The sequence below is a fragment of the Streptomyces asoensis genome, from assembly GCF_016860545.1.
Taxonomy (GTDB): Bacteria; Actinomycetota; Actinomycetes; order Streptomycetales; family Streptomycetaceae; genus Streptomyces; species Streptomyces asoensis.
In genome coordinates this window covers 1,250,630-1,481,315 of the sequence record NZ_BNEB01000003.1, presented here as the reverse complement: position 1 = coordinate 1,481,315, position 230,686 = coordinate 1,250,630, and the positions used below count along the sequence as shown (strand labels likewise).

The 230,686-nt window shown below is 71.4% G+C and carries 202 protein-coding genes, 5 tRNA genes and 2 pseudogenes (2 of these 209 cut by a window edge); 100 read left to right on the top strand and 109 right to left on the bottom strand.

Annotated features, from left to right (window positions below):
• The 7 genes from Saso_RS19335 to Saso_RS19305 all read left to right on the top strand — a co-directional run.
• Positions 1–217 carry the 3' portion of a phage tail protein gene (locus Saso_RS19335; protein ID WP_093780725.1) on the top strand. The gene continues 209 nt to the left of window position 1, outside the view, so the window shows 217 of its 426 coding nt (coding positions 210–426); its start codon lies off the left edge, out of view; it ends in the stop codon at positions 215–217.
• A gap of 79 nt (positions 218–296) precedes the next feature.
• The gene (locus Saso_RS19330; protein WP_189923466.1) at positions 297–1,022 is read left to right on the top strand and encodes a CIS tube protein; all 726 of its coding nucleotides are present in this window, start codon (positions 297–299) and stop codon (positions 1,020–1,022) included.
• Positions 1,022–2,923, top strand: a complete 1,902-nt coding sequence (locus Saso_RS19325; RefSeq protein WP_189923468.1) for a VgrG-related protein — start codon at positions 1,022–1,024, stop codon at positions 2,921–2,923. The genes Saso_RS19330 and Saso_RS19325 overlap by 1 nt, the downstream gene beginning before the upstream one ends.
• 49 nt (positions 2,924–2,972) lie before the next feature.
• Positions 2,973–3,416, top strand: coding sequence for a GPW/gp25 family protein (locus tag Saso_RS19320; protein ID WP_189923470.1), 444 nt, complete (start codon positions 2,973–2,975; stop codon positions 3,414–3,416).
• Positions 3,416–5,374 carry a putative baseplate assembly protein gene (locus tag Saso_RS19315; protein WP_189923472.1) on the top strand — a complete coding sequence of 653 codons (1,959 nt, stop codon included), beginning with the start codon at positions 3,416–3,418 and terminating at the stop codon, positions 5,372–5,374. Before Saso_RS19320 ends, Saso_RS19315 begins: the two co-directional genes overlap by 1 nt.
• A 31-nt stretch (positions 5,375–5,405) precedes the next feature.
• Entirely contained in the window at positions 5,406–5,963 is a 558-nt protein-coding gene (locus Saso_RS19310) for a phage tail protein (RefSeq protein WP_189923474.1), read from the top strand.
• Positions 5,964–6,622: 659 nt separating this feature from the next.
• Positions 6,623–7,972 carry an NADase-type glycan-binding domain-containing protein gene (locus tag Saso_RS19305; protein WP_229901341.1) on the top strand — a complete coding sequence of 450 codons (1,350 nt, stop codon included), beginning with the start codon at positions 6,623–6,625 and terminating at the stop codon, positions 7,970–7,972.
• A 310-nt stretch (positions 7,973–8,282) separates the two neighbouring features.
• On the opposite strand, the gene Saso_RS19300 is transcribed toward Saso_RS19305, so the two are convergent.
• The 3 genes from Saso_RS19300 to Saso_RS19290 all read right to left on the bottom strand — a co-directional run bounded on the left by Saso_RS19300 (position 8,283) and on the right by Saso_RS19290 (position 12,815).
• The gene (locus Saso_RS19300) at positions 8,283–9,578 is read right to left on the bottom strand and encodes an LCP family protein (RefSeq protein ID WP_229901342.1); all 1,296 of its coding nucleotides are present in this window, start codon (positions 9,576–9,578) and stop codon (positions 8,283–8,285) included.
• 479 nt (positions 9,579–10,057) lie between these two features.
• The gene (locus Saso_RS19295) at positions 10,058–11,779 is read right to left on the bottom strand and encodes a lysyl oxidase family protein (protein ID WP_229901343.1); all 1,722 of its coding nucleotides are present in this window, start codon (positions 11,777–11,779) and stop codon (positions 10,058–10,060) included.
• Between the two features lie 169 nt (positions 11,780–11,948).
• Positions 11,949–12,815 carry a hypothetical protein gene (locus Saso_RS19290; RefSeq protein ID WP_189923478.1) on the bottom strand — a complete coding sequence of 289 codons (867 nt, stop codon included), beginning with the start codon at positions 12,813–12,815 and terminating at the stop codon, positions 11,949–11,951.
• A gap of 335 nt (positions 12,816–13,150) precedes the next feature.
• Here Saso_RS19290 and Saso_RS19285 point away from each other — a divergent pair, with 335 nt between their 5' ends.
• Both Saso_RS19285 and Saso_RS19280 read left to right on the top strand, forming a co-directional pair.
• The gene (locus tag Saso_RS19285) at positions 13,151–14,074 is read left to right on the top strand and encodes a glycoside hydrolase family 26 protein (protein WP_229901360.1); all 924 of its coding nucleotides are present in this window, start codon (positions 13,151–13,153) and stop codon (positions 14,072–14,074) included.
• A 62-nt stretch (positions 14,075–14,136) separates the two neighbouring features.
• Positions 14,137–15,036, top strand: a complete 900-nt coding sequence (locus tag Saso_RS19280; RefSeq protein ID WP_189923480.1) for a M23 family metallopeptidase — start codon at positions 14,137–14,139, stop codon at positions 15,034–15,036.
• Here Saso_RS19280 and Saso_RS19275 read toward each other — a convergent pair.
• Positions 15,012–15,509 (bottom strand): DUF7144 family membrane protein, encoded by a 498-nt coding sequence (locus Saso_RS19275; protein ID WP_189923482.1) that lies wholly within the window; start codon positions 15,507–15,509, stop codon positions 15,012–15,014. The genes Saso_RS19280 and Saso_RS19275 overlap by 25 nt on opposite strands.
• A 184-nt stretch (positions 15,510–15,693) precedes the next feature.
• Here Saso_RS19275 and Saso_RS19270 point away from each other — a divergent pair, with 184 nt between their 5' ends.
• Positions 15,694–16,233 carry an FxLYD domain-containing protein gene (locus Saso_RS19270; RefSeq protein ID WP_189923484.1) on the top strand — a complete coding sequence of 180 codons (540 nt, stop codon included), beginning with the start codon at positions 15,694–15,696 and terminating at the stop codon, positions 16,231–16,233.
• Positions 16,234–16,343: 110 nt separating this feature from the next.
• Positions 16,344–17,141 (top strand): hypothetical protein, encoded by a 798-nt coding sequence (locus tag Saso_RS19265; protein WP_189923485.1) that lies wholly within the window; start codon positions 16,344–16,346, stop codon positions 17,139–17,141.
• A gap of 93 nt (positions 17,142–17,234) precedes the next feature.
• On the opposite strand, the gene Saso_RS19260 is transcribed toward Saso_RS19265, so the two are convergent.
• From Saso_RS19260 to Saso_RS19250, 3 genes are all read right to left on the bottom strand, one after another.
• Positions 17,235–17,939 (bottom strand): DUF6445 family protein, encoded by a 705-nt coding sequence (locus tag Saso_RS19260; protein ID WP_189923487.1) that lies wholly within the window; start codon positions 17,937–17,939, stop codon positions 17,235–17,237.
• A 145-nt stretch (positions 17,940–18,084) separates the two neighbouring features.
• On the bottom strand, positions 18,085–18,330 hold the full coding sequence (locus Saso_RS19255) for a hypothetical protein (protein ID WP_189923489.1): 246 nt from the start codon (positions 18,328–18,330) through the stop codon (positions 18,085–18,087).
• 86 nt (positions 18,331–18,416) lie between these two features.
• Complete coding sequence (locus Saso_RS19250) at positions 18,417–19,115, bottom strand: MOSC domain-containing protein (protein WP_189923491.1); 699 nt, start codon at positions 19,113–19,115, stop codon at positions 18,417–18,419.
• A gap of 233 nt (positions 19,116–19,348) precedes the next feature.
• Between Saso_RS19250 and Saso_RS19245 the strand changes: the two genes are divergently transcribed.
• Positions 19,349–20,077, top strand: a complete 729-nt coding sequence (locus Saso_RS19245; RefSeq protein WP_189923953.1) for a DUF4142 domain-containing protein — start codon at positions 19,349–19,351, stop codon at positions 20,075–20,077.
• 44 nt (positions 20,078–20,121) lie between these two features.
• On the opposite strand, the gene Saso_RS19240 is transcribed toward Saso_RS19245, so the two are convergent.
• Positions 20,122–21,774, bottom strand: coding sequence for a glycoside hydrolase family 13 protein (locus Saso_RS19240; RefSeq protein WP_189923493.1), 1,653 nt, complete (start codon positions 21,772–21,774; stop codon positions 20,122–20,124).
• A 276-nt stretch (positions 21,775–22,050) separates the two neighbouring features.
• Between Saso_RS19240 and Saso_RS19235 the strand changes: the two genes are divergently transcribed.
• The gene (locus Saso_RS19235) at positions 22,051–23,025 is read left to right on the top strand and encodes an LAETG motif-containing sortase-dependent surface protein (protein ID WP_189923495.1); all 975 of its coding nucleotides are present in this window, start codon (positions 22,051–22,053) and stop codon (positions 23,023–23,025) included.
• A gap of 62 nt (positions 23,026–23,087) precedes the next feature.
• On the opposite strand, the gene Saso_RS19230 is transcribed toward Saso_RS19235, so the two are convergent.
• Positions 23,088–24,047 carry a nucleoside hydrolase gene (locus Saso_RS19230; protein WP_189923497.1) on the bottom strand — a complete coding sequence of 320 codons (960 nt, stop codon included), beginning with the start codon at positions 24,045–24,047 and terminating at the stop codon, positions 23,088–23,090.
• A gap of 275 nt (positions 24,048–24,322) precedes the next feature.
• Here Saso_RS19230 and Saso_RS19225 point away from each other — a divergent pair, with 275 nt between their 5' ends.
• Entirely contained in the window at positions 24,323–25,108 is a 786-nt protein-coding gene (locus Saso_RS19225) for a hypothetical protein (RefSeq protein ID WP_189923499.1), read from the top strand.
• Between the two features lie 26 nt (positions 25,109–25,134).
• Here Saso_RS19225 and Saso_RS19220 read toward each other — a convergent pair whose 3' ends face one another.
• The 4 genes and pseudogenes from Saso_RS19220 to Saso_RS19205 all read right to left on the bottom strand — a co-directional run bounded on the left by Saso_RS19220 (position 25,135) and on the right by Saso_RS19205 (position 29,104).
• Positions 25,135–25,863 carry a GAF and ANTAR domain-containing protein gene (locus Saso_RS19220; RefSeq protein ID WP_189923501.1) on the bottom strand — a complete coding sequence of 243 codons (729 nt, stop codon included), beginning with the start codon at positions 25,861–25,863 and terminating at the stop codon, positions 25,135–25,137.
• Between the two features lie 73 nt (positions 25,864–25,936).
• Positions 25,937–26,671 (bottom strand): TIGR03943 family putative permease subunit, encoded by a 735-nt coding sequence (locus Saso_RS19215; RefSeq protein WP_189923503.1) that lies wholly within the window; start codon positions 26,669–26,671, stop codon positions 25,937–25,939.
• A pseudogene (locus Saso_RS19210) lies at positions 26,668–27,697 on the bottom strand (permease). The gene Saso_RS19215 and the pseudogene Saso_RS19210 overlap by 4 nt, the downstream one beginning before the upstream one ends.
• Before the next feature lie 63 nt (positions 27,698–27,760).
• The gene (locus tag Saso_RS19205; protein WP_189923505.1) at positions 27,761–29,104 is read right to left on the bottom strand and encodes a helix-turn-helix domain-containing protein; all 1,344 of its coding nucleotides are present in this window, start codon (positions 29,102–29,104) and stop codon (positions 27,761–27,763) included.
• Positions 29,105–29,235: 131 nt separating this feature from the next.
• Here Saso_RS19205 and Saso_RS19200 point away from each other — a divergent pair, with 131 nt between their 5' ends.
• Entirely contained in the window at positions 29,236–29,418 is a 183-nt protein-coding gene (locus tag Saso_RS19200; RefSeq protein ID WP_189923507.1) for a hypothetical protein, read from the top strand.
• Positions 29,419–29,456: 38 nt separating this feature from the next.
• Here the strand turns inward: Saso_RS19200 and Saso_RS19195 are convergent, their stop codons facing one another.
• A complete protein-coding gene (locus Saso_RS19195) occupies positions 29,457–31,136 on the bottom strand; it encodes a hypothetical protein (protein WP_372442455.1) in 1,680 nt (559 codons plus the stop codon).
• Between the two features lie 63 nt (positions 31,137–31,199).
• Positions 31,200–32,567, bottom strand: coding sequence for a PP2C family protein-serine/threonine phosphatase (locus Saso_RS19190; protein ID WP_189923509.1), 1,368 nt, complete (start codon positions 32,565–32,567; stop codon positions 31,200–31,202).
• Positions 32,568–32,686: 119 nt separating this feature from the next.
• Here Saso_RS19190 and Saso_RS19185 point away from each other — a divergent pair, with 119 nt between their 5' ends.
• Positions 32,687–33,136 (top strand): hypothetical protein, encoded by a 450-nt coding sequence (locus Saso_RS19185; RefSeq protein ID WP_189923511.1) that lies wholly within the window; start codon positions 32,687–32,689, stop codon positions 33,134–33,136.
• Between the two features lie 72 nt (positions 33,137–33,208).
• Here the strand turns inward: Saso_RS19185 and Saso_RS19180 are convergent, their stop codons facing one another.
• Positions 33,209–33,742, bottom strand: a complete 534-nt coding sequence (locus Saso_RS19180; RefSeq protein ID WP_189923513.1) for an SH3 domain-containing protein — start codon at positions 33,740–33,742, stop codon at positions 33,209–33,211.
• 167 nt (positions 33,743–33,909) lie between these two features.
• Between Saso_RS19180 and Saso_RS19175 the strand changes: the two genes are divergently transcribed.
• The gene (locus Saso_RS19175; protein WP_189923515.1) at positions 33,910–34,818 is read left to right on the top strand and encodes a hypothetical protein; all 909 of its coding nucleotides are present in this window, start codon (positions 33,910–33,912) and stop codon (positions 34,816–34,818) included.
• Here the strand turns inward: Saso_RS19175 and Saso_RS19170 are convergent.
• On the bottom strand, positions 34,715–36,079 hold the full coding sequence (locus tag Saso_RS19170; RefSeq protein WP_189923517.1) for an aminotransferase-like domain-containing protein: 1,365 nt from the start codon (positions 36,077–36,079) through the stop codon (positions 34,715–34,717). The genes Saso_RS19175 and Saso_RS19170 overlap by 104 nt on opposite strands.
• Positions 36,080–36,177: 98 nt before the next feature.
• On the opposite strand from Saso_RS19170, the gene Saso_RS19165 reads away from it, so the two are divergent.
• Positions 36,178–36,960 carry an alpha/beta fold hydrolase gene (locus Saso_RS19165; protein ID WP_189923519.1) on the top strand — a complete coding sequence of 261 codons (783 nt, stop codon included), beginning with the start codon at positions 36,178–36,180 and terminating at the stop codon, positions 36,958–36,960.
• 129 nt (positions 36,961–37,089) lie between these two features.
• Positions 37,090–39,108: an FUSC family protein gene (locus Saso_RS19160; RefSeq protein WP_189923521.1), complete on the top strand. Its 2,019-nt coding sequence runs from the start codon at positions 37,090–37,092 to the stop codon at positions 39,106–39,108.
• Here the strand turns inward: Saso_RS19160 and Saso_RS19155 are convergent.
• Complete coding sequence (locus tag Saso_RS19155; protein ID WP_189923522.1) at positions 39,105–41,195, bottom strand: PhoX family protein; 2,091 nt, start codon at positions 41,193–41,195, stop codon at positions 39,105–39,107. The two genes, Saso_RS19160 and Saso_RS19155, sit on opposite strands and share 4 nt — an antisense overlap.
• Positions 41,196–41,461: 266 nt before the next feature.
• On the opposite strand from Saso_RS19155, the gene Saso_RS19150 reads away from it, so the two are divergent.
• From Saso_RS19150 to Saso_RS19140, 3 genes are all read left to right on the top strand, one after another.
• Positions 41,462–43,342 carry a VWA domain-containing protein gene (locus Saso_RS19150; RefSeq protein WP_189923524.1) on the top strand — a complete coding sequence of 627 codons (1,881 nt, stop codon included), beginning with the start codon at positions 41,462–41,464 and terminating at the stop codon, positions 43,340–43,342.
• 107 nt (positions 43,343–43,449) lie between these two features.
• Positions 43,450–45,066, top strand: a complete 1,617-nt coding sequence (metG, locus tag Saso_RS19145) for a methionine--tRNA ligase (protein ID WP_189923526.1) — start codon at positions 43,450–43,452, stop codon at positions 45,064–45,066.
• Between the two features lie 130 nt (positions 45,067–45,196).
• Complete coding sequence (locus Saso_RS19140; RefSeq protein WP_189923528.1) at positions 45,197–45,688, top strand: hypothetical protein; 492 nt, start codon at positions 45,197–45,199, stop codon at positions 45,686–45,688.
• 85 nt (positions 45,689–45,773) lie between these two features.
• On the opposite strand, the gene Saso_RS19135 is transcribed toward Saso_RS19140, so the two are convergent.
• On the bottom strand, positions 45,774–47,117 hold the full coding sequence (locus tag Saso_RS19135) for a pectate lyase family protein (protein ID WP_189923530.1): 1,344 nt from the start codon (positions 47,115–47,117) through the stop codon (positions 45,774–45,776).
• A 141-nt stretch (positions 47,118–47,258) separates the two neighbouring features.
• On the opposite strand from Saso_RS19135, the gene Saso_RS19130 reads away from it, so the two are divergent.
• Positions 47,259–47,936, top strand: coding sequence for a hypothetical protein (locus tag Saso_RS19130; RefSeq protein WP_189923957.1), 678 nt, complete (start codon positions 47,259–47,261; stop codon positions 47,934–47,936).
• A gap of 5 nt (positions 47,937–47,941) precedes the next feature.
• On the opposite strand, the gene Saso_RS19125 is transcribed toward Saso_RS19130, so the two are convergent.
• Positions 47,942–48,979: a dioxygenase family protein gene (locus Saso_RS19125; protein WP_189923532.1), complete on the bottom strand. Its 1,038-nt coding sequence runs from the start codon at positions 48,977–48,979 to the stop codon at positions 47,942–47,944.
• 273 nt (positions 48,980–49,252) lie between these two features.
• Here Saso_RS19125 and Saso_RS19120 point away from each other — a divergent pair, with 273 nt between their 5' ends.
• Positions 49,253–49,669, top strand: coding sequence for a hypothetical protein (locus Saso_RS19120; RefSeq protein WP_189923534.1), 417 nt, complete (start codon positions 49,253–49,255; stop codon positions 49,667–49,669).
• Between the two features lie 156 nt (positions 49,670–49,825).
• On the opposite strand, the gene Saso_RS19115 is transcribed toward Saso_RS19120, so the two are convergent.
• The gene (locus tag Saso_RS19115; RefSeq protein ID WP_189923536.1) at positions 49,826–50,773 is read right to left on the bottom strand and encodes an intradiol ring-cleavage dioxygenase; all 948 of its coding nucleotides are present in this window, start codon (positions 50,771–50,773) and stop codon (positions 49,826–49,828) included.
• A gap of 134 nt (positions 50,774–50,907) precedes the next feature.
• Positions 50,908–52,671, bottom strand: a complete 1,764-nt coding sequence (gene aspS / locus Saso_RS19110) for an aspartate--tRNA ligase (protein ID WP_189923539.1) — start codon at positions 52,669–52,671, stop codon at positions 50,908–50,910.
• Between the two features lie 167 nt (positions 52,672–52,838).
• Here aspS and Saso_RS19105 point away from each other — a divergent pair, with 167 nt between their 5' ends.
• A complete protein-coding gene (locus Saso_RS19105; RefSeq protein WP_189923541.1) occupies positions 52,839–54,974 on the top strand; it encodes an ATP-binding SpoIIE family protein phosphatase in 2,136 nt (711 codons plus the stop codon).
• Here the strand turns inward: Saso_RS19105 and Saso_RS19100 are convergent.
• Positions 54,971–56,020: an AI-2E family transporter gene (locus Saso_RS19100; RefSeq protein ID WP_189923543.1), complete on the bottom strand. Its 1,050-nt coding sequence runs from the start codon at positions 56,018–56,020 to the stop codon at positions 54,971–54,973. The two genes, Saso_RS19105 and Saso_RS19100, sit on opposite strands and share 4 nt — an antisense overlap.
• A 171-nt stretch (positions 56,021–56,191) precedes the next feature.
• On the opposite strand from Saso_RS19100, the gene Saso_RS38935 reads away from it, so the two are divergent.
• Together Saso_RS38935 and Saso_RS38295 are read left to right on the top strand one after the other, a co-directional pair.
• Entirely contained in the window at positions 56,192–56,668 is a 477-nt protein-coding gene (locus tag Saso_RS38935) for a BRO-N domain-containing protein (protein ID WP_307822236.1), read from the top strand.
• A gap of 40 nt (positions 56,669–56,708) precedes the next feature.
• The gene (locus Saso_RS38295; protein WP_229901344.1) at positions 56,709–56,903 is read left to right on the top strand and encodes a helix-turn-helix domain-containing protein; all 195 of its coding nucleotides are present in this window, start codon (positions 56,709–56,711) and stop codon (positions 56,901–56,903) included.
• 90 nt (positions 56,904–56,993) lie between these two features.
• On the opposite strand, the gene Saso_RS19090 is transcribed toward Saso_RS38295, so the two are convergent.
• Together Saso_RS19090 and Saso_RS19085 are read right to left on the bottom strand one after the other, a co-directional pair.
• Positions 56,994–57,965 carry a pirin family protein gene (locus Saso_RS19090; protein ID WP_200746279.1) on the bottom strand — a complete coding sequence of 324 codons (972 nt, stop codon included), beginning with the start codon at positions 57,963–57,965 and terminating at the stop codon, positions 56,994–56,996.
• Between the two features lie 215 nt (positions 57,966–58,180).
• Positions 58,181–58,663: an SseB family protein gene (locus tag Saso_RS19085; protein ID WP_189923547.1), complete on the bottom strand. Its 483-nt coding sequence runs from the start codon at positions 58,661–58,663 to the stop codon at positions 58,181–58,183.
• Positions 58,664–58,869: 206 nt separating this feature from the next.
• On the opposite strand from Saso_RS19085, the gene Saso_RS19080 reads away from it, so the two are divergent.
• From Saso_RS19080 to Saso_RS19065, 4 genes are all read left to right on the top strand, one after another.
• The gene (locus Saso_RS19080; protein WP_189923549.1) at positions 58,870–60,711 is read left to right on the top strand and encodes an acyl-CoA dehydrogenase; all 1,842 of its coding nucleotides are present in this window, start codon (positions 58,870–58,872) and stop codon (positions 60,709–60,711) included.
• A gap of 133 nt (positions 60,712–60,844) precedes the next feature.
• Positions 60,845–62,167, top strand: coding sequence for a M18 family aminopeptidase (locus tag Saso_RS19075; protein ID WP_189923551.1), 1,323 nt, complete (start codon positions 60,845–60,847; stop codon positions 62,165–62,167).
• A gap of 115 nt (positions 62,168–62,282) precedes the next feature.
• Complete coding sequence (locus Saso_RS19070) at positions 62,283–62,531, top strand: DUF6458 family protein (protein ID WP_189923552.1); 249 nt, start codon at positions 62,283–62,285, stop codon at positions 62,529–62,531.
• Positions 62,532–62,705: 174 nt separating this feature from the next.
• Positions 62,706–63,200, top strand: a complete 495-nt coding sequence (locus Saso_RS19065) for an LURP-one-related/scramblase family protein (RefSeq protein WP_189923554.1) — start codon at positions 62,706–62,708, stop codon at positions 63,198–63,200.
• A gap of 126 nt (positions 63,201–63,326) precedes the next feature.
• On the opposite strand, the gene Saso_RS19060 is transcribed toward Saso_RS19065, so the two are convergent.
• Positions 63,327–64,151: a carbon-nitrogen family hydrolase gene (locus tag Saso_RS19060; RefSeq protein WP_189923556.1), complete on the bottom strand. Its 825-nt coding sequence runs from the start codon at positions 64,149–64,151 to the stop codon at positions 63,327–63,329.
• A 219-nt stretch (positions 64,152–64,370) separates the two neighbouring features.
• On the opposite strand from Saso_RS19060, the gene Saso_RS19055 reads away from it, so the two are divergent.
• Positions 64,371–65,195 carry a maleylpyruvate isomerase family mycothiol-dependent enzyme gene (locus Saso_RS19055; RefSeq protein ID WP_189923558.1) on the top strand — a complete coding sequence of 275 codons (825 nt, stop codon included), beginning with the start codon at positions 64,371–64,373 and terminating at the stop codon, positions 65,193–65,195.
• A 133-nt stretch (positions 65,196–65,328) separates the two neighbouring features.
• Here Saso_RS19055 and Saso_RS19050 read toward each other — a convergent pair whose 3' ends face one another.
• Positions 65,329–66,231, bottom strand: a complete 903-nt coding sequence (locus Saso_RS19050) for a D-alanyl-D-alanine carboxypeptidase family protein (RefSeq protein ID WP_189923559.1) — start codon at positions 66,229–66,231, stop codon at positions 65,329–65,331.
• Positions 66,232–66,486: 255 nt separating this feature from the next.
• Here Saso_RS19050 and Saso_RS19045 point away from each other — a divergent pair, with 255 nt between their 5' ends.
• From Saso_RS19045 to Saso_RS19030, 4 genes are all read left to right on the top strand, one after another.
• Positions 66,487–67,158 carry a GntR family transcriptional regulator gene (locus Saso_RS19045; protein ID WP_189923560.1) on the top strand — a complete coding sequence of 224 codons (672 nt, stop codon included), beginning with the start codon at positions 66,487–66,489 and terminating at the stop codon, positions 67,156–67,158.
• Positions 67,159–67,220: 62 nt separating this feature from the next.
• Positions 67,221–68,468 carry an MFS transporter gene (locus tag Saso_RS19040; RefSeq protein ID WP_189923959.1) on the top strand — a complete coding sequence of 416 codons (1,248 nt, stop codon included), beginning with the start codon at positions 67,221–67,223 and terminating at the stop codon, positions 68,466–68,468.
• Between the two features lie 163 nt (positions 68,469–68,631).
• Positions 68,632–68,704 (top strand) — tRNA-Trp (locus tag Saso_RS19035).
• Positions 68,705–68,707: 3 nt separating this feature from the next.
• Positions 68,708–71,161, top strand: a complete 2,454-nt coding sequence (locus tag Saso_RS19030; RefSeq protein ID WP_229901345.1) for a hypothetical protein — start codon at positions 68,708–68,710, stop codon at positions 71,159–71,161.
• Here the strand turns inward: Saso_RS19030 and Saso_RS19025 are convergent.
• From Saso_RS19025 to pdhA (Saso_RS19015), 3 genes are read right to left on the bottom strand one after another with little or no spacing between them, the layout of a single operon-like run.
• On the bottom strand, positions 71,148–72,632 hold the full coding sequence (locus tag Saso_RS19025) for a dihydrolipoamide acetyltransferase family protein (RefSeq protein ID WP_189923561.1): 1,485 nt from the start codon (positions 72,630–72,632) through the stop codon (positions 71,148–71,150). The two genes, Saso_RS19030 and Saso_RS19025, sit on opposite strands and share 14 nt — an antisense overlap.
• Positions 72,633–72,642: 10 nt before the next feature.
• A complete protein-coding gene (locus tag Saso_RS19020) occupies positions 72,643–73,635 on the bottom strand; it encodes an alpha-ketoacid dehydrogenase subunit beta (protein ID WP_189923562.1) in 993 nt (330 codons plus the stop codon).
• A 1-nt stretch (position 73,636) separates the two neighbouring features.
• Entirely contained in the window at positions 73,637–74,860 is a 1,224-nt protein-coding gene (gene pdhA / locus Saso_RS19015) for a pyruvate dehydrogenase (acetyl-transferring) E1 component subunit alpha (protein ID WP_189923563.1), read from the bottom strand.
• Positions 74,861–75,413: 553 nt separating this feature from the next.
• On the opposite strand from pdhA (Saso_RS19015), the gene Saso_RS19010 reads away from it, so the two are divergent.
• Positions 75,414–76,793 (top strand): aminoglycoside phosphotransferase family protein, encoded by a 1,380-nt coding sequence (locus Saso_RS19010; protein WP_189923564.1) that lies wholly within the window; start codon positions 75,414–75,416, stop codon positions 76,791–76,793.
• A gap of 85 nt (positions 76,794–76,878) precedes the next feature.
• On the opposite strand, the gene Saso_RS19005 is transcribed toward Saso_RS19010, so the two are convergent.
• Positions 76,879–78,465, bottom strand: coding sequence for a protein kinase domain-containing protein (locus Saso_RS19005; RefSeq protein WP_189923961.1), 1,587 nt, complete (start codon positions 78,463–78,465; stop codon positions 76,879–76,881).
• A 355-nt stretch (positions 78,466–78,820) separates the two neighbouring features.
• Here Saso_RS19005 and Saso_RS19000 point away from each other — a divergent pair, with 355 nt between their 5' ends.
• Complete coding sequence (locus Saso_RS19000) at positions 78,821–80,452, top strand: protein kinase domain-containing protein (RefSeq protein ID WP_189923566.1); 1,632 nt, start codon at positions 78,821–78,823, stop codon at positions 80,450–80,452.
• Between the two features lie 90 nt (positions 80,453–80,542).
• On the opposite strand, the gene Saso_RS18995 is transcribed toward Saso_RS19000, so the two are convergent.
• Complete coding sequence (locus tag Saso_RS18995) at positions 80,543–81,091, bottom strand: bacterial proteasome activator family protein (RefSeq protein WP_189923568.1); 549 nt, start codon at positions 81,089–81,091, stop codon at positions 80,543–80,545.
• A 715-nt stretch (positions 81,092–81,806) separates the two neighbouring features.
• Here Saso_RS18995 and Saso_RS18990 point away from each other — a divergent pair.
• Positions 81,807–82,217: a hypothetical protein gene (locus Saso_RS18990; protein ID WP_189924017.1), complete on the top strand. Its 411-nt coding sequence runs from the start codon at positions 81,807–81,809 to the stop codon at positions 82,215–82,217.
• Between the two features lie 136 nt (positions 82,218–82,353).
• Here the strand turns inward: Saso_RS18990 and Saso_RS18985 are convergent, their stop codons facing one another.
• Entirely contained in the window at positions 82,354–83,346 is a 993-nt protein-coding gene (locus Saso_RS18985) for an NAD(P)H-quinone oxidoreductase (protein ID WP_189923570.1), read from the bottom strand.
• 17 nt (positions 83,347–83,363) lie between these two features.
• Positions 83,364–84,062: pseudogene (locus Saso_RS18980) on the bottom strand (potassium channel family protein); the annotation flags it as partial.
• A gap of 177 nt (positions 84,063–84,239) precedes the next feature.
• Here Saso_RS18980 and Saso_RS18975 point away from each other — a divergent pair.
• On the top strand, positions 84,240–85,358 hold the full coding sequence (locus Saso_RS18975) for a potassium channel family protein (protein ID WP_189923572.1): 1,119 nt from the start codon (positions 84,240–84,242) through the stop codon (positions 85,356–85,358).
• Positions 85,359–85,429: 71 nt separating this feature from the next.
• On the opposite strand, the gene Saso_RS18970 is transcribed toward Saso_RS18975, so the two are convergent.
• The 5 genes from Saso_RS18970 to pdhA (Saso_RS18950) form a co-directional block, all read right to left on the bottom strand.
• Positions 85,430–86,839 (bottom strand): molybdopterin molybdotransferase MoeA, encoded by a 1,410-nt coding sequence (locus tag Saso_RS18970; RefSeq protein ID WP_189923574.1) that lies wholly within the window; start codon positions 86,837–86,839, stop codon positions 85,430–85,432.
• Positions 86,836–87,813: an NTP transferase domain-containing protein gene (locus Saso_RS18965; protein ID WP_229901346.1), complete on the bottom strand. Its 978-nt coding sequence runs from the start codon at positions 87,811–87,813 to the stop codon at positions 86,836–86,838. The genes Saso_RS18970 and Saso_RS18965 overlap by 4 nt, the downstream gene beginning before the upstream one ends.
• Before the next feature lie 82 nt (positions 87,814–87,895).
• On the bottom strand, positions 87,896–89,308 hold the full coding sequence (locus tag Saso_RS18960) for a dihydrolipoamide acetyltransferase family protein (RefSeq protein ID WP_189923576.1): 1,413 nt from the start codon (positions 89,306–89,308) through the stop codon (positions 87,896–87,898).
• Entirely contained in the window at positions 89,308–90,312 is a 1,005-nt protein-coding gene (locus Saso_RS18955) for an alpha-ketoacid dehydrogenase subunit beta (RefSeq protein ID WP_189923578.1), read from the bottom strand. The genes Saso_RS18960 and Saso_RS18955 overlap by 1 nt, the downstream gene beginning before the upstream one ends.
• Positions 90,312–91,445, bottom strand: coding sequence for a pyruvate dehydrogenase (acetyl-transferring) E1 component subunit alpha (gene pdhA, locus Saso_RS18950; RefSeq protein WP_189923580.1), 1,134 nt, complete (start codon positions 91,443–91,445; stop codon positions 90,312–90,314). The genes Saso_RS18955 and pdhA (Saso_RS18950) overlap by 1 nt, the downstream gene beginning before the upstream one ends.
• Before the next feature lie 175 nt (positions 91,446–91,620).
• On the opposite strand from pdhA (Saso_RS18950), the gene Saso_RS18945 reads away from it, so the two are divergent.
• Positions 91,621–92,196 (top strand): Lrp/AsnC family transcriptional regulator, encoded by a 576-nt coding sequence (locus Saso_RS18945; RefSeq protein ID WP_229901347.1) that lies wholly within the window; start codon positions 91,621–91,623, stop codon positions 92,194–92,196.
• Positions 92,197–92,199: 3 nt separating this feature from the next.
• Here the strand turns inward: Saso_RS18945 and Saso_RS18940 are convergent, their stop codons facing one another.
• Positions 92,200–92,790, bottom strand: a complete 591-nt coding sequence (locus Saso_RS18940) for a TetR/AcrR family transcriptional regulator (RefSeq protein ID WP_189923582.1) — start codon at positions 92,788–92,790, stop codon at positions 92,200–92,202.
• A complete protein-coding gene (locus Saso_RS18935; protein ID WP_189923585.1) occupies positions 92,787–94,310 on the bottom strand; it encodes a 3-hydroxyacyl-CoA dehydrogenase in 1,524 nt (507 codons plus the stop codon). Before Saso_RS18935 ends, Saso_RS18940 begins: the two co-directional genes overlap by 4 nt.
• 159 nt (positions 94,311–94,469) lie before the next feature.
• Between Saso_RS18935 and paaN the strand changes: the two genes are divergently transcribed.
• Positions 94,470–96,179 (top strand): phenylacetic acid degradation protein PaaN, encoded by a 1,710-nt coding sequence (gene paaN / locus Saso_RS18930; RefSeq protein ID WP_189923587.1) that lies wholly within the window; start codon positions 94,470–94,472, stop codon positions 96,177–96,179.
• A gap of 24 nt (positions 96,180–96,203) precedes the next feature.
• Here the strand turns inward: paaN and Saso_RS18925 are convergent, their stop codons facing one another.
• From Saso_RS18925 to Saso_RS18915, 3 genes are read right to left on the bottom strand one after another with little or no spacing between them, the layout of a single operon-like run.
• Positions 96,204–96,989 carry a TrmH family RNA methyltransferase gene (locus Saso_RS18925; RefSeq protein ID WP_189923589.1) on the bottom strand — a complete coding sequence of 262 codons (786 nt, stop codon included), beginning with the start codon at positions 96,987–96,989 and terminating at the stop codon, positions 96,204–96,206.
• On the bottom strand, positions 96,986–98,197 hold the full coding sequence (locus tag Saso_RS18920; protein WP_229901348.1) for an HTTM domain-containing protein: 1,212 nt from the start codon (positions 98,195–98,197) through the stop codon (positions 96,986–96,988). Before Saso_RS18920 ends, Saso_RS18925 begins: the two co-directional genes overlap by 4 nt.
• Complete coding sequence (locus Saso_RS18915) at positions 98,194–98,967, bottom strand: DUF5819 family protein (protein WP_307822235.1); 774 nt, start codon at positions 98,965–98,967, stop codon at positions 98,194–98,196. The genes Saso_RS18920 and Saso_RS18915 overlap by 4 nt, the downstream gene beginning before the upstream one ends.
• Positions 98,968–99,558: 591 nt before the next feature.
• On the opposite strand from Saso_RS18915, the gene paaA reads away from it, so the two are divergent.
• From paaA to Saso_RS18885, 6 genes are all read left to right on the top strand, one after another.
• Positions 99,559–100,569 carry a 1,2-phenylacetyl-CoA epoxidase subunit PaaA gene (paaA, locus tag Saso_RS18910; RefSeq protein WP_189923593.1) on the top strand — a complete coding sequence of 337 codons (1,011 nt, stop codon included), beginning with the start codon at positions 99,559–99,561 and terminating at the stop codon, positions 100,567–100,569.
• The gene (gene paaB / locus Saso_RS18905) at positions 100,566–100,853 is read left to right on the top strand and encodes a 1,2-phenylacetyl-CoA epoxidase subunit PaaB (protein WP_189923595.1); all 288 of its coding nucleotides are present in this window, start codon (positions 100,566–100,568) and stop codon (positions 100,851–100,853) included. Before paaA ends, paaB begins: the two co-directional genes overlap by 4 nt.
• Entirely contained in the window at positions 100,850–101,578 is a 729-nt protein-coding gene (gene paaC, locus Saso_RS18900; protein ID WP_189923597.1) for a 1,2-phenylacetyl-CoA epoxidase subunit PaaC, read from the top strand. Before paaB ends, paaC begins: the two co-directional genes overlap by 4 nt.
• A complete protein-coding gene (gene paaD, locus Saso_RS18895; protein ID WP_189923599.1) occupies positions 101,572–102,123 on the top strand; it encodes a 1,2-phenylacetyl-CoA epoxidase subunit PaaD in 552 nt (183 codons plus the stop codon). Before paaC ends, paaD begins: the two co-directional genes overlap by 7 nt.
• Positions 102,123–103,184: a 2Fe-2S iron-sulfur cluster-binding protein gene (locus tag Saso_RS18890; protein WP_189923601.1), complete on the top strand. Its 1,062-nt coding sequence runs from the start codon at positions 102,123–102,125 to the stop codon at positions 103,182–103,184. Before paaD ends, Saso_RS18890 begins: the two co-directional genes overlap by 1 nt.
• Before the next feature lie 108 nt (positions 103,185–103,292).
• A complete protein-coding gene (locus Saso_RS18885; protein WP_189923603.1) occupies positions 103,293–104,453 on the top strand; it encodes an acyl-CoA dehydrogenase family protein in 1,161 nt (386 codons plus the stop codon).
• A gap of 10 nt (positions 104,454–104,463) precedes the next feature.
• Here the strand turns inward: Saso_RS18885 and Saso_RS18880 are convergent, their stop codons facing one another.
• The 4 genes from Saso_RS18880 to Saso_RS18865 all read right to left on the bottom strand — a co-directional run bounded on the left by Saso_RS18880 (position 104,464) and on the right by Saso_RS18865 (position 108,097).
• A complete protein-coding gene (locus Saso_RS18880) occupies positions 104,464–104,793 on the bottom strand; it encodes a rhodanese-like domain-containing protein (RefSeq protein ID WP_189923969.1) in 330 nt (109 codons plus the stop codon).
• 302 nt (positions 104,794–105,095) lie between these two features.
• Entirely contained in the window at positions 105,096–105,893 is a 798-nt protein-coding gene (locus Saso_RS18875) for a hypothetical protein (protein WP_189923605.1), read from the bottom strand.
• A 206-nt stretch (positions 105,894–106,099) separates the two neighbouring features.
• A complete protein-coding gene (locus Saso_RS18870; protein ID WP_189923607.1) occupies positions 106,100–107,560 on the bottom strand; it encodes a DUF2252 domain-containing protein in 1,461 nt (486 codons plus the stop codon).
• Positions 107,561–108,013: 453 nt separating this feature from the next.
• Positions 108,014–108,097 (bottom strand) — tRNA-Leu (locus Saso_RS18865).
• Positions 108,098–108,507: 410 nt separating this feature from the next.
• On the opposite strand from Saso_RS18865, the gene Saso_RS18860 reads away from it, so the two are divergent.
• From Saso_RS18860 to pknB, 6 genes are all read left to right on the top strand, one after another.
• Positions 108,508–109,341: an FhaA domain-containing protein gene (locus Saso_RS18860; RefSeq protein ID WP_189923608.1), complete on the top strand. Its 834-nt coding sequence runs from the start codon at positions 108,508–108,510 to the stop codon at positions 109,339–109,341.
• 10 nt (positions 109,342–109,351) lie between these two features.
• Positions 109,352–109,867, top strand: a complete 516-nt coding sequence (locus tag Saso_RS18855; RefSeq protein ID WP_189923610.1) for an FHA domain-containing protein FhaB/FipA — start codon at positions 109,352–109,354, stop codon at positions 109,865–109,867.
• A gap of 92 nt (positions 109,868–109,959) precedes the next feature.
• Complete coding sequence (locus Saso_RS18850; protein WP_229901349.1) at positions 109,960–111,531, top strand: Stp1/IreP family PP2C-type Ser/Thr phosphatase; 1,572 nt, start codon at positions 109,960–109,962, stop codon at positions 111,529–111,531.
• 27 nt (positions 111,532–111,558) lie between these two features.
• On the top strand, positions 111,559–112,998 hold the full coding sequence (locus tag Saso_RS18845; RefSeq protein ID WP_189923612.1) for an FtsW/RodA/SpoVE family cell cycle protein: 1,440 nt from the start codon (positions 111,559–111,561) through the stop codon (positions 112,996–112,998).
• The gene (locus Saso_RS18840; RefSeq protein WP_189923614.1) at positions 112,995–114,464 is read left to right on the top strand and encodes a peptidoglycan D,D-transpeptidase FtsI family protein; all 1,470 of its coding nucleotides are present in this window, start codon (positions 112,995–112,997) and stop codon (positions 114,462–114,464) included. The genes Saso_RS18845 and Saso_RS18840 overlap by 4 nt, the downstream gene beginning before the upstream one ends.
• A gap of 169 nt (positions 114,465–114,633) precedes the next feature.
• Positions 114,634–116,610, top strand: coding sequence for a Stk1 family PASTA domain-containing Ser/Thr kinase (gene pknB, locus Saso_RS18835; protein ID WP_189923616.1), 1,977 nt, complete (start codon positions 114,634–114,636; stop codon positions 116,608–116,610).
• An 82-nt stretch (positions 116,611–116,692) separates the two neighbouring features.
• On the opposite strand, the gene Saso_RS18830 is transcribed toward pknB, so the two are convergent.
• From Saso_RS18830 to Saso_RS18805, 6 genes are read right to left on the bottom strand one after another with little or no spacing between them, the layout of a single operon-like run.
• Complete coding sequence (locus Saso_RS18830; protein WP_189923618.1) at positions 116,693–117,448, bottom strand: class E sortase; 756 nt, start codon at positions 117,446–117,448, stop codon at positions 116,693–116,695.
• Positions 117,449–117,477: 29 nt separating this feature from the next.
• Complete coding sequence (locus Saso_RS18825) at positions 117,478–118,536, bottom strand: class E sortase (protein WP_189923620.1); 1,059 nt, start codon at positions 118,534–118,536, stop codon at positions 117,478–117,480.
• Positions 118,533–119,171 (bottom strand): aminodeoxychorismate/anthranilate synthase component II, encoded by a 639-nt coding sequence (locus tag Saso_RS18820; RefSeq protein ID WP_189923622.1) that lies wholly within the window; start codon positions 119,169–119,171, stop codon positions 118,533–118,535. The genes Saso_RS18825 and Saso_RS18820 overlap by 4 nt, the downstream gene beginning before the upstream one ends.
• Positions 119,168–119,329 (bottom strand): hypothetical protein, encoded by a 162-nt coding sequence (locus Saso_RS18815; RefSeq protein WP_020130626.1) that lies wholly within the window; start codon positions 119,327–119,329, stop codon positions 119,168–119,170. Before Saso_RS18815 ends, Saso_RS18820 begins: the two co-directional genes overlap by 4 nt.
• Before the next feature lie 52 nt (positions 119,330–119,381).
• Complete coding sequence (locus Saso_RS18810) at positions 119,382–120,071, bottom strand: class E sortase (protein ID WP_189923973.1); 690 nt, start codon at positions 120,069–120,071, stop codon at positions 119,382–119,384.
• Between the two features lie 32 nt (positions 120,072–120,103).
• Complete coding sequence (locus Saso_RS18805) at positions 120,104–120,964, bottom strand: DUF881 domain-containing protein (RefSeq protein ID WP_189923624.1); 861 nt, start codon at positions 120,962–120,964, stop codon at positions 120,104–120,106.
• Between the two features lie 140 nt (positions 120,965–121,104).
• Between Saso_RS18805 and crgA the strand changes: the two genes are divergently transcribed.
• Positions 121,105–121,359, top strand: a complete 255-nt coding sequence (crgA, locus tag Saso_RS18800) for a cell division protein CrgA (RefSeq protein WP_069769324.1) — start codon at positions 121,105–121,107, stop codon at positions 121,357–121,359.
• Positions 121,360–121,634: 275 nt separating this feature from the next.
• Here the strand turns inward: crgA and Saso_RS18795 are convergent, their stop codons facing one another.
• Together Saso_RS18795 and Saso_RS18790 are read right to left on the bottom strand one after the other, a co-directional pair.
• The gene (locus tag Saso_RS18795) at positions 121,635–122,534 is read right to left on the bottom strand and encodes a rhomboid family intramembrane serine protease (protein WP_189923626.1); all 900 of its coding nucleotides are present in this window, start codon (positions 122,532–122,534) and stop codon (positions 121,635–121,637) included.
• 206 nt (positions 122,535–122,740) lie between these two features.
• Entirely contained in the window at positions 122,741–123,274 is a 534-nt protein-coding gene (locus tag Saso_RS18790; protein WP_189923628.1) for a peptidylprolyl isomerase, read from the bottom strand.
• 330 nt (positions 123,275–123,604) lie between these two features.
• Between Saso_RS18790 and Saso_RS18785 the strand changes: the two genes are divergently transcribed.
• Positions 123,605–124,309 (top strand): DUF5324 family protein, encoded by a 705-nt coding sequence (locus Saso_RS18785; RefSeq protein ID WP_189923629.1) that lies wholly within the window; start codon positions 123,605–123,607, stop codon positions 124,307–124,309.
• Between the two features lie 75 nt (positions 124,310–124,384).
• On the opposite strand, the gene Saso_RS18780 is transcribed toward Saso_RS18785, so the two are convergent.
• Positions 124,385–124,457, bottom strand: a tRNA-Ala gene (locus Saso_RS18780).
• 181 nt (positions 124,458–124,638) lie between these two features.
• Between Saso_RS18780 and Saso_RS18775 the strand changes: the two genes are divergently transcribed.
• Together Saso_RS18775 and Saso_RS18770 are read left to right on the top strand one after the other, a co-directional pair.
• Complete coding sequence (locus Saso_RS18775; RefSeq protein WP_189923631.1) at positions 124,639–125,187, top strand: helix-turn-helix domain-containing protein; 549 nt, start codon at positions 124,639–124,641, stop codon at positions 125,185–125,187.
• Between the two features lie 167 nt (positions 125,188–125,354).
• Positions 125,355–127,388 (top strand): serine/threonine-protein kinase, encoded by a 2,034-nt coding sequence (locus Saso_RS18770; protein ID WP_189923633.1) that lies wholly within the window; start codon positions 125,355–125,357, stop codon positions 127,386–127,388.
• On the opposite strand, the gene Saso_RS18765 is transcribed toward Saso_RS18770, so the two are convergent.
• Together Saso_RS18765 and Saso_RS18760 are read right to left on the bottom strand one after the other, a co-directional pair.
• On the bottom strand, positions 127,352–128,734 hold the full coding sequence (locus tag Saso_RS18765) for a hypothetical protein (protein ID WP_229901350.1): 1,383 nt from the start codon (positions 128,732–128,734) through the stop codon (positions 127,352–127,354). The genes Saso_RS18770 and Saso_RS18765 overlap by 37 nt on opposite strands.
• A 269-nt stretch (positions 128,735–129,003) precedes the next feature.
• Positions 129,004–129,132 carry a DLW-39 family protein gene (locus Saso_RS18760; protein ID WP_003999697.1) on the bottom strand — a complete coding sequence of 43 codons (129 nt, stop codon included), beginning with the start codon at positions 129,130–129,132 and terminating at the stop codon, positions 129,004–129,006.
• Between the two features lie 349 nt (positions 129,133–129,481).
• Here Saso_RS18760 and Saso_RS18755 point away from each other — a divergent pair, with 349 nt between their 5' ends.
• From Saso_RS18755 to Saso_RS18745, 3 genes are all read left to right on the top strand, one after another.
• Positions 129,482–129,856 carry a DUF6344 domain-containing protein gene (locus tag Saso_RS18755; protein WP_189923636.1) on the top strand — a complete coding sequence of 125 codons (375 nt, stop codon included), beginning with the start codon at positions 129,482–129,484 and terminating at the stop codon, positions 129,854–129,856.
• A 165-nt stretch (positions 129,857–130,021) separates the two neighbouring features.
• Positions 130,022–130,255 (top strand): hypothetical protein, encoded by a 234-nt coding sequence (locus Saso_RS18750; protein ID WP_189923637.1) that lies wholly within the window; start codon positions 130,022–130,024, stop codon positions 130,253–130,255.
• Positions 130,252–130,506 (top strand): hypothetical protein, encoded by a 255-nt coding sequence (locus Saso_RS18745; protein WP_189923638.1) that lies wholly within the window; start codon positions 130,252–130,254, stop codon positions 130,504–130,506. Before Saso_RS18750 ends, Saso_RS18745 begins: the two co-directional genes overlap by 4 nt.
• Positions 130,507–130,641: 135 nt before the next feature.
• On the opposite strand, the gene Saso_RS18740 is transcribed toward Saso_RS18745, so the two are convergent.
• On the bottom strand, positions 130,642–131,439 hold the full coding sequence (locus Saso_RS18740) for a maleylpyruvate isomerase family mycothiol-dependent enzyme (protein WP_189923639.1): 798 nt from the start codon (positions 131,437–131,439) through the stop codon (positions 130,642–130,644).
• Between the two features lie 133 nt (positions 131,440–131,572).
• Here Saso_RS18740 and Saso_RS18735 point away from each other — a divergent pair, with 133 nt between their 5' ends.
• On the top strand, positions 131,573–131,983 hold the full coding sequence (locus Saso_RS18735; protein ID WP_189923640.1) for a hypothetical protein: 411 nt from the start codon (positions 131,573–131,575) through the stop codon (positions 131,981–131,983).
• Positions 131,984–132,088: 105 nt separating this feature from the next.
• On the opposite strand, the gene Saso_RS18730 is transcribed toward Saso_RS18735, so the two are convergent.
• From Saso_RS18730 to dnaA, 9 genes are all read right to left on the bottom strand, one after another.
• Positions 132,089–132,162, bottom strand: a tRNA-Ile gene (locus Saso_RS18730).
• Between the two features lie 123 nt (positions 132,163–132,285).
• Positions 132,286–133,071 (bottom strand): DUF3566 domain-containing protein, encoded by a 786-nt coding sequence (locus Saso_RS18725; RefSeq protein WP_189923641.1) that lies wholly within the window; start codon positions 133,069–133,071, stop codon positions 132,286–132,288.
• Between the two features lie 16 nt (positions 133,072–133,087).
• Positions 133,088–135,682 carry a DNA gyrase subunit A gene (gene gyrA / locus Saso_RS18720; RefSeq protein WP_189923642.1) on the bottom strand — a complete coding sequence of 865 codons (2,595 nt, stop codon included), beginning with the start codon at positions 135,680–135,682 and terminating at the stop codon, positions 133,088–133,090.
• Between the two features lie 42 nt (positions 135,683–135,724).
• Complete coding sequence (gene gyrB / locus Saso_RS18715) at positions 135,725–137,809, bottom strand: DNA topoisomerase (ATP-hydrolyzing) subunit B (protein WP_189923644.1); 2,085 nt, start codon at positions 137,807–137,809, stop codon at positions 135,725–135,727.
• 374 nt (positions 137,810–138,183) lie between these two features.
• Positions 138,184–138,720 (bottom strand): DciA family protein, encoded by a 537-nt coding sequence (locus Saso_RS18710; protein ID WP_189923646.1) that lies wholly within the window; start codon positions 138,718–138,720, stop codon positions 138,184–138,186.
• Complete coding sequence (recF, locus tag Saso_RS18705; protein WP_189923648.1) at positions 138,717–139,838, bottom strand: DNA replication/repair protein RecF; 1,122 nt, start codon at positions 139,836–139,838, stop codon at positions 138,717–138,719. Before recF ends, Saso_RS18710 begins: the two co-directional genes overlap by 4 nt.
• 52 nt (positions 139,839–139,890) lie before the next feature.
• Positions 139,891–140,766, bottom strand: a complete 876-nt coding sequence (gnd, locus tag Saso_RS18700) for a phosphogluconate dehydrogenase (NAD(+)-dependent, decarboxylating) (RefSeq protein ID WP_189923650.1) — start codon at positions 140,764–140,766, stop codon at positions 139,891–139,893.
• Between the two features lie 200 nt (positions 140,767–140,966).
• Positions 140,967–142,097, bottom strand: coding sequence for a DNA polymerase III subunit beta (dnaN, locus tag Saso_RS18695; RefSeq protein WP_189923651.1), 1,131 nt, complete (start codon positions 142,095–142,097; stop codon positions 140,967–140,969).
• Positions 142,098–143,237: 1,140 nt separating this feature from the next.
• Positions 143,238–145,325, bottom strand: a complete 2,088-nt coding sequence (dnaA, locus tag Saso_RS18690; protein WP_189923652.1) for a chromosomal replication initiator protein DnaA — start codon at positions 145,323–145,325, stop codon at positions 143,238–143,240.
• Positions 145,326–145,703: 378 nt separating this feature from the next.
• Between dnaA and rpmH the strand changes: the two genes are divergently transcribed.
• The 9 genes from rpmH to Saso_RS18645 all read left to right on the top strand — a co-directional run bounded on the left by rpmH (position 145,704) and on the right by Saso_RS18645 (position 152,602).
• The gene (gene rpmH / locus Saso_RS18685; RefSeq protein ID WP_018846094.1) at positions 145,704–145,841 is read left to right on the top strand and encodes a 50S ribosomal protein L34; all 138 of its coding nucleotides are present in this window, start codon (positions 145,704–145,706) and stop codon (positions 145,839–145,841) included.
• A gap of 21 nt (positions 145,842–145,862) precedes the next feature.
• A complete protein-coding gene (rnpA, locus tag Saso_RS18680; protein ID WP_078615780.1) occupies positions 145,863–146,234 on the top strand; it encodes a ribonuclease P protein component in 372 nt (123 codons plus the stop codon).
• Positions 146,231–146,590 (top strand): membrane protein insertion efficiency factor YidD, encoded by a 360-nt coding sequence (gene yidD, locus Saso_RS18675; RefSeq protein ID WP_189923653.1) that lies wholly within the window; start codon positions 146,231–146,233, stop codon positions 146,588–146,590. Before rnpA ends, yidD begins: the two co-directional genes overlap by 4 nt.
• A 3-nt stretch (positions 146,591–146,593) precedes the next feature.
• Positions 146,594–147,874 carry a membrane protein insertase YidC gene (gene yidC / locus Saso_RS18670; protein ID WP_189923654.1) on the top strand — a complete coding sequence of 427 codons (1,281 nt, stop codon included), beginning with the start codon at positions 146,594–146,596 and terminating at the stop codon, positions 147,872–147,874.
• A gap of 15 nt (positions 147,875–147,889) precedes the next feature.
• Positions 147,890–148,402 (top strand): Jag family protein, encoded by a 513-nt coding sequence (locus tag Saso_RS18665; protein WP_189923655.1) that lies wholly within the window; start codon positions 147,890–147,892, stop codon positions 148,400–148,402.
• A 118-nt stretch (positions 148,403–148,520) separates the two neighbouring features.
• Positions 148,521–149,237 (top strand): 16S rRNA (guanine(527)-N(7))-methyltransferase RsmG, encoded by a 717-nt coding sequence (gene rsmG, locus Saso_RS18660; protein WP_189923656.1) that lies wholly within the window; start codon positions 148,521–148,523, stop codon positions 149,235–149,237.
• A gap of 250 nt (positions 149,238–149,487) precedes the next feature.
• Positions 149,488–150,561, top strand: coding sequence for an AAA family ATPase (locus Saso_RS18655; protein ID WP_189923975.1), 1,074 nt, complete (start codon positions 149,488–149,490; stop codon positions 150,559–150,561).
• The gene (locus Saso_RS18650) at positions 150,558–151,658 is read left to right on the top strand and encodes a ParB/RepB/Spo0J family partition protein (RefSeq protein ID WP_189923658.1); all 1,101 of its coding nucleotides are present in this window, start codon (positions 150,558–150,560) and stop codon (positions 151,656–151,658) included. Before Saso_RS18655 ends, Saso_RS18650 begins: the two co-directional genes overlap by 4 nt.
• 326 nt (positions 151,659–151,984) lie before the next feature.
• Positions 151,985–152,602 carry a GNAT family N-acetyltransferase gene (locus tag Saso_RS18645; protein WP_189923660.1) on the top strand — a complete coding sequence of 206 codons (618 nt, stop codon included), beginning with the start codon at positions 151,985–151,987 and terminating at the stop codon, positions 152,600–152,602.
• Positions 152,603–152,690: 88 nt separating this feature from the next.
• Here Saso_RS18645 and trxA read toward each other — a convergent pair whose 3' ends face one another.
• The 7 genes from trxA to Saso_RS18610 all read right to left on the bottom strand — a co-directional run bounded on the left by trxA (position 152,691) and on the right by Saso_RS18610 (position 162,539).
• A complete protein-coding gene (trxA, locus tag Saso_RS18640; RefSeq protein ID WP_189923662.1) occupies positions 152,691–153,023 on the bottom strand; it encodes a thioredoxin in 333 nt (110 codons plus the stop codon).
• A 38-nt stretch (positions 153,024–153,061) separates the two neighbouring features.
• On the bottom strand, positions 153,062–154,030 hold the full coding sequence (gene trxB / locus Saso_RS18635) for a thioredoxin-disulfide reductase (RefSeq protein ID WP_189923664.1): 969 nt from the start codon (positions 154,028–154,030) through the stop codon (positions 153,062–153,064).
• A gap of 187 nt (positions 154,031–154,217) precedes the next feature.
• Positions 154,218–155,168, bottom strand: a complete 951-nt coding sequence (locus Saso_RS18630) for an anti-sigma factor family protein (protein WP_189923666.1) — start codon at positions 155,166–155,168, stop codon at positions 154,218–154,220.
• On the bottom strand, positions 155,165–155,890 hold the full coding sequence (sigM, locus tag Saso_RS18625) for an RNA polymerase sigma factor SigM (RefSeq protein ID WP_189923668.1): 726 nt from the start codon (positions 155,888–155,890) through the stop codon (positions 155,165–155,167). The genes Saso_RS18630 and sigM overlap by 4 nt, the downstream gene beginning before the upstream one ends.
• A 26-nt stretch (positions 155,891–155,916) precedes the next feature.
• Positions 155,917–157,632, bottom strand: a complete 1,716-nt coding sequence (locus tag Saso_RS18620) for a protein kinase family protein (RefSeq protein WP_189923670.1) — start codon at positions 157,630–157,632, stop codon at positions 155,917–155,919.
• Positions 157,633–157,770: 138 nt separating this feature from the next.
• Positions 157,771–160,050, bottom strand: coding sequence for a murein biosynthesis integral membrane protein MurJ (gene murJ, locus Saso_RS18615; protein WP_189923672.1), 2,280 nt, complete (start codon positions 160,048–160,050; stop codon positions 157,771–157,773).
• Positions 160,051–160,094: 44 nt separating this feature from the next.
• Positions 160,095–162,539, bottom strand: a complete 2,445-nt coding sequence (locus Saso_RS18610; protein WP_189923674.1) for a DUF6049 family protein — start codon at positions 162,537–162,539, stop codon at positions 160,095–160,097.
• 257 nt (positions 162,540–162,796) lie between these two features.
• Between Saso_RS18610 and Saso_RS18605 the strand changes: the two genes are divergently transcribed.
• The gene (locus Saso_RS18605) at positions 162,797–164,263 is read left to right on the top strand and encodes a CCA tRNA nucleotidyltransferase (protein ID WP_189923676.1); all 1,467 of its coding nucleotides are present in this window, start codon (positions 162,797–162,799) and stop codon (positions 164,261–164,263) included.
• 108 nt (positions 164,264–164,371) lie between these two features.
• Here Saso_RS18605 and Saso_RS18600 read toward each other — a convergent pair whose 3' ends face one another.
• The 4 genes from Saso_RS18600 to Saso_RS18585 form a co-directional block, all read right to left on the bottom strand.
• Entirely contained in the window at positions 164,372–164,902 is a 531-nt protein-coding gene (locus tag Saso_RS18600; protein ID WP_189923678.1) for an LppU/SCO3897 family protein, read from the bottom strand.
• Positions 164,903–165,030: 128 nt separating this feature from the next.
• Positions 165,031–166,293 carry an MFS transporter gene (locus Saso_RS18595; RefSeq protein WP_189923680.1) on the bottom strand — a complete coding sequence of 421 codons (1,263 nt, stop codon included), beginning with the start codon at positions 166,291–166,293 and terminating at the stop codon, positions 165,031–165,033.
• Between the two features lie 93 nt (positions 166,294–166,386).
• A complete protein-coding gene (locus tag Saso_RS18590) occupies positions 166,387–167,469 on the bottom strand; it encodes an inositol-3-phosphate synthase (protein WP_189923682.1) in 1,083 nt (360 codons plus the stop codon).
• A 44-nt stretch (positions 167,470–167,513) separates the two neighbouring features.
• On the bottom strand, positions 167,514–168,197 hold the full coding sequence (locus Saso_RS18585) for a PadR family transcriptional regulator (protein ID WP_189923684.1): 684 nt from the start codon (positions 168,195–168,197) through the stop codon (positions 167,514–167,516).
• A gap of 351 nt (positions 168,198–168,548) precedes the next feature.
• Here Saso_RS18585 and Saso_RS18580 point away from each other — a divergent pair, with 351 nt between their 5' ends.
• Positions 168,549–171,230 carry a transglycosylase domain-containing protein gene (locus Saso_RS18580; protein ID WP_189923686.1) on the top strand — a complete coding sequence of 894 codons (2,682 nt, stop codon included), beginning with the start codon at positions 168,549–168,551 and terminating at the stop codon, positions 171,228–171,230.
• A gap of 131 nt (positions 171,231–171,361) precedes the next feature.
• Positions 171,362–172,861 (top strand): glycosyltransferase family 87 protein, encoded by a 1,500-nt coding sequence (locus Saso_RS18575; RefSeq protein WP_189923688.1) that lies wholly within the window; start codon positions 171,362–171,364, stop codon positions 172,859–172,861.
• Positions 172,862–172,945: 84 nt separating this feature from the next.
• On the opposite strand, the gene Saso_RS18570 is transcribed toward Saso_RS18575, so the two are convergent.
• The 3 genes from Saso_RS18570 to Saso_RS18560 form a co-directional block, all read right to left on the bottom strand.
• On the bottom strand, positions 172,946–173,977 hold the full coding sequence (locus Saso_RS18570; protein ID WP_189923690.1) for an alanine racemase: 1,032 nt from the start codon (positions 173,975–173,977) through the stop codon (positions 172,946–172,948).
• A 103-nt stretch (positions 173,978–174,080) separates the two neighbouring features.
• Complete coding sequence (gene femX, locus Saso_RS18565; RefSeq protein ID WP_189923692.1) at positions 174,081–175,202, bottom strand: peptidoglycan bridge formation glycyltransferase FemX; 1,122 nt, start codon at positions 175,200–175,202, stop codon at positions 174,081–174,083.
• 213 nt (positions 175,203–175,415) lie between these two features.
• Positions 175,416–175,727: a hypothetical protein gene (locus Saso_RS18560; protein ID WP_189923694.1), complete on the bottom strand. Its 312-nt coding sequence runs from the start codon at positions 175,725–175,727 to the stop codon at positions 175,416–175,418.
• Positions 175,728–176,014: 287 nt separating this feature from the next.
• On the opposite strand from Saso_RS18560, the gene rpsF reads away from it, so the two are divergent.
• The 4 genes from rpsF to rplI all read left to right on the top strand — a co-directional run bounded on the left by rpsF (position 176,015) and on the right by rplI (position 177,767).
• Positions 176,015–176,305, top strand: a complete 291-nt coding sequence (gene rpsF, locus Saso_RS18555) for a 30S ribosomal protein S6 (protein WP_006604399.1) — start codon at positions 176,015–176,017, stop codon at positions 176,303–176,305.
• Between the two features lie 78 nt (positions 176,306–176,383).
• Positions 176,384–176,983: a single-stranded DNA-binding protein gene (locus Saso_RS18550; protein WP_189923695.1), complete on the top strand. Its 600-nt coding sequence runs from the start codon at positions 176,384–176,386 to the stop codon at positions 176,981–176,983.
• An 82-nt stretch (positions 176,984–177,065) separates the two neighbouring features.
• The gene (gene rpsR, locus Saso_RS18545) at positions 177,066–177,302 is read left to right on the top strand and encodes a 30S ribosomal protein S18 (RefSeq protein WP_020130672.1); all 237 of its coding nucleotides are present in this window, start codon (positions 177,066–177,068) and stop codon (positions 177,300–177,302) included.
• An 18-nt stretch (positions 177,303–177,320) separates the two neighbouring features.
• Positions 177,321–177,767, top strand: a complete 447-nt coding sequence (gene rplI, locus Saso_RS18540) for a 50S ribosomal protein L9 (protein WP_189923697.1) — start codon at positions 177,321–177,323, stop codon at positions 177,765–177,767.
• Between the two features lie 101 nt (positions 177,768–177,868).
• Here the strand turns inward: rplI and Saso_RS18535 are convergent, their stop codons facing one another.
• A complete protein-coding gene (locus Saso_RS18535; RefSeq protein ID WP_189923699.1) occupies positions 177,869–179,206 on the bottom strand; it encodes an MATE family efflux transporter in 1,338 nt (445 codons plus the stop codon).
• A 458-nt stretch (positions 179,207–179,664) separates the two neighbouring features.
• Between Saso_RS18535 and dnaB the strand changes: the two genes are divergently transcribed.
• Together dnaB and Saso_RS18525 are read left to right on the top strand one after the other, a co-directional pair.
• Entirely contained in the window at positions 179,665–181,143 is a 1,479-nt protein-coding gene (gene dnaB / locus Saso_RS18530) for a replicative DNA helicase (protein ID WP_189923701.1), read from the top strand.
• A 59-nt stretch (positions 181,144–181,202) separates the two neighbouring features.
• Positions 181,203–182,588, top strand: coding sequence for a serine hydrolase domain-containing protein (locus Saso_RS18525; protein ID WP_189923703.1), 1,386 nt, complete (start codon positions 181,203–181,205; stop codon positions 182,586–182,588).
• Positions 182,589–182,645: 57 nt separating this feature from the next.
• Here Saso_RS18525 and Saso_RS18520 read toward each other — a convergent pair whose 3' ends face one another.
• Positions 182,646–183,098, bottom strand: a complete 453-nt coding sequence (locus tag Saso_RS18520; RefSeq protein WP_189923705.1) for a GNAT family N-acetyltransferase — start codon at positions 183,096–183,098, stop codon at positions 182,646–182,648.
• Between the two features lie 10 nt (positions 183,099–183,108).
• Positions 183,109–183,582 carry a MarR family winged helix-turn-helix transcriptional regulator gene (locus Saso_RS18515; RefSeq protein ID WP_189923707.1) on the bottom strand — a complete coding sequence of 158 codons (474 nt, stop codon included), beginning with the start codon at positions 183,580–183,582 and terminating at the stop codon, positions 183,109–183,111.
• 143 nt (positions 183,583–183,725) lie between these two features.
• On the opposite strand from Saso_RS18515, the gene Saso_RS18510 reads away from it, so the two are divergent.
• Both Saso_RS18510 and Saso_RS18505 read left to right on the top strand, forming a co-directional pair.
• Positions 183,726–184,955, top strand: a complete 1,230-nt coding sequence (locus tag Saso_RS18510; RefSeq protein WP_189923709.1) for an MFS transporter — start codon at positions 183,726–183,728, stop codon at positions 184,953–184,955.
• 145 nt (positions 184,956–185,100) lie between these two features.
• Positions 185,101–185,520, top strand: coding sequence for a GlcG/HbpS family heme-binding protein (locus Saso_RS18505; RefSeq protein ID WP_189923711.1), 420 nt, complete (start codon positions 185,101–185,103; stop codon positions 185,518–185,520).
• 146 nt (positions 185,521–185,666) lie between these two features.
• Here the strand turns inward: Saso_RS18505 and Saso_RS18500 are convergent, their stop codons facing one another.
• From Saso_RS18500 to Saso_RS18475, 6 genes are all read right to left on the bottom strand, one after another.
• Positions 185,667–186,533: a GNAT family N-acetyltransferase gene (locus Saso_RS18500; protein ID WP_189923713.1), complete on the bottom strand. Its 867-nt coding sequence runs from the start codon at positions 186,531–186,533 to the stop codon at positions 185,667–185,669.
• 161 nt (positions 186,534–186,694) lie between these two features.
• The gene (locus Saso_RS18495; protein WP_189923714.1) at positions 186,695–187,177 is read right to left on the bottom strand and encodes an NUDIX domain-containing protein; all 483 of its coding nucleotides are present in this window, start codon (positions 187,175–187,177) and stop codon (positions 186,695–186,697) included.
• An 87-nt stretch (positions 187,178–187,264) separates the two neighbouring features.
• Positions 187,265–188,170 (bottom strand): LysR family transcriptional regulator, encoded by a 906-nt coding sequence (locus Saso_RS18490; RefSeq protein WP_189923715.1) that lies wholly within the window; start codon positions 188,168–188,170, stop codon positions 187,265–187,267.
• Positions 188,171–188,398: 228 nt separating this feature from the next.
• Positions 188,399–189,553, bottom strand: a complete 1,155-nt coding sequence (locus Saso_RS18485; protein WP_189923716.1) for a cystathionine gamma-lyase — start codon at positions 189,551–189,553, stop codon at positions 188,399–188,401.
• The gene (locus Saso_RS18480) at positions 189,550–190,092 is read right to left on the bottom strand and encodes a low molecular weight protein-tyrosine-phosphatase (RefSeq protein ID WP_189923717.1); all 543 of its coding nucleotides are present in this window, start codon (positions 190,090–190,092) and stop codon (positions 189,550–189,552) included. Before Saso_RS18480 ends, Saso_RS18485 begins: the two co-directional genes overlap by 4 nt.
• 7 nt (positions 190,093–190,099) lie before the next feature.
• Complete coding sequence (locus Saso_RS18475) at positions 190,100–190,477, bottom strand: phage holin family protein (RefSeq protein ID WP_189923718.1); 378 nt, start codon at positions 190,475–190,477, stop codon at positions 190,100–190,102.
• Between the two features lie 58 nt (positions 190,478–190,535).
• On the opposite strand from Saso_RS18475, the gene Saso_RS18470 reads away from it, so the two are divergent.
• The 4 genes from Saso_RS18470 (at position 190,536) to Saso_RS18455 (ending at position 192,882) form a co-directional block, all read left to right on the top strand.
• Complete coding sequence (locus Saso_RS18470; RefSeq protein ID WP_189923720.1) at positions 190,536–190,853, top strand: cupin domain-containing protein; 318 nt, start codon at positions 190,536–190,538, stop codon at positions 190,851–190,853.
• A gap of 205 nt (positions 190,854–191,058) precedes the next feature.
• A complete protein-coding gene (locus tag Saso_RS18465; RefSeq protein ID WP_189923721.1) occupies positions 191,059–191,271 on the top strand; it encodes a DUF5326 family protein in 213 nt (70 codons plus the stop codon).
• A gap of 206 nt (positions 191,272–191,477) precedes the next feature.
• Positions 191,478–192,335, top strand: a complete 858-nt coding sequence (locus Saso_RS18460; RefSeq protein WP_189923723.1) for an IclR family transcriptional regulator — start codon at positions 191,478–191,480, stop codon at positions 192,333–192,335.
• A gap of 100 nt (positions 192,336–192,435) precedes the next feature.
• Positions 192,436–192,882 carry an SsgA family sporulation/cell division regulator gene (locus tag Saso_RS18455; RefSeq protein ID WP_189923725.1) on the top strand — a complete coding sequence of 149 codons (447 nt, stop codon included), beginning with the start codon at positions 192,436–192,438 and terminating at the stop codon, positions 192,880–192,882.
• Between the two features lie 147 nt (positions 192,883–193,029).
• On the opposite strand, the gene Saso_RS18450 is transcribed toward Saso_RS18455, so the two are convergent.
• Positions 193,030–194,274: a YibE/F family protein gene (locus tag Saso_RS18450; protein ID WP_372442452.1), complete on the bottom strand. Its 1,245-nt coding sequence runs from the start codon at positions 194,272–194,274 to the stop codon at positions 193,030–193,032.
• 90 nt (positions 194,275–194,364) lie between these two features.
• Here Saso_RS18450 and Saso_RS18445 point away from each other — a divergent pair, with 90 nt between their 5' ends.
• The 3 genes from Saso_RS18445 to Saso_RS18435 all read left to right on the top strand — a co-directional run bounded on the left by Saso_RS18445 (position 194,365) and on the right by Saso_RS18435 (position 198,928).
• On the top strand, positions 194,365–195,261 hold the full coding sequence (locus Saso_RS18445) for a hypothetical protein (RefSeq protein WP_203833543.1): 897 nt from the start codon (positions 194,365–194,367) through the stop codon (positions 195,259–195,261).
• A gap of 281 nt (positions 195,262–195,542) precedes the next feature.
• Positions 195,543–197,384, top strand: coding sequence for a phosphomethylpyrimidine synthase ThiC (thiC, locus tag Saso_RS18440; protein ID WP_229901352.1), 1,842 nt, complete (start codon positions 195,543–195,545; stop codon positions 197,382–197,384).
• A 77-nt stretch (positions 197,385–197,461) separates the two neighbouring features.
• Positions 197,462–198,928: a VWA domain-containing protein gene (locus Saso_RS18435; protein ID WP_189923727.1), complete on the top strand. Its 1,467-nt coding sequence runs from the start codon at positions 197,462–197,464 to the stop codon at positions 198,926–198,928.
• Between the two features lie 210 nt (positions 198,929–199,138).
• Here Saso_RS18435 and Saso_RS18430 read toward each other — a convergent pair whose 3' ends face one another.
• The 3 genes from Saso_RS18430 to Saso_RS18420 all read right to left on the bottom strand — a co-directional run bounded on the left by Saso_RS18430 (position 199,139) and on the right by Saso_RS18420 (position 203,126).
• Positions 199,139–200,014, bottom strand: a complete 876-nt coding sequence (locus Saso_RS18430; RefSeq protein WP_189923729.1) for a hypothetical protein — start codon at positions 200,012–200,014, stop codon at positions 199,139–199,141.
• Between the two features lie 192 nt (positions 200,015–200,206).
• A complete protein-coding gene (locus Saso_RS18425) occupies positions 200,207–201,292 on the bottom strand; it encodes a metallophosphoesterase (protein ID WP_189923731.1) in 1,086 nt (361 codons plus the stop codon).
• A 721-nt stretch (positions 201,293–202,013) separates the two neighbouring features.
• Positions 202,014–203,126 (bottom strand): LacI family DNA-binding transcriptional regulator, encoded by a 1,113-nt coding sequence (locus Saso_RS18420; protein ID WP_189923733.1) that lies wholly within the window; start codon positions 203,124–203,126, stop codon positions 202,014–202,016.
• Between the two features lie 417 nt (positions 203,127–203,543).
• Here Saso_RS18420 and hisC point away from each other — a divergent pair, with 417 nt between their 5' ends.
• The 5 genes from hisC to Saso_RS18395 all read left to right on the top strand — a co-directional run bounded on the left by hisC (position 203,544) and on the right by Saso_RS18395 (position 211,981).
• On the top strand, positions 203,544–204,623 hold the full coding sequence (gene hisC / locus Saso_RS18415) for a histidinol-phosphate transaminase (protein WP_189923735.1): 1,080 nt from the start codon (positions 203,544–203,546) through the stop codon (positions 204,621–204,623).
• A gap of 163 nt (positions 204,624–204,786) precedes the next feature.
• Entirely contained in the window at positions 204,787–206,295 is a 1,509-nt protein-coding gene (locus Saso_RS18410; protein ID WP_189923737.1) for a cytochrome ubiquinol oxidase subunit I, read from the top strand.
• Positions 206,296–206,315: 20 nt separating this feature from the next.
• Complete coding sequence (cydB, locus tag Saso_RS18405) at positions 206,316–207,320, top strand: cytochrome d ubiquinol oxidase subunit II (RefSeq protein ID WP_189923739.1); 1,005 nt, start codon at positions 206,316–206,318, stop codon at positions 207,318–207,320.
• A gap of 92 nt (positions 207,321–207,412) precedes the next feature.
• Positions 207,413–210,904: a thiol reductant ABC exporter subunit CydD gene (gene cydD, locus Saso_RS18400; RefSeq protein ID WP_189923740.1), complete on the top strand. Its 3,492-nt coding sequence runs from the start codon at positions 207,413–207,415 to the stop codon at positions 210,902–210,904.
• 210 nt (positions 210,905–211,114) lie between these two features.
• Positions 211,115–211,981 carry an AraC family transcriptional regulator gene (locus Saso_RS18395; RefSeq protein WP_189923741.1) on the top strand — a complete coding sequence of 289 codons (867 nt, stop codon included), beginning with the start codon at positions 211,115–211,117 and terminating at the stop codon, positions 211,979–211,981.
• 17 nt (positions 211,982–211,998) lie between these two features.
• Here the strand turns inward: Saso_RS18395 and Saso_RS18390 are convergent, their stop codons facing one another.
• The 5 genes from Saso_RS18390 to Saso_RS18370 form a co-directional block, all read right to left on the bottom strand.
• Positions 211,999–212,886 carry an HAD-IIB family hydrolase gene (locus Saso_RS18390; RefSeq protein WP_189923742.1) on the bottom strand — a complete coding sequence of 296 codons (888 nt, stop codon included), beginning with the start codon at positions 212,884–212,886 and terminating at the stop codon, positions 211,999–212,001.
• A gap of 72 nt (positions 212,887–212,958) precedes the next feature.
• Complete coding sequence (locus Saso_RS18385) at positions 212,959–213,861, bottom strand: LLM class flavin-dependent oxidoreductase (protein ID WP_189923743.1); 903 nt, start codon at positions 213,859–213,861, stop codon at positions 212,959–212,961.
• A gap of 42 nt (positions 213,862–213,903) precedes the next feature.
• On the bottom strand, positions 213,904–214,347 hold the full coding sequence (locus Saso_RS18380) for a hypothetical protein (RefSeq protein WP_189923744.1): 444 nt from the start codon (positions 214,345–214,347) through the stop codon (positions 213,904–213,906).
• A 63-nt stretch (positions 214,348–214,410) separates the two neighbouring features.
• Positions 214,411–214,974: an RNA 2'-phosphotransferase gene (locus tag Saso_RS18375; protein ID WP_194540229.1), complete on the bottom strand. Its 564-nt coding sequence runs from the start codon at positions 214,972–214,974 to the stop codon at positions 214,411–214,413.
• Between the two features lie 247 nt (positions 214,975–215,221).
• Complete coding sequence (locus Saso_RS18370; RefSeq protein ID WP_189923747.1) at positions 215,222–217,033, bottom strand: SDR family oxidoreductase; 1,812 nt, start codon at positions 217,031–217,033, stop codon at positions 215,222–215,224.
• 242 nt (positions 217,034–217,275) lie between these two features.
• Between Saso_RS18370 and Saso_RS18365 the strand changes: the two genes are divergently transcribed.
• The 6 genes from Saso_RS18365 to Saso_RS18340 all read left to right on the top strand — a co-directional run bounded on the left by Saso_RS18365 (position 217,276) and on the right by Saso_RS18340 (position 221,539).
• Positions 217,276–218,253 (top strand): ABC transporter ATP-binding protein, encoded by a 978-nt coding sequence (locus tag Saso_RS18365; RefSeq protein ID WP_189923979.1) that lies wholly within the window; start codon positions 217,276–217,278, stop codon positions 218,251–218,253.
• Positions 218,243–219,157 (top strand): ABC transporter permease, encoded by a 915-nt coding sequence (locus Saso_RS18360; protein ID WP_189923749.1) that lies wholly within the window; start codon positions 218,243–218,245, stop codon positions 219,155–219,157. Before Saso_RS18365 ends, Saso_RS18360 begins: the two co-directional genes overlap by 11 nt.
• On the top strand, positions 219,154–220,065 hold the full coding sequence (locus Saso_RS18355) for an ABC transporter ATP-binding protein (protein ID WP_189923751.1): 912 nt from the start codon (positions 219,154–219,156) through the stop codon (positions 220,063–220,065). The genes Saso_RS18360 and Saso_RS18355 overlap by 4 nt, the downstream gene beginning before the upstream one ends.
• An 11-nt stretch (positions 220,066–220,076) precedes the next feature.
• Positions 220,077–220,796, top strand: coding sequence for an ABC transporter permease subunit (locus Saso_RS18350; RefSeq protein ID WP_189923753.1), 720 nt, complete (start codon positions 220,077–220,079; stop codon positions 220,794–220,796).
• Between the two features lie 94 nt (positions 220,797–220,890).
• Positions 220,891–221,133, top strand: coding sequence for an SGM_3592 family protein (locus tag Saso_RS18345; protein ID WP_189923755.1), 243 nt, complete (start codon positions 220,891–220,893; stop codon positions 221,131–221,133).
• Between the two features lie 321 nt (positions 221,134–221,454).
• A tRNA-Ser gene (locus Saso_RS18340) sits at positions 221,455–221,539 on the top strand.
• A 298-nt stretch (positions 221,540–221,837) separates the two neighbouring features.
• On the opposite strand, the gene Saso_RS18335 is transcribed toward Saso_RS18340, so the two are convergent.
• The 8 genes from Saso_RS18335 to Saso_RS18300 form a co-directional block, all read right to left on the bottom strand.
• Positions 221,838–222,644, bottom strand: a complete 807-nt coding sequence (locus tag Saso_RS18335; protein WP_189923757.1) for an HAD family hydrolase — start codon at positions 222,642–222,644, stop codon at positions 221,838–221,840.
• Positions 222,641–223,918 carry a serine--tRNA ligase gene (gene serS, locus Saso_RS18330; protein WP_189923759.1) on the bottom strand — a complete coding sequence of 426 codons (1,278 nt, stop codon included), beginning with the start codon at positions 223,916–223,918 and terminating at the stop codon, positions 222,641–222,643. Before serS ends, Saso_RS18335 begins: the two co-directional genes overlap by 4 nt.
• Positions 223,919–224,650: 732 nt before the next feature.
• Complete coding sequence (pheA, locus tag Saso_RS18325; protein WP_189923761.1) at positions 224,651–225,583, bottom strand: prephenate dehydratase; 933 nt, start codon at positions 225,581–225,583, stop codon at positions 224,651–224,653.
• 90 nt (positions 225,584–225,673) lie between these two features.
• Entirely contained in the window at positions 225,674–226,975 is a 1,302-nt protein-coding gene (gene efeB / locus Saso_RS18320; RefSeq protein WP_189923763.1) for an iron uptake transporter deferrochelatase/peroxidase subunit, read from the bottom strand.
• A gap of 8 nt (positions 226,976–226,983) precedes the next feature.
• Complete coding sequence (locus Saso_RS18315; protein WP_189923765.1) at positions 226,984–228,978, bottom strand: copper resistance CopC/CopD family protein; 1,995 nt, start codon at positions 228,976–228,978, stop codon at positions 226,984–226,986.
• A 13-nt stretch (positions 228,979–228,991) separates the two neighbouring features.
• A complete protein-coding gene (locus Saso_RS18310) occupies positions 228,992–229,417 on the bottom strand; it encodes a copper chaperone PCu(A)C (RefSeq protein WP_189923981.1) in 426 nt (141 codons plus the stop codon).
• Positions 229,418–229,467: 50 nt separating this feature from the next.
• Positions 229,468–230,118 carry an SCO family protein gene (locus Saso_RS18305; protein WP_189923767.1) on the bottom strand — a complete coding sequence of 217 codons (651 nt, stop codon included), beginning with the start codon at positions 230,116–230,118 and terminating at the stop codon, positions 229,468–229,470.
• 135 nt (positions 230,119–230,253) lie between these two features.
• Positions 230,254–230,686, bottom strand: the 3' portion of a protein-coding gene (locus tag Saso_RS18300; protein WP_189923769.1) for a YcnI family copper-binding membrane protein. 326 nt of this gene lie beyond the right edge of the window; only the last 433 of its 759 coding nucleotides appear in the window; its start codon lies beyond the right edge, outside the window; its stop codon occupies positions 230,254–230,256.

The window sequence follows — 230,686 nt, the reverse complement described above, 5'->3', positions numbered from 1 at the left end:
CACCACCAAGGTCGCCAAGTGGATCTCCTCCGTCACCACGGGCGTGACCCGGCCGACCGCGCAGATCGCGGCGCTGCGCGCGGACGGTTCGGAGGTCGCCCGGTGGGGTCTCATCGACGTGCTGCCGGTGAGCTGGCAGGGGCCGTCGCTCAGCCCGGACAGCCCCGGCGTGGCCACGGAGGTCCTGGAGATCACCCACCACGGCTTCACGGACTGAGTGACCCGGACCCCGGTGACGGGATCCGGCAGCAGGACCAGGACTGGGACGAGCAAGGACCGAGCAGGGAGTACAAGCCATGGCCAAGGGGAGCAAAGGCGGCGCCGGCAAGAGCCTGGTCCGTGCCACCCTCGCGATCCACGAGCCGCCGGTGGGCACGAGCACCACCCCCGGCGGGCTGATCAAATCCTTCGCGTTCGACTTCAACCCGGCACAGCTCCAGCTCGGCCGCCGGGCCCAGTGGAAGGTCACCCCCACGGCGGCCGTCCGGGACGGCTCCGTACCGGAGTTCATGGGCCCGGAGCCCCGTGAGATGACCGTCGAGATCTTCCTCGACACCTCGGACCAGCCCGGCAGCAACACCGTGCTGAAGAAGGTCGAGTCGCTGCTGGAGTGCTGCGAGGTGACCACCAAGAGCATCGCCGCGAAGCAGCCCTCGCCGCCCTGGGTGGTGTTCCAGTGGGGCTCGTTCTCCACGGCCCGCTTCACCGCCTACGTCAGCAGCATCGACGTCGCGTACTCCCTGTTCGGCACCACGGGCGTCCCGATCCGGGCCACCTGCCAGGTGCGCCTGCACGAGATCCCCAGCAAGACGAAGGGCCAGAACCCCACGTCCGGCGCCCTGACCGCGCAGCGCGTGCACCGGGTCGTCGCCGGGGACTCCCTCCAGTCGCTGGCCTGGCGGGAGTACGGCGACGCCTCCGCCTGGCGCTCCATCGCCGAGATCAACGGCATCGACGATCCCTCCCGGCTGCCGACCGGCATCGAGCTGGTCCTGCCGGCCGCCGAGGAGGTGCGCCACTAGTGGTCCAGTCCGCGTTCTCCAGCGTCATCCAGGTCACCCTCGGTGGCGATCCCCTCCCCCTCGACATCGCGCCGCTCCTCGTCGACGGCTGGGTCGACCAGGGGCTCGGGGTGCCGGCCGCGTTCCGGCTCACCTTCCGCGACCCCGGCCGGCTGGTCCTGGGCAAGCTGAAAGTCGAGTTCGGCACCCCCGTCGTCCTCGCCCCGGTCGCCGACGGCAAGGGCGCGGCCGACCCGCTGTTCACCGGCGAGGTGTGCGGTCTGGAGGCCGACTACGACGGCACCGGCTCCTTCACCGTCATCCGCGGCTACGACTTCGGCCACCGGCTGATGCGCCAGCGCCGGGTCGCCGCCTACCGCAACCAGAGCGCCTCCGACATCGCCCGCAAGCTGGCCTCGCAGGACGGCGTCCCGGTCGGCAGGATCGAGTCCACCAAGACGGTCTACGAGTTCATCAGCCAGGCCAACGTCACCGACTGGGACTTCCTCGCCCGGCTGGCCGACGAGAACGAGATGGTCATGTCGGTGGACGCCAAGGGCAAGTTCCAGTTCGTCAAGCCGGACCCGGCGTCGGGGGCGCCGGCCACCTCGACCCCCGGCGACAAGAGCCCGTTCGTCATGGAGGCCGGCACCGACATCCTCCGGCTGCGCGCCGCCGTCACCGCCGCCGAACAGGTCGCGACCGTCGAGGCACGCGGCTGGGACGTGACGACGAAGAAGAAGCTCACCGCGACCGCGCCCGCGACGAGCAACCCCGGCATCAGCATCGGCACGACCCCCGGCGAGGCCGCCGCCAAGTTCAAGCCGGCCAAGCTGGTGGACGCGCAGACGCCGTACGACCGGCAGTCCGAGGTGAAGTTCGCCGCCGAGGCCCTCGCCGACGACGTGACCGGTTCGTTCGCCGAACTGGAGGTCATCGCGCGCGGCACCCCGAAACTGCGGCCCGGCCTGCCCGTCACGCTCGCCGACGTCGGCGCCCCCTTCGAGGGCAAGTACACCGCCACCTCCGTGCGGCACGTCTTCGGCGACGGCAAGCACTACGAGGCGTGGGTCACGGTCAGCGGACGGCAGTGGCGCTCGCTGTACGGGCTCGCCTCCGGCGGCGGCGGTGCCGTCAACGGGCTGAACCTGCCCGGCACCGTCAGCGCGCTGGTCACCGACGTGGGCGACCCGCTCAAACAGGGGCGCGTCAAGCTCCAGTTCCCCTGGCTCGACGACGCCTACGTCAGCGACTGGACCCGGGTGACGCAGTGGGGCGGCAAGCGCGGCGGCTCGATCTTCCCCCTGGACGTCGGCGACGAGGTGCTCGTCGCCTTCGACCGGGGCGCCCTCGACCACCCGTACGTCATCGGCGGCCTCTACAACGGCAGGGACAAGCCGACCCCGGTCAAGGACGTGCCCCTGCACGACGGCGCCCGGCAGCGCGCCTCCCGGCACACCCTGTCCGACCGCAGCGGCAACCGGCTGGACCTGCTCGACCAGCGGACCGGCGGCAAACAGGGCGTGCGGCTGACCAGCGGCGACGACAAACTCGTCATCAACCTGGACCGTGCGCAGACCGAGATCACCGTGGACAGCAAGGGCACCGTCAGCATCAAGGGCAGCCGCTCGGTGTCCGTCAAGGCGGGCACCGACCTCACCCTCACCGCGGGACGCAACGTCGCCATCAGGAGCGGAGGCTCCCTCACCCTGCGGGGCAACCTGATCAACATCAGGTCGATGACGGGCATGGTCTCGGTCGACGCGGCGGGTCTGCTCAACCTCAAGTCGGGCGGCGCCGCCACGTTCAGCGCGGGCGCCACCGTCCAGATCAACTCCACGGCCAACGTGGGCATCCGGGCCGCCACCCTCATGCTCCAGGGCATGGTCATGGTCAACGCCAAGCCGTACCCGCTGCCGTGACGCGCAGACCGCACGCCGTGAGAACCAGGAAAAGGCAGGTGGCCCTCTGATGGCCGAGCAATTCGTCGGATCGGGCTGGGCGTTCCCGCTCCGCATCGGCCCCACCGGGGGCATCGCCCTGGTCAGCGGGGAGCGCGAGATCGAGGAGGCGATCCGGCTGATCCTCGCCACCGCGCCGGGCGAACGCCCCATGCGCCCCGAGTACGGCTGCGCCATCCACGACCTGGTCTTCGCCCCGGTCAACGAGGCGACGGCCGGCCGTATCCAGCACGAGGTGTACACCAGCCTGGACCGGTGGGAGCCGCGCATCGAGGTCACCGACGTCGAGGTCACCGCCGGCGCCGAACAGGGCGTGCTCTTCATCGACGTCCGGTACGCGATCCGCGGCACCAACAACCCGCGCAGTCTCGTCTTCCCCTTCTACGTCATTCCGTCCCACGACGAGCCGGATCTTCCCGGCCCGTCCGGCACGGCTTCCGAAAGCGACCGCTGATGGCCCTGCCCTCCCCGAACCTGGACGACCGCCGCTTCCAGCAGTTCGTCGACGACGCCAAGCGCTACATCCAGCAGCGCGCACCGGAGTGGACCGACCACAACGTGTCCGACCCGGGCGTGACGCTCGTCGAGACGGTCGCCCACATGGCCGACCAGATCGTCTACCGCCTCAACCGCGTCCCCGAGAAGAACCACCTGGCCTTCCTCGACCTGGTCGGCATCCGCCTGTTCCCGCCGTCCGCCGCGCGCACCGAGGTCACCTTCTGGCTGTCCGCGCCGCAGGAGGAGCCGGTGCTGCTGCCCGTGGGCACCGAGGTGGCGACGGTCCGCACCGAGAGCGAGGAAGCGGTCGTCTTCGCGACGGAACGCGAACTCACCGTCGTGCCCAGCCGGTTGAGTCACCTCGTCGTGCAGCACCGGGGGGAGCCGGTCACCGACCGGACCAGCGACCTCACCGAGGGCAAGGACCTGCTCTGCTTCGCCGAGGCGCCGCAGCCCGGCGACTGCATGCTGTTCGGCCTGAGCGCGGCCGTCCCGCACTGCGCGGTGGTGCTGGAACTGGACAGCCGGGTCGACGGCGTCGGCGTCGACCCGCGCCAGCCCCCGCTCGTCTGGGAGGCGTGGACCGAGGACGGCTGGCAGGAGTGCGAGATCGACCGCGACGGCACCGGCGGACTCAACCGCCCCGGCGAGGTCGTCCTGCACGTCACCGGCGGCCACGTGCTGTCCCGCTCCGGCGGCCAGGAGGCCGGCTGGCTGCGCTGCCGCGTCACCGAGCCCCTCCCCGGCCAGCCCTTCTACACCACCTCCCCGACCGTGCGCTCCGCCGAGGTCTTCACGGTCGGCGGTACCGCCCCCGCCGTGCACGCCGAGACCGTCTACGACGAGGCGCTCGGCGAGTCCAGCGGCCTGCCAGGCCAGCATGTCGCCCTCACCCACGCGCCGGTGGTCGGCGACGACCCGCCGGTCCTGCTCCAGACCGCCGAGCACGAGGGCTGGACCGACTGGCAGGTCGTCCCGCACTTCGCCGCCTCCAACCCGGACGACCGCCACGTCACCCTGGACGCGGCCACCGGCGAGATCGCCTTCGGCCCGTCCGTGCGCGAACCCGACGGCCGGCTCCGCCAGTACGGCGCCGTCCCCGCCAAGGGTTCCGTGATCCGGGCCCGCCGCTACCGCACCGGCGGCGGCCGCGCGGGCAACGTGGCCCGGGGCGCGGTGCAGGTGCTGCGCACCTCCGTGCCCTACGTCTCCGAGGTCGTCAACCGGGAGGCCGCGCGGGGCGGGGTCGACGGCGAGACGGTGGCGGAGGCGAAACTGCGCGCGCCGATCACGCTGCGCGCCCAGGAGCGCGCGGTGACCCTGCGCGACTACGAGGAACTGGCCCGCCGCGCCGCCCCCGAGACCGCCCGCATCACCTGCCTGGAGGGCGAGCCGGACGAACACGGCTCCTACGCCGTGCGCGTGCTGGTCGTCCCGCAGGCCGTGCCCGACCCGGGCGGGCGGCTGCGCTTCGAGCAGCTGGTGCCCGGCGACTCCCTGCTGGACCGCATCACCCGCCATCTCGACGAACGCCGCCTGATCGGGACGAGGCTGGCGGTCGGCCCGCCCTACTACCAGGGCGTGACGGTGGTGGCGACGGTGCACGCCTTCCGGGGCGTCGACACCGACCGCGTCCGCCGGCAGGCGCACGACGCCCTCTACCGCCACCTCGACCCGCTGACCGGCGGCGCGGACGGCAAGGGCTGGCCCTTCGGCCGGCCGGTGCAGTCCGGCGAGGTCTTCGCCGTCCTCCAGCGGGTGCCGGGGGTGGAGCTGGTCGACCAGGTCACGCTGCACCCGGCCGACCCGCTGACGGGCAAGCGCGGTGAGGCGACCGACCGTATCGACCTGGCCGCGCCCGCTCTGGTCTTCTCCTACGACCACCGGGTGCGCGTGATCGGGGACGGCTCATGACGGACGTGGACACACGGAAGGGGTGGGGGCGTTGAGGGGCTCGGTGGACGGACTCGGCTCCTCCGTCCCGATCGGCGGGATGCTGCCCGCCGTCTTCGCCGACGACGACCTGGCGCAGCGTTTCGTCGCGGGTCTGGACGAGGTGATGGCCCCGGTCCTCAACGTCCTGGACTGTCTGCCCGCCTACTTCGACCCGGCGCTCGCCCCCGTCGACTTCACCCGGTGGCTCGCGGGCTGGGTCGGCGCGGAGACCGACGGCACGGAACCCGAGCCGCGGCTGCGGGCCGCGGTCGCGGCGGCCGCGTACCTGCACCGCGTGCGCGGCACCCGGCGCGGCCTGTCGGAGACGGTCCGGCTGGCCTTCGGCGTGGAACCGGAGATCTCCGAGAGCGGCGGCGCCGCGTGGAGCGCCCGGCCGCTGGGCCCGGTCCCGGGCGAACCGCGACCGCATCTGCACGTCACGGTCCGCCTGCCCGACCCCGGCCCGGCGGACGAACACCGCCTGGACACCATCGTGGCCGCAGCGCGCCCCGCCCACATGCCGTACTCGGTCAAGGTGACCGCCGCCGAAAGGATCCCGGAGAGATGACCACCCAGAACTGCGCCGAGTGCGGCACGCGGGCCGAGCCGGGCCAGTCGTTCTGCGACGCCTGCGGCGCCGTACTGAGCTGGACGGACCGCCCCGCGGCCCGACCCACGGCACCCTCCGGACCGGCCAGAACACCCTCCGGGCCTGCTGCGGGAGCGGCGGCGCCCTCCGCGCCGGGCGCGGGATCCACCCCGGCGCCGGGGGCCACGCCCTCCGGGCCGGGTCCGGCAGCCTCCGCGCAGGGTGCGGGATCCGCCACCGGACCGGGTACGGCTTCGGGAACCGCCTCCGGACACGTGCCGGGCGCGGGATCGGCCACCGGACAGACTTCGGCGGCGGCCCCCGGGCCGGCCCCGGGACCGGTACCGGCCCCGGATTCCGGTCCGTGGGCCCCCAGGACGGGCACCGACTCCCGGTCCGGCTCCGCGACGGCCCCCGGCGCCGGGACGGGCACCGGCTCAGGGTCCGGCTCCTCGGGCTCCGCCCCCGGGACAGGTGGCAGCGCCCGGTCCGGCTCCGCGACGGCCCCTGGCGCCGGAATCGGCGCCGGGACAGGCACCGGTGCCGCGTCCACCCCGGGCGCGGCGGCCGGACCGAGCCCCGCGTACGGCTCCGGGCCGGACCCGGCCCACGCGTCCGGGCCGGGCTCCCAGCCCGGCTTGGCTCACGGGTCCGGGGCGGGGTCGGGGTCCGCCCCGGGCTCCACAACCGCACACGGTTCCACCGCCGGACACGGCCAGGCCACCGGACACAGCGCCGCCGCCGGACACGGCGGCGGTGTCGCGCAGGGGCCGGGCACGGCGCACGCGGCCGGCGCCGCCTCGGACGGCGGATCCGGGCCCGGTCACCGCCCCGCGCAGGGCACGGTGCTCGCCGCCTCGCCGCCCACCCCACCCGCCCCCGCCGCGTCGGCCGCCGCCCCGGCCGCCGACGACGACCACGACCCGGACGACGAGGACACCACGGAAACTCCCCTGCCGGTCATCCCGCCGGAGGACGGCACCGCCGCCCCTTCGGGCACCGCACCGGCCGCCGCGCACCCGCCCGCCCCCGACGCGACCGCACCCACCGCACCGGTACCGGCGGCCGCCCCCGCGCCCGCGCTCGGCGACACGATGGCCGCGCGGGCCCGCTCGCTGCTCGTCCCGGTCGCCGACGCGGAGCCGCGTCCCGCCGCGCCGCCGTCCGTCGCACCGGTCCTGCCGGGCAGGCCGGTCGCGGACCGCCCGCAGGTGCGTGCGCCGGGCCCCGTGCAGGGCGAGCAGTTCGGCGTCGCGTGCCCCTGGTGCGCCACCCCGAACAACCCCGACCGGCACTTCTGCGTCCGCTGCGCGATGCCCATGACGCTGGAGGACCGCTCCTCGCTGCGCCTGCCCTGGTGGCGCCGCCTGTTCCATCGCAACCGCGAGGCGCACTGGGCCGGCGACCGCCCGCGCCTGCGCCGTACGTTCGACCGCATCCTCAGCTGGGTCGTCGCGGCGGTCGTCCTCACCCTCGTGATCATCGCGGGGGTGAACACCCCGGCCGCGATCCAGGCCACCCGCGACCACTTCGCCAAGCGCGCGCCGGTCGCGCCGGACTCGTTCGCGGCCTCGCGTTCCTACCCGGGGCACAAGCCGGAACTGGCCTTCGACAAGATCAACAACAGCTGGTGGGGTCCCGGCGTCTCGCAGTCGGGCGAGGGCGAGTGGATCGAGGCCCGTTTCGACGAGCCGACCCGTCTGCTGGACCTGATCATCACCTCGGGGACGTCGGTCCGCCCCGACCAGCTCACCCAGTCGGCGCTCCCGCACCGCATCAAGGCGACGATCACCCTGAAGGACGGGAAGACGACGACCCGGGAGATCGTCCTGGACCAGAGCTCGGGCGGCCAGCGCCGCGCCTTCCGCGTGGGCGAGGTCACCAAGGTCCGCTTCACGATCGAGTCCTCGTACATGGCCTCGCCGAGCAAGCAGGTGTCGATAGCCGAGATCGAGTTCTTCGGCCCGTCGAGCGCGAACGCGACGTGAGGCACTGACGGGAGCCCGTCCGGCCGTCGCCGACCGGGGTGGGGGGATGGTGTACGCCGCCCCCGCCCCGGTCGGGCGGGTCGGGCGGCTGCGCCGTGCCCGCAAAACGAACGAGTCCCACCCCGCCTGACACGGGATGGGACTCGTTCACCGGAGCGCCGGGCAGGCCTTGCACCTGCATTTCCCCGCAGGAAGCGGGGCGTCTTTCCTTGGACCACCAACGCAGAGGTCGTTCACCGTTTTTCTTTCCGGTGACCGGCTCAAGATCAAGCTTACCCCATTCCGGCGGTCCTGTTGACCATGTACATCGTCAGGCGACGTCGTCGACCTTCAGTTCCGGTCCGACCACCAGGGTGACGACCCCGGCAGCGGCCGCGGTGTCGGCCGTGGCCCGCAGTCCGGGCAGCCGGGACGCGAGGACGGCGGCCTGCCCGTCGAGTCCGGCCGGGTAGGTGACGGTCGTCTTCGCGACCGTCCCGCCGGGCGCGTTGCCGGTGCCGGTGACGGTGTATCCGGCGGCCTTCAGCTTCTCGGCGACGGCGGCGGCGCGGCCGGAGACGCCGGTGCCGTTGAGGACCTGGACCCGCACGCTGGAGGCGTACACCACGTTCTTCTTCGCCGCCTCCAACTGCGGCTTGGTGACCTCCTTGTCCTTGGCCAGGGAGGTGAACAGGTCGGCGGCCTGCGGGTACTGCCAGACGACGTTGGCCTTGTCGGTGGGCTGGTCGGCCTCCCGGCCGTAGTTGGGCACCGTGAGGAAGCTCAGCCGGTCGCTGGGGATGCCCTTGAGTTCGTCGGCGAGCCCGTACAGCGGCTTGATCCCGGCCATGTCGGGATCGGTGGTGAGGGACTTGGTGATCGACTGGAGGAAGCCGTACATCGCGTCGGGGCTGGTGAGCTTGGACTTGGCCTTCTTGGCCAGGGCGTCCATGAACTCCTGCTGGCGGCCGATGCGTCCGATGTCGGACCCGTCACCGACGGCGTAGCGGACCCGGACGTAGCCGAGCGCCTTCTCGCCCTTGACGGTCTGGCAGCCGGCCTCCATGTCGAGGTGGGCCTTCTTGTCGTGGATGGCCTGCTTCGGGCAGACCTCGATGCCCTCCAGCGCGTCGACCATGCCCTTGAAGCCGGAGAAGTCGACGGACATGAAGTGGTCGATGCGCAGGCCGGTGTTGGCCTCGACGGTCTTGATGCTGCACGCGGCGGCCTCGCCGACCTTGCCGTTGCTGCCGCCGAGCGCGAAGGCCTCGTTGATCTTGAAGTGGTGGGGGGTGGACGTGCTTCCGTCGCCCTTCTCGCAACTGGGTATCTCCACCCACGAGTCGCGCGGGAAGGACACGACCGAGGCCCACTTACGGTCCGCCGGTATGTGCAGCACCATCAGGGTGTCGGACTGCATGGTGGTCAGGTCCTTGCCGTACTTGGCGTTGGCGCCGTCACGGCTGTCGGACCCGACGATCATGATGTTCTTCGACCCGGGGCTGAGGTTCTCGGGCCGGTTCTCGCCGAGTTTGTCGTCCACGTCGGCCGAGTTGATGTTGTTGTTCAGGTCGTTGTAGACCCACGCGCCGACCCCGCCGATCCCGAGGACCACGACGGCCGTCACACCCGCGCCCCACGCGAGGATCCGCCCGCGCCGCGTCAGCCGGGTCCGGCCGGGACCGCCCGGCCTGCCCGCGGCTGCGCCGCCCGCCCGGCCGGGTCCGGCCGCCCTGCCGACGGGTCCGCCCGTCCTGCTGCCACCGCGGCCGGCCGCCTCCTCCGGAGTACGCCCGCGCCTCCTCGTTCCGCTCACCGGCGCTCGCCCCTCCGCCTCGGCTGTTTCACCCCGTACACCGTGCTCGGATCGCCGGCGTTGGTCACCGCCGAACGTCGGAACCCTACACGCGTGCAGGAATACGTCCGAGAAGCACAGACGACTCAGGAGACTCCCCTGGCCGTACAAGGGTTGCCCCACAACGGGCAGGTGAGACCGACGGCACGACAGGAGTGGGCGGGATCACTCACCGGTGCGGCGGGGCGCCGGTCCTGCGACCACCCCGGCCCGCGCAGGGCGGGCCGGGGCAGGTACGCCGTTCCCTCGGATCAGGGGGCGTCGACCAGGTCGACCGGCGGGACCGACACCGTGCGCGCGCCCACGGTGCCGCCCAGGACGACCTTGCGCAGGGAGACGTTGTTCTTGGTGTTCGTCTCCTGGAGACGGTTCGCCGGATTGGCGATGACCTGGATGTAGTAGGTGCCGTTCGGCAGGTCGGTGATGTCGAAGGACTGCCCGGGACGGTACTGGGTGTACGTGTCGCCGGAGCCGACGTCGAGGACCTCACGCACGGAGATGGAGTTCTGCTGGCCGCAGGCGGTCGACAGATCGGTGTTGAACGGGTGCCAGTTGGCGTTCTTCACCGTGTAGTCGATGGCGTCGGTGTTGGCGAGGCAGAACGCCTCCTTGCCGCTCTTCACGATCTCGTGCTGGTCGGCGGCGAGCAGCCGGTAGCTGGCGAAGTCGGTGAAGTGCCAGTGCTCGTGACCGACGCGCGGGTCCCACTCCATGGTGCCGGCCGGCGCGTAGCCGACCTGCTTGCCCTTGGCGTCGTAGAAGTACTGGTACGAGTCCATCAGTTCCGCACCCGGCTTGCGGAAGCCGTCGACGACGAGCGGCGCGGGGCCGGCGTTCCAGACGTTGGCGCTGAAGGCGAGGTAGTCCTTGCCCGCCACGTCGCCGTCCTCGCCGTCGGTGACCGCGATGTCCCAGGCCGGCAGCGAGCGCAGGTCCGGCTTGGGCACGTTCGCCGCCACGCCCGCGCGTCCGCCGGGCCGCGTGGCGGCGGGCTTCAGCGCGGGCGCGACACGGGAGCCGTCGGTGTGGCCGGCGCCGTCACCCAGGTGGCGGGCCAGACCGCGGGCCTCCAGGGCGTGCGAGAGCGCGGAGGGAGTGGGCGCGTCGGCCCCGCGGGGCCCGTAGTGGTGCCCGCCCGCCATACCGTCCATGCCGGCCATCCCGGCCATGTCGTGCGAGGCGCCGTGACCGGCGCCGCCGTGGGCCCCGGCCGCGCCGCGGGGAGCGACCCCGACGCCGCCGCCCCCGCCTTCGCCGCCGTCGCCGACCTCGCGGACGGTCAGTTTGATGGTCGGCCGGTCGTCGGGGATGCCGAACAGGTCGCGGTACTTCTTCGCCACGGCGACCTTGACGGTGTACTCGCCGGCCGCCAGGTCCACGGGCTTGTCGTAGTCGAAGGCGGAGGTGTTGGCCGCCCAGCCCTTCTCGACGCCCCAGACCGAGCCGAGCGTGAAGGGGTTGGTGGAGCAGCTCTCCGGATAGTGCGAGGTGGCGGGGGCGTCGGGGCGCAGCCGGCCGGAGGCGTTGTTCGGGCAGAAGTTGCTCGTGCTCTTCTGCACCTCCGCCCCGGCCGCGTTCTTGATGGAGACCTCCAGGAAGTCCGGGAGGCCGCCGAACTGCTTCACCAGCCCGGCGGGCAGCGCCTTGGTCTTCACCTTCGACCCGTCGCGCAGGATCTGCTGGGCGACGATCGGGTCCTTGTAGGACTTCCGGGTCACCTTCAGCTCCAGCGGAGCGTTGTCGACGGTGACGTAGGTGCCGAGGTCGAGGTAGACCCCGGCGTTCCCCTCGTACCGGTCGGCGGTCACGGCCTTGGAGGCGGCGACGAGTTTGAGCTTCGGCGTCCCCGGGGTGCTCGCCGGCGCGGCGCCGGCACCGGGTGCGGACCCGGTGACGGCGGCCACGACGGTGAGCGCGGCGCCGGCGGCGAACGCCGTGCGCTTGAGCGTCTTGCGATGTTGCGATCTGGTCATCGGTTCCTCGTCTGCGAGTGCCGTGGTCAGCGGCATCGGACCGGACAGCCCACCGACGGGCCGGGGTCCAACACGTCCCTCGCACCCCGGCCGGGTCTGTGAGCACCCTGTGAGAGAGGTAAATGCCGTGCCGGGGTTGCCTGTTGGGCCGGAACCGGACCGAAGGACCTCAGAGGTTGTAGCGGCTCTTCAGGTGGCGCCAGAAGTCCCGCAGCATCCAGCTGTCGAACTCGGTGATCCGGGTGGCGCTGCCGGCCTTCATCAGGAAGCAGCACTGTCCGGTGGGGGTCCAGTCGTAGAAGTCGTCGAGCCCGAAGGTGTGGCCGACCTCGTGCAGGTAGATGTGGATGTCCTCCTGGTTCAGGGCGCCGGTGAAGTACTCCTGGCCGACGCGCTGGCCCCAGTCCCCGCCGGCGCCGCCCTGGAAGCCCTGGGTGAGCCAGAGGGACTGGTCGTAGTGGCGGGCGGTGCCGCCGGGACACCGGGAGTAGTTGCCGTCCTGGTGGAAGAAGCGGCCGCAGTCGGGGGCGCACTGCGGGGCGCCCGCGCCGTCGAGGACGCCGGAGTAGATGTCGACGGAGTTGTCGGTCCACTGGAGGGTGGAGCGGTTCTTCACCGCCCAGCCGACGATGTTGACGGGGACGCTGGTGTAGGGCCAGTTGTCGTAGCCCCGGCCGTTCTGCACCTGCGTCGCCATCCATTTCGCGAACTGCTTCCTGAGGACCGCGTGGATCTGGTCCCGCAGCGCGGTGCTGACCGGGGCGTCGGACTCCCAGCGGACGCAGTAGTTGATGCTGCCCTTGTTCGCCATGACCTGGTCCCAGCCGTAGTTGCGGAACCCGTAGAGGTCGGGGTAGGTCGTCGAGACGTGGTTCCAGACCTCGTCGAGAGGCCGGACCAGGCCCGCGGGCGGGTTCCACTCGTCGGCCGCCTCGGCCCGGGGCGCCGCGAAGCCGGTCGCGTGGAGCAGGAGGGCGGCGAGTGCCGCCAGGACGGTCAGCAGCCTCGCGGGGTGCCGTGGGGGGTGCCTGCGCATGGTGAACTCCTCGTGTGGGGTAAGGGATTCACGTGCCTGTGCGGTCGTGCTCGGTGTCGTCCGGTGCTTCCTGCCCCCGTAGTCGCCGCCGGGCGGGGCGGGGTTGCCGTCCGGGTGGTTCTTCGCCGGTTCCGGGGTGGGCAGGGCGGTGACGGCCGCATAGTGAGCCGGTGTTCCACGCCCCCCGGGCCCCCGAGGCCCCTCGGTCCCCCGAAGCCCCCCGGTCGTCCGAGGCCCTCCGCCGCCCTGACACCGGCCGCGCGTCCCAGGTCCGCCGCCTCCGTGTCCCGCACGGCCTCCGGACGCCGCTGGTCGCGCTCCTCGTCGCCCTCGCCGTGCTCGCCGGGCCCGCCTGTGTGCCGGTCGGACGGGGAGCGGGTGGGCCGCCGGGTGCCTTCGGCGCGTACGTCGGCTACGACGACGCCGGGGTACGGCGGATCGGGGCGCTCGACCGGTGGCTCGGCAGGGCCACGCCCCGCGTCGGGCACGCCTATCTGCCGGGGGACCGGTGGAGCAACATCGAGGGGGCGCCCGGCTATCTGGAGCACTGGGCGCGGTGGAGACAGGCGCGCGCCGACCGGATGTTCGTGCTCAACGTGCCGATGCTGGAGGGGACCGAGGAGCACGTGTCCGACCGGGTCGTGCGGGAGGAACTGCGCCGGGGTGCGCGCGGGGACCACGACGGGCACTTCCGGACGCTGGCCCGACGGCTCGTCTCGCTGGGGCTGACCGACAGCGTGCTGGTCGTCGGGTGGGAGATGAACGGGATCACCTACACGCACCGCTGCGGACCCGACCCGCGGGCCTGGAAGCGGTACTGGGCGCGGATCGTGGACGCCATGCGGTCCGTGGACGGCGGGCGGCGGTTCCGGTTCGAGTTCACGCCCAGCCGCGGCCGCGACGCCGTGCCGTGGACCGCCTGCTACCCCGGCGACCGGTACGTCGACGTCGTCGGCATGGACGCCTACGACCAGCCGCACGGCATGTCCTTCGAGGAGCAGGTCACGGAGCCGTACGGCCTCGCCGCGCAGGTGCGGTTCGCGCGGGCGCACGGCAAGCCGGTCTCGTACCCGGAGTGGGGGCTGTTCCGCAACGGCGACAACCCGGAGTACGTGCGCGGGATGCTGACCTGGTTCGCCGAGCACCGGCCGCTGTACCAGACCATCAGCGACTACTGCCCGCACGGTGTGTGGCGGTGCTCCGGCAATCCCCGGTCGTCGGCCGTCTACCGGACGCTGATGGGTGGGCCGTCCGGCTGAATCCGGCCGCCACGCGGTCCGGGTGCCGCCCCCGGCCACCCTGCCGGTCCGATGATCACACGATGGGACGAGAACACCTCGCGCGCCTCTCACGACCCCGGGCGCGAACGCGGACGACGGCGCGGACCCGCACGCGCCCAGCGGGCTCGGGCCGGGCCGCCGGCGCCGTCCTGTCCGTCCTGACGGCCCTGTCCGCCCTTCTGCTGCTGGTGCTCACCGCCGTGCCCGCCGGCGCCGGGACCGACGGGTTCCGCGGGGAGACCGCCCGCGCCGTCCGCGCGCACGAACGGGCCCGGGCACGCGTCGACCGGCTGCGCGAGGAGGACGCGCCCGACACGGAGGTCAGGGCCGCCGAACGCCGCCGCAAGGCCGTCCGCGCCGGACTGTGGGACCTGCTGTGGGCGACGGGCCGCAACTCCGGGGACCCGGTCGCCGTCGATGCGTCAGGACGCGACGGCCACTGCCCGTTCGGCGACCGCAGCCGCCCGGCCGGGCAGCGCTCCCCTGCCTGGACGGCCCCCATCCACCACTACTGGCTCTCCGCGGGCTACGCCGCGAAGGGCTCGCGCTGGGCCCACCGCCACACCGGCCAGGACTTCGCCGTCGACGCGGGTTCCCCCGTGTACGCCGTCGGCTCCGGCACCGTCCAGGCCACGACCTGCGGCGACGGCTTCGGCAACCAGGTCGTGGTCCGTCACCGGGACGGCTACTTCACGCAGTACGCGCACCTGTCCCGCATCGACGTACGCAAGGGCGAGCGGGTGACGGCCGGCCGGCGCATCGGCCTCTCCGGCGCGACCGGGAACGTCACCGGACCGCATCTGCACTTCGAGGTGCGGATCACCCCCTACGTCGGATCCGCGGTGCCGCCCCTGCCCTGGCTGCGCCGCAAGGACGTGCGGGTCGGCGGGGCGTCCCTCGACGCCGTCAGGAGGAACTACCACTGCTGCCGGGGGCGGTAGGAGGCCAGCGCCCAGATCACGAACACGTCGAGGGCGATCTGGACGACCGCCCAGACCGGCGCGTACGGCAGGAACAGGAACTGGAGGACCAGGCTGAGCGAGGCCAGCACGATGCCGCTGACCCGGGCCGTGCCCGCCCACGCGCCGCCGCTGAGCAGCCCCCAGCCGGTCAGCGCCGCCACGACACCCACGACCAGCAGGAACCAGCCCCAGGTCGTCAGGTTCATCTCGTAGACGTAGTGGCCGACCCGGGCATAGACGTCGTCGCCCGCGATCGCGGCGATGCCCTGGAACACGGCGAGGAAGCCGCTCACGAACATGAGCACACCCCCGAAGACGACCCCGGCCGCGGCCAGCCCGCTCCCGGGCGGCGCGGGAGCGGCCGCGGGCCGGCCCGGCGAACCGGTGCCCTGGTGGGACGGGTCCCACACGCGGGGCCCCGGAGTCGGCTGGGAGTGCGGCTGGTCGCTCATGACGCCACCTTGTCTCTGTGTCGGCGTTCGGTCCTGTCCTCCCGCTCCACCGACCCTGCGTCCGGCCGGGGGACGCCACCACGGGGGTGCGCCGTCCGGGTGACCCGGCATGCGGGCGGCGGGCACCGCCCCTTCACTGGAGGAGGGCCCGCGGGCCCTCGGACCCCTCATAAGGAGAGACGAGATGCCACGCACCAAGGGCGTGCTGCTGACGGCGGCGGCCATCTGCTGCGCCACCGCGCTCACCGGCTGCTCGGACGACAACACCCCGTCGTCGGTGTCGTCCGCCGCCAGCAAGGCCGCCTCCGCCGCCGAGTCGCTGGGCAGGGAGGCCACCGCGGCGGCGTCCTCGCTCGCCTCCGGCCTGGCCTCCGACCTCGCCTCCGAGGCGTCGTCGGCGCTCGCGTCGGCGACGGCGGAGGCCAACCGCAAGCTGGACGAGGTCAAGGGCGGTGCCGATGTGAAGTCGGACGTGGACCTCGGCGCGACGGGCACGGACAACGGCCGGGCGACGGCCGGGGTGACCGTCACCAACACCGCCGACGGGACGAAGTCCTTCGCCGTCCAGGTCGACTTCACCGACTCCGCGGGCAACCGGCTCGACACGGTCGTCGTCACCGTCCAGGACGTGTCCGCCGGCAAGACCGGCAAGGCGACGGCCCGCAGCAACCGTGACCTGTCCGGCGAGGTGAAGGCGAAGGTCGTAAGGGCGGTGCGGTACTGACCCGGAACCCGCGGACCTCTGTCGCGGGCCGGCTGCTGCGGGAGATCGTCATCGACCCGCACCACCTCCCCGAGCACCTGTCCCTGTTCGCGGTCCGCCACCTGGGACCGGTGGCGCGCCGCACCACGTCGACCCGGCCCCCGCCCACCCGGGCGCAGCTGCTCTCCCGGGGCCGGCGCGCCACGGTCACCGAGGGCGCCTTCGTGGGCGGGCCGTTCCTCGTGCTCATCCCCGTCGCGTTCTGTGCGGCGCTGCTCCGCCAGACCCGCACGGTCCTCGAACTGGCCGCGCTGACGGGCCGCGACCCCACCGAGCGGGACCGCGCGGCCGAGATCCTGGTCCTGCAAGGGGTGTACGACGACGTGCCGCGGGCCCGCGCGGGCCTGTCCGCGGCCGGGGCGCGTGCGCCGCGCGCCGGTTCGCTGCGCCGCCCGGCCGTCCTCGGGGGCCTCACCCTGCGCATGGCGCGGCTGCTCGGCCTGCTCGCCCCGGCCGGGCCCGGCGGCCGCCCCGGCCGGTGGAGCCAGGCCGCCCGCTGGCTGCTCCTCGTCGTCGTGTTCCTCGTCGGACTGGCCGCCCCGCTCGTCTGGCTGCCCTACATGGCCGACTCCTACGACCGCGCCACCGTCCGGCTCCACGAACGGGCCGTCCGCTTCTACTTCCCGCGGGACGGGTCGGACGGCGCCCCGCCCCGCCCCCGGCGCCTCGACCCGGCCGCCCTGGCCGGCGCGGGCCGTGCCCTGCTGTCCGTGCTGGTACCGGTCGCACTCGCCGCCGGGGTGCTCCTGGCCGACCTGCGCATCGCGGGCGGCACCTGGCCGGTCCTCGGCATCGTGCTGACCGCCGCGTCCGTGACGACCGGCGCGGTGTGGTGGTGGCGACGGGGCCGACGGGACCGCGCAGCGTGACGGTCGCCGTACCGGTGCCGAACCGCGTTGCCGGTGTCGCACACCAGCAGCGCGTCGGCGAGGAACTGCTCGGGACGCCGGGCGACGTACGCCTCAGGCCATCCAGAAGAAGACGGCCGTCATCCGCTTGTCCTGGAGTGTCGTGCCGCAGTAACCGGTGGCGCTGTGGACGAGGTTGGCGTTGTAGAGGAGCAGCCGGTTGTGCCTGTGGGGCACCCGTACGTCCTCCTCGAAGGCGTCGGGGGCGACGAACCTGGTGCCGAGGGCCTCGACGAGGTTGTTGTGCGGGGCCTGGACGACGTTGCCGCCGAGCCGCCCGCCGGGCAGGGACTGCCGGTAGAAGCTGGTGCCGCAGTCCTTGGGGACGGCCGGGTTGAGGTACAGCACGGCCGCGTAGCGGCACAGCGCGCGCGAGTCGGAGTGGGGCCGCGGGGAGCTCTCGCCCTGCCCCACCACCTGGACGCAGTTGTGGTTGAGCGTGCCCCCGCCGGGCGCCTGCTGCACCCACAGCCGCCGGGCGCCCGTGGCCTCCCTCACCAGCCTTTCCACGCGGGCGAGTTCAGCGGGTTCCAGGCCCGGCATGGTGCGCAGTCCGGGCCAGCTCTCCGAGGTGTACGGGTGGCCCTCGATCCAGTCGTCCCTGGCGAGGCAGCGTTCGCGGATCGCGGCGGCGCCGGCCTCGGGGAAGACGTCGTCGATCACCCAGTAGTCGCGGCCCTTGGTGGGCTTGCGGTAGGGCAGCACGGGGAGCGTGGCGGCGGCCCCTGAGGGCCGGTGGGGCCGCTGTGGCATGGACATGCGGCGAATCTAGGACGGGGGTCCGTCACGACTCGCCCTCCCGTTGCCCCGCACTCCCTCGCGAAGTGGTCAACGTTTCGTCGGGCCGGTCAACGGATCGCCAACGGGAAGAGCGCCGGACCAAAACCCGGGCCCCGGGCCCGGGTCAGAGGCCCTGGGTCCGCTGCGCGCTCTCCATGGCCCTGCGGTGGCGGCGGGCGTCCAGGGCACGGTTGATCTGGTACACCCGGACGGCGGTGAACGCGGCGACGGCGGCGCCGATGGCGGCCATCGCCCACTCGCCGTCCCGGACGGCCGCGTAGAAGAGGAAGCCGCTGAAGACGACGCCGAAGACGGCGAGCAGGGGCTCGCGCACCCAGAAGGGGAGGACGCGCACGAAAAGACCGATCATCCGGCCACTTCAGCAGGAGTGGCCCGCGCGGGCCGTGATGGAGGCCACAATTCCGGGAGTTGTCCGTTCCGGGACCCGCCGGACGCTCAGCTGTCCGGTCCCGGCACCACCGCGTCCCCCACCGACACCCGCCCCGCGCGCCGCACCTCGAAGTAGGCGCCGAAGGCGACACCGCCCGCCGTCCGGCGGTAGTCCGCGAGTGTGCGCAGGGGCTCGGGACCCTCGCGGCGGCCGGTGCGCTGGTCGACCAGCGTGACCGCGCAGCGGATCGTGTCCTCGGTGCGGGCCAGTTCCGCGTCGCCGACGAGGAGTCGGGCGGCGCCGTCCTCGGTGTGCGCAACGGTCCATCCGTCCACCACCAGGTTGGGGCGGAAGCGGTCCATCGGGACGGGTGCGGCGCCCCGTGCGGTGATCCGGCGGTTCAGGGCGTCCAGGGTGGCCCGCGAGACCAGGTGCAGCCGGCCGGCGTTGCCGTCCGGGGACGGGACCAGGGTGCTCGGGGCGCCCAGGAAGTCCGTGAGCCACGCGTGCACGTCCGGGTCGTCCGCGCGCACCGGGTCCCGGCCCGGCGCCCTCAACGTCAGCCCGTCCTGGTTGCGTTCCGGGGTGATCAGGGCCAGCGCGGGGTCGCCCCCCTGCCAGCGCGGGTCGCCCTTCTCGTCGGCGATCGCCCAGGTCCGGTCGTGCGGCAGGCCGCCGGCCGTCAGCGCCGCCTCCGTGAGCGCCGTCCCCGCGCATCCCTTCACCGGGTAGTACGTGATCCCCGTCAGTGTCGCGGCCGTCATCCCCGTTCCCCCTTCGTCGGTCCGTCACCGGCGCAAGCCCGACACCGTCATACCCCGGCCGGGCCGGCCGCGGGGCCCGTCGCGTCCGTCAAGTTCGCGCGATCACCGCTGAGTCGGATGGGCTCCGCATCCGTACTCCTGTGTGCCGGCCCCCACCGGGTGCCCGGCACATCGACATATCGGCGGACATACCCGACCGGGCAGGAGGAACGGTGCCACTCTCGCGAAACATGATGGGAACCCTGTTCGTCGGCGGTGCGCTCGCTGTGACACTCAGCGCACTCGCCTACCCATCCATGCTCGGACTGAGCACCGTGTCGACCTCGACCGACCGTGTGATCGCCAACACCCAGTGGGGCCCGCTCACCGAAGGCGACCGCGACTTCGTGGTGAAGGTGCGCGCCGCGGGACTGTGGGAGTACCCGCTCGGCCAGCTCGGGCTCCAGAAGAGCCAGACCCCGGCCGTCCGCACCGCCAGCAACCACCTGATCGACGGTCACGGGGCGCTGGACACCAGCTGCCGCAAGATCGCGCCGATGCTGAACATCCAGCTGCCCAACGTGGCCAGCCCGCAGCAGGAGGGCTTCGTCGCCCAGCTGAAGGCCGAGAGCGGCAAGCAGTTCGACACCGACTTCGCCAACATCCTGCGCATGACGCACGGCTCGATCTTCAACACGATCGCCAAGATCCGGTCCACCACGAAGAACACCCTGGTCCGCGCGCTCGCCGACCAGGCCAACGACACCGTCCTGGACCACATCACCGTGATGGAGAAGACCGGTCTGGTCGACTTCGACACCACGCTGTTCAACCAGACGACGCCGCCGAAGCTGCCCCAGTCGGACCTGACCCCGCCGGTCCCGCCCGCCGGGCAGCCCATGGTCGTCCTCAACCCGCCGCCCACGGCCACCTCCACGCCGCTGGACCTCAACGCCGCCCTCTCGGGCAACAACGCCGGGTGACCGTGTCACCCGGCGGCCCGTGAGGCACCCTCCGGACCCTCGGGTCAGTACGTGCCGGCCAGCCAGACCGTCGTGTCCGGACCCAGCCGCCCGCCGTCGTCGAGGGGGACGCTGCTCAGCAGCACCTCCCCCGGCGGCAGCGGCACCGGCGTCTCCGACAGGTTGGTCACACAGCGCCAGCCGTCGTGGCGGGCGAAGGCCAGCACGCCCGGCGGGGTGTCCCGCAGCCAGGTGAGCTCCTCGCCGTCGAGCAGCTTGCGGCGCAGCCGCAGGGCCGTGCGGTACAGCTCCAGCGTGGAGCCCTCCACGCCGTCCTGCGCCTCGACGGCGAACCGCGCGAAGTACGGCGGCTGCGGCAGCCAGGCACCGCCCGGACCGAAGCCGTACGAGGCTCCCGTCGCCGTCCACGGCAGCGGGACCCGGCAGCCGTCGCGGCCCTTGCGGACCCGGCCCGTCTGCTCCCACACGGGGTCCTGGAGGACCTCCACGGGCAGGTCGGCCACCTCGGGCAGTCCCAGCTCCTCGCCCTGGTAGACGTACGACGACCCCGGCAGCGCCAGCATCAGCAGCGTCGCCGCGCGGGCCCGGCGCAGCCCTGCGTCCTCGTCGACACGCGGCGCACGGCCGCCCGACAGCAGCCAGGCGTTGTCGTCGGTGCCCGGCGCGAGCATCAGGCGGGAGGCGTGGCGCACGACGTCGTGGTTGGACAGCACCCAGGTGGCCGAGGCGCCGACGGCGCGGGCGGTGGCCAGCGACCCGGTGACGACCGTGCGGATCTCCCCGGCGTCCCAGACCGCCTGGAGGTACTCGAAGTTGAAGGCCTGGTTCAGTTCGTCCGGCCGGGCGTAGAGGGCCCGGCGGTCGCCCGGGACCCAGGCCTCGGCGACGGCCGTGCGGGGCGGGGTGTAGGCGTCGAGGACGCGGCGCCAGTCGCGGTAGATCTCGTGGACCTCCTCGCGGTCGTAGAACGGGTGCGTGCCCGGCGCCAGTCCGGCGAGCGCCGCCTCACCGGCCGGGCCCGCGCCCAGATCGCGCAGGGGCTCGGCGAGGTCCTTGGCGAGGGCGTGCGCCACGTCCACCCGGAAGCCGTCGACGCCCCGGTCGGACCAGAAGCGCAAGGTGGTGCGGAAGTCCTCGCGGACCTCCTCGTGGTCCCAGTTCAGGTCGGGCTGCTCGCGGGCGAAGAGGTGCAGGTACCACTGGCCGTCGGGGACCCGCTGCCAGGCGCTGCCGCCGAAGACCGACTGCCAGTCCGTGGGCGGCAGTTCGCCGCTCGCGCCGCGCCCGGCACGGAAGACGTACCGGGCGCGGGCCGGGGAACCGGGGCCCGCCGCCAGCGCCTCCTGGAACCAGACGTGCCGGTGGGAGGTGTGGTTGGGGACCAGGTCGACGATCACCTTCAGGCCCAGTCGGTGGGCCTCGGCGGTCAGCGCGTCGAAGTCGGCCAGGGTGCCCAGGCGCGGGTCCACGTCCCGGTGGTCGGCGACGTCGTAACCCCCGTCGGCGAGTTCGGACGGGTAGAAGGGCGACAGCCACAGGGCGTCCGCGCCGAGGGCGGCCAGGTGGGGCAGCCGCTCGGTGACGCCTCGCAGGTCGCCGAGCCCGTCGCCGTCGGCGTCGGCGAAGCTGCGCGGATAGACCTGGTAGACGACGGCCTGTCGCCACCAGTCGGGGCGGTGGGAGGAGAAGTCGGTCATGCACGGAAGTCTGTCCATTGTGCCGGGAATGTGAACGTGCGAGCCATTCGGAGCAGATCCTTCCGCACGTGGGGAAGATGTGACGGAAGCTTGAACTCCCAGAGGTTTGAAGCAGGTTGACAGCGGTCCGCGGTGCGCACGACGATGGGCCCAAGCTGTGGCCCCTGTGACCGGAGGGCCTGGCGTTGCTTCTTTCTTCTTCTGATCTGACCAATCAGCCCCGGCCGTTCCACTCCCGGCCGATGAGTCCTGGCACCCGCCAAGAATGGGATGCGCATGTCCATAGCGAGACGTGTCACCGTACGCCGCCTGCTGGGGACGGGCGCCGCTTCGCTCACCCTGTGCGCCGCCTCCGTCGCCGCCGCGTCCGGCGCCCTCGCCGGCACCGGGACCCCAGGTGGCGACGGCTGGAAGTCCGGCGGCCAGTACCAGCCGGGAACGGGCGCGGGCACCGAGACGGGGACCGACCGCTGTGAGTTCTCGCTCGACGGCACGCACTTCTACAACTCCGTCAGGGTCGACGACCAGACGCTGCGGCCGACCGGCGACGGCAAGATCCACGTCACGGTCCGCGCGGCCGGTGACGCGAGCACCTGCACCGCTTCCCTCGCCTCCTACCTCGCCCACGGCGCCAGCTTCGGCACCTCGGGCGAGCAGGTCTTCGTCGACTTCGACACCGTGACGGTGAAGCCCGGCAAGACCGACACCCTCGACATCGCGGTGCCCGACGCGGGCTGCTTCGCGCAGATCGACCTCTACCGCGGCGCCGTCAAGTTCGACGGCAAGCTCGACGCGAAGGACGGCTTCGTCCACGGGGACCTGCCCAAGGGCCCGGACCGTCCCGTCATCAAGGACAAGCTGATCGCGGCCTGGAACGGCGGCACGAAGGACTGCACGGTCACCGAGCAGCCGCCGTCCTCCCCGCCGGCCGGCGGCGGCGGTTCGTCCTCGCCGTCACCGTCCGCGTCGACGCCCTCGGAGCCGTCGAAGCCGTCGCAGTCGCCGTCCGACAGCACGTCTCCCTCGCCGTCCGCGCCGTCGGAGTCGGAGTCGGGCACGCCGACGCCGTCCGCGTCCGCCTCCGAGTCGACCACCGCGCCCGCGCCCACCCCGAACGGTGGCGGCGGCGGCCTGGCCGAGACCGGCGCCGACAGCAACACCCCGCTGATCGCGGGCGGCGCGGCTGCGCTGCTGGCCGGCGGCGCGGCGATCTTCGTCGCCACCCGCCGCCGCAAGACCCGGCACAGCTGACCCCCGACCGGCCCCCACCCCTGCGGCCCGCACGGGACGTAGGGGTGGGGGCCGCGGAGCGGTCAGCCCTCCAGGGTGGTCAGCCAGAGTTTGACGTAGCGCTCCACATCGACGTCCAGGGCCACGTCCACCAGGGCGTTCTCGCGTGCGCCCTCGTGGATCTCGGACTCTCCCGGACGCGGACGGCGGTCGACGACCGTCTGGCCGCGGGCCGGGCCCGGGGCGAGGGAGACCTCGACCGGGAGCGGCTCGGTGGTCAGCCCCGCCGGATCGGCCACCGCGCACACCGCGCCCGCGTCACCGAGCCCGCCGGTCGGGGTGGGATCACCGGAGGTCGCCGGATCACGGTGGGCGAGCAGCTCGCCCGCCAGCCGCAGACGCGGCTCCGCACTCGCCCGCAGCCGCGCCACGTCCGCCGCCGGGACCAGGACCCGCTTGAACACGTCCAGGCCGTACATGGTGATCGGCACGCCCGCGGTGAGCAGGACCGCCGCCGCCTCCGGGTCGTGCCACACGTTGAACTCCGCGACCGGCGTGGCGTTCCCGGTCGTCACGGCGCCGCCCATGAACACGATCCGCTCGATGTTGCGCGTCACCTCCGGGTGGGTGCGCAGCAGCAGGGCGATGTTGGTCAGCGGGGCGGTGGGCACGAGGGTGACCGGACGCGGGGAGGCGAGGATCTCGCGGCGCAGCAGCGCGACCGCGTCCACGTCGACCGGCCGCCGGGTCGGCGCGGGCAGCCCCAGGTCGCCCATGCCGTCCTGCCCGTGCACGTGGGACGCCGTGCGGACCGGTTCGATCAGCGGGCGCTCGGCACCCCGGGCGACCGGGATGTCCCCGGCGCCCGCGTGCTCCAGCACGGTGAGCGTGTTGCGGACCACTCCGTCCACGTCCGTGTTCCCGGCCACGCAGGTCACCGCCCGCACGTCCAGGCCGGGGTGACGGACGGCGAACAGCAGCGCGAGGGCGTCGTCGACACCCGTGTCGCAGTCGATGATCACGGGGATGGGCTGCTCGGTCACCTTCGGGACTCCTTCCGCACCACGGTCGCCGTCACCACCGACCCTATGCGGGCGGACCCGGACCCGTCCGGTCCCGCGGGGCACCCGTGCGGCCGGGCCGCCACCCGCCCGCACCAGCGCCGGTAACCCGTACGGCCCGCCGCGCTGGTCGGCCCGTGACACCGGTGTTGCCGTGGGAGGAGGCACACCCGGCCCGCCGGCCGGCAGACGTCCCCGGCGGACCCGACCGGTGAGCACACGCCCGGCACCGCGCGCACTTCTGGAGGCACCCCCCGATGGCCCGTACCACCCACCTGGCCTCCGCCCTCGTCCTCGGCACGGTCGCCGCCGTCACCACCGGCTGCGCCACCCTCGGTCTGGAACACCCGCCGACCGCCGCCCCGGCCACGCCCACCGTCGAGCGGACCTCGGCCCGGCCCACCGCGCCGGCCACCTCCCCCGTGCTCAGCGAGGCGCAGGCGCGCGCCGCCCTCCTCACCCCGTCCGACCTGGGCGCGCCCTGGACCCCGACCCAGGGCGCCGCCACCTGGCGGGACGGCATCCTCAAGGCGACCACGACCAGCCCCGACTGCCAGAAACTCCTGGACGCCCTCTACTCCGACGAGCTGCTCGGCGCCCCCGCCCGCGCGGTCGTCGGACTCGACGACCCCGACGTCGGCGCCCAGCTGCGCTACCAGCTCAGCGGTGCGCGTCCGGCCGACGTCGACCGCCAGGTGGCCTGGCTGAGGACGATGCCGCAGAAGTGCGCACGGTTCGCGGCGCGGGCGACCGGCGACACCGTGCTCGACGCGCAGGTGGCCGAGCTGCCGCTGCCGGAGGCGGGCGACGTCCGCCAGGGCCTGCGCGTGACCCTGACGATCTGGGCGACGGCCGAGAAGAACCCCGGCGGCGACCCCACCGCCCTCACCCTGGACGTCGCCGCCGTCCGGGCCGGCCAGGACGCCTTCGCCTTCACCAACGGGGGACTGAACGACGCGCCGAACGCGGCGACCCAGGCGGCCGTGCAACTCGGTGTCCGGCGGCTGGCGGACGTCAGGCAGCAGGGCAAGGCGCAGATCTGAGAGGCAGTCGGGGCGGGCTGCGGGGCTCAGACGTCCGGGTCGTCGAAGCGCAGGCGCAGCGTGACCACCTCGTGGGCCAGCTCCAGCACGGTGGTGTCCTTCGCGAAGGCGTGGCCGCGCAGCAGAGACAGCGCCTCGTCCGCCGCGATGCCCAGCTGGGCCATCACCATGCCGACGGCCTGGTACACCTCGTCGTGCCCGGCGGCCAGCGGGCTGAGCCAGTGACCGGCGTCGCCCGGGTCGTGCGGCTCCGCCGTCGGCAGTGCCACCAGCGCCGCCGTGACGAGTTCGGCCAGCACCCGCGCCGTGCGCATGTCGTCGGCGGCCAGCTCGCCCGGCTCGTCCCGGTAGAGGTCGAGGGTGCCCACGCACACCGCCCCGTCCCCCAGCGGCAGGGCGCACACCGACCGCACGCCGACCGCGGCCGCCTGCTGCGCGAACACCGGCCAGCGGCAGGCGTCCCGGTTCGACGTCAGGTCCGCGGCGACGACCGGCGCCCCCGTCTCGGCGGCCTCACAACAGGGCCCGTCACCCAGCGTGACCTGCAACTCCGTCACATACCCGGCCCGTTCACCGCTCGCGCTCAGCGGCACCGGCATCCCGTCGCCCCGCAGCGACACGCTCGCGTCGTCCACCGGCAGCAGCCTCAGCACGGCGTCGCACAGCCGCTGCGGCACCTCCCGCGGGGCGGCGCCCCGCAACTCCTCGGCGACGATCCCGGCGACGCGGTCCCGGCCCAGGTGGACCACGGTCATCACCTCCGTCACCGGTCCGGCTCGCCCCTCGGCCGCCGGGTACCCATGGGCCACCCGGGGAACCGGGCCCGCCTCACGGCTTCTCGTACGGGTCCGCCGGCTGCGCCACCCGCCTGAGCGTGACGGCGTCCAGCACCGGCGGCCACGCCGCGTCGGAGCCGAGCGCGCCCCGCGGGCGCCAGGTGCCGGTGACGGTGACCCAGGTGTCGGCCGGCAGGACCTCGTCGCCCGCGTCCCGGACCTCGACCTTGCCGGTGGTGGCGTCGGCGGCGCAGCAGGTGACCACGAGCCGGGTGACGTACCAGGCGCCGTCGTCACCGTGGGTGACGAAGCCGGTCAGGCGGACCGTACGGCCCTTCAGCGACCGTCCGCTGTCGTAGATCGCGCGTGAGCTGAACGCGGCGACGGTCAGCTCCACGGGGTCCCCCGCGGGCAGCGCCGGGAAGGTCCCCACACCCTGCGCGGCCCGCTGGGCCGCCTCCCGGCCGGCGCTGTAGGAGCCGAGCGCCGGGGGCGGGAAGAGGAGGAGGGCGAGGGCGGGCAGGGTGAGCAGCCAGGCCACGCGGGGCCCGCCGGGCCCGTGGGAGTGACCCGCGTGACCCACGTGACCGGTGGGGCCGCCGCCGTCGCCGTGGTGGGGGAGGACGGCCGTCACGAGGCCCAGCAGGACCAGCGCGGCCCCGGACACGATCAGGTAGGGCCGCAGGCCGGCCTGCACGTAGCGCAGGTAGAGGTCGCCGAGGAGAGTGATCCGCAGGACCGCGCCGCCCGTCAGCAGGAGCAGCGCCGCCGGTCCGTACCGCCTCACAGCAGCCACCACCCCACGAGCACACCGGCGGCCACGGCCACCAGCCAGGTCGCCGAGGCGAACCGTACGGCGAAGGAACGGCCGAAGGTTCCCGCCTGGAGGGCGACGAGCTTCAGGTCCACCATCGGGCCCACCACCATGAAGGCCAGCCGCGCCGTGGCCGGGAAGGCGCTCAGGGAGGCGGCGACGAAGGCGTCCGCCTCGCTGCACACGCACAGCACCACGGCCAGCGCGGCCAGCAGCGGCACCGCGAGCCAGGGCGAGCCAGGGCGAGCCGGTGAACACGTCGAGGACCGCACGCGGCACGGCGACGCCGAAGGTCGCCGCGGCCGCCGCCCCCAGCACCAGGAAGCCGCCCGCGTGCAGGAAGTCGTGCCGGAGACCGTCGAGGAACGCCCGCGGCCCGGCGGTGCGCTCCGCCGGCGCCGCCCCGCGCCCGGGTGGCCGCAGCCACTCCTCCCTGCCGAACCGCGCCCACAGCCAGCCCATCACCACGGCGGTGCCGAGCGAGGCGAGCAGCCGGGCCAGGACCATCTCCGGCCGGCCGGGAAAGGCGAGAGAGGTCGCGACGAGCACCACCGGGTTGATCGCGGGCGCGGAGAGCAGGAAGGCCAGGGCGGCCGCCGGTGCCACCCCGCGCCGCATCAGGCTCCCGGCCACCGGCACGGAGGCGCACTCGCAGCCGGGCAGCACCGCCCCGGCGAGTCCGGCGAGCGGCACGGCGAGCGCGGGGCTGCGCGGCAGCAGCCGCCGCAGCACCCGGTCCGGCACGAACGCGCCGATCGCCGCGGAGACGACCGTGCCGAGCAGGAGGAAGGGCACCCCCTGGACGGCGACGGCGGTGAAGACCGTCCACCAGGCGGCCACCGGCGGCGTGTAGAGATCGAGGGCGAGCAGCGGCCCGAGGAACGACACGACGGTCGCGAGGGCGACGAGCGCGGCGCCGCCGAGCAGGGCGTACACGGCGTACACGGACGCGCGCACGACGACCCGTGCGCCGTCGGCCACGGTCCGTCGGTTCTCCACGCCCGCACGCTAACGACGGCGCCTGTGCGCGAGGCGCCGCTTTCCCAGGAGGACGCTGTGCCCCTACAGCGGCGGCTGCGCGGGCGCCGGCCCCAGCGTCGTCGTGCCCGGCGCCGTACGGTGGCCGAGCCCGGTGCGGTACGCGTCCAGCGCCGCCTCCACCCGGCCGGTCCGCCGCAGCAGATCGCCCAGCATCCGGCACAGGTCGGCGAGGTCCCCCGCCGCCCCCGCCCGCTCCAGCAGGCTCAGCGCCCGTACGTAGTGCTCCTCCGCCGCCTCGGTGTCCCGGGCGTCCTCGGCGATGATCCCGAGCAGCCGGTGCGCGCCCGCCGAGTGCACGGCGCCGCGCTCGGGCGACAGGTCCCCGAGCACGGTGTGCAGCAGTGCGGCGGCCTCCTGCGACTTGCCCCGCCGGTGCAGGACGTCGGCCAGTTCGACGGCGACCTGGCTGCTGTAGAGGGCGGCCCGCTGGGCGGAGAGCATCGTCTGGGCCTGCTTCAGCTCCTCCTCGGCGGACTCCAGCTCGCCGTTCTGGGCGTACACGTAGCCGCGCATCCAGTGGCAGTTGGCGAGCTCGGTACGGAGCTGGAGCTGGCGGTAGAGCTCGGCCGCCTTGGCCAGCGAGGCGTCGGCCTCCGCGAGCCGGCCCTCGGCGAGCAGCGTCCGCGCGACGGAACGGTGCATCCGGGCCACCAGGGCGGGATCGCCCACCTGGGGCGCGAGGGCCAGGGCGAACTCGGCGGCCTGCGCGGCGCGGGCCTGGGCGCCCATGTCCATGTACGGGCCGATGACGGAGGCGTAGAGCAGGAGCAGCGCGTCGGGGTCGTGCAGGCCGCCCCGGTTGAGCTCGTCGAGGGTCGACTCCAGCAGGTAGACGGCGTACCGCAGCTCACCGGCGAGGTAGTGGGCGACGGCCCGGCCGCGCAGGGCGGGGACGCGGGCCGGGAGCGGCGCCCCCGCGAGGCAGGCCTCGGCGCGTTCGAAGCAGCGCAGGGCCGTGTCCAGGTCGCCGGTGTCGATCCCGCACTCCCCGAGGCCGAGCAGCGCGGTGGCCTGCTCCTCCTCGAGCCCGTGCTCGCGGGCCTCCGTGAGCAGCGCGGTGTACTGCCGGGCCGCCTCCTCGGCCTCGCCGGTGGCCAGCGACCGCTGTGCCTCGGTGAGGCGCAGCCGCAGATCCGTGACGAGACGGGCGGGCCTGCCGGTCGCCAGCTCCTCGAAGTCGACGCCGAGGCGGTCGGCGATGTGTTTCAGCGCGTCGTCGGAGGGCCGCACCCGGCCGGCCTCCAGTGTGGAGACATAGGCAGGGGTGTAGGTCGGTTCGGCCAACTGCCGCTGTGTGAGCCCCCGTTCGACGCGCAACCGCTGCACCCGGCGCCCCACGACCTCCGGCTCGTCCCGCTCTCCCACGCCGGTCTCCCCCAACTGCCCCTGTGCCTCTTGCCGTTGGACTATCCCAGCCTCTAGGTTAAACGGCGAGTTAAGCATGCTTAATAGCTGGCTGACGTGAGTATCGCAGTCGTCGACGTTGCGAGGTAGCCGTGCCCGGACGCACATCCGCACGCACATCCGCACGCCCTTCCGCGCCCTTCGCCAGAGCGGTCGCCGCGGCGGTGCTGGCCGTCACGGCCCTGATCACCGCGGCCAACGCGGGCCCGGCCAGAGCCACGGACGCCGACCCGGCCCCGCCGACGGCCCGCCACGACACCACGGGTCACCGCTGACGCCTGCGCCGACGCCCGCGCGGGTGCTCCGCGGCGGCTCACCCGTGGGGCTGCAACCGGCCCAGGCGGCTCAACTGCTGCCGTACGTGGTCCAGGGCCCCCTCGCGGCGGCCCGGCACCCGGGCGCGCAACTGCACGACCGCCTGACCCAGTTCGCGGGCCCGCGTCACGTCGGGGATCCGTCCCCACTGGTGGTGCGCCCGGTCGACCGCCGTCTCCACGGCAGGCGCGTCGGCCGGCTGCCCGGCCTCCAGCCGCGCGACGGCAACCGCCATCCAGGTACGGCAGCTGCGCTCGGCGTCCCCGGCGAACATCGCCAGGTCCGCCCGGACCTCGGCCCAGTGCAGGGCCTCCTCGGAGCCGGCCCCGAACGAGCGGGCGGCCTCCCGCTCGCAGCGCGCGGCGAGCCCGTCGGCGTCGGCGTGCCGCCCGTCGCGGACGGCATCGGCAAGGGCGGCGTGCGGATCCGCGTCCTCCGCCGACGCGGCCGGGCCCGGCGGCCCGGGTGACCCGGCGGCCTGCGCGGAGCCGTGCTCCGTCCCGCCCGGGCCCCCGCCCCGCTCCTCGGCGTCCGACCCTGCGGGCAACGCCCGGGGCGCGGGCACCACGGCCAGGGCCGCACCCACGGACAGAGCCGCGGCGCCGTCCCCCGCCCCCGGAACCCCGACCCTGTCCGGTCCCGCAGCCACCACCGGCGGCGGGACGTCGAGCAGGGGCACGGCGCCGGCCGACGGCGGGACGCCGGGCGGGGACTCAGAGCCGAAGGGAACCGGAGCCGCCGACAACGGCAGAACACCCACCACCGGCACCACACCCGCCGGGCTCGCGGCCGCAGGCAGAAGCACGGCCGGGTCCAGGTCCGGAGGCAGCACCGCGGCGCCGGACACGGGCACAGCGCCCGCAAGGCCCTCGGCCGCAGGCGGAAGCACGGCCTCGGCCGGATCCGAGGGCGTGGGCCGGGGCCAGGCGCCGGACACGGGCAGGGGTGCCACGGCCGCCGGGGGCGCGACCGGGGGGTGCGGCGCAGCGCTCGGGGCGGGCGGGGTGTCGGGGCGGGGCGCCGGGCAGGGCCGGGGGGCGGCGGGGAAGAACAGGTCACCGCGCTCGCCCTCGCCCGCGATCCGGGCCAGCGCCGCGTGATGCAGGCGTTCCAGCTCCGGGCGCCCCCCGCTGCGCAGTATCGTCGCGACCGCCTTCATGTACGACGGCACGGCGACGGCCCGGCGCCCGGGCGGCGGGGCGACCCTGCCGTACACGGTCACCGCGGACCCGCAGTCCAGGGCGTTCCCGCTCAGCCAGTCCCACGTCTCCTGGTCCGCGCGCAGATCGAGCACCACCGTCGTGGCGCCGGCCGGCCGCAGCCGCAGCTCCTCGCGCAGCCAGTGCCACGGGAACGCCGTGTACCGCACGGTCGCGGGCGTCGTACGGGCGAGCGCCAGGTGCGGCAGCCGCTGCCGCCGGTCGAGTTGCAGCTGTCCGGCGACGAACAGCGTCAGCGGTCCGGGGGTCACGGCGGCGGCCCGCAGCCGGGTCAGCACGGCCTGCGGGTCGAGCGGATCGGCGAGTTCGACGACGTTCGCGGTGTCGGTGCCGGCGAGCACGGAGGGCGCCACGGCCGCCAGTACGGGGAGCACGGAAGCCGCGTCGACCAGACACCCCTTGCCCCTGGGCGAGGCCGCGAGCAGCAGCACGGTTCCGGGCATGGTCCCCTGAGGCATGGTCCCCTCCCCTGTCGATCACGTACCTCAGCACCGTAACCGCTGCTGCTGCAAAGGGGGGCCTCAGGACCGCAAACGTCCCCCTACGGGGCCTTCGTCGGGCCGCCCGGCCGGGGACCCGCGGCGTACGGGCCGCGCGGGCCGCACCGCGAAGACCGTGGTGTCGTCGGCGAGTCGGCCCCGGCAGTGCCGCAGCGTGCCGTCCCGGACGAAGGCCACCAACCGGTCCGGTTCCGCGGTCAGGGGGTCGCGGGCGAGGGCCGCCGCCACCTCCCGGGCCAGGGGGTAGAACTCCCCGGCGCCGTCGCGTGCCTCGGTCACGCCGTCGGTGACGAGCAGCAGTGTCTCGCCGGGGTCCACGGCCACCCGCAGCACCGGCGGCAGTCCGTCCCGGGCGACGAGTTCACCGAGGCCGAGGGGGAGCCCCTCGCCGTGCGGCAGGACCCGGACGCCCCGCGGCCCGCCGACCGCGAGACCGGGCTCGTGCCCGAACCCGACGATCTCGACCACCCCTTCGGCCACTTCCTCCACGACCTCCACCCCCACCGGGCCCCCGCCCGCGTCCACCTCGTCCGCGCATCCGCCCACCACGCCCACCCCGTCCGTCCTTCCCACCCCGGCGCCTGCCCCGGCGTCCGCCCCCGTTCCGCGGCCGGGGAACCCGATCAGGACGGCCGTGGCGAAGCGGTCGCCGTCCGAGCGGCCGAGGGCCTTCGTGTGCGCGCGGTGGCGTCGCATCCGGGTCTCCAGCCGGCCGGCGACGGTCGCCAGGTCCGCCTCGTGGTACGCGGCCTCGCGGAAGGTGCCGAGGAGCGCGGCCGCCGCCTCCACCGCGCCCAGCCCCTTGCCCTGGACGTCACCGAGCAGGACCCGCGTGCCGTGCGGGCCGGGCTGGATGTCGTAGAAGTCGCCGCCCATCCGCGCGTCGGCGTCGGCGGCGAGGTAGACCGCCGCGTGGTCGAGGCCGCCCCAGCGCGGCGGCAGCGGCCGCAGCACCGTGCGCCGGGTCGTCTCGGCGATGTGCATCATGTGCACCATCCGCCGCTCGCCGCGCACCCGCACCGCCGCGGCGAGCACGGACAGCGCACCGCCGACCAGCACCAGCACGAAGTCGGAGGCGCCCTCCCGGTACTCGGACGGCCAGGCCGCGTCGCTCATGGCGTAGGTGACCAGCGCGAGCGCCGCGAACAGGGCCGTCGTCCACACCCCGCACAGCGCGGAGGCGATGGCGGCGACGAACACGCACCAGGAGACGATCCGGAACTCGCCGGTGCTGTTGAAGTCGGCGTAGGTGATGGCGACGAGCACCACGAGCGGCACCAGCCAGGTGACGCTGCGGCCCCGGATCTGGAGCAGCTGGTGCCGTTGCAGGACGTCCCGGCGCCGGGCCCGCGGATGGCGGTCGAGCAGACCGTGGGGGCCGGACTCCATGGTGTCAGCGAAACACGCGGGTGCCCGGCCCGCATCCGCGGACCCGGTGCGGCCGACTTGCCACCGCCTCCGCCCAGGTGTGCCCTGGAAGGCGGGGGCGAGGAGAGAGGAGTGCTCTCATGGCTCACGCGGCACCCACCACCGGCGGTATGCGGACGACGGCCGTCCGCACCCGTGCACCCGACATCTTCAGCGCGCGGACGCACCGCATCGCGCAGTGGACGACGGCCGTGGTCCTGGGGCTCGTCTACGGCTACTGGACGGCGGCCAACAACCGCTCCGGCGGCCCGGTCACCGGCTGGAACCTGCTGCTCGGCTTCGTGAGCGCGATCGTGTTCGCGGCGCTGTACCTCGGCATCCACGCCATGGCGCCGCGGATGCGGCGCGAGCTGCACGCCGTGCTGTGGGCGGCGTTCGCCGGCTGCGCGTTCGGCTTCATGTACAGCCAGACCGACGCCTCCGTGCTGCGGTCGATCGGCATGTCGCTGATCGTCGCGGGAGGCTTCTTCGTCGCGCTGTTCTACCGCTACTACACGCACGAGGACGCGGCTGGACACCGTATCCGCTGACCCCGCCCCACCGACCCGCACACGGGCCCCGGCGTTGTGCGCCGGGGCCCGTGTCTTCCCTCATCCCTCCACTCACCGGCCGACCGGGACCCACTCCCAGTCGCCCGACGAGGTATCTGACGCCGTGCCGACGGTGAAGCTCCAGGAGCCCGAGAAGCTGAACGTCCCGGAGACCGTGACACCGGACGGACTGTCGGGGAACGGGTCGTCCCAGTTGGTCCAGTCACCGTTCTTCCACCGCGGGCACGGGTCGGCGCAGTCGGGCACCCGTGCGCCGCCGGTGTCCACCAGAGCCGCGCTCGCCCAGCCCTGGGCGTCGAAGAGCCAGTACCAGTCCGGGTTGCCGTCGACGCTCTGACCCTTCACCCTGCACTGCACACGGTCGTGGCTGCCGGGCGCGAGCGCGGCGACCACCGGTGAGTGGGTGGTGGGTTCCTGTCGCACGTTCAGTTCGGTGCGGGAGACGACGGTGCCGCGGACGGAACCGTCCCCGTCGCCGCGGCCGGCCGGCCGGGCTTGCGCCGTGGTTCCCAGCGAGGCGACGGCGAGGGTGCCACCGGCGAGCAGGGCCACGGCCGGAGTCCGCAGAGCCACAGTGGTGCGCATGATCGACCTCCTTCTCCCCAGAACCAGGTAACACCCGTTCGGGTGAACCCTCCACCGGAAGGCGTCCCCGTCGGGCGGACCGCGCACCACCACGGCGCCCGCTCCGGCGCCACCCGTACGGCCGTCATGGGCTGGCGGGCACCGCCGCGGACCCGTTGCCTGGAGAGGTGTCCCGAAGCCTGCGGACCGCCCTGTCGGCCGTCCTCGTCGCGCTGTCCTGCCTGCTGGTGCCGTTCGGCGCGCTGGCGGCCTGGGCGGCGTACGGCCTCACCGACACCCGCGCCTACGTGACGACGATGGCGCCGCTCGCCTCCGACCCCGCCGTGCGGGACGCCGTCGCCGACACGGTGGGTGACGGGGTGGCACGTGAGGCCGGGCTGAACCCGCTGTTCCTGCGCGACGCGGTCCGTTCCTTCACCGCGACCCGCGCCTACCGCACGGCGTGGAACGCGGGCAACGAAGCCGCCCACACCGCCGTGATGCGCGCCCTGCACGACGACAGCGCGAGCCGCGACTCCTCTGCGGTGACCGTGGACCTCGCGACCGTGACCAGCCCGCTGAGACAGCAACTCGTCGCCGACAACGTGCCGTTCGCCGATCGCGTGCCGGTGGAGCACACGCGTGTCGCGCTTCTCCCGCCAGGTGAACTGGCCCCACTCCGGAAGGGCTACCACGTGCTCGACGTAGCCGGTTTCTGGCTGCCGCTGGCGGCCGTCCTGTTCGCGGTGACCGGTATCGCCGTGGCGGCCCGCCGCCGCCGGGCGGTCACGGCGACGGCCCTCGGCACGGCGCTGGGCGGCGCGTTGCTGGGGCTCGCGGTGGCGATCGCCCGCCGTATGGTCCTCTCCGACCTTCCCGAGGCGGCCCACCGCCCGGCGGCGGGCGCCGTCTACGACGCGCTCACCGCGACCCTGCGCACGGCCTCCTGGCTGCTGCTCGTGCTGGGTCTGACGGTGGCGGCGGCGACCTGGCTCACCCGGCCGCACTCCCCGGCGGTCCGGCTGCTGCGACGTCGGCGAGTGTGCGCAGCGCCCGTGCCAGCTCCGCCTCAGGAGGCGACGCGAGTCCGAGCCTGACCGCGTCCGGGGTGCGGTGCGGGTCGACCGCGAAGGCGGTCCCCGGGGTCACGGCGATGCCGTGCGCGGCGGCGGCGGCGGTGAAGGTGTCCGCCCGCCAGGGCGAGGGCAGTTCCCACCAGGCGAAGCAGCCCGCCGGATCGGACCGCACGGCACTCCCGGTGCCCCCGGCGAGCTGGCGGGTGAGGTGTTCGGCGAGGAGCGCCTGCCGCCGGGCGGCGTCCGCCCGCTTCGCGTCGACGAGCCGCCGCACCACCCCCTCGCCCTCGAACCGCACGGCCGCCTCCACCGCGAACCGTCCCGCGCTCCACCCCCCGGACCGCACCGCGGACCCCACGGCCCGCGCCCGGTCCGGCGGTACGGCGAGAAGGCCGACGGTCAGCCCCGGCGCGACCCGCTTGGAGAGACCGTCGACGACATGGGTGAGTCCGGGCGCGTGGGCGGCGAACGCGGGGGCGCCGGGGCGCAGGAAGGACCAGACGCGGTCCTCGACGACGGGCAGTCCCGACGCCTCGACCAGCCGGCCCAGTTCGCTCCGCCGCCGCTCGTCCATGGTCGTGGACGTCGGGTTGTGGAGCGTCGGCTGAAGGTAGAGGGCGGAGAGCGGAGCGGAGCGGTGCGCGGCTTCGAGGGCGTCCGGGCGCACGCCCCCGGCGTCGCAGGCGAGCGGCACGAGCACCGCTCCCAGCCGTCCGGCGATCTCCTTGACCAGGGGATACGTCAGTTCCTCGACTCCGACCCGGCCGCCCGGGCGGACCAGGGAGGCCAGGGCTGCCGCGATGGCCTGCCGGGCGTTGCCGGTGAACAGGACCTGTGCGGGGTCGGGCCGCCAGCCGGGCACGGCGAGGAGCCGGGCCGCGCTCTCCCGGGCGGCCGCGGTTCCGTCGGCCGCACCCGGACGCATGGCCTCCGTCAGCACGTCGGTGCGCAGCAGCGGCCCGAGGGAGGCGGCGACGAGCTCCGGCTGCCCGGCGGCCGAGGGGTAGGTGAGTTCGAGGTTGACGGGCGCGGAGGTGGCCGCCTCGACGAGGGCCCGCCCCTGTCCGACGACGGGCGCGGCACGCACGAAGGTGCCCCGGCCCACCTCGCCCACCACCAGGCCGCGGCGCACGAGTTCGCCGTACACCCGCCCGGCCGTGGACGGCGCGATGCGGTGCCGCCGCGCGAACCGGCGCTGCGGGGGCAGCTGCTGGCCGGGGCGGAGCCGCCCGGAGGCGATGTCACCGGCGATGCGGTCGGCGATGAGCCGGAAGTCGGCCATGGGTCGCGAGTTCCTCTCCTCGGCTGCCGGGACCGGGATTGCACCGAGGGCAAAGATCTTATTGCACCGAGCAGCCGGCCCCGCCTACGGTCGGTCCCATGGCACCCTTCCTCGCATACGAGGACAAAGGCGCGGATACGCCCCCGGCGCTCCCCCTGGTCCTCGTCCACGGCCACCCCTTCGACCGCACCATGTGGGCCCCGCAGACCGAGGCGTTCTCCGCCACCCGCCGGGTGATCGCCCCCGACCTGCGCGGCTACGGCCGGTCCCCGGTGGTCCCCGGCGTCACACCGCTCTCCCGCTTCGCCCTGGACATCGCCGCCCTCCTGGACGAACTGGGCGTGGACCGCTTCGTGTTGGCCGGGCTGTCGATGGGCGGCCAGATCGCGATGGAGCTCTGCCGGCAGTTCCCCGGCCGCGTCCGGGGTCTGGTCCTCGCCGACACCTTCGCCGCCCCTGAGACCGCGGCCGGCCGGCTGGCCCGCAACGAGATGGCCGACCGGCTGCTCGCCGAGGGCATGCGGGGCTACGCCGACGAGGTCCTGGAGAAGATGGTCGCCCCGTACGCGGACCCCGCGGTGAAGGCCCACGTCCACCGCATGATGACCTCGGCGCCTCCCGAGGGCGCGGCGGCCGCCCTGCGCGGCCGCGCCGAACGCCCCGACTACCGCCCCCTGCTGACCCGCGTCACCGTGCCCGCGCTGGTCGTGGTCGGCGAGGACGACGAGTACACCCCGGTGGCGGACGCGCGGGCGATGCACGCGGCGCTGCCGCACGGCGAACTCCGTGTCGTCGAGGGCGCGGCCCACCTGCCGAACCTGGAACGACCGGACGACTTCAACAAGGCGCTCGAGGAGTTCCTGACCCGGACGGACACCTGACCGGCTCCCACGAGGCACGGCCCGGGGCAGGCGGGGGCGGGGGCGGCCGACAGGTGGGGGGCGGGGGCAACAGGTGGGGGGCGGGGGCGGCCGGCCGGGCCGGCGCGAGGGGGTGCCCATAATGAACGCATGTCCCGCGAGTTCCCCATCGGCCTCACACCTCCCGACTGGCTGGTCCGGAACCTCCGCTCCCAGCCGTCCGCCGTGAACCGGCCCGCGGTCGCGCGCGCGGCGCTCGCCATGTCGCTGCCGCTGGTGATCGGACTCGCCGCCGGACAGCCCGCCTACGGCGCGCTCGCCGCCATGGGCGCCCTGTCCGGCGTCATCGGCGACACCGCCGACGCCTACCGCATGCGGATCATGAACATCGCGATCCCGCAGCTGTTCGGCGCGGTGGGCGTCACCCTGGGCTCCGCCGTGTACGGGCACGGCTGGCTCGCCGTGGCCACCGTCACCGGTGTGGCACTGGTCTCCGGGATGATCTCCACCATCGGGGCCGTGGCCTCGGTGTCCGGACTGCTGCTCCTGCTCAACTCCGTGGTGGGCGCCGGGCTGGCGATGCCGGGCCGGTGGTGGCTGGCGCCGCTGCTGATGACCGGCGGCGGGCTCCTCGTGCTCCTGCTCGCGCTGCTGGCCTGGCCGCTGCGCTCCGGAGTACCGGAACGCACGGCGGTCGCCGCCACCTACCGCACGGTCGCCGATCTGCTGGCCGCCTGCGGCAGCCGGGTGCCCGGCGCGTACGAGGACGCCCGCCACACCGTCACCCAGTCCCTGAACCAGTCCTACGACCTGGTCCTCGCCCGCCGCACGGGACACCACGGCCGCAACGCCGAACTGACCCGACTGGTCGCCGAGTTGAACGCGATCACCCCGGTCGTGGAAGCGGCCCCCGCGGCGCACCTGGCCGGCCGCCCGCTCCCGGCGGAGATCCCGCAGGCCGTGCTGCACCTGGCGCGGGCGGTGGAGACCGGCTTCACCGGACCGCTGGGGCTGCGGCTGCCCGACCCGGGCTCCGAGACCGCGCGCGCCGTCGACCACGCCCTGCGGCACGCCGCCGAGGTGGTCGCCGCCCCCGACCTCGACCCCCGCGGCCTCGACGACCGGCTCGGCCGCCCCGCCCTCCTGCGGGTCCGTGCCGCCCGCGCCACCCGTGACGTCGCGCTCTCCGCCGCGTCCTGGCGCTACGGCCTGCGGCTGGCCCTGTGCGTCGGACTCGCCCAGGTGCTGGTCTCGACCGTCCCGGTGCCCCGTTCCTACTGGGTGGCCCTGACCATCACCTTCGTCATGAAGCCCGACTTCGGCTCGGTGTTCTCGCGGGCCCTCCTGCGGGCCCTCGGCACGGTGGCCGGGCTGGTCGTCGCGGCGGCGGTGCTGTCCCAGGTGGCGCGCTGGGACACCGTCCCGGGGCCGGGGGGATGGTGGGAGGTCCTGGCGATGCTGCTGCTCGCCCCGCTGATCCCGGCCCTGACCCCCCGCGGTTACGGCTACCAGACGGCGGCGATCACCCCGGTGATCCTGCTGCTGTCGGACATGCTCAACCACCAGGGCACGGCGCTGCTGCTGCCCCGTCTGGTGGACTCGCTGATCGGCTGCGGCATCGCGCTCGTGGCGGGCTACCTGCTGTGGCCGGAGAGCTGGCACACCAGGGTCGGCGACCGGCTGGCGGACGCCGTCGCCGACACCGCCCGCTACGTCGACTCGGCCTTCGGCCCCGAGGCCGACACCGCCGGACGGGCCCGGATGCGCCGCCGTCTCTACCGGGACCTGTCCGTCATCCGTACGGAGTTCCAGCGCGCCCTGACCGAGCCGCCGCCCACCGGACGCCGCGCCGCCGCCTGGTGGCCGCTGGTCGTCGCGGTGGAACGGCTCGTGGACGCCACGACGGCGGCCCGCGTCCGCGTGCGGCACGGCGCCGGACCGCCGTCGGCGGCGGAGATCGGCCAGGTCACGCTGCAACTGCGCGAGCTGGCCGACGGCCTGCGCGACACGGACGTGCTGTACCCGGTCCGCACCGACCTGACCGGCCCGCCCGGCAGCGTTCTGGAACCCCTGCGCCAGGAGGTCGCGGCGGCACGGGCCATAGCCTCACCGCACGCCGCCGGTCAGGACACCCCCGGCGGCGGGCGACGCGGCGGCACGGGCGCCTAGACGCCGATGTCGCGGCCGTCCTTGCGCCACACCGCGACGACCGCCGGGCGGACGATCTTCCCCGGACCGTCCGGCCAGGTGCTCGCCGGCCGGTCCACCGTCGCGCCGTCGACCTCGCCCGGGTGCTGCACGGCGACGAGCACCCGCCGGTCCTGGATGACCGGGCCGCAGGTCTCCGCCCCGGTCGGCACCGTCAGGAACTGCTTCAGCTCACCGCGCCGCGAGCCGCGCGTGGCGACGCCGAAGAGGCCGTCGTGCGAGCCGAGCTGGCTGCCGTCGGTGGAGATCCACAGGTTGCCGTGCGGATCGAAGGCCACGTTGTCCGGGCAGGAGATCGGGCTGACGTCGTCCTTCGGGAAGCCCGCGAAGTAGGTCGCCGGGTCGTCGGGGTCACCGGCGACCAGGAACAGCGACCAGGCGAACGAGGTGCTCTCGGGACGGCCCCGCCGCTCGGTCAGCTCCAGGATGTGCCCGTGCTTGTTGGCGTTGCGCGGGTTGGCCTCGTCGGCCTTGGCGTTCGCGCCCACCCCGCGGTTGGTGTTGTTGGTGAGGGCGACGTACACCTTGCCGGTGACGGGCGAGGGCTGGATGTCCTCGGGCCGGTCCATCTTCGTCGCGCCGGCCTTGTCACCGGCGAGACGGGTGAAGACGAAGACCTCCTCGGCGCTCATCCCCTCGACGTGCGAGACGGCGCCCTTCGCGGTGGCCGTCGCGAGCGGGATCCACTCGCCGCTGCCGTCGAACTCGCCGTCGGCGGGCAGCTTGCCGGTGCCGTCGATCTCGATGGCGGGGGAGTCGCCGGTGAGCCGGGCGACGTAGAGCGTGCCCTCGTCGAGCAGCGACAGGTTGTGCTCGCGCACCGCCCGGCCCGACCCCTTCTTCATCCGCTTGCTGCCGACGAACTTGTAGAAGTAGTCGAAGCGCTCGTCGTCACCGGAGTAGACGACCGGACGCCCGTCGTCGGTCAGCCGCACGGTCGCGGCCTCGTGCTTGAACCGGCCGAGGGCGGTGTGCTTGCGGGGCGTGGAGGCCGGGTCGTACGGGTCGAGCTCGACGACGTACCCGAAGCGGTGCACCTCGTTCGGCTCCCGGGCGACGTCGAACCGCTCGTCGAACCGCTCCCACTTGCGTTCGGTGGCCCCGGTCCCGATCCCGTACCGCTTGTCCGTGGCCCGGCCGCCATGGGCGAAGTACTGGTTGAAGTTCTCCTCGCCGTGCAGCGTGGTGCCCCACGGCGTGGTGCCGCCGGAGCAGTTGTTCAGCGTGCCGAGGACCTTCGTGCCGGTCGGGTCTGCGGAGGTCTTCAGCAGGGCGGACCCGGCGGCGGGCCCGGTGAGCCGGAACTCGGTGGTGGCGGTGACCCGCCGGTTGAGGTGGTGCCGGGGCACGGCGGTCAGCTTGCCCGTCCGCCGGTCCTCCTCCACGACGACGACACCCAGCCCGTGCGCCGCCCAGGCCACCTCGACCTGCTGCCGGGTCGGGTTCGCGGGGTCGTAGCCGCGGAACATGAGCACTTCGTCGGTGTACTCGTGGTTGGCGACGAGCAGCTGCCGGTCGCACTCGCCGGGCAGCGGCAGCAGCGCGAGGAAGTCGTTGTTGTAGCCGAACTGCCCGGCCTGGGCGGCGGCGGTCTGCTTCTCCGGGTCGAAGGCCGGGGCGCCCCGCAGGATCGGCTCGCCCCAGCGGATGACGACGTTCTGCGCGTAGCCGTCCGGGACGGTGACCGCGTCGGCGGTGTTCGGCGCGACGGAGCTGTACCGCAGTCCGCGGGCTGCCGTGGCCGCGGGCTTCCCGCCCGGTTTCCCGGCGGACTTCCCGGACGTCCCGGCCGACGCGGCCGCGGCGGGCGCGGTCCCCGCCCCGAGGCTCCCCGCGGTGGCGGCCGCGACGGACACCACCGCGGCGGCGCGCACCATAGCGCGGCGGCCGATCGCCCCCGCGATGATCTCACCGGCGTACGGGTTTCCACTGGTGTTCGGCACCTCGTGGAAGCAGGCGTCGCCACACCGGAAACGACAGGTCATGGCGGAGCGTCCGCCGGCGTGGGACCGGGCCGGCGTTCCGATCAACGGCAGAAGCTTGCGCACCTTTAATCTCCCCTTGCATTCCCTTGACGTGCTCGTGACGTTAGGGGCACGTATGTGCGGACGCGCTGCCGCGGGATGAACGGAGAGTGAAGCCGCGGCTGCCACAAGGGTGTTGGACTTGCACGGAGGGGGTGCCGAGGCGGTATTGACACACCTGGGTTCCTTACACTCACCCCTGCCCAAGATCGCCATCCGGGGCCGCTAACCTTACGTGTCCGTCCTGGCCAGGGATTGACGGGCTTCAACTCACGCGAAGGGTTGCGCACATGGGCATTCTCACTCTCCTGCGGAACGCGTTCGGACGGTCACGCAAAGAGCGGGCCGCCGAGGCAGAGGGTGCGGAACAGGTTCCTTCGCAGGAACAGACCGCTTCCGAGGAGCGGGATCAGCAGGCGGTCGTGACCGACCGTACGCCGTCGACGGCGGCCCCCGCTCCCGAACCGACGGTTCCGTCCCCTTCCCCGGAACCCACCCCGCGGCCCACCGCCACGGCCCAGGTCCCGGACCCCCGTCCGTCCGCCGAGGACGAGCACGACCTCGTCACCGCGGCCTTCGACAACGTCACGGTCCCCAAACCGGCCCAGTCCACCGAGGACACGCCCGCCCGGCCGACCCCGCAAGCGGCCAAGGCCCAGGAGGCCCAGGCCGCCGAGGCAACAGCAGCCACGGAGCCGACAACAGAAGCCGCGGAAGCAGCCAAAACCGCACAAACCACGGAGGCCACCGAGCCGACGGAGCCTGCGGAGACCGCTGAGGCTACGGAGCCCACCGAGCCGACGGAGGCTGCGGAGACCCCGGAAGCCATCGAGCCGACGGAGGCTGCGGAGGTTACGGAGACCCCCGAGGCCGCCGAGCCGGCAGAGGCTGCGAAGACCCCGGAGGCAACCGAGTCGGCGGAGCCTGCGGAGACCGCGGAAGCCCCGGAAGCCCCGGAGGCCTCTGAGGCTGCGGAGGCCTCCGAGCCGACGGAGACCCCGGAGGCAACCGAGTCGGCGGAGGTCGTGGAGGAGGCCGCGGAGACCGCTGTGGAGCCTGCGGCCGAGGAGCCGAAGAACGAGCCGGTGGCGGAGGAGTCCACCCCGGCACCGGCCGACGAGCCCGAGACCGCCACGCCGGCGGAGCCGCAGGCACCGGCACCGGCCGACGAGCCCGACACCACCCCCGAGCCGGCGGAGCCGCAGGCAGCGGCACCGGCCGACGAGCCCGAGGCCACCCCCGAGCCGGCGGAGCCGCAGGCGGAGCCGGTCGCCGCGGACGCACCCGCGGCCGCCGACGGCGAGGACGCCCCGCAGGGGCCACCGGCAGCCGACGACGAGACCCGCACGGGTGGTGCGGGTAGGAACAACCCGGCCGACGGCGAAGCCGAGGCCGACATCCGGCCCCCGGCCGAGCCCGAGACCGCCACACCGGCGGAGCCAGTCGCCGACGGCGAAGCCGAGGCCGACATCCGGCCCCCCGCCGAGCCCGAGACCGCCACACCGGCGGAGCCCGAGACCACCCCGGAACAGACGGAGCTGCCCCCCGGCCTCGCCACCGCGTACGCCGCCGCCGAGGCCGCCCTTGAGGCAACCCACCTCACCGGCACCCGAGCGAAGCTCTACCTCGTGCTGGACCGCTCCGCGAGCATGCGCCCGTACTACAAGGACGGCTCCGCCCAGGCCCTCGCCGAGCAGAGCCTCGCCCTCGCGGCCCACCTCGACCCCGAGGCCAAGGTCCACGTCGTCTTCTTCTCCACGGAGCTGGACGGCACCGGCGAGCTGACCCTCACGGACCACGAGAACAAGATCGACGAGCTGCACGCGGGCCTCGGCCGCATGGGCCGTACCAGCTACCACGCGGCGGTCGAGGCCGTCGTCGGCCACCACCGCAAGGAAGCCGCCGAGGGCACCCCCGCCCTGGTGGTCTTCCAGACGGACGGCGCCCCGGACGCGAAGACCCCGGCCACCCAGTCCCTCACCGACGCCGCGAAGAACCACCCCGACGTGTTCTTCTCCTTCGTCGCGTTCGGCGAGCACGACAACAAGGCGTTCGACTACCTCCGCAAGCTGAAGACCCCCAACACGTCCTTCTTCCACGCGGGCCCGACCCCGCTGGAGCTGACGGACACCGAGCTCTACGAGGGCGTCCTCGCCACCTGGCGCCCGTAGCCTCCACCGCGCCCACCGGGGGGTGGCCGGAGCGGACCGCCGTCCGCCCCGTCCACCCCCCGAAACGCGGGTGAGGGGATCTTCGCGGGGCCAGTAGGATTTCGGGCATGGCGGCCACTGGAACCGAGAAGCAGGGTGGCAAGGCGTTCTACGTCTCCACCCCCATCTACTACGTCAACGACGCTCCTCACCTGGGCCACGCCTATACGACCGTCGCAGGCGACGTGCTCACCCGCTGGCACCGCCAGCGCGGTGAGAAGGTGTGGTACCTCACCGGCACGGACGAGCACGGTCAGAAGATCATGCGTACCGCGGAGGCGAACGGCGTCAGCCCGCAGCAGTGGGCCGACAAGCTCGTCGACGAGGCCTGGCGCCCCCTCTGGGAGCACCTGGAGATCGCGAACGACGACTTCATCCGCACCACGCAGCAGCGGCACACCGACCGCGTCCAGGAGTTCGTGCAGGACCTGTACGACAAGGGCGAGATCTACAAGGGCGGCTACGAGGGCCCGTACTGCGTGGGCTGCGAGGAGTACAAGCTCCCGGGCGAGCTGCTCGACGGAGAGGGAGACTTCGCCGGCCAGAAGCTGTGCCCGATCCACAAGAAGCCCGTGGAGATCCTCAGCGAGGAGAACTACTTCTTCAAGCTGAGCGAGTACGGCGACAAGCTCCTCGCGCTCTACGAGGCGAACCCGGGCTTCATCCAGCCCGAGTCCGCGCGCAACGAGGTCGTGAACTTCGTCCGCCAGGGCCTCCAGGACCTCTCGATCTCCCGCTCCACCTTCGACTGGGGCATCCCGATCCCGTGGGACCAGAAGCACGTGATCTACGTGTGGGTCGACGCGCTGCTGAACTACGCCACCGCGGTCGGTTACAACGAGAACCAGGAGAAGTTCGAGGCCACCTTCCCGGCCGACGTCCACCTGGTCGGCAAGGACATCCTCCGCTTCCACGCGGTGATCTGGCCCGCGATGCTGATGGCGCAGGGCCTCCCGCTGCCCGGGAAGATCGCCGCGAACGGCTGGCTGATGGTCGGCGGCGAGAAGATGTCGAAGTCGAACCTGACCGGCATCAAGCCGCAGGACCTGACCTCGCACTTCGGCGTGGACGCGTACCGCTGGTACTTCCTGCGGGCCATCGCCTTCGGCCAGGACGGCTCGTTCTCGTGGGAGGACTTCTCCGCCCGCTACACCAGCGAGCTGGCGAACGACTACGGCAACCTCGCCTCCCGCGTGGCCGCCATGGTCGGCAAGTACTTCGACGGCGTCCTGCCCGGGGCCACCGCCGACGGCGACGCCGAGAAGGCGCTGCACGACGGTCTGGCGAAGGCGGTCGCGGTCGCCGACCGCAAGATCGGCGAGGAGCTGGACTTCCAGGGCGGCATCCTGGCCGTGTTCGACTTCGTCAAGCAGGTCAACGGCTACATCACGGAGCAGGAGCCGTGGAAGGTCGCCAAGGACGACTCGGCCGAGGGCCGGGCCCGTCTCGCGACCATCCTCTACACGGCGGCCGAGTCGCTGCGCGCCGTGGCCGTCCTGCTGAACCCGGTCATGCCGGACACCTCGCAGAAGCTGTGGGACTCGCTGGGCGCGGAGGCCGCCCTCGGCGCGCTCGCGGACCAGCGGGTCCAGGACGCCGGCACCTGGGGGATCCTCCCGGCCGGCACGACGGTGACCAAGGGTGCCGTCCTCTTCCCGCGCCTGGAGGAGAAGCCGGCCGCGTAGCCGCACGGCGACCGGCCACGGGTCCGGGAAACGAGGAGTTTCCCGGACCCCGGCCGCGGGACGCGCGGGGAAGAGCCGTAGAGGTTCCCCCGGCTCGGGCATGTTCCCGCCAAGCCGTATGGTTTCCGCCATGGCAGTCCCCAACGTCATCCCGATCGCGTACGAGCCGAGGCACCGCACCGATTCCATCGGACGGTACGCGGACGGCCAGTTCCTCGCGTCGGTCACGTACGCCTTCCCCGAAGGGTTCCGTCTCGACGACGGCTGGGAAGAGCACAAACGCCTCTACACCGTGCTGCACACCTTCGACGCGGACGGCAACCACCGCGACTCGGACATCTGGTGTGCCGGCACCTGGGCCGAGCAGCAGCGCGACCCGCACGGCGACGACTCGGTGCTCACCCGGGCCCGCGTCCGTCTGGCCACGCTCCTGCGCAGCCTGCCCCGCCGCTCCTACACGGACATCGCCGTGCGCCCCTTCCGGATCACCTACGAGGGCGTGCTGTTCGGCCTGGTGATCCGCGAGGACAAGGACGAGGACGGCGAACCGGAGACCTGGGCGGAGCTCTATCCGGACCGCCTGGCCTTCGCCGAGCCGTGGGACGGCTCCTACGACACCTGACGCCGGACGGCCGACGTACGCAGGCGGCAGGTGAACGCGAGGGCCGGGGGCTCGTGGTCACCCGGCCCTCGCGTGTCCGGGGGTGTTACTTCAGGACGCCCGCGCCCGTGGTGGTCGCCAGGGTCGTCGGCAGGTCCTTGGCCGACGTCTCCAGGCCGGCCGTCAGGGTCGGCGTCCAGTTGACGGTCGTCTTCAGCTTCTTCGACGAGGCCGCGTTGTAGGCGGCGACCACGTCGGTCACCGTGCCGTTGACGAGGTTGCCGGAGCCCTTGACCGAGCCGGTCCCGTCACCGCTGAGGAGCTTGGCGACCTTGCCGCCGGCCGGGACCTTCCAGTAGTTGCCCTCCGCGACGACCTGGGCCTTGGCGCGGGAGTTGATGCTGTACTGCGTCACGTAGCCGTTGAGGGTCGTGACGTCGTAGACGTTGTTGTAGATGTGCACCTGGCCGACACGGGCCAGCGGTGCGCGCTGGACGATGCCCTTCCACACGTTGTGGTGGATCGAGACGCGCAGCTTGCCGGCGGGCTCGCTGTCGCTGCTGCCGATCAGCATCGTCTTGTCGTGGTTGGTGAACTGGTTGCGCGAGACGGTCACCAGGTCCGAGCTCTTGGTGATGTCCAGGGCGCCGTCGTGGATCTGGTACTCGCGGCCGTAGTACTTCGGGTTGGCGCTGTCCAGGTGGGGCGCGTCGGTGAACGTGTTGTGATCGGCCCAGACGTGGGTCGCGCCGCGCAGGGTGACGGAGTCGTAGTTGGAGTTCCAGTTGCCGTCGTCGCCGTCGGTCGGGTCCCACTGCGGGAAGCAGTCCTCGGTGGCGGAGAAGGCCAGGTTGCGGACGATGACGTTGTCCACGTTCTGGATCTGGAGCATGCCGCCGGATATCCCGGCCGAGGTGCCCGGCACCCCGACGACGGTCGTGTTGGCCGGCACCTTGAAGACGATGTTCTTCGCCTGCTTGGTCTGGGCGGCGGCGCGGGCCTTCTCCTGCGTCCCGGACGGCAGCTTGGAGGTGCCGTAGGAGGACGGGTCGTACGCCTTCAGGTAGGCGGAGAGCGAGTAGCCCGTCCCGGACGCGTAGTCGGCGCAGGTCAGCTTCTTGCCCGCGTCGCTCGTGTTGGCGTCGATCGTTCCCTTGACCTTGATGATCCGCGGGGTGGTGTCGGTCGCCGAACCGAGCGCCTTCACGAGTTCCGCGCGGGTGGAGACGGTGAAGGTGTGCGCGGCGTCGGCCTTGGTGCCACCGGTGGTGCCCGTGCCGGAGGAGGCCCAGCCGTCCTTGGCGGCGAGCGTCTGGTGGTACAGGTCGACGGTCCCGGCGTTCGCGTTCATCACGACGACACCGGCGCCGACACCCGCGGCCACGGCGGCGGCGGTGACGACGAGCAGGCGGCGCGAGCGAAGGGACCGGCGGTGGGAGGGAGCAGCCACGGGGGATCCTTACGGGGAGGAGCGGACTTACGTCCTGTCAGTGGTCGCCGCCGCCCGAAGAGTTGCCGCTCGGCGCGAAGTTTTTCCGCCGCCGCCCCGCGCGTGCCCCGCGCACCCCGTCCCGCCTGGTACGACTACCCGGTGGACCTTCTCGAACCGCACCTCCGTCTCCTCGCCGAGGTCTTCGCCGCGACCGCCGCCGACGCCCCCTGGGCGCTGGCCGGAGGCCTGGCCCTGGAGGCGCACGGACTGCTGCGGCGCCCGCACGCGAACGTGGACCTGGCGACCGAGAGCGCGGAGCCGATGCCCGTGCTCGCCGGGGCGGTCGGCGCCGCGCTCACCGCCCGGGGCGGGTTCGAGCCGTCGGTGGAGGACACGGACCCGCTCTCGGCGCACCTCCTGGTGCTCGACCGCGCCACGGACACCGTCCTGCGGCTGGCCCTGCACAAGGAGACCTTCTGGAGCCCGCCCGTCACGACCCCGTACGGGCCGGCGCTCTGCCTCCCGGACGCGGTGGGCACGAAGGTCCGGGCGCTCTACGACCGCGGCCTGGCCGTCGACCTGATCGACGCGAGGGCGGCCTCGGCCCGCTTCACCCATCCGGACCTGGAGGAACTGGGCCGCCGCCACGCCCGCGACGACTTCGACCTGCCCGCCCTCCAGGCCCGTCTGACGGGCACGGACCACTACCCGGACTCCGCGTTCACCTGGTACGGCGTGGCCGAGGACCAGCTCACGGACCTGCGTGCGTGGGCCCAGAGCTGGTCGACGGACATCGCGGAACGCCTGCTGGAGGACGGGGCGTCACCGGACGAGTGAGCCGATCAGCTCGACGACGCCGACGCCTCGGCAGACGCCGTCGTGGACGCGCCCGGCTGGACGGCGTCGTCGGTGCCCTCGTGGGTGGCGTCCGGTTCCACGGCCATGGTGATCGAGCCGACCACCCCCCGGGCGATGTTCTTCTGGTCGTACTTCAGCTTGAGCAGGCCGCCCTGGACGCCGCTCTGGTCGTAGATCGTGTCCTCGGTGAGGGTGGTCCGCTCGGTGGTGCTCGTGGAGTACGGCTCCACCTCGGCCGACGCGAGCACGGACTCCTCGTCGAAGAAGAACTGGCCGGTGTGGCAGGTGTTGCCGCCCTCGTACCCGGCGTCCGTCCACTCGCCGTTGACGTGCACCTTGGTGTGGATGTGGACGGTGCGGCCGCGGTACCAGCCCGGGAAGACCGTCTTGAAGGTCACCCGTCCCTGCCGGTCGGTCCGCCACGTGCCCCGCAGATAGCGCTCGTCGTCCGTGGGCTCCTCGTGACCACCGCCGCCACCGCCGCCGGACGGCGGCTCTCCGGTCGGGGCGCCGGTCGGCACGTCGGTCGGCGTGCCGGTCGGAGTGCCGGACGGCGCGTCCGTCGGCGCGCCGCCCCCGTCGCCGGTGGAGAGGCTCTCGTAGCCGGAGTAGATGCCGAGGGCGTCGCAGTGCCAGATGTCGACGGCCGCGTTCACCACCGGCTTGCAGGTCTCGGAGTCGATCACCTTGAGGGCGAGGGTGAGCGGGATGCCCTCCTTGTCCTCGGTGATGTCCCGGCGGAGCTTGTCCGCGTCGATGTAGTACGGGCCCTCGGTGGTCTCCGAGGTGAGCCGGTAGCAGGCCTCGCCTGCGCCGGCCGAGGCGGACGCCGCGGGCTTGGTCCCGCCCTTCTCGCCGGCGAAGGCACCTGCGGCGAGCGCGCCCGCCGTCCCGACGGCGACGGCCGCGCCCGCACCGGCGACGACCACCTTCCGGCGGGTCAGATCGCGCTTGTGCCGGGGGCCCTGCGGGCCTTCGTCGGCGGCGGCTGTGTTCGCTGTGTTCCCTGAGTTTCCCGTCATGGCCGCGAAGCTAGGAGGCGGGCCTGTCAGGGGCGTGGGACTGACCTGTGGAATTCCAACGGCAGGTAAAGAACAGGACCCGGGGCAAGGGCGGAGACCGGTGCGGGGACGGGCGGAAAGGCGGGCCCAGGCGCGGGCGCGGGCGCAGACACGGGCACGGGCGCAGGGGCCGACGCAGACGCGGGCTCAGGAGCGGGCGCAGGGGCCGACGCAGACGCGGGCTCAGGAGCGGGCGCGGGCGCAGGGGCAGACGCGGGGGCAAGGGCGGGCTCCGTGCCCAGTGCCGTGCGGGCCGACCGCAGCTGGTCCAGTCCCTCCCTCGCCATCCGCGTGGCCTCCTCGTACTCCGCCGCCGTGCGGGCGGTGGCCAGCCGGGCGCGGGCCGCGCGATGGCACTCCGCGGCGCGGGTCAGTGCCCGTCCCACGGACTCGTCCGCGCCGGCCCAGGCCCGCGTGTCCGGCGGGACCAGACCTCCGCCCAGCCGTATCAGCCAGTGGTTGGCCTCCGCCTCCGCGTCCAGCCCGGCCCGGACGGGCGGGCGCCGGACGCGCGCCGCACGCCGCTGGGCCACCACCCCGGCCACCGCCGCGGCGATCAGCAGCACCGACAGCGTGATCATGAACTCCGTGGATCCCATGGCGTCGTTTCCTCCCTCGCCCCGCCGGCACATGCCGGCGTACAGCCCATGAGACGACGCGCCGCTGTGCTCCCCCCACGGGCTTCCTGTGCGGCTCCGGTGAGGTGCCGGGCGGCCACGCGACGGGCCACACCCCCGGGAGAACGCAGGCCGGGGGCGTGGCCCGGAGAGATCCGCCGGTCCCTCCCGCGGCGGGCGGATGTGCCGCCTAGGCCGAGCCCGACGCCGACGCGGACGCCGACGCGCCCGGCTGGGGCGGTGCGCTCTGGCCGTCCTGCGTGGCCTCCGGATCGACGCCCACCGTGATCGACCCGTGGACGCCCCTGGCGATGTCCCGCTTGTCGTAGCGCAGTCGCAGCAGGCCGCCCGCGGTGCCGCTCTGGTCGTAGATCGTGTCCTCGGTGAGAGTCGTGCGCTCCGTGGTGTTGCTCGCGTACGGCTCCACCACCGCGGAGGCCAGCACGGACTCCTCGTCGAAGAAGAACTGGCCGGTGTGGCAGGTGTGGCCGCCCTCGTACCCGGCGTCGGTCCACTCGCCGTCCACGTGCACCTTGACGTGCATGTGCACGCACCGGCCCCGGTACCAGCCCGGGAAGACCGTCCTGAAGGTGACCTGCCCGTGCCGGTCGGTCCGCCAGGTGCCGCGCAGGTAGCGGCTGTCGTCCGTGGGTTCCTGGTGGCCGCCGCCCGGCGGCGGGCCGGTGGGCGCGCCGGTCGGGGGTTCACCGGTCGGCGGCTCGCCCGTCGGGGCGGGGCCACCCCCTCCGCCGCCGTTGCCCTGGTTCTCGTAGCCCGAGTACACGCCCGCCGCGTCGCAGTGCCAGATGTCGACGGCCGCGTTCCGTACCGGCTTGCAGGTCTCCGAGTCGATCACCTTGAGGCCGAGGAGGAGCGGGATGCCCTCCCGGTCCTCCGTGACGTCCCGCCGGATCTTGTCGGCGTCGATGTAGTAGGGCCCCTCGACCGTCTCGGAGGTCAGGCGGTAGCAGACCTCGCCGTCGGCGCCGGTGCGGGCCGGTCCGCCCTGCTCCCCGCCGGCGCCCGCCGCGAAGGCGGTCCCGCCCAGGCCCGCGGCCGCGATGCCGCCCGCGGCGACGGCCACGACCGTACGGCGTGACAAGTCCTGTTCGCTGTGTGGTTTCTGAGATCCCGTCATGAGGCCGGGACGGTAGGCACCGAACCTGTCAGGAGCATGGGGAAGGGCTGTCATTTTCCCGGGAGAACGGGAGTGGCCCGGAACCGACGTCGGTTCCGGGCCACTCCGTACGGCGTGTTCGCGCCGCCTGCCGGCTACTTCGGCTGCGGCTTGCGCACCGAGAGGTGCAGCTCCCTCAGCCGGGCCTCCTCCAGCTCCGTCGGCGCGCCCATCATCAGGTCCTGGGCGTTGCCGTTGAGCGGGAAGGAGATGGTCTCGCGGATGTTGGGCTCGTCGGCCAGCAGCATGACGATGCGGTCGACGCCCGGCGCGATCCCGCCGTGCGGCGGGGCGCCGAAGCGGAACGCGCGCAGCATGCCCGCGAACTTGTCCTCGACGGTCTCCCGGTCGTAGCCGGCGATCTCGAACGCCTTCAGCATGATCTCGGGCTCGTGGTTGCGGATCGCGCCGGAGGACAGCTCGACGCCGTTGCAGACGATGTCGTACTGCCAGCCCAGGATGTCCAGGGGGTCCTGGGTCTCCAGGGCCTCCAGGCCGCCCTGCGGCATCGAGAACGGGTTGTGCGAGAAGTCGATCGCGCCGGTCTCCTCGTCCTTCTCGTACATCGGGAAGTCGACGATCCAGCAGAAGCGGAAGACGTTCTCCTCGAAGTGTCCGGCGCGCTTGGCGGCCTCGACCCGCACCGCGCCCATGATCTTCGAGACCTCGTCGAACTCGCCCGCGCCGAAGAACACCGCGTGGCCGGCGGCCAGCGACAGGCGCTTGGTCAGCTCGGCGACGTTCTCCTCGGTCAGGAACTTCGCGATCGGGCCGGTCAGCGTCCCTTCCTCGGTCACCCGGACCCAGGCCAGACCCTTCGCTCCCAGCGTCACGGCGAAGTCGCCGAGCTGGTCGAAGAACTTCCGGGGCTGCGCGGCGACGTCCGGCACCGGCAGGGCCCGCACGTGCTTGCCCGCGAAGGCCTTGAACTCCGAGCCCTCGAAGACGTCGGTGATGTCGACGAGCTCGAGCTGCGCGCGCAGGTCCGGCTTGTCGGAGCCGTACTTCAGCATCGACTCGCGGAACGGGATGCGCGGGAACGGGGAGGTGACGTGGCGGCCGCCGCCGAACTCCTCGAACAGCTCCGTCATGAGCTTCTCGATCGGCTGGAAGACGTCCTCCTGCTCGACGAAGCTCATCTCGACGTCGAGCTGGTAGAACTCGCCCGGCGAACGGTCCGCGCGCGCGTCCTCGTCCCGGAAGCAGGGCGCGATCTGGAAGTAGCGGTCGAAGCCCGAGATCATCAGCAGCTGCTTGAACTGCTGCGGGGCCTGCGGCAGGGCGTAGAACCGGCCCGCGTGCAGCCGGGACGGGACGACGAAGTCGCGGGCGCCCTCGGGAGAGGTCGCGGACAGGATCGGCGTCGCCATCTCGTTGAAGCCCAGCGCCGTCATCTTGTGGCGCATCGCCGAGATGACCGACGTGCGCAGCATGATGTTGCGGTGCATGCGCTCACGGCGCAGGTCCAGGAAGCGGTACTCCAGGCGCCGCTCCTCGTTCACCCCGTCCTCGGTGTTGATCGTGAAGGGGAGCGGCTGGGCCGCGCCGAGCAGCTCGACCTCGCCGACCTCGACCTCGATCTCACCGGTCGGCAGATCCGCGTTGACGTTTTCCGCGCCACGCGAGACGACCTTGCCGTCCACGCGGACCGTCGATTCCTTGGTCAGCTTGTCGAGGGCCTCGTACGCGGGGGTGCCCGGACGTGCGACGAGCTGCGTGATGCCGTAGTGGTCGCGCAGATCGATGAAGAGGATGCCGCCCAGGTCGCGCCGATTGTGCAGCCAGCCGCTCAGCCGGACGTCGGTACCGACGTCAGAGGCGCGGAGCTCGCCGCAGGTGTGGGACCTGTACCGATGCATCGTCGTTCATCCAGTCTTCGCGGATCGGGGGGCACGTCTCACAGGAAACAAGGCCCTGTTTCACGTGAAACAACCTCCAGCGTACCGGGCAGCCACTGATCACCTCCCCGCAATACCGGTCCGGCGATCAGTGGCACTTCCGGAGGGCATCTTCTTAAAGTGGGGCAATGCGCACTGGCGAGCCGTTGCCCGCCGTGGGGGAGGTCCTCGCCTCCCTCGCGACCGGCCTGTGGCACTGGGACACCGCCACCGGGCTGGTCACGGTCGACGCCGAGGCGGCCCGGCTGCTGGGGCTGCCACGGCACGAGACGGTCCTCACGGAGGCCCAGACCCGGGCCCGGCTGCACCCCGTGGACTGGAACGAGATCACCGGCGTGATCCAGCTCGCGGTGGCCGAGAGCACCCTCGCGGAGGTGCGCATCCGGATCATGGACGACCAGGGGCGGGTCGTACGGGTGGTGCGCAGCCGCTCCAAGCCGTCCTTCGACCCGGTGCGCAAGGCGTACGAGCTGATCGGCACCCTCCAGGAGGTCACCGAGCCGACGCCCGGCACCCCGGCGGGGCGGACCGCCGTCACCGGGGACTGGCGGCGCTCGCGCGAGGCCTTCCTGCTGGACGCCGGACGGGCACTGGCGGAGGCACGGTCCACCGAAGAGGTGCTGAGGGTGGCGGCGGCCCTGTCGATGCCGGGTTTCTCACCCGACGGACTGGCCGTCTTCGGCGTCGAGGGCGACCGGCTGACGATCATCGGCCATCACGGACAGCAGCCCGGTGACGAGAGTCCCTTCACCCAGATGTCCCTCCATACGGACTATCCGGCCGCCGAGGTCGTCCGGACCGGGCGGGCGGTCTACCTCTCCTCTCCCGAGCAGTACAAGGAGCGCTACCCGCTGACCTGGCCGATGGCGGCGCAGTTCGGCCGCCACTCCTGGGCGTTCCTGCCGCTCACGGTGGCCGGTCGCACGATGGGCGCCTGGATGGCCGCCTTCGCCTACCCGGTGGCGTTCACCCCGGACGAGCGCTCTGTGCTGACGACGGTCGCGCGCATGCTCGCGCAGGCCCTCACCCGCGCCGGCGCGGCGGAGACCCAGCGCGAGCTGACCGACGGTCTGCAACGCTCCATGCTCCCCACCCTCGGCCCCGAGATACCGGGCATGACCCTCGCCGCACGCTACATACCGACCGGCGGCGGTCTCCAGGTCGGCGGCGACTGGTACGACATGATCCCGCTGCCCCGGGGCCGCTTCGCCCTGGTCATCGGCGACGTCCAGGGACACGACGTCCGGGCTGCGGGCCTCATGGGCCAGCTGCGGATAGCGGTACGGGCGTACGCCGCGGAGGGCCACCGCCCCGACGCCGTCCTCTCCCGCGCCTCCGGCTTCTTCCACGGCCTCGCCGCGACCGACGGCGGGGGCGCCGGGGCGGGGTCCGACCCGCGGTTCGCGACCTGCCTCTACATCGAGGTCGACCCGGTGACCGGCGTCCTGGAGACCGCCCGGGCCGGGCATCTGGACCCCGCGATCCGGATGGCCGACGGCACCGTACTGGTCCGCGCCACCGCCGGCGGCCTGCCCCTCGGCATCGACCCGGACGCCGACTACCCCACGACCCGGCTCGGCCTCGAACCGGGCGAGGCGCTGATGCTGTGCACCGACGGCCTGCTGGAGACCGGCGGCCACGACCTCGACACCGGCTGGAGGCGTGTCCGCAAGACCCTGGAGACGCACGAGGGCGATCTGGAGGAACTGGCCGACGCGCTGGTCCAGGCCGTGCACGGGCCGTCCTCCCACCACACCACGGGCCCTCTGGCCGACCGCCGCGAGGACGACATCGCCGTCCTGCTCCTGTGCCGCCAGGGGGCGGGTGGCTGCGGCCCGGACGCCGCCGTCGTCCCGGCGCGGCAGCCGGTGCGCCGCTCGATGCTGACGGTCGCGCAGGCCGAGCCCGAGCGGATCGCCGCGGCCCGGCAGCAACTGCGCGAGCTGCTGCACGACTGGACCTGCGAGGACCAGGTCGACTCGGCGGTCCTGCTCGTCTCCGAGACCCTGACGAACGTCCTCGTGCACACCGACGCGGACGCCCTGCTCGTCGCCGAGGTCACCGGCGCCCCCGGTGAGCGCCGCCTGCGCATCGAGGTCAGCGACACGGGCGACGACCTCCCGCACCTGCGCAGCCCCGGGGAGCTGGCGTCGTCGGGGCGCGGGCTGGTCCTCATCGAACTGCTGGCCGAGACCTGGGGGGTGGCGCCGCGGGGCAAGGGCAAGAGCATCTGGTTCGAACTCAGCGAACCCGACACTCCCTAGGGGGCCGCGTCCTCGCCGGGAGCCCCGTAACGCGCCCGCAGCTCGTGCAGGACCCCGAAACCGGCGGCCGTCAGGGGAACGGCCAGCAGCATGCCCAGGATCCCGGCCACGGACGCCCCCGCCGTGATGGTGATCATCACCACCGCCGGGTGCATCTGCACCGTCCGGCTCTGGATCATCGGCTGGAGCACGTGCCCCTCCAGGACCTGCACGGCGAGCACGACGCCCAGCGTCCACAGCGCGATGACGAATCCCCGGTCGGCGAGAGCGACCAGCACGGCGACCGCCCCGGACAGGAACGCCCCGAGATAGGGGATGTACGCCCCGACGAAGACGAGGGCGCCCAGCCCGACCGCGCCGGGCACGTCGAGGACGAGCAGCCCGACGGTGATGCAGACGGCGTCGATGAAGGCGATGAAGGTCGTCCCGCGCATGAACCCCTCGACGGCCCGGAAGGCCCGCCGCGCCATCGCCTCCAGGGTGTCGCCGGTCCCGCGCGGGGCGACGGAGCGCAGCACGCCGACGGCGCGGTAGGAGTCACGCAGGAAGAAGAAGACGAGCAGCAGCGCGAGCACGGCCATCGCGATGGTCTCGCCGACGACGCTGACCCCGCTGATGACATTGGACGCGGCCGTGCCGCCGAACTTGGTGAGCAGCTCCTTCGCGTTGCCCGCGAGGTCGTCCAGCGAGGTCCCGGCGGCGCCGAAGTGCGCGGCGACACCACGCGAGGCGGACCTGAGCGCGGCGACGATCTGGTCGCCGCTGTCGATCAGCGCCGCGACCACGATGTAGACGGCCCCGCCGACCACGGCGACGACCGCCACACAGGTCAGGCCCGCCGACAGCGACCGGGGCACCCCGGCCTTCACCAGGCGCCGGTGGAACGGCCTGAGCAGCGCGGTCCCGAGCAGGGCGAGCAGCACGGGGGTGACGGCGGTCCGCAACTCCGCGCAGAGCCTGATCCCGACGTACCCGACGCCCGACGCCAGCAGAATCACGCCGCACCAGGCGGCGAACCGGCGCGCGGCCACGGGAAGCAGATGCACCCCACCACCGCACCACACCCCCACCCCCCTGTCCCCTCCACCCACCCACCCGAGTGACACCCCCGGCCCCGCCCCCGCAATCGAACACCCGCTCCTAAAGGGTGAACAACCTTACCGATGCGGCCAGTTACGGTGGCATATGCCTATTTTTCATGGCGGAGGTGATGCTCGATGTACGAGCAGAACAACACACAGCCGCCGGACCTGTCGGCGGCACAGCAGGACGCGATCGAGATCAGTGACTTCGTCTACGCGGTGACCGGAGCGCGGCTGCGCAGGCTCACCATGCCGGACGGGACGCACTGGTTCCCGGCGGTCGACGTGTGCAAGAACCTGGGTTACACGCATGTCGGTTCCACTCTGCGCAACATTGCCGACACAGCCAACGTCGACAGTGTCGAGAGTGTGCTTCAGAGGCACACTCTCAGCATTCCCGCAGGTCGGGAGTGGCGACGAGACATGAATCTCGTCAATCTCCAGGGTCTGATCCTCATGGTCAACGCCTGCACCAAACCGGAAGCACAGCCCTTCAAGATCTGGGTCTCCGAGGTCATCAGGCGCACCAGCGCGTCGACGACCTGTTCGGGCATGACGTACGCGGTGCCGCCGGCGGGGGCGGGTTGCACGGCGGCCGGCTCGAGGGCGTAGGAGCCGTCGCGCTGGATGGTGGCCCGTCGTCACGGACGACGTGCACGCGGTCGCCGCCGTCCTGGCCCCGGCGCTGGCCCGCGGCGAGGCCCGCTACCGCGTGGAGGACATCGCCGCGCGTACCGGCCTGTCGCACGACCGTGTGCACGACAGCCTGCGGATGCTGCTCAAGCGGGGATGCGTGCGGCAGACGGGATGTGGGGCGGACGGAGCGCCGCTCTACGTGCTGCCGTAGCGGGTGACATGGGTCAGGCCCGAAGTCGCAAACCAACTTTGCGGCTTCGGGCCTGTTCACACCCTAGCGGGATCTCGGCGGGGCCGGAGGCTAGATGCCTTCGGACGTCATCCCGTGGACCGCCGGGATCGTGCCCAGGCGGCCCTTCTGGAAGTCGTCGAAGGCCTGCTGGAGCTCGTCCCTGGTGTTCATCACGAACGGCCCGTAGTGGGCCATCGGCTCACGGATCGGCCGGCCGCCCAGCAGCACGACCTCCAGGTCGGGCGTGTGGGAGTCCTGCTTCTCGTCCGCGCGGACCGTCAGCGAGGAACCCGCGCCGAAGACCGCCGTCTGGCCCAGGTGGATCGGCCGACGCTCGGCGCCGACGGCACCCTTGCCCGCCATGACGTACGCGAGACCGTTGAAGTCCTCCCGCCACGGAAGGGTGAGTTCCGCGCCCGGCGCGAGGGTCGCGTGGACCATCGTGATCGGGGTGTGGGTGATGCCGGGTCCGGCGTGGCCGTCCAGCTCACCCGCGATGACCCGCAGCAGCGCGCCGCCGTCCGGGCTGGTCAGGAGCTGCACGCTGCCGCCACGGATGTCCTGGTAGCGCGGCGCCATCATCTTGTCCTTGGCCGGCAGGTTCACCCACAGCTGGAGGCCGTGGAACAGACCGCCGGACATGACCAGCGACTCCGGCGGCGCCTCGATGTGCAGCAGGCCCGAGCCGGCCGTCATCCACTGGGTGTCGCCGTTGGTGATGGTTCCGCCACCGCCCTGACTGTCCTGGTGGTCGAAGACGCCGTCGATGATGTAGGTGACGGTCTCGAAGCCGCGGTGCGGGTGCCACGGGGTGCCCTTGGGCTCTCCCGGCGCGTACTCCACCTCGCCCATCTGGTCCATCATGATGAACGGGTCGAGGTGGCGGTAGTTGATCCCGGCGAACGCGCGGCGGACCGGGAAGCCCTCGCCCTCGAAGCCGCTGGGCGCGGTCGTGACGGTGAGCACGGGACGGGCGACCGCGTCGGCCGCCGCCGTGACGCGCGGCAGGGTCAACGGGTTCTCGACGGTCACTGCGGGCATGTCCGTACCTCCTTGGGCGATGTGCGTCCAGTTTAGTTGAGCATTGAACTTTCTGCTACCCGTAACGACGGAAGGCCGGGAGGCATTCCCGTGCAGCGGAGGCCGCGCGGGAGCACGGCGCGGGGAACCCTATGACACGCCTGTGAAGGGCAGGGGTGATCCACCCGCCGCCCGAGGGGGCGGCCGGAAGGGAGAAAGGGGCGCGAGCCGGACCGTCAGCCGTACATCCGGCGCATCGCGAACTCGACCATCTGCTCGACCGCCTTCGCGTCGAAGACCATCCGGTGCTCGCCCTCCATGTCGAGGACGAAGCCGTAGCCGGTGGGCAGCAGGTCGATCATCTCGGAACCGGTGATCACGAAGTACTTGGACTCCTTGCCCGCGTACCGGCGCAGCTCCTTGAGCGAGGTGAACATCGGGATCACCGGCTGCTGGGTGTTGTGCAGCGCGAGGAACCCGGGGTTGTCGCCGCGCGGGCAGTAGACCTTGGAGGTCGCGAAGACCTGCTGGAAGTCCTCCGCGGCCAGCTGCCCCGTGGTGAAGGCCCGCACCGCGTCCGCGAGCGACGGCGGGGACGGCTCCGGGTAGAGCGGCGGCTGCTGCCCGTACCCGCCGTGGCCGCCGGCCATCGGCTGCTGCGGCGGGGCGTACTGCTGCTGCGCAGCACCGCCGTCCATGGGCTGGCCGTATCCGTACATGGGCGCAAGCGTACCGAGCGCGCCCGGCGGGCGGGGCGGTACGGGGGCCCGTCCCGGGCGCGCGTGACGCGTTACGCGTCACAGATGGCCGGATCGGGGTTGCGACTTATTACCGACGGGTAGCATCATCGGTAGCTACTAGTTGGTATCTGAACCAGCGCGAGGATCCCGGTGCCTCGCCGATCTCTCTTTACGGAGCCGTCGCCATGGGGCACTACAAGTCGAATCTCCGCGACATCGAGTTCAACCTCTTCGAGGTGCTCGGACGCGACAAGCTGTACGGCACGGGCCCGTTCGGTGAGATGGACACCGAGACGGCGAAGAGCGTCCTCGAGGAGCTGACCCGTCTCGCGGAGACCGACCTGGCGGAGTCCTTCACCGACGCCGACCGCAACCCGCCGGTCTTCGACCCCGAGACCAACACCGCTCCCGTACCCCCGGCGTTCAAGAAGAGCTACCAGGCCTTCATGGACTCGGAGTACTGGCGGCTGGGCCTGCCCGAGGAGATCGGCGGCACCACCGCCCCGCCGTCCCTGATCTGGGCGTACGCCGAGCTCGTCCTGGGCGCGAACCCGGCCGTGTGGATGTACTCCTCCGGCCCCGCCTTCGCCGGCATCCTCTTCGACGAGGGCAACGACGTCCAGAAGAAGATCGCGCAGATCGCCGTCGACCGCCAGTGGGGCTCCACCATGGTCCTCACCGAGCCGGACGCCGGCTCCGACGTCGGCGCCGGCCGCACCAAGGCGGTCCAGCAGGAGGACGGCTCCTGGCACATCGAGGGCGTCAAGCGCTTCATCACGTCCGGCGAGCACGACATGTCGGAGAACATCCTCCACTACGTCCTCGCCCGTCCCGAGGGCGCCGGCCCCGGCACCAAGGGCCTGTCCCTCTTCCTCGTCCCGAAGTACGAGTTCGACTTCGAGACCGGCGAACTGGGCGAGCGCAACGGCGTCTACGCCACGAACGTCGAGCACAAGATGGGCCTCAAGGCCTCCAACACCTGCGAGATGACGTTCGGCGACCGGCACCCCGCCCGGGGCTGGCTGATCGGCGACAAGCACGACGGCATCCGCCAGATGTTCCGCATCATCGAGTTCGCCCGCATGATGGTCGGCACGAAGGCGATCTCCACCCTGTCGACCGGCTACCTCAACGCGCTGGAGTACGCCAAGGAGCGCGTCCAGGGCTCCGACCTCGCGCAGTTCGGCGACAAGGCCGCGCCGAAGGTCACCATCACCCACCACCCCGACGTGCGCCGCTCGCTCATCACGCAGAAGGCGTACGCGGAGGGCATGCGCGCCCTCGTCCTCTACACGGCGTCCGTCCAGGACTCGATCGCCGTCAAGGAGGCGAACGGCGAGGACGCCAAGGCGGAGCACGCCCTCAACGACCTGCTCCTGCCGATCGTCAAGGGCTACGGCTCCGAGAAGGGCTACGAGCAGCTCGCCCAGTCGCTCCAGACGTTCGGCGGCTCCGGGTTCCTCCAGGAGTACCCGATCGAGCAGTACATCCGCGACGCCAAGATCGACACCCTGTACGAGGGCACCACGGCCATCCAGGGCCAGGACTTCTTCTTCCGGAAGATCGTCCGCAACCAGGGCGCGGCCCTGAACACCCTCGCCGAGGACATCAAGAAGTTCCTCGCGCTGGGCACCGGCGGCGAGGAACTGGCCGTCGCCCGCGAGCACCTGGCCAAGGCGGCCGTCGAGCTGGAGGCCATCGTCGGCCTGATGCTGACCGACCTCGCGGCCACCGAGCAGGACGTCAAGAACATCTACAAGGTGGGCCTGAACACCACCCGCCTGCTGCTGGCCTCGGGTGACGTGGTCGTCGGCTACCTGCTCCTCAAGGGCGCGGCGATCGCCGCCGAGAAGCTGGAGTCGGCCGCCACGAAGGCGCTGTCCGCCAAGGACGTGGCGTTCTACACCGGCAAGATCGCCGCGGCGAAGTTCTTCGCGGCCGACGTCCTGCCGGGCGTCACCCTGGCCCGCAAGGTCGCCGCGGGCGTCGAGCTCGACCTCATGGAGCTCGACGAGGCCGCCTTCTAGGAGAAGGGCCGGGGCCCTTAAGGCCGCGTTCCAGGACGCATCCGCACAACCGCGCAGCACTCCACATTGTCCTCACGAGGGCCCGCTCCCCATCACGGGGAGCGGGCTCTTGTCCGTCGTTAAGGTGAACCCCATGAGCGCACCCTCCCGCTTCGACCGCGGCCACACCGACGACCTCATGACGTTCCTGACGGCGAGCCCGTCGCCGTACCACGCCGTGGCGAACGCGGCCGAGCGCCTGGAGAAGGCCGGGTTCCGCCAGGTCTCGGAGACGGACGCCTGGGACGCGGAGTCCTCGCCGGTCTCCGCCGCGGGGACCGGCGGCCGGTACGTGCTGCGCGGGGGCGCGATCGTGGCGTGGTACGTGCCCGAGGGTGCCGCGCCGCACACGCCGTTCCGGATCATCGGCGCGCACACCGACTCGCCGAACCTGCGCGTCAAGCCGCAGCCGGACACCGGGGCGCACGGCTGGCGCCAGGTCGCCGTGGAGATCTACGGCGGTCCGCTGCTCAACTCCTGGCTCGACCGTGACCTGGGCCTGGCGGGACGGCTGTCCCTGCGGGACGGTTCGACCCGGCTGGTCGACGTCGGCCGCCCGCTGCTGCGCGTCCCCCAGCTCGCCATCCACCTGGACCGGGCCGTCAACACCGACGGGCTCAAGCTCGACAAGCAGCGCCATCTCCAGCCCGTCTGGGGTCTGGGCGGCGATGTGCGCGACGGCGACCTGATCGCCTTCCTGGAGGAGGAGGCCGGGCTCGCCGCGGGCCAGGTCACCGGCTGGGACCTGATGGCGCACTCCGTGGAGCCCGCCGCCTACCTGGGCCGCGACGAGGAGCTGGTGGCCGGCCCGCGGATGGACAACCTGCTGTCCGTGCACGCCGGTACGGCGGCCCTGACGGCCGTGGCGACGGGCGGCGAGAGCCTGCCGTACATCCCGGTGCTGGCCGCCTTCGACCACGAGGAGAACGGCTCGCAGTCCGACACGGGCGCGGACGGACCGCTGCTGGGCAGCGTGCTGGAGCGTTCGGTGTTCGCGCGCGGAGGGACGTACGAGGACCGGGCGAGAGCCTTCGCGGGGACCGTCTGTCTGTCCTCCGACACCGGTCACGCCGTCCACCCCAACTACGCGGAGCGGCACGACCCGACGCACCACCCCCGGGTCAACGGCGGACCGATCCTCAAGGTCAACGTCAACAACCGCTACGCGACGGACGGTTCGGGCCGGGCCGTGTTCGCCGCCGCCTGCGAGAAGGCGGGCGTGCCGTTCCAGAACTTCGTCTCCAACAACTCCATGCCGTGCGGCACGACCATCGGGCCGATCACCGCGGCCCGGCACGGCATCCGCACCGTCGACATCGGCGTGGCGATCCTGTCGATGCACAGCGCGCGGGAGTTGTGCGGCGACGCCGACCCGTACCTGCTGGCCAACGCGCTGGTGGCGTTCCTGGAGGGCTAGGGGCGTCGGACGGCGCCCCCGGCAAGTCGGCCCCCGCGCATGGGAGTCGGGCCCCTGGGTACCCGGACCGTGTGGTGAACCGGAACGGCCGGTACACCGGACAGGAGGCGACATCATGGGCCTCGGCGGGTGCATACTCCTCATCGCCGTGGGAGCCATCCTCACGTTCGCGACGGACTGGCACATGCAGGGCGTCAACCTCGACCTGGTCGGCGTCATCCTGATGATCGTCGGCCTGATCGGCGTGACGACCTTCAGCAGCATCGCCCGGCGCCGCCGCGTGATGGTGCCTCCGGCCTCGACCACGGTGGTCGAGACCGAGCGGCACCAGCGCGACGGTTACAGCGGCGGCTACGGCGTCTGACCGTGACCGGTCGGACGTACGACACGGCCGGGACCGACGGCGGCCGGTCCGCCCCGCCCGCGGCGCGGCGGACCGGGACGACCGGGACGCGCGTGCGGACGGCCGCGGCGGCGGACTCGGCCCTTCGGACTACCGGCGGCGTTTCGCACGGGCGGCCGGGGAAGCCGTGACGGTATGAGATTCCTCGTACGCGACCGGATCCTCGGCATCGGTGACGACTACTGGATCGAGGACGACCACGGCAACAAGGTCTTCCTCGTCGACGGCAAGGCGATGCGGCTGCGGGACACCTTCGAGCTGAAGGACGCCCACGGGCGGGTCCTGATCGACATCCACCAGAAGATGCTCGCCCTGCGGGACACGATGGTGATCGAGCGGGACGGCGAGCCGCTGGCCACCATCCGGCGCAAGCGGCTGTCGCTGCTGCGCAACCACTACCGGGTGGCCCTCGCCGACGGCCGCACCGAACTCGACGTCAGCGGCAAGATCCTCGACCGGGAGTTCGCGGTCGAGTACGACGGTGAGCTGCTCGCCGTCGTCTCCCGCAGATGGCTGCACCTGCGGGAGACCTACGGCGTCGACGTCGTCCGCGAGGACGCGGATCCGGCGCTGCTCATCGCGGTGGCGGTGTGCGTCATCCACCTCGCCGACAAGGAGCGGGAGGACTAGGGCCCGCGGTCCGCCGAGCAGCGTTGCGCGGGCACGCGGCACTGAGACAGCCGTTCTGGGGCGCGTGGTCCTGCGCACGGTGTTCTGCGGGCATGGTCCTGCGAACGGCATTCTGCGGGCGCGGTCCTACGACCGGCGTTCCGGGGTGCGCAGTCCGAGGACGCGGTCCTTGAGGGCCGGGAACTGTTCCCGTGTCGTGGCGACGCGGGACGGATCGAACTCGACCCTCAGGGCCTCCTCGCCGGCCCCCGCCTCGGCCAGCACCTCGCCCCAGGGATCGACCACGATCGAGTGACCCGCCTGGGGAACCCCGGCATGGGTCCCGGCCGTTCCGCACGCGAGCACGAACGCCTGGTTCTCGACCGCCCGCGCCCGCGCCAGCAGCGTCCAGTGCTCCCGCCGCCGCTCCGGCCAGCCCGCGGAGAGGACCAGCGTCTCGGCGCCGGCGTCCACGAGCCCGCGGAACAGCTCGGGGAAGCGCAGGTCGTAGCAGGTGGCGACCCCGACGGTCGTCTCCGGCAGCCGGACGGTCACCAGTTCCTCTCCCGCGCCCATCAGCACGGCCTCGCCCTGGTCGAAGCCGAAGCGGTGGATCTTGCGGTAGGCGGCCACCCGCTCGCCGTCGGGGGAGAAGACGAGCGACGTGTTGTAGAGGGTGCCCTCGCCAGGCCCGGAGCCGTCCGACGGCACCCGCTCCGGGATCGAGCCCGCGTGCAGCCAGACGCCCGCGTCGCTCGCGGCCTTCGCCATCACCTCGTGCGTCGGCCCTTCGAGGGGCTCGGCCTCGCTGCCGAACCGCTCGTAGGCGAAGGCGCCGGTCGTCCACAGCTCGGGCAGCACCACGAGGTCGGCCGCACCGGCCTGCTCCCTCACCAGCGCGGCCACGCGGGCCCGCCGCGATTCGACCGATTCGCCCTCTTCTACTGCGATCTGGATGAGCGAGGCGCGCACACTACCACCGTCCTGGCATTCGAGCCGTCCACACGGGCCTACGATCGTCACACGAAAGCACTGCCGGGGTGCCTCACAGCAGCGTAACTTGGGGATCCCCCCGATTTGAGCGCAGCCGAGAATCGGAGGAGTTTCGAGGCACCCGCCGACACCGCCACCTCCCGCTGGCATCGCCGCCACAACCCGCCCGAGTACCGACCGCCGAGGGGTCCCGTTTCCGTGAGTCTGCATCCCACCCTCCAGCCCTACGCCGACGCCTGGACCCACTCCATCGAAGCGATATCCGAACTGGTACTGCCGCTGGTGGAGGCGGACTGGAACCGCCGGACGCCGTGCCCGGGCTGGTCGGTGCGCGACATCGTGTCGCACGTCATCGGGCTGGACTGCGAGATGTACGGCGATCCGCGCCCCATCCACACCCTGCCGCGTGACCTGTACCACGTCACCAACGACATCCAGCGCTACATGGAGATGCAGGTCGACGTCCGCCGGCACCACACCGCCCCGGAGATGACGTCCGAGCTCGAGTACACGGTCATCCGCCGCAACCGCCAGCTGCGCAACGAGTCGCGCCAGCCGACCGCGGTGGTGCGCGGCCCGCTCGGCACCGAGCTCACACTGGAGGAGTCCATGCGCCGGCACGCGTTCAACGTGTGGGTGCACGAGCAGGACCTGCGTGCCGCCCTCGGCCGTCCCGGCAACCTCGACTCCCCCGGCGCGCACATCGCCCGTGACGCGCTGCTCGCCGAACTCCCGGCGGTCGTCGCCGAGAAGGCCGACGCGCCGCGCAGCTCCGCGGTCGTCTTCGACGTGCACGGACCGGTCGAGTTCCTGCGCACCATCCGCGTCGACATCCAGGGCCGCGGCACCCTGGAGACGGCGCCCGCGCTCGGCCCGGCCGCCGCGTTCACCCTCGACTGGGAGACGTTCGTCCGGCTGGCCTGCGGCCGGGTGTCGGCGGAAGCGGTCTCCGACCGGGTGAAGGCCGAGGGGGAACCGGAGTTGACGGCGGCGATCCTGCGGAACTTCGCGGTCACGAAGTAGCCGGCGCGGACCCGGCCCCACCGGGCCCGGGCGGTCACGGCGGCGGGTGCGCCGGGACAGCGGAAGGGCCCGTCGTGCGATCACGACGGGCCCTTCGCGTCGATGCGACGGCCGTTCGGCCGTCGACCGGGGGTCAGCCCAGCTTGGCGAAGCCGAAGTTCAGCAGCTTCGTCGCGTCGGCGGCGCGCACCGTCGCGTTGGTGGAGGCCAGGACCGTGCCCACGACGGTCTTGCCGTTACGGGTGGCGGCGAAGACGAGGCAGTACTTCGCCTCCGGGCCGGAGCCCGTCTTCACGCCGATGGTGCCGCTGTAGCTGCTCAGCAGCGTGTTGGTGTTCACCCAGGCCGCCATGGTGCGGGTGGAGCCGGTCTTGGTGATCGTCTTCGCGGTGTAGGACTTGGTCTTGACGACCGCGCGGAAGTTGGCGCTCTTCAGAGAGTTGCTGGCGAGCTTCGTCAGGTCCTTGGCGGTCGAGTAGTTCGAACCGTTGCCGATCCCGTCGAACGAGTCGAAGTGCGTCCGCGTCATGCCGAGCGCCTTCGCCTTGCTGTTCATCTTGGCGATGAAGTTCGACACGCGCGCGGCCCGCGTGGAGCCCGTGCCGAACTTGTCGGCGAGGGCGTACGCGGCGTCGCAGCCGGACGGGAGCATCAGCCCGTAGAGCAGCTGACGGACGGTCACCTTGTCACCGACGATGAGCCGGGCCGAGGACGCGCCCTTGGCGACGATGTAGTCGCTGTAGGCCTTCTGGATGGTGACCTTGGTGTCCAGGTTCAGGTTCGCCTGCGACAGCACGACGTTCGCCGTCATGATCTTCGTGGTGGAGCCGGTGGACAGCTTGGTGTCCATACCCTTGTTGTAAAGCGCCGCACCGTTCGCGTTGTTCATCACGAAGCCGGTCTTGGCGGCGATCGTGGGCACCGTGACCGCTTGCGCGGGTGCCGCGGTGAGGGCCCCGGTCGCGAGCACGGCGCCGGCGGTGACGGCAACGGCTGCGGCCCTGCGGACTCGGATGCCCTTGATGGCGGTTATCAACTGAAATACCCCGATTACGTCGAATGCCCCTGCGGTACGGCCAAGTTGAAGGGGAAAAAGATGGGCCGCACATGTGTGACACGTAAGTAGCACACAAAGTTGTGCGTCCGCCGGGCAGAATTTCCGATTACTTGGCCCGGCTCTTACCCGGCGCCCCGGGCCACCCACCCCCACGACGCCGCCCGGCACCCCGGCCACCGGTCCGCATGCTGGACCGGCGCACCGATGCGTACGTGTTGTATCTATCCTGTGGGCATGCCGTCCTCCGCCCCGCCCGCCCCCGCTCCCCTGAAGCAACCACCCGCCGCGGACCGCGTGTACGCCCACGTCAAACAGGGCGTCCTGGACCGCCGTTACGAAGGCGGCACCCTCCTCACCGAGGGCGAGCTCGCCGAAGCCGTGGGGGTCTCGCGCACCCCCGTACGGGAAGCGCTGCTGCGGCTGGAGGTGGAGGGGCTGATCAAGCTCTATCCGAAGAAGGGCGCGCTCGTCCTGCCGGTCTCCGCCCAGGAGATCGCGGACGTGGTGGAGACCCGGCTGCTGGTGGAGGAGCACGCGGCCCGCAAGGCGGTGCCCGCGCCGCCCGCCCTGATCGAGCGCCTGGAAGAGCTGCTCGCGAAGCAGAAGGCGCAGGCCGCCGAGGGAGACCTGGCGGGGGCCGCGGTGACCGACCGCTGCTTCCACGCGGAGATCGTCCGCAGCGGCGGCAACGCGATCCTGTCGAGGCTCTACGACCAGCTCCGCGACCGTCAGCTGCGGATGGGCGTCGCCGTGATGCACTCCCACCCCGACCGCATCGCCAAGACCCTCGGCGAGCACGAGGAGATCCTCCGGGCGCTGCGCTCCGGAGACGCCGAGGCCGCCGTCGAGATCGTCCACCGGCACGTCGGCTGGTTCTCCCACCTGGCCCGCGGGGAGGTCCGGTGAGCACCGCGCCCCGCACCGCGAACTCCACCCTTCCGGGTGATCCGCCGGGCGGCAGGCGGGCGATGACCATCTGGGGGATCGGAGTCTCGGTCTACTTCGTCGCGGTCATCTTCCGCACCTCGCTGGGCGTGGCCGGCCTGGACGCCGCCGACCGCTTCCAGGTGAACGCCTCGGCCCTGTCCACCTTCTCGATCCTCCAGCTGCTGGTCTACGCGGGCATGCAGATACCCGTGGGCCTGCTGGTCGACCGGCTCGGCACCAAGAAGGTGCTGGCCATCGGCACCGTGCTGTTCACGGCCGGGCAGCTCGGCTTCGCCTTCTCGCCCTCCTACGGCACGGCCCTCGCCTCGCGTGCCCTGCTCGGCTGCGGCGACGCCATGACGTTCATCAGCGTGCTGCGCCTGGGGACCCGCTGGTTCCCGGCCCGCCGCGGGCCGATGGTCGCCCAGCTGGCGGGCCTGGCCGGGATGGCGGGCAACCTGGTCTCGACCCTGGTCATCGCCCGGCTCCTGCACGGCATCGGCTGGACCGCGGCCTTCGCGGGGAGCGCGCTGGCCGGAGCGGTCGTCCTGGTCCTTCTGCTGCTCTTCCTGAAGGACCACCCCGAGGGGCACGAGCCCGAGCCGTTCCCGCACCGGGGCGCGGCCTACGTCCGCCGCCAGATCGCGGCTTCCTGGCGTGAGCCCGGCACCCGCCTCGGTCTGTGGGTGCACTTCACCACCCAGTTCCCGGCCATGGTGTTCCTGCTCCTGTGGGGCCTGCCGTTCCTGGTGGAGGCGCAGGGCCTGTCCCGGGCGACGGCCGGCGAACTGCTGACCCTCGTGGTGCTGTGCAACATGGTCGTGGGTCTGGTCTACGGCCAGATCGTCGCCCGCCATCACGAGGCACGGCTTCCCTTGGCCCTGGGCACGGTCGGCGCGACGGCCCTGATGTGGGCGGTCACCCTGGCCTACCCCGGCGAACGGGCCCCGATGTGGCTGCTGATGCTGCTCTGCGCGGTCCTGGGAGCCTGCGGCCCCGCCTCCATGCTCGGTTTCGACTTCGCTCGTCCGGCGAACCCGCCCGAGCGCCAGGGAACCGCCTCCGGCATCACCAACATGGGCGGCTTCGTGGCGTCGATGACGACGCTCTTCGCGATCGGCGTGCTGCTGGACGCGACCGGCGACGACTACACGATCGCCTTCTCCTGCGTCTTCGTCCTCCAGGCTCTCGGTGTCAGCCAGATCCTGCGGCTGCGCAAGCAGGCGGCCCGGCGGGAGCGGGAGCGTCTGGTGGCGAGCCGGGTGGAGACGGTGCACGTACCGGCGTAGAAGCGGCTGTTTCACGTGAAACACCGTCACGCGACGTGCGTGTAGGGGCGTTGCGGCTCGGTGACGAGGTGCCGGGACGTGCGGCGAGGGGACTCCACCGGGGCTCCCCTCGGCGAAACACGGTTGTACGGACTCCTGTTCGGCGTCTACGGTCGGGCGTCATCGACGTGTAGCTCAGCAGCCAGAGCGCCGGGCTCCACACCCGGAGGACGCGGGGGCGGAACCCGCCACGTCGGCTTATGGACGACGACGCTGACCAGCAGCACCTCGCAGACCCGGGTTACGCCCTCGGCCGGCTGGCCGGGGCGCTCAGGACCGCGCTCACCCACGAGGACCCCGCCACCCGGCGCCGGGCCGAGAACCGGCAGCGGGGCTGGCGGTCCGTGCTGGAGGGCATGGCGACCGGTCGGCTCGCCATCGGCTCGCGCACACCCGTGCGCGATCTCCCGGCCTGGGTGACGCCCGAAGTGCTCCGGGGCGGCTTCGCCACCGGAGTGCCGGGCGCCGGCGGTCCCCTGACCGAGGACGAGACCCGGACCGCGCGCCGGGCCGGAGTGCCCTTGGACCGGCGGGCGCTCTTCGCGTACTGGCTGACCGAGGAAGGGCTGACGCGCCTGTGCGAACTCCTCGACAGCGGACGGTACGAGGTGACCGTCCCCGAGGAGGCCGCCCTGCTCACCGTGGCGTGGCTGGCCCGGGCCGGCGAGACGGACGCGGCCCTCGCACTCGTCGGTGAACTCGCCCCGTTCGCGGGCCTGCTGCGGTTCACGCCGCGGCCGTCCGCCCGCCCGGCGCCGGACGCGGACACGGTGCACCGGTGGACGGTCGCCGAGGCCGGCGAGCGTCTGGCGCGACGGCGCACCAGCGCCGCGGTGGAGACCCAGCGGGAGGCCCTGGCCGTGTGGCAGCCGTTCGGCGACGAACTGCTGGCCCACTGGCTGCGGACCGCCGATGCCGGAGAGCCCGTCCACGTACTGGTCCGGGCCCCCGACGACGCCTGGCTGGAGCAGGGCGCCGGACTGCTGCGCCGCTACCGCGAGCTGGCCCGCCACCACACCCTCTGCTCCAAGCACCGCAAGCCCGGGGAGAACCTGGGGATCCTGCGCGGGGCACTGGAGGAGACCGTCGCCGGACACCGGCTGGACGCGCGCCGGCTCGGGCTGCTGCGGCACGCCGTCACGTCCATGGTGCGGCGCCGCGGGCTGCCCGGCTCGCCCGAACTCACGGCGCTGCGCCGCGAGCAGGCCGTCCAGGCGGCGCTGCCCTCGCACCGGGAGCTCGCCCGGCTGGTGCTGCGCCGGCTCGCCGGACTGGAGCAGCGAGCGGGAGTCGCCGAGGTCGCACCGCTCGTCGCCCCGGTGAGCGAGGAGGAGGCACGACAGACGGGGCTGCCCCGGGGAGCGGCGCTTCCGGCGGGTGTACGGCGGCCCGTCGAGACCGCGTTGAGCGCACCCCTGGGCACCCTCGTGGAGCGCGGGATCGTCCCGTCCGCGGAGGTGCTGGCCGAACTGGTCCCGCAGCTCGTCGCCGCGACCACCGCGCAGGTCTATCCCGACCCGGCCCTGCGTTCGCTGGCCGGCGCCCACCACCGCGCGTTCGCGGGCCGCCGTTCCCTGCTGCTGCTCGATCTCCAGCGGCAGGTCCGGGCCGAGGAACTGCCCTGGGTGCGCGCCGTGGCCGGGCAGCGGGTGCGCACCGCGACGGACGAGGTGCCGGCCCTGGCGCTGCGGCAGCTCGGCGAGCTGGCCGTGCAGGCCTTTCCCGGCACGATCCTGCCCAACCCGCTGATCAGTGAGCTGGCCGTGCTGGCCCGGCAGGCCGAGCTGGGCGCTCCCCTGGTCGAGGAGCTGGCCGCGGACATCTTCATGGGCACCTTCACCCCGAAGTTCCTCGCCGCGGCCGGGACAGCGGCGGAGCTGCTGGGCGGCGGCTCGCTCTACGAGCGCTACTACGCCGTCGACTACCGTGCCGTCCGCAACCTGGCGGTGCTGGAGGCCGGTGAGGCGTCGGTGCGCGCGGCCGGGGGCGGGTCGGTGGCCAGGACCTCGCCCGGGTTCGCGAAGCTGTGCGCCGAGCGGGCCGCGGCCGCCACCTCCCGCCGCCGGACCGCGGGCGGGTCGGTGGCGGCGAACGGCATGGTGATCGAGCAGGCGCAGATCCTCACCACGCACAACCTGGCCACCCTGGTCCACCGGGCCGGTGTCACCCCGGCGGCGGGCTGGCCGGAACTGGCCCGCCGCTGCTTCGTCACCGTGTGCCGTCTGACCGGCCGGGTGCACGCGAACCCGCGTCCGCTGCGCACGATCAAGGACGTCGCCTACGCCTGGCGTCAGCTGGTGTTCCATCTGTCCCTGTGCACCCCCGGCGAACGGGCCCGCACCCTGGCCTGGCTGTCCGAGGAGCTCACCCGGCACCCCGGCCATGTGGCGCGGCGGCTGGCCCCCGCCCTGACGGGACTGTGCCAGGTCGCCGACGGCGGCCGGGCGGACGAGGCCGGCGGCCGTCTCCTCCTCGGCTGGACCACGGAGGGCCACTGGCTGCGGGGCGACCCGGCCGTGAGCGCCTGGACCGGGCAAGGTCGGCAAGGGAAACGGACAGGGCCGCGCACTCCCGAAGGGGAGGCGCGGCCCGGTCGCCGCGGGTGCGGACCGGTCGCCGAAAGCGTGGCCCTGCCGTCGGCTAACCCCAGGTGATCAGCTTCTTCGGCTGCTCCAGGATCGCCGCCACGTCCGCCAGCACCCTGGAACCCAGCTCCCCGTCCACCAGCCGGTGGTCGAAGCTGAGCGCGAGGGTCGTCACCTGGCGGGGCTTGACCTTGCCCTTGTGGACCCACGGCTGGAGCTTGATCGCACCGATCGCGAGGATCGCGGACTCGCCGGGGTTCAGGATCGGGGTGCCGGTGTCGACGCCGAAGACGCCGACGTTGGTGATCGTCACCGTGCCGCCCTGCATGGCGGCCGGGGACGTGCGGCCCTCACGCGCCGTCGAGACCAGCTCGCCCAGTGACTCCGCCAGCTGCGGCAGCGTCTTGGCGTGGGCGTCCTTGATGTTGGGGACCAGCAGGCCCCTGGGGGTCGCGGCCGCGATACCCAGGTTGACGTAGTGCTTGACCACGATCTCCTGCGCCGCCTCGTCCCAGGAGGCGTTGATCTCCGGGTTGCGCTTGACGGCGATCAGCAGGGCCTTGGCGATCAGCAGGAGCGGGTTGACCCGCAGACCCTGCATGTCCTTGTCCTGCTTGAGCTCCTCGACCAGCTTCAGCGTGCGCGTCACGTCGATCGTCACGAACTCCGTGACGTGCGGCGCGGTGAAGGCCGAGCCGACCATCGCCGCCGCCGTCGCCTTGCGGACGCCCTTGACCGGCACCCGGGTCTCCCGGGCCGTGTCGTAGGACGCCGCGGGCGCCGCGGTGACCGGGGCCGTGACCTGCGGCTGGGCCGCCTGCGGGACCTGGGGCACCGACTCGGCCGCCGTACCTGCGGGGGCCGCCGGGGCCGCCGCCGCGTGGACGTCCTCGCGGGTGATGATGCCGTCCGGGCCGGACGGGACCACCGTGGCGAGATCGACGCCGAGGTCCTTCGCCAGCTTGCGCACCGGCGGCTTGGCCAGCGGCCGTTCCTTCACCGCGGGCGCGCCGTGGCCGTTCAGGTCCGTGCGGACCGCGTCCGGGACCTGCGCGACCGTGACCTCCGGGCCCTTGCGCGGGCGGCGCTTGGTGGAGGACGCGGCCACGCCGTACCCGACGAGGACCGGCTGCCGGCCCGAGCCGACGGACTTCGTCTCCTCGGTGGCCGGTGCCGCGGCCGCCGGTGCCCCGGTCGTCGCCGGCTCGGCCTGCGGGGAGGCCGGGGCCTGCGCGACCGCCTGCGCCGGGACCTCGGCGGCCGGGGCGCCGCCCGTACCGCCCGCGACGTCCACCGCGATGATCGACATGCCCACGTCGACCGTGGTGCCCTCGGGGAAGTGCAGCGCGCGGACCACCCCGTCGTAGGGGATGGGCAGTTCGACGGCGGCCTTGGCCGTCTCGACCTCGCACACCACCTGGCCGTCCGTCACGGTGTCACCGGGCTGGACGTACCACTTGAGGATCTCGGCCTCGGTGAGCCCCTCGCCCACGTCCGGCATCTTGAACTCGCGTACGGACGCTTCCGTCATCGTCGTCACGACCCTCTCCTCAGTACGCCAGGGCACGGTCGACGGCGTCGAGCACCCGGTCCAGGCCCGGCAGGTACTCCTCCTCCAGGCGGGCCGGCGGGTACGGGGCGTGATAGCCGCCGACCCTGAGCACCGGGGCCTCCAGGTGGTAGAAGCAGCGCTCGGTGATCCGGGCGGCGATCTCCGCGCCCGATCCGAAGAACACCGGCGCCTCGTGGACGACGACCAGGCGGCGGGTCTTCTCCACCGAGGCCTGGATCGAGTCGAAGTCCAGCGGGGACACCGACCGCAGGTCCAGGACCTCCAGGTTCTTGCCCTCCTCGGCCGCCGCGGCGGCGACCTCCTGGCAGAGCTTCACCATCGGGCCGTAGGCGACGAGCGTCAGGTCCGTGCCCTCGCGGACGACCTGGGCCTTGTGCAGGGGGCCGGGGATCGCCTCGGTGTCGACCTCGCCCTTGTCCCAGTAGCGCCGCTTCGGCTCGAAGAAGATCACCGGGTCGTCGCTCTGGATGGCCTGCTGCATCATCCAGTAGGCGTCGGACGCGTTGGACGGGGAGACGATCTTCAGGCCGGACACGTGCGCGAAGAGCGCCTCGGGCGACTCCGAGTGGTGCTCGACCGCGCCGATGCCGCCGCCGTAGGGGATGCGGACGACGACCGGCAGCTTGACCTTGCCGAGCGAGCGCGCGTGCATCTTCGCGAGCTGCGTGACGATCTGGTCGTAGGCGGGGAACACGAAGCCGTCGAACTGGATCTCCACCACCGGGCGGTAGCCGCGCAGGGCCAGTCCGATCGCGGTGCCGACGATGCCGGACTCGGCCAGCGGGGTGTCGATGACACGGCTCTCGCCGAAGTCCTTCTGGAGGCCGTCCGTCACCCGGAAGACGCCGCCGAGCTTGCCGACGTCCTCGCCCATGATCAGGACCTTGGGGTCCGTCTCCAGGGCGCGGCGCAGCGACTCGTTGATCGCCTTGGCCAGGGCCAGGTTCTTGGCCGTCACACTCTCCGCCATGTCATTTACCCCCGGGGCCCGCGGCGAGGCCGCTGTCGGATTCCGTCGCGAACGATGCCTGGTAGGCGGCGAACTGGGCCCGCTCCTCGTCGACGAGCGCGTGTCCGTCCGCGTAGACGTTCTCGAAGATGGCGAACCGGTCCGGGTCGGGCATGGCGCGGACCGCTTCGCGCACCCGCTTGCCCAACGCCTCGCTCTCGGCCTCGAGTTCCGCGAAGAATCCCTCGTCCGTGTGGTTCGAGGCCTCCAGGTAGCGGCGAAGGCGCAGGATCGGGTCCTTCGCCTCCCAGGACTCGCGCTCCTCGTCGGCCCGGTACTTCGTCGGGTCGTCCGAGGTGGTGTGGGCGCCCATGCGGTAGGTGTACGCCTCGACGAGGGTGGGTCCCTCGCCGTCGCGGGCCCGGTCCAGCGCCCAGCGGGTGACCGCGAGACAGGCGAGGACGTCGTTGCCGTCGACGCGGACGCCGGGGAAGCCGTAGCCCTGCGCGCGCTGGTAGAGCGGCACGCGGGTCTGCTTCTCGGTGGGCTCGGAGATCGCCCACTGGTTGTTCTGGCAGAAGAACACGACCGGCGCGTTGTAGACCGCGGAGAAGGTGAAGGACTCCGCGACGTCGCCCTGGCTGCTGGCGCCGTCGCCGAAGTACGCGATCACGGCGCTGTCCGCGCCGTCCTTGGCGACGCCCATGGCGTAGCCCGTGGCGTGCAGCGTCTGCGAGCCGATGACGATCGTGTAGAGGTGGAAGTTGTTCCCGTTGGGGTCCCAGCCGCCGTTGTTCACCCCCCGGAACATGCCGAGCAGGTTGGTCGGGTCGACCCCGCGGCACCAGGCGACGCCGTGCTCGCGGTAGGTCGGGAAGACGTAGTCGTCGTCGCGCAGCGCGCGGCCCGAGCCGATCTGGGCGGCCTCCTGGCCGAGCAGCGAGGCCCACAGGCCCAGCTCGCCCTGGCGCTGGAGGGCGGTGGCCTCGGCGTCGAAACGGCGGGTGAGCACCATGTCGCGGTAGAGGCCGCGGAGGTCCTCGGGGGTGACATCGGCGACGTACTTGGCGTACTCGGCGTTCTTCGCGTTCTTGACCCGCTTGCCCTCCGGCGTCAGCAGCTGCACGAGCTCGGGCTCGGCGGCCTTCCTGGCGGTGGTGCGGGTGGTGCGCTCGGTGCCGGTGGCGCCGGCCTTGCTTCCGGCGCTGCGTCGCGGCTTGCGCGCGGCAGTGCTCTCCACGGTCACGTGTGCTCCTCCGTCGGTCCGGCCCCCGGGGTTGCCGGGTACCAGTGCGGCTCACCTTTTCCGACACCCGTGCACGGGGTGGGTGTCACTCGGTCGGAACAGGTGTGACAGGTGCCCCGGCGAGCGCCCTGCGGTCATCACGTTACCCAGTGCGTCACATTTCTGTGAAACCCCTCTTGACCTGCGTTTTTGCTTGGATTTCCAAGTAAATCGGCAAAGTCGGGAGAGAGCCTGGTCACAGCCTTGCAGGAGGCCGGAGCAACGGCACGTTATCCCGGCCACCCAGTCCACGGGAAGACTCCGTTTGTGACACCGGGCGATCACCCTGGGCCGTCGGACCCGGCAGGACGCCGCTCGACGCGCCACCGCCGGCCGCCCGGAGGACGGGGTCACGGGCACGCGCCGCGGGTTGCGCTCCGGCCCCGGGAGTGATCTGAAACGATCATCCGTGACACCCATTGACAGCCGGTGACTGTGTGTGACAAACCCCAGCTCACAGCCCCGGCTCGTGCTTTAACATCGGGGCGTGCCGCACTCCGGTTTACCCCCCTCCATGCTCCACGCGCCCCCTCTGGGCGCCCTGCTCCGCCGGTACGCCGCCGGCACCCCGCTCGCCTGTGAGCCCGTCCAGGAGGGGCTGCTGAACCGCGGCTACCGGCTGCGGACCACCCGGGGCCGCTACTTCCTCAAGCACCACTTCGACCCGGAGACCGCCGACCCCGTCTCCATCGCCCGCCAGCACCGCGCCACCGAGCGGCTGGCCGACCTCGGCGTCCCGGTCGCCCCGCCGCTGCCCGGCCACGACGGACGCACGGTCGCCGTCGTCGGTGGGCACGCCTACGCCCTGCACCCCTGGATCGAGGGACGCCACCGGCACGGCACGCAGCTCACGCCGGGCCAGTGCGGCCGCCTCGGAGCGCTGCTGGGCGCGGTGCACACCGGCCTGGACCACGTGATGCGGGCCCAGGACGAGCGCCCGGCCCCCCGGCACGGCGCCCAGGTGCCCCCCGCGCGCGGACAGCACCCGCCCCGCGGGCGCGGCGACCACACGGAGCGCGCGGAGGACTTGGAGTGCGCGGACGAAGCAGGGTGCGCGGACGGCTCGGCTCTCACGGGGAGATCATGGTGCGCGGACGGCGCGGGGCGCTGGGACGGCGCTCCGTCGGGGCGGGAGAGGCAGCACCGCGTCCCGCCACCCCCCGGATACGGCGCCCGAGCCACCGCGGCCGTTCCCCCCGGGCACGCCCCGCCGACCGGGCCCACCGGTCACCACTCCCGGCCCGGGGCCGCCCTGCCCCCCGGGCGGCTCGCCGACGCCGGTCCGGCCGACCCCGCCGGGGCCCCCACTACCGCCGGGGACCCCGCCCCCGGCACCGACCCGGCCGACACCTTCGTCCTCATCGACGACCTGCTCGCGCGCGTGCGCCGCCGCCACCCGGCCGACTCCTTCGACGAACTCGCCCGCCACCGCCTCCTGGAGCGGCGCGCGCTGCTCGAACGGCACGCGGACCGCCGTCCCCCGCACAGCGGCCCGGTCGGCTGGGTGCACGGGGACTTCCACCCCTTCAACCTGCTGTACCGGGGCGACGCCCCCGCCGCGATCGTCGACTGGGACCGACTGGGCGTGCAGCCCCGGGCGGAGGAGACCGTGCGCGCCGCCGCGATCTTCTTCGTGCGTCCCGACGGGACCCTCGACCTGCCGAAGGCGAGGCGGTACGCACGCGCGTACCGGCGCGCGGCCGGCGCCACGCCCGGGGAACTGGCCGCGGCCGTGCACCGGGTCTGGTGGGAGCGCCTCAACGACTTCTGGATGCTGCGCTGGCACTACGAGCGCGGCGACACCCGCGCGGACTCCCAGTTCCCGGCCGCCTCGGCCCTCGTCGTGTGGTGGACGCGGGAGTACGACGCGGTGTGCGGCGCCTTCGCGGACTGAACCGGGCGCCGGACACACACGCGCGCGTGGACCCCGGTGAGGGGCCCACGCGCGCGTGAGGTGATGCGTGGTGTACGCCGGGCGGTCAGCCGATGCTGCCGAGCGTGGTTCCGCCCTGGTCCGCACCGGTCGTGGTGCCGCCCGTCTCGCCCGTTCCGCCGTCCGTCCCCGGGTCGCTGGTCTGCGGCTCGGACGGCTCGTCCGACGGGCTCGCCGACTGCTCGTCGCTCGGCTCGTTGCTGGGCGACGGGGAGAAGGAGTACGACGGCTTGGACGAGGGCGAGTACGACGGCGTCCAGTTCGAATCCGAGTTCGAACCGGAGTTGTCGTCCGAGCTGTCGTCCGTGGCGGTGTCGCTCGGCTCGTCGCTCGGTGTCTCACTGGCGGTGTCGTCCGACGCCGACTGCGAGGCGGACGACGACGGCGAGGGGTCGGCGCCGCCGCCGCCCTGCCCCTTGCCGTTCAGGGCGAGCGCGACGCCCGCGGCGATGGCGATCACCGCGAAGACGGCGAGGATCCACAGCTTGCCGCGGCCGCTGCCCTTGTTGCCGTGGCCCTCGAAACCGCCGTCGTCACCGCCGCCGTAACCGGTGGGCAGGATCGGCTGCGGGATCTGCGAGGTGCTGGCACCGTCACCGCCGTGCGGCAGCACGCTCGTGCTCGCGAAGGCCGCGGCGGCCGCGCCACGGCCGTCCTGCGCGCCGACCGGGCCGGTGTTCCAGGTGCCGGTGTGGCCGCCCTGGTCGTACAGCATCTGGAGCCCGTACTGGACGAGGCCGCGCATCTCCTCGGCCGTCTGGAACCGGTCGTCCGGGTCCTTGGCCAGGGACCGCATGACGAGACCGTCGAGCTCAGGCGGACACTCCCCGTCCGAGGTCTGCGACGGCGGCACCGGGATGTCCTGCACGTGCTGGTAGACCACCGAGAGCGGCGTCTCCCCGGTGAACGGGGGACGCAGCGCGAGGAGTTCGTACAGCAGGCAGCCCGTCGCGTACAGGTCGGAACGGTGGTCGACGGCCTTGCCGAGCGCCTGCTCCGGCGAGAGGTACTGCGGCGTTCCCATGACCATGCCGGTCTGGGTCATCGTCGTGGACGCGCCGTGCAGGGCGCGCGCGATGCCGAAGTCCATCACCTTGACGGCGCCGTTGTGCGTGATGATCACGTTCGCGGGCTTGATGTCGCGGTGCACGATGCCGTGCTGGTGCGAGTAGGCGAGCGCCTCCAGCACCCCCGAGGTGATGATCAGGGCCTGCTCGGGGCCCGGGGCCTCGGCGTTGAGGAGGAGGTCGCGGATGGTGCGTCCCTCGACGATCTCCATCACGATGTACGGCACGCTCTGGCCGCCCACGAAGTCCTCGCCGGAGTCGTACACGGCGACGATCGAGTGATGGTTGAGGCCGGCCACCGACTGCGCCTCACGCGTGAAGCGCGCCTTGGACACCGGGTCCTCGGCCAGGTCGGCGCGCAGCAGCTTGACCGCGACGGTCCGTCCGAGGCGTACGTCCTCGGCCGCGAACACCTCGGCCATGCCACCCCGGCCGAGTCTGCGGGTCAGCCGGTACCGGCCGTCCCCGACCAGCCCGCCGTTGCCCCAGTTCTCCGGCGCGTCTGACATCCCGCCGCCAGTCGCCTCGGGGTCGGACGGGCCCTGAGCGCGCTGCTGTGCCATCAGTCCTCGCCGTCGTTTCTGCCCGCGGTGCGCGCGGTGTTGTTACGGTCTCCGTCGGCCACGCTACAGCCTCCGCGCAAGCCTCCGGCCCGGGACGATCCCCGGAACACCGCCCGGGGCGGGCCCGGACGCCGGTCCGGGGCGGACCGGTCATCAAACCCGTACTCCATGCCGACGTGCAAATTCCGTGTACCGGCCGTACGGCACCTGTAACGCTTCCGCGACGCTTCTTTCTCGTAGGGTCACGGAACGGGCACCGAGCTTGACGTGTCGGTGCCCTGCGGCAGACTTGGCCCGAATAGCACTATCGATCAACGACAGTCATACGGCGCCTGAGGGCCTACGGGGGACGCAGAAGATGAGCCAGGACGGCGCACAGGGCCGGTACGCGGGACGGGCGCTGGCCTCGGGCCGCTATCAGCTGCGCGACTTGCTCGGCGAGGGCGGCATGGCCTCGGTGCACCTCGCCTACGACGCCGTGCTCGACCGTCAGGTCGCGGTGAAGACCCTCCACACCGAACTCGGCCGCGAGCAGGCCTTCCGCGAGCGCTTCCGCCGCGAGGCCCAGGCCGTGGCCAAGCTCACGCACACCAACATCGTCTCCGTCTTCGACACGGGCGAGGACGAGGTCGGCGGACTGACGACGCCGTACATCGTCATGGAGTACATCGAGGGCCGCCCGCTCGGCTCGGTGCTCGACGAGGACGTACGGCAGCAGGGCGCGATGCCCGCCGACAAGGCACTGAAGATCACCGCCGACGTGCTGGCCGCGCTGGAGATCAGCCACGAGATGGGGCTCGTCCACCGCGACATCAAGCCCGGCAACGTGATGATGACCAAGCGCGGCGTCGTCAAGGTCATGGACTTCGGCATCGCACGCGCCATGCAGTCCGGTGTCACCTCGATGACGCAGACCGGCATGGTCGTCGGCACCCCGCAGTACCTCTCGCCCGAACAGGCCCTGGGGCGTGCCGTGGACGCGCGCTCCGACCTGTACTCGGTCGGCATCATGCTCTTCCAACTGGTCACCGGGCGGCTGCCGTTCGAGGCGGATTCACCGCTTGCGATCGCGTACGCGCATGTGCAGGAGGAGCCGGTCGCCCCCTCCTCGGTCAACCGGGCGCTGCCGCCGGCCGTCGACGCGCTCATCGCCCGCGCGCTGAAGAAGAACCCGAACGAACGGTTCCCCACCGCCGTCGCCATGCGGGACGAGTGCCTGCGCGTCGCCGCGTCCTTCCAGCCGGCCCCGCCGAGCATCGTGCCGGGCGCGCAGACGTCGAGCGGCGCGGGCGTCGGTTCCGCGGTGTTCCCGCCGGTCGGCCAGGGCACCCCGCCGCCCCAGGGCGGCGTCCAGACCCCCTACCAGCCCGCCCCGACCCCGAACCCGTACGGCACCCCGACGCCGCAGCCCTCCTACGGCTATCCGCAGCAGGGCTACCAGACGCCCGCACCGGCCTACGGTCACCAGCAGGGCCCGCACACCCCGCCCGCGTACAACCTCTCCCCGCAGCAGTCCACCGCGGTGTCCCCGGGCGGCGGGGGCCGCAAGAACAGCAAGGCGGTGCTCGTCGGCGCGGCCGTCGTCGCCCTGGTCGTGGTCGGCGGCCTCATCGCCAGCCTGGCCGACGGCAGCGACGACGACGCCAAGGCCGGCACCACCACCAGCTCCTCGCCGGCGGCGACGAAGGCGGCGGACTACCGCGGCCCGGACACCTCCAAGACGATCGAGTCGACGGAGTGCTCCGAGCCGCAGGAGTCCTACAACGACCCCGACAAGATCCGGGTCCCCAACTTCAAGTTCAAGTACATCGCCTCGGTCAAGGAGTGCTTCCAGGCCGCCGGCTGGCAGTACAAGATCACCAAGGTGGACGAGAACACCTACGGTGACGGGGCGGTCATGGACCAGTTCCCCTCCGCCGGGACGGACGTGAACCCGGAGGACATGCCCGAGATCGAGATCAAGGTCTCCACGGGCAACCCCGCCTCGTGACCGTCTGACGTCAGGAACAGCGGGAAGGGCCCGGCGCTCGGCGCCGGGCCCTTCTGCTGTACGGCTGTGGAAACCGCCTTGTCGTCCTGGTCAGAGGTACGGTCCGCCCGAGCGTCCGCCCGCCCGCGGGTCGTCGCCGGCGCCCTCCAGACCGACTCCCGGCGGCAGCGCCCGGCGCATCTGCTCCAACTGGGCGCGCGCCGCCATCTGCTGGGCGAAGAGGGTGGTCTGGATGCCGTGGAAGAGGCCCTCCAGCCAGCCGACCAACTGGGCCTGCGCGATCCGCAGTTCCGCGTCGCTCGGCGTGGACTCCTCGTTGAACGGCAGGGAGAGCCGCTCCAGTTCCTCGACCAGCTCCGGCGCCAGGCCGTCCTCCAGCTCCTTCACCGAGCTCGAGTGGATCTCCTTCAGCCGGGCCCGGCTCGCCTCGTCCAGAGGAGCCGCGCGCACCTCCTCGAGCAGCTGCTTGATCATGCTGCCGATCCGCATGACCTTCGCCGGCTGCTCGACCTGCTCGGTCACCGGGATCTCACGGGAGTCGTCGTCAGCGTCGATGTCACCGAGCGCCATGCCGTCCTGTCCTACGACCAGGATCTTCTGGGCGTTCTCCGGCGACCTTTCGTTCCTCGGCATCTCCATGCCGCCATTCTCTCGCACACCCCCACCTCATCACCGTGGCACCCCCCGCGACAGCTGATCCACCGTTTCCGTTCGGCGTAGTCCGCGATGCGGTGAACCGTCCCCGATGTGAGGCTTGTCGCGTCTTTTCTTGGCGACTGGGCAGCGGGAGGGGGTCACGGACGTGACTCCATGGCAGCAGGGACGGCGCTCGATGCGGGCCGCCGTACGCACCGGAACCGGCGTGCTGGGCGGGCTCGCCCTGCTGGTCCTGCCGTGCGAGGTCACCCCTTCGCACGCGGCAGCCGCGACACAGGCGTCGGGCGCGGTGCAGGGGGCCGGCGCGACACAGGCGTCCGGCGCAGTCCAGGGGGCCGGCGCGACACAGAGGGCCGGCGCGCCGGGGGCGGTTGTCGCGATGCAGCAGGCCGACACGATGCAGGAGGCCGGCGCGCCGCGGACGGCTGACACGTCTTCCGTGGCCGGCGTGCCGCAGGGGGCCGGAACGTCGCGGGCGGCCGTCACACCGTCCGTGGACCTCCCGCCGCACGCGGGCATCGCGTCACGGGCGGCTGTCCCACCGGAGGCAGCCGGACCCTCACGCGTTCCTGACCCGCCGCGCGCGGCCGGCGCACCGTCCGGGGCCGTCGCTCAGCACACGGCCGTCGCGTCACGGGCCGCTGTCCCTCAGCACGCGGCCAGTGGAACGCACGCGGCCAGCGGTACGCACGCGGCCGTGCCGGCCTCCTCCGTCGGGCCGGCCGCTTCCTCCCCCGCGCCGGACCGGGCGGGAAGCCGGGCGGGCGAGGGGCGGCAGCGGCCCGGACGGGTGGGCGACCGGGCCGACGAGGACGCCTCGGGGGAGGGACAGGACACGGGGGACGAGGACAGCGCGGGCGAGGACGGCACCGGCGAGGACCCGGACGCGCCGGCCGGCGACGGCACCGACACCGCGGCGCCCGAATCGCCGGAGGCCGCCGCTCCCGTGCCCTCCACGGCGCCTCGGGACACCGTGCGGCAGGCGGCGGACCAGGGGAACCCGTCCGACGCCCCCGTGCTCCGGATACTGCCCCTCGGCAGCGGTCTCGTCCTCGTCGGTCTCGGTATCGCCCTCGCCCTCGCCGCCCTGCGGCTGCGCCGCGGCTGACCCGCGCCCGGCACCTCGGGCACTTCCGGCACTTCCGGCGCCGCCGAGTTCCCGGCCTGCGCTCGCACGGCCGTCCGCACCTCCACCTGCGCCGCCGCCCGCACCTGCGCCCGCACCTGCGCCTGCGCCTGCGCCGCTAGATCGTGCTCGCGGGAGCCACCAGCAGCACCTTGCCGATGTGGCCGCTGGCCTCGACGTGCCGGTGGGCTTCCGCGGCCTCGCTCATCGGGACCTCACGGTCGACGACCGGGCGCACCCGGCCGGCGGCCAGCAGCGGCCAGACGTGCTCCCGTACGGCCGCCACGATGGCCGCCTTCTCCTCCAGGGGCCGGGCCCGCAGCGAGGTCGCGCTGATCGCGGCGCGCTTGCCGAGGAGCGCGCCGATGTTCAGCTCGGCCTTGATCCCGCCCTGCATACCGATGATCGCGAGACGGCCGTTGACGGCGAGCGCCTGGACATTGCGGTCCAGGTACTTCGCGCCCATGTTGTCGAGGATGACGTCGGCGCCGGCACCGTCCGTGGCCTGCTTCAGCTCGGCCACGAAGTCCTGCTCGCGGTAGTTGATCAGGATGTCCGCGCCCAGCTCGGCGCACTGCTCCAGCTTCTCCTTGGTGCCCGCCGTGACGGCGACCCTGGCACCGACGGCCTTGGCCAGCTGGATCGCCATGGTGCCGATCCCGCTGGAGCCGCCGTGCACGAGCAGCGTCTCACCGGGACGGAGGTGGGCGATCATGAAGACGTTCGACCAGACGGTGCTGGTCACCTCCGGGAGCGCGGCGGCCTGCCGGAGCTCGACGCCCTCCGGCACGGGAAGCAGCTGCCCGGCCGGGACGGCGACCTTCTCGGCGTAGCCGCCGCCCGAGAGCAGCGCGCACACCTCGTCGCCGACGGCCCAGCCGGACACTCCGGGACCGACCGCGGCGATCCGGCCGGAGCACTCCAGACCGGGGTAGCGGGAAGCGCCGGGCGGCGGGTCGTAGAAGCCCTGCCGCTGGAGGATGTCGGCGCGGTTGACGGCGCCGGCCACCACCTCGACCAGGACCTCTCCCTCGCCGGGTACGGGATCGGGGACCTCGTCCCACACCAGCGCCTCGGGACCACCAGGTTCGGGAATCGTGATCGCATGCATGAGAAGGACGCTACTCCTCAGGCCGGCGGGAGCGGCGGGACGCCCGGCATGCCGGGTGCGCCGAGGGCGGCGCGCTCACTGCCCGGTCCGACCCGCACGATGGTGACCACCCGGTCCGTCGGTTCCAGCACGCCGATCGCCGGATCGTCGTAGTCGAGGACACGGTGTCCGCGGACGACGCTCACCACCAGGTCGTCCGTCTCGCGCGGCGTGCGGCCCGCCTCGGCCTTGGTGACGGGGCGTTCCACGAGGTCGAGACCGTCGCCCTGCTGGATGAGGTCCTCCATGACCCTGCCCGCGGCCGGACTGAGCACCGAAAGACCCAGCAGCCGTCCTGCCGCGCCCGCGCTGGTGATGACCTCGTCGGCTCCCGACTGCCGCAGCAGCGGGGCGTTCTCCTCCTCGCGGACCGCCGCCACGATCTTCGCCCCCGGGTTGAGCTGGCGGGCCGTGAGCGCCACCAGGACGGCCGTGTCGTCGCGCTGGGTCGCGATCACGATCCGCCCGGCCCGCTGCACCTCGGCGCGCCGCAGCACGTCGTTGCGGGTGGCGTCCCCGATCACGCCCTCGTAGCCCTCGGCCCGGGCCGCGTCGATCACCTTCGCACTGGGATCGATCACCACGACCTGCTCCTTGCGCAGACCCGCCGCGCAGGCCGTCCGGATCGCGGACCGGCCCTTCGTACCGAAGCCGACGACGACAGTGTGGTCGCGCAAGGGGACACCTCCGGGATCATGGACATCCGTGGGCTCATGAATATCCGTGGACTCGTGGACATACGTGGACGTGTGGACGCGCGTGGCCCGGATGTCCTCGTGTTGCTTCGCGACGGGCACCGACCCGCCGGGAACCATGGTGCCCACCGATCCGATCACCGTCACAGGGGGCACACGATGAAGGACGACGAACGACGACCGGCCCGCCCGGCCAGACTCTCCCTCTTCAGGTCCCTGTGGTACCGCTCGCGCAGCGAGGCCCGCGACGACGCCGAGGCGGGCCGGTCCATCACCATGCCCCTGCGCATCGGTGTGCCGCCGCTCCAGCAGGTGCTGCGCCGTCTCGCCATGGGCCTGCTGGTGCTGGCCCTCACCACCTTGATCGTCTACGCCGACCACGACGGCTACAGCGACAACTCGGACGGCTCCGTCGGCCTCCTCGACGCCGCCTACTACGCCACCGTCACGCTCTCCACCACCGGCTACGGCGACATCACCCCGGTCAGTGACACGGCCCGGCTCGTCAACATCCTCGTCATCACACCGCTGCGCGTGGTCTTCCTGATCATCCTGGTCGGCACCACCCTCGAGGTGCTCACCGAGCGCACCCGCCAGCAGGTCCGTGTCCACCGCTGGCGTGCCCGCACCAGCAACCACATCGTGGTCGTCGGGTACGGCACGAAGGGCCGCCACGCGGTGGAGACCCTGGTGGGGCAGGGCATCGCCAAGGAGCGGATCGTGGTCGTGGACGCGCAGCGCAAGTCCGCGCTCGCCGCGGGCGACGACGGCCTGGTGTCGGTGACCGGGGACGCCACCCGTTCGGAGACGCTCCTCAAGGCCGAGGTGCAGAACGCCTCCCGGGTGATCGTCGCCCCCCAACGCGACGACACGGCCGCCCTGGTCACCCTCACAGCCCGGCAGATGAACCGCCGGGCGACCATCGTCGCCGCCGCCCGGGAGGACGAGAACGTCCCCCTGCTCAAGCAGAGCGGCGCGGACACCGTGATCACCAGCTCCAGTTCCGCCGGCCGGCTGCTCGGTGTCTCGATGGTCAGCCCGACCGTGGCCAGGACCCTGGAGAACTTGATGACCCTCGGCCGGGGTCTGGACCTCATCGAGCGCCCGGTCACCGAGGAGGAGATCGGGGCGGCGCCGCGCAGCTGCGCGGATCTGGTCGTGGCCGTCGTCCGGGGCAAGGAACTGCTGGACTACACCGACCCCCGGCTCGCGTCCCTCCGGCAGGGCGACCGCGTGATCACGGTCAGCCGCACCGCGCGAATCACCGAGCAGGCATGACACCGTGTTTCACGTGAAACACGGGCGACCGGGTGCTGTTTCACGTGGAACATGGGTGAACCGGGACTGTTTCACGTGAAACAGGCGTCGATCCCGGCCGCTGCCCAGGGCAGATCGAGGAGTTCGGCCTGCTGACCGGCCCGCGTGCCGCCCGGCGGCACGACGGCGAGCGCGTCGGCCGCCGCGATGCCCCGCAGCATGGCCGGACCGTTGTAGTGCAGCGGCACGGCGTGGTCACCCCGTAGAACGACCGGGATGAGCCGGGTGTCGTACGGATGCCCGTGCGCCGCCTGCCGCAGCGGCAGGGCGTAGGACTCGGGGGCCGGACGGGCGGCGAGGGCGCGCAGCAGCGGCTCGGCCAGCGTGAGCAGACCGGAGACGGCGGCCAGGGGATTGCCGGGCAGGCCGACGAGATGCTGGTCGTCCCTGATGCGGGCCAGCAGCATGGGGTGGCCGGGGCGCACCTTGACGCCGTCGACGAGGAGTTCGGCGTCGATGCGGCGCAGGGTCGGGTGGACATGGTCGACGGGTCCCGAGGCGGTGCCCCCGGTGGTCACGATGAGATCGGCGGCGGAAGTGGTGACGGCCTTGTGCAGGGCCTTCGCGTCGTCGCCGAGTCGGCGTACGGCGGTGACCTCGGCGCCGAGCGCCCGCAGCCAGGGAGGCAGCATCGGGCCGAGCGCGTCCCGGATGAGGCCGTCGTGCGGGCGGCCCTCGGCGAGCAGTTCGTCGCCCAGGACGAGTACCTCGACCCGGGGCCGGGGGACCGTGGCCAGCGTGTCGTACCCGGCTGCGGCGGCGAGACCGAGGACGGCCGGGGTCACCATGGCCCCGGCGCGCAGCAGTTGATCGCCGCTGCGGCATTCCTGGCCCCGCGGGCGGATGTCCTGCCCGTGCTGCATCTCGCGGGTGGGGTGCAGCCGGCCGTTGTCGTCGGTGCGGCCGTGCTCGCTGCGCAGGACCGCGGTGGTGTCCGCGGGGATCCTCGCTCCGGTGGCGATCCGTACGGCCTCGCCGTCCGCCAGGGGCGCGGGCGCCGCGCTTCCGGCCAGCAGGCCTTCCTCCCGGACCCGCCAGGGACCGGGACCGGCGACCGCCCAGCCGTCCATCGCCGAGGTGTCGAAGGAGGGGAGGTCGGTGAGGGCGGTCAGCGGGGCGGCCAGGACGAGGCCGAGAGCGTCGCCGAGGGTCACGGAGAGGGGGGCGCGGCGGGCGGCGACGGACCGTGCGGCGCGGGCGGCGATCGTCCGGGCCTCGGGCCACGGTGTCGCCGCGTGGCGGTGCTCCGCGGTGCCGCCCGGGTGGCCGGTCTCCGGGGCAGAGGGGCCGGGCCGGGTGCCGCTGCCGTGGCCCTCGCCCTGCGCGCGGCCGCGGCCGCCGGTGGGGCGGCCGGTGCCGTTGCCGTCCTTCACGAGGGCGAGCGCCTCCTCGACGTCGAGGTCCTCGGCGTCGAGGCCCTGGCCGGTGCCGCGGGCGGTCATCCGGCGTCCGGTCCGGAGCCGCCGGGCCCGGCGCCGTTCTCCCGGCCGGTGTTCTGCTCGCCGGTCTTGTGCTCGCCGGTCCCCTGCTGCGCGGACGCCTGTCGACCCGCCGCCTGCTCGGCTTCCTCGCGCCGGGCCTCCTCGGCCCAGCGCGACGCCAGGGCGGCGGCCTTGCGGGCGGCCCCGGCCACCGCGTCCGGACCTCCCCCGGCCTGCGCGGCGGCGTAGCCCACCAGGAAGGTGGTCAGCGGGGCGGCGGGCCTCGCCACACCGTGGGCGGCGTCGCGGGCGAGATCGAGGAGGACGCCGGTGTCGACGTCGAGGTCGATGCCCAGCTCGTCCTTGACTGCGGAGATCCATTCATCCAACACGTGGCCATGCTCCCTGATCCGTGCCCTGGCGGCGGCGATGTCGTCCCAGGTGTCGCAGTCGAACGACGCGACGGGGTCCGGGACGCGGGTGAGGTCGAGTCCGGCGGTCAGCCGGCGCAGCGGCAGCCCTGTGAGGGCTCCCTGGTCCGCGGCGAGCGCCGCCAGTTCGCGGCGCAGCGCGGCCGAGCGGTACGCGGCGACGAGCGGCTGGTCACGGCCGTCGGCGTCGGTGAGCAGCACCCCTTCGGCACGGCCCGCGCGCAGGGTGCTCAGCAGCCGCCGTACGGTGTCCGCCGCGAGGAAGGGCAGGTCGGCGGAGAGGACGAGGACGTCGTCCGCCGCGGTCCGGCGCAGCCCGGCGTCGAGCGCGGCGACGGGGCCGCCGCCGGGCGGATCCTCGCGCGCCCAGCGCACGGGACGGGCGGTGGGCCGGGGTTCCGCGACGACGACCGTGGTCCGTGCGTCGGCACAGGCGCCGAGGACCCGGTCGAGGAGCGCGCGGCCGCCCACCCGCACCCCCGGCTTGTCGGCTCCGCCGAGGCGGCGGGCGCCGCCACCGGCGAGCACGACGGCGTCATGGGCGGGGGACTCGTCGGGGGTCACCCCCCGAGTATGCGGGCCGCCCCGGGCATGTGGGCCCGCCCGATCACCGCGATCGCGGGAAACCCCCGGGGCGCGCCCGTGATCACAGGGTGCGCAGCAGCACCGCCGGCTGTTCCACGCAGTCCGCCACGTAGCGCAGGAAGCCGCCCGCCGTACCGCCGTCGCACACCCGGTGGTCGAAGGTGAGCGCGAGCTGGACGACCTGGCGCACCGCGAGCTCGCCCTCGTGCACCCAGGGCTTGGGGATGATGCGGCCGACGCCGAGCATCGCCGCTTCCGGGTGGTTGACGATCGGCGTGGAGCCGTCGACCCCGAACACCCCGTAGTTGTTCAGGGTGAAGGTGCCGCCGGTCAGGTCGGCGGGGGTGAGGCGCCCCTCGCGGCCCGCCTCGGTGAGGCGGGCGAACTCCGCGGTGAGCGCCTCGGCGTCGCGGGCGTGCGCGTCGCGGACGACGGGTACGACGAGTCCCCGGTCGGTCTGCGCGGCGAAGCCGAGGTGGACCTGGTCGAGCTGGACGATCTCGCGGGCGGCGAGGTCGACGGTGGAGTTCAGTTCCGGGAAGCGGGCGAGTGCCGCGGTGCAGATCCGGGCGAGCAGCGCGAGGAGGGAGATCTTCGCTCCGCCGGCGGCGTTCATGGCGGCCCGGGCCCGCATCAGCTCCGTCGCGTCGGCGTCGACCCAGCAGGTCGCGTCGGGAATCTCGCGCCGGCTGCGGGAGAGCTTGTCGGCGACGGCTCCCCGGACGCCCTTGAGCGGGATCCGGCGGCCGCCGTCGAGAGCGGCGGACCCGTTCGGCCGCGGTACCTCCTGCGCCTCCGGGGCTGCCGGGGCCGCCTGTACGGCCTGGATGCTCTGTGCCGCCTGGTCGCTCGCCACCGCCGTCCGCAGCGCGTTCTCCACGTCCGCCCGCAGGATCAGTCCCTCCGGTCCGGAGCCCGTGAGCTCGCGCAGATCCAGGCCGTTCTCCCGGGCGAGCCTGCGCACCAGCGGTGAGATCACCGGGACAGGACCGTCCGGCAGCAGCACGGCCGGGGCCGCGGGGGCGGAGGTCGCCGAAGAGGCGGGGGCCGCTGGGGCAGGGGCCGGTGGGGTGAGGGCCGCCGGGGCCACGGCGTCGACGGTCACGGAAGCGGCCGGCTGCGGACGCGTCGCGCGGATGCGGCGCCTGCGCGCGGGGGCCTCCGACGTGCCGTACCCGACGAGGACGTTCCCCGAGCCCTCGGCGGCGGCCGGAGCGCCGGAGTCCGGTGCGCCGACCGCGACGGTGATCAGCGGGGCGCCGACGGGCAGTTCGGTGCCCTCCTCCCCGTAGCGGGCGGTGACCACACCGCCGTACGGGCACGGGACCTCGACCATCGCCTTGGCGGTCTCGACCTCGACGACCGGCTGGTCGACGGCGACGACGTCGCCGACCTCGACCAGCCAGCGGACGATCTCCGCCTCGGTCAGTCCCTCCCCGAGGTCGGGGAGCTTGAACTCCAGCACCTGTGCCATCAGTTCTCGGCCTCCCACTGCAACCGGGCCACCGCGTCCAGGATGCGGTCCACGCCGGGCAGGTGGTGGCGCTCCAGCATCGGCGGCGGATAGGGGATGTCGAACCCGGCGACGCGCAGCACCGGCGCCTCCAGGTGGTGGAAGCAGCGCTCCGTGACGCGGGCCGCGATCTCGCCGCCCGGGCCGCCGAAGGAGCCCGACTCGTGCACGACGACCGCGCGCCCGGTGCGCCGTACCGAGGCGCAGACCGTCTCGTCGTCGAAGGGCACCAGGGACCGCAGGTCGACGACCTCCAGGTCCCAGCCCTCGGCGCGCGCCGCCTCGGCCGCCTCCAGGCAGACCGGCACCGACGGGCCGTACGTGATCAGCGTGGCGCTGCGGCCGGGGCGCCGCACCGCGGCCCGGCCGATCGGCTCGACGCTCTGCGGCTCCTCCGGGTTCCAGGAGTCCTTGGACCAGTACAGCCGCTTGGGTTCGAGGACGACGACCGGGTCGTCGGAGGCGATGGCCGCGCGCAGCAGACCGTAGGCGTCGGCGACCGTGGCGGGCGTGACGACATGGAGGCCCGGGGTCGCCATGTAGTAGGCCTCGGAGGAGTCGCTGTGGTGTTCGACGCCGCCGATGCCGCCGCCGTAGGGCACGCGCACGGTGATCGGCAGGGGCATGCGTCCCCTGGTGCGGTTGCGCATCCGGGCGACATGGCTGATGAGCTGCTCGAACGCCGGGTAGGCGAAGGCGTCGAACTGCATCTCCACGACCGGCCGCAGTCCGTACATCGCCATGCCGACGGCCGTGCCGAGGATGCCGGCCTCGGCGAGCGGGGTGTCCGTGCAGCGGTCCTCGCCGAACTCCGCGGCGAGCCCGTCGGTGACCCGGAAGACACCGCCCAGGGTGCCCACGTCCTCGCCCAGGACGTGCACGGACGGGTCGGCGGCCATCGCGTCCCGCAGCGCGCGGGTGAGGGCCTGCGCCATGGTGGCGGGTTTGAGGGCGACGGTGGTCATCAGTGCGCGCCTTCCTGCTCGGCCTCGAGCTCGGCCCGCAACAGGTCGCGCTGTTCGCGCAGTTGGGGCGTGGGTTCGGCGTACACGTGGGAGAACAGGTCCATCGGGTCGAGCGTCGCGTCCTGGTTCATGCGGGCGCGCAGATCGGCGGCCATCGCCTCGGCGGCGTCCCGCGCGGCGCTTTTGGCGTCCTCGTCGAGCAGGCCGCGCTCGGTGAGCTCGCGCTCCAGCAGCTGGATCGGGTCGTGGTCGCGCCAGGTCTCGACCTCGGCGTCACCGCGGTAGCGGGTGGCGTCGTCGGCGTTGGTGTGGGCCTCGATGCGGTAGGTCACCGCCTCCACCAGGGTGGGGCCACCGCCCTCACGCGCGTGCCGTACGGCGTCGGCCAGGACCTCGTGCACGGCGGCCGCGTCGTTGCCGTCGACCAGCCGGCCCGGCATGCCGTACCCGACGGCCTTGTGGGCCAGCGAGGGGGCGGCGGTCTGCTTGGCGAGCGGCACGGAGATCGCGAAGCCGTTGTTCTGCACCAGGAAGACGACCGGGGCCTGCCAGACGGCCGCGAAGTTCAGCGCCTCGTGGAAGTCGCCCTCGCTGGTGCCGCCGTCGCCGACCATGGCGAGCGCGACCACGTCGTCGCCCTTCAGGCGGGCGGCGTGCGCGAGGCCCACGGCGTGCGGGAGCTGGGTGGCCAGCGGCGTGGACAGCGGCGCGACCCGGTGCTCGTAGGGGTCGTAGCCGGTGTGCCAGTCGCCGCGCAGCAGGGTGAGTGCCTGGACGGGGTCCACCCCGCGGGCGACGACGGCGAGGGTGTCGCGATAGCTCGGGAAGAGCCAGTCGCGCTCCTGGAGGGCGAGCGCGGCGGCGACCTCGCAGGCCTCCTGGCCGGTGCTGGAGGGGTAGACGGCGAGTCTGCCCTGCTTGGTGAGGGCGGTCGCCTGGACGTTGTATCGGCGACCGCGCACCAGCTGGGCGTAGAGCCTGCGCAGCAGCTCCGGGTCGGCCTGGGCGGCCGCCTCGGTGCCGAGGACGCGGTACGGCTCCGCGTCGGGCAGCAGCGGCGCGGGGTCGGTACGGGGCTGCCAGGCCGGCGGCGGGGTCGGCCGGTACGCGCCCCGCTGCTCCATGACCGTCATGACGGCACCTCCTCGTGGGAGCGGCTACGGGAGACGTGTCGGCTGTGACCCGCCTCACCTACCGATTGTTCGGTCGTCGGCACATTTTGGCTACAGGGCCCCTCAGGCTGTGGACAAACGGTTCTCCACAACCTGAGATGGGTGCAGTACGTCCATGGCAGGGAGGCAGGGGGACATGGCACCTGAACAAATGGCCGAAGGTCCGGAGAGCGGCGTCGCGCCGCCCGCGGGCAGCCCTCAGCCGACGACCGGTGCCCCGCTGCCGAGCGGTCCCCCGTCCCCGGGCAGCGTCCCGCCGCCACCGCCGCGCCCGCTCGACGCCATCGACCAGGACATCCTCCAGATGCTCCAGGCGGACGGCCGCGCCTCGATACGGTCGGTCGCCGAGCGGGTCCACGTCTCGCGCGCCAACGCCTACGCGCGGATCAACCGGCTCATCGACGACGGCGTCATACGCGGCTTCGGCGCCCGCGTCGACCATGAACGCGCCGGACAGGGCACGAGCGCGTACATCACGCTCCAGATCGTGCAGAACTCCTGGCGGACGGTGCGCGAGCAGCTCAGACAGCTGCCCGGCGCCTCCCACATCGCCCTCGTGGGGGGCGACTTCGACGTACTGCTGCTGGTGCACACGCCCGACAACAGGGCGCTGCGCGAGGTGGTGCTCACCCGCCTCCAGGCGATCCCCGAGGTGCTCAGCACGCGCACCCTGCTGGTCTTCGAGGAGGAGGACCTGGAACCGCAGGGCTGAGCCCTAGGGGGCGGTGCGCAGCCCCTCGAAGACCAGCCGCACCACCGCGTCGGCCACCTCGCTCTCGACCATCCCGCGGCCGCCCGGGCGGTACCACTCGACGATCGAGTTGATCATCCCGAAGACCAGCCGGGTGGCGAGCCGTACCTCCATGTCGCCGCGGACCTCGCCGTCGGCGGCGGCCGCCTTCAGCAGTTCGGCGACCCGGTGGTCGAAGTCGCGGCGCCGCTCCAGCGCCCACCGTTCGGTGTCGGTGTTGCCGCGCACGCGCAGCAGCAGCGTCACGTAGGGCAGCTCGCCGATGAGCACCTCGACCATGCGCCGCACGACGTACTCCAGCCGTGCGGCGGCGTGCCCCACGCGCGCGTGCTCCTCGTCGAGGATGGCGAAGAGGCCGTCCAGGGCGCGGCTGACCGCCCGCCGGAGCAGCTCCTCCTTGCCTGCCACATGGTGGTAGATCGACGACTTGGAGATGCCGGCGGCCTTGGACAGGTGCTCCATGGAGGTGCCGTCGTAGCCGCGCTCGTTGAAGACCTGGACCGCGACGGAGAGCAGCGTCTCCGGCGTGTAGGTGTCGCGCTTGGCGGTGGTCACGAGGCGCCCTCCCGCTTCTCGGTGGCGTAGGAGTGCCGGTAGAGCGCGAGGGACGGCGCGTAGCGGCCGGAGGGGTCGCGTTCGTGGAGGTCGTCCAGCAGGGCGCAGGCCCAGGTGCGGCCCAGCCTGCGGCTCCATTCGAACGGGCCGAGGGGGTAGTTGACGCCCAGGCGCATCGCGGTGTCGATGTCCTCCTCGGTGGCCACGCCCTTGGCCACGGCGTCGTGCGCGAGGTCGACGATCCGCGCGACCGTACGGGCGACGATCATGCCGGGGACGTCACCGATGACGCTGACGTCCTTGCCGAGCGCCTGGAACAGGCCGATGGCCTCGGACATCGTCTGCGTGGAGGTGTCCTGCGAGGCGGACAGCGCGATGCGGGTGGCCTTGCGGTAGTCGAGGGCGAGGTCGAAGTAGACGACGTCGCGGAACTCCACGGACGTCTGGCCGTCGGCGAGGGCGAGCTGGCCGTCGCCGGGCAGCACCAGACGGGTGCCGTGGTCCTCCTCCTCCTCGCGGACCTGGATGCCCGCCTCGCGGATCAGCGCGAGCAGTTCGGACGCGGGGCCCAGGTTGCCCTCGGCGACGACGTAGGCGGGCGGCGGGGCCTTCTCCGCGGTGTGCGGCTCGGCCCGCTCGGCGGTCCCGGTCCCCTCGGCGTAGTCGTACCAGCCGCGGCCCGTCTTGCGGCCGAGGCGGCCCGACTCGACCAGGCGGCGCTGGGCGAGCGAGGGCGTGAAGCGCACGTCCTGGAAGAAGGAGCGCCACACGGAGTGCGTGACCGACTCGTTGACGTCCTGGCCGATCAGGTCGGTCAGCTCGAAGGCGCCCATCTTGAAGCCGCCCGACTCGCGCAGGATCGCGTCGATGGTGGCCGGGTCGGCGCCCTGCGCCTCGTAGACGGCGAACGCCTCGGCGTAGAAGGGCCGCGCGATGCGGTTGACGATGAACCCGGGGGTGTCGGCGCAGGCGACCGGCGTCTTGCCCCAGGAGCGGGCCGTCTCGTACGCGCGCGTGGCCGAGGTGACGTCGGTGGCGTAACCGGAGACGACCTCGACGAGCGGCAGCAGCGGGGCGGGGTTGAAGAAGTGCAGGCCGACCAGGCGGCCGGGGTTGCGCAGGGCGCCCCCGACGGCGGTCACCGAGAGGGACGAGGTGTTGGTGGCGAGGAGGCAGTCGTCGCCGACGACCTCCTCCAGTTGCCGGAACAGGTCCTGCTTGGCCTCCAGGAGCTCCACGACGGCCTCGACGACCAGGGAGCAGTCCGCGAGGTCGGCGAGGTTCTCCGCGGGCAGCAGCCTGGCCCGTGCCTCGTCCCGGTCGGTGGCGGCCAGGCGGCCCTTCTCGACGAGCCGGTCCAGTCGGGCGCCGATCGCGGCGGCCGCCTCCCGTGCCCGGCCGGGCACGGCGTCGTGCAGCCGGACGGTCTGGCCAGCGACCAGCGCGACCTGGGCGATGCCCTGGCCCATGGTGCCGGTGCCGACGACGGCCACGGGGCTGCTGAGGTCGAGTGCTGTCATGTGCGCGATCCTCCCGCACGGGGATTTCCACAGATGCGGCAGGCCCCCTTGTCCCGACCGATCGTTCGGTTACTCTAGCCCTGACTGGCTGTTCCTGCCCAGGTTTACGCCAGGTCATGAGCTCGACGGAGAGTTCTCAAGACGAGGAGTTGGTCCCGCATGGCCGCCGCCGAACCGACCGCGCACGCTCTGATCGCCCAGCACCGGCCCACCCTCGACCAGGCCCTGGAAGCGATCCGCACCCGCGCGTACTGGTCCCCCCACCCGGAACACCCCAAGGCCTACGGCGAGAACGGCAGTCTCGACGCGGCCGCCGGCAAGGCCGCCTTCGACGCCGTCCTGAACACCCGCCTCGACCTCGGCCAGCCCGGCACCGACGACTGGGTGGGCGGCGAGGTCTCGCCGTACGGCATCGAACTGGGCGTGACCTACCCGCACGCGGACGTGGACACACTGCTGCCCGCCATGCGGGCCGGACAGCGCGCCTGGCGCGACGCGGGCCCGGAAGTGCGCGCGGTGGTCTGCCTGGAGATCCTCAAGCGGATCAGCGACCGGACGCACGAGTTCGCGCACGCGGTCATGCACACCTCCGGCCAGGCCTTCATGATGGCGTTCCAGGCCGGCGGCCCGCACGCCCAGGACCGCGGACTGGAGGCCATCGCGTACGCGTACGCCGAGCAGGTCCGCACGCCCGGCACCGCCGAGTGGAGCAAGCCCCAGGGCAAGCGCGACCCGCTCGCGATGACCAAGACGTTCACGGCGGTCCCGCGCGGGATCGCCCTGCTCATCGGCTGCAACACGTTCCCCACGTGGAACGGCTACCCGGGCCTGTTCGCCTCCCTGTCCACCGGTAACGCGGTCCTGGTCAAGCCCCACCCGCGCGCGGTGCTGCCGCTCGCCCTGACCGTGGGCGTGGCCCGTGAGGTGCTCGCCGCCGCGGGCTTCGACCCGAACCTGGTCGCCCTGGCCGCCGAACGGCCCGGCGAGGGCATCGCCAAGACCCTGGCCACCCGGCCCGAGATCCGGATCGTCGACTACACCGGCTCGACGTCCTTCGGCGACTGGCTGGAGGCCCACGCGCGCCAGGCGCAGGTCTACACCGAGAAGGCCGGCGTCAACACGGTGGTCGTCCACTCCACGGCGAACTACAAGGGCATGCTCGCCAACCTGGCGTTCTCGCTCTCCCTGTACAGCGGCCAGATGTGCACGACCCCGCAGAACCTGCTCGTCCCCCGCGACGGCATCCGCACCGACGAGGGCGCGAGGACCTTCGACGAGGTCGTCGCCGACCTCGCCCGCTCGGTCGACGGCCTCCTCGGTGACGACGCACGCGCGAACGCGTTGCTCGGCGCGATCGTCAACCCGGACGTGAAGGCCCGCCTGGAGGCCGCCGCGAGCCTGGGCGAGGTCGCCCTCGCCTCCCGTGAGGTGAGCAACCCCGAGTTCCCGGACGCGGTCGTGCGCACCCCGGTGATCGTCAAGCTGGACGGCGCGCGCAAGTACTGGGAGGGCACGGACGACGAGGCCGCCTACATGGGCGAGTGCTTCGGGCCGGTCTCCTTCGCCGTCGCCGTCGACTCGGCGGCCGACGCGGTCGACCTGCTGCGCCGCACGGTGCGCGAGAAGGGCGCGATGACGGTCGGCGCGTACACCACCGACGCGGAGTTCGAGCGGGCCGTCGAGGAGGTCTGCCTGGAGGAGGCCGCGCAGCTGTCGCTCAACCTCACCGGCGGGGTCTACGTCAACCAGACGGCCGCGTTCTCCGACTTCCACGGCTCCGGCGGCAACCCCGCGGCCAACGCGGCCCTCACCGACGGCGCGTTCGTCGCGAACCGCTTCCGGATGGTGGAGGTCCGCCGGGACGCCTAGCCGTCCCCCGGCCCCGCGGGCCGGCTACGGCACGTGCGGTGCGCCCCCGGTGGCGCTCCAGTGGTACAGCGTCATGGCCACACTGGTCGCGAGGTTGTAACTGGAGACCTGGGGGCGCATCGGCAGCGCCAGGAGGTGATCGGCACGCGCGCGCAGTGCGGCGGAGAGCCCGCTGCGCTCGGAGCCGAAGGCCAGCAGGGCGTCGTCCGGCAGTCGCACGCCCCGGATGTCGTCGCCCTCCGGGTCGAGCGCGAACACCGGCCCGGCCGGCAGCTCGTCGACCGTGAGCCGCTCCACGGCGGTCGCGTAGTGCAGCCCGGCGCCGCCGCGCACCACGGTCGGATGCCACGGGTCGAGCGTGCCGGTGGTGACCACGCCGGTGGCCCCGAAACCGGCGGCCAGCCGGATCACCGCGCCCGCGTTGCCGAGGTTGCGGGGGTTGTCGAGGACCACGACGGGTGTGACCCGGGGCGCGCGCGCCAGCCGTTCCAGGTTGGCCGCCCGGGACGGCCGCAGGGCCAGGGCGGCGACCGCCGTGGGGTGCGGACGCGGCACGAGGGCGGCGTACACCGCCTGCGGCACCTCTGTCAGAAGGGCGTCCAGCGCGTCGCGGACGTCCGGCGCCAGTTCGTCGGCGAGCGCGAGCGCCGCCCGGCGGTCGGTGGTGACCGCCACCGGCACCTCGGCCCCGAAGCGCACGGCGTGCTTGAGGGCATGGAAGCCGTCGAGCAGGACGGACCCGCCGGCGCCGTCGGCGAGCCGGTGCCACCGGCCCAGCGGATCGGATCCGGCGGTCACGTCAGAGGTCATGCGGGAAAGCCTACGTGCGTGCGCCCCGGACTCTCCTCGACCGGCGGCTCCGCCTGCGCCGTCCGACGGGCGCCCGGCGACAGCCACCCACGCGCGCGTGCCGCCCAGCCGCCCACCCGGTGCAGGAACGTCGTCGGCAGGAAGACGGCGTCCGTCGCGATCATCGCCAGGGAGAAGAACGGCAGGCCCAGCAGCACGGCGATCACCGCGTGCTCCGTCATCATCAGGGCCAGCAGGACGTTCTTCAGCCGCCGGTTGGCGAGCGTGAACGGGAAGGCGACCTGCACGATCACCGTCCCGTAGGTCGCGAGCAGGACCATCGTGCCGCTGCCGGCCAGCAGGTCGGCGAGCCCGGGCCAGGGCGAGAAGTAGTCCAGGTGCAGCGGGTAGTAGGCCGCGGTGCCGTCCTGCCAGCGCGAACCCTGGATCTTGTACCAGCCCGCCGTCGCGTAGATCAGACACGCCTCGGCCATGATCACGACGAGCGCCCCGTTGTGCAGGACGTCGGCGATCACGTCGAGCAGCACCCGGGGCTGTACCGACTTGGCGCGGCGGGCGACGACCCACCACAGGGCCTGCGCGGCCCAGGCCGCCCACAGGAGCGCCGGGATGGTCCAGTCGCTGTGGAAACGGCCCGCGACGGTCACGGAGACCAGGACGAACCCGGCGGCGGCCCACAGGGCCGGCCCCACCCGGTCCGTGACCCGCTCCCCACGCGCGCGTGCCTCGTCGGCGCGCCGGGCCCGCCGCGCGTCCAGCGACCACACCCGCCCGCACCGCATGAACACGAGGTAGATCGACATCAGATGCAGCACGTTGTCCCCGCCGTCACCGACGAAGACACTGCGGTTCTGGAGCGAGAGCACCCCGACCATGAACAGCACCGACATCGCGCGCGTGCGCCAGCCGACGAGCAGCAGTGCGGCGGCGAGCAGGGCGAGCAGGTACACCGCCTCGAACCAGGCCCGCCCGTCGGACCACATCAGCACGGTGAACGCGCCGTTGGTGTCGATCAGTTGCCGGGCAAGATCCCAGTTCCAGGGCCCGTCGGGGCCGTAGAGCTCATTGCGGTGGGGGAACTCGCGCAGCAGGAACAGCAGCCAGGTGGCGCTGAACCCGATGCGGACCACGGCGCTCTGGTAGGGCGCGAGCGCCGACCCGGTGACGCGGGCGATCGCGGCGGACACCGACAGGGAGAACCGGTTCACCTCGTGCCTCCCTCGGTCTCGTCGCCCGGCACCGACCACCAGGACAGTTCGCGGTACACCGGGCTCATGGACACCTTCTCGGTGCTCCACGGCGGCGGGGTCACGTTGGTGGTGCGCGAGCGGATCTGTATCCGCTCGACGGCACCGCCGTCACCGGCCGCGCCGCCCCGCTCCAGACGCAGCACCACGATGCGGCGCAGATAGGTCTCGGACAGGGCGCCGCGCAGACCGACGGGACGGTTGTCGTTGCCGTGCGTGGCGGTGAAGAAGTCCCAGGCGCGGCGCAGTTCGTTCTGCTGGGTGTGGCTCGGCACCAGGTTGCCGTCGATGGCCCGGCCGTCCTGCGCGGACAGGTCGTACCAGCCGGTGGTCCGCGAGCCGCCGTCCGCGGTGCGGACCTGGGCGCGGACCTGGACCGCGATGTTCTGCTGCAACGGGTTCGGCGCGAAGAGCTTCCAGTTCTGCTCGAACTCCGGGTAGATCCATTCGTCGATCGCCCTGCCGTGCGCCTTGCTGACGGTGTTCGACGGGGCGACGTGCAGGAAGACCATCCCGACATGGACGCAGACGGTCACCGCGACCACGGCCAGCGCGAGCGCGGCGCCGATCTGGTAGCGGGGGGAGAGGGCGGCCACCCCGGTGCGGGGCCCGGGCCGGCCCGGCTCGTCCACGAGAGCGGCTGAGGAACCGGTCGGGTCCGGGTCGGGCGAGGCCGGAGCGTCCGGGACGGCCGGCGCGGGTCCGGCGGGGGGAACGGGCCCGCTCTCCACGGCCCCTCCTGGCGGGCCGGACGCGGGAGCCGCGCCCTCGGCGGGGGAGCCGGAGTCCGCGCCCTCCTCGGCCGAGGAGCCGGGCCGACGGTCGTCCGTCCCGGCCGAGGAGCCGGCCGCACGGCCTTTCCCCGCGGCCGGCGAACCCTGTCGCGGGCGCGCCTGAGCGTTCGTGGCCACCGGCTCCGAGCTGGGGGTTCCTGCCCGTGGGCGGGGTACGGCGTCCCGAGCGCGGGGCCCGTCCGCTTCCGCCTCCCCCGACGTGATCGGCCCCTTCGGCGGACCGAAGTCCCCGTCGTGCGCGTCCATTCCGCCCCGTTCCCCGATGCCGGTCGTCCTCGCGCTGCGTCGCGCAATCGCGAACGGTACTCAGCCTCACCCGTTCGGCGCAGCCCCCTTCCCACGGGGCCCGCGCCGGGAAAGGCCGGGGCAGGTTGTCCACAGGGGGTGCCCGCAGGTTATCCACAGCGGTTGACACCTTACGACGGCCGTCCCACCATGGAATCGCACGGACCGAACGATCGGTCGGGAGAAGGCTCGGGCAGAGCCGAGGCCACGGCACCAGCCGGGCCCGAGGTCAAGGGGGACCGCATGGCGACAGCAGCCGCGCACCGGACGGCCCGCACACAGCCGCACACCGCCCAGGACGACGGCGGCGGCGACGAGGCGCACCAGCGCGCCTTCGACGCCACGGTGGCCGCGGACGAACGCATCGAGCCACGCGACTGGATGCCCGACGCCTACCGCGCGACCCTGGTGCGCCAGATCGCCCAGCACGCCCACTCCGAGATCATCGGCATGCAGCCGGAGGCCAACTGGATCACCCGCGCACCGTCCCTGCGCCGCAAGGCCATCCTCATGGCCAAGGTCCAGGACGAGGCGGGCCACGGGCTCTACCTCTACAGCGCGGCCGAGACCCTCGGCGTCAGCCGCGAGGAGCTGCTCGACAAGCTCCACACCGGCCGCCAGAAGTACTCCTCGATCTTCAACTACCCCACGCTCACCTGGGCGGACGTCGGCGCGATCGGCTGGCTCGTGGACGGCGCGGCGATCACCAACCAGGTCCCCCTGTGCCGTTGCTCCTACGGGCCCTACGCCCGCGCGATGGTCCGCGTCTGCAAGGAGGAGTCCTTCCACCAGCGCCAGGGGTACGAACTGCTGCTGGCCCTCAGCCGGGGCACCCCCGAACAGCACGCGATGGCGCAGGACGCGGTGGACCGCTGGTGGTGGCCCTCCCTGATGATGTTCGGCCCGCCCGACGACGAGTCCGCCCACTCGGCACAGTCCATGACCTGGAAGATCAAGCGCCACTCCAACGACGAACTGCGCCGGCGCTTCGTCGACATCTGCGTCCCCCAGGCGGCGTCGGTCGGCCTCACGCTTCCCGACCCGGACCTGAAGTGGAACGAGGAGTCGGGACACCACGACTTCGGCCCCATCGACTGGACCGAGTTCAAGGAGGTCCTCAAGGGCAACGGCCCCTGCAACGAACAGCGGATCACACAGCGAAGGCGCGCCCACGACGAGGGCGCATGGGTACGAGAGGCGGCCGCCGCCCACGCGGCCAAGCACACCTCGCGCACGGAGACGGAGCAGGCATGACGAACACCGACTGGCCCCTGTGGGAGGTCTTCGTGCGCTCCCGGCGCGGCCTCTCCCACACCCACGCCGGCAGCCTGCACGCGCCGGACGCCGAGTTCGCCCTGCGCAACGCGCGCGACCTGTACACGCGGCGCGGCGAGGGCGTGTCGATCTGGGTGGTGCCGTCCGCCTCGATCACGGCCTCCTCGCCGGACGAGAAGGACCCGTTCTTCGAACCGTCCGCCGACAAGCCGTACCGGCACCCGACCTTCTACGAGATCCCGGAAGGGGTGAAGCACCTGTGACCACCACCACGCGGACGGACACGAACGCCGCAGCCCTCGCCCTCGGCGACGACGCCCTGGTGCTCTCCCACCGCCTGGGGGAGTGGATGGGCCACGCGCCGGTGCTGGAGGAGGAGGTCGCCCTCGCCAACATCGCCCTCGACCTGCTCGGCCAGGCCCGCATCCTGCTGTCGATGGCCGGCGACGAGGACGAGCTGGCCTACCTGCGCGAGGAGCGCTCCTTCCGCAACCTCCAGCTGGTCGAGCAGCCCAACGGCGACTTCGCCCACACCATCGCCCGGCAGCTGTACTTCTCGACCTACCAGCACCTGCTGTACGCACGACTGGCCACCGTGGACGGCCCGTTCGCGGGACTGGCGGCGAAGGCCGTCAAGGAGGTCGCCTACCACCGCGACCACGCCGAACAGTGGACGCTGCGGCTCGGCGACGGGACCGACGAGAGCCACGAGCGCATGCAGCGGGCCTGCACGGCACTGTGGCGCTTCACCGGCGAGATGTTCCGTCCCCTGGCCGGCCTCGGCCTCGACCCGGCGGACCTGGAACCGGCCTGGCTGGAGTCGGTGCGCGCTGTGCTGGACCGGGCCGGTCTGGCCGTCCCCGAGGGGGCGCGCTCCGGAGCCTGGCGCGCCGGCGCGGGCCGCGAGGGCCTGCACACCGAGTCCTTCGGCCGGATGCTCGCCGAGATGCAGCACCTGCACCGCAGCCACCCGGGCGCGTCATGGTGACGCCCACCGCGCTGGAGGCGGAGCTCCTGGCGGTCGCCGGCTCGGTACTCGACCCCGAACTGCCCGTGCTCACCCTGCGCGAACTCGGCGTGCTGCGCGCGGTGCACGTCCGGGACGCGGACACCGTCGAGGTCGACCTGACCCCCACCTACACCGGCTGCCCCGCGGTGGAGGCGATGTCCCTCGACATCGAACGCGCGCTGCACGAGCACGGGGTCCGTGAGGTCACCGTGCGCACCGTGCTGCTGCCCGCCTGGTCCACCGACGACATCTCCGCCGAAGGAAGGCGCAAGCTACGGGAGTTCGGCATCGCGCCGCCCCGGGCGCGTGGGGCGGACGGCCCTGTCGGCGTCTCCCTGGGCCCCACCCGCACGCTCGGCACGACGCCCACCGCCGCCGGGGCGTCGGACCCGGAGCCGGTCCGCTGCCCGCACTGCGGCAGTGCCGACACCGAGCTGCTCAGCCGGTTCTCCTCCACCGCCTGCAAGGCGCTCCGCCGCTGCCTCGCCTGCCGTGAACCCTTCGACCACTTCAAGGAGCTGTGATGGCCCGCTTCCACCCGCTCCAGGTGGCCGCGGTGGACCACCTCACCGACGACTCCGTCACCCTCACCCTCGCCGTGCCCCCCGCACTGCGCGAGGAGTACCGGCACGCGCCCGGACAGCACCTCGCCCTGCGGCGCCTGGCCGACGGCACCGAGGTACGGCGCACGTACTCGATCTGCTCGGCCGCGCCCGACCCGGGCGGCGAGGGGCCGAGCACCCTGCGGGTGGGGGTGCGGCTGGTCGAGGGCGGCGCCTTCTCGACCTACGCCCTGAAGGAGATCTCGGTCGGCGACGAGCTGGACGTGATGACCCCCGCGGGCCGGTTCACCCTCGCCCCCGCGCCCGGCCTGTACGCGGCGGTCGTCGGCGGCAGCGGGATCACCCCGGTGCTGTCGATCGTCTCGACCCTGCTGGCCCGCGAGCCGACGGCCCGGTTCTGCCTGGTGCGCAGCGACCGGACGGCCGCCTCGACGATGTTCCTGGAGGAGGTCGCCGACCTCAAGGACCGCTACCCCGAACGGCTCCAGCTGGTCACCGTGCTCTCCCGCGAGGAGCAGCAGGCCGGCCTGCCGTCCGGACGGCTGGACCGGGAGCGGCTAACCGCGCTGCTGCCCTCGCTGCTGCCGGTGCGGGAGGTGGCCGGATGGTTCCTGTGCGGGCCACTCGGACTCGTCCAGGGCGCCGAGCAGGCCCTGCGCGAGATCGGGGTCCCGCGCTCCCGGATCCACGAGGAGATCTTCCACGTCGAGATCTCGGCGCCCCCGGTGCGCACGGCGGCGCCCGCCCACAGCACCGTGACCGCCCGGCTCGACGGCCGCGGCGGCAGCTGGCCCGTCCAGGACGGGGAGTCGGTCCTGGAGACGGTCCTGCGCAACCGGCCCGACGCGCCCTACGCCTGCAAGGGCGGGGTGTGCGGCACCTGCCGGGCCTTCCTGGTCTCCGGCGAGGTGCGCATGGACCGCAACTTCGCCCTGGAGCCGGAGGAGACGGAGTCCGGATACGTGCTGGCCTGCCAGTCCCATCCGCTGACCGAGGCGGTGGAGGTCGACTTCGACCGGTGAGCCAAGCGGTTCGCGCGTACCGGGACGGCGACCGACCGTTCCCTTCTTCTAGAACCTGTTCTATCTTGACGCTCCGTCAGATCAGCTGACCCGTCGGGAGGACAGGCCGTGGACTTCACCTTCACCGAGGAGCAGCAGGCCGCGGCCGAGGCGGCCCGCGGGGTGTTCGCCGGGGTCGCCCCCGACGCCGTGCCGAGCCCGGCGGTCACCCGGGGCGCCGTGGCCGAGGGCTTCGACCGCGCGCTGTGGGACCGCCTCGCCGCGGCGGACCTGCTGGGCCTGCTGCTGGACGAGGAGTCCGGCGGCGCCGGCCTCGACGCGGTCGCGCTCTGTCTGGTGCTGCGCGAGTCGGCGAAGGTGCTGGCCCGGGTGCCCCTGCTGGAGAACAGCGCGGCCCTGGCCACCCTCCAGGCCTACGGCGGGCCGGAGTTGAGGTCGTCGCTCCCGGCCCGGGCCGGCCGTGGCGAGCTGGTCCTCACCGTCGCCGCGAACGGCCTCACCGGCCACGACCCGGCCGAACTCGCCGTCACGGCACGGCACCACGGCCAGAACGGCAAGAACGCCCAGGACGGCGGCCACTGGGTGCTGGACGGCGTGCAGACGATGGTGCCGTGGGCCTTCGACGCGGACCACCTCGTCGTACCGGCGCACACCGGGGAAGGACAGAGCGTCCTCGCCGTCGTACCCCGCGCACACGAGGGCGTGGTGCTCGCCGAGCAGGTCTCCACCTCCGGCGAGCGGCTCGGCGAACTGCGCCTCGAGTCGGCGAGGATCGCCGCCCGGGACGTCGTCACCGCCGAGGGCGCCTGGGAGTGGCTGCGCGCCCTGCTGACCACCGGTACCTGCGCGCAGGCGCTCGGGCTGGGCGAGCGCGTACTCGCCATGACCGGCGACTACGCGGGCAAGCGCGAGCAGTTCGGGCACCCGATCGCCAGTTTCCAGGCGGTCGCCGTGCAGGCCGCGGACCGCTACATCGATCTGCGCGCGATGGAGGTCACCCTGTGGCAGGCCGCGTGGCGGATCGCCTCCGGGGCGCCGGGCGCGCTGCCGGCCTCCGCGGACATCGCCGTGGCCAAGATCTGGGCGTCGGAAGGCGTACGCCGGGTCGTCCAGACCGCACAGCACCTGCACGGGGGCTTCGGCGCCGACGTCGACTACCCCCTGCACCGGTACCACGCCTGGGCCAAGCACCTGGAGCTGTCGCTCGGCCCGGCCGCGGCCCATGAGGAAGCCCTGGGCGACCTCCTGGCCGCCCACGCCCTCGGCTGATCCCGGGGCTCTACAGGACGGAGCCCGGGGTTCCCTGGTCCGTGACGACCGGGCGCCCCGCGGCGGCCCAGATCTGCATGCCGCCGTCGACGTTCACCGCGTCGATGCCCTGCTGGACCAGATACATCGTGACCTGCGCCGAACGGCCGCCGGAGCGGCAGATCACGTGGACGCGTCCGTCCTGCGGGGCCGCCTCGGTGAGCTCGCCGTAGCGGCCGACGAACTCGCTGATCGGGATGTGCAGCGCCCCCGCGGCGTGACCCGCCTGCCACTCGTCGTCCTCACGGACGTCCAGCAGGAAGTCGTCGTCCTTGAGATCGCCGACCGCGACCGTGGGCACACCAGCTCCGAAACTCATGCCCCGACGCTACCCGACCGGGCAGCCGGTCGGGCCTGCCCGCCGACCACTGCTCCGCATCGGCCCGCCCGGCGGACCGCCCCGGGCCGCCATCGGGCCACCGCGGGCCGCCATCGGGCCACCGTCGGGCCACTGGGCCGCCGCCGGGGCCCGCGACCGAGGGCGGACACCGTTCCGCCGCCGACCGGCACGCACCGAAACGCACCGCCGCACGCCGCCGCACGCCGAGACTCACCAAGACGCAACGCCACGCGCCGGGAGGCACCGGCCGGCGCGGGCCGGACCTAGCCGGTCAGTTCGGCGAGCTCCGCCTCGCGGGCGGCGACATCGGCGAGCAGCTTGTCGGCGATCTCGTCCAGGAGCCGGTCGGGGTCGTCCGGGGCCATCCTGAGCATGGAGCCGATCGCGCTCTCCTCCAGCTCACGGGCGACCAGCGCCAGCATCTCCTTGCGCTGGGCCAGCCACTCGAGCCGGGCGTAGAGCTCCTCGCTCGGGCTCGGGCTGCGCTCGGCGGGCGCCGGACCGGCCGCCCACTCCTCGGCGAGCTCGCGCAGCAGCGCCTCCTCGCCGCGGGCGTAGGCCGCGTTGACCCGGGTGATGAACTCCTCGCGCCGGGCCCGCTCGTCCTCCTCCTGCGCCAGGTCCGGGTGCGCCTTGCGGGCCAGCTCGCGGTACAGCTTGCGGGCCTCCTCGCTGGGCCGCACCCGCTGCGGGGGCCGGACCGGCTGGTCCGTGAGCATCGCCTCGGCCTCGGGGAACAGCCCTTCGCCGTCCATCCAGCCGTGGAACAGTTCCTCGACCCCCGGCATCGGCATGACCCGGGCCCGTGCCTCGGAGGCCTTGCGCAGGTCCTCGGGGTCACCGGTGCGGGCGGCCCTGGCCTCGGCGATCTGGGCGTCCAGTTCGTCGAGGCGGGCGTACATCGGACCGAGTTTCTGATGGTGGAGCCGCGAGAAGTTCTCGGTCTCGACGCGGAAGGTCTCCACCGCGATCTCGAACTCGATCAACGCCTGCTCGGCGGCCCGCACGGCCTGCTCCAGCCGCGCCTCGGGCCGGGGCTGCTCAGCTTCGGGGGTCGTCACCCGCCCAGCCTAGGCCAACCCTCCCCCGGCCCCGCCCGTCCGACCCCGAGGCCCCGTCCCCGGCCGCCGACGTCCGCCCCGACCGTCGGCGTCCGCCCCCGGGCCGCCCGCGTCCGTCCCGTCCTGCTCAGGGCCCTCGGCCCGCGCCCGCGTACGCCCGCGTGCGCCTCGGACACCCGTGTGCGCCTCAGACGCCCGTGTGCGCCTCAGACGCCCGTCTCCGCCGCGATCCGCCCCGCCCGGACCGCCGCCACGAGGTCCGAGTGGTCCGCCTCGGTGCGGTCGGCATAGGCGACGGCGAAGTCGGCGATCGCCTCGTCGAGCTCCTCGTTCTTGCCGCAGTACCCGGCGACGAGACGCGGGTCCGCGCTGTGGGAGTGGGCACGCGCGAGGAGCGCACCGGTCATCCGGCCGTAGTCGTCGACCTGGTCGGCGGCGAGCGCGGCCGGATCGACGCTGCCCTTGCGGTTGCGGAACTGCCGTACCTGGAAAGGGAGTCCGTCGACCGTCGTCCAGCCGAGGAGCATGTCGCTGACGACCTGCATGCGCTTCTGGCCGATGACCACCCGGCGCCCTTCGTGCTCCACCCGCGGTGCCTCGAACCCGGCCGTCACCAGATGCGGGACCAGGGCCGACGCGCGGGCCTCCTTGACCTGGAGGATCAGCGGTTCGCCCCGGTGGTCCAGCAGCAGCACCACGTACGACCGCGTCCCGACGCTGCCCGTGCCGACGATCCGGAAGGCGACGTCGTGGACCGCGTGGCGGGCCAGCAGGGGGTGACGGTCCTCCGACAGCGTGGTCAGGTAGTGCTCCAGCGAGGCGGCCACCGCGTGGGCCTGCGCGTCCGGGACACGACGCAGTACCGGTGCGGCGTCGACGAAGCGCCGGCCGCCGTCCTCCGTCGGCTCGGTCGACTTCGCCGCGAACCGCCCGCTGGTGTTGGCCCGCGCCTTCTCCGAGACCCGTTCCAGGGTGCCCAGCAGGTCGTGCGCGTCGGTGTGGGAGACCAGTTCCTCGTCGGCGATGGCGTTCCACGCGTCCAGCACCGGGAGCTTGGCCAGGAGCCGCATGGTCCGGCGGTAGGAGCCCGCCGCGCCGTACGCGGCCCGGCGGCAGGTGTCCTCGTCCGCGCCGGCCTCGCGGCCCGCCAGCACCAAGGAGGCGGCCAGGCGCTTGAGGTCCCACTCCCACGGCCCCTCGACCGTTTCGTCGAAGTCGTTCAGGTCGATGACCAGACCGCCCCGGGCGTCGCCGTACAGACCGAAGTTCGCCGCGTGGGCGTCCCCGCAGATCTGGGCGCTGATCCCGGTCATCGCGGTGCGGGCCAGGTCATGGGCCATGAGTCCGGCCGAGCCGCGCAGGAAGGCGAACGGCGTCGCCGCCATCCGCCCGACCCGGATCGGGGTGAGCTCGGGGATGCGGCCCCGGCTGGACTCCTCGACCGCGGCCACCGCGTCCGGCCGGGAGGGATCCGGGGCGAACGCGGCGTGCGCCGAACGCGGCACCCGGTCCCGCAGGGCCTTGCCCTCTTCCTTGGGGGACAGCGGGGCCGCCCCGGCCTCCGGTCCGGCGGAGGGCACCCCGGCGGGCCACTCGGCGAATCCACGCACGCGCGGAAGCCTGCGCGCCCCGCCCGTCTCCGTCCCCGCACCACCGGCCTCGGTCATCACGACCGCCTCCCCCGCACCCGTACGTCCGTCGGCTCGACGAGCCGAACATCAAGTCGTGCAGACCGTACAGCCCGACGACCGCGCGGCGGCAGCCCTGTGGACAACCCCCTGCGACCGACATGTTTCACGTGAAACACCACAGACAGCCCTCGCTCCGCAGCGGCCGACGAATCGGACGCCCCGTGAGCCCGCTCACCCAGCGGCACCGCTCGCCACCCTGAGACGTTCCTCACACACCGTGAGCAACCGTGGCCGATACTCGCCGGGCCCGAAACGTACGCCCGGACCGACAGGGAGCGAAGGGTGCGAGAAAGCGCAGGGCGCGGCCGGAACAGGCGGCACAGGGGGAACAAGCGGGACGGGCGGGGCAGAGAGAGTGGACAGGGCGGGACATGTGACGCGGAACATGCGAAAGCCCCGCAGGTCAAAGACCTGCGGGGCTTTCAGCTGTGCGCGAGGGGGGAGTTGAACCCCCACGCCCTTGCGGGCACTGGAACCTGAATCCAGCGCGTCTGCCTATTCCGCCACCCGCGCATTGGGTGTGTCTTCCGGTCCGTGGCCTTGCGGCCTGGCGCCTTCCGACATGCAGAACATTAGCACGCGGGCCAGGGTGCGTTCACATCCCTTCTGGGCGGGCAGGGAGCAGGTGGGGGGCGTAGTCGGCCCCGGAAGGTCTCGGCGATGACTGGTTCACGTATCAACCTCGTACCTAAGGCGGCCGTCTCCCCCGGAGCCGGACGAGGACCACAGTCAGGTGCGGGACACTGGTCCTCGGCCACCTCTACGATCCTGGGCAGCGAACAGGCGCGGGAGAGGGTGTCGACACCGTTCGACGGGGCCGACAGGGGGAACCAGCCGATTCACCGGCGCGTGGATACGATCAGTAAGCAGTACCAGGTAGGCAGCACGGCACGGGACAGCAGCCACGACGGAGGAGGTGCCCCATGGGAGTCCTGAAGAAGTTCGAGCAGCGTCTCGAGGGTCTGGTCAACGGCACCTTCGCCAAGGTCTTCAAGTCCGAGGTCCAGCCCGTGGAGATCGCCGGCGCGCTCCAGCGCGAGTGCGACAACAACGCGACCATCTGGAACCGCGACCGGACCGTCGTCCCCAACGACTTCATCGTGGAACTGAGCACACCCGACTACGAGCGGCTCAGCCCGTACTCCGGCCAGCTCGGCGACGAGCTCGCCGGCATGGTCCGCGACTACGCCAAGCAGCAGCGCTACACCTTCATGGGGCCGATCAAGGTCAACCTGGAGAAGGCGGACGACCTCGACACCGGCCTGTACCGGGTGCGCAGCCGTACGCTCGCCTCCTCCAGCAGCCAGGCGCCGGAGCAGGCGCCCTCCGGCGGCCGGCAGCGGCCCGGCTACCCGGGGGCCGGAGCAGGCGCTCCCCCCATGCCGTCCGCGCCCCCGCCCGGCGCCCGGCCCGGAGGCTACGGCTACCCGCCCGCCGCCGGCGGCGGTCCGGTCGGCGCCCCGCAGCCGGGGTCACGCACCCGCCACTGGATCGAGATCAACGGCACCCGCCACCAGATCTCCCGCGGCTCGCTCGTGATGGGCCGCAGCACCGAGGCCGACGTGCGGATCGACGACCCCGGCGTGTCCCGTCGGCACTGCGAGATCCGGACCGGCTCGCCCTCGACGATCGCGGATCTCGGCTCCACCAACGGCATCGTGGTGGACGGGCAGCACACCACCCGCGCTACGCTCCGCGACGGCTCGCGGATCGTCGTGGGCAGCACCACCATCATTTACCGGCAAGCCGAAGGGTGAAGCGGGGGCAATGTCAGAGCTGACCCTCACGGTCATGCGGCTGGGTTTCCTGGCCGTACTGTGGCTGTTCGTCATCGTGGCCGTGCAGGTCATCCGCAGCGACCTCTTCGGTACGCGCGTCACCCAGCGCGGCGCGCGCCGGGAGGCCGGGCGGGCGCAGCAGGCACAGCGCCAGCAGGCGCCTCCGCAGCAGCGTCAGCAGCCCGCCGCCGCGGGCCGCACGCGCCGCAACGCGCCCACCAAGCTCGTCGTGTCCGAGGGCACCCTCACCGGCACGACCGTCGCGCTCCAGGGCCAGACCATCACTCTGGGCCGGGCGCACGACAGCACCATCGTGCTGGACGACGACTACGCCTCCAGCCGCCATGCCAGGATCTACCCGGACCGCGACGGCCAGTGGATCGTCGAGGACCTGGGCTCCACGAACGGCACGTACCTCGACCGATCGCGACTGACGACTCCCACACCGATCCCGTTGGGCGCGCCGATCCGTATCGGCAAGACCGTCATCGAGCTTCGGAAGTAGTGCTGCATCATGAGTGAGCGCGAGCGGAGCGAGCACACGGCGGCGGCCGGCACCCATGGCCCCGGAGTGCTCCCGACCGGAGGGTGGGCAGTGTGGCTCGACACGACCGGCTGTACCCGGGGCCGACGGGCGAGGTGCGCATGAGTCTGTCACTGCGCTTCGCCGCCGGATCGCACAAGGGCATGATCCGGGAGGGCAACGAGGACTCCGGTTACGCCGGTCCGCGCCTGCTCGCCATCGCCGACGGCATGGGCGGCGCCGCGGCCGGTGAGGTCGCCTCCTCCGAGGCCATCTCCACCATCGTCGCCCTCGACGACGACGTGCCCGGCTCCGACGTCCTCACCTCGCTCGGCACCGCCGTCCAGCGCGCCAACGACCAGCTGCGCTCCCTGGTCGAGGAGGACCCCCAGCTCGAGGGCATGGGCACCACCCTGACCGCCCTGCTGTGGACCGGTCAGCGCCTCGGACTCGTCCACGTCGGCGACTCGCGCGCCTACCTGCTGCGCGACGGCGTGCTGACGCAGATCACCCAGGACCACACCTGGGTGCAGCGCCTCGTCGACGAGGGCCGCATCACCGAGGAAGAAGCCACCACCCACCCCCAACGGTCCCTGCTGATGCGGGCGTTGGGCAGCGGTGAGCACGTCGAACCCGACCTGTCGATCCGCGAGGTCCGGGCCGGCGACCGCTACCTGATCTGCTCCGACGGCCTGTCCGGCGTCGTCTCGCACCAGACGCTCGAGGACACCCTCGCCAGCTACCAGGGCCCCCAGGAGACCGTGCAGGAGCTGATCCAGCTCGCGCTGCGCGGCGGCGGCCCCGACAACATCACCGTGATCGTCGCCGACGTCCTCGACCTGGACACCGGTGACACCCTCGCCGGACAGCTCTCCGACACCCCGGTCGTGGTCGGCGCGGTCGCCGAGAACCAGCTCCAGCTGCACGACAACAACATCATGCAGACGCCGGCCGGCCGCGCCTCCGGCCTCGGCCGCAGGCAGCACGGACGCGGCGGCGGCGGTGAGTTCGGCCCGCCCGGCTCCGGCGGCGACATCACCGGCTTCATCCCCACCGACGGCTTCGGCGACTACACGGACGACGACTTCGTGAAGCCGCGCAAGGGCCGCAAGTGGCTGAAGAGATCCTTCTACAGCGTGCTGGCGCTCGCCGTGATCGGCGGCGGCCTCTACGGCGGCTACCGCTGGACGCAGACGCAGTACTACGTCGGCTCCAAGGACGAGCACGTCGCGCTGTACCGGGGCATCAGCCAGGACCTGGCATGGGTGTCGTTGTCGAAGGTGGAGAAGGACCACCCCGAGATCGAACTCAAGTACCTCCCGGACTACCAGCAGAAGCTGGTCGAGGCGACGATCGCCGAGGGCGGTCTGCCGGCCGCCCAGAAGAAGATCGACGAGCTGGCCGTCCAGGCCTCGGCGTGCAAGAAGCTCTCCGAGACCCCCGCGGCGAGCAAGACCGGATCGAAGACCGGCACGGGCAAGGCCGGCGGCACCACGGGAACCACCCCCGCCTCGGTCACGTCCAAAGCATCGCCGAGCCCCTCGGCAACCGCGTCCCCGTCCGTACCCGCGACCGCCACTCCCACCCCCGGCCCCAGCCTTTCGGAGGAAGAGCAGAAGGTCGTCTCGCGGTGCGGTGAGCAGTAGGCAAGCCGTGAGAGGCCCCGTCACACGATGAGCAGTACTACCAACTCGCCGACGCACCACACGTCCACGATCGGCTCGATCGGCACCCCGAGCCGGCGCAACACCGAGCTCGCGCTCCTGGTGTTCGCCGTCGTGATCCCGGTCTTCGCCTACGCCAACGTGGGCCTCGCCATCAACGAGCAGGTGCCGTCGGGCCTGCTGAGCTACGGTCTGGGCCTCGGCCTGCTGGCCGGCGTGGCGCACCTCGTCGTGCGCAAGTTCGCGCCGTACGCCGACCCGCTGCTGCTGCCCGTGGCCACCCTGCTGAACGGGCTCGGGCTCGTCGCGATCTGGCGCCTGGACCAGTCCAAGTACCTCCAGCAGGCCCACCAGGCCGGCACGGCCGCGCCACGCCAGCTGCTGTACACCGCGCTCGGCATCGCGCTGTTCATCGTCGTGCTGATCTTCCTGAAGGACCACCGCGTCCTCCAGCGCTACACCTACATCTCCATGGTCGGCGCGATCTTCCTGCTGCTGCTGCCGCTCGTCCCGGGCCTCGGCCAGAACATCTACGGCGCCAAGATCTGGATCTCCGTCGCCGGTTTCTCCATCCAGCCCGGTGAGTTCGCCAAGATCGTGCTGGCGATCTTCTTCGCCGGCTACCTGATGGTCAAGCGCGACGCGCTCGCTCTCGCCAGCCGTCGCGTCCTCGGCCTCTACCTGCCGCGCGGCCGCGACCTCGGTCCGATCATCGTCGTCTGGTTCATCTCGATCCTGATCCTGGTCTTCGAGACCGACCTCGGTACTTCGCTGCTGTTCTTCGGCATGTTCGTGATCATGCTGTACGTCGCCACCGAGCGGACCAGCTGGATCGTCTTCGGTCTGCTGATGTCGGCGGTCGGCGCGGTCGGCGTCGCCCAGTTCGAGAGCCACGTCCAGCAGCGCGTCCAGGCCTGGCTCGACCCGATGAACGAGTACAAGCTCTCCCAGGCCGGCCAGATCGGCCACTCCGAGCAGGCCATGCAGGCCCTGTGGGCGTTCGGCTCCGGCGGCACCCTCGGCACCGGCTGGGGCCAGGGCCACTCCGAACTGATCAAGTTCGCCGCCAACTCCGACTTCATCCTCGCCACCTTCGGCGAGGAGCTCGGGCTCGCCGGCATCATGGCGCTGCTGCTGCTGTACGGCCTGATCGTCGAGCGCGGGGTGCGTACCGCCCTGGCCGCCCGCGACCCCTTCGGCAAGCTGCTGGCCATCGGCCTCTCGGGCGCCTTCGCCCTCCAGGTGTTCGTCGTCGCCGGCGGTGTGATGGGCCTCATCCCGCTCACCGGTATGACGATGCCCTTCCTCGCGTACGGCGGTTCCTCCGTCATCGCCAACTGGGCGCTCATCGGCATCCTGATCAGAATCAGCGACACCGCGCGCCGCCCGGCGCCCGCACCCGCCTCCAACCCCGACGCCGAGATGACCCAGGTGGTCCGCCCGTCATGAACAAGCCCCTGCGCCGGATCGCGATCTTCTGCGGCCTCCTGGTCCTCACTCTGCTGCTGCGCGACAACTGGCTCCAGTACGTCAAGGCGGACAGCCTCGCGAGCGACACCAAGAACCGCCGCGTCAACATCACCCGCTACGCCACCCCGCGCGGCAACATAATCGTCGACGGTAAGGCCATCACCGGCTCGGTCGAGACCAGCGGCGACTACAAGTTCAAGCGCACCTGGTCCAACGGCGCGATGTGGGCACCGGTCACCGGCTACTCCTCCCAGGCCTTCGGCGCCAACCAGCTGGAGAAGCTCGAGGACGGCATCCTCAGCGGCAACGACGACCGGCTCTTCTTCCGCAACACCCTGGACATGATCACGGGCAAGGAGAAGGAGGGCGGCAGCGTCGTCACCACCCTCAACGCCGCCGCGCAGAAGGCCGCCTACCAGGGGCTCGGCAGCAAGAAGGGCGCGGTCGCCGCGATCGAGCCGTCCACCGGCAAGATCCTCGCCCTGGTCTCCACACCGTCGTACGACCCCTCGAAGTTCGCCGGGTCCTCCGACGCGGACGCCGAGGCCTGGAACAAGGTCCAGAAGAAGAACGACGCCGACGACCCGATGCTCAACCGCGCCCTGCGTGAGACCTACCCGCCGGGCTCCACGTTCAAGGTGGTCACGGCCGCCGCCGCGCTGGAGAACGGCGAGGTGTCCGGCGTCGACGAGAAGACCCAGACCCCCGACCCGTTCCCGCTGCCGCAGTCCACGAGCAAGCTCACCAACGAGCACGGTGACTGTGAGAACGCCACTCTGCGCTACGCGCTCATGGTGTCCTGCAACACCGTCTTCGCGAAGATGGCCGACAACGTCGGCAACGAGAAGATGATCGCCCAGGCGGAGAAGTTCGGCTTCAACGAGGCCGAGCTGGACACCCCGGTGCGCGCCGCCAAGTCCACCTTCCCCGAGGACAACCGGCCGCAGAACGCCCTGGACGGCATCGGCCAGGGCTCCAACGCGGCCACCCCGCTCCAGATGGCCATGGTCGCCTCGGCGGTCGCCAACGACGGCAAGCTGATGAAGCCGTACATGGTCGACCAGCTCAAGGCCCCGAACCTGGACACCCTGGAGACGACCGAGCCCCAGCAGCTGTCCCAGGCCGTCTCGTCCAAGACCGCGCAGGCCCTCCAGGAAATGATGGAGACGGTCGTCAACGACCCGCAGGGCACCGGTGGCAAGGCCAAGATCGACGGCGTCACCGTCGGCGGCAAGACCGGTACCGCCCAGCACGGCTTCAAGAACAGCGAGAAGCCGTACGCCTGGTTCATCTCGTACGCCAAGCTGTCCGACGGCAGCGCGCCGGTGGCCGTCGCCGTCGTCGTCGAGGACGGCGCCGCCGACCGCGGCGACATCACCGGCGGCGGTCTGGCCGGCCCGATCGCCCGGGACGTGATGAAGGCAGTCATCGACAGCAAGAAGTGACCCCCATCACGTCGCCTACACATCGGTGCACGTTGCGATACCGGTCCTGTATCGGGTGACGGGCTTGGCCAGGTCACACAGCGCCGTCCGGGTACGGTATGCCCGGACGGCAGCCTCCGGCCGCACACGTGTGCCGGTCGGGACCGACGGAGAGGGCTGGTAGGTAGCTATGGAAGAGCCGCGTCGCCTCGGCGGCCGGTACGAGCTGGGCCACGTGCTCGGTCGTGGTGGCATGGCGGAGGTCTACCTCGCGCATGACACCCGCCTCGGCCGCACCGTGGCGGTGAAGACGCTGCGCGCGGACCTCGCGCGCGACCCTTCCTTCCAGGCCCGGTTCCGCCGGGAGGCCCAGTCTGCCGCCTCGCTCAACCACCCCGCGATCGTCGCGGTCTACGACACGGGCGAGGACTACATCGACGGGGTCTCGATCCCGTACATCGTCATGGAGTACGTCGACGGCTCCACCCTCCGTGAGCTGCTCCACTCCGGCCGCAAGCTGCTGCCGGAGCGGACGCTGGAGATGACCATCGGCATCCTCCAGGCCCTGGAGTACTCGCACAGAGCCGGCATCGTCCACCGCGACATCAAGCCCGCGAACGTCATGCTGACGCGCAACGGCCAGGTCAAGGTCATGGACTTCGGCATCGCCCGCGCCATGGGCGACTCCGGCATGACGATGACGCAGACCTCCGCGGTCATCGGCACCGCCCAGTACCTCTCGCCCGAGCAGGCCAAGGGCGAGCAGGTCGACGCCCGCTCCGACCTGTACTCCTCGGGCTGCCTGCTCTACGAACTGCTCACCGTGCGGCCGCCGTTCGTCGGTGACTCCCCGGTGGCCGTGGCCTACCAGCACGTCCGCGAGGAGCCGCAGCCCCCGAGCGTCTTCGACCCCGAGATCACCCCCGAGATGGACGCCATCGTCCTGAAGGCACTGGTCAAGGACCCGAACTACCGCTACCAGTCCGCCGACGAGATGCGCCTGGACATCGAGGCCTGCCTCGACGGCCAGCCGGTCGGCGCCACGGCCGCGATGGGCTCCGTCGGGTACGGCGGCTACGGCGACGACCAGGCCACCACCGCCCTGCGCTCCGCGGACGGCGGGGCCACCTCGATGCTGCCGCCCATGAACCCGGACGACGGCGGCTACGGCTACGACGACCGTCCGGACCGGCGCCGCCAGAAGAAGTCCAACGCCTCGACGATCCTGCTGGTCGTCGCCGCCGTCCTGGTCCTCGTCGGCGCGGTGCTGATCGGCAAGTGGGTCTTCAGCGGCGGCGTGAACAACGAGTCGGTGGCGGTGCCCAGCCTCATCGGCCAGGTCCAGGCCGACGCGCAGAAACAGCTGACCAACAGCGACCTCAAGCTGGGCACGGTCACCCAGAAGCCCTGCGAGGACCAGCCCAAGGGCAAGATCTGCGACCAGGACCCGAAGCCCACCACCAAGGTCGACAAGGACTCCACGGTCAACCTGGTGGTGTCGACCGGCGCGCCGAAGGTGGCCGTGCCGAACGTGATCGACAAGGACGTCGAGGCCGCGACCAAGCAGCTCGAGGACAAGGGCTTCGAGGTCGAGACGAAGCAGACGGAGTCCTCCCAGGAGCCGGGCACGGTCCTCAGCCAGGACCCCGATCCGGCCACCGAGCTGGAGAAGGGCTCGACGGTCACCCTCGAGGTCGCCAAGGCCGTGCAGAAGGCGACCGTCCCCGACGTCTCCAACAAGAGCTGTGACGACGCCAAGGCCCAGATGCAGCAGAACGACCTCAAGGGCAACTGCGTCGAGGTCGACACGCAGGACCAGAACCAGGTCGGCAAGGTCGTCCAGACCGTCCCGTCGATCGGCTCCCAGGCCGACAAGGGCTCCACGGTCCAGATCCAGATCGGCAAGAGCAGCCAGCCCGAGCAGACCCAGGTCCCGGGCAACCTCCAGGGGATGACCGTGAAGGACGCCAAGCAGGCGCTCCAGAACGCGGGTCTGAACGTCGGCAACATCGCCGGCAGCTCGGACGACGACGCCAAGGTCATCAGCTCGGACCCGGCCCCCGGCAGCACGGTCGACAAGGGGCAGACGGTCAACCTGATCGCCATCAAGGACAACAACGGCGGCAACAACGGCGGCGGCGGCTTCTTCGGAGGCGGCGGCGGCTGACCGGCCGTAGCGCCCGAACGACGTGGGCCCCACCGGACGTCCTCCGGTGGGGCCCACGTCCGTGAGCGACGGCAACGACGGCTCAGGCGAGTTCCTTCGGCGGGGTGCGGTTCGCGTCCACCTTGTCGACGCGTACCAGCTCGCCCCAGACAACGTACCGGTAGCGGCTCGTGTACACCGGCGTGCAGGTCGTCAGGGTGATGTAGTGGCCGGCCTTCTTCCTGCCGGATTCCTTCGGGACGCTGCCGAGGACCTCGACGTTGTACTTCGAGGTCTCGGGCAGGACCGCGTACACCTTGTAGACGTACCAGTCGTCCTTCGTCTCGAAGACGATCGGGTCGCCCTTCTCCAGCTTGTCGATGTTGTGGAACTTCGCGCCGTGGCCGTCGCGGTGGGCGGCGAGCGTGAAGTTGCCCTCCTTGCCGCTCGTCGGAAGGGCGGACTTGAACGGGTCGGTGTAGTAGCCGGCGACACCCTCGTTGAGGACCTTCGACGAGGTGCCCTCCTCGACCAGCACCTCACCGTTGCTCATCGCGGGCACGTGGAGGAAGCCGATGCCGTCCTTGGTGTCGAGCGCCCCGGGACCGGTGTCCTGCCGGGCCCAGTTGTCGCGCACCTTGTCGCCCTGCCGGTCGGCGTGCCGGTCGGCCACGACGTTGGTCCACCACAGGGAGTAGACGACGAACAGACCGAGCACCAGGCCCGCCGTGATGAGAAGCTCGCCGAACACACTGACGGCCAGCGCGATCCGCCCGCCCCCGCGACGCCGTGGCGCCGGGTCGGGCGCGTCCACACGCGCGTGCTCTTCGTGCCCGGTGTCGCCGGTGGTCGCTGCCACGTTCCTCTGTCCTTGCTCGACTGCGTTACCTACTCGACGAGCGCATCCGGCTTGCCCTTGCTGCGCGGCCGTTCCTCGACCATCTTGCCCCAGACGATCAAGCGGTACTTGCTGGTGAATTCCGGCGTGCAGGTGGTGAGGGTGATGTACCGGCCCGGCCCGGTGAAGCCGGAACCCGGCGGCACGGGATCGAGGACGCTCGTGTTGCTGGGCGCCGTCACCGGCAGCGAGGACGCCATCTTGTAGACGAAGTACTCGTCCTGCGTCTCGACCACGATGTCGTCGCCCGGCTGGAGCCTGTTGATGTAGCGGAACGGCTCGCCGTGCGTGTTGCGGTGCCCCGCGAGACCGAAGTTGCCGGTCTTCGCGTCGGGCATCGCCGTCGTCAGCGGGCTCTCGCCGTAGTGCCCGACCATGCCCTTGTCGAGCACCTTCTTGTTGCTGACGCCCTCGGCGATCGGCACCACCACGTCCAGCTTGGGGATGTGCAGCAGGGCGAAGCCCTGACCCGGCGAGAAGACACCGGGGGCGCCCTTGCCGCTCGCCCAGTCGTTCTGGAGGCTGCTCGCCTCCTTGTCGGCCTGCGCGTGCGCCCGCACGTTCGTCCACCACAGCTGGTAGGTGACGAACAGCAGCATCAGCACGCCCGTGGTGATGAACACCTCGCCGACCGCCCGGCTGACGACCACCCCGGCGCTCGGCTTGCGCGCCCGCTGCCGGCGGCGCGCCTCGACACGGGACAGCGGCCGCTCGCCCTGTGACGGGGCGTCGGCCCCGTTGTACGACTCGCCCGGGTCACCCGGACCGCCGTGACGGCCGTGACGGCCCTTGGCCGCCTTTCTGCGGGCCGCGCGCCCTCCGGCCGGTGTTCCAGGGGCAGGCGGGGCCGCGGAGGCGCCAGAGGCGGCTGTGCGGCCGTTCCCGGCGAACGCGTCGGGCGACGGTATGCGCAGCGCCACCGTCTCGTCGTCGAGCGGCGGCCGGTACGGCTCGGCCGCGTGGGGGGCGACTCCGTAGGCGTCACCGCCGAAGGACTCGTACGGCGCGGTGCCGTACGAGTCCTCGCGCTCCGGGCGCAGGGCGGTCACGCCGTGGCCCTGCCCACCACCGGGGCGAGCCCCGCCGACCTCGCCACCGCGCCCTGGTCGCCGCACTCCGTCAGCCAGTTGGCCAGCATCCGGTGCCCGTGCTCGGTCAGCACCGACTCCGGGTGGAACTGGACTCCCTCGACGGGCAGTTCACGGTGACGCAGGCCCATGATGATCCCGTCGTGGGTGCGGGCCGTGACCTCGAGCTCGGAGGGGACCGTCGCCGGCTCGGCGGCCAGCGAGTGGTAGCGGGTCGCCGTGAAGGGGGTCGGCAGACCCGCGAACACGCCCCGGCCCTCGTGCTCGACCAGCGAGGTCTTGCCGTGCAGCAGCTCCGGCGCGCGGTCCACGACCCCGCCGTAGGCCACCTGCATCGACTGCATGCCCAGGCAGACACCGAAGACGGGGACGCCGGTGGCCGCGCAGTGCCGGACCATCTCGACGCAGACGCCGGCCTCCTCGGGCGTACCGGGCCCGGGGGAGAGCAGGACGCCGTCGAAACCGTCCTGGGCGTGCGCCGTCGACACCTCGTCGTTGCGCAGGACCTCGCACTCGGCGCCCAGCTGGTACAGGTACTGGACCAGGTTGAAGACGAAGCTGTCGTAGTTGTCGACGACGAGAATGCGCGCGCTCACTGGTTGTCCACCGTCACATCGTTGAAGGGAAGCAGCGGTTCGGCCCAAGGGAAGACGTACTGGAACAGCGCGTAGACCACGGCCACGACCAGCATGATCGAGATCAGCGCCTTGACCCACGCGTTTCCCGGCAGATGCCGCCAGATCCAGCCGTACATGCCGTCCCTTCCGTCGCATCACGGCACCTGACTCACGCCGTACGCCACCAGACTAACGGCGCAGGGCCCTCGGTTCGCCTGCCTCCACGGGCTGCGTGGAGTCCAGGTGCGCCCAGACGATCAGCCGGTGACTGTGCCCCCATTCCGGATCGCACGTGGTCAACGTCAGGTACCGGCCCGGACGCGTATACCCCGACTTACGTGGCACAGCGTCGATCACCTCGACGTCCGAGGGAACGGTTTTGTAGGGCCCTTTGTCTATTCGATAGGTGAACCACGTCGTGCCGTCGGTCAGCACCACCGCGTCCCCCCGCCTGAGCTCGGGAAAGTCCTTGAAGGGGTCGCCGTAGGTACGGCGGTGGCCCGCGACGGAGAAGTTCCCGCTCTGCCCGAGCCGCGCGGTGCCCGCGTAGTGCCCGAGACCCTTCTTGAGGGTGCCGGTGGCGGTCCCCTCCAGCACGGGTTTGTTCCACGTGGAACCGAGGCGCGGGATGTACATCACCGCGAAGGGCCTGCCGCTGCGGTACGGCGCCGGCGGCGCGGAGGCGTTCTCGCCCGGGGCGGCGCCGGTGCCGGGGCTCACGCTCTGCCGGTCCCACCGGTCGTGGAGTTCGTCGATCTGGTCGCCCATGACGCGGTCGGCCTGCACACCGGTCCAGAACAGCACGTAGACGACGAAGAGGACGATGACGGCGCCCACGGTGACGCACAGCTCGCTGAACGTCCTGACGACGACCCGCACCGACACAGGCGCCCCCCGGCGGCCGCTCTCCGCTACTCCACAGGCTTGGCGTAATGCAGGTCCACTGTGCCCGAGTAGCCCGGCAGGGTCACCGTCCCGTCCTCGGTGACTTTCCAGCCGAGCCCGTAGACGTTGACGTAGACCATGTAGTTCTGGATCGACGGGGCCTCCGCGAGCGCCTGCTGGAGCTTCTCCGGGTCGCCGACCGCCTGGATCTTGTACGGCGGCGAGTAGACACGGCCCTGGAGGATCAGGGTGTTGCCGACGCAGCGCACGGCGCTCGTGGAGATCAGCCGCTGGTCCATGACCTTGATGCCCTGGGCGCCGCCCTGCCAGAGCGCGTTCACCACGGCCTGGAGGTCCTGCTGGTGGATGACCAGGTAGTCGGGCTGGGGCTCGGGGTAGCCGGGGAGCTTGGCGGTGGCGTCGGGCGGGGCGTCGTTGAGGGTGACCGTGATGGCCCGGCCCTTGACCTTCTGCGTCCCGGCGTTCTTCTCCAGTCCGGCGAGCTTGTCGTCCTGGGCGCGGGTGCTGCCGTCGTCGGCCTCGGCCAGTGACTCCACGTCGTCGCGCAGGGCGCCGTTCGTCTCGTCCAGTTCGCCGTTCTTCTGGCTGCGCTCCTGGATGAGGTCGGAGAGCTTCAGCAAGGAGGCGTCGGTGCGGATGTTGGTGCCCTTGGCCGTGGTGAAGCTGGTGAAGAAGAGCAGACCGGCGAGGGCGAAGACACCCACGGTGAGCACCCGCACGGGCCGGAAACCGCCACGGCGATCACCGGAAACGGGGGCGGGGACGGCCCGGGAGGCGGCCGGGGAGGGCTCCGGAGCGGAATCGGGGGCGGGATCCGGTGCGGAACCCGTTGTACCCGTGCGGGGGGAGTCGGCAGAATTGCTCAACGTACCCTTATCTCCTTCGGCGCCGTAGAAGCACTACGCTAACGGACGCCCGGGGGAGCCTCTCGGTCCCCTGGTACGCAGCCCCCGAGCCCGACCCAGCACCTGCGCGGCCACGCAGCGCATCGACAGGAGAGACCCTCGTGCCGAAGTCACGTATCCGCAAGAAGGCCGACTACACGCCGCCTCCGGCGAAGCAGGCGACCGCCATCAAGCTGAACAGCCGTGCCTGGGTCGCGCCCGTGATGCTGGCGATGTTCCTCATCGGGCTCGCCTGGATCGTGGTCTTCTACGTGACGGACGGCTCGCTGCCCATCGACCAGCTGGACAACTGGAACATCGTCGTGGGCTTCGGGTTCATCGCGGCCGGGTTCGGCGTCTCCACGCAGTGGAAGTAGCGGCTCCGGCCGCCGGGGCGGCGCTGGGCCGAGCAGCTCTGCCCAGGGTTATCCCCTGAGTTATCCACAGCAGTTTTCCACATGGGGAAAAGAAAGACGATCTGTGGATAACTCATCGAAGGTTGACGCCGGTGTGACCTAACTACCGGTGGCCACCCTCAGTCGAAAAGATGTTCGCCCCCTGTCTGACCTGCATAAACGCAGGTAGGTGACAGGGGGCTCATCTGTTCCCGCACGTTGTGCACAAGATTCGCCACAGACTGTGGACAACGCGCTCAGGTGAGCTGGACGGTCCTCAGGAGCGTCACGATCACGACCACGGCCAGCACCAGCGCACAGGTCCCGAACTGCACCAGGGCCCGGCGCTCCCGGGGGGCGTGCACCATGCCGATACCGATGAGGACACCGGCGACCAGACCGCCGATGTGCGCCTGCCAGGAGATGCCGCTCCACCCGAACGTGATGACCAGGTTGATCACCAGCAGGGCGATGACGGGCCGCATGTCGTAGCGCTGCCGGCGCACCAGCACGGCGAGCGCGCCGAACAGACCGAAGATGGCGCCGGAGGCGCCGAGCGAGGCCTGGTTCGGCTCGGCCAGCAGATAGCTCAGGGCGCTGCCGGCGAGACCGGAGACCAGGTACAGAGCCAGGAAGCGGACACGGCCGAGCGCCGCTTCCAGCGGGCCGCCGATCCACCACAGGCTGAGCATGTTGGACAGGATGTGGATGTAGCTGGCGTGCAGGAACATCGAGGTCAGCAGCCGGTACCACTGCCCTTCGGCCACCCCTTGGATCTCGCCCAGCCCCAGGGCGGGCATGATCGCGCGGCCGATGAGGTCGAAGCGGTCGGTGAAGGTGTCGCCGAGGGCCTGCTGGAGGAGGAACACCGCCAGGTTGAGACCGATGAGGACCTTGGTGACCAGGTGCGGATCGGCGGTGACCGCGCCGCCCGCGAGCGTGCGCGGCATCGACGCGTCCGGCGCGTGGCCGGTGCCGGAGCCCTCGCGGACGCAGGACGGGCACTGGAAACCGACGGAGGCGCTGACCATGCACTCGGGGCAGATCGGGCGTTCGCAGCGGGTGCAGCGGATGCCGGTCTCCCGGTCCGGGTGCCGGTAGCAGACGGGCAGGCCGCTCTGCGCGTCGTCCTGCCGGCTGCCAGGCGCCTGGTCCATGGGCTCCCCCAGTGAAGTCGTGCGAGTCGAGTCGGTGGAATGGAACCGCCCTGCTCATCCTTACGGACGGGCAGGGCGTTTGGTTCCCGGTGGTTCGTCCGGTTCGGGGGGTCCGCCGCGGTCGTGACGTCGGCCCCCGAGGGCATCGTGCGGCCCCCGCGGGTCCGCGCGCGTCGGCTCGCGCGGCTCCTCCCTCTTCGGCCTCGTCAGCCCTTGCGGCTCTCCACGACGACCGACTCGATGACGACGTCCTTCAGGGGACGCTCGGTGCGCGGGTTGGTCGGCAGGGCCGCGATGGCGTCCACCACCTTCTGGGCGGCCGGGTCGGTGACCTCGCCGAAGATGGTGTGCTTGCGGTTCAGCCAGGCCGTGGGGGAGACGGTGATGAAGAACTGCGAGCCGTTGGTACCCGGGCCGGAGTTCGCCATGGCCAGCAGGTAGGGCCGGTCGAAGCGCAGGTCGGGGTGGAACTCGTCCGCGAACTGGTAGCCGGGGTCGCCAGTCCCGTTGCCGAGCGGGTCGCCGCCCTGGATCATGAAACCGCTGATCACGCGGTGGAAGACCGTGCCGTCGTACAGCTTGTCCCTGGACCGCACGCCGGTCCCGGGGTTGACCCACTCCCGCTCGCCGGTGGCGAGTTCGACGAAGTTGCGGACCGTCTTCGGGGCGTGGTCCGGGAAGAGCCGGATCACGATGTCGCCGTGGTTGGTCTTCAGGGTGGCGTACAGCTGCTCGGCCACGGTCTGCCTTCCGTTGTCTCTCTGTGACTCCCAGATCCTCGCACGGCCGCGGTCGGGTTCCGGCCGACGAGCGTTGCGGCGCCGGATACGACGGAACGGGTCCGGAAATGCACTCGACCCGGCCGGGACAGGAGCGGGCGGGCCCGATCCGTGGCATCGTCGGCTTTGTCGCCCTGAAGACCCTCTGTTGCCATTGCCCCCATCCATCCCCTATCGCATGTGATCAGCACCCGGATGCCCGTCCGCACATGCCGCTGAAGGCATTGACAGGCATGATCCGTAAAAGGGTGGAAAGTCGAATTACCGTACGCCACCGAGGAGGAGGAACCCGTGACCCGCATCGACAGCGTGCGCGCCGCGACCGGCTCGGCGAGGGACAGCGTGCTGCACGCCGCGGAAGTGGTGGCGCCCTACGCCGACACGGCCAAGGAACGGGCCGCGCTCTACGCGCACGAAGCCCGTGTACGGCTCGCGCCCAAGGTGTCGCAGGCCGCAGAGCAGGCCCGCGTGCAGTATGACGCCCACGTCGCCCCGCGTCTGGAACAGGCGAAGACCCATGTCCCGCCGAAGGTCGACCTGGCCGCCCAGGAAGCGGCCGCCCGCACCCGGCAGGCCGCTCGGCAGGCGGCCGACTACTCCAGGCCGAAGATCGAGCAGGCGGTCGCCGCGGCCGGTCCCGTGAAGGACGAGGCCGCCGCCCGCGGCGCCGCCGCACTGGCCGCGCTGCGCGGTCAGGTGACGCCCAAGGAGATCGAGAAGCTGGTGCGCAAGCACCGGCGCCGCGCCAAGGCGGGCAAGCTCGCCCGGGCGCTGGCCGTGCTCGGTGTCGTCGCCGGCGGCACCTACGCGGCCTGGAAGTGGTGGGACAAGCAGGCCAACCCGGACTGGCTGGTGGAGCCGCCGGCCGCCACGGAGGTTCCCGCCTCGGGTGGTCTCACCTCGGTGGACGGCAGCGCCGACCCGTCGGTGCTGGACCCCGAGGTCCAGGCCAAGGAGGCCGAGGAGGAGGCCGCGAACCGCGACGACCGCAGCTGAGCGGCCCGGCGCCCGCACCTCACGAAGAAGACCCCTCCCACCTGCGGAAGAGCAGGTGGGAGGGGTCTTCTCGCGTGGAGCCTAGGGGAGTCGAACCCCTGACATCTGCCATGCAAAGACAGCGCTCTACCAACTGAGCTAAGGCCCCGCAAGGGACATCCGGCCGGAAGAACCTCCTACCGCCGGGCGCCGCAGACCAGAGTACCGGGTCACCGGGGGTATCTCGCAAAAAGATTGGGGGTCCCCGCGGATGACCACTCTCCGTAAGATGCTCGGACGTGGTTCGCTACAGCGAACCGCGGTTTCTGGGGAAGCGATGGGGAGACGCAATGGACGCCGCACAGCAGGAAGCGACCGCGAGAGCGCGGGAACTGCAGCGGAACTGGTACGGGGAGCCGCTGGGGGCGCTCTTCCGTAAGCTCATCGACGATCTTGGCCTCAACCAGGCTCGTCTCGCGGGGGTGCTGGGACTGTCGGCGCCGATGCTGTCGCAGCTGATGAGCGGTCAGCGGGCGAAGATCGGCAACCCGGCGGTGGTGCAGCGGGTGCAGCTGCTCCAGGAGTTGGCGGCGCAGGTCGCGGACGGCAGCGTCAGCGCCGCCGAGGCGACGGAACGCATGGACGAGATCAAGCGGTCCCAGGGGGGCTCGGTGCTCAACAACACCACGCAGACGACGAGCAGTTCGGGGGCGCCCACGGTCAAGCGGGTCGTCCGCGAGATCCAGTCGCTGCTGCGCTCGGTGGCGGCCGCCGGCGACATCATCGACGCCGCCGACACTCTCGCCCCGACCCACCCGGAACTGGCAGAGTTCCTCCGGGTGTACGGCGCCGGCCGTACCTCGGACGCCGTCACGCATTACCAGTCCCACCAGAACTGAGCCCTCGTCCCGGTCGCCGGAGGGGGTTCGGCAACCGGGGAGGACGGCGGCGGTACGGGGGCGGCGCGACGCGGCGGCACACGGGGGCGGGGCCGTATCGCTCGTCGCGGGGGGGGCAGCAGAGGGGCAGACCCTGGCGCTACGAGGGGGAGGAGCGGCGCACAGTCATGGGTGAGGTCTTCGCCGGACGGTACGAACTGGCCGACCCGATCGGGCGCGGGGGCGTCGGCGCGGTGTGGCGTGCCTGGGACCACCGCAGACGCCGTTACGTGGCCGCGAAGGTGCTTCAGCAGCGGGACGCCCACGCGCTGCTGCGTTTCGTCCGCGAGCAGGCGTTACGGATCGATCACCCGCATGTGCTCGCGCCCGCCAGCTGGGCCGCCGACGACGACAAGGTCCTGTTCACCATGGACCTCGTGGCCGGCGGTTCGCTGGTCCATCTCGTGGGCGACTACGGGCCGTTGCCCCCGGGCTTCGTGTGCACGCTCCTCGACCAGCTGCTCTCCGGGCTGACCGCGGTCCACGCGGAGGGTGTCGTGCACCGCGACATCAAGCCCGCCAACATCCTTCTGGAGGCCACCGGGACGGCCCGGCCCCGCCTCAGGCTCTCCGACTTCGGCATCGCGATGCGGCTGGGCGAACCGCGGCTGACCGAGACCAACCTCGTCGTGGGGACGCCCGGTTACCTCGCGCCCGAGCAGATGATGGGCGCCGATCCCGACTTCCCCGCCGACCTGTTCGCCGTCGGCCTGGTCGCGCTGTACCTGCTGGAGGGCGCCAAACCGGACGCCAAGGCGCTCGTCCAGTACTTCGCGGAGCACGGGACGCCGCGCGCTCCCAAGAGTGTTCCCGAGCCGCTGTGGCAGGTGGTCGCCACGCTCCTCCAGCCGGATCCGCAGGCACGTTTCCGCACGGCCACGGGGGCGCGCAAGGCGCTCGCGGCGGCCGTGGAGCTGCTGCCCGAGCCGGGTCCGGACGACGAGCTGATCGAGATCTTCGACCAACTCGGGCCGCTGCCGGGCGGTTTCGGCCCCGACGGCCCGCCGAGGCGCCGGCTCCCGGGTACGCCCGGCTCCCGTCTCTCCGAGCCGCCCGGTGCCCGGCCCCCGCACGAGCGGGCCTTCCCGGGCGCCCCGTCCGACCAGGACTTCCCAGGACCCCCGTCCGGCCAGGACTTCCCTGTTACCCCGCCCGAGGCGGTCGCCGATCGCCCGGACCACGTCTTCGAGCAGGCCGCCCCCCGTGCCCCCCACGATCCGGGGCTCGCGCACCTCCCGCCCGGGGGCGGCCACCCGCCCGGCGCCTTCGGGCAGCCCGCTCCCCACCCACCGCACCCCTCGGGCCTCCCCGACGCCACGGGCGTACCCGGCTCTCCGGGTCACACCGGCACCCCGGCCGGGGCGGGCCACCCTGCCGACTCGGGCCGCCCGGACAGTGTGCGGCGGGCGACCGACGCGGGCCTCACCGGCGCTCCGGGCCACCCGGACGGCGCGCCGCGGCCGACCGGTACGGGAGCGACACGTGATCCGCGCCGCCCGGACGCCCCGCCCGGACCGGGCGGTCCGGGGACCGGCTCGCTGCCGGCCCGGCCGGACGTGGCCCCCCGTACCGTCCGCCCGGACACCGGAGGGCTCCCTTCCGGACCGTCCGTGTCCGCCGGGGCCGCCCTTCCGGGCAGGGACGACCTGCCCTCACGGCCCGATGCGACGCCCACGCCCTTCCCTTCCATGTCGGACACCGGCAGCTTCCACCTGCCGCCCCCGCGGCCGGCCGGGGACGCCACCCCCTCCGACGCGACCCCCTCCGACGTCACGCCCTCCCGAGCCGCGGCACCGCCGCCCCCGGCCCCGCGTCCCCCCGCGTACGCGCCCTCCCCCGCTCCGCAGGGGGTGTCGCCGTACGAGCCGACGTTCGTGCTGCCGACCCGTGAGCGGCCGGGCGAGAGGTCGTCCACCGCGTCGTACACGGCCCAGGACCCGCACACGCCTCACACGCCCCAGCCGTCTCATGCCTCTCAGATCCCTCAGGCTCCCCAGACCTTTCAGGCGTCCGGCGCCGCGCCGGTTCCGCGGGCCGGGCGGCGAGGGCATCGGGCCGCCCGCCGGGTGCGTCCCGGTCCCCCGGCCAAGGTGACGCTGCCCCTGCTCCTCCTCGCGCTGGTCTGCTACGCGGTGGGGTTCTGGGCGTTGACGCGCATCTGAGCCGCGGCCCTGCGCCGGGCGGCCAGCGTCCATACCCCGAGCACCGTGAGCAGCAGACTCCCGGTGCCGATGCCGCCGACGGCGACCGCCTTCATCGCCTGGTCGTCACCGGGCCTGCCCGCGCCCGGCGCGCCGCCCAGTGCCGTCCGGCCGGCCGCCGAGGGCACGGGGTCCGGCGTGCCGACGTCGAAGAAGCCGCGCGGCACCGACTGCCGGGCGTACCCGGGAGCCGCCTGGCTGCTGCCGCCGACCCGGACCCGCAGGGTCAGCCCGTACGGTCCTTCGCCGAAACGGTCCGCCACCTGCCCGGCGAGGTGCACCACGAGGTAGTACGCGCCGGCGAACCGCAGGGACTCGGTCGGATCGGTGGGGGCGTACCGGTTGGCGTACCTGACGGGCGGGACCGGTGGCAGGGCGGCCGACTTCTGGCTGCCGCCGTAGCCGATGCTCGCGTCCTGGACGTCGGCCCGCACCGGGTTGTACAGCGTCAGGTCCAGGGCGTCGACGACGTACCCCGCGTTCTTCCGCGCGCTGCCCAGGTCGACGGTGGCGGAGAGCTGGCGCCCCCAGTCGAGGGGCACCTTGTAGAAGAGCGTCTGCCCGGGGACGATCTCGTCGCTCCAGACGCCCTGCTCCACCGCGGCCGCCTCGGCGAAGCCCGCCCCGCCCCGGACGGGCTCCGGTTCGGCGACGGGAGGCGTGGGCGTCGCGGAGTCCCAGGTCCCGGGGCCGTCGGGGACACCCGTGGCGGCCGCCTTCGCCAGCGGCGCTTCGGAGACGGGGGCGAGTTCGAGCTCCCAGGGGTCGGCGCCGGAGACGTCGTCCCCCGTGCGCTCGACGACGACGTAGTAGGTGCCGGACTTCTGGCACAGGCCCTTGCCCGGCCGCAGTTCCCGCGCGCCCCAGGCGGTGAGCGGCTGCGGGCTCCGGGAGGACCCGACGGTCACGGAGTCGGAGGAGCACCTGGTGCTGTCGGCGTCCTGCACGGAGACGCTGATCCCGTCGCCGACGGCGAGCGTGGCGCCCGCGCGCGGGACGGCGGTGACGGAGACGTAGACGTTCGACGAGCCGTCGAGCTCGAGCCGGTAATAGGCCCGAGGCCCGTCCCCCTGCCCCTGCCCCTGCCCCTGCCCCTGAGCTGCGCCGTCGCCGTCGGCTTCGCCGTCGGACCGGCCCGGGTCGGGGAGGGAGCTGCGGTAGGTCGCCCCGGGTTCGAGGCGCACGGCGCCCGTGGTGCCCGTGGCCGCCGGGGCGCTGCGGACGTCGTCGGCGAAGGCGTACACGGGGACGTCCGGCGCGGCCACGGCCGCGGGGACGCTCGACACCGCAGCCGCCACTGCGAGCACCGCTCCCACGGCCGTGCCACGCGTGACGGCCCGCCACGCGCCTGCTGCGCGCCCCGTACGTGCCGCGCGCCCCGTCCGCCGGGCCATCGACCCCGCCCCCTCGCCTTCGACCGAACGTGGGCCATCCTGCCCGCCACGCGCGCGTGGCACCCCCGCATTCCGTACGAGCGTCCGAAAAGCCCGCCTCTAACCGCGGTCCGCAGGATGCGCAACACAAAACCCCGACCGCTGACGGCGGCCGGGGTCTGTTCAGTCTTCGGTATCGGTACTCACGAACCCGTGGGCACGGAGTCGGTCGCCTCCGTCCACAGATCCTGCTCGGCGCGATCCGCCTGGATCTGGCGGTACACAAGGAGCCCGCCGATGGCGGCCAGTGCGACCAGGAGAAGCTTCTTCACCGCGCGACCTCGTCTTTCCTTGACGTAGGGGACCTCTGGCGCCCGACTATACACACCGACCGATATCGATCGGTGACCTGCGTCCGCCCCTCAACTCCCGTCTTCGCGAGCGCAGTAGGACCGGTTCGCACCACTCGGACCGGAGGGTGATCAGGTCCTGACCGACGGTGACTTTTGCCCGTCCTCATCACTTCTGATCCGCTCTTCTGCTCTTTTGATGAGCTTTGAGGCCATCCGGGTGGTGTTCATCGGAACAACGCCACACCGCGAGCGTCGGTCCACCACTTCGCGTCGTCCATACACATCATGAGGAAAGTACGCAAATCGCCCAACCCGAAAGTGAGGGGCCATGCCCGAGAACCGGCTCATGAAGCTGTGGACCGTCGTCGTCACCGCCTTCCTCGCGCTGTGCACGGCGCTCGGACTCGTCACCACGACCGCCGGCCCCGCGGCCGCGCAGAGCGTCCCGGCGAGCCGGACCGAGAGCGCCGAGCCCGCGGACACGACGGCGTGGCCGGCGGCCCCGTCCCCCTGGCTGCGGACACAGGCCCGCTCACTACCCCCCACGATGAAGCAGCGCATCCGCGCCGAGGCGCACGGCAAGTCCCCGAGCTGCCGCCACCGCGGCCTCCCCGACACCGAGGCCGCCGAAGCCGCCGAGCACGCGTCGACCCTGTGCGAGCCCGCGGACCCGGCCGAACCGGCCGTCCCCCTCCAGCGCTGAACCCCGGCACGTCACGTGCCGCCTCCCCCGACGTAACGGCGAACTTGCGTACAGCCCGCACGAGCAGGCCCGGCAGCTCCCCCGGAGCAACCGGGCCTTCGCCATGTCCGGCCGCCCCGGCGGTTCGGATGGCGCAGAAAATCGAACACATGATTGAATTTCGTCATGCGACGGTTCCCCGACGATCTCGTCCGAGCACAGCAGCAGTGGAGCGCCACCTACCGGCAGCTCGCCGCCAGGCCCGGTCGCACCGAGCTGCGGCGACGGCTGCACCGGCTGTCCGTCCAGGTGTTCTTCCATCCGTACTGGCAGCGACAGCGACCCAGCCCGTCCGCGTGGTGGGAACTGCGGCACCTGGAAAGCCCGTCGACGGACACACGCGGACGGCTCACCGGATGACCTACCCCTGCGACGACCCCGCCGGCCCGCCCGGACCGAGGCGCGTGGTCGTGCTCCCGCCCTCCCCCGCGGGCGGGCGACGCGTCCGCGTGGACGGCGAGATCCTGGGCCGGGCCCACGGCGTCGCCGACGTCGCGGAGTTCCTCCGGCGCGCCGGGCTGGAGATCGACCCGTCGGACATAGCGGATTCCCCCTGGATCGACTGGCGCGGCACCGACCCCGACCACTGGCACCCCGAACCGGACGGCTGACACGACGCCGTCCCGCCCCGCACCCGCAACAGCGCGGGGGCGTGGAGGACTTGAGGACACGCTGTCGGGGCTGCCGGTGTCAGGCGAGGCAGGCGGCTCCGGCGCGGTTTGCTTCACCGCGCTGCCGCAGCCGTCCTACTCCTCCGGTTCCCATGCGCGGAGCAGGTCGAAGAGGCCCGTGTCTCCCTCGACCTCCAGGGAGTCCGCCGGGATGCGGTCGTACACGAAGAGGACCAGCTCACCGGCCGTGCCGCGGACGGAGACGCCGGGCGCGACCGGGGCCTCGCCGGCAGGGACGGCGGGTGTCGTGCCGGGTGCGGGGACACGGGTGGTGCGGGCGCCGTCGCCGTCGACCGTGAGGCGCCAGGAGTGGCCCTCGGTGGCGTGGAAGTCGAAGGCGGTGGGCTTGTGCGGCCAGGCACTCGTCGTGGCGACGCAGGTGAACAGGAACTCCTCGACACCGTCGAGTGCCACCTCGGCCGGCAGCGGCTGCGGGGCGCCCGCGGTGAGCTGGGCGTCGTAGGTGTGCACCGCCAGCTGCTGGAGCTGGTGGCGGGCGACGGCGCCACAGGTCTGCGGTGACTGGGAAGCGGCCCACCACGTCCAGCAGCCGCGGTCCGGGCCTGCCTTGCGCAGGGCGTCCACCAGTTGCTCCGTGGACTCCGCCAGCCAGGCCGACAGTGCCTCGCGCTCCCGCGGCGCATCGGTGGCGCCGTCCGCCGAGGATTTGGCCGGCGCAGGCCCCGCGGCGACGGTGGCGGCCCAGGAGCGGCGCCCCTCGCCGATGTGCTGCGCCAGGTCGAACAGCGTCCACTCGGGGCAGGTCGGCACCTGCACGTCGAGGCCGGGGGCGGAGGCGACCGCGGCGCGGAAGGCGCTCGACCGTTCGTCGATCAGCCGCAGCAGCACGGGGAATTCGAGTGTCGTCGTCACCCGCACTCTCTATCACCACCGTTCGGCGACCGGACAGCGATTTTCCCCGCCCCGCCGCCGATGCCGGCCGCGGACGACCGGGCGGCAGACACCGCCTGCGGTGCAGGTCGGAGCGTGTGCGAGCATGCAGCCCGTGACCATCACCTCCAGATCATCTTTCGGCAGCACGGCTCCGCTCTTCCGCTGGGCAGCCGCCATCCGCAAGGCCCCCGTCAGCTCGGCGAAGGACGTTGCCGACTTCCACCAGGGCGTCGAACTCCGGCTGCGCGCGCTGTTCGTCACGCCGGACAGCAGGGTCAAGGCGCAGTGGGGCGAGTTGCGCCTGTCGAACTCCGCGGACGCCCGGTGGAAAGCCAAGCTCGGCCAGGACGCCCTGACGATCCCGCTGGCCACCACCACCATCGCCCCCGCGGCCAAGCACAAGTCCATGGGCACCGCCGGATTCGATCTCACGCTCGCCGACGGACGCGTGCAGCGCATGAGGGTCTATGCCGGAGACGCCGCCCTGGTCGACGCCGTGTTCGGCAAGACCGTCGGGGTCTGAACCCGATGACCGGCTGACGGCTGACGGCCGCCGTCAGCCGCCCTTGGTGTCGGCGATGCATGTCAGAAGGCCCCCGGACCGATGGTCCGGGGGCCTTCTCGCATGTGGGGCTAACAGGATTTGAACCTGTGGCCTCATCCTTATCAGGGATGCGCTCTAACCAACTGAGCTATAGCCCCGCCGCGCTCTGCGGTGTGTGTCCCGCGCGCTGACTCCTGAAGATTAGCGCACGACCTGCGCAGTCCCAAAATCGATAGTCGCGGGACGCTCGGCAGGCCGGGGAGCCGCTGCGGCGGCCGTGGTCACTCGTCCTCGGCGAGGGTCAGCTCGACGCCGCCGACGAAGCCCGCGGAGAGGTTGTAGATGAACGCGCCGAGCGTCGCGAGCGCGGTCGCGAGGACGACGTCGATGACCGCGATGATCGACGTGAACATCAGGACGTGGGGGAGCGACAGGAACGACTGGAGGTCGAAGCCGTTCGACTCGTTGGAGCCGGTCGCCTCCGAGATCGTCCCGCCGACCGTCGAGAAGACGCCCATCGCGTCCATGACCATCCACAGCATGGCGGCCGCGACGATCGTGCAGATGCCGAGCGCGATGGAGAGCAGGAAGCTGACCTTCATCACCGACCAGGGATCGGCCTTCGCCACCCGCAGCCGCGCCTTGCGCACGCGGGGCGTGGTGCGCGCACCGGTCCGCGGCCGCCGCACGGTGCCCGTGGCGGTCGGCGAGGCGGCCGCCTGCGCCGGGTAGGCCTGCGGCGGGTGGTAGGGCCCGGCGGGCTGCTGCGGCTGCCGTTCGCCGGGCAGCGGCGACGTCTCCTGCTTGGCCTGCGTGCCTCGGGTTTCCGTCACGGTTTCCCCCTGGGATCCCTTCGATCCTTGTGTGGTCGAGGGTGCGGGCGAGTCGGCCGCAGGGGCCTTGATGGCCTTCAGCTGGGTCGTGTGGGTGTCCGCCGCACGTCCCTCGGCGCCCCCCGCGCCTCGCGCGTCGGTCGTACGCGCGTCCCCCGTCGACGCGGCGGAGCCACGGCCGCCGCCGTTCTTACCCGTACCGGCAGACGTACCGGCGCCCGTGGCTCCGCTCACGTTGACTCACTCCTCGCTACTCGGCCGAGGGCGACTCACCCTCGTCCGTGCCGGTGGTCGTGGCTGCCTCGGCGGACTCGTCCACGGCGTCCTCGCCGTCGACCTCCTCCGCCTCCCGCCCCGCCTCGGCGTTACGTGCGATACCGACGACGGCATCGCGCTTGCCCAGGTTGATCAGTTGGACGCCCATGGTGTCACGGCCCGTCTCCCTGACCTCGTTGACTCGCGTACGAATCACACCGCCGGACAGCGTGATGGCGAGGATCTCGTCGGTCTCCTCGACCACCAGCGCGCCGACGAGAGAACCGCGGTCCTCCACGATCTTGGCGGCCTTGATGCCGAGGCCGCCGCGACCCTGGACGCGGTACTCGTCGACGGCGGTCCGCTTCGCGTACCCGCCGTCCGTGGCAGTGAACACGAACGTACCGGGTCGAACAACATTCATCGAGAGCAGCTGGTCCCCCTCGCGGAAGCTCATGCCCTTGACGCCCGAGGTCGCACGGCCCATGGGCCGCAGGGACTCGTCCGTCGCCGTGAACCTGATCGACTGTGCCTTCTTGCTGATCAGAAGCAGATCGTCGTCCGCCGAGACGAGTTCGGCTCCGATCAGTTCGTCGTCGGAACCGTCCTCCGTCTCACGGAGGTTGATCGCGATGACACCGCCGGCACGCGGCGAATCGTAATCCTTCAGAGGCGTCTTCTTGACCAGGCCGCCCTTGGTCGCCAGGACCAGGTACGGCGCCGCCTCGTAGTCGCGGATCGCGAGGATCTCGGCGATCGCCTCGTCCGGCTGGAAGGCCAGCAGGTTCGCGACGTGCTGGCCGCGCGCGTCACGGCCCGCGTCGGGCAGCTCGTACGCCTTCGCGCGGTAGACGCGGCCCTTGTTGGTGAAGAACAGCAGCCAGTGGTGGGTGGTGGAGACGAAGAAGTGGTCGACGATGTCGTCCTCCTTCAGCTTCGCCCCGCGCACCCCCTTGCCGCCGCGCTTCTGGGAGCGGTAGTCGTCCGTCTTCGTGCGCTTGACGTAGCCACCGCGCGAGATGGTGACGACGATGTCCTCCTCGGCGATCAGGTCCTCGATGGACATGTCACCGTCGTAGGGCACCAGCATCGTCTTGCGGTCGTCGCCGTACTTCTCGACGATCGCGGCCAGTTCCTCGCTCACGATGCCGCGCTGACGCAGCGGCGAGGCCAGGATCGCGTTGTACTCCGTGATCTTCGCCTGGAGCTCGTCGTGCTCCTGGATGATCTTCTGGCGCTCCAGGGCGGCCAGCCGGCGCAGCTGCATCTCGAGGATGGCGTTCGCCTGGATCTCGTCGATCTCCAGGAGGTCCATCAGGCCCGTGCGCGCGATGTCGACGGTGTCGCTGCGCCGGATCAGCGCGATGACCTCGTCGATGGCGTCCAGGGCCTTCAGCAGACCACGCAGGATGTGCGCCCGCTCCTCGGCCTTGCGCAGCCGGAAACGCGTCCGGCGGACGATGACCTCGATCTGGTGCGTCACCCAGTGGCGGATGAACGCGTCCAGCGAGAGCGTGCGCGGGACCCCGTCGACCAGGGCCAGCATGTTGGCGCCGAAGTTCGACTGGAGGTCGGTGTGCTTGTACAGGTTGTTCAGGACGACCTTGGCGACCGCGTCCCGCTTCAGGACGATGACCAGGCGCTGGCCCGTGCGCGACGACGTCTCGTCACGGACGTCGGCGATACCGCCGATCTTGCCGTCCTTCACCAGGTCGGCGATCTTCTGCGCCAGGTTGTCCGGGTTGACCTGGTAGGGCAGCTCCGTGACCACCAGGCACTGGCGGTTCTGGATCTCCTCGACCTCGACGACCGCGCGCATCGTGATGGAGCCGCGGCCCGTGCGGTACGCCTCCTCGATGCCCTTGCGGCCGACGACGAGGGCACCGGTCGGGAAGTCGGGGCCCTTGATGCGCTCGATGAGGGCGTCCAGCAGCTCCTCGTGCGAGGCGTCCGGGTTCTCCAGGTACCACTGGGCGCCCGACGCGACCTCGCGCAGGTTGTGCGAGGGGATGTTGGTCGCCATGCCGACGGCGATACCGGCCGAGCCGTTGATCAGCAGGTTCGGGAACCGGGCCGGCAGGACGGTCGGCTCCTGGGAGCGGCCGTCGTAGTTGTCCGTGAAGTCGACGGTCTCCTCGTCGATGTCGCGGACCATCTCCATGGACAGCGGCATCATCTTGCACTCGGTGTACCGCATGGCGGCCGCCGGGTCGTTGCCGGGAGAGCCGAAGTTGCCGTTGGAGTCCACCAGCGGCATCCGCATCGACCACGGCTGCGCGAGACGGACCAGCGCGTCGTAGATCGAGGAGTCGCCGTGCGGGTGGTAGTTGCCCATGACGTCGCCGACGACGCGGGCGCACTTGTAGAAGCCCTTCTCGGGCCGGTAGCCGCCGTCGTACATGGCGTACAGGACGCGCCGGTGGACGGGCTTGAGGCCGTCCCTGACGTCCGGCAGGGCACGCGAGACGATGACGGACATCGCGTAGTCGAGGTAGGAGCGCTGCATCTCCGTCTCGAGCCCGACGGGCTCGATCCGCATCGCGAGGTCGCCGCCCTCTTCAGGCGTGACGGGAGTGTTCTCGTCGGTCATTGCTGGAAAGAATCCTTTCTGACGCGGTCAGCTGAGACCGACTCAGATGTCGAGGAACCGGACGTCCTTGGCGTTGCGCTGGATGAAGGCACGGCGCGCCTCGACGTCCTCGCCCATCAGGACCGAGAACAGGTCGTCCGCCTGGGCGGCGTCGTCGAGGGTGACCTGGCCGAGGACGCGGTGCTCCTGGTCCATCGTCGTGATGCGCAGCTCCTCGGCGTTCATCTCGCCGAGACCCTTGAAGCGCTGGATCGAGTCCTCGCGCACCCGCTTGCCGCGCTGACGGCCCATCTCGAGCAGCGCGTCGCGCTCACGGTCCGAGTACGCGTACTCGATGTCCTCACGGCCCCACTTGATCTTGTACAGCGGGGGGCGGGACAAGAACACGTGCCCGGCCTCGACCAGCGGCCGCATGAAGCGGAACAGGAAGGTCAGCAGCAGGGTGTTGATGTGCTGGCCGTCGACGTCGGCGTCCGCCATCAGGATGATCTTGTGATAACGGAGCTTGGAGATGTCGAAGTCCTCGTGCACACCGGTGCCGAAGGCGGAGATCAGCGCCTGGATCTCCTGGTTCTGGAGGATCTTGTCGATCCGCGCCTTCTCGACGTTGAGGATCTTGCCCCGGATCGGGAGGATCGCCTGGTACTGCGGGTTGCGGCCGGACTTGGCCGAACCGCCGGCGGAGTCGCCCTCGACGATGAAGATCTCGCACTTGGTGGGGTCGTTCGACTGGCAGTCGGAGAGCTTGCCCGGCAGGGACGCCGACTCCAGCAGACCCTTGCGGCGGGTCAGGTCACGGGCCTTGCGGGCCGCCACACGCGCGGTGGCCGCCTGGATGCCCTTGCGGACGATGTCCGCCGCCTCCACCGGGTTGCGGTCCAGCCAGTCGTTGAGGTGCTCGTAGACCGCCTTCTGGACGAAGGTCTTCGCCTCCGTGTTGCCCAGCTTGGTCTTGGTCTGGCCCTCGAACTGCGGCTCGCTCAGCTTCACCGAGATGATCGCGGTCAGACCCTCGCGGATGTCGTCACCCGTGAGGTTGTCGTCCTTCTCGCGCAGCAGCTTCTTGTCCCGCGCGTACTTGTTGACCAGGTTCGTCAACGCCGCGCGGAAGCCCTCCTCGTGCGTGCCGCCCTCGTGCGTGTGGATGATGTTGGCGAAGGAGTACACACCCTCGCTGTAACCGCTGTTCCACTGCATGGCGACTTCGAGGGAGAGGCTCTTCTCCTTGTCCTCCGCCTCGAGGTCGATCACGGTCGGGTGCACCGCTTCGCCCTTGCGGGAGTTGAGGTACTTCACGAAGTCGACGATGCCGCCCTCGTAGTGGTACGTGACGGTCTTGACCTCGTCCTTCTCGTCCGCACCCGCCTCGTCCGCCCCGGCGGTGGCCTTGGCCGACTCGCGCTCGTCGGTGAGCCTGATCGTCAGGCCCTTGTTGAGGAACGCCATCTCCTGGAAACGCCGGGAGAGCGTCTCGAAGGAGTACTCCGTGGTCTCGAAGATGTCGGCGTCGGCCCAGAAGGTGACCGCCGTGCCCGTCTCGTCCGTGGCCTCGTGCTTGACCAGCGGGGCCGTCGGCACGCCCATCTTGTAGTCCTGCGTGTGCCGGTGGCCGTCGGTCTTGACCTCGACCGCGACCTTGCTCGACAGGGCGTTCACCACCGAGACGCCCACGCCGTGCAGACCGCCGGAGACCGCGTAGCCGCCGCCGCCGAACTTGCCGCCCGCGTGCAGCACGGTGAGCACGACCTCCAGGGCCGGCTTGCCCTCGGACGCCACGATGCCGACGGGGATGCCGCGGCCGTTGTCGACGACACGGACGCCGCCGTCGGCCAGGATCGTCACGTCGATGGTGTCCGCGTGCCCGGCCAGCGCCTCGTCGACCGAGTTGTCGACGACCTCGTACACGAGGTGGTGCAGACCGCGCTCACCGGTGGAGCCGATGTACATACCGGGTCGCTTGCGGACCGCGTCCAGACCCTCGAGGACGGTAATGGCGCTGGCGTCGTACGAGGAGGTGACCTCGCTGCCCGAGGCGCTTGCCTCGCCGCTGACGCCGGCGTCGGTGGACGGGATGTTCTCGTTGGGGTTGCCGGAATCGGCCACGAAGCGCCCTTTCTGGCACAGCACCAGCCAGGCTCGTCGGCAGGTTGCCGGAGCGGCTGCGGCATGTTGCGTTGGTAAGCCTTGATCAGCGTTGCTCAGCTTCTCCCGGGCGGTCCCCACGTTCGGGGCGGGATTGGCTTCCAGTCTACCGGTAGCACTGACACTGATGGGGGTTTGCCGGTACCTGAGTCCGCATGTGCCGCCCTCAACCGGTCTCTTCCGGGTCCCGATATGCGGAAGGGGGCTCCAAGAGGCTCACGGAGGCACTCAGCGCTTCCGGGCGTCAACCCTTGGCTACTTGGGAGTCAGGTCGCGATTCGCACCCGCACGCGGGCACACGGAACGAAGGCCGGGCGGTCCGCACAGGACCGTCCCGGCCTTCCGGTACGTGACACACGTCACCCGTAGGTGTCGCCGGGACCGGTGCTCCCAGGGGCCCTGAGGGGGCCGTAGCGGCGCACGGGACCGCTGGGACCCAGGACCTTGATCTGACGCACCGCGCCGTGCCCGACGTCCTCGTTGAGCCGCGCGACCAGCGTCGGCGCCAGCAGCCTCAGGTTCGTCGCCCAGGCCGTCGAGTCGCAGCGCACGACGAGCACCCGCTCGTCCTCGTCGTACCGCTCCGGCACGCAGTGCTTGGCCACGTCCTCGCCGACGATCTGCGGCCACCGGCCCATCACGCCGCCCACCGCGGCCGGCGCCTCCCAGCCCCGTTCGGTGAGCAGCCGGTTGATCGCGGCGCCCAGCGCCATCGGGTCACGGCCGTCGGCGCGCGCCCCGGAACGCAGTCCGCCGCCGCGCCGCGCCTGCTTCTTCTGCTGCGCCGCGTCCCCCCGCGCGCGTGCCTGCTCACGGGCCGCCCTGAGCGCGACCCGCGCGAGATCGACACCGGACGGCTCGGGGACCCGCTTCGCGGCGGGCTCCTCGGCGGTCATACGCGCTCCACCGTCCCCTCGCTCACGGCGTACCGGACACCGGCCAGCACGTGCGGCACGTCGTCGTCGACCGCCGCCGTCACCAGCACCTGCTCGCCCGGCGCCACCATCTCGGCCAGCCGCTCGCGCCGGCGCACGTCCAGCTCGGCGAAGACGTCGTCCAGGACCAGCACCGGCTCGTTGCCCTCGGCCCGCAGCAGGTCGTAGGAGGCCAGCCGCAGCGCCAGCGCGTACGACCAGGACTCGCCGTGGGAGGCGTACCCCTTGGCGGGCAGCTGACCCAGCTTGAGGACCACGTCGTCGCGGTGCGGGCCCACCAGCGTGACGCCCCGCTCGATCTCCTGCTTGCGCACGTCCGCGAGCGCGGCCAGCAGCTGCCCGTAGAGGTCCTCACGCGTGTGTGCCTCGCCGGGCGCGGACGGCTTGTACTCCAGCGCCACCGGACCGCCGCCGGGCGCGAGCTGCTCGTACGCCTTGTCGGCCAGCGGCTGGAGCGCGGCCACCAGGTCGAGACGCTGGGCGAGCAGCTCGGCGCCCACGCGCGCGAGGTGCTGGTCCCACACGTCCAGGGTCGACAGGTCCATCGAGCGCCCGCCGTGCCGCCGCGCGAGCGCGGCCGTCTTCAGGAGCGTGTTGCGCTGCTTGAGGACCCGCTCGTAGTCGGAGCGCACACCCGCCATCCGCGGCGACCGCGCGGTGATCAGCTCGTCGAGGAAGCGCCGCCGCTCACCCGGATCCCCCTTGATCAGCGCGAGGTCCTCGGGCGCGAACAGCACGGTCCGTACGATGCCCAGCACGTCACGGGGCCTGACCTGCGAGGACCTGTTGATGCGGGCGCGGTTGGCCTTGCCCGGGTTCAGCTCGAGTTCGACCAGCTGCTGCCGCTCGCCCTGCCTGACCTGCGCCCGGACGATCGCGCGGTCGGCGCCCATCCGGACCAGCGGCGCGTCCGAGGAGACCCGGTGGCTGCCGAGGGTGGCGAGATAGCCGACGGCCTCGACGAGGTTCGTCTTGCCCTGCCCGTTGGGGCCCACGAAGGAGGTGACGCCCGGGTCCAGTGGAACCTCGACCCGGGCGTACGAGCGGAAGTCGGCCAGCGACAGATGCGTGACGTGCATGGTCGTGTCCCGACCTCCCCCAGGGTTGTGGATCGCGGGGCGACCCTGTGGACTACTTCTTCTCGACCGCGTGGCCGCCGAACTGGTTGCGCAGCGCCGCGATCATCTTCATCTGCGGCGAGTCGTCCTGACGGGACGCGAACCGCGCGAACAGCGAGGCCGTGATCGCGGGCAGCGGCACGGCGTTGTCGATGGCGGCCTCGACGGTCCAGCGGCCCTCGCCGGAGTCCTGGGCGAAGCCGCGCAGCCGGTCGAGGTGCTCGTCCTCGTCGAGGGCGTTGACGGCCAGGTCGAGCAGCCAGGACCGGATGACCGTGCCCTCCTGCCAGGAGCGGAAGACCTCGCGCACGTCCGTGACGGAGTCGACCTTCTCCAGGAGCTCCCAGCCCTCGGCGTAGGCCTGCATCATGGCGTACTCGATGCCGTTGTGGACCATCTTCGCGAAGTGGCCGGCGCCGACCTTGCCGGCGTGCACCGCGCCGAAGTCGCCCTCGGGCTTGAGGGCGTCGAAGACCGGCTGGACCCTGGCCACGTGCTCCGCGTCGCCGCCGTACATCAGCGCGTAGCCGTTCTCCAGGCCCCAGACGCCGCCGGAGACACCGCAGTCGACGAAGCCGATGCCCTTGGCGGCCAGTTCCCCGGCGTGCTTCTCGTCGTCCGTCCAGCGGGAGTTGCCGCCGTCCACGACCACGTCGCCCGGCTCGAGCAGCTCGGCGAGCTCGTCGACGGTCGACTGGGTGGCCGCACCCGCCGGGACCATCACCCAGACCACGCGCGGGCCCTTGAGCCCGTCCACGAGCTCTTGCAGGCTGTGGACATCGGCGAGTTCCGGGTTGCGGTCGTACCCGACGACGGTGTGGCCCGCGCGGCGGATCCGCTCGCGCATGTTGCCGCCCATCTTGCCGAGGCCGATGAGACCGAGCTCCATCAGTTGTTCCTTAGGTCGCTGTGTGGCGTATGAGGCACTCTCGTACCCATGTCCGAGCCTAAACCCGGACCCTTACGCACACCTGTGGGCATACGCGCTCAGACGTACGACCCCACCTGGGGATTCACCGCGGGTTCTCCCCAGGGGCCGCCCCGGTCGTCCACCGTCTGTGGACAACCGGTCGGACAGCGGTACCGGCGTCAGCCGCTCAGGCGCACCGGCATGATCAGGTACTTGTAGGCGTCGTCCGCCTCCGCGTCCAGCGCGGGCTTGCCGCTCAGCAGTGCGGGCTTGGTGGACGTGGTGAAGGACAGCTGCGCCACGGGGGAGTCGATGGCGCTCAGACCGTCCAGCAGGAAGGTCGGGTTGAAGGCGATCGAGATGTCGTCGCCGTCGAGCTGCGCGTCGACCCGCTCCACAGCCTGTGCGTCGTCGCTGGAGCCGGCCTCCAGGATGAGCACGCCCTGCTCGAAGCTGAGCCGCACCGGGGTGTTGCGCTCGGCGACCAGGGCCACGCGCTTGACGGCCTCCACGAAGGGGGCGGTCTCGATCACGGCGACCGAGTTGAACTCGGTCGGGAACAGCGTGCGGTACTTCGGGAGGTCGCCCTCCAGGAGACGGGTCGTCGTCCGCCGTCCCGCGCCCTCGAAGCCGATCAGGCCCTCGCCCGCGCCGGATCCGGAGAGCGCCAGGATGACGCTGTCGCCGCTGGTGAGTGCCTTGGCGGTGTCCAGGAGCGTCTTGGCGGGCACCAGGGCGACCGCGGAGGCGTCCGGGTTCTCCGGCTTCCACAGGAACTCGCGGACCGCGAAGCGGTAGCGGTCGGTGGAGGCCAGCGTGACGGTGTCGCCCTCGATCTCGATGCGGACACCGGTGAGCACGGGCAGCGTGTCGTCACGGCCGGCGGCGATGGCGACCTGGGCGGCGGCGGAGGCGAAGACCTCGCCGGGGACCGTGCCCGTCGCGTTCGGCATCTGCGGCAGAGAGGGGTACTCCTCCACAGGCAGTGTGTGCAGCGTGAAGCGCGAGGAGCCGCAGACCACCGTGGCCCGCACCCCGTCCGTGGAGATCTCCACCGGGCGGTTGGGCAGGGCGCGGCAGATGTCGGCGAGCAGCCGGCCGGAGACGAGGACGGTGCCCTCCTCCTCGACCTCGGTCTCCACGGAGACACGGGCGGAGACCTCGTAGTCGAAGCTGGACAGGCTCAGCTGGCCGTCCTCCGCCTTCAGCAGCAGACCGGCGAGGACAGGCGCCGGCGGACGGGCCGGGAGGCTGCGAGCCGCCCAGGCCACGGCCTCCGCGAGTACGTCGCGTTCCACCCGGATCTTCACTCTTGCCGCCTCCTGCTGTTGCCGGCGCTTCTCGCCCTGCCTGGCCTTCGTCGTCTGTCTCGGTGTGACCGTCGCCGCTGAGGGGCAGGACCACCGGGGAACAGTCTGACGCACCGCACTGACAGTCGGTGCCCCTCGGGGTCAAGTCGTGACGAGGGGCAGCCGGGCACCGAGGAGCGAGTTGTGCACAGGACCCCCTTCTAAACGGATTTCTCGCTCTCTCTAGTTGGGAGTAGTAGTAGGGCCTGTGGAAACGGTGGATAACTCCGTTTTCCCAGCTCAGAGGCGAGATTTTGTCCACTGGTCCTGTGGGCGGAGGCGGTGGATAACTAGGGCCTTCTGTGGAGAACAGAAAGTTCTGCACACGCCGTACACAGGCTGAGGCGAGTTCTCCCCAGCGGCGTCCCCAGGTTTACCCACCTTTCCCACAGGCCAACCCGGCACCTTCGTGTGACGCCTTTCACTCGGGCCGGTGAGGAGGCGCGTCAGGTTGCCGAACAGTGGACAGCCATGTGGAGAAGTCGGAGATCGCTGGGGACAACCGGCCCCAGCCTGTGGGTTGTCGGTGGACAACCTCGTGCACAGGCTGTGGAACATTTCTCTGTCCACAGCCTGTGGAAATCCTTCGTCCACGAATCCACAGGCAGGTGACCTGCCCTGATCGTCCCGCACCTCGAGCGCCTGTGGACACAGTCTGGACAACTTCGCAGTCCCCAGGGTGTGGACGGGAGAAAGTCACCGAATCTGTGGAGAGTGGCCGTAACCCGGCCGGTAATCGAACACCGGATGACCGGCGACCGACGCCTGCGGCCCGCGACCGGACCCCGATCCGGGCGGATCCGGGGCGGATCGGGGCTCGATCCGGGTCGTCCGGGGGCCCTTCGGGGTCGCGTGAGGGCCGTTTCGGGGGCACGGCCGGGCGTGGCTGGGGTGGGCGATGGGCTGCCGACGGGCCCGGTGCGGGCGATGCCGGCCGTCGACGGTGGGCATGGGCATGGGCGGGTCCGGGGGCTCAGGTCCTCGGGTTGAAGCTCGGGGACCTGTCCAGGCTCGGGGGCACCTCAGGACGACGAAAGGCGTCCCCGGAGGCTCTCCGGGGACGCCCTGGGCGGCTGGGCGGCTGGGCCGTCCGCGTGGGGGTCAGCCGTTCTTGATGCGGTTGGTCAGCTCGGTGACCTGGTTGTAGATGGAGCGCCGCTCGGCCATCAGATTGCGGATCTTGCGGTCCGCGTGCATGACCGTCGTGTGGTCCCGCCCGCCGAACAGCGCGCCGATCTTCGGCAGCGACAGGTCCGTCAGCTCGCGGCACAGGTACATGGCGATCTGCCGGGCCGTCACCAGCGCGCGCCCGCGCGAGGTGCCGCACAGGTCCTCGATCGTCAGCCCGAAGTAGTCGGCGGTCGCGCCCATGATGGCCGTCGAGGTGATCTCGGGGGCGGAGTCCTCGCCACCGGGGATCAGGTCCTTCAGCACGATCTCGGTCAGGCCGAGGTCCACCGGCTGCCGGTTGAGCGACGCGAACGCCGTCACCCTGATCAGCGCGCCCTCCAGCTCGCGGATGTTGCGCGAGATCCGGGACGCGATGAACTCCAGTACCTCCGGCGGGGCGTTGAGCTGCTCCTGCACCGCCTTCTTGCGGAGGATCGCGATGCGCGTCTCCAGCTCGGGCGGCTGGACGTCGGTGATCAGACCCCACTCGAAACGGTTCCGCAGCCGGTCCTCCAGCGTGACCAGCTGCTTCGGCGGCCGGTCGCTGGACAGCACGATCTGCTTGTTCGCGTTGTGGAGCGTGTTGAAGGTGTGGAAGAACTCCTCCTGCGTCGACTCCTTGTCCGCGAGGAACTGGATGTCGTCGACGAGCAGGATGTCCATCTCCCGGTACCGCTTGCGGAAGCTGTCGCCCTTGCCGTCACGGATCGAGTTGATGAACTCGTTGGTGAACTCCTCGGAGCTCACGTACCGCACGCGCGTGCCCGGGTAGAGACTGCGCGCGTAGTGCCCGATGGCGTGCAGCAGGTGCGTCTTGCCGAGGCCCGACTCCCCGTAGATGAAGAGGGGGTTGTAGGCCTTCGCGGGCGCCTCGGCGACGGCGACGGCGGCCGCGTGCGCGAACCGGTTGGAGGCGCCGATGACGAAGGTGTCGAAGAGGTACTTCGGGTTCAGGCGCGCGGTCGGCTCACCCGGACCCGGGGTCGGCGAGGACTGCTTGGCCGACGGGCCGGGACCCCCGGCGCCGGGCTGGCCGGGGCCGCCCGGGCCACCGCGGTGCGGGTGGCCGGGACCGCCCGCCGACGGGTCGGGCAGCTCACGCCGGCCCGGGTCGCGCTGGTCGTAGTCGGAGCGCGAGGCCTCGTACTCCGGACGCTTCTGCTCGTACGGCGCGGGGTCGTACGGCGGGCGGTCCATCTGCTGGGGACGGTAGTCCTGCGACGGCGGCCCGTAGGAGTCCTGCTGCGAGGGGGCGCCGTACGGTGCCTGGGACGCGGGCCCGCCGTACGTGTCCTGTGACGAGGGCGACGCGTAGGGGTCGCGCTCCGGGAAGCCGAGCCGCTGCTGCTGCCAGCTGTACTCGTCCTGCTGGGGCCGCGGCCAGGCACCGGGCTCCGGCCGCTGGTACTCCGAAGGGTACGCGGGCCGTGTGGTGGGCAGCTGGTCCTGGCGCTGGTCGGGCCGCTGCTCCTGGCGCTGGTCCGGTCGCTGGTCCGGTCGCTGGTCCTGGCGGCCGCCGGGATGCTGGTCCCCGGACGTCGAGGGCTGATGTTCGGCGCGGTGCCGGCCGTAGCCCTCGTATCGGTTGTCGTACTGGTCCTTGTTCTGGTTCTCGTACGACGACGTGTCGTACCCGGAGTCGTACCGGCTCTCCTGGCCGTCGTAGGGGCCGGCGGGGAGCTCGGGCTCCTCGTAGCGCGACTGCTGCGGGGTGGGGGGCGCAGGCGGGGCCGGGGGCTCACCCGCGGAGTCGTCGACCGTGATCGCGATCCGGATCGGGCGGCCGCACTCGCGGCTCAGGGTCTCGCTGACGACCGGGGCGAGCCGGCCCTCGAGGACGCCCTTGGCGAACTCGTTCGGCACGGCGAGCAGGGCGGTGTCGGCGACCAGCGCCAGCGGCTGGCACCGGCGGATCCAGTGCTCGTCCTTCACCTCGACACCCTGGCCGCGGCCCTCCCCGAGGAGCTGCTCCAGTACGCGTGGCCACACTGCGGCAAGATCGGCAGGCACGTCAGCCACAGGGCACGCTCTCTCGTGGGTCCCACGAACGTGTGGTTGCGGGACGATCGGGATTCATATCGGGTGGGGGCAGGGACAAAGGAACGAATCGGAGTTCAGCCACGGTAGTCAGGCCGACGGCTACGGTTCAAGTTGTTGTCCCCAGCCTGTGGATAGTGTCTCCCGGTGACCGCTGGTTTGACCGAATGGCGGAGCCGCGCGTACCGTAACCAGGTCGAGTTGTCGATGGCTGCTGCCGCCTGCCTCCGATGGGCACAGATCACGTCAGGTGATCGGGAAGCGGTGCACTCGGGCGTTTAACCGCGAGCTACCTCGTGGGCGCACGGTGACAGCCAGGACGGCACCCCGCCACCACCGATTGATTTCTGGAGCCCCCGAGTGAGCAAGCGCACCTTCCAGCCGAACAACCGTCGTCGTGCCAAGACCCACGGCTTCCGTCTGCGGATGCGTACCCGTGCCGGTCGCGCGATTCTCGCGAACCGCCGCAGCAAGGGTCGCGCCAACCTGTCCGCCTGAGCCTGATCAGGTCATGACGTCGTGCTGCCTACCGAGCATCGGCTGAGGCGGCGCGAGGACTTCGCGACCGCGGTACGACGAGGTCGTCGGGCCGGCCGCCCGACCCTCGTGGTCCATCTTCGAAGCGGTGCCACGGACCCGCACGCGCCTGGGGAGAGCGCTCCCCCGACGCGTGCGGGTTTCGTCGTGAGCAAGGCCGTGGGCGGCGCCGTCGTCCGCAACAAGGTGAAACGCAGACTGCGTCATCTGATGCGGGACCGGGTCACCCTGTTTCCCCCCGGTAGCCTGGTAGTCGTACGGGCGCTGCCCGGGGCGGGCGACGCCGATCACGCACAGCTGGCCCAAGACCTGGATGCCGCCCTTCAACGGCTACTGGGAGGGGGCGCGCGATGAAGTACCCGCTACTGGCTCTGATCAAGCTCTACCAGTGGACGATCAGTCCGCTGCTCGGGCCGGTGTGCAAGTACTACCCGTCGTGCTCCCACTACGGCTACACGGCCATCGACCGACACGGTGCGATCAAGGGAACGGCACTCACCGCCTGGCGCATCCTGCGGTGCAATCCGTGGTCGCTCGGCGGCGTGGACCATGTTCCGCCGCGCAAGCGCCCGCGGTGGCACGAAATGCTGCGTGACGCCTGGCGTGCACGCAGGGGCGGGAACTCCGCCGCCGAAACGGCCACCGAAGAGGATCTTCCGTCTCCTTCGAGCCCGGCCGCAGAGACACCGTCCCATGCCCAAGGAGCATGATTAGTGGACACGATTGCCAGCCTCTTCAGCTTCATCACGACACCTGTCTCCTGGGTCATCGTCCAGTTCCACACGGTGTACGGGGCCATCTTCGGCCCGGACACCGGGTGGGCCTGGGGCCTGTCCATCGTGTCCCTGGTGATTCTGATCCGAATCTGCCTGATCCCGCTCTTCGTGAAGCAGATCAAGGCCACTCGGGCGATGCAGACGCTTCAGCCCGAGATGAAGAAGATCCAGGAGCGCTACAAGAACGACAAACAGCGCCAGTCCGAAGAGATGATGAAGCTGTACAAGGAGACGGGCACCAACCCGCTCTCCTCGTGCCTTCCCATCCTGGCGCAGTCCCCGTTCTTCTTCGCGCTCTACCACGTGCTCAACGGCATCGCCAACGGCGAGACCATCGGCGTGATCAACCAGAGCCTGCTGGAGAGTGCCCAGAAGGCGCACATCTTCGGTGCTCCGCTGGCCGCGAAGTTCACGGACAGCGCCTCCGACCTGGCATCGCTCGACGCCTCGCTGCTGAACGTCCGCATCGTCACCGCGATCATGATCGTGCTGATGTCGGCCTCGCAGTTCTTCACGCAGCGCCAGCTCATGACGAAGAACGTCGACACCTCGGTGAAGACGCCGTTCATGCAGCAGCAGAAGATGCTGATGTACGTCTTCCCCGTCATGTTCGCGGTCTTCGGCATCAACTTCCCCGTCGGTGTCCTCGTCTACTGGCTGACCACCAACGTGTGGACCATGGGCCAGCAGATGTACGTGATCCGCAACAACCCGACGCCGGGTTCCAAGGCTCAGGCCGCCTACCTGGAGCGCCTGTACAAGCACGTCACGCACCACGGCAAGACCCGCAGCCGCGGCGAGCGGGCGATCGTCAAGGCCATCGTCGCCAAGGGCCGTGACCGCAACGACGCCGAGCGCAAGTTCATCAACGGTCTGACCAAGGTGGGCTTCGCCGCCCAGGCCGACGGCACCGTCATCAAGAGCGAGGCCCAGGCCGCGGCCCAGGCCGAGGACGGCACCACGACGACCGCGACCGCCAGGCGGCAGCAGCCCAAGCGGCAGTCGAAGTCGCAGCGCCAGTCCGCGGCCCCCGCGAAGGGCGCCGACGAGGCAGTCTCGCTGAGCAAGTCCGACGAGCCCGAGGACAGCAAGCCCTCCGGATCCGCCGGTACGGCCAAGCAGGCCCCGTCCAAGCCCGGCAGCGCCGGACGCAGCAAGGCCCAGTCCGGGCAGCGCAAGGGCGGCCCGCAGCGCCCCAAGTCCCCGTCCAAGAAGTAAGAAGGAGCCCATCCCGTGACGGAAGGCACCACCTCCGCTGCCGCCGAGGGTGCAGACACCCTGACCCGCCTGGAGCAGGAGGGCGAGATCGCGGCGGACTACCTCGAGGGTCTGCTGGACATCGCTGATCTCGACGGCGACATCGACATGGACGTCGAGGCCGACCGCGCCTCTGTGTCGATCATCAGCGACGCGGGCACCCGTGAGCTGCTGAAGCTGGTCGGCCGGGACGGCGAGGTGCTGGAGGCGCTCCAGGAACTCACGCGCCTGGCCGTGCACCGGGAGACCGGCGACCGCAGCCGGCTGATGCTGGACATCGCGGGCTACCGCGCCCAGAAGCGTGCCGAGCTCTCCGAGCTGGGCGCCAAGGCCGCGGCCGACGCGAAGAACAACGGTGAGCCGGTCAAGCTGAACCCGATGACGCCCTTCGAGCGCAAGGTCGTCCACGACGCGGTCAAGGCCGCCGGTCTGCGCAGCGAGTCCGAGGGCGAGGAGCCGCAGCGCTTCGTCGTCGTCCTGCCCAACTGATTCGGTACATGCGTAACCCCGGCCCCGTCTGTCGCGCAGACGGGGCCGGTCTTTGTCAGCCCGGTAGTTTCGGTGGTCGGCGCGCGAAGCGCTGATGCGGTACGGAAGGACGGTCCCCGTGACGGAGGCAGCGGAACTCCCCCCTGCGCCCGAGGTGGCACGCGAGGTATTCGGCGATCGCTTCGACGACGCGGTCCGCTATGCCGAGCTGCTGGCCGAGGCAGGCGTGCAGCGCGGGCTCATCGGCCCTCGGGAGGTGCCCCGCCTGTGGGAGAGGCATCTGCTGAACTGCGCGGTGCTCTCGGAGGTCGTGCCCGAGGGCGTGACAGTGTGCGACGTCGGCTCGGGCGCCGGCCTGCCCGGCATTCCCCTGGCACTCGTACGCGAGGACCTGAAGATCACCCTGCTGGAGCCGCTTCTACGGCGCACGAACTTCCTCACCGAAGTCGTCGAACTCCTCGGTCTGGACCATGTGACGGTCGCGCGAGGACGTGCCGAGGAGGTCATGGGCAAGGTGCCGCCCGTGCACGTGGTGACCGCACGGGCCGTCGCGCCGCTGGACCGCCTGGCCACGTGGGGCATTCCGCTCCTGCGGCCCTACGGCGAGATGCTCGCCCTCAAGGGGGACACCGCCGAGGAGGAGCTGAAGAGCGCGTCCACCGCGCTGAGCAAGCTCGGAGCCGTGGGCACCTCGATCCTGCATGTGGGTGAGGGAGTGGTGGATCCGCTCTCCACGGTGGTGCGGGTCGAGGTCGGGGAGAGCCCCGGTGGTGTGAGGTTCGCCGCCAAGCGGGCGAAGGCGGCGCGTACCAGTCGCACCCGCCGACGCCGCTGAGGCGTACTCCACACAAGCTGCCAAACCCACGCACCACGGAGTGTCGTCGGGGATCCGGCTGTCGGCGCTGTGCATCGTGTTTCACGTGAAACGTCGCTCTCTGCTCCACGGCATCATCAGCCGCGGCCGCGCCGCTGCCGAACCCCGCGACCGCAAGCCTCTCGGTTCACTCGATGCGGGACGGGAGTTGTCCACAGAGGTGGATTTCTCCACAGAACAACAGGCCTCACTGGTTCATGACCCCGAAGGCATGGGAGGCTCTGTTCATTGCGAGCCTGAAGTCGAGGAGAGTGAATCCTTGCGGTCCGACGCCAACATCGCGGGACCGATGACCGATCCGGTCCCCGGTCCCCGTACCGAGTCGTTCGGGGAGGATGTTTCACGTGAAACACCGCCCCCGATGGACGACACTCCGATCGGTCGTGCTGCCCAACTCGCGGTGGAGGCTCTGGGCCGCGCCGGCGAGGGTCTGCCACGTCCCGAGCAGACCCGTGTGATCGTGGTCGCCAACCAGAAGGGCGGCGTGGGCAAGACGACGACGACCGTCAATCTTGCCGCCTCACTGGCCCTGCACGGTGGCCGAGTCCTGGTGGTCGACCTCGACCCGCAGGGCAACGCGTCCACCGCCCTGGGGATCGACCACCACGCCGAGGTGCCATCGATCTATGACGTGCTGGTCGACAGCCGTCCTCTCTCGGAAGTCGTCCAGCCCGTTCCTGATGTGGAAGGCCTCTTCTGCGCTCCCGCCACGATCGATCTCGCCGGAGCGGAGATCGAGTTGGTGTCCCTGGTAGCGCGCGAGAGCCGCCTCCAGCGAGCGATCCAGGCGTACGAGCAGCCGCTCGACTACATCCTTATCGACTGCCCCCCTTCTCTCGGCCTGCTGACGGTCAACGCGCTGGTGGCCGGCGCCGAGGTGCTCATCCCGATCCAGTGCGAGTACTACGCGCTGGAAGGTCTGGGGCAGCTGCTGCGCAACGTCGACCTCGTGCGGGGTCATCTCAACCCGACCCTGCATGTGTCGACGATCCTGCTCACCATGTACGACGGCCGGACGCGTCTGGCGTCGCAGGTCGCGGAAGAGGTGCGCACGCACTTCGGCGAGGAGGTGCTGCGGACGAGCATTCCCCGCTCCGTCCGTATCTCCGAAGCGCCGAGCTACGGACAGACGGTGCTGACCTACGATCCGGGATCGAGCGGCGCTCTCTCCTACCTTGAGGCAGCACGAGAGCTCGCGCTGAGGGGTGTCGGTGTCAGCTACGACGCGACCCACGCCCACGTCGGCGCTCAGAACAACCCGAATCTGGTGGAGGGCATTCAGTGAGTGAGCGACGGAGGGGGCTGGGCCGCGGTCTGGGTGCGTTGATCCCTGCTGCACCGACGGAGAAGACACCGGCACAGGCCGCACTGGGAGGCGGGGCGACCACGTCACCCGCAGCCGTACCGGTCCTGACGACCGACCGTGGGGTGGCCGCGGCGAAGGTGGCCACGCTGCCGCCTGTTTCACGTGAAACAGAGGAACTGCTGTCGAACGGTTCTGTGGAGACACCCGCGCCGCCGGTCGGCGCGTATTTTGCCGAGATCCCGCTCGACCACATCGCGCCGAACCCGCGCCAGCCGCGTGAGGTCTTCGACGAGGACGCGCTGCACGAGCTGATCACCTCCATCAAGGAGGTCGGGCTCCTCCAGCCGGTCGTGGTGCGCCAGCTCGGTCCCGCGCGCTTCGAGCTCATCATGGGTGAGCGTCGTTGGCGGGCCTGTCGTGAGGCCGGCCTGGAGGCGATCCCGGCGATCGTGCGGGCCACCGACGACGAGAAGCTACTCCTGGACGCCCTTCTGGAGAACCTCCACCGGGCTCAGCTGAACCCGCTGGAAGAGGCAGCCGCCTACGACCAGCTGCTCAAGGACTTCAACTGCACCCACGACCAGCTGGCGGACCGAATCGGACGTTCCCGCCCGCAGGTCTCCAACACGCTGCGTCTGCTCAAGCTCTCGCCGGCGGTCCAGCGGCGCGTGGCGGCCGGAGTGCTTTCCGCCGGTCACGCCCGGGCGCTGCTCTCCGTCGACGACTCGGAGGAGCAGGACCGGCTGGCTCACCGCATCGTGGCCGAGGGCCTCTCGGTGCGGGCCGTCGAAGAGATCGTGACCCTCATGGGATCGCGTCCGCAGACGGCTCAGCGAGCGAAGGGGCCCAGGGCCGGCGGTCGGGTCTCCCCGGCGCTGACCGACCTGGCCACCCGTCTCTCGGACCGCTTCGAGACCCGGGTGAAGGTCGACCTGGGACAGAAGAAGGGCAAGATCACCGTCGAGTTCGCCTCCATGGAGGACCTGGAGCGCATCCTCGACTCGCTGGCGCCCGGCGAGGGACCCGTCCTTCAGAAGGGTCTCGTGGAGGGCGACGCCGAGGAATCCGAAGGCTGAGCCCTTGACCGGCCCAGGCAGGGCCGGTCGTAGGACAGTGAGCGGGCCGTGTCCGGTGTGTACCGGAAAACGGCCCGCTCTTTGCTTTCAGGCAGTATCGATGGAATCGCATCGTGGATACGATGCGGAGAGGTTGTGGCGCATCCACCTGGCAGTACCTCGGAGCGGGAGGCGAGGCGCATGCGAACGATGAGCCGGACGGGACTGGTGAGCGCCGGGCTGGGCCTGGGCGCGGTCGGCGGCTTCGTCGCCAGCCTGCTCAGGGAATGGAGCGCTCTGACAGCCGCTCGCGACGCCGCGAGCGAGGAAAGCGAGGAACAGCCTTCATGGGGCGTCGGCTCGTACCGCTCACGCTGGACAACCTTCAAGACCTTCCCAAGCGCTGTAGGGCGTGTGTCTTCTGGGAACTGGACCCCGTCAGCGGTGCGGCCGCGGTAAGGACGGGTACGTCCGACCTCGAGAAGGAGTCCTGGATCTCCGCAGTCCTGCTGGACTGGGGGTCGTGCGGACGGGTCGTCTATGTCGATGACATCCCGGTGGGCTTCGTGCTCTACGCGCCGCCCGCCTACGTTCCCCGTTCGACGGCGTTCCCCACGAGCCCGGTGTCCCCGGACGCCGTGCAGCTGATCACCGCCTTCATCATGCCGGGATACCAGGGGCAGGGTCTGGGCCGTGTGATGGTCCAGACGGTCGCGAAGGATCTGCTGCGTCGGGGCTTCAAGGCCATCGAGGCATTCGGTGACGCCCGCTGGAGGGAACCGGCCTGTGTGCTCCCGGCCGACCATCTGCTGGCGGTGGGCTTCAAGACCGTGCGCCCTCACCCCTCTCATCCTCGGATGAGGCTGGAGCTGCGGACCACCCTCTCCTGGAAGGAAGACGTGGAGATGGCGCTGGACCGGTTGCTGGGGGCGGTACAGAAGGAGCCGGCGCTGCGGCCCCTGTAGGTGAGACACAACGTAGGGGCCGGCCCTCATGGGCCGGCCCCTACGTGTTTCACGTGAAACATCAGCCGTCGGTGGACGGCTCAGTGCGTCACTCGGAGATGAAGGTCTCCAGGTCACGGACGAGCGCGGCCTTCGGCTTGGCGCCGACGATGGTCTTGGCGACCTCGCCACCCTGGTAGACGTTCAGGGTCGGGATCGACATGACGCCGTACTTGGCGGCCGTGTTCGGGTTCTCGTCGATGTTGAGCTTGACGATCTCGATCTTGTCACCGTGCTCGGCGGCGATGGCCTCGAGCGACGGGGCGATCTGGCGGCACGGTCCGCACCAGGCGGCCCAGAAGTCCACCAGGACGGGCTTGTCACTCTTGAGGACGACCTCTTCGAAGTCGGCGTCGGTCACGTTCTTCAGGGTGCCGGCCACAGGGGGCTCCTTCATTCTGTGCGATGTGCGGGTGAGGGTCAGACGGAGGTCTTCTCGGGCTCGGCGGGCTCTTCGTCCGAGAGGGCGGCGAGGTAGCGCTCGGCGTCCAGGGCGGAGGAGCAGCCGGTACCGGCGGCGGTGATCGCCTGGCGGTAGGTGTGGTCGACCACGTCGCCGGCGGCGAAGACGCCGGTCACGTTCGTACGGGTGGAGGGCGCGGACACCTTGAGGTAGCCCTCCTCGTCGAGGTCGAGCTGACCCTTGAAGAGTTCGGTACGCGGGTCGTGGCCGATCGCGATGAACAGACCGGTCACGGGGAGGTCCGAGAGCTCACCCGTCTTGAGGTTGCGCAGCTTCAGGCCGGCCAGCTTCGGGTCACCCTGGATCTCGGCGACCTCACTGTCCCAGACGAACTTGATCTTCGGGTCGGCGAAGGCGCGCTCCTGCATCGCCTTGGAGGCGCGCAGGGTGTCCCGGCGGTGGACGATGGTCACGGACTTGGCGAAGCGCGAGAGGAAGGTCGCCTCCTCCATCGCGGTGTCGCCGCCGCCGATCACGGCGATGTCCTGGTCCTTGAAGAAGAAGCCGTCGCAGGTGGCACACCAGGAGACGCCGCGGCCGGAGAGCGCGTCCTCGTTCGGCAGACCGAGCTTGCGGTGCTGGGAGCCCGTGGTGACGATGACGGCCTTGGCCCGGTGGATGGTGCCCGCGGTGTCCGTGACGGTCTTGATCTCACCGGTGAGGTCGACGGAGACGATGTCGTCGGGGATGAGCTCGGCACCGAAACGCTCGGCCTGGGCGCGCATGTTGTCCATGAGCTCGGGGCCCATGATGCCGTCCTGGAAGCCGGGGAAGTTCTCGACCTCGGTGGTGTTCATCAGTGCACCGCCCGCGGTGACGGCGCCTTCGAACACGAGCGGCTTCAGCGAGGCGCGTGCGGTGTACAGCGCCGCGGTGTAGCCGGCGGGCCCGGAGCCGATGATGATCACGTTACGGACGTCGCTCACGGCTTGATTCCTCGTCTCTGGGGACTGCATCGGGAGAGCGGTGGGAGCCACTTGGACTCTCACCCCACCCAACGGATCCTAAGGGGCGTGCATTCCCACTGTGTCCGGGCACACGGAACACGCGAGGGTGCCGTGGTGGGAGCGCCGGAGCACGACGAGGACAGAAGTCCCCGCGAGCGGCGTGCAGTCAGCGACGCGGGTACGAGTGGTGCAGCAGGACGGTGGCCGGGCCCGAGGAAGGGCGCTCGACACACGTGCTGTCCATCAGATAGGCGTCGACCCGGGAGCTGTCGGACGGGTCGGGCAGCACGACGAGCAGAGCGTCCGTTCCCTGATAGGTGCCCGCCTGGGTGGCGAGGGCCGAGTCGCTGCGTCCGATCCCCTTCTGTACGCAGGGAGGGACCGCGGGCGGCTGGAGCAGGGTCCTGGGGGAGGCGGCACCGGATGAAGCGGTGTCGGGTTCCCCCTGCATGCTCTGGTTGCGCGGTGCAGGGGAGCCGCCGGTCTTGGTGAGGAGGCTGGTGACCTGTCCTTGCAGCCGGCCAGCGGAGAACGTGTCCGGCCCGTTGGTCCCGTGGGCCGAAGTGCCCGGCGATCCCCCGCCCGTGAGGGACGACACCAGCACGGATCCGAGGCCCAGCGCCGCGGCTGTGAGGACCGCTCCGAGGACAGCTGCCTTGCGGCGCCCGCGGCGTGGGCGTTCCTTGCGGCCCGGGCCGGTGGTGGTCGTGCGGGCGCGTCCGGAGGGCCGGTCCGCCGCTGGCGTCGTCACCGCCGCTGTCGTCGTCACCGCCGCGGGCGTTGTTTCACGTGAAACATGGGGAGCGTCCGGCGTCGCAGGTGCGTCGGTCGTCCGCGGGACTTCGGTCTCTTTCTCCATCGTGGCGTCGAGCAGCGCTTCGGCGGCGAGCGCGGCATCGATGCGCTGGGCGACGTCGTCCGGCATACGTGCGGGCCCGGGGAGATCGCCCAGGAGACCGCGGATCTCCTCGAGGGACGCGTGGACGTCCGCGCAGAGCTCGCACGTGTCCACGTGGCGGCGTACGTCGGCGCTCCGGGAAGGGGTGAGCAGGCCTTCGGTGAGGTCGGAGATCTCCGTGACGTCCGGATGCCCGGTCGTGTCCGTCGTCGAGGTCACACTCGCCCACCTCCGCCCTTCACAGCAGCTGAATCGCCTGTCCCGGCGTTGCCCGGCTTCTCGTCCCGAGGTTCCGCTGTCGGTGGGACGGATGTCTCCTGCGCCCGGTTCCGTCCTGTGCCGTTTTCTCTGTCGCCGCCGGTGCCCGGGGGCCGCAGATGGGTCAGGAGCGGCAGGAGTCTGGCTCTGCCCCGGGCGCAGCGGCTCTTCACGGTGCCGGACGGCACGTCGAGCACACGGGCGGCCTCGGCGACCGGATAGCCCTGCATGTCGACGAGGACGAGGGCGGCCTGCTGGTCCGGGGGGAGAGTGCCGAGCGCCTCGATGAGCTGGCGGTGCAGATCGTTGCGTTCGGCGGGGGCGGCCGCCGACTCGTGCGGTTCGAGGAGTTGCTCCAAGCGCTCGGTGTCGTCGACCGGTGAGGTCTTGCGGGACGCCGCCTTGCGCGCGCGGTCCAGGCAGGCGTTGACCGTGATGCGGTGGAGCCAGGTCGTGACGGCGGACTGGCCGCGGAAGGTGTGGGCGGCCCGGTAGGCGGAGACCAGAGCGTCCTGGACGGCGTCAGCGGCCTCCTCGCGGTCGCCCAGCGTGCGCAGGGCCACCGCCCATAGCCGGTCGCGGTGACGCCGGACGAGTTCACCGAAGGCGTCGGGGTCGCCCTTCACATGCCGGGCGAGGAGGTCCTGGTCACTCGTGGCGTCGTATCCGGCGCCTTCAGCCATCGGACCCCCTCTCCCTCGGCCGGACGTCAGCCGGTGAACTTCACGTCGGTGATGGCCTGCTTGTAGCCGGCGCCGCTGTACTGGTCCCCTCCGGAGTACGGCGCCGCCGTGAGCCAGACGAGAACGTACCGCGTCTTCACCGGTGTCTTGGCGGAGATCTTCAGTTCCTTGCCGGAGGTCTGCGCCTGGGCGATCTTCTTCATGGAGTTCAGGGACGCCGACGACGAGAGCGAGTCGGCCGCGTACAGGGTGGCCGCCGTGTAGTTGCCGCCGTAGTGCAGCCCTATCGAGGCGGTCGACAGACTGTGCTCGGAGCCGAGGTCGTAGACGATGCCCACGCCGTCCTTGAAGGGGGCGAGCACGGGTCCGCCGTCGAACGAGTAGGACCGCCAGTACGTGGAGCTGTCACCGTCGTAGGTGAGCTTCACGTCGTTGGCGTGCTGGGGCTTGCCGTCGGGGTAGTACTCGGCGGCGTCCTGGATCTTCAGATCCTTGAGCGGTGCCGGCGAGGGGCTGCTCTTGTCGCCGTCGTCCGTGGTCTGCGTCTGGTCGGTCTCGTCGGACTTGCTCTGGTCCATCAGGGCGTCCGCGAGCTGCCAGCTGCCGAGGCCCAGGGCGGCGATGAGGAGGGCGGAGACCGCCCACTTCAGTGCCTTGCCCGTGCGGCTCTGGAGCGGCGGCGGTGGGGTGGGTACCACCTGGGTGACGCCGGGATGCGGCGTGGGACGGCCGTAGGTGCCCTGCTGGTACGTGGTGCGCTGGTACTCGGGCGGGGCGGCGAACGTCGGCTCCGGCGGGCGGATGCGGGGCATCTCGCCGATCGCCTTGACCAGCTCCTCCGGCGTCGTGCAGGCGGCCTCGTGCCGGGAGGCGGTCGCGCCGTCGTTGACGAGGGCGCGCATGGCCAGCTCGGACAGGCCCCGGTGGACACCGGCGCGCACCTGGTCGGGTGCGATCAGCCCGACGTCCTTGGGCAGCCCGGACAGGCCGTAGGCGTCGTTCTCGTACGGCCAGCGCTGGGTGAGTGCCGCGTACAGCAGGGCGCCGATCGCCTCGGTGTCGGTGCGCTGGGGCGTGTCGCTGGTGACCCCCCGCAGGGCGGCGTTCACCGCGAGACCCCGGATGCGCCACTGGCCCGAGGACGTGCGCAGTACGGCGTTGGGGTTCAGACGCAGATGTGCCAGGCCCTCGCGGTGCGCGGCGGCCATCGCGGAGGCGATCTGACTCACCATCTGGTAGGCGTCGTGCGGCTCCAGCGGACCGGCCGCGAGCAGGGCGGTCAGCTCGGTGGCGTCGGGCAGCCATTCATGGACGACGTAGACGAGGTCGTTCTCCTCGACGGCGTCCAGCACTTGGACGAACCGCGGGTCTCCGAGCAGGGCCGAGGAACGGGCCGCCGCCAGTACGGAGCGGGCCCGGGTGTGGTCCGCGGGCAGGATGTGGACGCCGACGGCACGCCGGAGTTTCTCGTCGACCGCACGCCAACTGCTGAAACCGTCCAGACGGGTGACGCACTCTTCGAGACGGTAGCGTCTGGCGAGCTTGTGTCCGCTGTGCAGTTCCGGCGGCGAGGTCTTCCCGGGACGCTCCGCCCCGCCACTCCCCTGTGCCTCGTCGCTGTCCGTGTCCTGCTCCAGGTTCTTGACCACCCCGTCGGCCGTGGACTGGTCCGCTTGTGCGGTCAGCGGCTCGTCACCGCTGTGGCCTGCCACGTCGACGGCAGCTGTGCTCCGTTCCGCCACCGTCGTTCCTGCCTCCCCATTCGATGCGCGCCGCCCGACCTCGTGCGCGCCGTCCGACGCCGAACCCAATTGTGCCCACAGTCCGCCGCTATGCACGACACGCGGCGGTGGACGATGGTTGTGCGCCTACCCCTTGTATCAGCGACCCAGGCGTCCGCGGACCATGCCCACGAGAGAGTTGAGCTCCTCGATGCGCATGCGCCGGGCGGCGACGAAGAAGGTACCGAACAGCAGGACCCCGCCGGCCAGCAGTGCCGCGAAGGAACCGACGACGCCCTGGCCCAGGCTGTGGCCGATGCCGTAGCAGGCCGCGCCGCTGATGAGGGCGGCCGGTACGGAGGCGATGCAGAGCCGGGCGTAGGTGCGCAGCACATGGGAGCCGTCGAGGTCTCCGCCGAGCCGCTTGCGCAGTCTGTTCCAGGCGACGCCGACGCCGATCGCGTAGGCGAGGCCGTAGGAGGCCGCCATGCCGACCACGGCCCAGCGGGCGGGCAGCACGAAGTAACAGACCGCCGAGGCGCCCGCGTTGACCGCGGCCACGATCACCGTGTTGTAGAAGGGGGTCCGCGTGTCCTCGTAGGCGTAGAAGGCGCGCAGGACGACGTACTGCACGGAGTAGGGGATCAGGCCGAGGCCGAAGGCCATCAGCATGAAGCCCATGTTCGTGGCTTCGCTGGTGCCCGAGGAGCCGAAGATCAGCGTGCACATCGGGATGCCGAGCGCGAGGAAGCCGAAGGCGATCGGGACGATCGCGACGGCCGTGGTGCGCAGGCCCTGGGAGATGTCGTCACGGACGGCGCCGGCGTCGCCCTCGGCCGCGGAGCGGGAGATGCGGGGCAGCAGCGCGGCCATCAGGGAGACGGTGATGATGGCCTGCGGCAGGCCCCAGATCAGCTGGGCGTTGGCGTAGGCGGCGAAGCCGGTGCCGTCGACCGGCGAGTCCTTGCCGGCCGAGGTGGACAGCTGGGTGACGACGAGCGCGCCGGCCTGGTTGGCCAGGACGAACAGGACGGTCCACTTGGCGAGGGTCGCCGCCTTGCCGAGGCCGTGGCCCTTCCAGTCGAAGCGCAGGCGCAGCTTGAAGCCGGTCTCCCGCAGGTACGGGATCATGGCCAGGGCCTGCACGACGAGGCCGAGCAGGACTCCGATGCCGAGGAGCCGCTCGCCCTCCGGCGGGATGGTCGTGACCTTCATGCCGGAGTCGGCGGCGGTGCCGTAGACCCAGATGAACATGCCCAGCGTCACGATGATGACGATGTTGTTGAGGACCGGCGTCCACATCATCGCGCCGAACTTCCCGCGCGCGTTGAGGATCTGCCCCATCACCACATGGACGCCCATGAAGAAGATGGACGGCAGGAAGTAGCGGACGAAGGTGATGCCGACCTCGTTGGCCGCCGGGTCGCTGGCGACCGAGTCGGACAGCAGCCGGATCAGGACGGGCGCCGCGGCGATCGCGGCGACCGTGAGCAGGCCGAGCGCCACCATGACCAGGGTGAGCAGACGGTTGGCGAACGCCTCACCGCCGTCCTCGTCCTCCTTCATGGCCCGCACGAGCTGGGGCACGAAGACGGAGTTGAGGCCGCCGCCGACGGTCAGGATGTAGATCATGGTGGGCAGCTGGTAGGCCACCTGGAAGGTGTCGCCGAGCAGGCCGACGCCCAGCGCCGAGACGATCAGCGCGGAGCGGACGAAGCCGGTCAGGCGGGAGACCATCGTGCCCGCCGCCATGACGGCGCTGGACTTCAGCAGGCCCGCCGCGCGACCGCCCTTCTTGGCGCCCGGGGTGGCGGGAGCGGCCGCAGGGGCCGCCGCGGCCGGGGTGGCCATGAGGTTCAAGGTCTCGTCCGTCGCCGGGGACGGCGGCACCGGGGCCTGGTACGGCGGTACGGGTCCCTGACCCGCTGGGGCGGACGCCGGACCGGGCACGGACGGTTCCGCGGAGCGGGCACCGCCCTGCTGCTGGTCCCGGAAGAGGTGCGCGAAGGCGTCGGGCTGGTGCTGCTCCTCGCCGGAGTGCGTCACCAGGTCGTCCACGCCCACGAACTGGGTCGTACGCGGGTCGTCGCCGTACGGCAGGTACTGCGTGGGGCCCTCCGGCTCGGGAGCCGGGGTCTGGGCCCACCTGCGCGGGTCGGGGGCGTACGGGGACTGCGGCGGCCGGCCGTACAGCGGCTGCTGCGGCTGCTGGATCTCCGGGGGCGGCGGGGGGTGCGCGGCACGGTCGTAGAGCGCCTCGGCGACCGGATCCTGCGCGGTGAGGTCCTGGGACCGGTAGGGGTCCTGGTCGTAGGCGTCCTGGAGGTACATGTCCGCCGGATGCTGCGGCGGCACCTGGCCATGCTCGGGCGGCGGGCCCTCGGGGTTGCCCGAGCGGCCCGCGGCCTGGCCGCGGTCACCGTCGTACGGCGCGTTCATGGTTACCCCACCTCATCGTCCCGGGCCCACCGGCCCCGACATCCTCAACGGTCAACTCTCTCACCCGTCCCGGACGGGTCGGCGCTTTCCACTGCGGTGTCCGGGGTCCCGTCACTCGGCTGCTGCGGGCCGGCCGCCCCGGGCGGGGCGCCGGAATCCCCCTCGGGACGGCTCTCGGGGTCCGCGGCCCGTTCCGGGCCGTCGGCGGGCTCAGCCGCCTCGGGCGCCCCGTCGGCGCCGTCCTCGCCGTCCTCTTCGGATCCTTCGGCTTCCTCGGTCTCCTCGGCTCCGCGGGCCGCGGCCCGCTTGCGCTGGGTGTACATGCGGAAGCCGGCCAGGACCAGCAGGAGGACACCGCCGCCGATGACCAGCATCACCGTCGCGGTGATCTCGGTGACCCGCACGTCGAAGGCGACCTCGTTGCCGTACTTCTGGCCGTCCTCGGTGTACAGCTGGGCGATCACCCTGGTCTGTCCGTTGACGTTGGCGGACGTGGTGAACTTCACCGTCGAGGTGTGCCCGCCGGAGACCGTGACGCGCTGTTCGGCCCAGGCGTCGTCGGAGATCTCCAGACGGGTCGGGTTGGTCGAGGTGAGCCGCAGGATCAGGTGGTCGACGCCCTGCACCAGGTTGTTCTGCACGGTCACCGGGATGGTGGCGCTGCGGCCGGAGAGCTTGGTCTCCGACTTGTCGATCAGCTTGACCTGGCCGGTCAGGGTGTCGAGGTAGGCCTGCACGCTCTGGCGGAACGTGTTCGCCGCGGTGTTGTGGCCCCGCCACGACGTGGACGTCTCGCGGTTCATGGCCCGACCGAACGGCGTCACCACGCGGGCCTCGTTGGCGAGGATCACCTTGAAGTTGTCGAGCCGGTCCTGCGTGTACGCGATCTGCTCGAACGCGGACCTGGGCAGTTCCTGCTTGCGCAGCGACGAGGGGTACGCCGACTTCGACGGCACTTTCGTGGTGGCGCCCGGGTCGGGCTTGGCCTTGGCCGCCGCCGCGAGCTGCTGGGGCTGCGACCAGGTACCGCCCTGGAGCAGGGTGACGGCCTGGGCCATCGCCCGGGCCTGGACGGCGGTCGGCATCCGCTGCGGGGCGACGACGACGCTGCGCTGCTTCCCGGTCTGCTGGTTCAGGGCCAGGCTCTGCGCGAGGAACTCCTGCACGGCGAGCGTGGACGCGGACGCCTTGGTCAGGTCGCCCTCGAAGGCCGTCGAGAGCCTCGCGTCCGCGACCACGGCCGTGGTGCCGCCGCCGATGGGCCGGGCCGCCGAGGGGGTGTAGGTGAGGTCACCGGTCTCGGTCAGGCTGTCGCCGCGCGCGATCACCTTGTCGGCCCCGGCCGAGGTGGCGACCTTCACGATCGACGGGTCGACGGCGCCGTCCACCGGCCACGCGAAGTCGGTGCTCGGTGTGACGTGGAGCACGGTCTCCACCGTCGTGGCGGCCACGTCGGTGGCCTCCTTGAGCTGGCTCAGCGAACCGGCGACCCCGGTGCCGTTGTGGGCGAGCGAGGCCAGGTCGGGATCGGCGAAGGGCAGCGCGACGACCTCCTTGCCCAGCACTGCGTCCTGGAGATCGTCGAGCCACTGCTTGGCGATCGCCTGGTGGGTGCCGGCCGTGGTGGTGTCGCCGTCGCCGCGGATCCGGTAGCTGCCGGTCATGGCGTCGACGGACGCCAGCAGGTCCGGGTCGATCACCCAGGTGACGTCGAGTTCCCTGCCCAGGCTCAGCATCTGTTCGAGGCGGCCGCCCGGAGCGAGCTCCTTGGCCAGGTCGTCGTTGAGGAAGACGGGCGTCTGCTGCGCGTCGGAGCCGGTCTCCGCCGTCATGTGGACCGTGGAGACCAGCGGCCACAGCACCGTCGTCCTGGTCGGGGTGTCCGCTTCCTCGGGCTGCCACGGCAGGAAGGTCCGCTGGACGCCCAGCACCTGGTCCCACTGCTGCGCCGCCGTCTCGCCGGAGACGGCGACACCGAGCGGGTAGACGCCTTCGTCGCCCAGGTCGAGCTTGCCCACCGGGACGGAGATGCTGAAGTGCTCCGCCACGCCGGGGGTGAGCTTGGCGAAGGTGGCGGCGTACTTGCCGCCCACCTCCGAGCCGTCGTCGCCGGTCAGGGCGTCCGGGTGCTTGGCCACCCCGTCGATCGCCGAGCGGGTGGTGAGCGCGGACCCCACCCGCAGGTTCACGTGGGCTCCCGTGACCGCCTGCTTGCCGTTGTTCGTGACCGTGCCGGAGACGGTCAGGGTGTCCCCGTCGGTGGGGGCGCCGGGGCTGAGCGAGTCGACGGCCACGGCCACCGTGCCCGTGTCGGACGCCTCCTTGGCCGAGGCCGGGCCGGCTGCCTGCGCGGTGGGGGCGGACAGCTGGAGGAGACCGGCCAGCAGAGGCGCTCCGGCGAGCAGTGCGCCGGCCCGCCGCAGCCACCGGCGGGCAGGTGAGCGGGCAGGTGAGGGAGTCATCCCCGGAGTGTCTGCCGCCTCGGCCACGCGTTCGCCCGTCCCTCGTCGTCGTCAGTGGTCGTCGGAATGTGCGTCCACGCATGGTAACGATGTGCGCCGAGGGTAAGTGCCGCGGTCTGCTCCACAAGATCGTGAAGGAGGAGCGGATTGCCGGGTATGGCGCTCTATGGGAATGAGTGCCGCACAGGTGCCGAATAGGAGCTCTGAGGTGCTATCGGTGCAGAGGGGGTCGCGCCCCGAATCGGGGCGACCCGGGTCGGCCGGGCCACGTACCCTCTTCTGTTGTGCCGAACGCCAACGAAGACAATCTCAGCGTCCTGAGCCAGGTGCAGGACCGCGCGGTCACCGAACTGCTGCGGGTCGCCCCTGTCGCCGACGACCTCGCCCGCCGTTTCCAGGAGGCCGGGTTCTCTCTCGCCCTGGTCGGCGGTTCGGTCCGGGACGCGTTGCTCGGCCGGCTCGGCAACGACCTGGACTTCACGACCGATGCCCGGCCCGAGGACGTCCTGAAGATCGTGCGGCCCTGGGCGGACGCCGTGTGGGAGGTCGGGATCGCCTTCGGCACCGTCGGGGTCCAGAAGGACGCCCGGGTCGAAGGCGTCGACCGAAGCTTCCAGATCGAGGTCACCACCTACCGGTCGGAGGCGTACGACCGGACCTCGCGCAAGCCCGAGGTGTCGTACGGCGACTCCATCGAGCAGGACCTCGTACGGCGTGACTTCACGGTGAACGCCATGGCCGTGGCGCTGCCGCAGAAGGCGTTCATCGACCCGCACGGCGGTCTCGAGGACCTCGCGGCCCGTGTGCTGCGCACCCCGGGAACCCCGGAGGAGTCCTTCTCGGACGACCCGCTGCGCATGATGCGTGCCGCCCGCTTCGCCGCCCAGCTCGACTTCGAGGTCGATCCCGAGGTCGTCACGGCGATGAAGGAGATGGCCGACCGCATCGAGATCGTCTCGGCCGAGCGGGTACGGGACGAGCTGAACAAGCTGATCCTCTCCGCCCACCCGCGCAAGGGACTGTCGCTGCTGGTCGACACCGGCATCGCCGACCGTGTGCTGCCCGAGCTGCCCGCCCTGCGGCTGGAGAGCGATGAGCACCACCGGCACAAGGACGTCTACGAGCACACGCTGATCGTGCTCGAGCAGGCGATGGCGCTGGAGGAGAACGGGCCGGACCTCACTCTGCGGCTCGCCGCGCTGCTGCACGACATCGGCAAGCCGCGTACCCGTCGCTTCGAGAACGACGGCCGTGTCTCGTTCCACCACCACGAGGTGGTCGGAGCGAAGATGACGAAGAAGCGGATGACGGCCCTGAAGTACTCCAACGAGTCGGTGAAGGACGTCTCCCGGCTGGTCGAACTCCACCTGCGCTTCCACGGGTACGGCACGGGCGACTGGACGGACTCCGCGGTCCGGCGCTATGTGAGGGACGCAGGCCCGCTCCTCGGCCGCCTCCACGCGCTGACGCGTTCGGACTGCACGACCCGCAACAAGCGCAGGGCAGCCGCGCTCTCCCGGGCCTACGACGGGCTCGAGGAGCGGATCGCCCAGCTTCAGGAGCGGGAGGAGCTGGACGCCATCCGCCCGGACCTCGACGGCAACCAGATCATGGAGATCCTGGGTGTCGGTCCCGGACCGGCCGTCGGCAAAGCGTACAAGCACCTGCTCGAACTGCGGCTGGAGAACGGGCCGATGGAGTACGACGCTGCGGTGACGGCGCTCAAGGAGTGGTGGGCCGAGCAGCAGTGAGCTCGTGGAACGGCTCATGTTTCACGTGAAACATGAGCCGTGATGCGGCGGACGGACATGCGAAGGGGCGGTGTTTCACGTGAAACACCGCCCTTTTCCGCGACTGCCTTACTTCTTCGTGTAGTCCTTCAGGCAGAGCAGGAAGTTACTGCCGTCACCGCTCTCGGTGTACGAGTACTGGAAGTCCTTGGCCTCGGCCTCGCACTTGCTGTCGGCCGTGAGCTGCGTGTAGGTGCCCTTGACCTTCGCCAGCACGATGTACTGCGCATCCGAGGAGTCGCACTTGACGACCTCGAGGTCGGGGTCGTTGTCGTTGCTGCTGCCGCGGTGCATGCAGTCGCCGACGGCCGCCGTGTTGGCGTCGTCCTGGCTGGATATGAACGCGGCGATGGCCACACCGATGACGGCGACGATGATCACGATGTTCTTGATCAGCTTGAAGCTGACCTTGCGACGCGGCTGCTCCGGCGGGACCGCGCCGTACGGGGCGGCCGGGTAACCGGGCTGGCCAGGCTGGCCGGGCTGCTGGGGGTAGCCGCCCTGAGGCGGGTACGGCGCCTGGCCCTGGGGCTGGCCGTAGGGATTCTGTCCCTGCTGCGCGTACGGATTCTGGCCCTGGGGCGGCGGCGGAGTCGACACTTTGGGTTCCCCCTGTAAAACGCTGGACGTGTGGCGCGAATTCACTCGCGAAGTAAGACGCACGTAAGTTACCGGCCCCCACTGACAAGCCTGTAGCCGAGGTGGAGTCTGTGTCATTGATGTGACACTTACCGTCGCTCAAAGCGGTTCATAGTGGCAGCAACCGCTCCGTAGATAACGGCGACCGTGACCACCAGCGCACCCGAACGCCCGTCGGGCGGCAGCATCAGGGCGGCGACCGCTGCGGCTCCGACGAAGGCGACGTTGAACGCGACGTCGTAGAGCGAGAAGATCCGGCCTCGGAAGCCGTCCTGGACGGACGACTGGACGACGGTGTCGGTGGCGATCTTCGCGCCCTGGGTGACCAGCCCCAGGACGAACGCGGCGGCGAACGTGGTGGTCTGCTCGAACGGAAGCATGAGAGCGAGCACCAGGACCGCGGCGGCTGCGGAGCAGACGAGGATCCAGCGGCCCGGTCCCAGCCGTCCCGCGGCGGTCGGCGTGATCACGGCCGCGACGAAGAAGCCCACACCGGAGACGCCCACGGCGACGCCCAGCAGGGCCAGTCCGTCCTCCGGATCCGTCGACCAGGCGTATCTGCACAGCATCAACACCATGACGGTCAGAGCGCCGTAGCAGAACCGCATCAGGGAGATCGAGCCGAGCGCCCAGGCGGCTTCCCTGCGCTTCGGCTCGGCGAGGTGGCGCAGGCCCGCGGCCAGGCCGTGGGCGGTCCCTCGGAGGGCGTTCGCCAGCCCGGGCCGGACCGCGTTGCGGTCGGGGCCGAGCAGATCCGCGGCCATGGTCAGGGAGACGAGCGCGGCGCACAGGTACAGCACGCACCCCAGCAGCACCACCGCGGCGTCGGAATCGGCGACGACCAGCCTGACGACGAAGGCGAGCCCGCCTCCGGCGACCGCGGCCAGGGTGCCGGCGGTGGGCGAGAGGGAGTTGGCGATCACCAGGCGTTCGCCGTCGACGACGCGCGGCAGGGCCGCGGAGAGCCCGGACAGGACGAAGCGGTTGACGGCCGTGACGCACAGGGCGGAGACGTAGAAGAGCCAGTCCGGGACGTGCGTGATCATCAACAGGGCCGTCGCCGAGGCCAGCAGGGCGCGCAGCAGATTGCCGTGGAGGAGGACCTGCCGGCGGCGCCAGCGGTCCAGCAGGACGCCGGCGAAGGGGCCGATCAAGGAGTAAGGGAGGAGCAGGACCGCCATGGCGGAGGCGATCGCGCCGGCCGAGGTCTGCTTCTCAGGGGAGAACACCACGTAGGTGGCGAGCGCGACCTGGTAGACGCCGTCCGCGCACTGGGAGAGCAGCCGTACCCCGAGCAGCCGTCGGAAGTTCCCCAGGCGCAGCAGAACGCGCAGATCACGGACGACGGCCATGGGGCACAGCCTCACATACGGGGAAGGTCCCCGGGTCGGCGACCCGGGGACCTTCTCAGCCCTGGCAGGAGCGAATTTTCCGCGTGGGTCGAGTTAGCGCTCGACCTCGCCCTTGATGAACTTCTCGACGTTGTCGTAGGCCTCGTCGTCGAAGTACTGGACCGGCGGGGACTTCATGAAGTACGAGGACGCCGACAGGATCGGGCCACCGATGCCGCGGTCCTTGGCGATCTTCGCGGCGCGCAGGGCGTCGATGATGACGCCGGCGGAGTTCGGGGAGTCCCAGACCTCGAGCTTGTACTCCAGGTTCAGCGGGACGTCGCCGAAGGCACGGCCCTCGAGGCGGACGTACGCCCACTTGCGGTCGTCCAGCCAGGCCACGTAGTCCGACGGACCGATGTGGACGTTCTTCTCGCCCAGGTCGCGGTCGGGGATCTGCGAGGTGACGGCCTGCGTCTTCGAGATCTTCTTGGACTCGAGGCGGTCGCGCTCCAGCATGTTCTTGAAGTCCATGTTGCCGCCGACGTTGAGCTGCATGGTGCGCTCGAGCCGGACACCGCGGTCCTCGAACAGCTTCGCCATCACACGGTGCGTGATGGTGGCGCCGACCTGGGACTTGATGTCGTCACCGACGATCGGGACGCCCGCCTCGGTGAACTTGTCCGCCCACTCCTTGGTGCCGGCGATGAAGACCGGGAGGGCGTTGACGAAGGCGACCTTGGCGTCGATGGCGGCCTGGGCGTAGAACTTCGCCGCGGCCTCGGACCCGACGGGCAGGTAGCAGACGAGGACGTCGACCTGCTTGTCCTTGAGGACCTGGACCACGTCGACGGGGGCCTCGGTGGACTCCTCGATGGTCTCGCGGTAGTACTTGCCGAGACCGTCGAGGGTGTGGCCGCGCTGGACCGTGACGCCCTTGTTCGGGACGTCGCAGATCTTGATGGTGTTGTTCTCGCTGGCACCGATGGCGTCCGACAGGTCGAGGCCGACCTTCTTCGCGTCGACGTCGAAAGCGGCGACGAACTCGACGTCACCGACGTGGTAGTCGCCGAACTGCACGTGCATCAGACCCGGGACCTTGGACGCCGGGTCGGCGTCCTTGTAGTACTCGACGCCCTGAACCAGCGAGGCGGCGCAGTTGCCCACGCCGACGATGGCTACGCGAACCGAACCCATTCCGGTTGCTCCCTGTGTGTACGAGTGAGGCCCTGTGTGGGCGCTCACGTGGCGGTTTCGTCGGGCAGATCCGTCCCGGGGGTGTCCCCGGGACGGGGCAGGCCGCCCGTCGATCCAGTGGTGGTGTTCTGCTGAGCGGACTTTCCGGAGGCGGGGCCCTTGAGGTCCCGTCCGGCCCGCTCGCTCTCGATGAGCTCGTTCAGCCAGCGCACTTCGCGCTCCACGGACTCCATTCCGTGGCGCTGGAGCTCGAGCGTGTAGTCGTCGAGGCGCTCCCGGGTGCGCACCAGGGAGGCGCGCATCTTCTCCAGACGCTCCTCCAGCCGGCTGCGGCGGCCCTCGAGCACGCGCATGCGCACATCGCGCGACGTCTGCCCGAAGAAGGCGAAGCGAGCGGCGAAGTGTTCGTCCTCGTACGCGTCGGGGCCCGTCTGCGAGAGCAGTTCCTCGAAGTGTTCCTTACCGTCCGCCGTCAGCCGGTAGACGATCTTGGCGCGGCGCCCGGCGAGCGGGGCGGCGAGGGCGTCCTCGTGGGTGTTCCCCGGCTCCTCGATCAACCAGCCGTTGGTGACCAGCGTCTTCAGGCAGGGATAGAGGGTGCCGTAGCTGAACGCGCGGAACACGCCCAGTGACGTATTGAGTCGTTTGCGCAGCTCATAGCCGTGCATCGGGGACTCGCGGAGAAGGCCCAGGACGGCGAACTCGAGGATCCCGGCACGCCGGCTCATCGTCGCCTCCTCTCGGCTATGTCGCGCTGATGTATCGACTCGATACATCATGACGATAGAACGGCCTTCCGGATGGGACAAGAGGAGGAATGGTGAACGGGATCACATCACCGTTTCGGTGCGGGCAACTTGCCTGATTTGCGGGGAACCTCGGGGCTGGGCGGGTTTTGACGGTGCGTAGTCTGTGCGCCATGCAGACCACCGGGACCCATGAGATGCCGGGGGGCGTCGAGGTCCTCGGTGCAGTACGGGTGAATGCGCGACCGACCGCATCCGTACTTCGGGGGGACAGGAAACCAGCCGCCCTTTCCAGGCGCGCACGGATGCGCCTGCCCGAGGAGTAATCGTTCGATGAGCGAGCACCGTCGCAAACCGCCGCCGCCGCAGGGAGGCGGACGTGCCGCGGCCCGACGCGGCCAGTCCGGTGCGTCCTCCGGCCGCCGCGCGGCACCGCGAGGCGCCACCGGATCTCCTGCCGACTACGGGTTGGGTCTCGGGGCCGGAGGCGAGGAGCAGTCGCACGGCAGCCGTGCCGACGCCCGGCGCGGGTCCCAGAGAGACCCGGGCGGGCGGCGCAGAGCGGCCGATCCCGCAGCGGGCCGTCGCGGCGCCCCGGCCGGTCCCGGGCGGGGCAGAGGGCGTCCGGCGCCCGACAGCAAGCGACTGATCGACTACCCGCGCGCCGGCAAGGACGGCTGGCAGCGCTGGGTGCCGTCCTGGAAGCTCGTCACGGGCCTGTTCGTCGGCTTCGTGGGCAGCCTGGTGGCCGTGGCGGGCATCGGGTACGCCATGGTGGGCATCCCGGACGTCGCCAAGACCGCCACGGCGCAGAACAACGTCTACTACTGGAAGGACGGCAGCCAGATGGTTGCCACCGGTGGTGAGACGAACCGGCAGAACATCGACCTCTCGCAGATCCCCGAGGAGATGCGCTGGGCGGTGATCTCGCAGGAGAACAAGACCTTCTACGACGACAGCGGCATCGACCCCAAGGGCATCGCCCGTGCCGTGTTCAACATGGCCCGGGGCGGCCAGACGCAGGGTGGATCGACGATCACCCAGCAGTACGTCAAGAACGCCATGCTGAACGACCAGTCGCAGACGATCTCCCGGAAGTTCAAGGAGATCTTCGTGTCCATCAAGGTGGGCGCGGAGGTCGACAAGGACCAGATCATGGCCGGCTACCTGAACTCCGCGTACTACGGGCGCAACGCCTACGGGATCCAGGCCGCCGCGCGCGCCTACTTCAACAAGGACGCGATCAAGCTCAACCCGGGAGAGTGCGCCTTCCTGGCCGCCATGCTGAAGGGCGCCACCTACTACGACCCGGCCGGCGCCAGCTCCGTCGACCCGGTCGGCGCCACCCCCGCGGCCAACAGCAAGCGGGCCCTGCTCCAGATGCAGGACACCCTCGACAAGATGGTCGAGTACGGCCATCTTCAGGCCTCGGTGCGGGCTCAGTACATGAAGCTTCCCTCCTGGCAGAACCCCCGGTCGAACACCGACCTCAAGGGTCAGGTCGGCTACCTCGTCGACCTCGCCAACGGCTACCTGGTCACGAACAGCAAGAAGACCGGGATCACCCAGGACCTGCTCCAGCAGGGCGGCTACTCGATCTACACGACCTTCGACAAGACCAAGGTCAAGGCCCTCAACGAAGCGGTCGCCAAGGTCCAGAAGGCCAACATCAAGCCGAAGCTGCGCCCGGACACCGATACGCACGTCCAGTTCGGCGGCGCGTCGGTGGAACCGGACACCGGCGCCATCCGGGCCATCTACGGCGGCGAGGACGCCACCAAGCACTTCACCGACAACGCCGACCAGACCGGCGCCCAGGTGGGTTCGACGTTCAAGCCCTTCGTCCTGGCGGCCGCGATGACGTGGGGCGTGCGGGATCCGGACGGCGGCTCCTCGCAGGCGCAGGACGAACGCACCATCGTGTCGCCCAAGAGCCTGTTCAGCGGCAAGAACAAGCTCAAGATCGAGAACTACGACGGGTCGGTCTGGAAGAACGAGAAGGGCGAGGAGTGGCTCCAGACCAACGACGGCAACATCTCGCTCGGGTCCCCGCCCAACTTCAAGATCGACCTGCGTGAGGCGATGCGCGAGTCGGTGAACTCCGCCTTCGTGCAGCTCGGCATGGACGTCGGCCTGGACAAGGTCAAGGAGTCCGCCGTCAGCGCGGGTCTGAAGGAGTCCAGCCTCACCAACAGCGGCTTCCCGTCGTTCTCGATCGGTATCTCCGACCCGAGCGCGATCCGGATGGCCGGCGCCTACGGCACCTTCGCCGCCAGCGGCAAGCAGCGTGACCCCTACTCCGTCGAGAGGGTCACCAGCGAGAAGGGCCAGATCTTCACCCACGAGACGGAGACCAAGCAGGCGTTCACCTCGAAGGTCGCCGACAACGTCACGGACATCCTCAAGACCGTGGTCGAGAAGGGCACGGGTACCAACGCCCAGCTGCCCGGCCGTGAGGTGGCGGGCAAGACCGGTACCACCGACGGCAACAAGTCGGCCTGGTTCGTGGGCTACACCCCGCAGCTGTCGACCGCGGTCACCATGTTCCGCTACGACGACGACGAGTCGAACAAAAACCGCACGTTCTTGAAGATGTTCGGCACGGGTGGCCAGGAGAAGATCCACGGCGCATCGTTCCCGGCGCAGATCTGGCACGACTACATGGCCGAGGCGCTGAAGGGCACCAAGGCGGAGGACTTCCCCGAGCCCCAGCCCATCGGCGAGGTCGTCAACGCGGAACCGTCCCCGACGCCGACCCCGTCGGCCGTCGAGACCGAGGAGGAGTCGCCTTCGCCGTCCCCGTCCCCCAGCAGGACGCGGGTGGAGCCCTCTCCCTCGGCGAGTGAGACCTGTTCCAACTTCTTCGACTGCAACGACAACACGGCGGGGACGTCGAACGGCAACGGGAACGGCGGCTCAGGGGACAACAGTCCGTCCCCGAGCGCCACGGAGTCGAACAGCGACACCAGAGGCAATACGAGCAACGGCGGCTTCTTCGGAGGAGGCAGCGGCTGAGCGCTCTGACGCCCGTCTTGGGTGTTTCACGTGAAACATGCTGATGTTTCACGTGAAACAAGGGCCGCTCCACCGAACGAGGTGGGGCGGCCCTCGGCTTTTTCCTAGGTCCGTACGGCAGGATGGCGCCCATGCCCAGTGCAGAATCGACGCCCACGCGCGTGCACCAGCCCGATCCGGTGAAGCCGACCAGCGATGACCCGGTGGCCGCGGCCGGAAGTGAGCTGATCGGCGGTCCGGTCGGCCGCCGCGCCCTTCTGGGGACGTCCTGGTGGACGCCCGTGCGGGTCGTCGCGCTCGTGGCGATCGGGATGTTCGCCCTAGGCCTGATCCAGAAGGCGCCCTGCTACAACGGCGGCTGGTTCTTCGGGGCCACGACCCAGTACACGCACGCCTGCTACTCGGACATCCCCCACCTCTACCAGGGGCGGGGCTTCGCCGACGGGCTCGTGCCGTACTTCGACAAGCTGCCCGGCGACATGGACTACCTCGAGTACCCGGTGCTGACCGGTGTCTTCATGGAGGTGGCCAACTGGCTGACGCCCGGCAGCGGCAGCATCCAGGACCAGGAGCAGTGGTACTGGATGGTCAACGCCGGCATGTTGATGGCCTGCGCGGCCGTCATCGCCGTCTGCGTGACCCGTACGCACGCCCGGCGTCCCTGGGACGGACTGCTGGTGGCGCTGGCACCAGCCTTCGCCCTGACCGCGACCATCAACTGGGACCTGCTGGCGGTCGCCCTGACCGCCGCGGCGATGCTCATGTGGTCCCGGGGCCGGTCCCTTGCTTTCGGAGTCCTCCTGGGGCTCGCCACGGCCGCCAAGCTCTATCCGGTCTTCCTGCTCGGCCCCCTGTTCGTCCTGTGCTGGCGTGCGGGCAAGTGGCGGGACTTCGGCAGGGCCTTCGCCGGTACGGCCGTCGCCTGGCTGGTAGTGAACCTGCCCGTCATGCTCTTCGCCTTCGAGGGGTGGTCGAAGTTCTACCGCTTCAGCCAGGAGCGCGGCGTCGACTTCGGCTCCTTCTGGCTGATCATGGCGCAGAACTCCAAGGATCCGCTCACCACGGACAGCGTCAACACCCTCGCCACGCTTCTCGTCCTGCTGTGCGCCGTCGGGATCGCCGTGCTGACGCTGACCGCGCCGCGCCGCCCGCGCTTCGCGCAGCTGGCCTTCCTGATCGTCGCCGCCTTCATCCTGACCAACAAGGTGTACTCGCCGCAGTACGTCCTGTGGCTGGTGCCGCTGGCGGTGCTGGCCAGGCCGAAGTGGCGGGACTTCCTGATCTGGCAGGCCTGCGAGGTCGCCTACTTCGTGGGCATCTGGATGTACCTCGCCTACACGATGAGCGGGGACGCCCACAAAGGCCTGCCGACCGACGGCTACCACTGGGCGATCGGGGTGCACCTGCTGGGGACGCTCTACCTGTGCGGGGTGGTCGTGCGGGACATCCTGATGCCGGAGCGCGACGTCGTGCGGCAGGCGGGCGACGACGATCCTTCGGGCGGGGTGCTCGACGGGGCGGAGGACGTCTTCGTCCTGGGCGCCGCGGCCCATCCGCCTCGGCACGCCTCGCACTTCGACGGACCCCAGGTGGACTGGGGCAAGCCCGACACCGTCGACAGTTCGCCCTGAGCGAACGCCGTACGCAGAGAAGGCCGTACACGGAGTCCCCGTGTACGGCCTTCGCCGTTGCCGCGTTCGTGCGGCGTCCGTGTCTCAGCGATCCACGATCCGGTCGAACTGGGTGGTGGTGTGCCGCAGATGGGCGACCAGTTCGTCGCCGACGTGCGGCTCCGGGGCGTCCGAGGGCACGAAGAGGATCGACACCTGCATGTGCGGCGGCTCGGCGAACCAGCGCTGCTTGCCGCCCCAGACGAACGGCGAGAGGTTGCGGTTGACCGTGGCGAGGCCGGCCCGGGCGACGCCCTTGGCGCGCGGCATGACGCCGTGCAGGGCCTTGGGGGCCTCCAGGCCCACCCCGTGCGACGTACCGCCCGCCACGACCACCAGGAAGCCGTCGGAGGCGGCCTTCTGCTGCCGGTAGCCGAAGCGGTCGCCCTTGGCGACCCGGGTGACGTCGAGGACGGCACCGCGGTACTCGGTGGCCTCGTGGTCCCCCAGCCACAACCGCGTGCCGATACGGGCGCGGAAGCGGGTCTGCGGGAACTGCTGCCGCAGCCGGGCGAGTTCGTCGGCCTTGAGGTGGCTGACGAACATGGTGTGCAGCGGCAGCCGGGCCGCGCGCAGCCGGTCCATCCAGCCGATGACCTCCTCGACGGCGTCCGAGCCGTCGGTGCGGTCCAGCGGCAGGTGGATGGCGAAGCCCTCGAGGCGGACGTTCTCGATGGCGGAGTGCAGCTGCGGAAGGTCCTGCTCGCTGATGCCGTGCCGCTTCATCGACGACATCACCTCGATGACCACCCGGGCACCCACGAGGCCGTACACGCCGTCCACCGACGACACCGAGCGCACGACCCGGTCGGGCAGCGGTACGGGCTCCTCGCCGCGCCGGTACGGCGTCAGCACCAGCAGGTCACCGCCGAAGAAGTCCTTGATGCGTGCCGCCTCGTACGTCGTGCCGACCGCGAGGACGTCCGAGCCCAGCCGGGTGGCCTCCTCCGCCAGCCGGTCGTGCCCGAAGCCGTAGCCGTTGCCCTTGCAGACCGGGACGAGCCCCGGGAACTGCTCCTGCACGTGCTTGTGATGCGCCCGCCAGCGCGCGGTGTCGACGTAGAGGGTGAGCGCCATGGCCGGACCTGGGACCTTTCTCGTGGCTGCGGTGTGGGGGAGACACGTCGGAGTGCCTGAGGTGTCGGACGTGTCCGGGGATATGGAATCACCGAACGTGACGTCAGCGGCGCGACATGTAGATGTCGAGAGCCTTGTGGAGCAGCTTGTTCAGCGCGAAGTCCCACTCGCCGAGGTACTCCGCGGCCTGCCCGCCGGTGCCGACCTTGAACTGGATCAGGCCGAAGAGGTGGTCGGACTCGTCCAGCGAGTCGGAGATGCCGCGCAGGTCGTAGACGGTCGCGCCGAGCGCGTAGGCGTCGCGCAGCATGCGCCACTGCATGGCGTTCGACGGGCGGAACTCCCGGCCGATGTTGTCCGAGGCGCCGTACGAGTACCAGACGTGCCCGCCGACGATCAGCATCGTCGCGGCCGAGAGGTTCACGCCGTTGTGGCGGGCGAAGTACAGCCGCATGCGGTTGGGGTCCTCGGTGTTGAGGGCCGACCACATGCGCTGGAAGTAGGAGAGCGGACGCGGCCGGAAATGGTCCCGCACGGCCGTGATCTCGTACAGCCGCTGCCATTCCTCGAGGTCGTGGTAGCCGCCCTGGACCACCTCGACGCCGGCCTTCTCGGCCTTCTTGATGTTGCGGCGCCACAGCTGGTTGAAGTTCTTGTGGACGTCTTCGAGGGAACGGTTCGCCAGCGGCACCTGGTAGACGTAGCGCGGCTGGACGTCGCCGAAGCCGGCGCCGCCGTCCTCGCCCTGCTGCCAGCCCATGCGACGGAGCTTGTCGGCCACCTCGAAGGCGCGCGGTTCGATGAAGTCGGCCTCGATGTCGCGCAGTCGCTTCACGTCCGGGTTCTGGATGCCGGCCTTGATGGAGACGGCCTCCCAGCGGCGGATGATCACCGGCGGGCCCATCTTCACCGAGAAAGCGCCCTGCTGCTTGAGGTGCGCGAGCATCGGTTCCAGCCACTCGGTCAGATTCGGCGCGTACCAGTTGATGACCGGACCCTCGGGAAGGTAGGCCAGGTAACGCTTGATCTTGGGCAGCTGGCGGTAGAGGACGAGGCCCGCGCCGACCAGTTCGCCGGTGCGCTCGTCGAACCAGCCGAGGCTCTCCGAACGCCACTCGGCCTTCACGTCGGCCCAGGCCGGAACCTGCATGTGGCTAGCCGACGGCAGGCTCTGGATGTATGCCAGATGCTGCTCGCGGCTGATCGTCCTCAGGGTCAGGCTCATTCGGGGCGCTCCTCGGGCTGGTGTGTCCCCATGGGTACAGGGGCTCCGGCTCTCGCGCCGAAGCCTACTGCGCCTCGCGAGCGGCCTGACTGGGCGTACGGAACCTTCGCCCCGGCCCGTGCGCGGCCGGGGCGTTCCGTCCTGATTCGTAGGTGTCCTACGTGCCGTCCGGCGCGAGCGGGGTCCGTGGTGCGTACCCCGGCGCCGCCGGGGTCACCAGAGTCCGCCGAAGAGGCCGCCGTTGGCCATGCCGATGAAGAAGCCGACACCCGAGGCTCCGAGACCCAGGATCAGGCCGAAGCGTTCACGGGTGGTCTCGGAGATCCACTGCCCGTACGCGCCGGTCAGGATCCCCACCAGGCCGGCCCAGGAGCTGAGCAGATGCAGGCTGTGGAAGAACGAGGTGATGAAGGCCGTCACCCCGAGGACCAGCGTCACCGCGAGCAGGGCGTCCTGGAGCGGATGAGGTCGGCCGTCGGTGGCGAAGAGAGATCCGGCGGTATTGGGTCGCAATGCCTGTGCCATGGGGCACCTCCTGCGGAAGGCGGCGCATCGTAGCGCCATACACACCCGACGTGTACAGACTGACGGTCATCCACGCCGGATTTCAACCGGAAGCGTGTGTGCAGGTAGTCTGTACCGTCTGCACCGGTGTCTGCCCAGGCCTAGCCAGGGTGTCCGTCCAGGTCACAGCAGGGAAGTCGGCTACCGACCCCCGATTGTCAGTGGCGGCCGATACCGTTGCGTACGCATCACAACCCTCCTGCCACGGATCGACCGTGGCCGCTGAGTCCAAAGGAGGTGGGTTCCACATGCGTCACTACGAAGTGATGGTCATCCTCGACCCGGATCTCGAGGAGCGCGCTGTCTCCCCGCTGATCGAGAACTTCCTGTCCGTCGTCCGTGAGGGCAACGGCAAGGTGGAGAAGGTCGACACCTGGGGCCGTCGTCGTCTCTCGTACGAGATCAAGAAGAAGCCCGAGGGCATCTACTCGGTCATCGACCTGCAGGCCGAGCCTGCGGTCGTCAAGGAGCTCGACCGCCAGATGAACCTGAACGAGTCGGTCCTCCGGACCAAGGTCCTCCGTCCCGAGACCCACTGAGCTCTCCAGCTCAGCTGATCTCGGGATTCTGAGTAGCAGCACAAGCAGCCAGCAGCAAACCCGCCGAGAGGTTCCCCCATGGCAGGCGAGACCGTCATCACGGTCGTCGGCAATCTTGTCGACGACCCCGAGCTGCGCTTCACCCCCTCCGGTGCGGCGGTCGCGAAGTTCCGTGTCGCGTCCACTCCCCGCACCTTCGACCGTCAGACGAACGAGTGGAAGGACGGCGAGAGCCTGTTCCTGACCTGCTCGGTCTGGCGCCAGGCGGCGGAGAACGTCGCGGAGTCGCTCCAGCGAGGCATGCGCGTCATCGTGCAGGGCCGGCTGAAGCAGCGGTCCTACGAGGACCGTGAGGGCGTCAAGCGCACGGTCTACGAACTGGACGTCGAGGAAGTCGGCGCCAGCCTGCGCAGTGCCACGGCCAAGGTCACCAAGGCCTCCGGCCGCGGTGGCCAGGGCGGCCAGGGTGGTTACGGCGGCGGTGGCGGTGGCGGCCAGCAGGGCGGCGGCTGGGGTGGAAACTCCGGCGGCGGCCAGCAGGGCGGCGGTGCTCCCGCCGACGACCCGTGGGCGACCGGCGCTCCTGCCGGTGGCAACCAGGGCGGTGGCGGCGGTGGCGGCTGGGGTGGAAACTCCGGCTCCAGCGGCGGCGGCTACTCGGACGAACCCCCCTTCTAGGCCCCGTTCGGGCCCGGTTCCGGGCTCGGACAGGTCGAGGGCGGGTCGTATCCCCACTTCTTGATCACACAGGAGAAACACCATGGCGAAGCCGCCTGTGCGCAAGCCTAAGAAGAAGGTCTGCGCATTCTGCAAGGACAAGGTCACGTACGTGGACTACAAGGACACGAACATGCTGCGGAAGTTCATTTCCGACCGCGGCAAGATCCGTGCCCGCCGCGTGACCGGCAACTGCACGCAGCACCAGCGTGACGTCGCCACGGCCGTCAAGAACAGCCGTGAGATGGCGCTGCTGCCGTACACCGCCCAGGCGCGATAAGGGAAGGGTGACCGACTAATGAAGATCATCCTCACCCACGAGGTCTCCGGCCTCGGTGCCGCCGGCGAAGTCGTCGACGTCAAGGACGGCTACGCTCGCAACTACCTGATCCCGCGGAACTTCGCGATCCGCTGGACCAAGGGCGGCGAGAAGGACGTCGAGCAGATCCGTCGTGCTCGCAAGATCCACGAGATCCAGACCATCGAGCAGGCCAACGCTGTGAAGGCCCAGCTCGAGGGCGTGAAGGTCCGTCTGGCCGTGCGCTCCGGCGACGCCGGTCGTCTCTTCGGTTCCGTCACCCCGGCCGACATCGCTTCCGCGATCAAGGCTGCCGGTGGCCCCGAGGTCGACAAGCGCCGCATCGAGCTCGGCTCGGCGATCAAGACCCTGGGCGCCCACGAGACGTCCGTGCGTCTGCACCCCGAGGTTGCCGCCAAGGTCAACATCGAGGTTGTCGCGGCCTGATCGCCGCGCTCTGCTGAAAAGCTGAGAAGGGGCCGCACCCACCGGGTGCGGCCCCTTTCATCTGCTCGTTCCAGGTCATCTGCTTGTTTCACGTGAAACGCTCAGCGGGTGGCGCCGGTGATGACCCAGCGGCCGGAGCGTGCGCGCAGCCAGAGCGTGAGCATCCGGACCGCCATCATCAGCGTCATCGCTCCCCACACCGCGGTGAGGCCGCCGCCCAGCACCGGCACCAGCAGGGCCACCGGTGCGAAGACCGCCAGGGTGAGCACCATGGCCCAGGCGAGGTAGGGGCCGTCGCCCGCTCCCATCAGTACGCCGTCCAGGACGAAGACGATGCCGCAGACGGGCTGGGAGAGCGCCACGACGAGAAGGGCCGGCAGCGCGGCGTCCCTCACCGCAGGATCGCCGGTGAAGAGCGGCAGGAACAGCGGGCGGGCCACCACGACCAGCAGGCCCAGCACGACACCCACGGCGATGCCCCACTCGACCATGCGGCGGCAGACATCCCGGGCTCCTTGGGCGTCGTCGGCGCCGAGGTACCGACCGATGATGGCTTGCCCGGCGATGGCGATGGCGTCGAGCGCGAAGGCCAGCAGACTCCACAGGCTCAAGGCGATCTGGTGCGCGGCGATGTCGTCGTCCCCGAGGCGGGCGGCCACCGCCGTGGCGATCATCAGGATCGCCCTCAGCGAGAGGGTGCGCACCAGCAGGGGCACCCCGGCCTGGGCGGAGGCCCTGATGCCCTCGGCGTCGGGGCGCAGCGATGCTCCATGGCGCCGGGCGCCCCGGATCACCACCGCGAGGTAGACCGCGGCCATGCCCCACTGGGCGATCACGGTCCCCCAGGCGGATCCCGCGATGCCCAGGCCGACGCCGTACACGAGGCCGGCGTTCAGGACGGCGTTGGCGACGAAGCCGGCGACGGCGACGTAGAGCGGCGTCCTCGTGTCCTGAAGTCCGCGCAGGACACCGGTCGCGGCCATGACGACGAGCATCGCCGGGATGCCGAGTGCCGAGATGCGGAGATAGGTGGTCGCGTAGGGGGCAGCCGCGTCCGAGGCGCCGAAGAGCTGGACCAGGGCGGGGGCTGTGGGCAGGACGGCCGCGATCACCGCGGCGCCGAGCAGCAGAGCCAGCCAGATGCCGTCCATGCCCTGCCGGATGGCTGCCGGAAGATCACCGGCACCGACCCGTCGCGCGACGGCGGCGGTGGTCGCGTAGGCGAGGAAGACGAAGACGCTCACGGACGTCATGAGAAGGGCCGAGGCGACTCCGAGTCCGGCCAGCTGGGCGGTGCCCAGATGGCCGACGATCGCGCTGTCGGCCAGGACGAACAGCGGTTCGGCGACCAGTGCGCCGAAGGCCGGAACGGCCAGTGCGACGATCTCCCGATCGTGCTGTCGCCGAGCGGCCGTGGGGGGCGCGGGAGCCTGTGTCATGAGCATCAATCTAATCGTCCACAGGTAAGAGATGCAATTGCCATGTGACCCTTACCTCTCTTCCGGTCGCGCCTCCTCTCGCGCGCCGTTCGAAGAGATCTTGGCCCGACCGGGCAACTTTTTCTTACGCACAGCCCGTGGATGGCGAAAGTGCAGGTCATAGAGGCTTCGTAAGAAAAGTCGAGGGCTTGTTCACAGGGCTGTCCACCGGGTCGTGCACAGGTTTTGCGCAGTTGTCCACAGCATCGGGGCCGTCGTCCACATGGCCTGTGGATAACCAGATTGGCTGACGGTGCCCGCGGGCCTACCGTGGTCCGGCGTGCGCTCCGTCCGTCGGCTGGCCAAACCCTCATAAACCCGACGCGTCACAACCGGAGTTGGCGCTCTTATTTGTCAGTGCCGTGCCGTAGAAAGAAGGCATGGCGAGGTCCGCTCGGCGGACGGGAGGAGGTTGCTCGGTGAGCATTTCCGAGCCCTTGGACGACCCGTGGGCCGACAGCGGGCCCAGTGATCGTCTGCCTCCGGCCCGCCGGCGTGGCGACGGCGGGCGCGGCCGGGACGAACAGCACGACCGCGGCCGCGACAGCGGCGACTGGGAGGGCGGTGGCACCGCCTTCGAGCGGGTGCCGCCGCAGGATCTCGATGCCGAGCAGTCCGTCCTGGGCGGCATGCTGCTGTCCAAGGACGCCATCGCCGACGTGGTGGAGGTCCTCAAGGGACACGACTTCTACAAGCCCGCGCACGAGACGATCTTCCAGGCGGTCCTGGACGTCTACGCCAAGGGCGAGCCGGCCGACCCCATCACCATCGCCGCGGAGCTCACCAAGCGCGGAGAGATCAACAAGGTCGGTGGCGCGTCCTATCTGCACACCCTCGTGCAGACGGTGCCGACGGCCGCCAACGCCGAGTACTACGCGGAGATCGTCCACGAGCGCGCCGTACTGCGTCGTCTGGTCGAGGCCGGCACGCGCATCACCCAGATGGGATACGCCGGTGACGACGACGTGGACGAGATCGTCAACCGGGCCCAGGCCGAGATCTACGCGGTCACCGAGCAGCGCACCAGCGAGGACTACCTCCCGCTCGGCGACATCATGGAGGGCGCCCTCGACGAGATCGAGGCCATCGGCTCACGCAGCGGTGAGATGACCGGGGTGCCCACCGGCTTCACGGACCTCGACTCGCTCACCAACGGTCTGCACCCGGGTCAGATGATCGTCATCGCGGCCCGTCCCGCCATGGGCAAGTCGACGCTCGCGCTGGACTTCGCGCGCGCCGCGTCGATCAAGCACAACCTGCCGAGCGTGATCTTCTCCCTGGAAATGGGGCGCAACGAGATCGCGATGCGTCTGCTCTCCGCGGAGGCCCGCGTCGCCCTGCACCACATGCGCTCGGGCACGATGACGGACGAGGACTGGACCCGCCTCGCGCGCCGGATGCCCGAGGTGTCCTCCGCGCCGCTGTACATCGACGACTCCCCGAACCTGTCGATGATGGAGATCCGCGCGAAGTGCCGTCGGCTGAAGCAGCGCAACGACATCAAGCTCGTGATCATCGACTACCTCCAGCTGATGCAGGCCGGTGGCTCCAAGCGCTCCGAGAGCCGTCAGCAGGAGGTCTCGGACATGTCCCGTAACCTCAAGCTGCTCGCGAAGGAGCTGGAGGTGCCGGTGATCGCCCTCTCGCAGCTGAACCGTGGTCCCGAGCAGCGCACGGACAAGAAGCCGATGGTGTCCGACCTGCGTGAGTCCGGCTCCATCGAGCAGGACGCCGACATGGTCATCCTGCTGCACCGCGAGGACGCCTACGAGAAGGAGTCCCCGCGCGCCGGCGAAGCGGACATCATCGTGGGCAAGCACCGTAACGGCCCGACGGCCACCATCACCGTGGCCTTCCAGGGCCACTACTCGCGCTTCGTGGACATGGCCCAGACCTGATCCGCGCGGGCGGCGGGATGTGCTCGACGCCGGCCGCGCGGCCGGGGTGGACTGGGATCATGACGACATCTCAGGAAGAGCTGCTGCCCGGTACCCGGCGTGCGCTCCTGCATCGGATCGCGACGGCCCAGGCCGAAGGGCGGGCCCCCTCGCTCGTGGCCGCGGTCGTACGGGACGGGCGGGCCTTGTGGCACGGCGCACGGACCTCGGTCGACGGCCACGGTCCGGACGAGAACGTGCAGTACCGGATCGGCTCGATCACCAAGACCTTCACCGCGGTGCTCGTGCTGCGGCTTCGCGACGAGGGCCTGCTCGACCTGGCCGAGGCACTGGAGAAGCACCTGCCCGGCACGGGGGCGGGGGAGGCCACGGTGGCCGAACTGCTGGCCCACACCGGAGGGTTGGCGGCCGAGTCGCCCGGGCCGTGGTGGGAGCGGACCCCGGGCTCCCTGCGGCCCGAGCTCGCCGACGTGCTGGGGGACGGCACCGCCCTGCATCCCACCGGCCGCCGGTACCACTATTCGAATCCCGGATACGCGCTTCTGGGCGCCCTGGTGGAAGAGCTCCGTGGCGCGCCGTGGGAGGAGGTCCTACGGCGTGAAGTGCTCGAACCTCTGGGCCTCGCCCGCACGAGCGTCCGGCCGCAGGCTCCCGCCGCGGGCGGCTGGGCGGTGCATCCCTGGGCCGACGTGATGCTGCCCGAACCCGCCGAGGACTTCGGGCGGATGGCCGCGGCGGGCCAGCTCTGGTCCACGACCGCCGACCTTGCCCGTTTCGCCGTGTTCCTCGCCCGGGGTGACGAGCGGGTACTGAGCGCCGAGACCCTGCGGGAGATGTCGACGCCCGCGGCTCCGGCCGGGCCGTCGGACGTAGTGGACGGTGCCGCGTACGGGCTCGGCCTCCAGATCCAGCACCGGGACGGCCGGTTGCTCGTGGGCCACTCCGGCTCGGTGCCGGGATTCCTCGCGACCCTCACCCTCGGCGTGGCCGACGACGTGGCCGCGGTGGTGCTGGCCAACTGCACGGGCGGACTCATGACGTCCCAGGTGGCTGCCGATCTCGTCCGTATCGTCGCCGAGGCCGAGCCGCGGATGCCGGAGCCCTGGCGCCCGCTGCGCGAGGTGGATCCTTCGGTGCTGGCGCTGGCCGGCCAGTGGTACTGGGGAGCCTCCCCCTGTGCCCTGCGGGTGACAGCCGACGGGCTGGTCTGTCTGGAGCCGCTGTCCGGCGCGGGCCGGCGCTCCCGGTTCAGGCCGAACGGGGACGGCACCTGGACCGGTCTGGAGGGCTACTACGCCGGTGAGCTCCTGCGGGCCGTACGGCGGCCGGACGGGACCGTGGACCACCTGGACCTCGGCTCCTTCGTGTTCACCCGGCAGCCGTACGACGAAGGGGCCGCTGTGCCCGGCGGGGTCGACCCACAGGGCTGGCGGGGTATCGGCTGACGGCAGGCCGGAGCGTTGTGTCCTGTTTCACGTGAAACAGGACACAACGCTCCGGCCTCAGAGCTGCAGTTTGAAGCCCACGTGGGAAGCGACGAAGCCGAGGCGCTCGTAGAAGCGGTGGGCGTCGGTACGGGCGGTGTCCGAGGTCAGCTGGACCAGCTGACAGTTCTCCCGCCGTGACTCCTCGATCGCCCATTCGATGAAGCGGGTGCCCAGACCGCTGCCACGCTCGTCGGCGTGGACCCGCACCCCTTCGATGATCGACCTGGTGGAGCCGCGGCGGGACAGTCCGGGGACGATCGTCAGCTGAAGGGTTCCGACGACGCGGCCCTCACGGACGGCGACGACGAGACGCTGGTTCGGGTCGGCGCTCAGCCGCTCCAGGGCCGCCAGATAGGGGCCGAGGTCGTCCGGCGACTCGCGCTGCGCCCCCAGGGGGTCGTCGGCCAGCATGGCGACGACGGCGGGGATGTCGTCGGGAACGGCGGCCCGTATTTCAAGATCTCCCATGCCTGCGACCCTATGCGCCCATGGCGGGCACGGGTGCTTTCAGTGACTCCACGACCCGTACCAGCGGGGCCAGTTCAGGGTTCCTGGCGGCTTCGTCGAGTGCCTCGCGCAGTGCGGCGTCATTGGTGGGGCGGGCTTGGGCCAGGAGCTTCAGACCGGCTTCGGTGACATTGGTGTAGATGCCTCGGCGGTCGGTGGGGCACAGATAGCGCTCGAGCAGTCCGCGGTCCTCCAGGCGGGTCACGAGCCGGGTGGTCGCGCTCTGGCTGAGCACGACCGCGTCGGCCACCTGCTTCATCTGGAGATGCCCGCCTACGCCTTCGTGCTGCCGGCTCAGCACGTCGAGCAGGGAGTACTCGCGCACGCTGAGGTCGTGTCCGGCCTGGAGCGCGCGCTCGATGTGGGCCTCGATCCTCCCGTGCAGCAGGGAGAGGGCGCACCAGCCCTGGGCGAGGGCGGTGAGCGCGGGGTCCGTGGCAGTCATGGGGGTTCTCCTCCGTCCCGGAGCGGCTGTCACCAGGATAGAGCAATTCTGCAATAGACGGCGTTTGCATATAGCCAGCGTCTGCAACTATTGTGAACGCACGCAAAGCGCATCTGCAATCGTCTGGGAAGGGTGTTACCCCTATGCCTCTCGCGCTTCTGGCTCTCGCGATCGGGGCCTTCGGCATCGGAACCACCGAGTTCGTGATCATGGGGCTGCTGCCCGAGGTCGCGGGCGACTTCGGCGTCTCCATCCCCACGGCCGGCCTCCTCGTGACCGGCTACGCGCTCGGTGTCATGTTCGGCGCCCCGCTGATGACCGTCCTCGGCACCAAGATCTCCCGCAAGCGGATGCTGATGCTGCTGATGGGCCTGTTCATCGTCGGCAACCTGCTCTCCGCCGTCGCGCCGTCGTTCACGGTGATGCTGATCGGCCGGGTGGTCGCCTCGCTCGCCCACGGCGCGTTCTTCGGCATCGGATCGGTCGTCGCCGCCGACCTGGTCGCCCCGGACAAGAAGGCCGGAGCCATCGCGATGATGTTCACCGGCCTGACCGTCGCCAACGTCGTGGGCGTCCCCCTGGGCACCCTCGTCGGACAGACCCTGGGCTGGCGCGTCACCTTCGCCCTCGTCGCCGCACTCGGTGTCGTGGGACTCGCCGGCATCGCCCGGCTCGTACCCGAGATGCCCCGGGCCGAAGGCGTTAGTCTGCGCCACGAACTGGCCGCCTTCAAGAACGCCCAGGTGCTGCTCGCCATGGCGATGACCGTCCTCGGTTTCGGCGGTGTCTTCGCGGCGATCACCTACATCGCGCCGATGATGACGCACGTGGCCGGCTTCGCCGACGGTTCCGTCACCTGGCTGCTGGTCCTCTTCGGGCTGGGCATGGTCGGCGGCAACCTCGTCGGCGGCCGGTACGCGGACCGCGCGCTGATGCCGATGCTGTACGTCTCCCTGGGCGCCCTGGCGGTCGTCCTGGCGCTCTTCACGCTGACCGCCCACGACAAGGTCCTCGCGGCCGTCACGATCGTCCTGATCGGCGCCCTGGGATTCGCCACCGTTCCACCGCTCCAGAAGCGGGTCCTGGACCAGGCCCACGGCGCGCCGACCCTGGCGTCCGCGGTCAACATCGGCGCCTTCAACCTCGGCAACGCGCTGTCCGCCTGGCTGGGCGGCCTGGTGATCGCCGCCGGCCTCGGCTACACCGCCCCGAACTGGGTCGGCGCCGCCCTCGCCGCGGGCGCGCTGCTCCTCGCCCTCGTCTCGGCCGCGCTGGAGCGTCGCGACAACGCCCGCGGTGGCGCCGACGCCGTACCGGGCGCCGTCGTCGCCGGGGGAGCGCCCGCCGAGCGGTACCCGGCCGTCCAGCGGTGACGTCCGGCCCCGCCCGGGCCTGAACCGTCCGGACCGGGCCGGCACCCGGGCCGGCGTTTGTGGTGCACCGTGCCCGCGTCCGTCCCCGAACCCCCCGAACCACCGGCGCCTTCGCGCCCCGCCCCCTCACAAGGAGAACTCCCCCATGAGCACCACCGCCCTCGCGCCGCTGACCGTCCACGACGCCGAAGCCCTTGTCACCGCCGCCCACCGTGCCGCCGAGGCCGCCGGGGTCACGGTCAGCGTCACCGTCCTGGACGCGGGCGGTCACCTGCTGGCCTTCCGGCGTGACGACCGGGCCGTCCTGATCTCCGGTGAGACGAGCACGCGCAAGGCGTACACCGCGCTCCAGCTGAACGCCCCCACCGCCGAACTCGTCGACGCCGTGCAGCCCGGTGGCCCCTTCCACACTCTGCCCACCGCGCTCGACCGCCCGCTGCTGTTCATCGCCGGTGGTGTGCCGGTGCGCCGCGACGGCCGTCTGATCGGCGCGGTCGGAGTCGGCGGCGGCGCGCCGGAGCAGGACCACGCCTTCGCCACGGCCGCCGTGGAGACCCTCGTCTGACCCGGCACGCCCCGGAGAACGCCGGTTCCGCCTTCGCGGGGGACCGGCGTTCCGCCGTAGGTCCGGCCGTCACGGCACCGGTCCGTCCGCGTTCCCCGGAGGCGACCCGTCACCGGGCGCACCCTCCGGGTGCCGGATACGGGATTTCAGCCGGCCGCCACGGTCAGCGGCGCGAACCGGCGGCGCCAGTCGCCCGGCAACTCGGCGATCCCCTGGCTCATCACCGCGTTGAAGGCCACGGACTCCAGGCCCCGCGCCTTCACCCAGGTCAGCAGCTCCTCGTGCCGTACGTCGATGTCGGTGCGCAGCGGTCGGTCGGTACCGGCGGCGAGGGAGGCCAGCAGGGCCTTCGCGGTCTCCGTGTCCCTGGCGATCAGCGGGCCCACGACCTGGGTGTCCATGTTGGGCCAGGCGGCCGCGTATCCGATGACCCGGTCGCCTTCCTCGGCGACCCGCAACTGGTCGGCGAAGGCCGGAAGACGGGTGATCACATGGGTGCGGTCGCTCCCGAAGACCTCCTCGTCCAGGCGGAGGATCGCCATGAGGTCCTCGGCCGTGGCCGCACGGGTGACGACGTCCGAAGCAAGCTCGTCCGGCGTGAAATGCCCACGGACCATCTCCGCCCGGCCGGTGACCTTGAAACCGAGCTCCTCGTAGAGCGGCCGGCCGTTCGGTGTGGCGTGCAGGGTCAGCGGAGTGGTGCCCATCAGCGACATGACGTGCCGCATCAGCCGGCGGCCGATGCCCTGCCGGGCGTAACGCTCGGCGACCAGGACCATGCCGATGGCACCGAGGCCGGGGCGGCCGTGCGGGCCGTACTCGGTGACGACGCAGGCGCTGACGAGACCTCCGTCGGGGGCGTCGATGCCGTACCCCTTCCCGGCGGTGAGGAGGAAGCCCCACTTGTGCTCCTCGCGCGGCCACCCCCGGTCCTCGGACAGGTCCGCGCAGGCCGCGAGATCGCGGGGCGTCAGACGACGGATGGGCAGAGCGGTGAGAGAAGGAGTCGGCACGCAGGTCAGGCTGTCCGACCGGTGCCGTCGGCGTCCACCTGTTTCCCGTCGGACGTACGTGCTTTTGGCCATGTCAGGCTCTGCCGCACCAGGAGGTGCCGACGATGCGGTGTTTCACGTGAAACAACGACGTACGACAGCCAGGGTGCGGGCCCGGGCCCTCAGCCGAGGTCGGGTGCGTGCATGGCGCGGACGCCCTCGATGTTGCCGTCGAGGTAGTGCCGCAGGGACAGCGGCACCAGGTGGACCGAGGCGATGCCGACCCGAGTGAACGGCACCCGGACGATCTCGTACTCCCCGGCGGGTTCCTCGATCTCGGGGCCGTGCCGCAGGGCCGGGTCCATGGATTCCAGACGGCAGACGAAGAAGTGCTGCACCTTCACGCCGGTCGCACCCCCGTCCTCACCGATGTGCTCCACGGTGTCGACGAAGCAGGGCACCACGTCGGCGATCTTGGCGCCCAGTTCCTCGTACACCTCACGGTGCAGGGCGTCCACGACGGTGGCGTCGTCCGGTTCGACCCCGCCACCGGGCGTGACCCAGTAGGGATCGACACCGGGCTTGGTGCGTTTGATCAGGATCAGATGGTCGCCGTCCAGCAGAACGGCTCGTGCGGTGCGCTTGACCACGGGTCGGACGGTCATGGGAGAAATGTGGCCCCGCTGGTTCCACGTGAAACATCGCGAGCGGCACCGGGCAGGCTCGGTGCGTCAGAGCGCCCGGAATCCGGGTCAGTACCACGCGGCAGCCGTCTCCAGCAGCCATTCATGGGCCCGCGCGACCTGCGGCATCGCCAGGGTCCCGGTGCGCACCACCAGCACGTAGGTCCGCAGCGGCGGTACCGCGGGCTCGTGCAGGGCGACGACGTCACCGTTGTCGAGGGCGGCGGCGCACAGATAGCGCGGCAGGACCGCGAGGCCGGCACCCGCCACGGCGCAGGCCAGGACCGCGCGCAGGTCGGGAACGATCACGGTGCCCGAGGCGGTGGGGCGGGCGTCGAAGACGGAGGCCCAGTAGCGGGAGACCAGGGGCAGGGACTCGTGCACCTCGACGACCGGGAGGTTGTCCAGGGCGGAGGCCCCCTTGCGGCACAGCTTCCCGGAGTCGATGTGCTCCTCCCACCGAGGGGCGGCCACCAGTATGTGTTCCTCGTCGCACAGCGGAGTGGCCGTGAGCAGGGTCCCGCGCGGCCGCGCCGTGCTGATCGCGAGATCGTGGTGCCCGGCGGCCAGGCTCTCCAGCACCTCCTGCGCGTTTCCGAAGGAGGCGCGCAGGGCGAAGCCCTGGCCCTCGCCCTGGGACAGCCGGGAGAGCGCGGGAAGGGCCCGCTCGGCGGTGAACTCCGGTGGGCCGGCGAGGTGGAGGGTGCGCACGGCGGACTCGTCGTCGAGGCCGGTCTCGGCGATCTCCACCAGGGCGTCCAGATGGGGCGCGGCCTTGTGGGCCAGTTCGTCGCCGATGCTCGTCGGCGTGACACCGCGCGCCTGCCGCAGGAACAGCGGACGGCCCAGCTGCCGTTCCAGGGTGCGGATCTGCGAGGTGACGGCCGGCTGGGACAGCCCCAGCAGAGCCGCGGCGCGAGTGAAGGAGCCGGCCCGGTGCACGGTCACGAACGTGCGCAGCAAGGCCAGATCCATGGAGCGTCCTCCCGTTTCCCGCCCTTCCTCCTGCTCCGAGGCGAGGCCCAACTATAAATAAGTCGATAGGCTTCTGTCGCTACTGTGATTGGACACTGACACAGAGTCAACTAGCCTTGTCGTCGCGGTTCTTCGCGTGTGGAACCGGGGACGGTCCGAGCCACGAGGGGGGAGGCTCGGACCGTCCGTCGTGCGTAGCGGGACCCCCGCGAAGGGGCCCCCGCGCGGTCATCGCGCCGACTCCTCCAGCGCACGCAGCACATCCGCCACGAGGTCCTCGGGATCCTCGGCTCCGACGGACAGCCGGACGAAGCCCTCCGGCACCGCGTCGCCGCCCCAGCGCCCGCGCCGTTCCGCGGTGGAGCGGACCCCTCCGAAGCTCGTCGCCTCCTCGACGAACCGCAGTTCCTCGAGGAATCGCTCGGCACGCGCGCGCGTGGAGAGCGTGAAGGAGATCACGCAGCCGTAGCGGCGCATCTGCTGGGAGGCGACCTTGTGCGAGGGGTCGTCCGGCAGCCCGGGGTACCGCAGCCCGGTCACCTCGGGCCTCCCCCGCAGAGCCTGCGCGACGGCCATGGCAGTGGCGTTCTGGCGGTCGACGCGCATCTGGAGCGTGGCGATGGACCGGTGGGCCAGCCACGCCTCCATGGGGCCCGGAATCGCCCCGACGATCTTGCGCCAGCGCCGGACCGCCGCCATGGGCTCGCCGGTCTTCCCGGTGACGTAACCGAGGAGGACGTCGCCGTGGCCGGTGAGCTGCTTGGTGCCGCTGGCCACCGAGAAGTCCGCGCCGAGTTCGAGCGGACGCTGGCCGAGCGGGGTGGCGAGCGTGTTGTCCACGGCGACCAGAGCACCTCGCGCGTGTGCCGCTTCTACGAGCCGCCGGATGTCGCACACATCGAGCCCGGGGTTGGAGGGCGACTCGATCCACAGCAGCTTCGCGCCGTCCAGCACCTCCAGCTGGGCGTCGCCGGCGGTCGGCGCAGTGCGCACCTCGACGCCGTACGCCTCCAGCTGCGCACGCACCAGCGGCAGCACCTGGTAGCCGTCGTCGGGCAGCACGACGGCTTCCCCGGCCCGCAGCTGCGAGAACAGCACCGCGGAGATCGCGGCCATGCCGGAGGCGAAGACGAGCGTCTCGACCCCGTCCCGGCCCGGTGCCTCGAGCTCGCCGATGGCCCCCTCGAGGTGGGTCCAGGTCGGATTCTCGTCGCGGCCGTAGGTGTACGGGCCGGTGGGCTCGCCCGGCAGATGGAAGTGTGCCGCGAACACCGGCCCGGGCAGGGTCGGCTCGTGCTTCACCGGTTCGGGCAGCCCCGCCCGCACCGCGCGCGTGCCCTCGCCGGGCCCGCCGGGCAGCTCCTCCTCGGTGAATTCGTTCATGCCACTTGTCCTTCCACGTCGTCGCGTACGGCGGCGAGCAGGCCGTCGCTCGCCTCCTCCACCATCTCAAGACACTCCACGAAGCCGCGCCGCGCCCCGTAGTAGGGGTCGGGAACGTCCAGGTCGGCGCCCTGCGGAGCGGAGGGGGAGTGCGAAGGGTCCGGTGAGGACCGGTGGCCGGCCGGTGGGCGGGTGAAGGAGCGCAGCAGCCGCACCTTCGCCGCGTCCTCCTCGGTGGGTGCGAGGAGACGCAGGGCTTCCAGGTGGCCGGAGTCGAGGGCCAGGACGAGGTCGAGGCGGGCGAACCAGGACGCCTCGAAGTGCCGGGCCGTGTGCTCCAGGGCGTAACCGTGCTCCTCCAGGACGGACCGTGCGCGCGGATCGGCGTTCTCGCCCTCGTGCCAGCCGTCCGTGCCGGCGCTCTCGACCTCCACCAGTGCGTCGAGCCCCGCCTCGTCCACACGCGCGCGGAACACCGCCTCGGCCATCGGCGAGCGGCAGATGTTGCCCGTGCAGACGAAGCAGACGCGAAAGGTCATCGAGGACTCAGTCCTCGTCGGGCAGGACGACGTTGAGCGCCCAGGAGACCACGGAGATGATCAGACCGCCCAGCACCGCGGTCCAGAAGCCCTCCACGTGGAAGCTCACGTCCAGCTTGTCGGCCAGCCATGAGGTCAGCAGCAGCATCAAGGCGTTGACCACCAGGGTGATCAGACCGAGCGTGAGGATGAACAGGGGAAAGGTCAGCACCTTCACGACGGGCTTCACGAGGAAGTTCACCAGGCCGAAAAGCAGTGCGACGACTATGAGGGTGCCGACCTTCTTGCCCGTGCTGTCACCGGTCAGGGTGATGTCTTCGAGCAGCCAGACGGCGACCGCCAGGGCGCCCGCGTTGGCGATCGTCTTGACTACGAAATTCTTCATGTGTCTGATCGTGGCAGAGAGATCGTGAACGAGCACCGGACAGGGGCGGACAAGGTCGATGAAGGCATTCCGGCTGGACGAACTGGAGGCGGAACGAGCCGCCAACGACGGCGCCTACCTGCAGTTCCTGCGGGAGCGGAACATGTCGGTCGGGCTCTACGCGCTGGACGCGGGCACGCATGATCCCCAGAACCCGCACAACCAGGACGAGGTGTACTTCGTCGTGAGCGGACGCGCCTCGATCACCGTCGGCCTGGAGACCACGCAAGTGGCGCGCGGCAGCGTGGTGTACGTCCCGGCCGGGGTCGCCCACAAGTTCCATCACATCAGCGAGGACCTGCGGGTCCTGGTCGTGTTCTCGCCACCCGAGAGCTGAACCGCTCCGCGCGGGGCGCGGTGTCTCTCCGCCCGCCGGGCGACCGGGAGTCTCGGGGTTCCCTCAGGGATCGATCAGGGGAGGACAAGGGATCCGAGGGCCCCGCCGGCACCTGCTTCGGCCCTAGCATCGACGACAGGACATCGTGATGCCCGGCCCGACAGGGGTGCCGGACAGCGACTGCAAGAGGATGAGGACGAGGGCGATGCAAGAGATCTTCTCGGGACTGCCGTGGTGGGTGAAGTGGGTCGCGGTGCCGGTCATCGCCCTGGTCGTGTTCGGCGGCCTGATAGCCAGCATCGTCGGCTTCGTGATCGGCCTGCTGTTCAAGCTGCTGATCTTCGTGGCACTGGTCGGCGGACTCGTCTACGTCGTCAGGAAGTTCACTTCGGGTTCCTCGTCGCGCAGCGACTGGTGAGCGGTGCGGGAGGCCGGCGATCGGTAACACGGAGCGCCCGTTCCCTCGGCCGGGGGAAGTTTCCCTGACAGCCCGTCTGTGAGCGGTGGCAGGCGGTTAAAGTCCGGAACTCGTCGCGGGGACGACCCCCGCGAGCGGCGTACTCCCCCACCCGTGTTCCCCCCGCACGGACCGCCCCCCCTCGCGCTTCGGAGTGACCCTTGGTCATGGTTGACACCGCATCCGCAGAACCGTACGCACCCCCGACCCGGCCGCCTTCCTCCGCGCCCCCGCTGCAACGCCCGCCGACCACGGCCCTGACGGGGCACCCCCATCCCGCGGCCACCCTGATCGGCTCCGTGCAGCGCGCCATGCGGCTGCTGGAATCCGTCGCGGAGCACGAGTACGGCGCCCCGGCCAAACAACTCGCCCGCGAGACCGGCCTCGCGCTGCCCACGGCCTACCACCTGCTGCGCACGCTCGTCCACGAGGGCTATCTGCGGCGGGACAAGGGCCTGTTCTTCCTGGGCGAGGCGGCCGAACGGCTCGGGACGAGCGGAGCGGCGCAGAAACGTCGCAGCACGGTTGCCGACACCCTCGCCCAGTGGCGCGATTCGATCGGTGTCCCCGTGTACTACGCCCGCTACCGCGACGGCGAGATCGAGATCATGTGCGTCTCCGACACCCCCGGCAATCCCGCCGTCGAGGAGTGGGCCGACTTCCGCGAGACCGGCCACGCGCACGCCATCGGCCAGTGTCTGCTCTCCCAGCTGGACGAGGACACGCGCCGTGAGCACCTGAACCGCTACCCCGTGCAGTCGATCACCCCGTACACCGTGCGGGACAACCACACGCTGCTGCGACGTCTGGAACGCATGCGACGCATGGAACCGGTGATGGAGAGGCAGGAATACGCGGTGGGCACGGTGTGCGCCGCCATCCCGATCACGGTGGGCACCACCGCGGCGACGATGGCGATCTCCCTGCCGGCCCATCACGCCCACCGGCTGGTGCCCGCGGCTCGGCAGCTGCAGAGCGAGGTCGGCCGTCTGCTGGGATCACTGGCGATCTCTATCAGTATCTGAAAACTCACTCCTTGTGATCTGTTGTGTACGTTCAGCAAGATGCGTGCAGTGCCAGAAGGTCCATTCCCGGCCAGTCGGCGGCAAATGACGGGGTTAGGCAATGCGCGAGTCCGTACAGGCAGTACAGGCAGAGGTCATGATGAGCTTCCTCGTCTCCGAGGAGCTCTCTTTCCGTATCCCGGTGGAGTTGGGTTACGAGTCGTGCGATCCGTACGCCGTGCGACTCACCTTCCATCTGCCCGGTGATGCCCCGGTGACCTGGGCCTTCGGGCGCGAGTTGCTCATCGACGGGGTGGGAAGGCCGTGCGGTGAGGGGGACGTCCGCGTCTCGCCGGTGGACGTCGACGTGCTGGGAGAGGTGCTGATCCGGCTTCAGGTCGGCGGTGACCAGGCACTGTTCCGTTCTTCTGCCGCACCGCTGGTGGCGTTCCTCGACCGCACCGACAAGCTGGTCCCGTTGGGCCAGGAAGGTGCTCTCGCCGATTTCGACGCGCACCTGGACGAGGCGCTGGACCGGATCCTGGCGGAGGAGCAGAGCGCCGGCTGAGGTGACCTCGGTGGACGGGCGGCGATCGGTGGCACAACGCCTTGCCACGACCGATGTTGTGCAGGAACGCTTCTTCTTCCCCGATGGAAGCGACGGGCGCGCCCGGGCCCGCCGGTCTCCCGGCACCCGGGCGCCCGCCCCCTCGACTCAGCGCTTGCGACGCCTGCCCCGGCCGCCCCGTGCCTGCGCGGTGGCGGCGGGCGCCGCTCCCGCCGAAGCGGCGGCGACGGGTTCCGGGGCCGTCCCGGGCGCCTCCTTCGGACCCGGCCGGTCGGCGGAGACCACCAGGGCCGCCAGGGCCGTGGTGACCGGCACCGAGGCGACCAGCCCGATCGAACCCACCAGGGTGCGCACGATCTCCTCCGCGACGAGCTCGCTGTTGGCGACGGAGCCCACACTGCTCTGCGCGATGGAGAAGAGCAGCAGCAGCGGCAGAGCGGCACCGGCGTAGGCGAGGACGAGCGTGTTGACCACCGACGCGATGTGGTCCCGGCCGATGCGGATGCCGGCCCGGTACAGACCGCGCCAACCCATCGCGGGGTTGGCCTCGTGCAGTTCCCAGACCGCCGAGGTCTGGGTGACCGTCACGTCGTCCAGGACGCCGAGCGAACCGATGATGATGCCGGCGAGCAGCAGACCGCTCATGTCGATCGAGGGGTACAGGCCGTGGATCAGGCCGGTGTTGTCGTCCGTGTTGCCGGTCAGCGCGGCCCAGTCGATGAACAACGAGCCCAGGATGCCGATCAGCAGCAGCGAGATCAGGGTGCCCAGTACCGCGACCGAGGTGCGGGCCGAGAGACCGTGACAGAGGTAGAGGGCGATCAGCATGATGGCGCTCGATCCCACCACCGCCACGACCAGCGGGTTGGACCCCTGGAGGATGGCGGGCAGGACGAAGAAGTTCAGCACCATGAAGCTGATGGCGAGCGCCACCAGGGCCATGACGCCCCGGAGCCGCCCCACGACGACGACGGCGACCGCGAAGATCAGGGCCAGGACCGTCATGGGGATCCGGCGGTTCACGTCGGTGACCGAGTACTGGAGGTCCTTCGGCGCCGAGGGCTCGTAGGCGACGACGACCTTCTCGCCCTGTTCCAGCTGCCGAGACTGGTCCGGCTGCACGATCTCGGTGAACGTACGGCCCTTGTCGCTGCCGGTGTCCACACGGATCGTGGCCCGCTTGCAGGTGCCGCCGGCCTGCTGCTGCGCGGAGGAGCCCTCGGCCGTGGAGGTGTCGCCGGTGGGGGTGCCGCCAGAGGCGTTCACCGACGCACAGCTCACGCTCTCGACCTTGGTGACCGTGGCCTGCTGGGTCTGCCGGTCGAAGCCGACCCCGGTGCGCTCGTGTGCCGGGGCTCCGCCCGGCCACAGCACCACGAGACCCACGAGCACCGCGGCACCGAACGGGATGAGGATGGCCGCGATGACCTTGCGCAGATGCCGCGAGACGGGGGCGGCCGGACCGTGACTGTGGCTGTGCCCGTGCGCATGCCCGTGCCCGCCGCCCGAGCCGCCGTGGCCGTGCCCCGGGCCCGCACCGTGATCGCCGCCGTGTCCTGCGCCACGGCCGTGGCCGTGCTCGGCGTCGTGGCCACAGTCTTGGCTGCTGCCGTGGGTCCCGCCGTGACCGCCGTGACCGCCGTCATCGTTGGGGGCGCCGGGGCCCCCGTCGTGAGTGTCGGTGTACGGGTCGCCGGGCCGCCGGCCGGGGCCGCCACCACGGCCACCGTCGAAGTCCTGCCCCCGGCCGAAGGCGTCGTCGAAGCCGTACCCGTCACCGGAGCCAACCCCGGTGCCGCCCCCAGGGCGGCCACTACGGCCGGGGTTCGCGCCCGGGCGGACACCGACACCGGCATCCGCACCGGCACCAGCACCGGGGCCGCCACCGAGACCAGGACCGCGTCCAGGACCGGGTCCGGGTCCGGCTCCGGGGCGTGGGTGAGGTGCCTCATGGCCCTGCTCGCGAACAGGGCCGGTGCCGTAGCCCTGGGGGTTCCCCCGAGCCTGGCCGGTCCCGAAGCGCTGCCCGGGCCCGTAGCGCTGGTCGGCACCGGGCTCCTGGCCGCTCCCGTACGCCGGGTTGTCCGCGGGGCCTCGCCCGCCTCCATGACCACGGTCGTTCCCCGGCCCTGCCCCGGGCATCGGGCTCCGTCCGGGGGCCGTCGAGTCACCGGCGGGCGGGCGCTCGCCGCGGGGAGCCCCCGCTCGCCTCAGACCGCCGAGGCCGCCGGCGTATCCCGGTCCACGGCCGGGGCCCTGTGGTCGGCCGTGACCGTCGCCGAAGCCGCGGTCACCTCCGGGGCCACTGCCGGAGCCACGGCCGGACCCGTCGTCGTTGCCGTCGCCGGCACCCGGTCGACGGGGTGGCTCCTGTGGTGAGTACGGGGGCTGGTGTGGGGTGGTCACCGCCCGATCATCGCAAGAACGTCAGGGGCCCTCTGTTCACCGCGCCAGAATTGCCGCTAGCGTGGAGCCAACCTTTGCACACGCGGGAGCTCGGAGCACCGGGCTGAGAGGGCGCTGACCTCCGTCTTCGCGATGTTTCACGTGGAACGTCCCTCACGACGAGTGATGTCTCACATGAAACGTCGGCAGGCGGTAGCCGCTGCGTCGACCGCCGAACCTGTTACCGGGTAATGCCGGCGTAGGGAGTAGGTCTCATGACCAACAAGGACGCACGCACGCCTGCCTTCACGCAGAACGCGACCAGCGACAGCGCGACCAGCGACAGCGCCGTCGGCGGGAGCGAACCGGAAGCCGGGAAGTCCATCGGCTGGCACAAGGCGTACGTCGAGGGCACCCGCCCCGATGTACGGGTGCCGGTCCGTCAGGTGCATCTCACCAACGGGCAGTCGGTCACCCTGTACGACACCTCCGGCCCGTACACCGATCCGCTCGCCGACACCGACGTCCGCAGGGGCCTGTCGCCGTTGCGGGAGAACTGGATCATCGCGCGCGGGGACACGGAGGAGTACGCGGGCCGTCCCGTCCGTCCCGAGGACGACGGAGTCAAGCACACCTCGCCGCGCGGCGGTCTGCGCAACCTCGACGCGGTCTTCCCGGGGCGGCCGCGCCTGCCGCGCCGTGGCCGGGGCGGCGAGGCGGTGACGCAACTCGCCTATGCGCGTCGGGGGGAGATCACGCCCGAGATGGAGTTCGTCGCCCTCCGCGAGAACGTCTCTCCCGAGGTGGTGCGCGAGGAGATCGCGGCGGGCCGCGCGGTCCTGCCGGCCAACGTCAACCATCCCGAGATCGAGCCGATGATCATCGGCAAGCGGTTCCTGGTGAAGGTCAACGCCAACATCGGCAACTCGGCGGTGACGTCCTCCATCGAGGAGGAGGTCGAGAAGATGACGTGGGCCACCCGGTGGGGCGCCGACACGGTCATGGACCTGTCGACCGGCCGCAACATCCACACGACGCGTGAATGGGTGCTGCGCAACTCCCCCGTCCCCATCGGCACCGTGCCGCTGTACCAGGCGCTGGAGAAGGTCGACGGCCGGGCCGAGGAGCTGACCTGGGAGATCTACAAGGACACGGTCGTCGAGCAGGCCGAGCAGGGCGTGGACTACATGACGGTCCACGCCGGTGTCCGGCTCGCGTACGTGCCGCTCACCGCCAACCGCAAGACCGGCATCGTGTCGCGCGGCGGTTCGATCATGGCGGCCTGGTGCCTCGCGCACCACAAGGAGTCGTTCCTGTACGAGAACTTCGAGGAACTCTGCGAGATCCTCGCCGCCTACGACGTCACGTACTCGCTGGGCGACGGTCTGCGGCCGGGTTCCATCGCGGACGCCAACGACGCGGCACAGTTCGCGGAGTTGAGGACGCTCGGGGAACTCAACCGGATCGCGAAGCGTTTCCATGTACAGACGATGATCGAGGGCCCGGGACATGTCCCGATGCACAAGATCAAGGAGAACATCGACCTTCAGCAGGAGATCTGTGATGAAGCTCCGTTCTATACGCTCGGCCCGCTGACGACGGACGTCGCGCCGGCGTACGACCACATCACCTCCGGCATCGGTGCCGCGATGATCGCCTGGTGGGGCACGGCGATGCTCTGCTACGTCACGCCGAAGGAACACCTGGGCCTGCCCAACCGTGACGACGTCAAGACCGGTGTCATCACTTACAAGATCGCCGCCCACGCGGCCGACCTGGCCAAGGGGCATCCCGGCGCGCAGGACTGGGACGACGCGCTCTCCGACGCCCGCTTCGAGTTCCGCTGGGAGGACCAGTTCAACCTTGCTCTCGATCCGGACACGGCACGGGAGTTCCACGACGAGACACTTCCGGCGGAGCCGGCGAAGACCGCGCACTTCTGCTCGATGTGCGGGCCCAAGTTCTGCTCGATGAAGATCAGCCAGAGCATCAGCGAGCGGTTCGGCGGCGGTGCGGCCGACGGCGCCTCCGCGGAGGAGATAGCCGAGGGCATGCTGGCGAAGTCCAAGGAGTTCGCGGCGAGCGGGAACCGGGTGTACCTGCCGCTGGCCGAGTGACCTGACCTGGAGAAGTGGGAGGAGAACATCACGTCCGTTCGGTTGCCCTCCGGCGTCGGCTCGGCAGACTTGCCTGCATGACAGCGCGATCCATGAGCAAGGGTGCCAATCTGCCGGTCGACGCGCCGGACGTACAGGTCGAACTCAGCTGGGCCGAGGGGGCCGGCGGGCCGGACATCGACGCCTCGGCGCTGCTGCTGGCGCAGGACGGGCGGGTTCGTGACGACACGGACTTCGTCTTCTACAACCAGCCGTTGCACGCGTCGGGCGCCGTGCGCCACCTCGGCAAGCGGCGCGACGCCGGAACCATGACCGACACGGTCCGGGTGGACCTCCGCTCGCTGGAGAGCGCGATCACACGTGTGGTGCTGTGTGCGTCGGCCGACGGCGGCACCTTCGGGCAGGTGCGGGGCCTGACGCTGAGACTGCTCGGCACCGGGTCCGGCTCCGAACTGGCCCGCTTCGAGATGCAGGCCGGTACGGAGACGGCGTTCATCGCGGGTGAGCTGTACCTGCGCGAGGGACGCTGGAAGTTCCGGGCGGTCGGACAGGGCTACGCCTCCGGGCTCGCCGGAGTGGCCACGGACTTCGGGATCACGGTCGACGAGGAGCCGGAGAGGGCGCCCACGTCGGCCGGCCCGGCGCCGCTCGCCCCTCCGCCGCTCACCCCGCCATCGCCGCTCGCCCCTCCGCCTCCGCTTGCCGCCCCCTCGCCGGTCGCTCCTCCGCACGCGCCGCCGCCGGTAGCCCCGGCGTCCGGCGGGGTGTCCGGGGCGCGGTTGTCCAAGGAGGAGGAGCGGCTTCCCGTCGACATGCGCAAGCGGCTGTCCCTGCGCAAGGAGCAGGTGGCCGTCAGCCTGAGAAAGCACGGGGCGGTCGGGGTCAGCGCGCGGGTCGTGCTCGTACTCGACGCCTCGGGGTCCATGTCGTTCCTGTACTCGCGCGGGGTCGTGGCGGACGTCGTGGAGCGGATGGCGGCCGTGGCGGCACAGCTCGACGACGACGGGGAGATGCAGGCCTGGACGTTCGCCAGTGAGGCCGCACGCCTCCCCGACCTGCGGCTGGGCGAGCTTCCCGAGTGGCTGCGGCTGCATGTGCGGGTGGGCGAGATGAGCCTGTTCCGGCGCAGCAAGAAACCCCGCCGGGGGATGGAACCGGGGCAGATCGACATGCGGACGATCGGCATCCAGAACGAGGAGCAGAAGGCGATCGCGCAGGTCAGGTCGTATGTGCGGGAGAACCCGGCGGCGGCTCCGACGCTGGTGCTCTTCTTCTCCGACGGAGGGGTGCACCGCGACGCGGCGATCGAGCGGGAGCTGCGGGCGGCTGTCGAGGAACCGATCTTCTGGCAGTTCGTGGGGCTGGGACGGTCCGACTACGGAGTGCTGGAGCGGTTCGACACGCTTCCCGGGCGTCGCGTCGACAACGTGGGCTTCTTCGCCGTGGACGACATCAGTACCGTCCCCGACCAGGAGCTCTACGACCGGCTGCTGTCCGAGTTCCCCAGTTGGATCAAGGCAGCGCGTCATGCGGGCATCCTCTGAGGCCGTCCCGCTCGGGCCTGACCGCTCGTGCTGTCCCGCCATCAGCCCTGCCCGGGCCCCGTCCGGGCCGATGGGCAGGCCGTGCACGGAGGTACCGCGCGCCTTCGTGCACGGCGTGCCCGGGCATGGCGAAGGCGCCGTACGGCCCGGCCGTACGGCGTGCGGCTTGCGCGTCCCGGCGGGGTAGCCGGGCGGGCGCAAGCCGGGTGTCTATTCCGGCTGGTGCTCCGGGCCGCCGAAGTCCGGGCTGGTGTAGTCCGGGCTGCTGAAGCTCGGGCGCGGGCCGGTCGAGCGGCCGTCGTCCGGGCTGGTGAAGCCGGGGCGGTCGTAGCCGATCTTCGGAAGGCGGCCGGTGGGAGCCGGCGGGGACGGTGTGGTGTGCAGGGCGGTCGCCGTGCCGGGGTCGGTGAGCGCCTCCTGGAGGAACGGCAGGATGCCGCGCGCCAGCAGGGCTTCCCGCCAGGCTTCCCTGGCCTGGTCGACCTCCTCGCTCAGTTCGCTGTACGGCCCGGCCTCGAGGGAGGGTCGGTTGCGCAGGGCGGTGAGCAGCAGCGCCACCATGGCGACGAGGATCGCGGCCACGGCGACGGCTCCGAACGTCCAGCCGGCGGCGAGCATGGTGCGGGCGAACGCCTGTCCGGGGTCGAGCACCCGGAGGATGTAGCCGACGAGCAGGAAGATCAGCGCCGCGGCACCGGCGAGGACAGGGGTGAGGACGGCGGCGACGGCGCCCGCCCCGGCGGCCTCGGCGGCCTGGGCCGCTTCTCCCATGGTCGTGGCGAGGCCCATCGCGGCCGTGCCCGGCTCCGCCGAGCCGGTCTCGGACGTGGTCGAGGGGGTGGCCGGCGCGGGATGGCGCAGTTCCTCGCGGACCTTGACGTAGTGCTGGTACTCGGCGGCCGCCGCCACGGTGATGAGGGCGGAGGCGTTGAGGGCCATGGTGCGCAGTTGTTCGGGGTTGAGCCGCTGTCCGACAGCAGCCAGTTCCGGGTGGTGTGGGGCGGAGCGCAGCGCCTCGTCGAGGATCCGCTCGTACTCCTGGCGGTCCTCGCTGTTCAGGTGCTGCGGAACGCTGTTCATCTGCATCCCCCGATGCTCCGTAGGGCTTGGGGCTCGCATGCCAACGAGCCGTCGGGCAGAAACGGAGGGGAGCCTGCTACGGATAACCCGATGGTAGAGCGGCGACGGCATGGGGTGACAGGGGGTTTGCCGAAATTGGCCCCTGGCCTGGGATGTCGCCGACGGGGCCGGCGTGGGGAACTTCTGCCCCGGGAATGCTCAGGATTCCAGGGGCAGTTGCTGGACCAGCAGTTTTCCGGCCATCGTCACGCCGCCGTCCATCGCGATGGCCAGGCCGTCCGCGTAGACGTGGGGCCCCTCGACGTGCGGGCCGCCGCTGTCCTCGTCCTCCTCGGAGCCGACTTCGCCCAGAAGATAGGGAATCGGGCTGTGACCGTGAACGATCCGGGTGCCGCCGTACGTATCGAGCAGTGAGCGAACGGCGTCGGCGCCGCCCTCGTCGCGGAAGGAGAAGCGCTTGGTGAACTTGCGGAACAGGTCCCACACTTCGTCCGCGTCATTACGCGTGATCGTCTCGCGGACGGTGTCGTTGACCGCCTCGATCGAGTCGCCGTAGTCGAGGTAGGCGGTGGTGTCGGAGTGGACGAGCAGATGACCGTCGACCTCCTCGACGGCGTCGAGGCGGGCCATCCACTGGAGGTGGTGGTCCTGGAGACGGTCCATGTCGTACTTCTGGCCGCCGTTGAGCAGCCAGGCGGCCTGGAAGGTGGCGGTGCCCGCGCCGGAGTTGACGGGGGTGTCCCCGAAGCGCTTGGCGCCGAGCAGCAGCAGTTCGTGGTTGCCCATGAGGGCCTTGCAGTACCCGCCGGCCGCGGCGGCTTCGGCGGAGAGCCGCATGACGAGGTCGATGACCCCGATGCCGTCCGGGCCGCGGTCGGTGAAGTCGCCGAGGAACCACAGCCGGGCGGTGCCCGCGCACCAGTTGCCCGCGGAGTCGACCAGGCCCTTCTCCTGGAGAGCGGCCACCAGTTCGTCGAGGTAGCCGTGCACGTCGCCGACGACGAACAGCGGTCCCGGGCCGGTCGAGGGAACCGGGGCGTGGGTCGTCGCGGGGTCGACGGCCACCTGGAGGGTGTCGCCGCGTCGGCTGATGACCGGCAGGTCGCGCTGGGTCGGCGTGTAACCGTCCGGATGTTCCAGCGGTTCCTCGAGGGGCGGCGCGGTATTGCCGGGCTCCGTGCCGTGGTCGTACGGACCGGTCTCGTTGACGTACCCGGGCACCCGGAAGTCGCGCAACGTCGCCGTACGCTCCACCTCGGGTCCCTGACCGGCCCCCTGAGTCATCAGACCCCTCCACCATCGCGCCGCATCTGCACCCTTCGGGCTGCCTGGTCGCAGCGGCCCGCGGTGCCGTGCGCCCATCATAGGAATGCGGATCGTGCCGTGTGATGACCCAGGGGTGGTGAATCGGAGCAAGGCTCCAGTTCATCGCGGCTTTCGCCCCGATTGGGCCGGGCTTCGGCAGTGCGCTCTCACCGCGGTGGCACCTCGTCCGCACCGGCGTTCCACTCCCGGAGTGTGCTCGGGAGGCACACTCCGGACCACGGCACGGACCGGGGAGCGGGATGTCCGTGAGCCGGAAGGGCACGAAGAGGCCTGTGCGGCGGGTGGGACATCCGGGACCGCCGGGGAGATCGCGGTCGACCTGATGCCAGAAACCGCCAACGCGCCGAAAAACGCCCGTACGTGACGTTTACGGACTTACGTTGACGCCGACTCGCACCGACGGCCGACGCCGAGCGTGAAGCCCCGGACGCCGGACGCCGGCCCCCGGAGCGTGCAGCGCCCGATGCCGGACCCCAAGCGCCGAGCCGCCGACGCCGGACGCCAAGCCCCCGACGTCGGACGCCCCCCCCGGAGCGTGCAGCGCCCGACGCCGGACGCCGCCCCCCAAGCCCCCGACGCCGGACGTCGCTTTCCCCCCAAAGCGCCCGACGCCGTTCGCCGCTCCCCCCGTCGCGTGGGCGAGGGGTACGAGGAGCGGCGAGCCGCGGCGGGGCCGGGGCTACTTCCCCTCCGGGGTCCGTGGCGGGCTGACCGTCGTCCGAGGGGAGCGTCGCTGGGACGAGGTGCGCACGAACAGCTCCGTCGGTATGACCTGCTCCACCGGACGGTCCGTCTCCTCTCCCTCGATGGCGTCGATGAGGAGTTGGATCACCGCCGTGCCGATGCGCCGGGGTTTGAGCGAGAGCGTGGTGACGGGCGGCTCGGTGTTGGCGTACACCGTGGACTCGCTGCAACACACGACCAGCAGGTCCTCGGGCACGCGCAGCCCGTAGCGGCGGGCGGCGGCGAGCAGGTCGGTGCCGTTGGGGTCGAACAGGCCGTAGACGGCGTCGGGCCGGTCGGGACGGGCCAGCAGCCGGTCGGCGGCCACGGCCCCGGCGCACGGGTCGTGCGCGGGGTAGGCCTCGTAGACCGGGTCCTGGCCGACCCGTTCGCACCACCGCAGGTACGCGCTGGTGGACAGGTGTGTGTAGGTGTCGGTCGTGGTGCCCGTGAGCAGGCCGATGCGGCGGGCGCCGGCGTCGGCCAGGTGGTCGAGGATGTCGAGGACGGCGGCCTCGTGATCGTTGTCCACCCAGGCGGTGACCGGGAGCGTGCCGGCCGGGCGGCCGTCGGAGACGACGGGTAAGCCCTGCCGGACCAGCTCGCTGACCACCGGGTCCTGGTCGGAGGGGTCGATGACGACCGTGCCGTCCAGGGCCACGTTGGACCAGACGTCGTGGCGCGAGGTCGCGGGGAGGATCACGAGCGCGTAGCCGCGGGCGAGCGCGGCCGAGGTGGCGGCGCGCGCCATCTCCGCGAAGTAGGCGAACTCGGTGAAGGTGAAAGGTTCATCCCCGTACGTCGTCACGGTCAGGCCGATGAGGCCCGACTTGCCGGTACGGAGGGTTCGGGCCGCCGCCGATGGGCGGTAGCCGAGTCGGTCGGCGACCTCGCGGACATGGCGACGGGTGGCGTCCGGGAGCCTGCCCTTGCCGTTGAGGGCGTCGGATACGGTCGTGATGGACACTCCGGCGGCGGCGGCCACGTCCCTGATGCCCGCCCGGCCCGGCCGGCTGCCTCGGCGTGAGGTTTCCGCGCGGCTCACCTGGTGCTTCCCTGCTGCTGTCATGGCGAGCCGATAGTAGGGCTCATCCGGTGGGGTAGGGCGGACGCATATGCACGCGTTGACAGGCACGTTTCTGCAAGGCATAAGTGGCTCAACTGCCTTGGAAACACAGGTAGTTGCGCGGTTCCATGCCAGGACGTGGTGTGTCGGCACGGATGAGCCTGTCGTGGCACCGATGTTTCGAAGAGGTCTCAACTCACCTGCACGAGGGATGCGCGCCACGGAGTGCACTACCGGCGCGTAGATATATGTGCGGCGCGCCCCCTGGGACGTACGCCTTCGTGGGGCTTCGTCCGGAGAAGTCGCGGGGCTCTCCCCCCCGTTTCGGGAGGTCGGGCCCCTCTCACCTGTTCGCAGCCGCGCCGAATCCTCATAAGGTGAGCAGTATTGAAGCCGGTGGTGGTCACGAGGAGGACTGCGGTGAGCGAGACGAGCCCCAAACTGCGCGCCGAGCTGGAGGGGATCCCCACCTACAAGCCGGGCAGGCCGGCCGCGGCCGGTGGGCCCACGGCCTACAAGCTGTCCTCCAACGAGAACCCCTATCCGCCGCTGCCCGGTGTGATGGAGAGCGTGACGGCGGCAGCCGCGTCCTTCAACCGGTACCCGGACCTGGCGTGCACGGCCCTGGTGAGCGAGCTGTCCGAGCGCTTCGGCGTCCCGGCCTCCCACCTCGCCACCGGCACCGGCTCGGTCGGTGTCGCGCAGCAGCTCGTCCAGGCGACCGCGGGCCCCGGCGACGAGGTGATCTACGCCTGGCGGTCCTTCGAGGCCTACCCGATCATCACGCAGATCAGCGGCGCGACGGCCGTGCACGTCCCGCTGACGCCGGGGGACGTGCACGACCTGGACGCGATGGCCGACGCGATCACCGACCGGACGCGGCTGATCTTCGTCTGCAATCCCAATAACCCCACGGGCACGGTCGTGAAGCGGGCCGAGCTCGAGCGGTTCCTCGACCGGGTGCCGCGGGACGTCCTGGTCGTGCTCGACGAGGCGTACCGCGAGTTCATCCGCGATCCCGAGGTGCCGGACGGCGTGGAGCTCTACCGCGAGCGGCCCAACGTCTGTGTCCTGCGGACCTTCTCCAAGGCCTACGGCCTGGCCGGTCTGCGGATCGGCTTCGCCATCGCCCACGAGCCGGTGGCGGAGGCGCTGCGCAAGACGGCGGTGCCCTTCGGCGTGAGCCAGCTCGCGCAGGAGGCCGCGATCGCTTCGCTGCGCGCCGAGGACGCCCTGCTCGGCCGGGTCGGCTCCCTGGTGTGCGAGCGTCTGCGGGTGGTCGAGGCGCTGCGCGCGCAGGGCTGGACGGTGCCCGACACCCAGGCCAACTTCGTGTGGCTGCGGCTGGGCGAGCACACGACCGCCTTCGCCGCCGCGTGCGAGCAGGCCGGCGTCGTGGTGCGGCCGTTCCCGGGTGAGGGTGTGCGGGTGACGATCGGCGAGAATGAGGCGAACGACATCTTCCTGAAGGCGGCGGAAGGGTTCCGTCAGGAGATGTAGCGCCGTCCGCACCGGTTTCGGCTGGTCGGAGGCGGTCCGAGGGGGGTTTCCGCGGGTAGCGGGGACCCCCCTTCGCCTGTCGAAAATCGGTGCGGCATACTAGCTTGTGAATGTGAACGCTTTCACAAGCGTGATCCACGAGCGTGAGGTAAGGAGTGACGACGTGGACCTGGCTCTGGCGCCGGAGACACTGGCGCGCTGGCAGTTCGGCATCACCACCGTCTACCACTTCCTCTTCGTCCCCCTGACGATCTCCCTCGCGGCCCTCACCGCCGGGCTGCAGACCGCCTGGGTGCGCACGGAGAACGAGAAGTACCTCAGGGCGACGAAGTTCTGGGGCAAGCTCTTCCTGATCAACATCGCGATGGGTGTCGTCACCGGCATCGTGCAGGAGTTCCAGTTCGGCATGAACTGGTCCGACTACTCGCGCTTCGTCGGTGACGTCTTCGGTGCCCCGCTCGCCTTCGAGGCGCTGATCGCCTTCTTCTTCGAGTCCACCTTCATCGGTCTGTGGATCTTCGGCTGGGACAAGCTGCCGAAGAAGATCCACCTGGCCTGCATCTGGATGGTCTCGATCGGCACGATCCTGTCGGCGTACTTCATCCTGGCGGCCAACTCCTGGATGCAGCACCCCGTCGGCTACCGGATCAACAAAGAGAAGGGCCGGGCCGAGCTCACCGACTTCTGGGCCGTGCTGACCCAGAACACCGCGCTCAGCCAGGTCTTCCACACCATGTCCGCGGCCTTCCTCACCGGCGGCGCGTTCATGGTCGGCATCGCCGCCTTCCATCTGTACCGCAAGAAGCACGTCCCCGTGATGAAGACCTCGCTGCGGCTGGGCCTGGTCACCGTGGTGATCGCCGGACTGCTCACCGCCGTCAGCGGTGACGTCCTCGGCAAGGTCATGTTCAAGCAGCAGCCGATGAAGATGGCCGCCGCCGAGGCGCTCTGGGACGGCGAGGCGCCCGCACCCTTCTCGGTCTTCGCCTACGGAGACGTCGAGGAGGGGCACAACAAGGTCGCGATCGAGATACCGGGCCTGCTGTCCTTCCTCGCCAACGACGACTTCAGCTCCTACGTCCCCGGCATCAACGACGTGAACAAGGCCGAGCAGGAGAAGTTCGGCCCCGGCGACTACCGGCCCAACATCCCCGTCGCCTACTGGGGGTTCCGCTGGATGATCGGCTTCGGCATGACGTCCTTCGCGATCGGCCTGGCCGGGCTCTGGCTCACCCGCAAGAAGTTCCTGCTGCCACGGCATCTGAGGGTCGGCGAGGACGAGGTGCCCCATGTGGTGCTCTTCCGGAACAAGGCGCTCAGCCCCAAGCTGACCAAGCTCTGCTGGCTGGCGGCGATCTGGACCCTGGGGTTCCCGCTGATCGCCAACTCCTGGGGCTGGATCTTCACCGAGATGGGCCGTCAGCCCTGGGTCGTGTACGGCGTCCTCCAGACCCGTGACGCGGTCTCCCCCGGGGTGTCCCAGGCCGAGGTCCTCACCTCCATGATCGTCTTCACGGCGCTCTACGCGATCCTCGCCGTCATCGAGGTCAAGCTGCTGGTCAAGTACGTGAAGGCCGGCCCGCCCGAGCTCACCGAAGCCGACCTCAACCCGCCCACGAAGATCGGTGGCGACTCCCGGGACGCCGACAAGCCGATGGCCTTCTCCTACTAGGCCGAGGGAGCTGCACAGACATGGAACTGCACGACGTCTGGTTCGTCCTGATCGCCGTCCTGTGGACCGGCTACTTCTTCCTGGAGGGCTTCGACTTCGGGGTCGGCATCCTCACCAGGCTGCTCGCCCGGGACCGGCCGGAACGGCGCGTCCTCATCAACACCATCGGGCCGGTCTGGGACGGCAACGAGGTATGGCTGCTCACGGCGGGCGGCGCGACCTTCGCCGCCTTCCCCGAGTGGTACGCCACCCTCTTCTCCGGCTTCTACCTGCCCCTGCTGCTCATCCTGGTCTGCCTGATCGTGCGCGGCGTGGCCTTCGAGTACCGGGTGAAGCGGCCCGAGGAGAACTGGCAGCGCAACTGGGAGACCGCGATCTTCTGGACCTCGCTCCTCCCCGCGTTCCTGTGGGGCGTCGCCTTCGGCAACATCGTGGGGGGCGTCAAGATCGACCGGAACTTCGAGTACGTGGGCAACGTCTGGGACCTGCTCAACCCGTATGCGCTGCTCGGGGGGCTGGTGACCCTGACGCTGTTCACCTTCCACGGTGCGGTCTTCACGGCCCTGAAGACCGTGGGAGACATCCGGGAACGGGCACGGAAGCTGGCTTCCCAGGTGGGCCTCGTCACCGCTGTGCTCGCCCTGGTCTTCCTGCTGTGGACGCAGATCGACAGCGGTGACGCCAAGAGCCTGGTCGCGCTGCTCGTGGCGGTCGGCGCCCTGGTCGCCGCGCTGGTGGCGAACCAGGCGGGACGCGAGGGCTGGTCGTTCGCGCTCTCGGGCGTCACCATCGTGGCCGCCGTCGCGATGCTCTTCCTGACGCTGTTCCCGAACGTCATGCCGTCCTCGCTCGACGCGAACTGGAGCCTCACGGTCACCAACGCCTCGTCGAGCCCGTACACCCTGAAGATCATGACCTGGTGTGCGGGGATCGCCACGCCGCTCGTGCTGCTCTACCAGAGCTGGACGTACTGGGTGTTCCGTAAGCGGATCGGCACCCAGCACATCGCCGAGACCTCGCACTGAGTCCGAAGTGGGGTGTGTTTCACGTGAAACACACCCCCTGAGGAGAGAGAGCGTGTTTCACGTGAAACATGCTCTTTGAGAAGGGTGTTCACGTGAAACCGATCGACCCGCGCCTCCTCCGGTACGCCCGCGCCACCCGGTTCTTCCTGGCTGCGGTCGTCGGCCTGGGCGCTGTCGGAGCGGCCCTGGTCATCGCCCAGGCGATGCTCATCGCCGAGACCGTGGTGGGTGCCTTCCAGCACGGTCTGTCCATCACCGGGCTGCGCACCCCCCTGCTGCTGTTGGTGGCCGTGGCGGTCGGCCGTGCGCTGGTCGCCTGGCTCACCGAACTCGCCGCCCACCGTGCGAGTGCCGCCGTGAAGTCGGAGCTGCGCGGACGGGTGCTGGAGCGGGCCACCGCCCTGGGGCCGGACTGGCTCGGTGGCCGGCGCACGGGCTCGCTGGTGGCCCTCGCCACGCGCGGGGTGGACGCCCTCGACGACTACTTCTCCCGCTACCTGCCCCAGTTGGGGCTAGCGGTGGTCGTGCCGGTCGCGGTGCTCGCGCGGATCGTGACCGAGGACTGGGTGTCCGCCGCGATCATCGTCGGCACGCTGCCCCTCATCCCGGTCTTCATGGTGCTGATCGGCTGGGCCACGCAGTCGCGGATGGACCGTCAGTGGCGCCTGCTGTCCCGGCTGTCCGGACACTTCCTGGACGTCGTCGCCGGGCTGCCCACCCTCAAGGTGTTCGGCCGGGCCAAGGCGCAGGCCGAGTCGATCCGGCGTATCACCGGCGAGTACCGGCAGGCGACCATGCGCACGCTGCGGATCGCCTTCATCTCGTCGTTCGCGCTGGAACTGCTGTCGACGCTCTCGGTGGCCCTGGTGGCCGTGACAATCGGCATGCGGCTCGTGCACGGCGAGATGGATCTGTACACGGGGCTGGTGATCCTCGTCCTCGCGCCCGAGGCGTATCTGCCGCTGCGGCAGGTCGGGGCGCAGTACCACGCGGCCGCCGAAGGACTGGCCGCAGCCGAGGAGATCTTCGAGGTACTGGAGACGCCGGCACCGCCGCAGGGCACGGTCGAGCCGGCCGGGACGGAGGTGGCCTTCGAGAACGTGACCGTGCGCTACCCCGGACGTGCCGCCGACGCCGTCACCGACGTGTCCTTCACCGTCCGGCCCGGCGAGACGGTCGCGCTGGTCGGACCGAGCGGCGTGGGCAAATCCACCCTTCTGAACACGCTGCTCGGATTCGTGCGCCCGTCCGGGGGCCGGGTGCTGGCCGGGGGAGTCGACCTCGCGTCGGCCGACCTGGAGCGGTGGCGGTCCCGGATCGCCTGGGTGCCGCAGCGCCCGCACCTCTACGCAGGGACGATCGACGAGAACGTACGGCTGGCGCGTCCCGACGCCGACGAGGCGGCCGTGCGGCGGGCGCTCGCGGACGCGGGAGCACTGGAGTTCGTCGAGGCACTGCCCGCCGGGACCGGCACCGTGCTCGGCGAGGACGGGGCCGGCCTGTCCGCGGGGCAGCGGCAGCGGCTCGCGCTGGCCCGGGCGTTTCTCGCGGACCGGCCCGTGCTCCTGCTGGACGAGCCGACGGCCGCGCTCGACGGGGAGACCGAAGCTGAGGTGGTGGCGGCCGTTCAGCGCCTCGCGGCGGGACGGACGGTGCTGCTGGTCGTGCACCGGCCGGCCCTGCTGGCGGTGGCGGACCGGGTGGTCCGGCTGACCGGGGCCACCGCGCCCGCGGACCCGGCTCCCGCGCCCAAGGCCGCTGGCGCGACCGCGCGGGAGGAGGTGACGGCTCCGGCCGTCACCGGTGGATCCGTGACGGAGCCCGTCACGGAGGGGGCGGGCGTCCTCGCCCGGGTGCGCGCCATGGCCGGTGCCCGACGCGGCCGGCTCGCCCTCGCGCTGCTGCTCGGCAGCCTCGCGCTCGGCAGCGCCGTGGGCCTCATGGCGACCTCCGGGTGGCTCATCTCGCGGGCCTCGCAGCAGCCGCCGGTGCTGTACCTGATGGTGGCCGTGACGGCGACCCGCACCTTCGGCATCGGACGAGCGGTCTTCCGGTACGCGGAACGGCTCGTGTCGCACGACGCCGTGCTGCGGATGCTCGCCGACACCCGGGTCGCCGTCTACCGGCGGCTGGAACGCCTCGCGCCCGCCGGACTGCGCTCGGCCCGGCGCGGCGACCTGCTGACCCGGCTGGTCACCGACGTGGACGCCCTCCAGGACTACTGGCTGCGCTGGTTGCTGCCCGCCGGTTCCGCCGTCCTCGTCTCGGCCGGGTCCGTCGCCTTCACCGCGTGGCTGCTGCCCGAGGCCGGCGCGGTGCTCGCCGCCGGGCTGCTCGCCGCCGGGGTGGGGGTCCCGCTGGTCACCGGTGCCGTGGCCCGCCGGGCCGAGCGCCGGCTGGCCCCCGCCCGCGGTGTGCTGGCGACGCGTACGGCCGATCTGCTCACCGGCACCGCCGAACTGACGGTCGCCGGCGCACTGCCCGCCCGTACCGCCGGCGTGCGCGCGGCGGACGGCGTGCTCACCCGGATCGCCTCGCGCGCGTCGGCCGCCACCGCCCTCGGGGACGGACTGACGGCGCTGGTCTGCGGGCTGACCGTGACGGCGGCCGCGCTGGTCGGCGCCCAGGCGGTCGCCGGCGGACGGCTGAGCGGGGTGACCATGGCGGTGGTCGTGCTCACCCCGCTGGCCGCCTTCGAGGCCGTCCTGGGGCTTCCCCTGGCCGTGCAGTACCGCCAGCGGGTGCGCAGGAGCGCGGAGCGGGTGTTCGAGGTCCTGGACTCCCCCGAGCCCGTCCGTGAGCCGGAGTCGCCGCGCCGGGCGCCCGCGTCGCCCTTCCCGCTCGTCCTCGGCGGGCTCACCGCACGGCACGCAGGCCAGGACCGGGACGCGCTGGCCGGAGCCGACCTCGTCCTGGAACGGGGCCGCCGGGTCGCCGTCGTCGGACCGTCGGGATCGGGCAAGACCACGCTCGCGCAGGTGCTGCTGCGCTTCCTGGACGCCACAGCGGGCTCGTACACGCTCGGCGGGGTGGACGCGTCCGCCCTGGACGGGGACGACGTACGCCGGCTCGTCGGACTGTGCGCGCAGGACGCGCACCTCTTCGACAGCTCGGTCCGCGAGAACCTGCTGCTCGCGAAGAAGGGGGCGAGCGAGGAAGAGGTGCGGGACGCGCTCGCGCGAGCCCGGCTGCTGGAGTGGGCCGACGGTCTGCCGGACGGGCTGGACACGCTCGTGGGCGAGCACGGGGCCCGGCTGTCCGGCGGCCAGCGTCAGCGTCTCGCGCTGGCCAGGGCGCTGCTCGCCGACTTCCCCGTCCTGGTGCTGGACGAGCCGGCCGAGCATCTGGACCTGCCCACCGCCGACGCCCTCACCCGGGACCTGCTGGCCGCGACCGAAGGCCGCACGACCCTGCTCATCACCCACCGCCTGGCCGGTCTCGAGGCCGTCGACGAGGTGGTCGTGCTGGACGGGGGACGCGTGGTGCAGCGCGGTCCGTACGCGGCCCTGGTGTCCGAGGAGGGTCCGCTGCGGGCGATGGCCGAGCGCGAGGAAGCGGCGGAGCTGCTGGTGGGAGCACGCTGACCGCACACCCCGCCCGTCATCCGCCGACCGAGGCCCCCGGTACCCGGTCCGCCGCCACGCCGGTACCCGGCCCGCCACCCCGCCGGGCAGGCCCGGCCGCTCCGGCGGGTGAGGGGGTTCCGTGTCCGATCGGATCGGGCACAGGAAGTCGGGTCCGGTAGGACCTCCGCCGCCTAGCGTGGTGATCACGACAGCGGAAGGGGACCGGGCGTGCTGGAACGGCTGAACCAGGCCATGGACCACATCGAGGACCGCCTCGACGGGTCGATCGACGTGGCGGAACTGGCGCGTGGGGCGGCCACTTCGGAGTACCACCTGCGCCGGATGTTCTCCGCGCTCGCGGGAATGCCCTTGTCGGAGTACATCAGGCGCCGGCGGCTCACCGTCGCGGGTGCCGAGGTGCTCGCCGGAGCCGGCCCGCTGCTGGAGATCGCGGTGCGCTACGGCTACGGCTCGGGCGAGGCGTTCGCGCGGGCGTTCCGCGCGGTGCACGGCGTCGGGCCCGGCGAGGCCCGCCGGACCGGCGCCGCGCTCGTCTCCCAGCCCAGGTTGACCTTCCGCCTCACCGTCGAAGGGAGCAGCAGCATGCGCTATCGCGTAGTGGACCGACCGGCCTTCACCGTGGCCGGGCTCAAGGCCCGGGTGCCCTTGGTGCACCTGGGGCCGAACCAGGCGATCATCGACTTCGTGCGCGGGATCGACCCGCGGGTCCTGGAGCGTCTGGAGGACCTGTCGGACCAGGAGCCGCGCGGCATCGTCGCCGTCTGCGACGACCTGGACCCGAGCCGGGCCGAGGGCACGGAACTCGACTACTACCAGGGGGTGGTCACCTCCGCGGCCGCCCCGGAGGGGACGGCCGGGCTGTCCGTCCCGGCCGGCACGTGGGCCGTCTTCACCACGTCAGGGCCCGCACCGCAGGCGATCCAGGAACTGTGGCGGGACGTGTTCACGCAGTGGTTCCCGTCCAACCCGTACCGGACCCGGCCGGGCCCGGAGATCCTGCGTACCCGCTTCGCGGTGGACCGGGCCGAGGCCGAGGCCGAACTGTGGCTGCCGGTGGAGCGTGACCGGGGCTGAGGCCGTGGGGCGGTGGGCTAGCCCCGATCGGCGAGCAGCCGCTCGATGACGACGGCGACGCCGTCCTCGTTGTTGGCGACGGTCCGCCCGGAGGCCGCCGCGACCACGTCCGGGTGCGCGTTGCCCATCGCGTAGGACCGGCCTGCCCAGGTCAGCATCTCGACGTCGTTCGGCATGTCGCCGAAGGCGACGACCTCCTCGTGGGAGATGCCGCGTTCCGCGCAGCACAGGGCGAGGGTGCTGGCCTTGGAGACGTCGGGACCGCTGATCTCCAGCAGGGCGCTGGGGCTGGAGCGGGTGACGTTGGCGCGGTCACCGATCGCCAGCCGGGCGACGGTGAGGAAGGCGTCCGGGTCGAGGGTGGGGTGGAACGCGAGGATCTTCAGTACGGGTTCCCCGGCACCGGGTGCGTCCGGCGCCAGCAGCCGTTCGGCCGGCGCGAGGCTGTCGGGTATCTCCAGGTGCATCTTGGGATACTCCGGCTCCTGGTAGAAGCCGTACGTCTGCTCGACCGCGTACATGGTTCCGGGCGCCGCCTCCCGCAGCAGCCGCACGGCGTCCAGCGCGTTCTCCCGCGCCAGCTCGCGCACCTTCACGAACCGGTGGGCGCCGGTGCCGCCGTGCAGGTCGACCACGGCGGCACCGTTGCCGCAGATCGCCAGGCCGTGCCCGTGGACGTGGTCGCTGACCACGTCCATCCAGCGGGCCGGGCGGCCGGTGACGAAGAAGACCTCGATGCCCGCCTCCTCGGCGGCGGCGAGGGCGGCGACCGTGCGCGGGGAGACCGACTTGTCGTCGCGCAGCAGGGTGCCGTCGAGATCGGTGGCGATCAGCCGCGGCGGGAGAGCGGCGGCCGGGGTCTCGGGCTGTCGAGTCGCTGAGGTCACCGGGCCATTCTCCCGCATATGCGCGCACGCCCGTGAGGCGGCCCGCACGGATGAGGTGCCGCCGGGGGCGCGGATGACCTGATGCGGGGGTCAGCGCAGTTGCGCCGGCGCCTCCATGGCGATCTGCTCGAAGACCTTCTCGTCCGCCGCGAACACGGAGTCGGCGATGGGCCAGTGGACCACGATCTCCGTGAAGCCGAGCTCCCGGTGCCGTCCCGCGAAGTCGACGAAGGCGTTGAGGGACTCCAGCGGACGGCCGCGGTCCGGGGTGAAGCCCGTGAGCAGGATCTTGTCCAATTCCTGCACGTCCCGCCCGCGTGCGGCGCATGCGTCGGTGAGCTTGTCGACCTGGCCGCGAATGGCCTGAACCGACTGCTCGGGGGTGCCCTCCTCGTACAGCTTGGGGTCGCCCGTGGTCACCCAGGCCTGTCCGTACTGTGCCGCGAGCCGCAGTCCGCGGGGTCCGGTCGCGGCGATCGCGAAGGGCAGCCGCGGGCGCTGGACGCAGCCCGGGATGTTCCGAGCCTCGTGCGCCGAGTAGTAGTCGCCTTCATAGGAGACGGAGTCCTCGGTGAGCAGCCGGTCCAGCAGCGGTACGAACTCGGCGAGGCGGTCCGCCCGCTCGCGCGGGGTCCACGGCTCCTGCCCGAGGGCGGTGGCGTCGAAGCCGGTGCCGCCCGCGCCGATCCCCAGGGTCACCCGGCCGCCCGAGATGTCGTCCAGGGAGATCAGCTCCTTGGCGAGCGTCACCGGGTGCCGGAAGTTCGGGGAGGTCACGAGCGTGCCCAGGCGCAGCCGGTCGGTGACGGCCGCGGCGGCGGTGAGCGTCGGAAGGGCGCCGAACCACGGGCCGTCACGGAAGGTGCGCCAGGACAGGTGGTCGTAGGTGTACGCGCTGTGGAAGCCGAGCTGCTCGGCCCGTGTCCACGGGGAACGGCCCCCCTCGTTCCAGCGCTGGTACGGGAGGATCACGGTGCTCAGGCGCAGGCTCATGTCATCGAGCGTATGCGGCCGAGCGTGTTTCACGTGAAACGGTCACCGTACGCGGCCGCCCAGCCACGGAGTGAGGCCCACCAGGATGAACTCCTTGTGCACCCGGTCCTGCGGCAGCGGCACCATCAGGAAGTTGCCGGGCGGGAAGCGCCGGGCCTTGACCCAGGCGTGGCCGTCGTAGAGCGAGCGGAGGAAGGCCGGGACGTCATCGCGGTCGACGTCGGGACACTCCACGCCGTCGACGGTGATGAGGGCGTCGTCGTCGGGGAAGAGGCGCACGCTCACGGCGGGGCGGCCACCGAGTTCGACATGGGCCTCGTGCGGCAGTGAGCCGTCCGGGTCGGTCGTCACGCCCACCCCGGCCGAGCTGCGGCGGGAGGTCTGGTCGGCGCCTATGTCGTGCGTGACCCGGATGGCGAGCCCGTACTGCGTGGCGATCGTCCGCAGGGCGGTGACGGCGGCCTCGGTGGAGGGAAGGTGGTCCATACCTGTGATCATGCCGAAGAGACGGGTGCTACGGCAGGTGCGGGCGCCGTCCTTCCGATGCTCTCAGTGGTGTTCGGGGAAGCGCAGGTAGCGCACGGGTACGGCTTTGGTCAGCCACACACCGTTGGCGCTGACGTGGAAGACATGGCCTTCGCGGTGCATGGCGGCCGCGTCCACGGCGAGGACCACCGGGCGGCCACGGCGTGCTCCCACCCGGTTCGCGGTCTCCCGGTCGGCGGAGAGGTGCACGTCGTGCCGGTTCATGGGCCGTAGCCCCTCGGCCCGGATCGCTTCCAGCGAGCGGCCCACCGTCCCGTGGTAGAGGTACGGCGGCGGGGTCGCCGGGGGCAGCCCCAGGTCGACCTCGACGCTGTGGCCCTGGCTGGCGCGGATGCGGCTGCCGTCGACCGCGAAGCGCTTCTTGTCGTTCGCGGCGACGACATGGTCCAGCTCGTCACGGGTGAAGCGGAAGCCGTGCGCCGTGGCCGCCGCGATCAGGTCGTCGATCTCCACCCAGCCGGCTTCGTCGAGCGTGAGGCCGATGCGCTCGGGCTGGTGCCGCAGGTGCTTCGAGAGGTATTTCGACACCTTCACGGTGCGTCTCTCGTCCCTGTCCGTCTCGTTCATCCGCCCAGCATGACGGGAGAGACGCGCGTCACGCATTTTCTTTTGGGGTGGAGGTTTGATCCACAAGCAACTCGACTTATCCACAGCCTAGTTGCGCGTTCTGTGGACAACTCACGTCAGGAGCACATCTCTTCGCCAACGCCGCACCCGATCGCAGGACTTGTCCTCACGCGTCCCACGACGGCCTCCCCGCAGCCGAGTTCGAGAACCGTCGTGCGACGGAAGGCGGTTGGCGAGCGGAGCAGGCTCACGACAGAGGTGTGACGCGCGCCAGTGCCCTCAACGCCCCCGGCAGAAAACGCGACAGCGCACGGGCGCCCCGCGCCTCGGCGGTGACCGGCACCACCGCCTCGTTGCGCACGACCGCCCGCAGGATCGCGTCCGCCACCTTCTCCGGAGGGTAGTTGCGTATGCCGTACGCGCGCGTGGAGCGATCGCGGCGGCGCTGCTGCTCCTCGGCGTCCACCCCCACGAAGGCGGCCGTGGCAGTGATGTTGGTGTTCACCAGGCCGGGGCAGACGGCCGTGACGCCGATGTCCCGCCCGGCCAGTTCCGCGCGCAGGCACTCGCTCAGCATCAGGACGGCCGCCTTGGACGTGCTGTAGGCGGGCAGCACCCGGGACGGCAGATAGGCCGCCGCCGAAGCGGTGTTGACGATGTGACCGCCCTGTCCGCGCTCGGCCATCCGCCGCCCGAAGAGACGGCACCCGTGGATGACCCCCCACAGGTTGACGTCAAGGACGCGGCGCCAGTCGTCCGGCGTCGTGTCGAAGAAGGAGCCCGACAGGCCGATGCCGGCGTTGTTCACCAGCACGTCCAACACGCCGTGTTCCGCGTGGACTTTCTCCGCCAGCTGTTCCATCGCCCGCTCGTCGGAGACGTCGGCCGTCTCCGCCCAGGCCCCGCGCGCGCCCGACAGGAGGCACGTCTCGGCGGTGCGGGCCGCGCTCTCCGCGTCCCGGTCGACGGCGATCACCCGGGCGCCCGCAGCCGCGAACGCCAGTGCCGTGGCCCGGCCGATGCCGCTGCCCGCGCCGCTGACCAGGACCAGCCGGCCACCGAAACGTTCGGCGTACCGGGCGTCGGCGGGTGTGCGTCCCGGCCCGACTGCGCTGTCCGAGGCCCCCGTTGTCCCGACGGCGCCCTCCCCGTCCGTCTCGACCGAGGCGACGAAGTCGTCGATCCAGGTCGCGAGCAGGTCGGGCCGGGTGCGCGGGACCCAGTGCCCGGCCGGCAGGGAGCGCCGGGTCAACCGCGGTACCCACTGCTCCAGTTCGTCGTAGAGGCGCTCGGACAGGAACCGGTCCCCGGTGGGCGTGACGAGCTGCACGGGCGCGTGGGCGTGCGCGTCGGGGCGGGGACGGCGCAGCCTGGGCCGCACGTTGTCGCGGTACAGCCAGGCGCCGTGGGCCGCGTCCGAAGGCAGCGACGGCGTCGGGTAGTTGCCGGACGGGACCTTCTCGATCCGCCGCAGGATGCCCGGCCAGCGCTTGCCGAGCGGTCCGCGCCAGGCCAGTTCGGGCAGCGTCGGGGTGTGCAGCAGGTACACGTACCAGGACTTGGCGCCCTGGCCGAGGAGTTGACCGATGCGGCGCGGAGTGGGCCGCGCCAGACGCTTGTTGATCCAGTGGCCGAAGTGGTCGAGGGAAGGACCGGACATCGAGGTGAAGGACGCGATGCGCCCCCGGGTGCGCTCGACCGTCACGAACTCCCAGGCCTGCACCGATCCCCAGTCGTGCCCCACGAGGTGCACCGGCCGGTCCGGGCTGACCGCGTCCACGACCGCCAGGAAGTCGTCCGTGAGCTTGTCCAGGGTGAACCCGCCCCGCAGCGGCCGCGGCGCGCCGGAACGCCCGTGCCCGCGGACGTCGTACAGCACCACGTGCAGCCCGTGGACGTCCGCCAGCCGGGACGCGACCTCGGACCAGACCTCCTTGCTGTCCGGGTAGCCGTGGACCAGGACGACCGTCGGCTGTCCGGGGTCCCCCAGCTCGGCCACGCACAGCTCGATTCCGCCGCTTCGCACCCGCCGCTCACGCACGCCCTCCGGCAACGTCACTCCCCCTCCGCCTTCCCTCCGCGTCCATGTCCGCCTCCGCCACTCGGCATCGCCGAATGTGGCAGTTGTTAGAGGCGGCGTCAACAGGCGGGTGCCAGGCCCGCGGAAAAGCCGCCGACGGCCGCCCGTAGCTCTCAGGCATGGCATCCCCTACGGTCCCGTACATCTGAGGTCTGAGGCGAAGACGGCTCTGAGGTCTGACGAATATCGTGGCGTGCGTCACTACTTTCGATGACGTGACTGTGATCGTGACCGAAAGCCTGAGCAAGCGGTTCCCCCGGGTGACCGCGCTTGACCGGCTCTCCGTGGACGTCGGGCCCGGTGTGACCGGGCTCGTCGGCGCCAACGGAGCCGGCAAGTCCACACTGATCAAGATCCTGCTGGGTCTGTCGCCCGCCACCGAGGGCCGAGCCGAGGTGCTCGGTCTCGACGTCGCGACCAAGGGCGCCGCCATCCGCGAGCGCGTCGGCTACATGCCGGAACACGACTGCCTGCCGCCCGACGTCTCGGCCACCGAGTTCGTCGTGCACATGGCCCGCATGTCCGGCCTGCCGCCGACCGCCGCCCGCGAGCGCACCGCGGACACACTGCGCCACGTCGGCCTGTACGAGGAGCGCTACCGGCCCATCGGCGGCTACTCCACCGGCATGAAGCAGCGCGTGAAGCTCGCCCAGGCCCTCGTCCACGACCCGCAGCTGGTCTTCCTGGACGAGCCGACCAACGGGCTCGACCCGGTCGGCCGGGACGAGATGCTCGGGCTCATCCGCCGCATCCACACCGACTTCGGCATCTCGGTCCTGGTCACCTCCCACCTGCTGGGCGAACTGGAACGCACCTGCGACCACGTCGTCGTCGTCGACGGCGGCAAGCTCCTGCGCTCCAGCTCCACCACCGACTTCACCCAGACCACCACCACCCTCGCCATCGAGGTCACCGACACCGACGAGCACCCGGACGGCACCCGCGCGGTCCGCGAGGCGCTGCACGCGCGCGGCGTCGAGGTCCTGGACGCCGACAGCGGCCTGCCGGGAGCGGGCCACGTCCTGCTCCTGACCGCCCGCGGCGAGGACACGTACGACGTCGTCCGGGACGTGGTCGCCGACCTCGGCCTCGGTCTGGTGCGCATGGAACAGCGCAGGCACCACATCTCCGAGGTCTTCACCGACTCCGGCACCAGCAACGACCAGCAGCACAAGGAGGCCGTCGGCCATGGCGGTTGAGCACCCGGTCGCCGCCCCCACGGGCGGGCCCGACCAGACCCGCATCCACAACATCGGCTACCGCAGCTACGACGGGCCCCGCCTGGGCCGCGCCTACGCCCGCCGCTCCCTCTACTCGCAGTCCCTGCGCGGCGCCTACGGCCTCGGCCGTTCGGTGAAGTCCAAGGTGCTGCCGATGCTGCTGTTCGTCGTGATGTGCGTTCCCGCGGCCATCATGGTCGCCGTCGCGGTCGCCACCAAGGCCAAGGAACTGCCCGTCGACTACACGCGTTACGCGATCATCATGCAGGCCGTCATCAGCCTGTACGTCGCCTCGCAGGCACCCCAGTCCGTCTCGCGCGACCTGCGCTTCAAGACCGTGCCGCTGTATTTCTCGCGGCCCATCGAGACGTCCGACTACGTGCGCGCGAAGTTCGCGGCGCTGGCCTCGGCGCTCTTCGTGCTCACCGCCGCCCCGCTGCTGGTGCTGTACATCGGCGCGCTGCTGGCCAAGCTGGACTTCGCCGACCAGACCAAGGGCTTCGCCCAGGGAATCGTGTCCGTGGCACTGCTCTCACTGCTCTTCGCCGGCCTCGGCCTGGTCATCGCCTCGGTGACCCCGCGGCGCGGCTTCGGCATCGCCGCCGTCATCGCCGTACTGACCATCTCCTACGGCGCCGTCTCCACGCTCCAGGCCATCGCCGACGCGCAGAACAGCACCGGTTCCATCCCCTGGATCGGCCTGTTCTCGCCGGTCACCCTCATCGACGGCGTGCAGTCCGCGTTCCTGGGAGCCGCCTCCGCCTTCCCGGGCGCGATCGGCCCGTCCCACGGGGAGGGCGCCGTCTACGTGCTCGTCGTCCTCGGACTCATCGCCGCGAGCTACGGCCTCCTGGTGCGCCGCTACCGAAGGATCGGACTGTGACCACGCTCAGCATCGACCACGTCTCCCGCTGGTTCGGCAACGTGGTCGCCGTCAACGACATCACCATGACCATCGGTCCGGGCGTCACCGGTCTGCTCGGTCCCAACGGCGCCGGCAAGTCCACCCTCATCAACATGATGGGCGGCTTCCTGGCCCCCTCCACCGGCACGGTCACCCTCGACGGGCAGCCGGTCTGGCGCAACGAGGCGATCTACCGGCACATCGGCATCGTCCCCGAGCGGGAGGCGATGTACGACTTCCTCACCGGCCGCGAGTTCGTGGTGGCCAACGCCGAGCTGCACGGTCTGGGCGCCAAGGCCGCCCAGCAGGCGCTCGCCACGGTCGAGATGGAGTACGCGCAGGACCGCAAGATCTCCACGTACTCCAAGGGCATGCGGCAGCGCGTGAAGATGGCCAGCGCCCTCGTCCACGAGCCGTCGCTGCTCCTGCTCGACGAGCCCTTCAACGGCATGGACCCGCGGCAGCGCATGCAGCTCATGGACCTGCTGCGGCGCATGGGCGACGAGGGCCGCACGGTGCTGTTCTCGTCCCACATCCTCGAAGAGGTCGAGCAGCTCGCCTGGCACATCGAGGTCGTGGTCGCCGGTCGGCACGCGGCCAGCGGTGACTTCCGCAAGATCCGCCGCCTGATGACCGACCGCCCGCACCGCTACCTCGTGCGCTCCAGCGACGACCGCGCCCTCGCGGCCGCGCTGATCGCCGACCCGTCGACGTCCGGCATCGAGGTCGACCTCGCCGAGGGCGCGCTGCGCGTCCAGGCCGTCGACTTCGGCCGCTTCACCGCACTGCTGCCCAGGGTCGCCAGGGACCACGGCATCCGGCTGCTGACCGTCTCGCCGTCCGACGAGTCGCTCGAGTCCGTCTTCTCGTATCTCGTCGCGGCGTAGGAGGCCGAAAGATGTACGACCCCACAGTCGCCCGGCTCACCTACCGAGCCCTGCTCGGCCGTCGCCGGGCCCTCATTCTGGGCGCCCTGCCCCTGCTGCTGATCGCCATCTCGGTGGTGGTGCGCGGCCTCGCGGGCGCCGACGACCAGACGGCGTCCGACCTGCTCGGCGGGCTCGCGCTCGCCACCATGGTGCCGATCATCGGCGTCATCGCCGGCACGGGCGCGATCGGTCCGGAGATCGACGACGGCTCCGTCGTCTACCTGCTCTCCAAGCCGCTGAAGCGGCCCACGATCATCTTCACCAAGCTGATCGTGGCGATCGCCGTGACGATGGTCTTCTCGGCGCTGCCGACGCTCGTCGCCGGGTTCATCCTCAACGGCAACGGCCAGCAGATCGCCGTCGCCTACACGGTGGCCGCGCTGGTCTCCTCCATCGCCTACGCGGCGGTGTTCCTGCTGCTGGGCACGGTGTCCCGGCACGCGGTGGTCTTCGGGCTCGTCTACGCGCTCGTCTGGGAGGCGCTGTTCGGCTCCCTCGTGCCCGGTGCGCGCACGCTCAGCATTCAGCAGTGGTCGCTGGCCGTCGCCCACAAGGTGGCCGGCGGGGACCTCGTCACCTCCGACGTCGGGCTGACGACGGCGACGGTGCTGCTGGTCGTGGTGACCGTGCTGGCCACCTGGTACGCGGGACAGAAGCTGCGGGCGCTGAAGCTCGCGGGCGAGGAGTGAGCGGTCCCGCCGTCCGGCGGGACGTCTCCTCTTGACGGTGGCTTCACCCGGGTCCCGGCACACTGGGCGGAGCAGAAAGGGCGGGGAGGGCGCGATGGCGGACGACGACGAGGTGAGCGGCGGTCGCGAGCGGTCCGAGGACGAGGTCTGGGCCGGTCTCGTCCTGGACGAGGACTTCGTACGGGCCGCCGGGACGGCCGAGCCGTCCGCCCGGGCCCGGATGCTGGCCGCGCGCTGGCGCGCGCAGGAGCCCGAACCGCAGCCCTGGCGGTCCGACGAGCCGCCCGCGGGGTGGTTCTTCAGCAAGGCGCGACGCCGTCGGTGGCGCCGCGGGTAACGCCGTTCAGCCCCTCCCTTCGGCCTCTTCGCCCCCCGTCGTCTCCGTCGCCTCCCCGGACTCGCACGCTTGTTTTATTCGGTGGCGTTCGGACTCGCCCGCCGGGCACAGTGGTCGTACCCACGGGACCGGAGGGATCCGGTGCCGCAGACCGGGAGCGGAACGCGACGACGCCCATGCACGGCGGTCCGTCGGGTTCCCTTCAGGGCAGCCCGCGGCGGGGCACGGAGTAGTTACGCCTCCGGAACCCGTCCGCGCGGGGAGCTGCCCGGGGCGGCCGCTTCGAGCACGCGATGTCGCTCTCGCGTGGGCCGCCCACCCGGAGGATTGGCCGAGAGGCAAGGCACCGGCTCACTGGGCCGAGGTCGGGGGGGACCCCGCGCACGTTCGAATCGTGCATCCTCCACGGGGCGTTGTCACTGGGACTTGGCGGGGGTTGTGCCGGGGGTGGCCGGGGGCCGGGGATTGGCCGGTGGCCGGTGGCCGAGGGCCGGGTGTGGCCGGGGTCGGTGTTGGCCTACGGCCGCGGCGCGAGGGCCATGGGGGCATGGCGGTCGAGGGGCGGGTGCGGGTGCGTCGTGGCTGGGCGCGCAGTTCCCCGCGCCCCTGATCGCCTGCGGCGATCGGCCGCGCCGGCGGCGCACTGCGTAACCACCCGGGGCCCTGGTCGCCTGCGGCGATCGGCTGCGTCGGCGGGGACCGCGTCAGTGGGGGAGGAGGGATTCGAGTTTTGTGGCCACGCCGTCTTCCTCGTTGGAGGCGGTCACCTCGTCGGCGACGGCCTTCAGTTCCTCGTGGGCGTTGGCCATGGCCACGCTCCGGGCGGCCCAGGCGAACATCGGGATGTCGTTGGGCATGTCGCCGAAGGCGATCGTGTCGGCGGCCTTCAGGCCCAGGCGGCGGGCCGCCAGGGAGAGGCCCGTGGCCTTGGAGAGGCCCAGGGGCAGCAGTTCCACGATGCCCGCTCCGGCCATGGCGACCGTCACGAAGCCGCCCGCGGCCCGGCGGGCAGCCTCGGCCAGCGCGTCGTCCGACAGCTCCGGATGCTGTATGTAGATCTTGCTCAGCGGCGCCGACCAGAGGTCGGACGCGTCGGTGAACGGCGTCGACGGCAACGCGCCGGTGAGCGCGTAGCCGGGCCCGACCAGCACGTCTCCGTCCAGGCCGTCGCGGCTCGCCGCGAGGTACAGCGGGCCGACCTCCGCCTCGATCTTGGCGAGCGCCACCCCGGCCAGCTGCCGGTCCAGGGTCACCGAGGTCAGCAGGCGGTGCGCGCCGGCATCGTAGACCTGGGCGCCCTGACCGCAGACCGCGAGACCGTCGTAGCCGAGGTCGTCGAGGACGTGCCGGGTCCACGCGACCCCGCGGCCCGTGACCACGATGTGCGAGGCGCCCGCCGCGGTGGCCGCGGCGAGGGCGTCACGCGTGCGCTGCGAGACCGACTCGTCGGAGCGCAGGAGCGTCCCGTCGAGGTCGGTCGCGATCAGGCGGTAGGGGAAGGCGCCGCTCACTTGGCCACCGGCTCCAGGATCTCCCGGCCGCCGAGGTACGGGCGCAGCACCTCGGGCACGTACACGGAGCCGTCGGCCTGCTGGTGGTTCTCCAGGATCGCGACGATCGTGCGGGGGACGGCGCACAGCGTGCCGTTGAGCGTGGCCAGCGGGCGGACCTGCTTGCCCTCGCGGACGCGGATCGACAGCCGGCGCGACTGGAACTCGGTGCAGTCCGACGTCGAGGTCAGCTCGCGGTACTTGCCCTGCGTCGGGATCCACGCCTCGCAGTCGAACTTGCGGGCGGCCGAGGAGCCGAGGTCACCGGTGGCGACGTCGATGACCCGGAACGGCAGCTCCAGCGACGACAGCCACTGCTTCTCCCAGGCCAGCAGGCGCTGGTGCTCGGCCTGCGAGTCCTCGGGCTTGACGTACGAGAACATCTCCACCTTGTCGAACTGGTGGACGCGGAAGATGCCCTTGGTGTCCTTGCCGTGCGAACCGGCCTCGCGGCGGAAGCACGGCGAGAAGCCCGCGTAGCGCAGCGGCAGCTTCTCCGCGTCGATGATCTCGTCCATGTGGTACGCGGCGAGGGGGACCTCGGAGGTGCCGACGAGGTAGAGGTCGTCCTTGTCCAGGTGGTAGACGTCCTGGGCCGCCTGGCCGAGGAAGCCGGTGCCCGCCATGGACTGGGGGCGGACCAGCGCCGGGGTCAGCATCGGCGTGAAGCCGGCGGCCGTGGCCTGCGCGATCGCCGCGTTCACCAGGGCCAGCTCGAGCAGGGCGCCGACGCCGGTGAGGAAGTAGAAGCGGGAGCCGGAGACCTTGGCGCCGCGCTCGACGTCGATCGCGCCGAGGATCTTGCCGAGCTCCAGGTGGTCCTTGGGCTCGAAGCCCTCGGCGCCGAAGTCGCGGATCGCGCCGTGCGTCTCGAGCGTGACGAAGTCCTCCTCGCCGCCCACGGGCACGTCGGGGTGCACGAGGTTGCCGAGCCGCTGGAGCAGCTCCTGGGTCTCGGCGTCGGCGGCGTCGCGCTCGGCGTCGGCGGCCTTGACGTCGGCGGCGAGCTGGCTCGCCTTCTTCAGCAGCTCGGCCTTCTCGTCCGCGGAGGCCTTGGGGATGAGCTTGCCGAGCGCCCTCTGCTCGGCACGCAGCTCGTCGAAGCGGACGCCGGACGACCTGCGCCGCTCGTCGGCGGAGAGGAGGGAGTCGACGAGCGCGACGTCCTCTCCACGGGCGCGCTGGGAAGCGCGCGCACGGTCGGGGTCCTCACGGAGCAGGCGAAGGTCAATCACGCGGCCAAGGCTACCCGTGCGGGGTTGCGGCTCACGACACCATTCCGTACCGGGCGCGGGCTGTTCCGAATCGCCGCTTACGATGCGTTATGGGCGAATTGCCGAGCGTGTCAATAAAAAGTGTCTCACTCCCTGGGACGGGGCAGGGCGCGGGCGCCTGCTTGACTCGATTCCCTTGCGCGACAGGGCACTTGAGTGGGGTGTTGTCCACAGGTGGTGACCCTTCCGGATCAGTTATCCACAGGGTGTGCGAAAGATCTGTGGACATTGGAATTGATCATTCCGATTCCGCCGGGCGGGGTGTGTAATTCCTTGCCCAAACCTGTCGTGGGCCCACTTTCGGGTGGAAATGGGTCGCCCCAAAGGATTGATCGAAGGAAACAGGTGGACGAAGGGTGAGGTGAAGGGTCGGGGGCCCGGTGCGGGGTTGTAGGGCGATTTGTCGACTGGATGGCACTTCGTTGTCGACTTGTCCCCAGGTCGAGAAGCGCTCCTGTGGATAACTTCTGTGGATAACGCGGACGTGTAGACGGGACCGGCGCCGGAAGGGCGGCAGCAGCCGCAACGACGCCAACGGCCGGAATGGCCGGACGGGCCGCAACGGCCGGAGCAGCCGTGGATCGGCGAGGTGTTCGGCCCCGGAATCCGGCCGGTCCGGTCCGGTCCGGTCAGGAATCGGCGGGTGCCGCTCTCACGACCGGTCGGCACCGCACCGGATCGGCGGGCACGGTTTCAGAACCGGCCGTCCTGGCAGCGCGCCACCCAGTCCGACGCCGCCACGAACTCCAGGTCGGACGTTCCCGGCAGCGGAACCGCCACGTCCGCCGCGCTCACTTCCGCACGCGGGTACGAACCCAGGAAACGGACCTCACGGCAGATGCGCTTGAGCCCCATGAGCGCCTCGGCCATCCGGCGGTCGGAGATATGCCCCTCGGCGTCGATGCAGAAGCAGTAGTTGCCGATGCCCGCGCCCGTGGGGCGCGACTGGAGCAGCATGAGGTTGACGCCCCGGGTGGCGAACTCGCCCAGCAGGTCGCGCAGGCCGCCGGGATGGTCGTCGCGCTGCCACAGCACGACGGACGTCTTGTCGGCTCCGGTCGGCGCGGCGGGCCGGGCGGGCCTGCCCACCAGCACGAACCGGGTCTGGGCGTTCTCCGCGTCGTGGATCCCGGTCTCCAGCGCGGTCAGCCCGTACCGGGTGGCGGCGAACTCGCCGGCGAAGGCCGCGTCGTAACGGCCCTCCTGGACCAGCCGTGCGGCGTCCGCGTTCGACGCGGCGGACTCCCAGACGGCTTCCGGCAGGTGCGCCTTGAGCCAGTTGCGCACCTGCGGCTGGGCGGCCGGGTGCGCGGAGACCGTCTTGATGTCCGAGAGCTTCGTCCCGGGCCGGACCAGCAGCGCGAAGGTGATGGACAGCAGCACCTCGCGGTAGATCATCAGCGGGGTGCCGGCGACCAGCTCGTCCAGGGTGGTGGTGATTCCGCCCTCGACGGAGTTCTCGATGGGGACGAACGCGGCCTCGGCCTCGCCGTTGCGTACCGCGTCGAGCGCGGACTGTACCGACACGTAAGGGATCAGCTGCCGGGTGGCCGCCTCCGGAAGCGTGCGCAGGGCGACCTCCGTGAAGGTGCCCTCGGGACCGAGGTACGCGTAGCTCGCTGGCATGACCTCACCCTAATGGCCCTTGCCCGGGCAGGTGCGCGCGTCTCACGACCGGCCCCTCGCAGGAATGAATCCGCGCGGTGGGGCGTGACCTCACGCCTCCAGCAGCCGCTGCCCCACGTACTCCCCCTCCGCCGCCCCGCCGGGCACCGCGAACAGGCCGCTCGACTCGTGGCGGACGTACGTCGACAGGGCGTCACCGCGGTCCAGCTTGCGCTGCACGGTGACGAAGCCGCGCAGCGGGTCCGCCTGCCAGCAGACGAACAGCAGCCCTGCGTCCACGGTGCCGTCCGCGGCGATGCCGTCGTGGTACGAGAAGGGGCGCCGCAGCATCGCCGCACCGCCGTTCTGGTCCGGGCGGCTGATCCGGGCGTGTGCGTTGATCGGCACGACCAGATCGCCGTTCGCGTCGGTCTTCTCCAGGTCCATGTCGGTCGTCTCGGTGCCCCCCGACAGTGCCGCGCCGTCGGACTTGCGGCGCCCGATGACCTGTTCCTGCGCCGTGACCGAGAGCTTCTCCCAGTCGTCGAGCAGCATGCGGATACGGCGTACGACGGCGTAGGAGCCGTTCACCATCCACGCGGGGTCCTTGGCGCTGTCCGCCGGGACGAAGATGCGCCGGTCGAAGTCGGGCTCGGCCGGCTTGGGATTGCGGGTGCCGTCCATCTGGCCCATCAGGTTGCGGGCCGTCATGGGGTGGGCGGTCGCGCCCGGCGTCCGGTTGAAGCCGTTCATCTGCCAGCGCACCTTCGCCGCGCCGCCCGCGTCCTTCTGGATCGCGCGCAGGGCGTGGAAGGCGACCAGGGCGTCGTTCGCGCCGATCTGCACCCACAGGTCGCCGTTGCTGCGGGTCCTGTCGAGGTGGTCGGAGGAGAAGTCCGGGAGTGGATCGAGCGCCACCGGGCGCTGCTTCTCCAGGCCGGTGCGGGCGAAGAAGCTGTTGCCGAAACCGAAGGTGACCGTCAGCGAGGAGGGACCCGCGTCCAGGGCCACGCCGGTGTCGCCGGTGGCGGCGGTCTCACCCGCCATCAGCCGCCGCGCGGTCCCCGACCAGCGGCGCAGCAACGCGGCGGCCTCCTTGCGGCCCGCGCCGGCCGCGAGGTCGAAGGCGACGAGGTGGCCTCGGGCCTGGAGGCCCTGGGTGATCCCGGGCTGATGTTTCACGTGGAACATCACCTCGTCGGCGCCGATCGAGGACAGCGGCGACGCCTGCGAGGGGGCGGCGGCGTACCCGACGGCGCCGCCGGCCGCGCCGAGCGCGAGTCCGGTGGCCCCGGCGGTGCCGAGCAGCCTGCGTCGCGTCAGACCCCCGGGGTCCGGCGCGGTGACGCCTTCTTCTGCTGCCGGGGACGCGGGGGCCTCGGGAAGGGACTGCGGGGTGGACTGCTCGGGCATGGTGCGGTTCAGCCGATCTGCGCGTTCTTGGAGACGGTCACCTGGTCGATGTCGGAGGTCCGTACGGTGACGGCGACCTCCCATTCGCCGGCCACGGGGATCTGCACGCCGTTCGCCGACCAGTGGCCGGTGGTGATGTGGTCGGGGGCGACGGGAAGCGGCCCGATCTTCTTGGCTTCGAGGGTGAAGGCCACCTTGACCTCCGGCACGTCGAAGGCGCGGCCGTTGGGCCGGGTCACATAGACGTGCATCTCGTTGGGGCCGGTACGCGCCGGGTCGAGGTCGACGCTGACCACGCCCTTGCCGTCCGTGCCGCCGGTGTCGAAGGACATGTCCAGTGTCAGGGCGCCCGAGGCGGAGTCCGCCGGGTCGGAGTTCGCCGAGGAGGCGGACGACGAGCGGTTGGCCGCGGCGGCCTCCTGCTCCGTACGGCCGGGTTCGGTCGATGTCAGCACGGTGGTGACGGCGAGCACCACGACGGCGACACCGGCCTCGGCGAGCACCGAACGCCGCAGACCGGAGCGCCCGGTGTCGGAGTTCCGCAGCCGCTTCTGCCGGGTGGCGTCCACGGCGGCCCGCTGCCGGGCGAGCTGGGCGGCCCGCTCGGTGTCGGCCGGGGCCCTCCCGGAGCCGTTCGCGTCCGGCCCGGTGCCGTCGGACGTCTGCCCGGCCGCGTCGGAGGTCGCGGCCGGTGCCGTGACGTGCTCCTTCTCGGGCGCGGCCGTCGCCGCCGCTTCCCCGGGCGCGGACGTCGCCGCCGCTTCCTCGACCGCGGTGTCCGCCAGTCGCGCCGTCCACCGCCGGGAGATCGACGCGATGCCGACGAGCAGCGCCACGAGCCCGATCTTGACCAGCAGCAGCTGCCCGTACCGGGTGTCGGTGAAGGCCGACCAGGAGCCGAGCTGGCGCCAGGACTGGTAGGTGCCGGTGGCGACGACCACGAGGACGCTGCCGAAGGCCAGCCGGGAGAAGCGGCGCGCGGCCGCGGTGTCGACGGGCCGGTCGGCGGGCGCCCGGAAGAGGGCGACGAGAAGGGCGGTGAGCCCGCCGAGCCAGGTGGCGACGGCGAGCAGGTGCAGGACGTCGACGGGCATCGCGATGCCCGGCTGGAGTCCGGTCGAGGCGTGCTCCGCCATGGCCCAGCTGGCCGCGAGTCCGGCGGCCACGACCGTCCCGCCGATGGCGAGGCCGAAGGTGAGGTCCCGCTTCTCGTCGCCCTCGCGCTTGTCGTAGGCGCCGAAGAGCACGGCGATGAACAGCGCGGCAGCGGCGAGCAGCAGCAGCCGGGAGACGAGCGCCGCGCCGGTCTTGGTCTGGAGGACGTCACCGAGGAGGGCGAGGTCGAAGATGTCGCCGATCTTCCCGGAGCCGGTGTAGGAGCCGCGCAGGAGCAGCAGGAAGAGGGTGGCCGCGGTCATCGCGACCCAGCCGGAGACGACGAGCCGCTGGAGGGCGCGCACGCCGCTGCCGCGCTGCCAGCAGACCAGCACGAAGGCGGCCCCGCCGGCCAGCACGATGAAGCCGGCGTACGACAGGTAGCGGCCGAAGCCGTAGAGCCAGCCGACGACTCCGCCGCCCGCCGTCCGGTCGGACACCGAGACGCTGGTCTCGGAGGGGGAGCCGATGGAGAAGGTGTAGGCGCCGGCGACCGGGTGGCTGTCGGCGGACACCACCTGGTAGGTCACGGTGTAGGTGCCGTCGGGCAGCCCCGAGTGCAGCTGCACGGCGTAGGTCGTGCCGCTGACCTCGGAGGGCTTGCCGGTGTCGACGCGGGTGCCCTTGGGGTCCAGGACGCGCAGCGAGTCGTCGTTGAGGGAGACGGTCTCGGAGAAGGTCAGTGACACCTGTGTGGGAGCCTTGTCGACCACCACCCCCTGCGCGGGGTCGCTGCCGGTCAGCGCGGCGTGCGCGGATGCGGGTGCCGCACCGGTCAGGAGTGCGCCGGTGACCGCCAGGAACAGCAGTACGAGCATCCGGATGCGGGGGGCGATGGTCTGCGTCAAGGTGGTCCCTCCCTCAGTTGCCGGTCGCCGGGACGTACGTGGCGGACTCCACCGGGATCTCGACCTCGAGCGGGTCGGACGTGGCGAAGCGCAGTTCCACGGTCACCTTCTCGCCCCGCACCGGCTTGCTCTTCAGCTTCTCGAACATCAGATGGTTTCCACCGCTCTTGAACACGAGTTGACCGTGTGCGGGCACGTCCAGTGAGCTGACCTGCTCCATCGACGACCCGACGGTCTCGTGGAGGGTGACGCTGCCCGCCGCGGTGGTCGTGACGGAGGTCAGTTCGTCCTTCGCGCCGCCCTTGTTGACGATGGTCAGGAACCCGGCGGCCATGCTGTCGGAGACGGGCTGCGGGATGTAGGCGGCACGGACGGAGAGTTCGGCCCGTCCGCCGGAGTCCGATCCGCAGCCGGCGAGCAGCAGCGCCCCGGTGACCATCGCGGTGGGCAGGGTGAGCAGTCGTATCGGCCGCGAGGGCTTCGCAGACCTCACGGGTTCTCGCCCTTGACGATCTTGGGGAGGTCCTTGGTGTAGTCGTCGACGGTGGCCTCCTCGTCGAAGAGGAGGTACCCCCCGTCCGTCTTCGGGGAGAAGGCGATGACCTGGGTGCCGTGGGTGGAGACGGTCTTGCCGTTCTTGTCCTTGTGCGGCGCCTCGACGGAGATCCCGAGGGAGTAGGCGGCGGCCTGGATCGTGGCGAACTTGCCGCTGAGGCCGACGACCTGCGGATCGATGCCCTTGAGCCACTTGCCGAGCGCCGCGGGGGTGTCCCGATCGGGGTCGGTGGTGACGAACACGACGCGCAGCCGGTCCTGGTCGGCCTTGGACAGCTGCTTCTTGGCGACGGCGATGTTGTTCATCGTCAGCGGGCAGACGTCGGGGCAGTTGGTGTAGCCGAAGTAGATCAGCGTCGGGTGACCCGCGGTCTCCTTGCGCAGGTCGTAGCTCTTGCCCTGGGTGTCGGTGAGGGTCAGGGCGGGCTTGGTGAAGGGCTGGTCGAGGACGGTCACGACCTGCTGCTTGCCGTCCTGGGAGACCGCGGCGACGGAGCTGCCGCCGCCGTCGCCGGTGCCGCACGCGGAGAGGGTGAGGGTGGCGGCGGCCAACAGCGCGGCCGCGGCGAACGTCTTCTTGCGCATAGAGAAATGTCCCAGATGTGTGAACTCCGGTGCGCACCGGGGGGAAGGGGCGGGGTGTACGACAGGGCGTACAGCCCCCGGTGCGCACCGTGGGGGAACAGGCGCCGGGCGGTCGGGGCCGCCCGGCACGGGGGCTCAGGCTTCGGTGGTGGTGCGGCGGCGGCCGGCGAGCACGCCGTACGCGACACCGGCGGCGCCGACGACGATGCCGACCACGCCGAGGACGCGGGCGGTGGTGTCACTGCCGTCGGAGTCGGAGGCGGCCTCGGTGGTGGTGGCCGTCGCCTTCGCGTCGTCGGACTTGTCGGAGGCGTCCTCGGCGCCCGCTCCGTGATGGCCGTCCTCGGAGGCGGCGGTCAGGGCGAGCACGGGGGCCGGGTTCTCCGGCTCCTCGGCGCCGTCCTCCTGGACCTCGATCCAGCGGACGACCTCCTTGTTGGAGTACGTCTGGATCGCCTTGAAGACGAGTTCGTCGGTGTCCTCGGGGAGCGCGCCGACGGAGACGGGGAACTTCTGGAAGTAGCCGGCCTCGATGCCCTTGCCGGTGGCGGTCCAGGTGATCTTGGAG

Bases quoted from the DNA above. Each gene is read 5' to 3' on its own strand.
- Saso_RS19330 (WP_189923466.1), top strand. From the start codon at position 297: ATGGCCAAGGGGAGCAAAGGCGGCGCCGGCAAGAGCCTGGTCCGTGCC.
- Saso_RS19320 (WP_189923470.1), top strand. From the start codon at position 2,973: ATGGCCGAGCAATTCGTCGGATCGGGCTGGGCGTTCCCGCTCCGCATC.
- Saso_RS19315 (WP_189923472.1), top strand. From the start codon at position 3,416: ATGGCCCTGCCCTCCCCGAACCTGGACGACCGCCGCTTCCAGCAGTTC.
- Saso_RS19295 (WP_229901343.1), bottom strand. From the start codon at position 11,779: ATGACCAGATCGCAACATCGCAAGACGCTCAAGCGCACGGCGTTCGCC.
- Saso_RS19290 (WP_189923478.1), bottom strand. From the start codon at position 12,815: ATGCGCAGGCACCCCCCACGGCACCCCGCGAGGCTGCTGACCGTCCTG.
- Saso_RS19280 (WP_189923480.1), top strand. From the start codon at position 14,137: ATGGGACGAGAACACCTCGCGCGCCTCTCACGACCCCGGGCGCGAACG.
- Saso_RS19275 (WP_189923482.1), bottom strand. From the start codon at position 15,509: ATGAGCGACCAGCCGCACTCCCAGCCGACTCCGGGGCCCCGCGTGTGG.
- Saso_RS19270 (WP_189923484.1), top strand. From the start codon at position 15,694: ATGCCACGCACCAAGGGCGTGCTGCTGACGGCGGCGGCCATCTGCTGC.
- Saso_RS19260 (WP_189923487.1), bottom strand. From the start codon at position 17,939: ATGTCCATGCCACAGCGGCCCCACCGGCCCTCAGGGGCCGCCGCCACG.
- Saso_RS19255 (WP_189923489.1), bottom strand. From the start codon at position 18,330: ATGATCGGTCTTTTCGTGCGCGTCCTCCCCTTCTGGGTGCGCGAGCCC.
- Saso_RS19250 (WP_189923491.1), bottom strand. From the start codon at position 19,115: ATGACGGCCGCGACACTGACGGGGATCACGTACTACCCGGTGAAGGGA.
- Saso_RS19245 (WP_189923953.1), top strand. From the start codon at position 19,349: ATGGGAACCCTGTTCGTCGGCGGTGCGCTCGCTGTGACACTCAGCGCA.
- Saso_RS19240 (WP_189923493.1), bottom strand. From the start codon at position 21,774: ATGACCGACTTCTCCTCCCACCGCCCCGACTGGTGGCGACAGGCCGTC.
- Saso_RS19235 (WP_189923495.1), top strand. From the start codon at position 22,051: ATGTCCATAGCGAGACGTGTCACCGTACGCCGCCTGCTGGGGACGGGC.
- Saso_RS19225 (WP_189923499.1), top strand. From the start codon at position 24,323: ATGGCCCGTACCACCCACCTGGCCTCCGCCCTCGTCCTCGGCACGGTC.
- Saso_RS19220 (WP_189923501.1), bottom strand. From the start codon at position 25,863: ATGACCGTGGTCCACCTGGGCCGGGACCGCGTCGCCGGGATCGTCGCC.
- Saso_RS19195 (WP_372442455.1), bottom strand. From the start codon at position 31,136: ATGCCTCAGGGGACCATGCCCGGAACCGTGCTGCTGCTCGCGGCCTCG.
- Saso_RS19190 (WP_189923509.1), bottom strand. From the start codon at position 32,567: ATGGAGTCCGGCCCCCACGGTCTGCTCGACCGCCATCCGCGGGCCCGG.
- Saso_RS19185 (WP_189923511.1), top strand. From the start codon at position 32,687: ATGGCTCACGCGGCACCCACCACCGGCGGTATGCGGACGACGGCCGTC.
- Saso_RS19180 (WP_189923513.1), bottom strand. From the start codon at position 33,742: ATGCGCACCACTGTGGCTCTGCGGACTCCGGCCGTGGCCCTGCTCGCC.
- Saso_RS19170 (WP_189923517.1), bottom strand. From the start codon at position 36,079: ATGGCCGACTTCCGGCTCATCGCCGACCGCATCGCCGGTGACATCGCC.
- Saso_RS19165 (WP_189923519.1), top strand. From the start codon at position 36,178: ATGGCACCCTTCCTCGCATACGAGGACAAAGGCGCGGATACGCCCCCG.
- Saso_RS19160 (WP_189923521.1), top strand. From the start codon at position 37,090: ATGTCCCGCGAGTTCCCCATCGGCCTCACACCTCCCGACTGGCTGGTC.
- Saso_RS19150 (WP_189923524.1), top strand. From the start codon at position 41,462: ATGGGCATTCTCACTCTCCTGCGGAACGCGTTCGGACGGTCACGCAAA.
- metG (WP_189923526.1), top strand. From the start codon at position 43,450: ATGGCGGCCACTGGAACCGAGAAGCAGGGTGGCAAGGCGTTCTACGTC.
- Saso_RS19140 (WP_189923528.1), top strand. From the start codon at position 45,197: ATGGCAGTCCCCAACGTCATCCCGATCGCGTACGAGCCGAGGCACCGC.
- Saso_RS19125 (WP_189923532.1), bottom strand. From the start codon at position 48,979: ATGACGGGAAACTCAGGGAACACAGCGAACACAGCCGCCGCCGACGAA.
- Saso_RS19115 (WP_189923536.1), bottom strand. From the start codon at position 50,773: ATGACGGGATCTCAGAAACCACACAGCGAACAGGACTTGTCACGCCGT.
- aspS (WP_189923539.1), bottom strand. From the start codon at position 52,671: ATGCATCGGTACAGGTCCCACACCTGCGGCGAGCTCCGCGCCTCTGAC.
- Saso_RS19105 (WP_189923541.1), top strand. From the start codon at position 52,839: ATGCGCACTGGCGAGCCGTTGCCCGCCGTGGGGGAGGTCCTCGCCTCC.
- Saso_RS38935 (WP_307822236.1), top strand. From the start codon at position 56,192: ATGTACGAGCAGAACAACACACAGCCGCCGGACCTGTCGGCGGCACAG.
- Saso_RS19090 (WP_200746279.1), bottom strand. From the start codon at position 57,965: ATGCCCGCAGTGACCGTCGAGAACCCGTTGACCCTGCCGCGCGTCACG.
- Saso_RS19085 (WP_189923547.1), bottom strand. From the start codon at position 58,663: ATGTACGGATACGGCCAGCCCATGGACGGCGGTGCTGCGCAGCAGCAG.
- Saso_RS19080 (WP_189923549.1), top strand. From the start codon at position 58,870: ATGGGGCACTACAAGTCGAATCTCCGCGACATCGAGTTCAACCTCTTC.
- Saso_RS19075 (WP_189923551.1), top strand. From the start codon at position 60,845: ATGAGCGCACCCTCCCGCTTCGACCGCGGCCACACCGACGACCTCATG.
- Saso_RS19070 (WP_189923552.1), top strand. From the start codon at position 62,283: ATGGGCCTCGGCGGGTGCATACTCCTCATCGCCGTGGGAGCCATCCTC.
- Saso_RS19065 (WP_189923554.1), top strand. From the start codon at position 62,706: ATGAGATTCCTCGTACGCGACCGGATCCTCGGCATCGGTGACGACTAC.
- Saso_RS19045 (WP_189923560.1), top strand. From the start codon at position 66,487: ATGCCGTCCTCCGCCCCGCCCGCCCCCGCTCCCCTGAAGCAACCACCC.
- Saso_RS19040 (WP_189923959.1), top strand. From the start codon at position 67,221: ATGACCATCTGGGGGATCGGAGTCTCGGTCTACTTCGTCGCGGTCATC.
- Saso_RS19030 (WP_229901345.1), top strand. From the start codon at position 68,708: ATGGACGACGACGCTGACCAGCAGCACCTCGCAGACCCGGGTTACGCC.
- Saso_RS19020 (WP_189923562.1), bottom strand. From the start codon at position 73,635: ATGGCGGAGAGTGTGACGGCCAAGAACCTGGCCCTGGCCAAGGCGATC.
- Saso_RS19010 (WP_189923564.1), top strand. From the start codon at position 75,414: ATGCTCCACGCGCCCCCTCTGGGCGCCCTGCTCCGCCGGTACGCCGCC.
- Saso_RS19000 (WP_189923566.1), top strand. From the start codon at position 78,821: ATGAGCCAGGACGGCGCACAGGGCCGGTACGCGGGACGGGCGCTGGCC.
- Saso_RS18995 (WP_189923568.1), bottom strand. From the start codon at position 81,091: ATGGAGATGCCGAGGAACGAAAGGTCGCCGGAGAACGCCCAGAAGATC.
- Saso_RS18985 (WP_189923570.1), bottom strand. From the start codon at position 83,346: ATGCATGCGATCACGATTCCCGAACCTGGTGGTCCCGAGGCGCTGGTG.
- Saso_RS18975 (WP_189923572.1), top strand. From the start codon at position 84,240: ATGAAGGACGACGAACGACGACCGGCCCGCCCGGCCAGACTCTCCCTC.
- Saso_RS18970 (WP_189923574.1), bottom strand. From the start codon at position 86,839: ATGACCGCCCGCGGCACCGGCCAGGGCCTCGACGCCGAGGACCTCGAC.
- Saso_RS18960 (WP_189923576.1), bottom strand. From the start codon at position 89,308: ATGGCACAGGTGCTGGAGTTCAAGCTCCCCGACCTCGGGGAGGGACTG.
- Saso_RS18955 (WP_189923578.1), bottom strand. From the start codon at position 90,312: ATGACCACCGTCGCCCTCAAACCCGCCACCATGGCGCAGGCCCTCACC.
- pdhA (WP_189923580.1), bottom strand. From the start codon at position 91,445: ATGACGGTCATGGAGCAGCGGGGCGCGTACCGGCCGACCCCGCCGCCG.
- Saso_RS18945 (WP_229901347.1), top strand. From the start codon at position 91,621: ATGGCACCTGAACAAATGGCCGAAGGTCCGGAGAGCGGCGTCGCGCCG.
- Saso_RS18935 (WP_189923585.1), bottom strand. From the start codon at position 94,310: ATGACAGCACTCGACCTCAGCAGCCCCGTGGCCGTCGTCGGCACCGGC.
- paaN (WP_189923587.1), top strand. From the start codon at position 94,470: ATGGCCGCCGCCGAACCGACCGCGCACGCTCTGATCGCCCAGCACCGG.
- Saso_RS18925 (WP_189923589.1), bottom strand. From the start codon at position 96,989: ATGACCTCTGACGTGACCGCCGGATCCGATCCGCTGGGCCGGTGGCAC.
- paaA (WP_189923593.1), top strand. From the start codon at position 99,559: ATGGCGACAGCAGCCGCGCACCGGACGGCCCGCACACAGCCGCACACC.
- paaB (WP_189923595.1), top strand. From the start codon at position 100,566: ATGACGAACACCGACTGGCCCCTGTGGGAGGTCTTCGTGCGCTCCCGG.
- paaD (WP_189923599.1), top strand. From the start codon at position 101,572: ATGGTGACGCCCACCGCGCTGGAGGCGGAGCTCCTGGCGGTCGCCGGC.
- Saso_RS18890 (WP_189923601.1), top strand. From the start codon at position 102,123: ATGGCCCGCTTCCACCCGCTCCAGGTGGCCGCGGTGGACCACCTCACC.
- Saso_RS18870 (WP_189923607.1), bottom strand. From the start codon at position 107,560: ATGACCGAGGCCGGTGGTGCGGGGACGGAGACGGGCGGGGCGCGCAGG.
- Saso_RS18860 (WP_189923608.1), top strand. From the start codon at position 108,508: ATGGGAGTCCTGAAGAAGTTCGAGCAGCGTCTCGAGGGTCTGGTCAAC.
- Saso_RS18855 (WP_189923610.1), top strand. From the start codon at position 109,352: ATGTCAGAGCTGACCCTCACGGTCATGCGGCTGGGTTTCCTGGCCGTA.
- Saso_RS18845 (WP_189923612.1), top strand. From the start codon at position 111,559: ATGAGCAGTACTACCAACTCGCCGACGCACCACACGTCCACGATCGGC.
- Saso_RS18840 (WP_189923614.1), top strand. From the start codon at position 112,995: ATGAACAAGCCCCTGCGCCGGATCGCGATCTTCTGCGGCCTCCTGGTC.
- pknB (WP_189923616.1), top strand. From the start codon at position 114,634: ATGGAAGAGCCGCGTCGCCTCGGCGGCCGGTACGAGCTGGGCCACGTG.
- Saso_RS18815 (WP_020130626.1), bottom strand. From the start codon at position 119,329: ATGTACGGCTGGATCTGGCGGCATCTGCCGGGAAACGCGTGGGTCAAG.
- Saso_RS18795 (WP_189923626.1), bottom strand. From the start codon at position 122,534: ATGGACCAGGCGCCTGGCAGCCGGCAGGACGACGCGCAGAGCGGCCTG.
- Saso_RS18775 (WP_189923631.1), top strand. From the start codon at position 124,639: ATGGACGCCGCACAGCAGGAAGCGACCGCGAGAGCGCGGGAACTGCAG.
- Saso_RS18770 (WP_189923633.1), top strand. From the start codon at position 125,355: ATGGGTGAGGTCTTCGCCGGACGGTACGAACTGGCCGACCCGATCGGG.
- Saso_RS18755 (WP_189923636.1), top strand. From the start codon at position 129,482: ATGCCCGAGAACCGGCTCATGAAGCTGTGGACCGTCGTCGTCACCGCC.
- Saso_RS18750 (WP_189923637.1), top strand. From the start codon at position 130,022: ATGCGACGGTTCCCCGACGATCTCGTCCGAGCACAGCAGCAGTGGAGC.
- Saso_RS18745 (WP_189923638.1), top strand. From the start codon at position 130,252: ATGACCTACCCCTGCGACGACCCCGCCGGCCCGCCCGGACCGAGGCGC.
- gyrA (WP_189923642.1), bottom strand. From the start codon at position 135,682: ATGACCGACGAGAACACTCCCGTCACGCCTGAAGAGGGCGGCGACCTC.
- Saso_RS18710 (WP_189923646.1), bottom strand. From the start codon at position 138,720: ATGACCGCCGAGGAGCCCGCCGCGAAGCGGGTCCCCGAGCCGTCCGGT.
- recF (WP_189923648.1), bottom strand. From the start codon at position 139,838: ATGCACGTCACGCATCTGTCGCTGGCCGACTTCCGCTCGTACGCCCGG.
- gnd (WP_189923650.1), bottom strand. From the start codon at position 140,766: ATGGAGCTCGGTCTCATCGGCCTCGGCAAGATGGGCGGCAACATGCGC.
- yidD (WP_189923653.1), top strand. From the start codon at position 146,231: ATGAAGTACCCGCTACTGGCTCTGATCAAGCTCTACCAGTGGACGATC.
- Saso_RS18655 (WP_189923975.1), top strand. From the start codon at position 149,488: ATGGGAGGCTCTGTTCATTGCGAGCCTGAAGTCGAGGAGAGTGAATCC.
- Saso_RS18645 (WP_189923660.1), top strand. From the start codon at position 151,985: ATGGGGCGTCGGCTCGTACCGCTCACGCTGGACAACCTTCAAGACCTT.
- sigM (WP_189923668.1), bottom strand. From the start codon at position 155,890: ATGGCTGAAGGCGCCGGATACGACGCCACGAGTGACCAGGACCTCCTC.
- murJ (WP_189923672.1), bottom strand. From the start codon at position 160,050: ATGAACGCGCCGTACGACGGTGACCGCGGCCAGGCCGCGGGCCGCTCG.
- Saso_RS18595 (WP_189923680.1), bottom strand. From the start codon at position 166,293: ATGGCCGTCGTCCGTGATCTGCGCGTTCTGCTGCGCCTGGGGAACTTC.
- Saso_RS18590 (WP_189923682.1), bottom strand. From the start codon at position 167,469: ATGGGTTCGGTTCGCGTAGCCATCGTCGGCGTGGGCAACTGCGCCGCC.
- Saso_RS18585 (WP_189923684.1), bottom strand. From the start codon at position 168,197: ATGAGCCGGCGTGCCGGGATCCTCGAGTTCGCCGTCCTGGGCCTTCTC.
- Saso_RS18580 (WP_189923686.1), top strand. From the start codon at position 168,549: ATGAGCGAGCACCGTCGCAAACCGCCGCCGCCGCAGGGAGGCGGACGT.
- Saso_RS18575 (WP_189923688.1), top strand. From the start codon at position 171,362: ATGCCCAGTGCAGAATCGACGCCCACGCGCGTGCACCAGCCCGATCCG.
- Saso_RS18570 (WP_189923690.1), bottom strand. From the start codon at position 173,977: ATGGCGCTCACCCTCTACGTCGACACCGCGCGCTGGCGGGCGCATCAC.
- femX (WP_189923692.1), bottom strand. From the start codon at position 175,202: ATGAGCCTGACCCTGAGGACGATCAGCCGCGAGCAGCATCTGGCATAC.
- Saso_RS18560 (WP_189923694.1), bottom strand. From the start codon at position 175,727: ATGGCACAGGCATTGCGACCCAATACCGCCGGATCTCTCTTCGCCACC.
- rpsF (WP_006604399.1), top strand. From the start codon at position 176,015: ATGCGTCACTACGAAGTGATGGTCATCCTCGACCCGGATCTCGAGGAG.
- Saso_RS18550 (WP_189923695.1), top strand. From the start codon at position 176,384: ATGGCAGGCGAGACCGTCATCACGGTCGTCGGCAATCTTGTCGACGAC.
- rpsR (WP_020130672.1), top strand. From the start codon at position 177,066: ATGGCGAAGCCGCCTGTGCGCAAGCCTAAGAAGAAGGTCTGCGCATTC.
- rplI (WP_189923697.1), top strand. From the start codon at position 177,321: ATGAAGATCATCCTCACCCACGAGGTCTCCGGCCTCGGTGCCGCCGGC.
- Saso_RS18535 (WP_189923699.1), bottom strand. From the start codon at position 179,206: ATGACACAGGCTCCCGCGCCCCCCACGGCCGCTCGGCGACAGCACGAT.
- Saso_RS18525 (WP_189923703.1), top strand. From the start codon at position 181,203: ATGACGACATCTCAGGAAGAGCTGCTGCCCGGTACCCGGCGTGCGCTC.
- Saso_RS18520 (WP_189923705.1), bottom strand. From the start codon at position 183,098: ATGGGAGATCTTGAAATACGGGCCGCCGTTCCCGACGACATCCCCGCC.
- Saso_RS18515 (WP_189923707.1), bottom strand. From the start codon at position 183,582: ATGACTGCCACGGACCCCGCGCTCACCGCCCTCGCCCAGGGCTGGTGC.
- Saso_RS18510 (WP_189923709.1), top strand. From the start codon at position 183,726: ATGCCTCTCGCGCTTCTGGCTCTCGCGATCGGGGCCTTCGGCATCGGA.
- Saso_RS18505 (WP_189923711.1), top strand. From the start codon at position 185,101: ATGAGCACCACCGCCCTCGCGCCGCTGACCGTCCACGACGCCGAAGCC.
- Saso_RS18495 (WP_189923714.1), bottom strand. From the start codon at position 187,177: ATGACCGTCCGACCCGTGGTCAAGCGCACCGCACGAGCCGTTCTGCTG.
- Saso_RS18490 (WP_189923715.1), bottom strand. From the start codon at position 188,170: ATGGATCTGGCCTTGCTGCGCACGTTCGTGACCGTGCACCGGGCCGGC.
- Saso_RS18485 (WP_189923716.1), bottom strand. From the start codon at position 189,553: ATGAACGAATTCACCGAGGAGGAGCTGCCCGGCGGGCCCGGCGAGGGC.
- Saso_RS18480 (WP_189923717.1), bottom strand. From the start codon at position 190,092: ATGACCTTTCGCGTCTGCTTCGTCTGCACGGGCAACATCTGCCGCTCG.
- Saso_RS18475 (WP_189923718.1), bottom strand. From the start codon at position 190,477: ATGAAGAATTTCGTAGTCAAGACGATCGCCAACGCGGGCGCCCTGGCG.
- Saso_RS18470 (WP_189923720.1), top strand. From the start codon at position 190,536: ATGAAGGCATTCCGGCTGGACGAACTGGAGGCGGAACGAGCCGCCAAC.
- Saso_RS18465 (WP_189923721.1), top strand. From the start codon at position 191,059: ATGCAAGAGATCTTCTCGGGACTGCCGTGGTGGGTGAAGTGGGTCGCG.
- Saso_RS18460 (WP_189923723.1), top strand. From the start codon at position 191,478: ATGGTTGACACCGCATCCGCAGAACCGTACGCACCCCCGACCCGGCCG.
- Saso_RS18455 (WP_189923725.1), top strand. From the start codon at position 192,436: ATGCGCGAGTCCGTACAGGCAGTACAGGCAGAGGTCATGATGAGCTTC.
- thiC (WP_229901352.1), top strand. From the start codon at position 195,543: ATGACCAACAAGGACGCACGCACGCCTGCCTTCACGCAGAACGCGACC.
- Saso_RS18435 (WP_189923727.1), top strand. From the start codon at position 197,462: ATGACAGCGCGATCCATGAGCAAGGGTGCCAATCTGCCGGTCGACGCG.
- Saso_RS18430 (WP_189923729.1), bottom strand. From the start codon at position 200,014: ATGCAGATGAACAGCGTTCCGCAGCACCTGAACAGCGAGGACCGCCAG.
- Saso_RS18425 (WP_189923731.1), bottom strand. From the start codon at position 201,292: ATGACTCAGGGGGCCGGTCAGGGACCCGAGGTGGAGCGTACGGCGACG.
- Saso_RS18420 (WP_189923733.1), bottom strand. From the start codon at position 203,126: ATGACAGCAGCAGGGAAGCACCAGGTGAGCCGCGCGGAAACCTCACGC.
- cydB (WP_189923739.1), top strand. From the start codon at position 206,316: ATGGAACTGCACGACGTCTGGTTCGTCCTGATCGCCGTCCTGTGGACC.
- Saso_RS18390 (WP_189923742.1), bottom strand. From the start codon at position 212,886: ATGCGGGAGAATGGCCCGGTGACCTCAGCGACTCGACAGCCCGAGACC.
- Saso_RS18385 (WP_189923743.1), bottom strand. From the start codon at position 213,861: ATGAGCCTGCGCCTGAGCACCGTGATCCTCCCGTACCAGCGCTGGAAC.
- Saso_RS18380 (WP_189923744.1), bottom strand. From the start codon at position 214,347: ATGGACCACCTTCCCTCCACCGAGGCCGCCGTCACCGCCCTGCGGACG.
- Saso_RS18375 (WP_194540229.1), bottom strand. From the start codon at position 214,974: ATGAACGAGACGGACAGGGACGAGAGACGCACCGTGAAGGTGTCGAAA.
- Saso_RS18360 (WP_189923749.1), top strand. From the start codon at position 218,243: ATGGCGGTTGAGCACCCGGTCGCCGCCCCCACGGGCGGGCCCGACCAG.
- Saso_RS18350 (WP_189923753.1), top strand. From the start codon at position 220,077: ATGTACGACCCCACAGTCGCCCGGCTCACCTACCGAGCCCTGCTCGGC.
- Saso_RS18345 (WP_189923755.1), top strand. From the start codon at position 220,891: ATGGCGGACGACGACGAGGTGAGCGGCGGTCGCGAGCGGTCCGAGGAC.
- pheA (WP_189923761.1), bottom strand. From the start codon at position 225,583: ATGCCAGCGAGCTACGCGTACCTCGGTCCCGAGGGCACCTTCACGGAG.
- efeB (WP_189923763.1), bottom strand. From the start codon at position 226,975: ATGCCCGAGCAGTCCACCCCGCAGTCCCTTCCCGAGGCCCCCGCGTCC.
- Saso_RS18310 (WP_189923981.1), bottom strand. From the start codon at position 229,417: ATGGTCACCGGGGCGCTGCTGCTCGCCGGCTGCGGATCGGACTCCGGC.
- Saso_RS18305 (WP_189923767.1), bottom strand. From the start codon at position 230,118: ATGCGCAAGAAGACGTTCGCCGCGGCCGCGCTGTTGGCCGCCGCCACC.